The sequence below is a fragment of the Psychroserpens mesophilus genome, from assembly GCF_000826645.1.
GTDB lineage: Bacteria > Bacteroidota > Bacteroidia > Flavobacteriales > Flavobacteriaceae > Psychroserpens > Psychroserpens mesophilus.
Genome location: NZ_JXJP01000008.1, coordinates 115,344 through 346,029 on the forward strand (window position 1 = coordinate 115,344; position 230,686 = coordinate 346,029).

The following is a 230,686-nucleotide window of genomic DNA, read 5'->3' on the forward strand; positions in this document are numbered from 1 at the left end:
TGGAATATGTACTTGAGCTTGGTTGCCATTCTAGATAGTTATTACTTGTTGTAGATTTAAAAATTCCATGATCTGTACCAATAAGATGTTGGTTACTAGAATTAATCATGGTTTGCGCATTTAAATCCCCAAAATCGAATCTATTATTGTAGGTGATTCCAGTTGAAATTGAAAATCTTGAGTAGTTATTTCCAGCCGAATACATGTTGTACGTACTTCTAAAATCTAATCCTACGTGGTTAACACCTGGAGTATCATAAGCACTTAAATTAATATAATTATCAGTACCATAATGATTTCCATAAAATATCTTACCATCTGTTCCGAGCCATAACCTATTAGAGTTAAAACTCACGGCATTAAAATCTTCATTATTAAAATCGGTACTAGAAGGATTAATGATGAAGCTCGTTGGACTCGCATCAGTAAAACCAACGATTAAACCATTATCACCTACTGCATAGTAGGTGTCTGAAGCCTCTTTAAAACCTATTTTATTGATCCTAGTATTGGCAGCACCATTATAAATGATGTCATAGTCTAAAGACGGAAAGTTTATTCTAAAAATAACGGCACTATTGGTTAACGTATTAACTCCTGAAGCATAAACAAACCCGGAATTAATAGCAGTCTCATCATTGGCATAGCAATGCGAAAACACTGTGCTTTCATAAATATCTGAATCACCAGAATTGGTCGTAATTTCAAATCGTGTCCAGTCTGATGCATTAGCACCATAATTGGTTGTATAGTATAAGCCATTATGTCCAGATACAAGGCCGTTGTTATCTAAAAACACAACACCTGTGAAATCATCATTAATATTGGTATTAATAGGTTCCCATTGGCCAAAAGACATCTGAACAGAAATTAAACATATAAATGCAGATAGTAAAAATGATTTCATGTGTAAGAATTTTATGCTAATATAATAGTTATAATATTGTTACCCATAAATTATGCAGGTCTTTGTAAAAAGTGTAAACGCATCCAACGTCATTGGATGATGACGCTTTAAGATTAACTACCTTTAAAATTCCTAATGTTTCAAATATTGTAGTCACTAGTGACTTCTATAGTTTTCAAAATCTATGTTTTTAAGTTCATACCAAAGACGATAAAAGATTGAAAAAGAGGCGTTTTTCGATCTAGATTTTAGTTCCTTGTTTCATAATAATTAAATGTATTCTTTTAAGCTGTCAATATATATAGCTCAATAAGAAAGAGTAAGCATATCATTTCCAACCCTTACCAAAGTATTAATAATCAGGTTGAAATTCTATACGAAATTCTGAAGTAATAAATTTTAAGATTTGCTGGAAGCCGTTTTTTTCATGTAGTATGCATCAAGTCCTTTTCCTATCCCGTCAGGAATAATGTCATAGGTTTCGAATCCGTACTTACTAAATAATGAAGCCATTAACTGCGTCGTCGTAATGCCAATATTAAAGGTCTTGTTCTTAGCAATAATTCGTTTTTCTATTTCAAAATAGAATTTATCTGCAACGGTTATAAGATGTCTAACTCCCAATGAATTATTTTTAAACATTACCCACGCTACTCTATGTTCTATATCACTTGTATAAAGACCTCCACATCCAATAATTTGGTTATCTGCAATAGCAACTAAATAGTTATTATCAGTATAATGATCTAAATAGTAAATGAATTCATTTTTCTCCTTGACATCGAAATATTTTGGGCAATTGGTTTCAAAAATATCAATTAAACTCTGCTGATCATTTTTTGTATAAGTTCTAAATTCTAAATTCATTTTAGCAAAAGTTTATATGATTGTATTAAACATGTGATATTGAGGATAATCTTGTATTTGATTGGTTATTATTTGATTATCAAGTTACAACAATTATTTGGAAGGCTGTTTCTACGAAATATTTCAACTCCTTTTTTATGGCATTTAAATTGTTTTTATTTACTGCAATACGATATTATCACAATCACAAATGACATCATATCGCAAAAACAATAATTTAAAACTCATGAATTTATATAGTGAGAACAGATATAAATGATTACTATTTAAAACAAAAAATCCCAAGCAGAAACTCGGGAATATTTTTATTTAGGAGGTCCTCAATCAAGTTTAGGATGACAGTCGGAGAATTCAGGATAAGCGCCTCACACACTTTTGAATGCTTCATTTAAAATTGGAATTCAGAGATGCTTCGACTACGCTCAGCATAAGCGATATTCACAATTTCTCATGCGCTCTGCTTTGAGAAATCGGGATCCTGCTTACATGTTTCGTCTATACTGTCCGCCAACTTCAAACAAGGCTGAAGTAATTTCTCCAAGAGAGCACACCTTACAAACATCCATCAAAGCTTCAAAAATGTTTTCATTGTTAATGGCTTTGTGCTGTAAGTCTTTTAGCAATTGTTTTGTGTCGTTTGCTTTATGTAAATTCTCTAAAGTTTGAATCTGAAATTGCTTTTCTTCTTCCGTAGCACGAATCACTTCCGCAGGTAAAACCGTTGGAGATCCTGTACTGCTTAAAAACGTATTCACACCAATAATTGGAAATTGACCATTGTGTTTTAAAGTTTCATAATACAAACTTTCTTCTTGAATCTTGCTACGTTGGTACATGGTTTCCATAGCACCCAAAACGCCTCCTCGTTCGGTAATGCGATCAAATTCTAACAACACAGCTTCTTCTACCAAGTCGGTTAACTCCTCTATAATGAATGAGCCTTGAATTGGATTTTCATTTTTATTTAAGCCTAATTCCTTATTGATAATCAATTGGATGGCCATGGCACGACGAACCGATTCTTCAGTTGGTGTGGTAATGGCTTCATCATAGGCATTGGTATGTAATGAATTACAGTTATCGTAAATAGCATACAAAGCTTGAAGCGTTGTACGAATGTCATTAAAGTCGATTTCCTGAGCATGTAAACTTCTACCAGAGGTTTGAATATGATATTTCAACATCTGCGCTCTCGGATTGGCGCCATATTTATGTTTCATGGCTTTTGCCCAGATTTTACGAGCCACACGACCAATTACTGCATATTCTGGATCGATTCCATTAGAGAAAAAGAACGACAGGTTCGGACCAAATTTATTGATGTCCATGCCTCTCGATAAGTAATATTCTACGTAAGTAAATCCGTTAGATAAGGTAAATGCCAATTGCGAAATTGGATTCGCTCCAGCTTCAGCAATATGATAACCTGAGATCGATACTGAATAGAAATTTCGAACATTATTTTGAATAAAATACTCCTGAACATCTCCCATGAGTCGTAAAGCAAATTCCGTAGAGAAAATACAAGTATTCTGTGCTTGGTCTTCTTTTAAAATATCAGCCTGAACCGTTCCTCTAACCTGAGCAATGGTTTTGGTTTTTATATCATTATACACATCAGCAGGCAACACCTGATCTCCTGTGACACCAAGAAGCATCAAACCTAAACCATCGTTTCCTTCTGGCAAGTCGCCATTGTATGATGGACGAACTTTACCTTTGTAAAGCTTTGCAATTTTAGCTTCTACTTCTTTTTCCAGTCCGTTGTCTTTAATGTAAATCTCACATTGCTGATCAATCGCTGCATTCATAAAGAAGCCTAATAACATTGGCGCAGGACCATTAATCGTCATACTTACTGAAGTCATCACATCAGCCAGATTAAAACCAGAATATAATTTTTTGGCATCATCTAAACAGCAGATAGAAACACCTGCATTTCCAATTTTTCCGTAGATATCAGGTCTGTGATCTGGATCATTTCCGTAGAGTGTGACACTATCAAAGGCTGTAGATAAACGCTTTGCTGGCAAGCCCATACTTACATAATGAAAACGACGGTTGGTACGTTCTGGTCCGCCTTCACCAGCAAACATTCGTGCTGGATCTTCACCTGTACGTTTAAATGGATATAATCCTGCTGTATACGGAAACTCTCCTGGCACGTTTTCTTGCAAAGTCCATCGTAAAATGTCTCCCCAAGCCTGATACTTTGGTAAAGCCACTTTCGGGATTTGGGTATGCGACAAGGACTCGGTATGTGTTTCTATTTTGATTTCTTTACCACGAACTTTAAACGAGTAAATCGGGTTTATGTATTTATTGACTTTTTCTTCCCAACCCGTAATGACTTCCCAATTGTAAGGATCTAGGTTGAGTTTGACACGATCGAATTCTGATACAAGCATTCTTACAAAGTCCTTGTTCTCGACTGCGCTCGAACTGACGGACTCACTGTCTATTCCTGCTTTATCAAGTTTTGGTGTGCTGCCAACAACCGATTCTATCGTTTTATAAATGCCGTAGAGCTTTTGAGCCACTTCAACCTGCTCGTTAACTGTTTTATCGTAAGCGCGATTGTTTTCAGCAATTTCAGATAAGTAACGTGTTCGCGCTGGAGGAATGACAAAAATCTTTTCGCTCATTTCATCTGAAATTTCAAACGTCGATTTTAAATCGGTATCTGTTTTCTCAACCAGCTTATCCATAATCGCTTTGTAAAGCGTGTTCATTCCAGGATCGTTGAATTGAGACGCAATGGTTCCAAAAACTGGTAACTGATCTTGAGGCGTATCCCAAAGATTATTGTTACGCATGTATTGTTTTTTTACATCACGCAAAGCATCCAATGAGCCACGTTTATCAAATTTATTGATGGCTACCAAATCGGCAAAATCAAGCATATCGATTTTTTCCAATTGTGTAGCTGCTCCAAATTCCGGCGTCATCACATAAAGTGAGACATCACTGTGTTCTATAATTTCGGTATCAGATTGACCAATACCAGAGGTTTCTAAAATGATTAAATCAAATTCGGCAGCTTTCAACACTTCAACCGCTTCATTAACATATTTTGACAAAGCTAGATTAGATTGACGAGTTGCCAAACTTCGCATATACACTCTGGAATTGTTGATGGCATTCATTCGAATACGATCGCCTAAAAGCGCACCTCCTGTTTTTCGTTTTGAAGGATCGACAGATACAATACCAACTGTTTTTTCTGGGAAATCGATTAAGAAGCGACGCACGAGTTCATCAACTAAACTCGATTTTCCTGCACCACCAGTTCCAGTAATTCCGAGAACAGGTGTTTTTGATTTTTTATTTTTAGTATGGATTTTATCAAGCGTTGCTTTGGCCACTTCCGGAAAGTTTTCCGCAGATGAAATCACACGAGCAATCGCTTTAGGGTTTTTCTTCGGAAGGTTTTCAATTTCACCATTTAAAGTCTCACCAATGGCAAAATCAGACTGTTGAACCAGATCGTTAATCATGCCTTGCAATCCCATTTCTCTTCCATCATCAGGCGAATAAATACGATCGATTCCGTAATCCATTAATTCTTTAATTTCCGAAGGCAAAATAACGCCTCCACCACCTCCGAAGATTTTTATATGTCCAGCGCCTTTTTCTTCCAGAAGGTCGTGCATGTATTTAAAATACTCATTATGACCACCTTGATAAGAGGTTAAACAAATGGCATTCACATCTTCCTGAATGGCTGTATTGACCACTTCTTCAACACTTCGGTCATGACCTAAATGAATCACCTCAACTCCTGTCGCTTGAATGATTCTACGCATGATATTGATTGAGGCATCATGGCCATCAAAAAGAGATGCTGCAGTTACAATTCTTACTTTATGTTTCGGGTGATATGGTGCGACTTGCTTCATTCGTAAAATTATGAGTTTAAACGGACACAAATTTACGGAATTTTCAAAAGAAGCCCTCAAAGATTTCGGATTGTTTAATACTTAATTTTTACGGTATTGTAAATGTGACCTAATAATTAATTTTGTGTCTTAAATCATGTTGGCTATTCATTCAACTTTAGTGAGCAAATACCTATATTTGCCATACATTTAAAAACCTAAAATCATGATGCGTAAATTATTAGCCTTAGTACTTATTTTTAATCTTACAGCCTGCGCTGAATTACAAAGTGTTGTTGACCAGCTACCACAAACAGGATCTGTTTTAAGCAATGCTGATATGGCTGCAGGATTACGTCAAGCGTTGGATTTTGGAATCGACAAGCAGGTTAGTAAACTTACACAAACTGATGGTTTTTTTAAAAATGAACTGGTAAAGATTTTGTTACCAGAAGAATTACAGAAAGTAGATAAGGGGTTACGTGATATTGGTTTAGATAATTTGGCTGACGAAGGCTTGAAAGTATTAAACAGAGCTGCTGAAGACGCAGTTAAAGAAGCGACTCCAATATTTGTAAATGCCGTTAAGGAGATTACATTTGATGATGCTAAAAACATTCTACTAGGAAGTGATAATGCAGCTACACAATATTTAACAACAAAAACACAAACGGAATTGTACAACAAATTTAAGCCTGTGATTAATTCTAGCTTTAGTAAGGTTGGAGCCGATCAAATCTGGGCAAATTTGATTAATAAATACAATGCTATTCCGTTTACAAATAATGTAAATCCAGATCTTACCGATTATGTTACAGGTGAAGCTTTAAAAGGTGTTTACACGATGATTGCTGTTGAAGAAAAAGAGATTCGCACCAAAGTAGGTTCACGTACAACAGATTTACTTCGTAAGGTGTTTGCGCTTCAGGATTAAGGTGTTAGGTGTTAGGTGTTAGTGAAAATTAATATCATTAATTGAATACTGCAAACTGTTTGCTGTTTACTGTTTACTGTTTACTGTTTACTGTTTACTGTTTACTGTTTACTGTTTACTGTTTACTAAGCTACTTTTTCTGATACAATCCATCAAAAGCGACTGTCACTTCTGTGGTATTTGTAATGGTTTCCCAATATTGCTTTACAGAACCATCTTCGTTTAGTGTCCAAGTGACGCGATGATAAAATAACTTTCCGTCTTTATTGGTCTCTTCATCAGTTTGAAGAATCATTTGATTGCCCGTTCGGTTACCTTTAAGATGTAAGCTTTGACCTTGGTTATCTACCCAGATTTGTTCCCATTGTTTGGTTTTATAATTGTAGAAATTATGACTGGTTCCTGTAAAGTTTCCTTTGGCGCTTGTCCAGTTTTCCTGAAGAATACAATTGTCTTGAATCTTTATAATAGAATTAGTTCCAGCTGGAGATCCATCCGGATTCGTAACGGTCCACTCACCTACCCAGAAATCGAATTCAGCATGTTTTTCGGTACAACAATTACAAGGTTTTGTTTGCGCATGAACCGTTATAAAACATAAAATTGCAATGGAGAGGAATAATCTTTTCATGATGGATTGGATTGTAGTTGTTCAATAAAGCTATAAAATGATTCTTAATGTAATGCTAATATTAACATAACATTAGTCTATCTAATTTACTTCATCTTTGTAAAAGTTAGCAAAGGAATTTATCTTCACCTTTATTTGAATTAGAAAAAGTTAGTTAAAAAATCGGTCTTAATTTTAAGGTCGATTTTTTTTTGCTTAGTATAAATATTTTACATACATTTAATAGCTCAATGTTTTAGTAATGAAGCCATCACAAAAAATTATCGACAATCAAAATTCGTTACTAAGACGATACAAATCACTTGTTGAACAAGCCTATAACTTCAGACAAACAGATTCTGCTTTAAGTGACTTTTCAGAATACAAGGCCATTAAACTGCTACACAAAATGAATAAGCTTAAATTTTTAATGAGAGATTTAAGTACAGTTCAACAAAACTAAAGTGATTTTTGTAACGCTTTAAAATAATCAAACGCTTTTAATAGTCTGGAACCATACCAGGAAAAGGCTTCACCATCTACTATTTTTATTTTAGCATCTGGACAAACGGTATTGAATTCGTCTATATCAATAGCTTTAAACGGATAAGGTTCACTAGATAATAAAATAAGGTCTGGCTGTTTCTCTTTAAATTCTGAAAGTGTGATTTCCGGATACCGACTTTCATCTTGATAGCTATTTTCAAAATGATTCATTGAAAGCATTTCGTTTATAAAGGTTTGATTAGCAGCTACCATATAAGGATTTTTCCAGATAAAATAAACCACCTTTAATTTTTTTCGATCTGAGACAAATACTTTGAAGTCGGTTAATTTTGCCTTAATGTCTTTAATGATGTTTTTTGCTTTTTCTGGAGCATCAAACAGATTACCATACATATCAATGAGTTCTAAACTGTCTTCTATGCTATAAATATCACTGATATGCACTGGAGCAATCTGCTCTAATTCGGGAATCATATCCTTGGTATTTTCTTCCTTATTACAAAGAATGATATCAGGTTGCAACTCTCTAATCTTATCCAAATGAACCTGTTTTGTACCACCAACGACAGCTTTTTCCTTTCTTAACTGTTTCGGATGCACACAAAACTTAGTCACTCCAACAATGGAATCTTTTAAACCTAAATCAATTAATAATTCGGTTTGCGATGGCACCAAACTTACAATCCGTTTTGGTGTTTTGTGTAAATGAAGTGTACGATGGAGTTGATCTTTCAAAATAAGCAGATTACACTTGAACGATTGAAAATTCGCCTTGTAATGGTTTTAAATTATCGAATAGCTTCGGAATCAAATCTGATCCATATTCCAAATAAAACTCAGAGAAATTCATATATCGTTCCTGTAAACTCTGATTAGGAAACAATTCATTTTGAAGTTCAACAATGCGATTAAGATGGTCTGAAAGTTTTCGTTTTTGAGCTTTTAGCAAACGTTTTTCTAGAGCTTCCAATCCGTTGATTTGTTTTTGTTCCTGAGCTGCTACTGCGCCTTTGAAAGAACCGTCAGTTTTTGCAGCTAAATCGTACAACGCTTTAAATTGCTGCTTTAAGTATTGCTTTTGTTCTGAAAAATCAATGTCAACTTCTGAAATTTGATTCGTGACTTTGGTCTTTAGTGCATCCTGATTTAAGAACAAATCTGAGATTTTGACATCAAGTTTGTCTAACTTTTCTTTTTGCTTTTCAGTAATCAACAACGCTGAATTACGAAGCAGTAACATTGGAAACACAACATCATAACTTTCAAAAACAGATTTCAACTGTAGCCAATACGCTAATTCGCCTCCTCCACCAATATAACAAAGATTTGGCAACACGACTTCTTGATATAAAGGTCGCAAAATTACATTAGGCGAAAACCGCTCTGGCACCTCATTGAGGTGTTTTAGTATCTCACTCTTGCTGAAAGTTATGTTAGTGTTATTGACAAAAAAGGTATCATCATTTTCAACGATTCGCTCACGAATACCTTCAGTGATGTAAAACAGATTAATCGCTCTTGGATTGACTTGTATTTTATAGTTTCCCTCTAAAGTATTCAGTTGTTGATTCGCTTCAGAAACTTTAGCAAACGAGGTTTGTTTTACAAGTTCTTCTTCAACATACGGAATGAATTGTTGCTTTAAAGCATGATCATTTCCATCAACAATTACCAATCCGAAATCCTTAAACAAAGCATTTACCAAATCATGCATGGCTTCAGCCAAATTGGAATGATTGAGATATGCGTTTTTGAAATAAGATTTTAATTCGGAAGCATTAGCTGTTCCAGTTAATTGAGAGCCAAATACTTCAAAAACCTTATCCAAACCTTCAAGATTTAATTCTCCAACAGCTCCTGAAGCACCTCTATTCCATTGTACCTTTTTACCTTTAAAATTGAAGAAATTGATTTCTGCAAAATCGTGATCTTCGGAAGCCATCCAGTAAATCGGTACAAAATTATAATCAGGATAGGCTGCTTTTAGTTCTTTACACAAATTTATGGTCGAAATAATCTTGTAGAAAAAATATAATGGACCAGTAAATAAATTCAATTGATGACCCGTAACAACCGTAAAGGTGTTTGAGTGTTCAAGTAAATCAATATGTGTTTGCGTAAGTTTTGAAACCGAAGTATTCGCGTATTGCTTATTTAGAGTTTCAACTAATATCTGTCTGGTTTCATCCTTAAAACTTAACTGCTTTTCTTCAATTTGAGCCTTAAAATTCTCAAGCTTAGGAAACCGATTATAAAATGGTTTTAAAGTGTCCTTTTCATCTAAATAATCACATATTAAAGATGAAAAATAGTTAGTGTCTCTAAACGATAAACAATCAGTTGGCATAAATACAATTCTATTGAAGCGTAAATATACAGTTATTGCGTTTTTTGGATTGCTAAATTTTAGTTAATTCCTGAGAATAACTATCGAATAGGGATAAAACTAAAGCTGAAAAATTATCTTGAATAATTAGGTGCTTCCTTAGTAATGGTGACATCGTGAGGATGACTTTCATTAATTCCAGAACTAGTAATTTTCACAAAACGACCCGTTTCCTTTAGGGTTTCAATATTTTTAGCACCACAATAGCCCATTCCAGCTCGAAGTCCGCCAATAAACTGATGAATACTTTCAACCAGATCACCTTTATAAGGCACACGACCAACGATACCTTCAGGTACTAATTTTTTAATATCGTCTTCAACATCCTGGAAGTAGCGATCTTTACTTCCTTGTTTCATAGCTTCCACAGAACCCATTCCACGATACGACTTAAATTTTCGTCCTTCGTAAATAATGGTTTCTCCCGGACTTTCTTTTGTTCCAGCTAATAGTGAACCAAGCATCACACTATCTGCACCAGCAGCAATCGCTTTTGGAATATCTCCAGTATAACGAATTCCACCATCAGCAATCACAGGAACACCAGAACCTTTAATGGCTGCAGCTACTTCTAAAACTGCAGAAAACTGAGGGAATCCGACACCTGCAACCACACGAGTTGTACAAATAGACCCAGGACCAATTCCGACTTTAACCGCATCAGCTCCAGCATCTACTAAATATTTAGCCGCTTCAGCAGTCGCAATGTTACCGACAATAACATCCAGTTTAGGAAACTTCTTTTTAATCTCTTTTAACACCATCACCACACCTTTGGTATGACCATGAGCAGTATCAATAATCACAGCATCAACTCCAGCTTTCACAAGTGCTGAGGCTCTGTCAACGGCATCACCTGTAACTCCAATGGCAGCTGCAACACGAAGTCTTCCGTATTGATCTTTATTAGCATTAGGTTTTTGAGTGACTTTAGTAATATCTCTGAAAGTAATTAAACCTTTTAATTTATAATCTTCGTCAACAATCAGTAGTTTTTCAATTTTATTTTGCTGAAGAATTTTCTCTGCATCTTTTAATGAGGTTCCTACCGATGCTGTGACTAAATTCTCTTTTGTCATAACCTCAATGATTGGTCGGTCATTAGCATGTTCAAAACGCAAATCACGATTGGTAACGATTCCTTTTAAAATCCCCTGATCATCAACAATTGGAATCCCTCCAATGCTATGCTCTGCCATATTTTGCTTGGCGTCGGAAACTTTAGCGGTTAGAGGTAAGGTCACAGGATCTATAATCATTCCACTTTCAGCACGTTTTACTTTACGTACTTTTTCAGCTTGTTGATCGATAGTCATATTTTTATGAAGCACACCGATACCACCTTCTTGAGCCATGGCAATTGCCATTTTACTTTCGGTAACGGTATCCATTGCTGCAGAAACTACAGGAATATTTATAGTGATGTTACGTGTAAATTTAGTTTGAATGTTTACCTCCCTTGGTAACACTTCAGAAAATGCTGGTACTAAAAGGACGTCGTCGTAAGTAAGACCTTCGCCTACAATTTTATTTTCGTGTGCTGTCATGATGCAATTACGGTTATAATTGCGAGCAAATTTACACTTTTTTTATGGACTATAGATGATTCCCTAAGATTTAATATCTGAAAATCTCGATTTTTTTAGAACCTAAAATTATTGGTTATCAATACCTTATTAACTAAAGGTTAAAATTATTTTTATTTATTCTAAATAAACTTTGAATTATATTAATTCGTACTTAAATTTGCACCTTCAAATCAAGTTATATTTAATCAGTCTAAATAAAATGAAACTAAACCTGATCCCATTTTTCCTGTTAATCATAGGAGTTGCCACAGCCCAAAATGACCCACAAGAGGTGAAAACCGACTCAATACAACAGCTGGATGAAGTCTTACTAAAAGCCAATGTTATTTTTGGAAATAAGTATCAAGCAAAAAATAGAACGGGTTCATCTTATTACATTTCTCCTAAAGAATTAGCTAAGTTTAATTATACTGATATAAACAGAGTTCTTAAGACCGTTCCTGGTGTTAACATTTTCGAAGAAGACGGATTTGGTCTTCGTCCGAATATCAGTTTAAGAGGAACCTCGCCAGAGCGAAGTGCAAAAATCTCAATAATGGAAGATGGTGTGCTTATTGCACCTGCACCTTACAGTGCTCCAGCTGCTTATTATTTTCCGTCTGTTGCCAGAATGGAAGCTGTTGAAATTTTAAAAGGTAGTAGTCAGGTACAATATGGTCCGTTTACGACAGGAGGTGCTATCAATTTGGTTTCAAGTCAAATTCCTGATGCCTTTACAGGACGCCTAAAAGCAAGTACAGGAAGTTTTAACACCAGTCAACTTCACGCCAAAATTGGTGATCACAAGGATATTTTTGGTTACAGTGTTGAATATTTAAACTTTAGTTCTGATGGTTTTAAAAACTTACCCGACGGAAGCAACACAGGTTTTGACAAAAATGATGTTGTGGCTAAATTTAGAATCAATAGTAAAGCCGATGCTGCATTCCAACAGGCTTTAGATATTAAATTTCAATATTCAGACGAGGTATCGAATGAGACCTATTTAGGGCTAACTCAGGAAGATTTTAACCGTAATCCGTTTGATCGTTATGCCAGCTCTCAGGAAGATGTTATGACCAATGATCATATTCAGATCATGATGACACACCAGATGGATGTTTCAAATCGGATGAGAATCACAACAACAGGTTATTATAACGGATTTTCAAGAAACTGGTATAAATTGAATGATGTTGTTGCAAATGGAACTAAAGTTGGCATAGCCGACATACTTGAACGTCCTTCAGAATTTTCGGATTATTTAACTATTGTAAATGGATCAGTAAATTCTGATGCTGATGCACTAATTGTAAAGGCAAACAACCGAGATTATACGTCTAAAGGTGTTCAAACTAAATTTGATTTCCATTGGTCTGGTGAAACGACCTTTCATGATCTGGAAATTGGTTTACGATATCACTATGATGAAGAGGATCGTTTTCAGTGGAAAGATGGTTACAGTATCGTCAATAGTGATATGATTTTAACTTCAGAAGGTGTTCCTGGAAGTGATGCTAACAGAATTAGTAGCGCAAATGCTTTTGCTGCCTTCGCGATGTATAAACTTAAATATAAAAAATTAACTGTTACTCCTGGACTTCGTTATGAGCATATTGTTTTAAGACGTGATGATTTTGGAACCAATGATTCCGGAAGAACTGGGAATGCCTTATCCAGCAGAGAGAATAAAGTTGATATCTTTATTCCAGGTATGGGATTTAATTATAAATTTAATTCTGATGCTTCTGTATTTGGTGGCGTACATAAAGGTTTCTCACCTCCTAGCAATCAAGAAGGTCAAAAAGCTGAAGAGAGTATCAATTACGAACTGGGAACGCGTTTCAATTTCAAAGGTATTCGAGGAGAAGTTGTAGCTTTCTATAACGATTACAGTAATTTATTAGGAAGCGACCTGGCTGCAACAGGTGGCACAGGTTCACTGGAACAATTTAATGCTGGTGAAGTGAGCGTTAGAGGTGTGGAGTTATTACTTAATTATGATTTACTACAAAAGAATTCTAAGTTTACTTTGCCTCTAACTTTTGGATACACGTTTACCGATACAGAATTTCAAAACAGTTTTGGTAGTGATGACAGTCTTTGGGGAGAAGTTACTGAAGGCGATGAATTACCATACATTGCAAAACATCAATTTAACGCTTCAATTTCTTTAGAGCATCAAGCATTTGAACTAAATCTAAACGGCCGTTTTAATGGTGCATTTAGAACCTCTGCTGGCACTGAAACTATTACAGATGCAAATGGTGTAACATCTAACTTTATCTTAGATTTCTCCGGAAAATACCACCTCACAAAATACTTTAGTCTAACAGGTCAAGTAATCAATCTCTTGGATGAAACATATGCTGTTTCAAGAGTACCTGCTGGCATAAGACCAGGCCATCCCTTTGGTGCTTACGCAGGATTAGAGTTAAGATTCTAAAATTAATATAATCTAGTAACAAAGCGTCATGTTAACCAGTGGCGCTTTTTTTAGTGATACGCATTAAAGATTTTAGTTGCTTCATTATAGGCGCTTTCAAAACTCATGGCGTTGAGAGTATTATGCTTATTTGAAGTGAAATAAGAGAGTAATTTTTCGGTTGGCATATTACCTGTAAGTTCATCTTTTGCCATCGGGCAACCTCCAAATCCTTGAATAGCTCCATCAAAACGCATGCAACCAGCCTTGTAAGCCGCATCGACTTTTTCAAACCACGTTGTTGGTGTGGTATGTAAATGCGCTCCAAACTCAATATTTGGATATTTAAGAATTAAATTTGAAAATAGGTAATCTATATTTTCGGGATCTGAACTTCCAATAGTATCACTCAACGATAAAATTTTCACTCCCATATTGCTTAGTCGCTCTGTCCAATCACCTACGATATCGACGTTCCAAGGATCTCCATATGGATTTCCAAAACCCATTGAAATATAAACTACAACTTCTTTGTTATGCGTATTTGCCAGTTCCAAAATTTCCGAAAGCGTTACAACCGATTGTGCAATCGTTTTATGTGTATTACGCATTTGGAAGTTTTCAGAGATTGAAAACGGATATCCTAAATAATTAATTTCAGGATGCTGACAAGCATCAGACGCACCTCTTGTATTAGCAATAATTGCTAAAAGCTTGCTGGTAGTTTTTGATAAATCAAGTTTGGATAACACTTCAGCTGTATCTACCATTTGAGGAATGGCTTTTGGTGATACAAAACTTCCGAAGTCAATAGTATCAAAACCTACTCTTAACAAGGATTGAATGTACTGAACTTTTTTCTCTGTAGGAATAAAATCCTTAATGCCTTGCATAGCATCTCTTGGACATTCAATTATTTTAAGTGCTTTATTCATCTAGCCCAAATATAGTAATTAAGATTCTGTTTTTAAACCTATTTTTCAGAAGTAAAAATTAGAATAGCAATACCTACAAATACAATGATTTGTAACCATTTCAAATAAAAACCAAGACGTTTATGTTGCTTTATATAATTTGAAATTGAACCTGCTAAAATGGCTATAGTTGAGAAAATTACTGCAGAAACGAACATGAATAACAAGCCTAAAACATAAAATTGTGTAATGGTGCTCATCGTTTCACTGAATAAAAATCCAGGGAAAAAAGCTAGAAAAAATATCGAAACTTTCGGATTTAACACATTCATGATAAATCCTTGTTTAAACAATTGCCACATACTTTTTTCAGGAATGTCTTCTGAAGTTAAACTCAATTCAGCCTTAGACCGAAATACTTTAAAAGCCAAATATAACAAATACGATGCTCCAAATAATTTGATAATAAAAAACAGTGAATCACTTTCCTTTATAATAGCAGATACTCCAAAAGCGACTAGAGTTGTATGTACCAAACAACCTGAAATTAAACCAGCAACAGTTGCTAAGCCAAATATCTTTCCGTTTACAATACTTTGCATCAGCACATAAATATTATCAGGTCCTGGTGATATTGCTAATACGGAAGTAGCAATTATAAATGATATGAGAAGATCGACGTTCAGAGTAGTGTCTTTTATTCAAAAATAATATTAAAAAACGTGATATACTGTAAGTATTTTATATTCAATCACGACTGAATCTAAATACTATTAACATATTGCTCATGAAAAACTTTACGTCAGTACTAAAATCGCTCATTCTTTTAACAGCAATCCTACAAACAGATATTGGATTTTCACAGTCAGCAGCTAGCTATAATATTACATTTACAAGTGTCTGGGAGAATGAAACTGTTGATCCTGTAAACGGAAATAGCACAGCAGCAATACCTGGAAATGCGCACTGGTCAAATCTAGTAGGTGCAACACATAACAGTAATTATACGTTAGTCGAAATGGGAACATTGGCTTCAACTGGTGTGAAAAATGTTGCAGAGACAGGAAACAATACTGCACTTATGATGGAAGTCATGAATGAAATTAATTTTACTGGAAACGCCAACCAGTGGTTGCAAGAATCATTTTCTCCTTTTCATAACATTAGCACTGCAACTCTTAGCAATATTGTAGTTACTTCAGAGTTCCCACTATTGAGTTTAGTATCTATGATTGCTCCTAGTCCAGATTGGATGATTGCTGTTAACAGTATCCATTTAAGAGCAGGTGGTTCATGGGCTAACGAAATAGTTATTCCTTTGTTTCCTTACGATGCTGGAACCGATAGTGGCACAATGTACACATCAGCCAATATGCCAACGTCGCCAAGTCCAGAGCCTATTTCAGATTTAATAAATCAAGGTCCTTTTAATGCGAAACCTATCGGAACACTTACAATAACACTTAATCAAGTCCTTAGTGTAGATGATCAAGCCATAACAAAAGTACTTCTATCTCCAAATCCTTCAAATGGATTGATTACTATCAGTACTACTAATGCAAATATTTTGAAAACCGCTTCTGTGTTTGACGTTTTGGGAAAACAAGTGTTTGCGTATTCGAAAACAGATCGAGATTCTAATTCAAGTATAGATCTATCACACTTAAATAAAGGTATTTATTTAGTAAGACTACAGCTTGACAATGGCTCACTCTCTACCAAAAGATTAGTTCTCAATTAATAAAACGTTGTAAATTTTAGTCTTTTTTCTAAGTGTTTTATCTATTATTTACGCTAATATTTACACCATTGTAATAAATTGTATATTTTTAGGACTAAATTTCAACTAGATGACCATAAAAATTACTTTAAAGAAGACCATTTTATCAATTGCTTTATTAGCATTTTTTAATTTAACTACACAAGCACAAGATGCAACTTGTGGCACAATTGAATCACCAGAATCTCTTGAGTTTTTCAATAACAATAAAGAACAAATTCTGAACATAGAACAAGCATTTTTGAGTGGCGAATTACGTTCTAGCAATGCTGTTACTTCTGTTCCAGTGAAAGCTCATGTATTAAGAACATCTTCAGGAACAGGTGGTTTATCGGTTGCTAGTTTAAATAGTGCTATGGCTATTATGAATGCCTATTATGCTGGCGCAAATATTGAATTCTTTTTATGCGATGGCATCAATTACATCGACGATAGCACTTATTATGATTACTTCGACAGTCAGGAAGCTGCATTAACATCTAATAATGTTCCAGGTCTCATAAACATATACTTTGCAAACTCTGTTACAAGAGTTAATACGGAAGGTAATTATGCTATTTGTGGCTATGCATATTATCCAGGTGGTGCAGACACTATCTTAATGGATAATTCTTGCGCATTAAATGGAAGTACTCTGGCGCATGAAATGGGACATTTTTTCTCTTTACGTCATACTCATGGTGGTACTCCAAATGAATTGGTGGATGGATCAAATTGTGAAACTGAAGGCGATTACATTTGTGACACACCAGCAGATCCACAATTATCTTATTCTAATGTAAATTCATCATGTAATTACACAGGGTTTGATATTGATGCTAATGGTGATTTTTATGTGCCTTATACAGACAATATCATGTCTTATTCTAGAAAAGAATGTAGAATAGCATTTACACCTCAGCAACTAGCAAGGATTTATGCAACTCAGCAATTGGTTAGAAATTATTTTAATTGTGCTAGTATAAATGCTGATTTTATTGCAGACAACACCAATACCTGTGAGGATACGTTAACGGTTAATTTTACTGACAATAGTTTTGGTGCTACATCATGGGAATGGGATGTTGATGGTGATGATGTCGTTGATTACACAACTCAAAATCCAACACACACCTATATAACAGCAGGAACTTACGATGTGACATTAACCATCTCTAATGCACAAAACACAATTTCTAAATCAAATCTTGAGTACATTCAAGTCGGTGCTCTAAACTCGGTTCCTCTAGTAGAGAGTTTTGAAAGTTTTACGCAACCTGCTTCTGAAGGCTGGACAACAACTAATACTTCAGGATCAGATTTTCAATGGTTCACACAAAGTGGTCCAACAACATCTAGTGATACTGGTCCTTTTTATGATAATACTACAGGAAGCACTGCTGGAATATTTTTATATACTGAAGCATCTGGATCTAACCTTGGTGACGTAGCCGAATATATTTCACCTTGTATCAATGTAAACTATTCTGATGCTCAACTTGAATTTGCATATCATATGTACGGAAATTCTATGGGTGAATTGCATGTTGATATCGATTCTGGTTCTGGATTCACAAACGATATTACACCAGCAATTATTGGTCAACAACAAACAAGTCCTACTGATCCTTATTTAACAAGACAAGTTGATCTTTCTGCCTATGCAGGACAAACGATTAAAGTACGCTTTAGAGCTATTAGAGGAAGCAGTTTTAATAGTGATATCGCTATAGATGATATTAATCTTACAGGTAACACCCTCTTGTCTACTGAGTCGTTTACAGCAAATTCAATAAGCATTTATCCGAATCCGGTAAATAACAATGTCATTAATATTAAGCTTAATGGTTCTTATGACAATCTAAACTATACCATTGTTAATATATTAGGACAAACCATTTCTGAAGGACCGCTACGAAACAATCAAATAGATGTTTCAAACTTGTCATCAGGTAGTTACTTATTACTTCTAGATTCTGATGGTCAAAAGGCTATTAAGAAGTTTGTGAAGTTATAAAAGCAAATCATATTTCATTAAAAAGCGAGTTGAACTATTTCAATTCGCTTTTTTTATTAGTGCTTTGTTGATTTGTTTGATCAATTTCGGACCTTCATAAATAAATCCAGTATAGAGCTGAACTAAATCTGCTCCTGCTTCAATTTTTTCAAGCGCATCTTCAGCAGAATGAATGCCTCCTACTCCAATAATTGGAAAGGCCTTATTACTGTTTTTAGCTAAAAACCGAATCACTTCAGTTGAACGATGTGTTAGTGGTTTACCACTCAAGCCTCCAGTCTCTTTTTTATTTTCAGATTGCAAACCTTCTCTTGAAATGGTTGTATTCGTGGCTATTACGCCATCTATTTTGGTTTCAGAAACAATATCTATTATATCCATTAATTGCTCATTAGTGAGATCTGGAGCTATTTTCAGCAGTATAGGTTTTGGATTTTGCTTTTTTGAATTTTGAAACTTTAAAACTTTTAAAAGTTTTGTTAGCGGTTCTTTGTCTTGGAGAGCTCTTAGGTTTGGTGTATTTGGTGAACTTACATTGACCACAAAATAATCCACATAATCAAACAAGGCATTAAAACACAACTTATAATCCTCAACGGCATTCTCATTAGGAGTTATTTTATTCTTTCCAATATTTCCACCAATGAGCACACCTTTATTTTGTTTGAGACGTTTTACAGCGTCTTCCACACCTCCATTATTAAAACCCATTCGGTTAATAATAGCAGAATCGTCTTTTAATCTGAACAATCGTTTCTTTGGATTACCTTCTTGAGGCTTGGGTGTAAGCGTTCCAATTTCGATAAAACCAAAACCAAAATTTGACAACTCATTATAAAGTTTCGCATCTTTATCAAAACCAGCAGCGAGACCAACAGGGTTTTTAAAATGCAATCCGAAAAGTTGACGCTCTAAAGATGAATCTTCAACTACATACATACTTCTAAAAAGTGATTTAACTCCAGGAATTTTAGACGAAAAGCGAATCAACGAAAATGTAAAATGATGGATCTTTTCAGGATCAAAAAGAAAGAAAAGTGGTCGGATTAACAGCTTATACATAAAACATGGTTTACACTGCAAAAATAAGAATCTAATTGCTTTCTTACGTCGTTAATTCGTGTAAAATATGTTATTTATCATGTTTATTCTGCAATAGTTTCTCTATTTTTGATAATCAATAAAATCTAAAAATCATGAAAAAAATTATTATTCCTGTAGATTTCTCTCAGCATTCAGAATATGCTTTAGAAACAGCAGCTGCACTTGCAAAAAAACATAATTCAGAACTTATTATCATGCACATGTTAGAACTTTCTGAATCTATATTTTCAGCTTCTAGCTCTGAACGGAATGAAGAAACAGCTTTCATGTTGATGGTTACTAACAAAAAATTTGAGAGTTTTTTAGATAAACCCTACCTGGAAGGTATTTCAATTACACCAATGATTAAGCATCATAAGGTTTTAAAAGAAGTTGACGAGGTTGCGAGCGAATTAAAAGCTGATTTGATTGTCATGGGTTCTAGAGGACATAACGATTATGATGGTGTACTTTTAGGTTCAAATACAGAAAAAGTTGTGCGCTACAGTAAGACACCGCTTCTAGTTGTTAAATCTAAACCAAAAACTATAGACTTTGAACATATTGTTATAGCAACTGATTTCTCAGCAGAAAGTGCTTCTGCACTAAATAAAGCAATGGAATTATTAGGTAGTTTAGGAAAAAAAGTAACGTTATTGCATATCAATCTTCCAAATGCACATTTCCAGAGCACCAATGAAATTGAAGAAAAAATGTCTAAATTTTCAACATTAGCTAAACATAAAGATTGGAAAGATCATGTGGTTTTAATCTCTGACTACAATGTTGAAGAAGCCATATTAGGATATGCAGACAAGCACAAAGTTGATGCCATTGGGATGATTACTCAAGGTCGAAAAGGTATTAGTCATTTATTTGGAGGAAGTATTTCAGAAGACTTAGTGAATCACTCTAAAATTCCGGTTTTTACTTTCAAAAAATAAAGACCTATAATTCAGAATAAAAGCATCTTAATTAATTTTAAGGTGCTTTTTTATGTCGTAAATTTATAAACAATACTTTCTAATTGCCATTTGAATTTTTAATTTTGAAAAAACCTCAATAATGATAAATAAACAACACCTTATCAACAGATTTATTAGTTACGTAACAATTGATACCGAATCTGATCCAGAAAGCAACACTACTCCAAGTACATCTAAACAATGGGATTTAGCCAATAAATTAGCTGAAGAACTCAAAACCATTGGAATGAGTGATGTAACCATCGACGATAAGGCATACATCATGGCAACATTACCAAGCAATGTCAATCACGAGGTGCCAACTATTGGTTTTATATCGCATTTTGATACCTCTCCCGATTTTACTGGAGCTAACGTAAAGCCTCGTATCGTTGTAAATTATAATGGAAAAGATATTATGCTAAATGAGGCTGAAAATATTATTTTGTCTCCCGAATATTTTGAAGATTTATTACTCTACAAAGGAAATACGTTAATCGTGACCGACGGAACCACACTTTTAGGAGCTGATGATAAAGCAGGAATTACTGAAATTGTGTCTGCAATGGAATACTTAATTAAACATCCAGAAATTAAACATGGAAACATCAGGATAGGTTTCACACCAGACGAAGAAATAGGTCGAGGTGCGCATCATTTTGATGTGGAAAAATTTGGAGCTGATTGGGCATATACCATGGATGGAAGTCAAATTGGCGAATTGGAATATGAAAATTTTAATGCAGCAGGAGCAAAAGTGCATATTAAAGGAAAAATTGTTCATCCTGGTTATGCCAAAGGAAAAATGGTGAACTCCATGTATATCGCTACAACTTTTATCAACTCGTTACCAAGATTAGAAACACCAGAGCATACTGAAGGCTATCAAGGGTTCTTTCACCTATATGGCATTGATGGTAAAGTAGATGAAACGACATTACAATACATTATAAGAGATCACGATAAAGACCATTTTGAAGCTCGAAAAGAGGTAATGCAAAAGCTTGCTGATGATATCAATTCTGAATATGGACGTGAAGTTATTACCATAGACATCAAAGATCAATATTTCAATATGAAAGAAAAGGTAGAACCTGTAATGCATATTGTTGATATTGCTGAAGAAGCTATGAAACAATTAGGCATTGAACCATTAATTAAACCTATTCGTGGTGGAACCGATGGCTCTCAATTGAGTTATATGGGATTGCCTTGCCCAAATATTTTTGCTGGTGGACATAATTTTCATGGTCGTTATGAATATGTTCCTGTGGAAAGCATGATAAAAGCTACTGAAGTGATTTGTAAAATTGCTGAACTGACTGCTGAAAATGCTTCTAAATAAAATTAAAACTTATGAAGAAAGTCTATTCCGTTGAAGAGTACATCGAAACGAATTCTCATTTTGGTGAAGCCTTAATTCTGTTAAGAGAGATTATAAATTCTACTGAACTGAATGAATCTATAAAATGGAGTGCTCCTGTATATGACTTAAATGGAAAAAATGTTGTCGGACTTGGTGCTTTTAAAAACCATTTTGGGATTTGGTTTTTTAATGGTGTATTTCTTAAAGATGAACACAACGTATTGGTTAATGCTCAGGAAAATAAAACCAAAGCCTTACGGCAAATGCGATTTGAGTCTATTAATGATATAGACAAGAATTTAGTTTTGGCTTACGTGAAAGAAGCCATTGAAAATCAAAAACAAGGAAAAGAAATCAAACCCAAACGTGCTACAAAAAAAGTAGATATTCCTAAGGAACTAAAAACACATTTTAAAATGCACACTGACCTAGAATCGAATTTTAAAGCATTGACACCAGGTAAACAAAGAGAATATTGTAGCTATATATCCGAAGCTAAAAGAGAGGCGACAAAGCAATCAAGACTTGATAAAATCACACCCATGATTTTAAAAGGTGTTGGCTTACACGATAAATATAAGAATTGTTGATGCTGTTGTAATTGTTAGTTGAATAACTAATATATAATTCGAAATAAAAATTAATAACCAAAACATGTCATGCTGAGCAAAGCAAAAGATAAATACCTCGATATGGTGGCCTTTCGACTGCGCTCAAGGTGACATTATAATTTATAATAAACGATAATTTTAAGTATTATAATGAATTATTATGCTTGAGAACTATATAAAAAAAGCTCCAATTGGAGCTTTTTTTATATAAGTTGAAAACGTTATTTCTCAGCTACTGAAGTATTGACTTTCTTACTCATTTCCATAGAAATAGCAGAACGTTCAAACTTAATCTTTCCAGCCATCGTTTCAATCACACAACTATTGTCTTTATCATTTAAGTCAATAATTTTTCCGTGTAATCCACTTTTTGTAATCACCTTGTCACCACGCTTTAATTCAGCTGCAAACTTCTTTTCTTGCTTTGCACGCTTCATTTGAGGTGCTATCATAAAGAAATAAACCACTGCAAACATGGCTACAAAAGGTAGTAAATCCATCATGGGTTGTAACGTTTTAGTTTACTGATTTGATTGATGCAGAACCTGCTTTTTTAGCTGGAGCATTTGGATCTGGCTCAATAAACGCTTTAATTTTTACAACTTCAGAACCTTTTTCTGTATTTGTTGTTAACGTAATACTTTTACTTACTTGATTATTTCCTTTTCCATTGAATTTTACAGTAAATTCAGCAGACTCACCTGGAGCTAAAGGATCTTTCTTCCAATCTGAAGGCACTGTACATCCGCATGTACTTTTAATATTGCTCACTACTAATGGTGAATCACCAGTATTAGTGTATCTAAATTTTGTTTCAACTGGAGTTCCGTTAACGATAGTTCCAAAATCATGTTCTGTTTCATCAAAAGAAATCACTGGAAATTCACTAGATGTTGCATCTCTTTCTGCAGCTGCTGCTACATTATCTGAATTAATTTTACTTGCAGCGTTTTCTTCTTTACAAGATGTAAAAGCCACCATACAAAGTGCACTTAATCCTAATATTACTTTTTTCATTGCTATAATTTTAAATTAAACTTTTAAAATGTTTTTGTTTAAGGCGATAAAAGTAATGATAATTTCATCGAATCAAAATTTTTTAGCATTTTTTTAAATGAAAAAACGAACCTTAACACTAGATTTTTAAAGGATTTTAAAGCAATCCTCGACCTACTTTATTAAATTTATTTTCGGCTTTGTAGTCTTTTACAATTTTATCTAAAATGCCATTAATAAAGTTGCTACTTTTTGGTGTAGAATATTCTTTTGCAATTTCTAAATATTCATTAATTGTGACTTTTACAGGAATTGATGGAAACTTTTGAAATTCGCAAATAGCCATTTGCATTAATACAGTATCTATTTGTGTAATTCTTTCAGAATCCCAGTTTTTGGTCTTAGAAGCAATCTCATCACTAAAATTACTTTGATTTAAAATAGTTTTTTTGAGCAATTCTATTCCGAAGTCCCTATCATCCTCATCTTTAAAAAGTTTTGGAAGGAAATGCTTTTCTGCCGTAGAAGGTTTTAATTTTTTCAAAAGCTTTAAAACACTTGTATTAACCACAGGAATATCATCTAACCACGTTAATTTTTTGTCTTCGAAATAATCGTATAGCTTGTCATTTGGAGCAATAATATCTTCAAAAACTGATATAATAAACGCTTTGTCTTCTTTAAAAGTCGATGTTGAAGTCGCCATGTAATCTTTATAGAGATCACTTTCTGTGATGGCTTTAAATGTAAGATCTACATATTCAAAATCTAAGTACCAAGGATTCAACTTGCGATGCTCTAATTCTGCTTTAAGTACTTCATTAGAACTAAGCATTACTAAAACTTCATTTTTAATGAATTTTAGATTCGGATTTTTCTCAGCTTTAGTTGCTAAAAACTTTTTTTGCGTTTTATTCTGATGATCTTCAGCTTTCTTATGAACCTCAATGATAAGAGACAACACACTAAGATAGAGGTCATACATACTGTTTAAACTATGATTGAGAAAGCTGTCACTTACCTTTAAATCTTCACTCTCATTACCTTTAAAAGCGTAGAGGGCTTGCATGACTTTAATACGTATATGTCTTCTGTTTAGCATGTAAAGAACTTTAAATAAGTGCGTTAAGGAATTATATGATACTTACGTTATTATTAACGCTTGCAAAAATACTATAATTTTAAATGTCAGAACAATTATTTGCTCTGTTCTCGTTTACGTGTTTCAATACGCTCATTGGCAATATTGAGAGCCGCTACGTTTGTTGTTACGTTGTTAGCCTTTGCTCTAATTAGTATTTCTTCAGTTGTATTATAAATATTTTCTGTCTTGCGAATAATTTCTTGTTTGTCATAATTTTCTAATTCCGCATAAACATTTATTATGCCTCCTGCATTGATTAAGAAATCTGGTGCATAAACAATACCTCTTTCCTGAAGTATTCTGCTATGCTTATCTTCAATAGCCAACTGGTTATTAGCAGCTCCAGCAATTACCTGAGCCTTCAATTTATAAATAGTATCATCATTTATGGTTGCTCCCAAAGCGCATGGTGCATAGATGTCCATATCTTCAGCATAAATGTCTTGGCCACCATAAATAGTAACATCATATTTAGACTTTACAAGCTCTAAGCGTTCCTGACTAATATCTGCAATAGTGACTCTAGCGCCTTCATTTACCAAATGCTCAACAAGTGCTTCTCCTACATGACCAATACCTTGAACAAATACAGACTTATCTTCTAAAATATCACTACCAAATTTAAATTTAGCAGCAGCTTTCATTCCCATAAATACGCCATAAGCCGTAATAGGTGATGGATTTCCGGCTCCTCCTTTGCTTTCAGAAATGCCTGTTACATAAGGTGTCACTTCCCGAACTAAATCCATATCTTCTGTCGTCATCCCGACATCTTCAGCAGTAATATACTTGCCGCTCAAAGAATTTACGAATTCACCAAACTTTTTCATCAATTCAGGTGTCTTCTGTGTTTTGGCATCTCCAATGATAACAGCTTTTCCGCCTCCTAGATTTAAACCAGTAATAGCCGATTTAAAAGTCATCCCTCTAGACAACCTCAAAACATCATTTAAAGCTTCCCATTCATTGTTGTAATTCCACATTCTTGTGCCTCCTAAAGCAGGTCCTAAAACTGTGTTATGAATACCGATTATTGCTTTTAAACCAGTATCTTTGTCATTGCAAAAAACAATTTGCTCGTGATTATCAAAGGATAATTGCCCAAAAACAGGGTCTATTTTATGAAGTTCTTTTGAACTGATAACATCTGATGTCATGTGATTTTTATTTTGTAAGCTATTTTGCATTTTACACAAAATAGCGAGCAAAAATAAATCAATATTAGAGTATTAACAAAAATATAGATGATAATTTATACATCTGTTAACAACTTGAAGCTCCATTTTTTTCATGAAGGAATTAAAACACATTAATAAATACTTCTATAAATACAAATATCGTCTGCTACTAGGCGTTGTCATTACCATTTGTGCTAAAGTATTTGCGCTTTTCACGCCTAGACTCATTGGTAAATCTATTACAACGATCTCAAAAGGTCTTAACAATGAAATTAGCAATGACATATTTAAGCAAGAACTTGCCACCAATATCATGTATTTAATTGGCGCTGCTGTTGTAGCTGGTATCTTTACGTTTTTAATGCGTCAGACGATTATAAACGTCTCACGTTATATTGAGTACGATTTAAAAAACGAAGTGTATCAACAATACCAACGTTTATCACTTAATTTCTATAAATCGAATAGAACTGGAGATTTGATGAACCGAATTAGTGAAGATGTCACAAAAGTTAGAATGTACACTGGTCCAGCCATTATGTACACATTTAACATGATTACTTTATTTATTGTCGCATTAATTTACATGCTAAGCGTAGCTCCGAAGCTTACACTTTATACCATGTTGCCATTGCCGTTTTTGTCCTTTATTATTTATAAACTTAGCAAAGTCATAAATAAGAGAAGTACTATTGTGCAACAGTATTTATCTAACTTATCGGCTTATACGCAAGAATCCTTTAGTGGAATCTCGATTATTAAGGCTTATGGTATTGAAGATGAAAATAATTTAGCTTTTAATAAACTTTCTGAAGACAGCAAACAAAAACAAATCGATTTAACTAAAGTTCAGGCTTTGTTTTTCCCTTCAATGATTTTACTCATTGGTATTAGTAATATTCTGGTCGCTTATATTGGAGGCGTACAATACATCAATGGCGAAATACAAGACATTGGTACCATCGCTGAGTTTTTAATTTATGTAAACATGCTCACTTGGCCAGTGGCTACAGTAGGTTGGGTGACGAATTTAGTACAACAAGCTGAAGCCTCACAAAAGCGTATTAATGAGTTTTTAAAGCAGGAACCCGAAATTAAAAACAATACGATTGAACAAAGCAAAATTGAAGGTAATATCGAATTTAAAGATGTTACTTTTATTTATCCTGACACCAATATTAAAGCGTTGGATTCAGTTTCATTTTCACTTGAAAAAGGGCAAACTTTAGCCATTCTCGGAAAAACGGGTTCTGGAAAATCTACCATTCTGGATTTGATTGGCAGACTGTACGATGTTCAAGGCGGACGTATAACTATTGACGGAAAAACCATAGATCAAGTTAACCTAACTAATTTGAGAGATAGTATTGGTTATGTGCCTCAGGACGCATTTTTATTTTCAGATACCATTGAAAATAATATCATGTTTGGAAAGGAAGATGCTACGGAAGCTGAAGTGATTGAAGCTGCAAAAAATGCCTATGTCCACAAAAATATCAAGAAGTTTACAAATGGATATAAAACCAAATTAGGTGAACGTGGCATTACTCTTTCTGGTGGACAAAAACAGCGTATTTCAATTGCAAGGGCCTTAATTAAAGCGCCTAACATTATGCTTTTTGATGATTGTTTATCTGCTGTTGATACAGAAACTGAAGAGAAAATCTTAAATAGTCTTAAAAAAGTATCACATGGCAAAACAACTATTATTGTGAGTCATCGCGTATCAGCTGCAAAACACGCTGATAAGATTATTGTTCTCGACGACGGAAAAATTGTTCAAAACGGTACACATGAACACTTGATTAACCTTGATGGCTACTACAAAGAACTCTACTTGAAACAGCTTAGCACAAAAGAATTATAATAATTTGTTGCTTACTATACTTTTTTTTTAGATTTTTGAAGCACTAACAACTCAAAAAATTAAAAATTAGCTATGAGTGATCACGGAATGATGGAGAAAGAAGAAATTTTCTCAAAAGTATTAAGAGCAGGAAGACGAACTTACTTCTTTGATGTAAGATCAACCAAAGCTGGAGATTACTATCTAACAATTACTGAAAGTAAAAAATTCACGAATGATGATGGATCTTTCCATTATAAAAAACATAAAATCTATCTATACAAAGAAGATTTTAATGAATTTAATGAGATTTTAAAGGAAATGACAGATTATATCATCGATGAAAAAGGCGATGAAGTTATAAGTGAAAGACATCAAAAAGATTTCAAAAAAGAAGATTATTCAACACCTAACGATGACTTAGCCGAAGGTGGTGAATCTGTTGATGATTCTGATTCTGCAGACAAGTTTACAGATATTAACTTTGAAGACATCTAACAATAGCTTTTGTTAAAACCTATTTAAACCGTTACATTTCGTAACGGTTTTTTTATTTTTATACGTTTCTAATATCAACTCCCTATTTTATGAGATTTATTTTGTGTGTTATCACGTTATGTTGCTTATCATTACAGGCACAAACAACAGATTTATCCTATTACCTTCCCCAAAATACAACATACGATTCTAAAATCCCTACTCCAGAATCAGTCATAGGACATCAGGTTGGTGAATGGCATATTACACATGACAGACTCGTTAGTTACATGCAGATTTTAGCAAAATCTTCAGATAGAATACATATTGAAAACAGAGGGAAAACTTTTGAAGGCAGACCTCTGCTCCTTCTTACAATTACATCGCCAGAAAACCATTCTGATATCGAAAATATAAGAACCACACATATTTCAGCTACCGAAAACAATAGCGCGAATGTCGACAACATGCCAATAGTCGTTTATCAAGGGTTCTCAATTCATGGTAACGAAGCAAGTGGTTCAAATGCAGCAATGCTTGTAGCTTATTACTTGGCTGCAGCTCAAAGTGAAGATGTAAAAAACTTGTTGGATAATACTATTATTTTATTTGATCCAGCCTATAACCCAGATGGTTTACAACGATTTGCTTATTGGGCAAATACGAATAAAAGTAAACACTTAAATCCTGATCCTAATGATCGTGAATATGATGAAGTTTGGCCTGGCGGACGAACAAACCACTATTGGTTTGACATGAACAGAGACTGGCTGCCTGTTCAATTACCAGAATCTAAAGTTCGTATTGAAAGTTTCCATAAATGGTTACCAAATATCTTAACCGATCATCATGAAATGGGAACAAATTCTACGTTCTTTTTTCAACCAGGAATTCCTTCTAGAACTCATCCGCTCACACCAAAACTCAATCAGCAACTTACAAAATCTATCGGAAATTATCACGCTAAAGCTCTAGACAAAATAGGGTCTTTGTATTACACTGAAGAGAATTTTGATGACTTTTACTACGGAAAAGGTTCTACATTTCCTGATATCAATGGAGGCATTGGTATTTTATTTGAACAAGGCAGTTCTCGTGGACATATTCAAGAAAGTGTAAATGGAATTATAACCTTTCCATTTACAATTCGCAACCAATTTACAGCTGCTTTATCTACTTTAGAAGCAGGAAAAAATATGCGAAAAGATATTTTACAATATCAGCATGATTTTTATAAAAATGCACGTACTGAAGCGAGTAAAGAAAACGGAAAAGCTATCATATTTGGAGATGAAAAAGATGCAGCAAAAACCTTTCATTTAGCCGAAGTATTAAAGCGTCATCAAATTGAATTTCATGAACTTAAAAGTGATTTTAAAACCAATGGAAAGCAATTCAAAAAAGGGTATAGTTATGTCATTCCTAAAAATCAGAAAAATACACGACTCATAAACGCGATGTTTGAAAAACGAACCACATTTCAGGACAGCTTGTTTTATGATGTGTCTGCCTGGACGTTTCCTTTAGCTTTCGGTCTGGATTATGCTGATGATGTTTCAACGACTATTGCAGGTGTAAAAGTTGAAGATTTACAAATGAAAACTGGTTCTGTATCATCGAAAAGCAATTATGCGTATCTGATGGAGTGGCATGAGTATTATGCGCCAAAAGCGTTAAGCGCTATTCTTGGTAGCGGATTAAGAGCAAAAGTTGGCATGAGTCAATTTAAAACTAATGGTAAAATCTACGACTACGGAACCATTTTGATTCCAGTTCAAAATCAGAATAAATCTCCTGAAGACTTATATGCATTCTTACAAAAAGTAGCTAAAGATAGTCACCTTCAAATTGATGCTGTCACAACAGGTTTAACCGAAGGAATTGACTTAGGAAGTAATCAGTTTAGTGCATTAACACAACCCAAAGTTGCCATAATTGTTGGTGAAGGCATTAGAAGTTACGACGCTGGAGAAATCTGGCATGTATTTGATCAGCGCTACGACATGCCGATCACTAAATTAGATACGAGAAACTTGGGCAGAACCGATTTAAGTCGTTACAATACGATTATTGTTCCGAGTGGCTCAATGGATAAAAGAGCAACCGATAACTTGAAAAAATGGACTGAAAACGGAGGAACACTAATTGCTTACAGAAATGCTTTAAACTGGCTTGACCGAAATGACTTTTTAAAACTAGAATTTAAAAAGACAAAGCTAGTCGCCGAAGATATTTCTTATGAAGAACGAAGTGATTTTAGAGGTGCGCAAGTGATTGGTGGCGCCATTTTTGAAGCCAAACAAGACCGTTCGCATCCCATTAATTTCGGATATAAAAATGATAGAATTGCATTATTCAGAAACAATACGATTTTTCTGAAACCAGACAAGCAGAGTTATAATAATCCATTACAATACACTAAAAATCCGTTATTGAGCGGTTATGTTTCAAAACAAAATTTGGACAGTTTATCGCTTTCTGTTCCGTTTAAAGCGAATCGATTCAAATCTGGAAAAATCATTACGTTTACAGACAATACCAATTTTAGAGCCTTTTGGTATGGTACAAATAAGTTGTTGATGAATGCTATTTTCTTTAGAGAGGAAATGTAGGTGTTTGTTGTTGAGTTGTTGAGTTGTTGAGTTGTTGAGTTGTTGAATTGTTGAATTGTTGAATTGTTGAATTGAAAACTACTAAAAAAAACTTATCTCTTATACCTTCTCCCTTATCCCTTAGTACTAACATTATTAAGACACCACACTCCCATTTTGAACTTTATGTTCTGGGTTGAGCAATATGACATCTTTACCGTTGACTGCTCCAAGAACTAAGCATTCGCTCATAAATTTTGCTATTTGCTTTTTTGGAAAATTAACCACAGCAACTATTTGTCGGTTGAGTAATGCGTCTTTCTCGTATAAGGTTGTGATTTGGGCAGACGATTTTTTTATTCCTAAATCTCCAAAATCGATAGTTAACTGATATGCAGGCTGTCTCGCTTCAGGGAAATCATTGACTTCTACAATAGTTCCAACACGTAAATCTACTTTTGTGAAGTCTTCAAAAGTTATTATATTATCCATAACTTAAAAATATAAAAAAAATGGCACTTACACCTTCAAATATGTTACCCTTAGGAACTTCAGCACCAAAATTCAATCTTATAAATACCATAGATGACACCATGGTTTCCTTAGATGAGGCTAAAGGTATTAAAGGAACCGTTATCATGTTTATATGTAATCATTGTCCGTTTGTAAAGCATGTCAATGCAGAACTAGTACAATTAGCAAAAGATTATGTAACAAAAGGTATAAAATGTATTGCCATTTCAAGCAATGATGCCGAAAACTATCCGGAAGATGCTCCCGATAAAATGAAGGAGAATGCCATTCAGCAAGGTTTTATTTTTCCGTATTTATATGATAAAACTCAAGAAGTTGCCAAAGCTTATGACGCAGCTTGTACGCCAGATTTCTATGTGTTTGATAAAAATTCTAAGCTAGTGTATCGAGGGCAATTAGACCAATCGAGACCAGGAAATGGTTCGCCTGTTACTGGTAGAGATTTACGTCAAGCCATTGATAATGTAATCAATGAACAGCCTGTTAGTGAAGAACAGAAACCAAGTATGGGCTGTAATATCAAATGGAAATAGAAAAGCATTCACAAATGTGAATGCCTTTCCTCCTTCTCATAGCAATTTTCCTAATTATTTAGGCATCACTACGCAATCAATCACATGTATCACACCATTACTACCCATAACATCAGTAGCAGTAATTTCACTGTAATTTCCGTTTTGGTCTTTTAACCAGATTTTATCATCTTTTTGTAGCACTGTAAGTATTGCGCCGTTAAGTGCTTTCAATTCAACTTTACCATTACCTTTCTTTAAAGCTGCGACAACATCTGCTGCAGCAAGTTTTCCTGAGACAACATGATACGTTAAAATGTTGGCTAAAGCTTTTTGATTTTTCTTCTCTAAGAGCGAATTTAACGTTGCTGAGTCAATTTTAGCAAACGCTGCGTTTGTAGGCGCAAATACTGTAAAAGGACCATCACCTTGCAAAGCTTTAACTAATTCAGCTGCTTTAAGAGCAGTTACTAATGTTGAGAAATTTTCATTCCCAACTGCAACATCTACAATTGTTCCTTGTGCCACGACATTATTATTAAATGTTAATGCTACGAACGTTGATAAAATAAATACTAGTTTTTTCATAATTTTTTTATTTGTATTGGTTAAACTAATGACGTACTTCTTTTCGTTTTGAAGTACTTTCATTTATATTTACACAGCATTATTAGCTATGGATGAGTCATTGCTATATTTTGTGAAATCTTTAACATTCATGAGCGACGACAAAGCCCTTATATTAAAACTTAAAAGCAAAGATGAAACTGCTTTGAGTCTTGTATATGATAAATATTCGGCAGCACTTTACGGCGTAATTATCAGAATGTGTAAAGATGAAGATGCTGCAAAAAATTTATTGCAGGATACATTCATGACCATTTGGGAAAAATCTGATCGTTACGATTTTGAAAAAGGTCGGTTTTACACATGGGCTTACAGAATAGCAAAGAATAAAACGTTAAACTTTTTAAGGAAGCCAAATCATCTCATCCAAATCGCAGATTTAAGTGTATATAAAGATAGAACTGAAGATGTTACTCGAAACATTGATGATTTAAAATTAAAAGGAACCATAAAACGTTTAGAACCTCATCATCAAAAAGCAATAGAACTTGTATATTTTAACGGATTAACCCATCGCGAAGCTCATGAAGAAATGAACGTCCCTTTAGGAACGTTTAAATCCTACATAAGACAAGCCTTAAAACAACTCCAAGAATCATATGTAACAGTTATTGCGTTTTTAATGATCTTAATTGAGGGAATAAGATGATGGATAAAACTTACATACAAGACCAAGGAATACTTGAACTATATGTGTTGGGTGAACTTAATGAAAGTGAACAACAACAGGTAGAGGAAGCCTTAACCCAATATCCAGATTTAAGAAGTGAATTAGAACGCATTGAAATCAAATTCGAAACTTTGGCTTTTGAACAAGCTATTGAAGCTCCAGATTCCGTTAAAAATGCTTTATTGAAAGAGGCATCTCTTATGAATTCTAAAACCCTTCCCTTAAGTTATACTAAAAACAATAGAAGTTATATGGCTATTGCAGCGAGTATAACTGGATTGCTGTTAGTTGGTTCTATCTACTTGTATTTAGAATGGACTACTGCTAAAAATAAGCTAAAACTTGTGGAGGATCAAAATAAAGAGCTCAATATTAAAATTGATGATCTAGCAAATGATCTTGATACAACCAGATCATTATTTGCTTTAATAAACAATCCGAATACTGAGAAATACATCCTGAAAGGAAATGAATTAATGCCAGATGCTAAAGTTATTAGTTACGTTAATAATTCAGAAAAATCTGTAGTTATTAATACTGAATACCTACCTGAACTTGATAATGAGCATGATTACCAAATGTGGGCAGATGTTCAAGGTGAAATGATTGATATGGGCATTATTGATACCCATCAAACAATGTTAGCTATGAACTACATTGAAAATTCAGAATCTTTAAATATCACTATTGAACCTGCTGGAGGAAATGACCATCCAACAGTGTCAAAACTAATTACAAATGTATATTTAAAATAAAATCTATCAATTTTTATATTGATAGATTTCATTGGATTCAACTGCGAAGTCTCAGTCTTTTATTAAAATCTTTTTCATGACTCTATTGCTGTTCATATTTAAAATGAATAGGAATACTGTACGGCATACTTACTGCTCTACCTCGTTGTTTCCCTGGAGTCATTTTAGGTAATAGACTAATAATACGTTCAGCCTCTTTTTCTAAAATTTTATCTGGACCTCTACTTCTTATTTTTGTCACATTTCCATTTTTATCAATAACGAATAGAACATATACTTTTCCATGCATTTCTAATTCAAGTGCTCTTTCAGGATATTTGAAATTATTATTCACGTGCTCTAGCATTTTAGCCTGAAAGCAATCAATCTGTTGCTGTTTGGTTCCTCCTTCACATCCAGGAAACACAGGAACGTTTTCAATGACAGCAAACGGAACTTCAATATCATCTTCTACTTCCTCTACGTCTACTTCCTCTACACTAGCAACATATTCTTCAATAGCATCGCTTTGTCCAATCTCACTACTCTCAATAATAGTTTCTTCAACCTCTACCTGATCTTCAACAACTTTAATATCGTCTGGAACTAGCGCTGGTGGTGGAGGTGGTGGAGGTGGTGGAACGTCTAAATTTACAATTGGAATATCTTCTTCAATAAAATCATCAACTTGCACAATATCTCGTGCAGTGACGTCTTGTTCGTATGTTTTATGTTCAAACATAATATACGTGATCAATAACATCAAATTCAAGCCGACAGCAAAATAGAGACTACTATTTCTGCCTACTTCTACGTCTGGGTTTTTTTTAACTTGCATAACTCTTAAATTTTATAGTATGAAGTTACTGTAAGATCCTCAGAAAAAATATGATAATTATCATGTCACCACATTCTGAAAAGTTAATTTTACAAATTATCTAATTGATTGTCAGTTCCGTCCTCACTAATTGTCCAGAAGAATCCAATAAAGAAAAACTGATCTGCAGCAGGTTGTAGAGAACGTCTAGCAAAATTTCCATTAGCGTCTGGAGTATTTGCATATTGATATCCATTGATGTTTTTAAAAGCAAAAATATTGTTTACAGAAGCATATAAAATCTTTTGTGGACTGATCAAATACGCCCAGTTTAAACTCACACTATTAAACGATTTGGTTTTCTCACCTAAAAATTCGTTGGTATTAGGGTTTGTATATGGTCGTCCTGAAGCATAGTTATAAGAAAACCCAACTTGACTTTTCCAATCATCAATCCAGTATTTTGCTACTGCCGAAAAGTTGTGTGTATTAGCAAAATTAGGCTGTGCTTGAATAGGATAATTTCTATAATCTCGTTCGGTATCTAAATAAGAGTAACTGATCCAGTAATCTGTATTTTTTATACTTTTATTATCTCTCCAAAAGACATCTAAACCTTGAGCAAATCCAGAACCTGAGTTGTCAAACACAGAATTAAAGCCTTCAAATTCTGTATCAAACTTTACCAGATTATTATAATCTTTGTGGTATAGTTCTGCTCTAAATAGACGTCCGTCGTTTACATATTGGTAATTCAGGATGTAATGCTTGGTATTTTGGGTCTGTACTTCTGAATTAAATTTTAAAATACCATTGTTAGCATTTTGATAAAAATCACCATATGCTAAAGATAGTTGTCCGTTTGTCGAGGTTTTATAGGCTATAGAGGCTCTAGGCGCAATATTAAATTCGTTCGAAAGTTCATAATTATCAGCTCTCACTCCTACTTTCAATGCTAAATTTTTATTAAAGATTATATCGGATTCAACAAAAGCTGCTGAATTATTATTTGAAAATCCGTAGCTACCTGTAAAACTATCAGATTGTATGGCTTCATCAAACTTTGTAGTAAAATGCTCTAAACCGAAACTAAGTTTAAATCTACTATTAAAGCGTTTTTTAAGTTTGAATTTTGCATGAGCAGAATTTTCGCTGTCATCTACACTCAAGGCGTCATTAAAACCAACGTCTGTTCTAGCAATGGTGTAACTTAGACCTGATTGAACAGACCAATTGTTACCTAAAATACCTTGATAGGATACATTGGTATAAAAGTTTCGGTTATTTAGTTTAAAGCGAGTTCCGTTAGCATTGTTAATATCATCTTGAATCAAATCAAAATTTGACGTATCAAAAGCTGCATAAAATTTTAACATGCCTGTTTCAAATTTCTGCCGAAAAACAGCTTCACCTTGAGCACCTTCGTAAGGCTTCTTCCAATCGTTTCTATCTGGATACAGGGCAATATAAGGTGCTAAATTTATGTAAGACGCATTGACACTTAACGATGTGTTTTTCCATTTTTCTGTATGACCTAAGCTACCACCAACACTCATAATTCCAATATCAGTCTTTTCCTGATCTGGTTCATCGATGGTATTTAATAGTAAAACACTAGACAATGCATTACCAAATTCTGCAGAATAACCACCTGTTGAAAAGGTAATACCATCAAACAAAAATGGTGAATAACGACCTCGTGTAGGAATATTATTCGCAGTAGGTGAATACGGTGTAAACACGCGAATGCCATCAATAAAAATTTGCGTTTCGTTAGCATCTCCTCCTCTCACGAATAATCGTCCGTCCTCAGCTACTGTAGATGTCCCAGGCAAAGTTTGTAATGCACCAACAAAATCGCCAACTGCACTCGCTGTAGTGACGACATCTAAAGGTTTTAATACAGACACTTTACTGTTATCATTAGCTTCAAACGTTCCTGCTGATATAACCACGGTATCTAGTGCGTTGACATCTTCTCTTAATTTAATCTGAAGATTATTGAGCGTTGAAACATCACCTGCAATTGTTTTGGTTTCATATGATAAATATGAAATCGTTAATAATTGAGTTCCCGTTTCGGTAGTTTTAAATAAAAATTCTCCATTATCATTTGTAGTTGCACCATCATACGTGCCATCTAAATACACATTGGCACCAATAACAGGTTGATTTTTAGTATCGGTCACTTTTCCACTTATAGTCGTTTGCGCAAAAGAAAGTGTCGTGATTAAGACTGATAAAATAAATGTTGAAAGTTTCATGGTTTGGTTGTTTTTAGTTGTTCGATTTCTAATTGATGAAACAAACTTCTTATATTTATCAGATTACCAAAATTCTAATGTACTGAATTGTTAATATTGAATGATGAATTGCATATTTTTACAAAAACCTTTTTGAAATGCTTTCTAAATCTGAGCAAAAATTCACATCTATCTATGCTATCATTGTAATCATCGAATTGCTATGTGCATCCATTACTAGTTTAACCTCAATACGTTATTTCACAAAACCTCTGATAGTTTTATCGCTGTTATTATTTTTCTTATTTCGGAGTCAGTTGATTACTAAAAATGTTCGAATATTGACGATACTTGCGCTTTTATGTTCGTTATCTGGTGACATTGCACTATTATTTGACGGCATTAGTCCAAATTATTTTATGCTGGGTTTAGGATCTTTTTTAGTAGCACATGTGATGTATGTTCTTATATTTTTAAAACAAAGAGACCCTTATAAATCACCAGTACGTTTTACAGCTCTTATGTTATGTTATGCTGCACTTTTATTTTATATGATGAAAGACGGTTTAGGAAATTTATTAATTCCTGTAATCGTGTATATGATTGTCATTTTAAGTATGTCGACAACTGCGTATTTGAGGCAGAAACAAGACCATGTCATGAGTTATAACTGGGTTTTCACAGGTGCCATTTTATTTATGGTATCTGACAGCATTTTAGCATTAGATAAGTTTTTTCAACCTCTAGCCTTAAGTTCTATTTTTATTATGCTAACCTATGCTTTAGCACAGTATTGTATTGTTATCGGAATTTTAAAGCACAACGGAAATTTGCGTTAAGGATGGAAACGGCATCCTTTTTTGTGGTTACGAATTTTTTAATGACGTTATCATATAAAACAAAAAAGATATAGTGGACAGCCTGACCGAAGGTAACGCCCCAATTATTTTTTAAATGGCCTAATAATTAAGCGCGCTGCTTTATCAAAATTAATGTAATTGTAGGTCCAATTAAAAAACACAATGACTCTGTTTCTAAAACCTACCAAGGACATCAGGTGAATAAACATCCAAACGAACCAAGCGAAAAAACCACCAAACTTGAAGTGTTTTAGGTCGACAACCGCTTTATTTCTTCCGATGGTAGCCATAGAACCTTTATCGTTATATACAAAAGGCTTCATAGGTTTATTCTTGATTTTTCTGAGCAGATTTTCACCGAGTAATTTTCCTTGCTGAATTGCTGGTTGAGCGACTTGTGGATGACCATTTGGGTAAGCTTCAGTAGCCATTAGGGCAATATCGCCCACTGCAAAAATAGTATCGTAGCCTTCAATTTGATTGAAGTGATTAACCTTATAACGGTTGCTTTTTTCTATTAACACTTCAGCTTTCAATCCGTGAACAGGAGCACCAGTTACACCTGCGGCCCAAATTAAAGTTTCGGATTGAAATTCAAGATCTGTATTGGTTTTTACCAAGTTTCCATTGTAATCCTTAACGTGGGTATTGCAATGTACATTAACACCCAGGTCAGTCAAAAATTGTTCAGCTTTCTGAGACGCAAATTTGCTCATAGGAGGCAAAACTCTTTCAGCGCCTTCAAGCAAATGGATGTGCATGTCTGTAGGATTCAAGTCTTTATAATCTCTTGGAAGAATATTATTTTTAAGCTCTGCAATTGCACCTGCAAGTTCAACACCAGTAGGTCCTGCGCCGACAATTACAAAATTTAGAAAAGCCTCACGTTCTTGTTTAGAATTGGCTATAGCAGCTTTTTCAAAATTTTGAAGAATCAAACTTCTAATATCAAGTGCCTGAGGAACACTTTTCATTGGCATACTATGCGCTTTAATTGTATCGTTTCCGAAAAAATTTGTTTTAGTACCCGTAGCAATGATTAAGTAATCAAATTCAATAATACCAATAGAGGTTTTTATAGTGTTGTTCTCAGGATAAATTTCTTCTACTTCAGCTAATCTGAAAAAGGTCGTTTTATGTTTCTTAATAATTTTCCGAAGTGGATAAGCGATAGAATCTGGTTCTAAGCCTGAACTAGAAACCTGATATAAAAGTGGCTGAAACGTGTGATAATTATGCTTATCAATGAGAACGACCTGCAGGTTTTTATTAGCCAATGTTTTTACTAATTTAACACCTGCAAATCCGCCTCCTATGATAACAACTCGAGGCAAATTTGATATGGGAATATTCATAATTTTAATTAAAACTATCCATACAAAGATAAGTTTTAGCAAGACTAAAATCTTATTTTTGAAGATTACTTAAAACAAAATGTAACATTTTAAACAGGAGAGCTACTTATAGTTAACTAACCGATAAAAATTTGGATAAATCACTAGAACATAGTTTTGTTGAATTACTCGAAAAACATCAAAACATAGTGCACAAGGTCTGTAGATTATACACCAACAATCAGGATGCGCACAATGACTTGTTTCAAGAGATAACTATACAGTTATGGAAAGCCTATCCAAAGTTTCGAGGTGATGCTAAGTTTAGTACTTGGATGTATCGTGTAGGTTTAAATACAGCAATTACACTGTATCGCAAATCAAAACGAAGAATACGCACTGAGGAGTTTGAAAATGTTCAGTTTAAAATAAAATCTGAGCCTTATGACGATACCGAAGAACAGCAATTAAAACTATTGTACAAAGCTGTTCATCAGCTTAATGACATTGAAAAAGCATTGGTGTTTTTATATCTCGAAGACAAAAATTATAATGAAATAAGTGAAACCCTTGGTATTTCTGAAGTAAATGCACGTGTTAAAATGAACAGGGTTAAGAAAAAATTAAGAACAATATTAAATCCGTAATCCTATGGATGAATTAGAATTATTAAAAAAAGACTGGAAGAAAGAAGATCAGGTCTATCCTAAAGTATCATATAATGACATTTATAATATGATATTGAGTAAGTCATCTTCAATAGTAAAATGGATATTTATAATAAGTATCTTAGAATTTGTCTTTTGGTTATTTATTTCCTTCGGTTTGAAAGCTTCAGGTTATAATTTAGAATTGGCTGGTATGAATAAAAATGCAGGTTTTATAATAATCTCAATTTTTTCTTATGCGGTTTTAGCCTATTTCTTCTATAGGTTTTATATCAATTATAAGACTATTAATACCACTGATAATGCCAAAACCCTAATGGAAAATATTTTAAAAACCAGACGAACTGTTAAACAGTACGTGTTTTTCAATTTAGTGGTTTTAGTGATAGGTGTTGCTTACATGATGCCTTACGCAATCAATCATGACGAAAGCTCAAGGGTATTGTTAGAAAACGCAAAAGCGAGTGGTGAACTATTTAAATATTACGCCAGTATAGCCTTAGTGACTATTATAGGCTTAGTAATCGCTATAAGTGTGTTACTCCTATTTTACTGGCTTATTTATGGTATTCTTTTAAAACGTTTGAATAGAAATTACTTTGAACTTAAAAAGCTAGAGGTTTAAATGACGTAACGCATAACCCTCAATATTGAAGATCATGATGTAAGCTATTACGTTACTTGGCTCGGAATTGAAACTGTTTAAGTTAACAATATTCAGGTATTCAAAAACAGAGCATCCTAAAGACAACAGCTACAAACTACCAGTTTCGTAGTTCTTGATTTAGTCGTTCTTTTTCTTCTAATTCTTCTTGAGGAATCACTTTTAAAAATGAAGGATGTTGCTCAATAGCATATTCGATTTTTTCAACAATGTCAGCTATACTTTCATTCTCATAATCAATTTGCAAAGGTGCTTTTATCTCAAAAGATTGATACACATTTTTCTTTTTAACGCGAAGTCCTTTTTTATCAAATGAGCGTCGAAAACCGTCTATAACGATAGGTACTACAATGGGCTTGTATTGTTTAATAATATGTGCCGTTCCTTTACGAATAGGCTTAAATGGTGTTGTTGTTCCTTGTGGAAATGTCACTACCCAACCATCATCTAATGCTGTTTTGATACTGGTAATGTCACTCATTTTCACTTGTCTGTTCACATCTTTTCCTTCTGAACGCCAAGTACGCTCAATACTAATTGAGCCTGTGTAAGCAAAAATTTTAGGAAGCAAACCAGATTTCATAGTTTCTTTAGCAGCCACGTAGTACATGTTTAGTTTAGGATTCCATAAGTACCCTACATTTTTTATACTATCAAGGCGTCCGCTAAGGCTCGCATTAAAGACATGAAACATGGCAATAACATCAGCAAAGTACGTTTGATGATTTGAAATAAAAAGCACGTTTGTATCAGGAAGATTTTTTATAATGTCTGAACCTTCTATTTGTAGTTCATTAAAACCTCTAAATCTTCGGTGTGTTAAAGCACCCAAAATTCTGATTAGCCATTTTTTTACAAAAAGTATGTGCCCAAAAGGGTTTCTTTTAAATAATCCCATTAAATCATTGTTATTAAGCGGAAAGACAAACTTACAAAAAACTCCTACTTAGAGCACTTTTTTTAACAAGTCTTTCACTTCACTTAGCATCATAGCAGTTGCGCCCCAAACCACATGATTATTTAATTTGAAAGCTGGAACCTCAACACGAAGGTCATATGATGTTGGCACAGTGGTTTGGAAAACAGTTGATTCATCTAAAAAATGTGAGAGTGGCACTTCAATTAAGTCTTCAACTTCTTCATCTTGTTTAATAAACTTTGGAGTTTGCTGAGTTACTCCAAAAAACGGATGCACTGTAAAATTGCTTGGTGGTATATACATAGGTGTCATTCGTTTTAAAACTTCAACAGCATCCCTTGGCACGCCAACTTCTTCGTGGGTTTCTCTTAAAGCTGTCACTTCTAAATCTAAATCATTGTCTTCTAGTTTCCCTCCAGGAAATCCGACTTGAGCCGAATGCACGCCTTTATAGGTTTTTCTCAAGATTAATATCAAATGTGTTTCATGATCTTGGTTAGGATAAAACAAGGCCAAAACGGCTGCTTGCTTTGCTGTTTTCATCAACGCTCTGTTACGCTCCATCAATTCCAAACGATATGGAGGCGACATTTTAATCTGAGATGCTTCGCCTGGAAGTTCTAGATTTTTTATTTTTGATACCGATTTTAAAAATGTATTGAAATCCATCTTAAAAAATGAAGCGACTTTTTTTTATAGTGATTAGCATGTGCTTAATGAATTGTGAAGATAAACAATCTCGTAAGAAAACAAATACCATAACTTCAGATTCCTTAGCTATTACTCAAAAAAAAGAACATTATAAATCAAAAAGTGCATCACAAAAAACGCCTAAAAGAGAATATCCTATTCTAACTGAAAATAATGCTATGGACTTCTTTCTGCAGTATGAAAAAGAGCACAAAGAAAATAAAGTCCGTCTGGTAACCGATTTTGGAAACATTGATATCCTACTATTCAACGAGACGAAATTCCATCGTGCAAACTTCATTTATCTTATAAAACAAGGCTATTTTGATAATACACAATTTTATCGTGTTATTGAAAATTACATCGTGCAAGGAGGCAGTACTGATGATAGAGATGTCATGAAACGACGACGAAAAATCGGCAAATACTTACTACCTACAGATACCAAACGTGGCTTTAAACATGACAGAGGCGTTATTTCCATGCCTAGTAGTGATATTGACAATCCGCATAAATTGGCATCACCTTATGAATTTTTTATCACCTTGAGAGATGTGTATCAACTGGATGGTGATTATACAATTTTTGGAAAGGTTATTAACGGACTGGATGTTTGTGATAAAATAGCCGAAGTCGAAACAGATGATGGCGATTGGCCTTTACAGAATGTCTATATCAGAACCGTAGAAATTATCGAATAAGGTTTGTCGCTTAGGTGTTAAGGAAATTTGTCTTCATCTCAACACCAATCAACTTTGCAACAAACAAGTGAACAACTCACTTTTTAACATATCTGAAACATAATTTCAAGCTAATTTTCGATATCTTGAGCCACACTAAAACTAATTCAAATTAACACAATGATTTCAAAATCAATTAAAGCTGCTGTTTTATGCAGTATCGTACTTTTTGCAAGTTGCAAAAAAGACGAAAAACAATCCGATAACAATGAACAATCAACTGCAATGAGTAACAATATGTTGTTACAAGAATGGACAGGTCCTTATGAAGGTGTACCTGCATTTGATAGAATGAAAGTCGATGACATCAAGGACGCTATCTTAACTGGAATAGAATTGAGTCTTGAAGATATCGATGCCATTGCAAATTCTGAAGAAGCACCAACGTTTGAAAATACGATTGTAGCGATGGAGAGTTCTGGAAAAGAACTTGACAGAGTCTATACCTATTACGGAATTATGAGTAGCAATATGTCGTCTCCTGAATTCAGAGATATTCGTGCAGAATTAGCGCCTAAGCTATCAGATTACAGTTCAAAAATTTCTCAAAACAAAAAGCTTTTTGAGCGCATTAAAGCTGTTTATGATGCCTCTCAAAAAAATCCCTTACCAGCAGACCAGCAACGTGTAGTAGATTTAACCTACAAAAGTTTTGAAATGAATGGTGCTAATCTTGATGAAGCTAAGAAAAAACGTTACGCTGAAATCAATAAAGAATTATCTACACTTTACACAACCTTCTCAAGTAACGTGCTTCACGATGAAGAAAATTATGTTACATATCTAAACGAAGACCAGTTAGGTGGTTTATCAGAATCATTTATCAAATCGGCTGCTAAAATTGCCAAAGATAAAGGTCAGGAAGGCAAATATGCGATAACTAATACGCGTTCTTCAATGGATCCGTTTTTAACGTATTCAACAGATCGTGAATTGCGCAAGCAAGTATGGACGAACTACTACTCGCGTGGTGACAATGGTGATGAGTATGACAATAATCAACTTATTGCAGATATCTTAAAATTACGTAGAGAACGTGTAGAACTCTTAGGCTATGATAATTACGCGCAATGGCGTTTACAAGATCGCATGGCTAAAACGCCTGAAAATGCTATGGATTTAATGATGGCTGTTTGGCCAGCTGCCATTGCACGAGTTGAAGAAGAAGTTCAAGACATGCAAACGGTTGCAAACGAACTTGGTGACAACATTACCATTGAACCTTGGGATTACAGATATTACGCTGAAAAAGTACGTAAGAAAAAATACGACTTAGATAGTGATGAAGTCAAACAATACCTTCAACTTGACAAATTAACTCAGGCTTTATTTTATACAGCCGGACGATTATTTAATTATAAATTCACACCTGTAGAAGAAGGCTCTGTTCCTGTATTTCATGAAGATGTGAAGGTTTGGGAAGTTACCGATAAAGATACAGGAAAACACATTGGTTTATGGTATTTAGATCCTTATGCTCGTGAAGGAAAGCGTTCTGGTGCTTGGGCAACAACCTACAGAAGTTATACGTCTTATGAAGGTGAAACTAATGTATTGGCATCTAACAATTCTAATTTTGTTAAACCTGCTCCTGGTGAAGCTGTACTTGTGTCTTGGGATGATGCAACAACATTTTTTCATGAGTTCGGACATGCTTTACATTTCTTCTCAAGTAATGTAAAATACCCAACACTTAATGGTGGTGTTAGAGATTACACGGAATTCCAATCGCAGTTATTAGAACGCTGGTTGTCTACCGATGAAGTGATCAATCAGTTTTTAGTACACAATAAAACAGGTGAGCCAATTCCGGCTTCTTTAGTTGAAAAAATTAAGAAGGCTTCTACTTTTAATCAAGGTTTTGGAACCACGGAATACTTAGCGTCTGCTTTAATGGATATGAAATTACACTTAGCAGATCCTGAAAATATAGATATTGATAAGTTTGAACGTGAAACTCTAGCCGAACTTAACATGCCAGAAGAATTACCAATGCGTCATAGAACGCCACATTTCGGACATGTATTTTCAGGTGAAGGTTATGCCACTGCGTATTATGGTTATATGTGGGCAGATGTACTAACTTCTGATGCTTCCGAAGCATTTAAAGAAGCACCAGGTGGTTTCTACGATGCCGATGTTGCCGAAAAACTAGTAAAATACTTATTTGCGCCTAGAAATTCTATGGATCCTGCCGAAGCGTATCGTCTTTTTAGAGGTCGTGATGCTAAAATTGAAGCATTAATGAGAGATCGAGGATTTCCTGTGCCAACCACTAAGTAATTTAAATTAAAAAAATCCCATTATCTGGTTTTAAACTCAGGTAATGGGATTTTCTATTTTAATGAAGTATTGTTATAAATATAAAGCTTACTAGAAACTCTCAATTGTCATCTTTATACAAACTAGGTAGACTAATTTTAAACTTTACTGCTAACAGGCGTGTTACAATGACAATAGTTCCAGCGATAACAAATATAAAATTCGTATCTGCCATAAATTCTCTGAGTAAAAAATAGGTGAGTCCGCCCAGTATACAAGCGGTTGCATAAATTTCTTTTCTGAAAATTACCGGAATTTCATTACACAAAATATCTCTGATAACACCACCAAAACATGCTGTCATGGTTCCTAAAGCGATGCAAATAATGGGATGCAATTCTGCAATGATACCTTTTTCAATTCCAACAACTGTGTATAGACCAATTCCAATGGTATCGAACAAGAATAAAGATTTACGCAAATAATTCAGTTTACTTTTAAATACAATAGCAAATACAGTAGCACCAAAAATCACATAGACGTAAGTCATGTTGGTCATCCATGACACAGGTTGTATTCCGATTAAAACATCACGAAGAGAACCACCTCCAACTGCCGTTACAAATGCAATAATAAGTACTCCAAAAGGATCCATACGTTTATTAAGTGCTACCAGAACACCCGAAATAGCAAATGCTATAGTTCCTAAAATATCTAAGACTTGAAAAAACATAAATTGATTAAACTAGATGAGGTAAAAGTACTCAACTCTGTTATATATATTTAATGAAGCGAATTAATTCTGAAATTAATAACCAATTTTATAATCAGTGATTACAAAAGTTAAAAATACTTTACAATTCGCTTACATATTTTGTGTGTAATAATTGTAATCTTTAATGGCAGTATCTACAAATTCGATAGGCTTTTGTAGTGGCTCGACTTCCATAACTTTAATCATTCTGTTGTATAAAGACAAGATAATATTATGCTGTCCTTTGGTTATGGCTTGATCATAGAGATTTTTTATAAGTTGCATTTCGTCATCTTTAAAAACTGTGACTTGACTATAGGTTGGAACATAACCACTTGGAATTTCCTTCAACAATGTATCGTTTATCGTCAATTTCACTTTCTCACTAATTACCGTTGTACCAGCCGCAATATCTCCAACACGCTGACCGTTTCCTCGAATGAGTATCGTTAATACCGCCAATCCACCACTAGTTAGCGAAACATCTACAATACGAAGAATCCATCTCACAAAATAATTAGCAAAACTGGGTTTAGAGCCATCAAGTTTAACAACTCTGGTCTTCATAGTATATTTACCAATCGTTTGTCCGTTCCAAAAGGTCTCTAATAGCACATAGTACAGAAATGCAGGTAAAGACACTAAGAGCCATAATGCCCAAAAGTCTCTCATATCTAAATCTATGGATATCATGATCATAATCATACCAAAAATATACAACCCAATAATCAAGGTATCAAGTAGGTAAGCCAACAATCTGTCTCCTAGGTTGGCTACATTTTGTTGAATACCCACATTTTGGGCTGTTTCTATTTGAAATTCCTCCATATTTTCTTTTCTTTGAAAGTAAATTAAGTCCTCTAATGCGAGAAGCTGCTTTCGTTAAGCAAAATAAAGACAAATGGTTAAGATTTGAAAGCGTTCTTTCAAATAATAATACAATTGATCCTAATGAACTTTCTGATTTATACATAGAAATTACAGATCACCTGAGTTATGCTAAAACCTTTTACCGAAACAGTAATACAGAGCGTTATTTAAATCAAATAGCATCTCAGGCGCATCAAAAAATTTACAAAACTAAAAAAGAACCTAAAAATCGGTTGATTTCATTTTTTAAAACTGAATTCCCAACCATGTTTTATCAGCATCATCGCGAGTTGTTAATTTCGTTTTTAGTCTTTCTATTGTTCTGTATTGTAGGAGCTTACTCTGCAGCAACCGAAGGTGACTTCGTTCGCTCAATTCTTGGAGATGCTTATGTAAACATGACTATCGAAAATATTGAAAATGACGACCCAATGGCAGTTTACAAACAAATGGGCGAATTTAATATGGCTTTAGGCATCACAATAAACAATATAAGAGTGGCACTTATGGCCTTTGCCTATGGTATTATGTTTGGAGTTGGCTCTTTATTTATCATGATGCAAAATGCTATTATGCTCGGAAGCTTTCAATACTTCTTTTATGAAAAGGGTCTATTATGGGAATCGGTTCGAACCATCTGGATACATGGAACCTTTGAAATCTCTGTCATTATCATTGCTGGTTGCTCTGGATTGGTTTTGGGTAATGGAATGCTCTTTACCGGAACTTATACCAGATTAGAATCGTTTAAACGTGGCGTCATTAACGGACTTAAAATTTTAATAAGTACTATTCCCTTTTTTATAGTTGCTGGCTTACTTGAAGGCTTTGTTACCAGACATACTGAAATGCCAGATTGGCTAGCGATACTCATAATTGGAGGATCGCTCTTTATTGTTATTTATTATTACGTAATTTATCCAATACAGCTACATAGAAAGTCCCAAAACATACAACTAAATGAACTTTAAACTAATTCGTACACCATGAAAAGTTTCATAGAATTAAAAAAACAACGTGAATTCGGAGAATTATTAGCAGATACGTTTGCTTTTATTAGAAATGAATTCAAACCTTTCTTTGGTGCTCTCATAAACATATCAGGCCCTTACGTAGCCTTATTTTTGTTTGCTATGGTATTTTATATGTATATCGTTGGCGATCAATTCAATTTTGATTTAATTCAATCTAACCAGTTTTATAGTAGTCCGTTGAAACTAATTTCAGCCTATGGTCTATATTTTGGCACTGCAATTCTTGCCTATACGTTTACGACATCAACTGTATTGCACTACATAAAATCGTATGTTAAACATAAAGGCATTGTAAATGTTGAAGAAGTGAAACGTGATGTTTATAAATATCTATGGCGTTTTCTTGGTCTCTCAATTCTAAAGGGACTTACTATATTTATATCCTTTTTAATTTGTTGCTTACCCGTTTTTTATTTTGTGGTTCCTATGGTCGTAGTCTTACCCATTTTGGTCTTTGAAGAAATTGGTGCTTCCGATGCGTATGCAAAAAGCTTTCCGCTTATAAAAGATGAATTTTGGATAACATTAGCCACAATACTAGTATTTTTAATCATTTACTGGGTAGTATCCAGTGTTTTTGCCATCCCAACTATAATCTACACCTATGCAAAAATGGGTATTTTTAGTGGCGAGATAGATCCTGGTAGTCTGGATACCTTTGTGGATCCTGTTTATATTTTTCTAAATGTTTTAAGCCAGTTCTTTCAATACATACTTAACGTTATTACCATTGTAGGATCGGCATTTATATACTTCAATTTAAATGAACGTAAATACTTTTCGGGTACACTAGAGCGTATTAATTCACTTGGGAAATCTGAAGAATAAATGACAGTACTCAAGTTATTTTTCTGTATTCTTTTAACTGTTCCATTGCTTACAATAGCTCAGGACAAGAATGTAGTGGAAAACTTTGACCAGACTGATCTTGATGTGAAGAAGATTTCAGAAGAAGATCTTGAAACATTTAAAGCTGATGAGGATTTTAATTATATCGAAGTTGAACCTGAAGATAATTTTATTGTTAGAGCGTTCAATAGGTTTTCTGAATGGGTTAGCAATATTATTCGTGAGATTATTGAGGCTATTTTTGGCGTTGGAGAAGCACAAGGCCTTTTGTATTTTATTTTCAATGTTTTACCTTATCTGATTTTAGCTTTCCTGATTTTCTTGCTGATACGATTCTTCTTAAGGGTTAATTCCAGAACACTTATCACTGGACAAAATGAATCGGCTGGCTTTCAGTTTACTGAAGATGAACAAATTATCAAAAACGAAGATATTAATGCCTTGATTGATAATGCTATTGCACAAAAGAATTATAGATTAGCGATTCGCTATTATTATCTTTTATCGCTAAAATACCTTACAGAAAAACAAGTCATTACCTGGCAACAAGAAAAAACAAATGAAGATTACATTACCGAAATAGAATCAGAATCTATTAAAAGTAATTTCAAAAATATCACCAGAATTTATGATTATGTATGGTATGGTGAATTTAATATTGATGAGTTACGATTTGAAAGTTTAAAGATTCCTTTTGAATCCCTAAACAACAGCGTCAAGTAATTGTGAGCAAAAAGGTAAAATTTTATATCGTCTTAACAGCAGTGGCAATCTTCGGAATTGTACTCATGGAGTATTCCAAGCCTAAACAGGTGAATTGGTTTACCTCGTATGCGAAGCATCATAAAATCCCGTTTGGCACTTATGTCTTCAACGAACAACTGGAACGATTGTTTAGCCATTCTGAAATTATAAACCTTGAAACACCTCCTTATCTCAATCTATCTCAAACTGATTCGATAAATGGCACGTATGTGTTTATTAATAATACCATTCAATTTGGCAATACTGAGCTAGACAGGTTGCTCGATTGGACCTCTAAAGGTAATACGTTATTTATAGCTTCAGAAGACTTCGAAGATCAGCTTTTAGACACTTTAAACCTAGACATAGACATCATTAGTATTTTTGAAGTAGAAGGTGATACGTTTCAATTTCAGCTTAGTAACCATCTTTTAGACACAACAACAGTCGCTTTTGACAGGACTAAATATGTGTCCCATTTTAATAAAATTGACACGCTTAACACCAAAATAATTAGCACAGTAAAAGGCTTTAAATTTGATGAGGAAGCTGAGGATTCTACGATAACTGAAACACCTATAAACTTTATAAGACAACCTTTTGGAGATGGTACAATATATTTAAGCACATTTCCTCAAGCCTTTACAAATTACTTCATTTTAAATAGTCCGAATCAAAATTATACTGCAGGAATAATGTCGTATATAGACCAATCTAAACCTATATATGTCGACCATTATTACAAATCGGGCAAATCGTATTATACGTCACCAATGTACATAATGCTTAATAACAAAGCACTAAAATGGGCTTATTACATCATGCTTATAGGCGTTGTAATTTATATTATTTTTGAAGGAAAACGCAAACAAAGAGCAATTCCTATTGTTAAACCGCTTCGTAATCAAACCTTAGATTTTACAAGAACTATTGCCAATATGTATTATGAAAAAGGAAAGCATTATGAGATAGCACAACATAAGATTCAGCATTTTTTAGAATATATCAGAACACATTTACACTTAAGCACTACAATTATTGATGATGAATTTTTGAAAAACCTTGCTGCTAGAAGTAACAATAGTGTAGATGACACAAAACACCTGTTTACGACTATTGCAGAATTTGATAAAAACACCAGACTTAACAACATACAATTAGAGCGATTAAATGAGCTCATTGAAACTTTTAAAAGTAATAACTCATGGAAGAAAAAGACCTAGATTTTAACAATAGAATTCCTTTAGAGGATTTAAAAAATGCTGTTGATAGCATAAAGCACGAACTACGTAAAGTTATTGTTGGTCAAGATCAATTTGTAGAATTATTGATTGTCGCACTTTTAGCTGACGGACACGTATTGATTGAAGGTGTACCTGGTATTGCAAAAACCATTACAGCGAAGTTATTTGCTAAAGTTTTAAAAACTAATTTTAGTCGCATTCAATTTACTCCAGATTTGATGCCTAGTGATGTTTTGGGAACTTCAATCTTAAACATGAAAGACTCTGAATTTGAATTCAAGCCAGGACCAATTTTTTCAAATATCGTACTTATTGATGAAATCAACAGAGCTCCTGCAAAAACTCAGGCAGCACTTTTTGAAACTATGGAAGAACGTCAAGCAACTATTGATGGTAAAACATACAAATTTGAAGCTCCTTTTATGGTCTTAGCCACTCAAAACCCAATCGAACAAGAAGGAACGTATGCTTTACCTGAAGCTCAATTAGACCGATTTATTTTTAAAATTAAAGTGGACTATCCTAGTTTAGAAGATGAAATAAAAATCATTGAATCACATCACAAACGTCAGGGCAAATTACCTCAAACACTAATTGAACCTGTCTTAGACACCAAAAGCCTTGAAGACTATAAAGCAAAAACACAAGCCATTGTTGTTGAGGAAAAAATCATCAAATACATCGCAGAAATCGTTTCTAAAACCAGAAACCATCCACATTTGTATTTAGGTGGTTCACCAAGGGCTTCAATTTCGATATTAAATACAGCTAAAGCATTTGCAGCTATAAACGGACGAGATTTTGTGATTCCTGAAGATGTAAAAAAAGCCGTTGATCCAGTTTTAAATCACAGAATTATTTTAACTCCAGAACGCGAGATGGAAGGCATGACCACAGAGCAAGTGATAGAAATGATTGTTCAATCTGTTGAAGTCCCTCGTTAAGCGTTGTTTGGTGTTAGAAATAAAATATCAATCTAAAGACATACCTGTTAAAATATAAAATGAAATTCCTGAAGTCAATATACATTCATAAGCAATTCTACATCTATTTAGCTGTAGTTTCGGTGTGCTTTCTAGTGTCTTACTGGCTTCCTCTTTTATATCCAATTGCCTGGATTCTTGCAATTGTATTGACAGTTCTTCTTTTTACCGACATTCTTCTACTCTATCGCTTTAAAAAAGCCTTTTCTGCACGACGCTTATTACCTGACAAACTTTCTAATAGTGACGAAAATGCTATTCCACTAACCTTAAATAACCGTTATCCGTTTCAGATTTTTGTAGATGTCATTGATGAGTTACCCATTCAATTTCAAAAACGGGATTTTTCATATAAAATTAGTTTAAAACCAAATGAACATCATGATTTTATTTATGATGTACGACCTGTGGAACGTGGTGAGTATGTTTTTGGAAACCTAAACGTTTATATTTCTACCAGATTACTTATTGTGAAACGTAAATACCAGTTTCAAAATGAACAAATGGTTCCTGTTTATCCGTCATTCATTCAAATGCAGAAATATGATTTTTTAGCTATAGGAAATCATCTCACGCAAATCGGACTCAAAAAAATACGACGAATTGGCCATACTTCAGAGTTTGAACAAATAAAAAATTATGTCGTTGGTGACGACTACAGAACCATCAACTGGAAAGCTACAGCTAAACAAGCGCAATTGATGGTAAATCAATTTCAGGATGAAAAATCACAACCTATCTACTCTGTTATTGATACTGGACGTGTGATGAAAATGCCTTTTAATGGTTTAAAGCTTTTAGATTACTCTATAAATTCGGCTTTAGCTTTTAGTAATGTAGCTTTAAAAAAACATGATAAAGTAGGCTTAATAACGTTTTCAAAAAACATTGAGCATGTTCTTCCTGCAATTCATAAATTAACGTATCTGAATAAGATTTTAGAAGCCTTATACAGCATCAATACCCAGTTTAATGATAGTGACTACGGGTTGTTATATGCACAAATCAAACGAAAAGTAACACATCGAAGTTTGTTATTGCTTTACACAAATTTTGAACACATAAGCGCCTTAAAACGTCAATTACCTTACTTACAAGCCATTTCAAAAAAGCACATGTTAGTGGTCATTCTTTTTGAAAATACGGAGTTAGAAACACTGATTTCTTCAAATGCTGAAGACATACAAAGTATATATCACAAAACCATAGCTGAAAAATTTGCTTATGAAAAACGACTCATGGTCAAAGAACTTCAAAAACACGGCATTCAGAGTATTTTAACTGCTCCTGAAGAATTAACCATCAATACGATTAACAAGTACTTGGAGATTAAGGCAAGAGGATTGTTGTAATATTTTTGAGTTGTTAAGACAAAAGGCTAAGCTTTTCGACTGTGCTCAAACTGACGCTATAAATGCCAATCTAAAATCGTTTTACCAATACAATCGAAACATAAGGTTAGGTGTAAATCCTATGGAGAATTTATCAATCACTTCAATCTCATTATTAAAGTCATTGTTTCCGAAATATTCTCTACTTATTAGATTATTCTTATTGTAAACATTCCTGATTGAAAGTCCGATCTTACCTTTAATTCTAGAGTTTTCCGAAAAACTGAAACTATAGGTTGAAGAAAAATCCAGACGATGGTAATCTGGCAAACGCTTGGTATTAATTCCATCATTAAATTCAAGTCCATCAGCACCAAGAGTCGATGGTGTATATGGTTTTCCTGTTTGCCATCGCCAACCTAAAGCCACTTGAAAATTTGAAATTTTATAACTCAATGATGTTGCTACAGAATGAATCACATTTGATCTTGATGTAAATGCATTGTTATTATTCAGGTTACGATAGGTGCTTTCCGAATTATTAAATGAATAACTCACCCAAGAGTTGAACCCATTAAAGCGTTTTCGTAAAAACACATCAACACCATAACTATTTTGCTCGCCTAAATTGAACTGACTGTTTTGCGGATTCAAAAAACCCAATGACAAGGCTGTTATATTGTCTAAAGTTTTATAGTAATTGTCGATATCGATTGTCCATCCATTATTGGTATAAATGAACCCTAAAGACACTTGCTTACTGTTTATAATTGGAAAATCGTTACCATTTGCCAATCGCCAGAGTCTGTTCTCTAAAGATAAATCGCTAATTACTGTTTCATCAATTTCACTGATGATTTGATTTTTAATCTCACCAGAAACCTGAAGTTTGACATTCTTAAATAATGGCTTGAATACTAAGAGTCGAGGTTCAAAACGATAGGCATTTAACTCATCAAAATAAGTTGCTCTTGCACCAATAGACACATCAAATAATTTCGGATTTCTATAATCGTATTGCGCATATAAACTGTGGGTTTGCACTACAGATTCATCCTGATCTAAAATAAATTCCAGATTACTTGTGTTTTTAAAAATATAACCAACATCCTTAAGCACATATTGATATCCTAAAGTCAGAATGTTATTTGAATTAATTGTTTGCTCAAACTCTGTTGAAACTCCAGAATCGAAAATTAGATTTCGCTTTTCAAAATGCGATGTTTCCTCATTAGCTTCAGAAGTGATGTAATTATAATCCAGTTCATAATCTGAAAAGAAGGCTGAAGTCATTTGCTTTAGGTTAGCATTCCATTGTGTATTCCAACCTAAACTATAACCTCTGTTTGTAATCGACATACGATCATTAAATGATTGATTTGTCTGAGAATTATTTACTGTGTAATCCAACTGATTATCAATTGAAATTATACTCGCAAACATGCTGTTATTTTCGTTTGGTTTATAATTTAATTTGATATTAAAATCTAAAAAACTGAAATCATTACCAGGATTATTTCCATTTGCAATTTTAGTACTCTCAAATACTTTATCTGCCAGTCTATCAAAAGTAACCGACTGATATAAATTGGTATAACTTGATCTCACAGAGGCTTGAACACCTAATTTTTCTTTAACAATTGGTACGTCTAGATAAGCATCAGCATTTATACCATTAAATCCGATTTGAGCTTTTAAATCATCTTCAATAGTTGAATTGGTAGTCATTGAAATCACACTCGAAGCACGTTCTCCATATCTTGGATGTGAACCTTTATTGATGAAATTCACATTTTTAGTCGCATTAGGATTGAATGGAGAAATCATTCCGAACAGATGCCCTTTATGATAGATATTTATGCCATCCCAAATGAGTCGGTTTTGATCCATCTTTCCGCCTCGAACTAAAAACCCAGAAGCTGTTTCGTTCGGACTCACAACACCTGGTAATAATTGAATACTTTCTAAAACATCTGGCTCTGTAAGTCCAGGTAAAATACCAAGATGTGTTGGATTGATTTGGTACGAACCATCTTTGCGTTTTGAAATACCTTTGGCTAAATAACTATTGACAATTACTCTATCTAATTCTTGAATATTAGCTTCTTCATTGTTATTATAAACAATGATGTACCTATTGTCTAAAACTTCAAATTTAAGGCTGGTTTGTATTTCAATTTCTGAAAGCACCTCCTTTAAAGAGCGTTTTTCCCGTTTTAGAGTTACAGTTTTTTCCCCTAAAACAGAATCGTAATATGAAAAACGAACGTCATAAACCTCTTCAATAGTTTCAAAAGCTGTTTGTAAAGGAGTTGAATTGAAACTCATATACAATTTAGCCTCTTCTTGCGAAAAGGCTAAATGTGGTAAAACTACCAAAAAGCAAATAATCAATTTTTTCACTTTAAGTTCAAATAAATGTTTCCTTTTTCTTTTTCAAAATATTGTATCTGTAAAGATTTAAAAACTGTTTGCAATGCAGTGTCCAAATTTTCATGAGTAAAACTACCCGTATAAATAATATTTGTATCAATAGCATCTGAATGAATATCAATATTGTATTGCGATTCTAAAGCTGAAATGACATAGATCAAAGGCACACTTTTAAAACTACTTTCGCCATGAATCCAACTCGGATTAACATCAGGATTATTCCATGTTTCGATAGCATTTCCGTTGATTCGTCTCACAGAATTTGCAGGCAATAACATATAAGTTTCATCTTTAATAGCAACGCTTACTTTTCCTTCAAAACAAACCACTTCAAAGTAATCATTAACCGTGTTGACGTTAAATTGTGTTCCTAAAACCTGAACCTTGCCATTTTCGGTTTCTACAGTAAAGGTGCTTCCTTTTTTAACTTTAAAATAAGCCTCTCCTTTTAGTTGAAGTTTACGATTAGTTTCCCAGTTGTCTTCGTTGTAAGTTAAGGTAGATTTGGAGTTCATAATAACTTCAGAACCGTCTAACAAAGCAATGGTTTTTTGTTCACCATAACTGGTTTCAATGCTTACCATATCATTTCCGAGAATTGAAAATAATCCGAAAAACAACACAATAGACGCTGCAATACCAATTAGCCATGGATTGGTATGTAATTTACGAACGTTTCCTTTTTTATTGGAAATCTGCTCTTGAATTTTAGCAAATGATGTTTCAGTAGAAGCCTCTAAACCATCATAAATTTCAAGACCTTTTCTGATTTTTAAAAACGACTTGTAATCGTTTTCAGAAACCAATGCTTTGAGCTCAATATCTGAGAGTTCTCCTTCCAGCCATTGTGCTAAAAAGGTATCATTTGTATTATGTGATTCTTTATCTTTCATGGTTTTCTAATAATATGACAACTGGATGATACAAAACCCTACTTTTAATTACAATTTTATACATGACCAATATGTTCTCTTATGACCAACAAAGCTGAATGCATTCGTTTTTCGACCGCTTTAATAGAAATACCAAGAAGCTCAGCAATTTCCTTGTACTTCTTTTTTTCAATTCTATTTAGCAGGAACACTTCTTTTTGTTTTTCAGGTAGCGAATTGATCGTACGCTCTAACTTATCCATAAACTCCTTTTCTAACAGTATAAATTCGGGAGTTTCATTGGTTTGCTGATTTGAAATACCTTCACGATGTTTTCTTACGACTTTTTCATGTTTTATGGTATTTAAGAATGTGTTTGTAGCTACAGTAAACAAATAGCTTTTGGCTTTATTATAATTAACCTTACTACAGTTATCCCATAATTTTATAAACGTGTCTTGCAATATGTCTTCAGCCTGATCAAGATCCTGAGTTTTAAAAAAAATAAAACGTCTTAAATCCTTAGCGTACATTTTGTAGAGCGCTTCAAAAGTTTTTGAATGGCAAATATTTTGTTGATCTTTAGGCATTGGCTGTGTTAGAAATCGATGTTTCAAAACTAACTAAAAAATAATTAGAGAAAAAAGTAGGGTATTTTTTTTAAGCGTTGTCTTAGTTATGATTAATCGCCAAAAAAATACATTAACCATAAAATTTCTATGATGAAAAATTTTAAATTAATACTTATAAGTTTTGCTATGATTGCAGGCTTATTTACATCCTGTTCTAATAACGATTCTATAGTTGAAGAGCAAAATATTGATAAAACTGAAGCTATAACAGAATCCCTAAACCGACTTGCACAACAATTTAATGCTCAAGGCGATGTCATTCCATCGGCAAACCCATCGGGAAATATTGTATTTGATTACTGTTTTGATTTTGTGTATCCATTAAACTTATCATATAATAATGGCACTACAGTAAGTGTAAGTAGTTTAGACGATTTGATTACAATTTTAATCAATTCAACAAACGATTTATTCATTGATGGCGTTGAGTTTCCATTTCATGTTGAAACTTATAACGGTTCTGGAGCTATTGAAATAGTGACTATTAACAATGAAAATGAGTTTTATGATTTGTTAGAAAGTTGTGATTTTGACTCGGTTAACACCTGCGAATGCTATGAAGTATTTGATCCTGTTTGCGTTGAAATTCAAGCTCCTGATGGTGAAACATTCACAATAACATATCCGAATGAGTGCTATGCCTTGTGTGATGGATTTACACCTAATGATTTTATAGAAAATTGTGTCAATGATTATAACAATCCTGGTGGGAATAATTGTTTTGAATTTGTGTTTCCATTAACAATAGTTACTAATGAAAATGTAACTATTACCGTAAATTCTCAGGCTGAATTAGACAATGCCCTATACAATGCTTACTATTTTGATTTTGTATATTCATTTGATGTTGTTGTAAATGATGAACTATTAACCATTGGAAATGAAGAAGCGTTTATAGCACTTTTAGAGTATTGCGACAGTAATGGTGGCTGTCCATGTCCTGGAGTTGTAGAGCCAGTGTGTGTTGAAGTTGAATCTCCGAGTGGAAATATCGAAATTATAACATTTTTAAATGCTTGTGAAGCCGAATGCGAAGGGTTTACAGAGGCAGATTTTGTAGATTGTGAAACTCAACAAGGACCATGTAATGAGCAAGAAATTATTCAAAATTTAATTGAATGCACATGGCTTGCAAATACAAGTTTATTAAACAATATTATTGGATATGAGTTTAATATTGATGGCACTTTAATGCTAACAACTAACACAGGATCTAATGAGCCTATTAATGGTACATGGAGTATTGAGACCAATACTGGCACTGGCGAAGTCTATATGTTTTTTGATTTACCAGAACCATACAATGTAGTATCAGATTTAGACTGGACTGTAACGGTTTGTGAAGCAAATGGCGTATTAATTTTAGAATCAGGAGATGAATCGATAATTTTTACACAAGATTGTAATGTGAATAATCCAGGTGAATGTAGTGAGCAAGAATTATATGCTAATTTACTGCAATGCAACTGGTATATGAATACAAGCCTTTATGATACTGTAAATGCCGAATTAGCACAATTTTTTCAAAGCGGAATTATAGAGATTACAAGTGAAGGAACAAATCAAACGGTTGGTGGTGACTGGTGGTTGACATCAAATCCATCACAAGGATTTATTTTAATGTCATTTAATATTACAAGTTCACCATATAATGAATTTTCGCAATACGACTGGATTGTAACTGAATGTAATGAAGGCTATGTTTTCTTGACATCTGCTGATGGCAATGAATTTATCCAGTTTGAACGGTTTTGCAATTAAAAAACTAATAAATTTTAAAAAAATAAGCCCTTTGAAACATCTCAAAGGGCTTATTTTATTTGCGATTATTCTTTAAACACTTTCACCTAACCAGGCTTTCATCATCCAAACTGTTTTTTCTTGTTCGGTTATGAAATCACTCATCATAGAATTCGTTCCTTCATCATTGGCATCATCTGAAGCTGAAAGAATTTGTCGTTCTATTTTTAAGAGCTCAGTCAACGATTCAACGATTAATTTCACTGCTTTTTCATCTTCAGAAACATTTTTTCCAACTGGAACTTTTGCTGCTTTTATGTAATCATCAAAGGTGTGTAATGGCGTTTCACTCAACGTTAAAATACGCTCAGCGATTTCATCTACTTTTAAATTAGCATCAGTATATAATTCCTCAAATTTATTATGCAAATCAAAAAAACGTTTCCCCTTAATATTCCAGTGGATTCCTCTTAAATTTTGATAATAAATTTGAAAATTAGCTAACAAATGATTTAAATCGTTAGCGATTGCTTTTGACTTGTTGGTATCTAAACCTATACTATTTATTTTCATGTCTTATTGTTTTTGTTAATACAAATTTAAAAAAAGATTAATTAAATTAATTATAGTTTTTATGAATAGTATTTATATCTTTATAGTCTAAATGAATAGATATGACTATAACACAGTTAAATTATGTTTTAGCAATAGCGGAACATAAAAATTTTACCAAAGCAGCAGAGAAATGTTACGTTACGCAACCTACATTAAGCACTCAAATACAAAAACTAGAAGACGAATTAGATGTTTTAATTTTCGATAGGAGTAAAAAACCTATTGAGCTTACAGATGTTGGAAGAAAAATAGTACTTCAGGCTAAGAATATTGTTGATGAATCTGAGAGGATTCAAGATATAGTAGATCAACAAAAAGGCTTTATTGGTGGCGAATTTAAACTTGGTATTATTCCAACAGTAATGCCAACGCTTTTGCCAATGTTTTTAAAAGCATTTATTAAAAAATATCCTAAAGTTAAGCTCAAAATTGAAGAATTGACCACCGAAGAGATTATAGCTAGACTTAATGATGGACATTTAGACGCTGCCATTGCTGCTACACCTTTAGTTTTTGATACCATCAAAGAGCGCGTGTTATATTATGAACCTTTTGTAGCCTATGTTCCTAATGACCATCGTCTCTTTAAAAAGAAAAAATTAGAAACTGAAGATTTAGATATTGATGATTTGCTTTTATTAGAAGATGGACATTGCTTTAGGGATGGTGTCATTAATCTTTGTAAATCCTTTAAAAATCACACAGATGATTCGTTTCAGTTAGAAAGTGGAAGCATTGAAACCCTAATCAAATTATCAAATGAAGGTTTAGGAATGACTTTGTTGCCATATTTACACACTATGGAATTGAACGATAAACAACAAGAGAAACTTCGTCATTTTAACGACCCATCTCCTGCTCGGGAAGTGAGTCTCATTTATCATAAAAATGAATTAAAGATGCAAATTATAGATGCCTTGCACAACGTCATCTCTGGTATTATACGAGGTGCTATTACTTTTCAGAATGTAAAAATTATTAGTCCGTTACCAAAATAAAATTTTGAAAACATCGCATAAAAAAAGCGACTCGTGAGTCGCTTTTTTCTATGGTTTTAGTAATATTAAACATTGATTTAATTCTGGATTCTGTAGAATCAAAGATTTGATGTAAATCTTAAGCTCTTCAATTTCGTATGGTAACAAACGACTAAGTGCTTTTTTTAATTCTCTACAGAACAACGTACTGTCAAAACTCACTTTTGCAAGTACTGTTTTGGTGTACTCGAACATTGCTCTTGCCATTTTTTAATTGGGTTTAGGTTTAGTTAAGTAGAAGTGTATATAGGCTTTTTGTTTATAATTACATTTTAAATTTAGTAAAAAAAATCAATGTTTCAACGTTCTAAACAAAAATTTAACAGAAACCTAGAACTCTAAAACCTATTATCGCCATCTAATAAATCGCCTAAACCACCTAAAATACTGCCTTCACCTTTATCTTTACCTCCACCTCTAGGTGCTGATGCTAATACGCGTCCTGCCAATCTGCTAAACGGTAAGGATTGAATATAAACTGTTCCTGGTCCTTGTAGTTTTGCAAAGAATAAACCTTCACCTCCAAAAACTGTGTTTTTTATGCCTCCAACAAATTCAATGTCATAATCTACACCTTGAGTAAAACCAACCAAACAACCTGTATCGACTTTCATCGTTTCTCCTGCTTGCAATACCTTTTTTGCCATCGTTCCTCCAGCATGCACAAATGCCATACCATCACCTTCCAGCTTTTGCATGATAAAACCCTCTCCTCCAAATAAGCCTCTTCCTAATTTTTTTGAAAATTCAATCCCAATACTAACACCTTTTGCTGCGCATAGAAATGCATCTTTCTGGCAAATGAACTTTCCTCTAAATTCGGTTAAATCTATAGGTATTATTTTACCTGGATAAGGCGAAGCAAAAGACACATTTCGTTTTCCTGTGAAATCATTATAGAATGCTGTCATGAATAAACTTTCACCTGTTAAAATTCGCTTACCAGCGCCTAAAATTTTTCCGAAGAATCCAGAATCTTTTTGTGATCCGTCCCCAAAAATAGTTTCCATTTTAATGCCGTCGTCCATCATCATAAAACTTCCTGCCTCGGCAACAACGCCTTCTTGTGGATCAAGTTCAATCTCTACAAATTGCATTTCTTCGCCGTAAATTCTGTAATCTATTTCGTGTGATGTCATAATTATAACTATTTAATTGTTGATTTGCTTATATGTTGAATTCTTTCAGATTTTGTTACAAATCGCTTCAGATTTAAATTAAATAAATTGCTACGTTCTTTGTCCTCGTAAAAACATTATGATTTTAATTTTATACTCCATTCAAAATTAAATTCTGAAACCTGATCGCCATTTTTATTTATCCCTTTCGAATTTAAAAGTATGGTTTGCCCTTCTCCTGTTTCAATAGCTTTTGCAATTGTCGCATCAATAGCTTTACCTTGATTGCAGGTAAACTGTATTCGGCCAGTAGCCTTTTTAGTGTAGGTTGCATTATTACTGGTCACTAACATTGACATTTTTTGTCCGCTAGATTTAATTTTAGTCATTACTAAAGCTCCAGTAGTTAATTCGGCTGCCATGCCTTGAACAGCCCAAAACATCGAGTTAAACGGATTTTGATTAATCCATCTATGCTTTACTGAAACAACACAAGCGTCATCAGTTAGCGACTTTGTACGCACACCACAAAAAAAAGCTGATGGCAATTTGAATACTAAAAATGTATTGAGTTTTCTTGGCGAAATGTTCATGTTTATTGGATATTTCAGCTAAAATATTGAAAATAATCCATATCTCAATTTGTTAATATTATGTTAATTTTAAGTACTATGCGTAACATAATACCTTCTTTTAGACATATATTTGTATAAGAAATTACTATATGTTTTAAAATCATGCTAGACAACCATCAGAAAAACATCGCAACATTCATTCATTTATCAACCTTTACAAGGTTTATAATACCTTTTGGAAATTTCATAGGCCCAATTGTATTATGGATGGCAAATAAAGAAAAATCAGAATTTGTAGATACTCACGGTAAACAAGCCATTAACTTTCAAATGAGTATACTCCTTTATGCACTTATTTTGGGCATACTAACTGTACCCTTTTTTATTTTTAATGTCTTTAGTTCATTTAACTTTATTGATATAGACCTCTTTGAGGGCATTCATTTCAATATTTCAGAACCTTCGCCTCTATTATATATTGGTGGCGGATTAGGAGCGCTTGCCGTTATAGGTTTTATACTCGAACTTGTTTTTATAGTAATTGCGAGCCTCAAAGCAAGAGATGGCGAAATGTATCATTATCCCTTAACTATAGACTTTTTAAAATAAATCAATCTTTCATCAAACAATCATCAATTATCAATCATCAATCAAAAAATGAACAGTTTATTAAAATTTAATCGCTTTAGAATATGACAAGAGCATCATCACACGCATTGTTAAACAATCTAAATGTCTCAAATGCAAACGGCATAAGACCTTTAAAAAATATTAGAAAACACTTATGAAAATAGAAAACACAAAAGCACAAATGCGAAAAGGCGTTCTTGAGTATTGCATATTATCGGTCTTAAAAGATGAGGATGCGTATGTAGCAGAAATCTTAGGAACACTTAAAGACGCAAAGTTGCTTGTTGTAGAAGGTACCATTTATCCGCTACTAACAAGACTTAAAAATGCTGGATTACTCAATTACCGTTGGGAAGAATCCACATCAGGACCACCAAGAAAATATTACGGACTTACAGAAACGGGACAACTGTTTTTAAAAGAACTCAATGGCACTTGGACCGAATTACAAAATGCAGTTAACCTAGTAACCAGACAAAAATCAAAAAATAATGAATAAGACAGTCAACATAAATTTAGCAGGTATATTCTTCCATATAGATGAAGATGCATACTTAAAACTACAACGCTATCTTGAGGCTATAAAACGTTCATTTACAGACTCTCAAGGTCAATCTGAAATTATTTCAGACATAGAAGCACGAATTGCAGAATTATTTAATGAGCGTGTTCAAAACGAAAAGCAAGTCATTAGAATCAAAGAAGTTGATGATGTCATCTCAATTATGGGACAACCAGAAGATTACTTAGTTGACGACGAGATTTTTGAAGATGAGCCTAAACAGTCTTACCAAAAAAAGGCGAATTCAAGACCTTCAAAAAAATTCTATCGCGACACGGACAACTCATATATAGGAGGTGTTTCGTCAGGATTGGCTCACTATTTTGGAATTGATCCAATTTGGATTCGTTTGATCTGGATTTTATTAATCTTTGGCGCTGGCACAGGTGTTTTGCTTTATATCTTATTATGGATTTTAGTTCCTGAAGCTAAAACAACTTCAGAAAAACTAACCATGACTGGAGAGCCTGTAAACATTAGCAACATCGAAAAAAAAATTAAAGACGGCTTTGATAGTGTTTCGCAAACAGTATCTGACACAGTCAAAAATGTAGATTTACCCAAACAAGGGCAAAAAATTAAATCCTCATCAAAAACGTTTTTTGATACTATTGGCGACATTATCATGTTCTTCTTTAAAGTGTTTGCAAAATTTATTGGCATCATTTTAATAATAGTTGGAGCGGCTACTTTAATCTCATTACTAATATTTTGTTTAAGCTTAGGAGCCATTGATATTGTTCATTTTCCAGGACTCGATCTTTTTGAAGCCGCAAATGCAGCTAACACACCTGTTTGGTTAATATCATTAATTGTATTATTTGCTATTGGCATACCATTTTTCTTTGTGTTTTACTTAGGATTAAAAATTCTGATTAATAACTTAAAATCGATTGGAAATGTGGCAAAATTCACCCTTTTAGGCCTTTGGTTAATGGCTATCATAGGAAGTGTTGTAATTGGCGTAAGACAAGCTAGCGAACATGCCTATGATGCCACAATTAGCAAAAAAGAACAGCTTAATATAAGAGCCAATGACACACTTACACTTGCTGTGGTTGGAAACACCTTATATAGCAGACAATTTGGTAGACATGGAAGTTCCTTACGCGCTGTTTACGATGAAAATGATGAGAAACTTATCTACAGCAGAGATGTTAGATTAATAGTTCGTTCTACTAAAGATTCGGTAGCTTCCATATACGTAGAAAAAACAGCTGAAGGCAGAAATTATAAAGAGGCCAAACTTAGAGCCCAAGAGATTAATTATAGTTACAACCTAAGCAATAAACGACTTGAAATAGACGGTTTTTTAACCACTAATTTTGAAAACAAATTTAGAGATCAAGAAATAGAAGTCATTCTTTATCTTCCTGAAGGTACTGTTCTATATGCTGAAGAAAACACCTATTCGTACCATCGAAATTCAAGTTATTATAATGACATTTTAGATAATGGCATGGAAAATCAATATCTAGAAATCATTAACAACGGAGTCAGATGCTTAGATTGTCCGGCAGATGAAGAGTTTGAGTTAAAAGTTGATATTAAGGATGACGAAAGCGGACTCAAAATAGATGACGACGGTATTGAAATGAAAACCCAGGACAGCAGCTTGAAAATTGACGAAAATGGCATTAAAGCTAAATCTGATAATGTCAATGTTAATATTGACGATAATGGTATTGAAATCACATCAGACGATAATTAACAATTCAGCATTATAAATCAACAGTTCAGGTATTTCAGTTTTGAAAATCAACGTAAAACTGGAATATTTGAATCATCAATCAAAATCAATGAAAAAATCAACATGTATTGTATTAAGTATCTTCGGAATTTTAACCAACCTAAATGCACAAATTTCAACAAATTCCGAAGTATTTAGTACTCTAAAAGCTAAAGATAGCTTACTGTTTGAACGTTCTTTTAACAACTGTGAAACACAATACCTTGAACAGCTAATTGCTCAAGATTTTGAATTCTATCATGACATTTCTGGAATTATCAATGCGAAAGATGAATTCATCCAGATTATGAAAAGTGGTATTTGCAACTCAAATAATTCAACCAAATCCAGACGAGAATTAGTTGAAGGCAGTTTAGAAGTTTTCTTATTAAAAAACAACGGAAAAGTTTATGGAGCCTTGCAAAATGGAGTACACAAATTTTTTGAAACCACTAATGGCAACACAGTTCCAGGAAGTATTGCAAAGTTTTCTCATCTGTGGATTATTGAAGATGGAAGATGGTTTCTCAAACGGGTCATTAGTTTTGACCATACCATGTGATCAAAATATAAAGTAAATCAATCAAAAACCAACACATTAAAACAATCAATCATGACAACATTAGTAAAAATTATCGTAACAACACTTTTAGGTGTGTTACTTGTGTCTTGTAACTTCGATTTAAATTTTGGAGTTAAAGGCAATGGCAATGTAACTACAACAGACAGAGCATTAAATGGCGAATTTAGCGCTATAGAAGTTAGTAGAGGTTTAGATGTATATTTAACACAGGGAGACACCGAAAGCATTAGAGTTCAGGCTGATGAAAATCTACAGGAAATTATAGTCGTGGAGATAGAAAATGGCGTCTTAAATATCTTTGCTGAAGAAAACATAAGTTCAGCTGCATCTAAAAAAATAATGGTCAGCTTTAAAAATATTGACAGGATATCTACCTCTAGTGGAAGCGATGTTATTTCTACAACTATCATAAAGGCAAACGATCTTGAAATTTATACCTCAAGTGGTAGTGATGTAGAACTTGAAGTTGACGTTGAAAATCTCATTTGTGAATCCTCTAGTGGAAGCGATATCAAATTATCAGGAAGTACTAATACGTTTAGAGCGGAAGCATCAAGCGGAAGCGATATAAAAGCTGGTAATTTGAAAGCCGTTAAAACCAGAGCGGAAGCAAATAGTGGAGCTGATATTACCGTAAACACTTCAGAAGAATTAACAGCCAGCGCCAATAGTGGTGGCGACATTAGATATTATGGAAATCCTGATAAAGTCGAAAAAAACGACGGTCCATCTGGAAGTATTACTAAAAGATAATACACTAAAAATCAACTAACCAACTTGTTTTTTTAAACCATTTCGAACTCAGTTAAGAGTTTGGGATGGTTTTTGTTTTATATTTGTTATAACACTTAATTTATACGAATGAAAAACATTACCTTATTTCTACTCATTACTTTTGGTTTGAATACCATAGGTTTCACCCAAGATACCGAAAAAGTAAAAGGAGATAGAAATGTAACAATTAAACAAACTTATGTAGACCCATTTAATACCATTGTAGTTGGTGAAGATTTTGAAATTGAATTGTATTACAACAGTAAACCTTCTGTCGAAATTGAAACGGATGATAACTTACACCAATACATTAATATTGAAGTTATCGATAGTGTGCTCACTTTTAAAACGACGACAGACATTAGATCGAGAAAGGAACTTAAGATTAAAGTCAATTATAGCAACGGCTTCTCTCATATTGAAACTCGGGATAATGCCGAAATCAGATCGTTAACTTCACTTGAGCTTAAAGATGCTAGCCTAAAATGCTCAGGTGCTTCAAAAGCTTACCTCAATATAAAAGCTGGTAATTTTGACTTTATGAGTTTGGATAAAGCTAAAGTAAAACTCAACTTAACTGCAACTAAAACGAAACTGGAATTAAGTGATAATTGCAAATTAGATGCGCTCATCAATTCTAAAGAAACAAAAGTAGATTTATACCAACGTGCTAACATTGACATAGAAGGTACTACAGATAATCTTCTTTTAACTACTGATAATAATGCACAATTTAATGGTAAGGATTTCACTTCAAAAACCTGTACAGCCATATGCGAATTTGCAAGTGATGCCTACATTGAAGCTACCGAAACTATTACTATTGATGCCTCAGGTTCTAGTGAAATTTATTTATACGCTAACCCTAAAATTACAATCAATACATTTATGGATACTGCTAAACTTCAAAAGAAAGAAAAATAATCCAATATCAACTAACTTAAACTCAAACTAATTTAAAATGAAGAAAACAATTTTATTAATGACTGTTTTAATTACAGTTTTTTCATGTAAACAAGACGCAAAGACTACAGAAGTGGCTTCAGCTTCTAAAGAGGAGGTACAAGCCTTTTTAGATGATTATACAGCGTCATTTACCAAATTATATTATAATTCTGCTTTGGCAGAATGGGATGCGAATACAAGAATTGTAGCTGGTGACACGACCAATGCCTATAAGGTTCAAAAAGCCAATGAAGCATTTGCTAAATTTACTGGAAGCACAGAGGTTATTGAAAAGACGCGTAAATTTCTTGAAAGTAAAAACAATTTAGACATCGTACAAGTGCGACAGCTAAATACTATTTTATATGCTGCTGCTAACAATCCTGAAACAGTTTCAGATTTAGTAAAAGAACGAATTACTGCTGAAAATGCTCAGAATGAAATGTTATTTGGATACGATTTTAAGGTTGATGGAAAATCGTTAACTACTGGAGATATTGATAAAGTGCTACGTGAATCGAATGACGAAGCAGAGCGTCTAAAAAATTGGGAAGCTTCTAAAGAAGTTGGAAAAGGTTTAAAAGACGGTTTAGAAAACTTAAGAAAGTTACGTAATGAAACTGTGGGTGCTCTCGGATATGATGATTATTTCTCATACCAGGTTTCTAGTTATGGTATGTCTCGACAAGAAATGCTTGAGGAAATGAATAAAATGGTTAAGGAAGTTTGGCCTTTATACCGAGAATTACATACTTGGGCGCGCTATGAACTAGCAGAAAAATTTAAAGCTGACGTGCCAGAATACCTTCCAGCACATTGGCTACCTAATCGTTGGGGACAAGATTGGAGTGCTATGGTTACTGTTGAAGGTTTAGATATTGATGCTGCTTTAGCTGATAAAGATCCTGAATGGATTGTGAAGGAAGGAGAAAACTTTTATAAGAGTATTGGTTTTGATCCATTACCTGCAAGCTTTTATGAAAAATCAAGCATGTATCCATTGCCTACTGATGCACCTTACAAAAAAAACAACCACGCCTCTGCGTGGCATATGGATCTAGAAAACGACCTACGTTGTTTAATGAGTGTTGAGCCTAACGCAGACTATTATGAGACTATTCACCATGAATTAGGTCATATTTACTATCATCAAGCCTATACCAATCCAAATGTTCCACCATTACTCCGTGAAGGCGCAAATCGTGGTTACCACGAAGCTATAGGTAGTTTACTTGGTTTTGCTGCCATGCAAAAACCATTTTTAGCTGGTAAAGGTTTGGTGGATGCAGATGCAAAAATTGATGAAACTCAAAACCTCTTGAAAGAAGCCTTGAGTAACATTGTATTTTTACCATTTTCTGCTGGTGTAATGACCGAATTTGAAAATGCTTTATATGCTGAAAATTTACCTAAAGATCAATTTAATAAGAAATGGTGGGAATTGGCTAAAAAGTATCAAGGTATGGTTCCTCCTACAGATCGTGGTGAAGAATTTAATGATGCTGCTTCTAAAACACATATCAATAATGATGCTGCTCAATACTATGACTATGCAGTATCTTATATTTTACTCTTTCAATTTCATGACCATATTGCTAAAAACATCTTAAAACAAGATCCTCATGCCACCAACTACTTTGGAAGTAAAGAAGTAGGAACCTTTTTAAGAGGTGTGCTAGAAACTGGTGCTAATAACGATTGGAGAGAATTGCTTAAAGAAAGTGTTGGTAGCGAAATGAGTGCAAAGCCAATGTTAGAATATTTTGAGCCTCTTATGGGTTATTTAAAAGAGCAAAATAAAGGGAGAACTTACACGCTTCCTGAAACTTTATAGTCTTACTTAATATCATAAAAAAGTGCCTAAAGAAATTCTTTAGGCACTTTTTATTTTTATAATAATCTAATACATCTTCTAATTGTAAGTTGATGTACTCACTTCAAAATTTGAATCTTTAGCCGCTAAATAACGTTCAGCATCCAAAGCTGCCATACAGCCTGTTCCAGCAGCCGTAATAGCTTGTCTATAAACATGATCTGCGGCATCTCCACTAACAAAAACACCACCGACATTTGTTTTACTTGTACCAGGAACTGCATTGATGATATATCCTGTTTCGTCTAAATTTAAAAAGTCTTTAAAAATATCCGTGTTTGGCTTATGACCAATGGCCACAAAAAATCCAGTTGCCGGAATCTCATGCGTTTCTTTGGTTTGATTATTTACCACGCGTACTCCAGTAACCACTTGACCATCACCTAAAACCTCATCCGTTTCTGTATTATAAAGTATTTCGATGTTCTCTGTATTTTTAACACGAGCAGCCATGATTTTTGAAGCTCTAAATTCATCACGTCTTACTAACATGGTCACTTTTTTACAAAGTTTTGATAAGTAGTGAGCTTCTTCACAAGCACTATCTCCTGCTCCAACAATAACAACCTCTTGATTTCTATAGAAAAATCCATCACAAACTGCACATGCAGAAACACCTCCACCAAGTTTTAAATATTTCTGTTCAGAATCTAAACCTAAATACTTAGCTGATGCTCCTGTTGAAATGATTACTGTATCACAATGAATTTCTTTAGTGTCGTTAACCCAAACTTTGTGTATATCTCCTGAAAAATCTACTTTAGTAATCCATCCATCACGAATATCTGTCCCAAATCGGGCAGCCTGATTTTGTAATTGAATCATCATTTCTGGCCCAGTAATGCCATCTGGATATCCTGGGAAATTTTCAACATCATTAGTCGTTGTTAATTGTCCTCCTGGCTGTGTTCCTTGGTATAAAACGGGATGCATGTTTGCTCTAGCAGCATAAATAGCAGCAGTATAACCTGCTGGTCCTGAGCCAATAATTAGGCATTTTACGTGTTCAATTGTGTCTGACATATGTTTTTTATATAGATATAAAATATTTAAATATTATTGTTTTAGCATCTCTAAAACCATTGACTTGTAGCCATCAACTTTAAATTTTAGATGTTCTAAATACTTAAACAAAAGTAGAAATTTTGATAGAAACCTTACATAGAAGTTATCAACAGTTACTATAAAGACATTGAGAGTTTCTATGTATTGAGTTAACTTTTAATAGATATCAGTCAACACACTTTTAAAACTAAACTTATTTTTAATTAAACGAAAAATAAATGGGAATGATTTCAACAGACAAAAACATGATTAAGTTATATTACAGTTCTAAATCATCAATAGGAGAGCAAACATATTCATATTTAAATGCATCATTTAAAGACATATTGGCAATAGATATTACCAAAACCAATGTCACTGGAAGTCAGTGGAAAGACATGGCTGAAAACCTTGGTGTTACTATTGGTGATTTGATTGATAAAGATCATCCTGATTTCACCAAATCGTATGATGACAAAACTAATCTTGATGAAACTGACTGGATTAAAATTTTAAATAAAAGTCCAGAAGTATTAGTAAATCCGATTGTTATTTTAGGAGAGAAGTATATGCAAATCAAAAACCCTTCGGGTATAGAGAAAAAATTAGAGGCGAATAGTAAAGGAATTGATGAGAAGAATCCTATTTAAAATTCATTTTCTAAAATTTATAAAACTTAAAAAAGGCATAAATTGAAATATTCAAATTATGCCTTTTTTTTATTGAGATTATATTAATAAGGTGTCTTTATTTCATAACACTCTTTAATAGAGAAATTACTACTAATACCAAAAATATATAAAATATAATTTTAGCTATTCCGGCAGCAGCACCAGCTATTCCACCGAATCCTAAGACTGCAGCTATAATTGCGATTATTACAAATGTGATTGTCCAACGTAACATAATGATTGTGTTTTAGTTATTAGAAATGATTTTCATTTCTTTGATATAAATATCTATTAAAATTAGCAGTTTACTTAGCTCATATGGACTTTACTTTAACCTTTTCACTGTAAATGAGAATGTTCACCAATACTTTGATAATTATCATGGTCTAAAATCTTTTCAAAAACATGATTACGCTCATAAAACTCCTCTTTAATTGGATGCGACATGAAGTCTGGTGCGTCGTGATTTTGAATTAATTTTACTAATTCAGCATTACTTTTACCTTGTGATAACCAATTATTATAATCTGATTTCTTAAACGTTAGTGGTCTTTTTTTACCCAAATGAGGAATTTCATTTAAGCTTGAACTGAAATTCACGACCAATAACGAACATGTTAAAAACCCATCATTTAAAGTGTTATAAATCCCAGCGATACAAAACGGTTTATGATCTCTTAAATGAATGTGAAACGGCAATAATTTACCATTATAGATCCTAGCAGTAAAAAAACCATTGACAATAATTAAGCACCTTCTTCTAGAAAATGCTTCAGAATACATGATTTCGTCTGAATCTAATTCGTTAACATTAGTATTTAAGGTATTCGTAATATTTTGAAAACGATCCCAGTCATCGTCATAATCTTCAGGTAATATTCCCCAAATAGCGTAATCAATAATCTTAGGGTTATCAGCTGTTAATATTGTCAAATTTGATTCGACTGTTCCATCAATAATTGCTCTAGGCTCGTATAATTTTGGAAATCTAAACTTCGCATCGAAATCATTTTCTATGGCATTTAAATTAGAGGTATCAGAGAGTTTATAAAACATTTTTTATTTAAAATAAATCATTTGCATATAAACCTGTTAACTCATATCCTATTAAAATGTATGCATATCAAAAAACACCTCTATCGAGGTGTTTTTTATCAAATAATACAACTGAATGATTGTTGTATTATCTTAAATCTTCTAATGTTTTGATATTGGACAAGCCGTTTTCAATTGTACTTTTTTGAGATGTTAATAGAGTCTTCGTTGAAGTCGGTAAAGTTGTTTCACTTAAGACGTCATTATACTCTTCAATTGCAGATTTTTCACCTCTTATTGCTTCTTCTAACATCGATTCTTCATCGTCTGATGAGAATAATGACTTCACATCCATCCACGCTCTATGAGCTTTTCCTGTTAAACTTCCACCTTTATCTACATCTTGATTAAATGCCTTAATCTCTGATTTTAATTCATGTCCGAAATTATAGCGTTCCTGAGCCTTTTGATTGAAATAAGTCTTCAAGGCTGTGTGCTCAACATTTTCAGCAGCTTTTTTAAATCCTTTTTCTGCATCGTATGTTTTCTCTAATAATTCGTTTAATTTTTTTCCTACATTTTCAGTATAAGTTCCCATTATATAATTTTATTTTAGTTTAACAATAGTTTTATTTTCTGATGCCTATTGATTTACATCAAGGTTACTAAAAACCTTTTACTTTCATTACTAAAGTATAATACTTTGATGACTTCAGTTGATGCGTTCAATTGAAAAATTGACGTTATCAGTTTTATAGTATAATTGACCATTATACTTTTGGAGAATATCCCTTTATCAGTTCTAATACAGATATTTCAGTTGGTGTTAAATGACCAGAAGTAATAGGGTTTGTTTTAATTTTAGTAAATACATCATGAAGCGTATTCGTTTCGTAAGATTCTACCAAAATTGGATGCACGTAATATTTACGACATACATTTCTAGTATTACCAAGTGCGTTCGCTGTGACGTCAAATGCAGATAGGATATTGTCTTTTATTTCCTTATCTGATGTTGGTCTATCATAATCCATTAAGGCCTCAAAAAAAATAACGCTGGCAGACCAGGTTCTGAAATCTTTAGCAGTAAAATCTTTTCCGGAAATTTCTTTTAAATACGCATTAATCATCCCACTATCAACTTTATGTTTTTCTCCAGATTTGTCATAAAACTGAAAAAGTTCCCAACCCGGAATTTCTTCACATTTACTAACTAACTTAATGAGATTCTTGTTTCTAAGTGTAATGCTATGCGCTTTGCCCTTTTTACCAACAAACTCAAATCGTAATCGATCTTTATACAAATGAACATGCTTTGTCCGTAAAGTTGTTAAACCATACGTTTTGTTCTTTTTCGCATAGTAACTGTTACCGATTCTAATATGAGTTTCTTCCATGAGCTTTACTACTAAGGCCATCACCTTCGTTCTCACCCACGCGTTCTGAATAATATCTTTTTCTACCTGATTTCTTATTTTCGGAAGTACTTCTCCGAACTCGGCCATTCTAAAAAACTTGGTTTGGTTCTTGATTTTATTCCACTTAGGATGATAACGGTATTGCTTTCTAGATTTTGCATCTCTACCTGTAGCCTGTAGATGACCGTTTGGCAAAGAAGAGATTTTTACATGTTCCCATGCTGGTGGAATCACTAACGCATTAATTCGTTCGAGATCTTGATCTCTAGTGATAAATTTACCGTTTTGAATATAACGAAACGTATCCCCTTTTTTCTTTCTAAGAATTGACAGTTGATGCGAATTAACATAAACCAAATCTAACTTCTCAATAACCGACTCCGGATGTTTATCGAGTCGTTTGATCAAAGATGCTGTAAGTTTCTGTTCCACCTCCAACTACTATCTGTGAGAAGACATATAACTATTGTAATCGGTTGCCAAACTTGTTTTTTGGCTTTCATTAAGCACCTTACCTGATAATTGAAAAAATTTCTGTTCTTCATCTTCAAGGTGGTGCTCAACTTTATGTTTCAAATCTTTAGCAGTTTTCAACCATGCAGAAGAGTCATAGTCGGTTTCTTCTAATTTCTCAATAAGTTCATCAATTTCATGATGTTCGGCTATACCATGGCGAGCTTTGTCTTGCATCATGTCAGAATCTATTAGTGGTTTATAATAATGTCGCTCCTCAGCATCAGCATGAACCTGCAATTCTTTCTTTAATGATTGAAATATCTCATCGCGCTGTTTGGTATCTCCAGATGTTTTAATAAGTTTTTCGAGTAAGTCCCTTTGGATATCATGATCTTTTCTAATGGCTTCAAAAATGTTCATTTTAATTCGTTTTAAATTAATAATAATGGTGTAATAAGTGTGTTTAAAAAAAACCTCAGCAACTTTTTGGTCACTGAGGCCTAACCAACCAATGTATATTATAAATGAAGAATTATTCATAATAACATAAGTAAAATTAAGATTTGTAGCATGTAAAGTTGCGCTTTATCGATTTAAATGTTAATTCAATAAGAAACCCAGGAATTAATTTCTCATAACTAAACTCCTTTCTAAACAAACAATACGTTTATATTATCTAAGAATTCAAGAACATATGATGATAAAACAAAAAAGTTCGTATGCCATATCACTTGTGATAGACATCCGTTTAGGATATTATTAAATAAGCTACTTATATAACTTATTAAAAATGACTAAAAAGGTGGTATCTTTACATCCTGATTTCTATTTAATAATTTGAATACCAGCAACTAATAGCTGAAAACCCAACCAAATATGACAACTATTGAAATTACTTCAGATGGCCCTAAAGATACGCTTCGACAAATCCAGGACGTCATTGGTGGTGAGATTTCTGAAAAATGGAACAAATACAGTTTAATTGTTAACAATGAACATGCCTTTGGAACTATAAAGTATGTTCCGTTTGATTGGGGCGTGAATTTGATAAATTTTGATATAAAATTTTCTCAAGATATTACCTTAAAAATTAAGGCTGGCGACTTTAATCCTATTCGTTTTATATATAATTATGAAGGATTCTTCAATCATCGATTTGGCATTGATAATGAAAATAGACGTATCGACCAATTTCATTCTTTAATATTTACCAATAAAACTGGAGGCTATAATCATATTCATTTACCAAAAAATGAAAAATTAGAAATCATCGATATACAAATTATTAGAAAGCATTTCCTTAAAAAAAGAACTACAAATACGTCCCTTTTAAATAAACGACTTTATGAGATTTTTGTTGATACTGATCACGAAAACAGATTTGCTCACCATGGCGCATTAAATTTGAAAATGGCTGATTTTGTAAAAAAAATGAAACAGATCAAATCTAAAGGTATGGTAAAAGTATTAAAGATAGAGGCCTTAGTTTATGAAATGCTATCAATGCACATTCAACAACACAATAAGTTTCATAAAGGAGTACAGCTACCAACTTCACTAACCAAATCAGAATTAAAAATCATTAGACGCCTTGGTAATAAAATCATTAAAAATCATTCGTTTAATTATTCTTTAGATCAATTATCTATAGACTCTGGATTATCTCAGGCAAAGCTTCAGGACGGATTTAAATTCCTTTATACTAGAACCGTTACAGAATACATTAGACATGTAAGACTTGAAGCTGCGCGAGACTTAATGAGTAGTGGTGATTTAAATGTTTCTCAAGTTGTCTATAGTATTGGCTTTACAAGTAGAAGTTATTTTTCTAAAATTTTTAAAGAAAAATATGGTATAACTCCAAATGAGTACAGAAAAAATGTGCTAAATAGTTTAATTACAGATCAATCTGTTGCATAAAAAAACCTTAATCAAAACTTGATTAAGGCTCATTTGAAAGTGATTACTATTACAATGTATTATTTAGAATAAATAACTCTATAATCACCTTCTAATTTAGTTTTCAAATCACTCATACTTTTAACATAAGTGTGTTGATTGTTAAAAACTCTGTCTGGTCTTTCACCAATAATATAATGCTTAACATTTAAGTCTTTAGCATTAAGAGTTAACTGGTCTGATACTCGCATTTTCTTATCGCCAATATCTTGACTAAGCATTTTTAGTTCGGAAATAACATATAAGTTGTTGTTTGAAGCCCAAACTTCCTTGATTTCTAAATCGTGTTCTTTGTCGGTTACCTCAGCTTCAATCACGATGTTACGTTCCATTTTTTCACTATCATCATTCGGCATATCGACATCTATAAACGGAACTTCGACTTCTTCTTCTTCCATAACGATAACAATTTTTGGTATCTCGACAGTTTTAGTAGTGGTTCCTACGTTGACATCTGCCCAGTTTACTTCATAGGTTGGTAATTGTCCTTCTTCAGTAGTTACATCAACATCCACTTCGGGCAATTCTGCTTCTTTCTTTTGGTTTACGTTACAACTTAATATCAATGTTGCCATTATTGCGCTCAGCGCTAAAGTTTTAATTTTCATAATATGTTATAGTTTTTATGGTTAATCTCACAAGGAATATATTTCCTTTGTTTCTCTGTTTGCAATCTACAAGTCTTATGTGTTTAGGCTTTGCTCTATCCCATAAATGATTGACCTATATAATACTTATGATAATTCTTCAAAAAAAAATACACAGAAGAATGACCTTTTGTGTATTTGATAAACCGATAAATGACTTTATCTACTTAATAATCTTTTTTATTAAATAGAAAGAACCGTATCTGGTAATATATTTTGTTGCTGTTTGCAGCCAACTCAACGGACTCAAATCTTCTTTGACCTGACCTTTAAAACCTTTTAATTCTTCAAAAGCGATTTGCCGTTCAAGATTTAATCTTTTTAAATCGTATTCAATATCTTCAAATGTTTTATAATGCTTCATGTTAATCGAAATATTTTTCAGAAATAGATGATATAATTTTTCTTTCAATGTGCTTTCTAAAGTAATACACGATAAGTGCCATGATTAAAAAACACGCACCGACAATTAAATATCCTGCAGAGATGCTTCCTAACGCCTCACCTATAGCCAAAGCACTGGAGACTGCAGTAAATATTAGAGCCAGCGTAAGCAGACCTCCAATAATAACTAATTTTACAATCAGACTTAAGGATAATGTAATCTGCTGAAAAACTTTCAACCTTAAATAAGACTGAGACGTTTTAATATAATTCTCTGCATTATTGACAGCTTCGTCAGTAGTATTATTAAGAGATTCAAATATGGTCATGTATTACGACGTTTTTGAAGTTTCTGTACCGTTGTGATACTTTTTATTTTTCTCTTTCAACTGCTTCAACTTCAGTTCAAGTTTTGTAATAACATCGTCTGCCTTATAACTAGCATCAGACATGAGAGAGTCAACTTGTTCCTCTAGGGTTTGTTTTTTGTCACCAACCGAAGTCGCTACCCTATCTTTTAAATGACTAGCTTCTGAAACCACTCTGTCTTTTAAGTCGACCGCAGATGTAGCTAACCGTTCTTTTTGCAAATTAGCTTCGTCAACTATACGTTTTCTTGTTATACTTCCTTTGTCTGGAGCAAACAAGACACCTAATGTAGCACCTATTGCTGTACCAGCTAATATTCCTAAAATTGTATTACTATTATTACTCATAATGGATCTATATGTTTTATGTTAATATTACTATTTATTCAAATATAAGATCATCACATGTGGTATCTTGACGCTATAGATGTAAATATTGACTGAAACAAAAAGATTATAAAAGTTAATAGTTTCACCAAATGAGTTAAGTCATTTATCAAGGTAAAATTAAATTGTCTAAAAAAAATTCTAAATATGATCAAAACTGTAAATCCATATAATTCTGAAGCAATTGAAACTTACAAACTGCATACACCCAGAGAACTTGAAAAGATTCTAGAAAATGCGGAAGCAACCTTTCTTGAATGGAAACAACAACCTATAGTACATAGAACTGATATGCTTGATAATTTGGCAGATAATCTTGTAAAGCATAAGAATGACTACGCTAAATTAATGACTAAGGAAATGGGCAAACCCATTACGGAAAGTATAGCTGAAATTGAAAAATGCATCCTGTTGTGTGATTTTTACAGTACAAATGCTGAATCCTTACTATCAGATGACCTGATTGAAACCGAAGCTGAAGAAAGCTTTATCAGTTACGATCCTTTAGGAACCATATTAGGAATTATGCCATGGAACTATCCTTTTTGGCAAGTGTTGAGATTCGCAGTTCCAACGATTACCGCTGGAAATACAGTTTTGTTGAAGCATGCATCTAATGTTACTGGATGTGCCTTAATACTTCAAGAATTGTTTGAATCTTCGGGATATCCTGATGCTTGCTTTCAAACCATATTGGTTGAACACGATCCCATAGAAACATTAATAGAAGACCAAAGAGTAAAAGCTGTTTCTTTAACTGGAAGCGAAAAAGCCGGTCGTAAAATTGCAGAAATTTCTGGTAAACATTTGAAGAAAACTGTGCTAGAATTAGGTGGCAATAATGCCTGCATGATACTAAATGATGCAGATTTAGACACACACATAAATACTATTGTAAACGCAAGGATGCAGAATTCAGGTCAAAGTTGTATAGCTGCAAAACGCTTTATAGTTGTGGAAGATATTTATGACGAATTTTTAGAGAAATTTACATCTAAAATAAAAACACTTAAATCGGGAGACCCTTCTGATAAGCAAACCGATATTGGTGTTTTAGCAAGATTAGATTTAGCAGATACCTTACAGAAACAAATCGAAGCTTCAGTTAGTAAAGGGGCAAAAATTCATTTTGGTAATAAAAGAAATAACACGTATTACCAACCAACCATATTGACTGAAGTGAGACCAGGCATGGCAGTTTTTGATGACGAAACCTTCGGGCCAGTAGCGTCAGTGATTAAGGTTAAAGATACAGATGAAGCTTATAAAATGACATCCATTTCAAGATATGGGCTAGGAACAATGATATTCACCAGAGATACAGATGCTGCAAGGACTCAAATTTCAGAAATTGAAGATGGTGCTTTCTTTATCAATGAACTGGTAAAATCAGATCCAAGGTTGCCTTTTGGTGGTACTAAAGCTTCGGGTTATGGAAGAGAACTTTCACGCGAAGGCATTTTAGAATTCGTAAATAAAAAAACAGTATACATTAACAAATAAAAATTGAAGAAAATGAAATTTATAAAAGAAGAAGACGAAAAAACTAGAGATTATATTTTACAAAAAGACGAAACAACAAAAAAAACATCTGCTTTTGTTATTGCAGTACTTGTTTTACTGATATTAGGTGTGGTTGTTTCAGGAATTTACTTTATTGAATTCTAATAGTGGATTAATTTCGTTAGTGTTAATTAGCTAGAATGGTGGAATTTTTGTAAATTTAAGATAACCTCTTAACTTCAAAAATATGAAAATCCTAATCTATACTTTGTGTCTAAGTTTTACTTTACTGTCTTGTAAAACAGAAACTACCAATAACGACATTGAAACCTCTGAAGAAGTTATTACACAAAAAAGTAATTCAACACTCATTGGTGCGTGGGAACTTGTAGGCTATTATAATTATGCCAATAACATCATAAAAGATTCATTTAACACCAGCGAAGGCTACAGACAAGTAAAAATGTATACATCTACCAAAGTGATGTGGAGCAAACATGTACCTACCGACTCTACGGAATGGTTTGGTTATGGTGCGTATAATGTAGATGACAATATTCTTACAGAGGTATTAGATTATGGTTCAGAAATGATGAGTAAAATTATACAAGAGAAAAAAGAATTCATTTATGAAATAGATGTCACTAAAAACTCATTTAGTCAAATAGAAATTGACGACGATGGCAATCGCATTTATTCTGAGAATTATAGACGCATTGAATAATTAGACTAATAAAAAAAGCTGAACAATTAAATGTTCAGCTTTTATTGGTCGGAGTGGCAGGATTCGAACCTGCGACCTCCGCGTCCCAAACGCGGCGCGATAACCGGGCTACGCTACACTCCGAATGGTTATCTCATAATTTTAAAAAGAAATCTAGTTTCTTCTCAAAATCGGACTGCAAATATATATCTTTTCTTTAAAAACCGATACATTTTATTATTAAATTTAAAGTCAAAAGTTGTTTTTATGTTATTTAGAAAAAAAGTCATGATTGTTATTGTTCTATTTACTGTCTTCGCCTGTGCTCAAGACAAGAATCCTGTGAATACAAAACACAGCTACGAAATGGTAGTCAAAGACCTCAATATTCCTTGGGGATTCACGTTTCTTCCTGACAACTCAATGCTTATTACTGAAAAAGAGGGCAAAATCATTCATTTTAAAAATGGAAACAAAACCGAAATAAAAAATGTTCCTAAAGTTTATAATCGTGGTCAAGGTGGTCTTTTAGACATCGTATTACATCCTAATTATTCTGAAAATGGCTGGATTTATATAACCTATGCATCTTCTGAAGGAGAGGATAATGGTGGACATACGGCATTAATGAGAGCTAAATTAAAAGGTAATACTCTTGTTGAGCAGCAAGTATTATATAAAGCTTCTCCAAATACAACTAAAGGTCAACATTTTGGATCAAGGATTATTTTTGATGATCAAGGCTATGTGTATTTCACCATTGGTGAACGTGGAAATAGAGATGAAAATCCTCAGGACATCACTCGAGATGGCGGAAAAGTATATCGTCTGCACGATGATGGACGCATTCCAATTGATAATCCTTTTGTAAATGAACCTAATGCCAGAAAAGCCATCTTTTCGTATGGCCATCGCAATCCACAAGGCATGGTTATTCATCCAGAAACCAGAGACATCTGGACACATGAGCATGGCCCAAAAGGTGGTGACGAAATCAATATTATTAAAGCTGGTAAAAATTATGGCTGGCCAGTAATAAGCTATGGTGTTAATTACAGTGGCACAAGCTTTACAGAGCTTACCAAAAAAGAAGGTATGGAACAACCCTTACATTATTGGGATCCTTCCATTGCACCAAGTGGAATGGCTTTTATTTCAAGTGATAAATATAAAGGTTGGAAAGGCAACCTTCTCGTTGGTTCTCTTAAGTTTCAATATCTGGATAATTGTTACATCAAAGATGGAAAAGTGATTAAAGAAGAACGTTTACTCGACGGATTAGGTCGTGTAAGATCCGTAAATCAAGGTCCTGATGGCTATATCTATGTTGGAATTGAAAATTTAGGCATTGTAAAACTCATCAAATAATAAATGAAACAGTTATCTTTCACTATACTATCCTGCATTCTCATGTGGTCATGTAATTCTACTGATAAATCAAAATCAGCAACCACCAGTAATAACCCAACAAAAACTGAAGCTTCCCTTAGTCCTGAATTACAGGAAAGCATGCAACGAGGTGCTGAAGTTTATAATGACTTATGCATAACTTGTCACCTTCCTGATGGCAAAGGTGTGCCTAAATCATTTCCTCCATTAGCCAATTCTGATTACCTCTTAAACAACAGAGTTAAAAGTATCAGAGCAATCAAATACGGATTGTCTGGCGAAATAATAGTTAATGGAGAAATTTATAATATGCCAATGGCTGCTTTCGGTCTCACAAATACTGAAGTTGCAGATGTAATGAACTACATTACCAATAGTTGGGGAAACCAAAACTTATCGTTAATAACTGACAAAGAAGTTTCTGAAATTAAGCCATAAACTGCCTATAAATATTTAAATTTGTATATAGAATTTAAAACAAAATTATGCTCATCATAGGTATTGCAGGTGGAACTGGTTGTGGAAAAACCACTGTAGTTAATCAAATACTAAACCAACTCCCTGAAGGTGAAGTTGGAATTATATCTCAAGATTCATATTACAAAGATACGTCTCATTTAAGCTACGACGAACGTGTAAAAATTAATTTTGATCATCCTAGATCCATAGATTTTGAATTGCTTGAGTCTCATTTAAAGGAACTTAGAAAAGGAAACCCAATTGACCAGCCTGTGTATTCGTTTGTTAAGCACAACAGAACTGGAGACACTGTTCATACGTTACCTCGAAAAGTTATGATAGTTGAAGGTATTTTAATTTTAACTAATCCAGAACTCAGGGACATGTTTGATATTAAAATCTTCGTACATGCAGATAGTGATGAACGACTCATAAGACGATTAAAACGTGATATTTCAGAACGTGGAAGAGATATAGATGAAGTTTTATCAAGATATCAAAACACACTGAAACCTATGCATCAGCAATTTATAGAGCCTATGAAAGAATATGCTGATATTATTATTCCAAACAACAAATACAATACGGTTGCAGTTGATATCGTAAAAACCATTATTAATGAAAAACTAAATTAATAATGAAATATCTCAAAAACATATTCGTCATTATATTTATCGTTTTTGCGGTGTGGATGTTATTTATAGATTCAAATTCGTTATTAATTCATCATGAACTAAATGAAGATATTAGCGATTTAGAGGACGAGAAAGAATATTATAATAAAGAGATTGAAAAAGATAAAAAAGCTATAAAAGAATTGAGCACAGATGAAGGCATTGAAAAACTGGCTCGTGAAAAATATTACATGAAGAAAGACAATGAAGACATCTACATTATTGAATATGAAGACAGCCTAAAAACTAAACCTAACAATGAGTAATTCTCTATTTAAACAGTTTCCTGAAGTTTCTTCAAAAGAATGGAAACAGAAAATTCAAGTTGACCTAAAAGGCGCTGATTACAACGAAACGCTTATCTGGAAAACAAATGAAGGTATTGATGTTAAACCGTTTTACCACAGCGATCAATTTGACAAGCTTCCTGAGGTTTCAGGTTCTCAAGCTACCGCATTTAAAATTTGCCAAACTATTTTTGTTGCCAATGTTGAAAAATCAAATTTAAAAGCTTTAGATGCCATTTCCAGAGGTGCCGAAGCTATAAAATTTATAATACCTTCTGAAGATGTTTCAATAGAACAGCTGCTTCTAAATATGGATATATCAGAATTGAATCTTTATTTTGAATTGCAGTTTCTGTCTTCAGAATATGTAAAAAACCTTCAAAAGTTTACACAACCTAATACTTCAGTTTTTATCAATACGGATATTATAGGAAAACTGGCTGCTTCAGGAAATTGGTTTTCAAATCTTAAAGATGATCACCAACAACTTGAAACTGTTGTTGCTTCTACTCATACGTTAAGCATCGATGTAGCGCTATATCAGAATGCTGGTGCAAATACCATTCAGCAGTTAGGTTATGCGCTTGCTCATGCCAACGAGTATCTAAATCATTTTGAAGATGTACTCAGTAATGACTCAAAGCATAAATTAAAGGTAGTTTTCAATGTGTCTGTTAGCACAAATTACTTTTTTGAAATCGCAAAACTTCGAGCGTTACGACTGCTTTGGACAAGTTTAGCTTCAGAATATGGAATAAATGAAAGATGTCACATTTTTGTAACGCCTTCAAAACGGAACAAAACCATTTACGATTATAATACCAATTTGCTCAGAACCACAACCGAATGTATGAGTGCTATTCTCGGTGGTGCTGATACAGTAAATAATTTAGCCTACGATGCCATTTATCATAAGGATAATGAGTTTAGCGAACGCATAGCACGAAATCAATTGCTTATTCTAAAGCATGAAAGTTATTTTGATAAAGTAAATAATCCTGCAGACGGAACATATTATGTTGAAACCTTAACAACACAGCTTTCAGAAAAAGCCTTAGAACTTTTTAAAGACATTGAAGGCAATGGAGGTTTTTTAAGTCAGCTTAAAGAAGGTACTATTCAAAGAAAAATCAAAGAAAATGCCATAAAAGAACAAACTCAATTCGACGAAGGCAAACTTGTACTTTTGGGCACAAATAAACATCCAAATCCGCAGGATAGCATGCAGCATGAATTGGAAATATATCCATTTTTAAAAACCAATCCGGTGAAAACGTTAATTGAACCTATAGTTGAGAAAAGAATTTCAAATCATCTGGATTACAAAAGATTAGAAGAAGAGAAAACCAAAAACTAATAGTGATGAAAAAACAGTTCTTTTATTTTGTAATATGTTTGATTCTTGTGAATTGCAAAGAAACACAACCTGAATTAACATTAAAGTATTCTAACCAACCAATAGCTATAGCATGTGATACAGATCATTCTGAATTATTTAATGAAGCCATTCACAGTTTTGAATCTGATATCACTAAATTTTATACTCAGGAAAATCCCAATTTAAATTATGCCTATAACATGTTCTTAAAAGAAAGCACTTCGAATACTGCAAATTATAATACCATTTCAAACGAACATGCATTAGCAATTTTTGAAGCGCTTAAAAACATTGAAGGCTTATGGGTTACTAAAAACAATCAAACGTTACCAAACTACAATCACAAAATATATAGTTGTATTGGAGACCATATTCAAGATAAGGACTTAAAAACGACCTACAATGCTCTGTTAACAACAAATAGCATGAGTATAAGAATGCTCAAAGATGTACTTATTGCTAAAAGCAGCAGACTTAATAGCGATAAATACTTAGCAACTTTTGTTGCTCTGGAGCTATATTATTCAAAACTTACTGATGTTGATTTATCTAAAAAAGAATTATTACCTGCTGACACAACTCGTAAAAAAGATAATGATCCTCATGCTGGACATAATCATGATTAGAGATTTAAATCTATTCAAATGAAAAGAAAAAACATTCAACATATCAAACTAAGCCAAAAGTTTAATAACAAGGCTGAAACTAGTGAACATGTGTTTCATACTGCAGAAGATATTGATATTAAATCAACATATTCTAAAGCTGATCTTGAACATTTAGAACACCTAAACTTTGTTGCTGGTATTGCGCCTAACTTACGAGGTCCGTATTCAACCATGTACGTTCGAAGACCATGGACAATTAGACAATATGCAGGATTTTCAACTGCTGAAGACAGCAATGCCTTTTACAGACGTAATCTTGCTGCAGGACAAAAAGGACTGTCTGTCGCGTTCGATTTAGCCACACACAGAGGTTATGATTCCGATCATGAACGTGTGGTTGGTGATGTTGGAAAAGCAGGCGTAGCCATTGATAGTGTTGAGGATATGAAAATTCTCTTTGACCAGATTCCGTTAGATAAAATGTCGGTTTCTATGACCATGAATGGCGCAGTCTTACCAATTATGGCGTTTTATATTGTTGCCGCTGAAGAACAAGGCGTACAACCTGAACAGCTGGCAGGCACGATTCAAAATGACATTCTTAAAGAGTTTATGGTAAGAAATACTTACATCTATCCTCCTACACCATCTATGAAAATCATTTCTGATATTTTTGAATACACAAGCAATAATATGCCAAAATTCAACAGTATCAGCATTTCAGGCTACCACATGCAAGAAGCTGGCGCAACGTGTGACATAGAACTTGCATATACTTTAGCTGACGGTTTAGAATACATTAGAAAAGGACTTGAAGCCGGAATGGATATAGACACGTTTGCTCCTCGTCTTTCATTCTTTTGGGCTATTGGCATGAATCATTTTATGGAAATTGCCAAAATGCGTGCAGCTCGTATGCTATGGGCTAAACTTGTAAGTCAATTTAATCCGAAGAATCAAAAATCACTGGCTTTACGAACGCATTGCCAGACGTCTGGATGGAGTTTAACCGAACAAGATCCTTTTAATAATGTCGCTCGAACAACTATTGAAGCTGCAGCAGCTGCCTTTGGTGGCACACAAAGCTTACATACCAATGCTTTAGATGAAGCCATTGCCTTACCTACTGATTTTTCTGCACGAATCGCAAGAAATACTCAGATATTTTTACAGGAAGAAACTCACCTCTCAAAAACCGTCGACCCTTGGGCTGGAAGTTATTATGTTGAGAAATTAACACATGATATCACTCAAAAAGCCTGGACACTTATTGAAGAAGTTGAAGAACTTGGCGGAATGACCAAAGCTATTGAAGCTGGAATTCCGAAATTAAGAATTGAAGAAGCTGCTGCTCGTAAGCAAGCCAAAATTGATTCTGCTCAAGATATTATTGTTGGCGTAAATAAATACCGCCTTGAAGAAGAAGATCCGATTTCAACTCTTGAAGTCGATAATCAAACGGTTAGAAACGGACAAATACAGCGTTTGGAGCATATTAAATCTACAAGAGACGCAAATGCTGTTGAAACTGCTCTCAAAAATTTAACAGAAGCAGCCAAAACTGGAAAAGAAAATTTACTAGCTTTAGCAGTAGTTGCAGCTCGCAACAGAGCAACTTTAGGAGAAATCAGTGATGCTTTAGAAGTGGAATTCGGAAGATATAAAGCACAAATAAAATCATTTTCAGGCGTGTACAGTAAAGAAATTAAGGACGATGAAAGTTTCAAAAAAGCCAGAGAGCTCGCCGATACTTTTGCAGAACAAGAAGGTCGCAGACCGCGTATCATGATTGCTAAAATGGGACAAGATGGTCACGACAGAGGCGCAAAAGTAGTAGCTACTGGTTATGCAGATGTTGGCTTTGATGTTGACATAGGTCCATTGTTTCAAACACCAAAAGAAGCGGCTAAACAAGCTGTAGAGAATGATGTTCACATTTTAGGTGTATCTTCCTTAGCTGCAGGACACAAGACTTTAGTGCCTCAAGTAATAGAAGAACTAAAAAACTATGGTCGCGAAGACATTATGGTCATCGTTGGAGGTGTCATCCCAAAACAAGATTATCAATATTTATTTGATGCAGGTGCTGTTGCTGTTTTTGGTCCTGGCACAAAAATTAGTGAAGCTGCGATTAAAATACTGGAAATTTTAATTGAGTAAAAAAACTACACATTTCTTGTTTTTATGTCATCATTCTCATTTAAATGATTAATTTTATTTCTTAAAATTTTTAATCAAAACTCATGAAAAAAAGCCTATTAGTTTTATTGTCTGTACTGCTAACAATCAGTATGTTTTCTCAGAATGTATTTCAAAATGGTAGCTACACTACCAACAATCAAGAAGAGGTAAACGGCTTAATAAAAGTTGTTTCAGAAAGCAATATTATATACAAACAAAGCGATGATGCAAAAGAAACAATGTTTACATCTGAAACCATTCAAGGCTACACCTTAAATGATCCATTTAGAAAGTTTACAAGTCTATCTGAAAACAATACACCATCTGCCTTTTATGAATATGTCATTGAAGGTGACATTTCCTTGTTAATCTTAAATAAAGTATACTACATTCATAACCAAACCAATGGATTGAAAAAACTGGAAGTAAAAAAAATAGAACAATCTACAGATCAAGGTGTTTTTGAAAGCACTATTAATAGTTACATAGGAATTTTAAGCTACTATGCTAAAGACTGTCCGTCATTACAAGCTGATGTAAATTCAGTCGTTTACAGACGTAATAGCTTATCTGAATTTGTTATTAAACTCAATGAATGTAACAACAACCCTATTAATGATTACTCTGAAGATCCTGCGATCAATTTATTAGAACTAGGCATAACAGCTGGTGGTAATTATGCTGCTTTCGAAGATGCTCGCACGAGTGGATATAAAACTGATGGTGGAGATTTTGGATTGAGCTTGAGTGCTTATCTAAGCTATTCTCCTAATATCACTAAGAATAAAATTTCATTCTTTTTAGGTGTTGAATATAATCAGAAAAAAGATGAATACACGTATGAAAAATCAAACTTCCCAGGACCAAGAACGGTTATTCATGATGCCAGTGTAATTGAGCCATATATTGCTGCAATTTATCAACCGTTCTACAACAAAAAAGGATTATTTAGTCCGTATATTGGAATTGGTAGTTCATATGGCTTTACGCTACAACACGAGGTCACTATAATTGATTTATTTTCTGAGCAACGTTTTGATAGAGAATTAGATCAAACATTTTCTATACTGTTTAAGCTTGGTAGTTTTATAACTATAAGTGAGAATAAATTCCTATTCGAAATCGTATATAGCAATTACAGTTACCAGATACCTGGCAAAGTTGAAGATTATGGAAATAATTTTCAAATCAAACTAGGCTATGTAATTAATCTTAACTAAAGACTTCTATAACATTAAAAAAACCATCTAATATAAATTTAAGATGGTTTTTTTTAGTTGACACCTTTGCTCTTTAGTTTAACACCTGTTAACAACTTCCATTTCCAATAGTCGCAAATAATCGTATTTTTACAGTTCATAAAAAACCAAATCATTTAATGGGTAAAATCATTGCAATTGCCAATCAAAAAGGCGGTGTTGGTAAAACAACAACCTCTGTAAACCTTGCTGCTTCTCTAGGTGTATTAGAAAAAAAAGTATTGCTTATCGATGCAGATCCTCAAGCTAATGCAACTTCTGGTCTTGGGATTGATGTGGAACATGTTGAGATTGGCTCATATCAATTATTAGAACACACAGCCAGTGCTGAAGAATGTATAATAAAAACCGATTCACCCAATGTTGATATCATTCCAGCTCATATTGATTTAGTGGCTATTGAAATTGAATTAGTCGATAAAGATGAACGTGAATACATGCTCAAAAAAGCAATTTCACATTTAAAATCAACTTACGACTATATTCTAATTGATTGTGCTCCTTCATTAGGACTATTGACATTAAATGCATTGACTGCTTCAGATGCTGTAATTATTCCTATTCAATGTGAATACTTTGCGCTTGAAGGTCTTGGAAAGTTATTAAACACTGTTAAAAGTGTTCAAAAAATTCATAATAAAGATTTAGATATTGAAGGCATGTTGCTCACCATGTATGACCAACGTTTACGGTTATCAAATCAAGTGGTAGAAGAAGTACAAAAACACTTTAGTAATATGGTTTTTGAAACCATAATACAACGTAATGTTCGTTTAGGTGAAGCTCCAAGTTATGGTGAAAGCATTATTAAATATGATGTAAGTAGTAAAGGTGCTTCAAATTATTTAAGTTTGGCTAAAGAAATTATTAATAAGAACGCATAATGGCGAAGGCAACAAAAAAACAAGCTTTAGGAAGAGGACTCTCAGCACTTCTGAAAGATCCTTCTAATGATATTAATTCTGTGAAAGATAAAAATGCAGATACCATTATTGGAAACATTGTAGAGCTTGATATTGAAGCTATTGAAATTAATCCGTTTCAACCTCGAACCAACTTTAACGAAGAAACCTTACGTGAGTTAGCGTCTTCAATAAAAGAATTAGGTGTTATACAACCAATTACAGTTAGAAAATTAGAATTTAATAAATTCCAACTGGTTTCTGGTGAACGTCGTTTTAGAGCTTCAAAACTCATTGGTTTAAAAACCATTCCTGCATACATACGTATTGCAAATGACCAGGAATCTCTTGAAATGGCTTTGGTGGAAAACATCCAGAGACAAGATCTTGATCCTATTGAAATTGCACTGTCATACCAACGTTTAATTGACGAAATTAAACTTACTCAAGAACAAATGAGTGAACGCGTCGGAAAAAAACGTTCTACAATTGCTAATTACCTTAGGTTATTAAAACTAGACCCAATTATTCAAACTGGTATGCGAGATGGTTTTATTACTATGGGACACGGTCGAGCCATTATCAATATTGAAGATCAAAGTATTCAGCTGAATATTTATGAAAAAATCATAACCGATAAATTATCGGTGAGAGCGACTGAGCAATTGGTTAAAAACTTTCACAATACCGACACAGTTAAACCTGAGAAAAAGGAAGAACTTCCAAAATATATTAAAAAAGGAGTCAAAGAGTTTTCAGAATACTTTGGACATAAAATTAGCGTTAAAGTATCTAAGAATGGAAAAGGGCAAATTACAATTCCCTTTCATTCTGAAGAAGATTTTAACCGCATAAAAAAACTCGTGCAAAGTGCCAAATAAGCAGCTTTACATAATCGGTCTTTTGCTGCTTTTTGGGTGTATTTCTTATGCTCAAAGCACCAAAGACAATGATAGTCTCAAAGTGGATACAGACCTTATGGTCGTTTCAGACACGATTCAACGCAAGCCAATCAATATTCTTGCGCCTTCTAAAGCAGCATTTTATTCTGCCGTACTACCTGGTTTAGGACAAGCTTACAATAAGAAATACTGGAAAATCCCAATCGTTTATGCTGCCATTGGTACTGGGATTTATTTTTATGTGACTAACGATAAAGAATACGATCGTTACAGAGATGAGTACAAACGACGTTTAGCAGGAAATAGTGCTGCAAGTGGTGAGTTTCCACAAGTAAGTAATGATGGTCTAATAAATGCCCAACAAACACTTAAGCGCCAAAAAGAATTATCATTATTAATTACCATTGGTCTTTATGCATTGAATATTGTAGATGCGAATGTCGATGCACATTTGCTGCAATACAATGTCGATGAAAACTTAGCCATAAAGCCGCATTTTCAATACAATCGGATGGAGAATTCTTCAGATTTAGGGCTCACGCTAAACTTTAAATTCTAAACCATGAATATTGCGTTGCTAGGCTACGGAAAAATGGGTAAAGCCATTGAAAAGATCGCTATTCAAAGAGGCCACAACATTGTATTGAAAGTTTCCAGAGACACAAAAATTTATACTTTGGATAATGTTGATATTGCTATAGATTTCAGCTTACCTTCTACTGCTTTTGAAAATATAAGTCAATGTATTAAACAACGTACACCTGTCATTTCCGGAACTACAGGCTGGCTAGAAAAATACAATGATATTATTTCTCTTTGTAACCAACACAATGGTACTTTTTTATATGCATCTAATTTTAGTTTAGGAGTAAACATCTTTTTTGAGGTGAATAAAACGCTGGCAAAACTGATGAAAGGTTTACCGCAATATGATGTGAACATTGAAGAAATTCATCATACTCAAAAACTGGATGCACCTAGTGGAACTGCAATTACACTTGCCGAACAGATTATGAATCAGTTGGATTACAAAAATTGGACGCTTGAGACTCCTAAACCAAAAGAGATTGGTATTTTAGCAAAACGAATTGAAAATGTTCCTGGAACACATGAAATTAATTATGAATCTGAAGTGGATACCATTTCAATAAAACATGCTGCGCATAGCAGAGAAGGTTTTGCTCTTGGTGCTGTGATTGCTGCAGAATGGATTCATGATAAAACCGGAGTTTACACCATGAAAGATGTGTTAAACATTGGTTAATTTGTAATTTATGAGTAACATTTTAAAATTTTTTCCAACCAACAACACAAATAACATATTATGACAATAACACAGTGGTTAATTTTCATCTTGGTGATACAGGTTATTCACGGACTTGGAACATGGAAACTTTATGTAAAAGCTGGACGACAAGCTTGGGAAGCTTTTGTTCCCGTTTACAATTCGGTAATCTTAATGAAAATCATTAACAGACCTTGGTGGTGGACCATCTTATTATTTGTTCCTATTGTTAATCTTATTATGCTTCCTGTTGTTTGGGTTGAAACAGCGAGAAGTTTTGGAAAGAATACCTATCAGGATACTTGTCTTGCCATCATCACTTTAGGTTTCTATAACTTTTATCTTAACTATATAGCAGATGTAACCTATATTGAAAATAGAGATTTACATCCTAAATCAAGCTCAGGCGATTGGGTCAGCTCCATCTTATTTGCTATCGTAGCTGCGACTATTGTTCATACGTATTTTATCCAGCCATTTACGATTCCAAGTTCTTCCTTAGAGAAATCCTTATTGGTAGGTGATTTTTTGTTTGTTAGCAAATTTCACTATGGCGCTAGAATACCAATGACAACTGTTGCTGCTCCAATGGTTCACGATACCATACCAAAACTTAATGTAAAATCCTACTTGTTTGATGATCGCTACGATGAACGCAAAGGTTCTTGGAAAAACAAACTGCAGTTGCCATATATGCGATTACCAGGTTTTGAAAACATTGAACGTAACGACATTGTTGTTTTTAATCAGCCAGCAGATACTTTGCTGAATATGAATGATTTTAATCCAGATCGTAACTACTACAAACCTATTGACAAAAAAACTAATCTGGTGAAACGCTGTGTAGGTGTTCCTGGAGATTCTCTAGAAATTAGAGATGGCTATGTTTATATCAACGGAAAGAAAAATCAATTACCAGACAGAGCAAAATTACAGTTCGCTTATGACATTCAATTGAAAGGTAATTTTACTGGTGAACAAATTTATGAAGCCTTGCGTCGTTATGACATCACTGATAATCCGTATCAAGTAGAAGAGGGTTCTATTGTCGTTCAGGCTACTGAAGAATCTGTTGCCAAGGCGAAAAACAATCCTTATTTTGCTAGTATTACCAGACGTTCTACTCCAAAAGGTGTTGACGGAAATTTATTCCCTAGAGATCCTCAATTTCCTTGGAATTATGATAACTTCGGACCAATTTATATTCCCAAAGAAGGTGTAACTATTGATTTGAACTTGGATGTTTTACCACTTTACAAACGACTAATTACTGAATATGAAGGCAATTCGCTTAGCGTTAATGGCAATCAGATTATAATCAATGGAAGTCCTGCAACATCGTACACGTTTAATCAAAATTATTACTGGATGATGGGAGACAATAGAGATAATTCTATTGATGCTAGAGCTTGGGGTTATGTGCCTTTTGATCATGTGGTTGGTAAACCTGTATTTATCTGGATGAGTTGGGACGGAATTAAAAATCCGCGTTGGGAACGTTGGTTTACGACCGTTGGTGGAAGCGGAAAAGCAACATCATACCTGATTCCTTTTCTTGTAGTGTTATTTGGATGGTTCGGATTTAATGCATGGCGAAAACGTAAAAAAGCGAAAAGCTAATTCTGTTTTAAACTTCAGCTAGACAAATGAAAGTCGTAATCCATCCTACATACTTTCCGAGTATTGCACACTTTGTAGCGATGATAAAAGCCGAAACACTCATCTTTGAAGTTTGTGATAATTATCAGAAGCAGACCTATAGAAACCGAGCTACAATTTATGGCGCAAATGGAAGATTAGACTTAAATGTCCCTGTTCATTACTCACAGAAAAACAGACAACTATACAAAGACGTCAGTATTTCGAACATAAATAACTGGCAAGATTTACATTTAAAATCGTTAGAATCTGCTTACAGTGCATCTCCATTTTTTGAGTTTTACATCGATGACTTAAAACCCTTATTTGAGATGGAAGTCAACAATATAATGGACTTTAATTTCAAATGTTTAGATGCCATTTTTGGATGTTTACAACTACCCTTTCAATATGAAACCACTCAGGTTTTTGAAAAAGAACCTCTCAACACCTTAGATGCAAGAGCTTTGGCAAATAGCAGAAAAGAAATAGAGCAAAATTTTAAACCTTATGCCCAAGTATTTGATGACAAACATGATTTCATTCAGAATTTAAGCATTCTGGATCTACTATTTAATGAAGGCCCGAATTCAGTTATATATCTGGAATCTCAAAAACTACATCTGTAATGCTTCAAACCTTTGTTCACTACGGAATTCATTTTATTGGACCTCTCATAGTAGCCTTGCTCTGCTTTAAAAAGCATTGGAAATTCGCGCTTATCATTATGCTCAGCACGATGCTTATCGATTTAGATCATCTATTAGCAACACCAATGTTTGATCCTAATCGTTGCAGTATCAATTTTCATCCACTACACTCCTACTATGCTATTGGTGTTTATATACTGCTTACATTTATTAAGAAAACGAGAATATTGGGAATTGGCTGTGTAATTCACATCATTGCTGATGCTGCAGATTGTTTGATGATGTAGTTAATTGTTAGATTAGCTAAACAAGTGAACACATAAACAACGACAAAATTTTTTTCACAAAAAGCATTACTTCTCCAGTTTTACCTTAGCCATTACAGGATAATGATCTGACAGTTTAATATCGAAAGTTTTGAAAGAATTAACTTTAAAGCCTTCATCGACAAGTACGAAGTCGATTCTAACCGGAAAGAATTTAAAATCAAATGTCCGACCGAAACCATTTCCAGCTTGTTTAAATGCGTCTTTTAAATCGCCTTTAATTTCTTTATACACGTAAGAATATGGTGTATTATTAAAGTCTCCACAAATAATCATTTTATAAGGACAATCCTTCTTATGCTTTAAAAAAAGTTCGGTTTGAAACTGTTGCATTTTAAACGTACTGCTGACACGCTTTAATAAGTTTTCAGAATTTTCATTCTTTAACTTTTCAACCGTTGGATCAATTCCTAAAGATTGTAAATGCACATTGTAAATTCTAATGGTATCTGCACCTTTAACAACATCAGCAAAAATGGCATTATTAGATGTATTTGGAAACTCAATGGAACCGGAGTTCACAATCGGAAATTTTGTGAATATTGCTTGCCCATTTTTCACTTGCTTTCCAGATAACTCTTCATACTTGAAATACCCTTCAAGTTTAACCTCAGCATCAGGTCTGTACTCTTGAATACATAATATATCTGGTTGTTTTTCAGCAATAAAATTAGAAATATCCTGCTTGACGTTCTGATCTTTAATCCAGTCGAAAACATTAAACAACCGTACATTATAATTCATTACTGAAATATTCTGACTGTCATCAACATTTTTAGAAGACGAAAATTTATACAGTGAAAACACGTGTGTATAACCTATAGCCAAAACAAATAGGGACAATAAAAGTTGGCGCTTTACATTGAGCAACCAATACACTCCAAACAAAATATTGATGATGATTAAAGCTGGAACTGCTAAACTCAAAACAGAAAGAAACGCAAATTGTTTTGGAGCCATAAAGGGCAAAACGTAAGACAATAACAAGGCAAATGCCATCAATGAATTGACGACAAATATCAACTTGTCAAAACCCCTAAGTTTTTTCATTTATAAATAGCTAATCTTTACCAGATTTAAAAAGAAATGCCTTTTCTTCTTTTGTTAAACTTTCATATCCACTTTTACTAATCTTATCAAGAATAAGGTCAATTTTTTTCTGATTATTAAACTCATTAAACTGTTCTTTATTATGACCAGCAAATGGTTTCTTTTTACTTTTATATACTGTTTTTAAGGGTGATTTCGATTTAAAGAGATATGTAATGCTGTCCATAAACTTACCAAAACCTAAACCAATATCGTTACCCTTAAATAATTGTTTAGCGTAAAAATAACCTAAAATAGTGCCTCCAAAATGTGCTACTTTTCCACCTTGATTTATTCCGAAAAGACCGATAAAATCTATGATAACAATGGCTAACCCGATATGCCATAATTTAATTCTGATGGCAAAAAATTTAGTTTCCCGATCAGGCATATACGCACACAAGAAAATCAGTAAGGCATTCACTCCTGCTGAAGCTCCAACTAGAGGACCAACTGACATCAACATCGATTTCGGAATCAGATTATATACCAAAAGATATAACAAACCACCAGATAAAATTCCTAAAAAGTAAATACTTAAGGATTGCTTTGATGGAAATAAATTAACCATACTTCGAGACACAAAATAAAGGATCACCAAGTTAAACAGCAGGTGAATAACATCATAATGTGTAAATCCGTAGGTAATGATGGTCCATGGTTTCAGAATAAAATCAGAAATATCTTTAGGCAACTCAAGCCATTTCAATGAGTGCTCTCTGGGAATATTATTAATCGCTTTAATCAAAAAGCCTAAAAAAAAGACCACAATATTAACTGCGATAATTTTTTCAAAAACATTAAGCCGCTTCAGCTTATCTTTAATATCGTATCCTAACGAGGTCATCGATCCCAACGATTTTGATTAAACTGATTCTTTTTCCAATACCACATAATCAAAAAGCCAGTCAAAGCACCACCAACGTGAGCCATGTAAGCCGTGTTACTCGGACTAAAGAACGACTGACCAGTAAGTGCTGAAATCACATCTAATAAGATAATTCCAGGAATAAAATACTTCGCTTTAATAGGAATAGGCAAGAAAATCAGCATGAGTTTAGCTTCAGGATTCATCATACCAAAAGCAGCTAAAATTCCCATAATACAACCTGATGCACCAACCATTGATGCGTGATAAATATTAAAAGCTTCCTGAGCTACACTTTGCTTAAGCCCAGGTACACCTTGAGGAACTTGCCCTGTACTCAGCATTGTATTAATTCCATTTTCAGTTAAACCTGTTGAGATTAACTCAGAATATAACGGCACATAATTAAAATAATAATATCCCAATTGAAACAATACAGCTCCTAATCCTGCTGAAATATATAAGAACAAAAACTTCTTTGATCCTAATTGTGTTTCAACTGCAGTACCAAACATCCACAAAGCGAACATGTTAAATAAAATATGCATCGGACCACCATGCATAAACATGTGTGTGATTATTTGCCAAGGTTTGAATAACTCATTCTGTGGAAAATGCAGTGCAAACCATTGGTAAAACAACTCTTCTCCTGTACCTATCGTTAAGGTTCCAACGAACATTATCACATTGATAATGATTAAATGTTTTACTGTATCTGTAATGCCTCTCATCATAATTTAATTACATAAATTTTTTATCAAAATCATCAACACTCATTGTAATAAATGTCGTTCTGTTCGTTGGTGAAACTGAAGGTTCTTTACAAGCAAATAAACTATTCACTAAATGTTCCTGTTCCATATTTGTCAAAGCCTGACCAGCTTTAATCGCCAGACTTTTAGACAGTGACTTGGCTAATAAATCTGTGGCACTAAAATTACTATCTGGTACTTCTTGTTCAACATCACTAATGAGTTGTTCTAAAATAATTGACACTTCACTCTCTGGTACATTAACAGGAACTCCTGTAATTTCAATACGATTATCTTCAAATTTAGAAAACACAAAACCTGTGTGTTCTAAATCTTCTTTTAATTGCTTTAACAATTCCATTTCAGAAGACGAAAACTGTAATTCTAATGGAAAAAGCAACTGCTGACTTACAGCTTCTTTTATAGTTGTATGCTTCAATAAACCTTCATAAAGCACACGTTGATGTGCGCGATGCTGATCTATGATGAGCATACCCGATTTAATCGTACTTATAATGTATTTATTGTGCAACTGATAAGTTCGTTGCGAAGATTCTATGGTGGCATTCTCATTAAAAAGCGATTGGTTTTCTGGCTCACTTTCGAACTGAACCTCACTAAACTCCTGATGTGTTTGGGTGCCTTTACTTTCTAATCCAACATACAAACTTTCCCATTGTGCAGCAGGTTCTTTTTTATAAGATGTTGAGAATCCACCAGACTTACTTTGTGATTTTTCCTGTTGGAATGGATTGAAAGACCGATTGACTTCAATAGTTGGATTAGACGACCGTTTCCCTTCATAATGGTAAGGTGTATCCAGGTTTTTATCACGATCAAAATCTAAAACTGGTGCAATATTAAACTGTCCTAAACTATGTTTTACAGATGATCTCAAAATAGCGTATAAGGTATGCTCATCATCAAACTTAATTTCCGTTTTAGTTGGATGAATATTAATATCAATCGTTTTAGGATCTACAATGAGGTTTAAAAAATAACTTGGATAACTGCCATCTTTCATTAATCCTTCAAAAGCAGAACTAATCGCATGATTTAAATAAGCACTTTTAATGAAGCGATTATTGACGAAAAAGAATTGTTCATTTTTAGTTTTCCTTGCAAACTCAGGCTTTCCGACAAATCCGGAAATTTTTAAAACTTCAGTTTCTTCTTCAACAGGAACGAGTTTTTCATTCGTTTTTCCACCAAAAATATTTACGACGCGTTGTCTATAGTTACTCTTCGGAAGGTTAAAACTCTCGCTTCCGTTATGAACCATAACAAATGCAATATCAGGATGTGCTAAAGCCACACGATGAAATTCATCAATAATATGTCGCAATTCTACATTATTCGATTTTAAAAAATTGCGTCGCGCAGGAATATTAAAAAACAAATGCTTTACAGAAATGGATGTTCCTTTAGGCGTAACAACCACTTCCTGAGATTTCACCTCACTGCCTTCAATTTCAATTTGAGTGCCTAGTTCGTCTTGTTCCTGTTTGGTTTTAAGTTCTACATGAGCGATGGCCGCAATACTTGCAAGCGCTTCACCACGAAACCCTTTAGTATGTAAACTGAATAAATCTTCAGCAGAACGAATTTTAGACGTGGCATGACGTTCAAAGCTTAAACGAGCATCGGTAACGCTCATTCCTTTTCCATCATCAATAACCTGAATAAGGGTTTTCCCAGCATCCTTAACAATAAGTTTTATAAGCGTAGATTCAGCATCAATAGCGTTTTCAAGTAACTCTTTAACGACTGAAGCCGGACGCTGTACGACTTCGCCTGCTGCAATTTGATTAGCAACATGATCTGGTAAAAGTTGGATAATGTCTGCCATTAGCGATCTGAAAAGAAAATAGAGAGATCAAAATCAATGATGAACAAAAATGCTAATATCAAAACACCAACAATAATCATAATTCGACGGTTAGCACCAGATCGATCTTCATTATATTTATAATCGTCTAAAGCATTATTAAGCTTAGTCTTTAGCCCTTTATCACTTCCTGCTGTTACCCGATAATCGTCAAACTTATGCTTAAGCTCAAAAGGACTTCCTTCTCCTTTATAATAACGAGGTGTATAGCTATATTTTTTGTTCTTGCGTGTGTTTAGAATTCCCATAATTATGATATTTCATAGTGATTTAAAATTAACCAAACTGCAATTATCATTCCTAAAACAATTAATAACAAGATTAATTTATTAGAAGATTTACTTCCTTTTTTACCACGACTTCTAACGGTTTCCCATTGCGACTTGATATTGTCATCAAGACTACTATCAGAATCTCTAAGATGCCTAGGTGTGTAACTGAAGCGTTTATTTTTGCGTTGCTGAAATAAGTTCACTACAAAACCTAATAGATGTTATACTTCAAAAGTACTGAATTTACAAGGAAAAATAGATTTTGGAGTCCTAAAAATTGTTAACAACTCTAAAGTATAAAGTTAGCAGAGTTATGAAATAATTAAGTACTCACTAATTGAGAAAAAATCTTACTTTTTATTAAGCTCAGCCATTTTAATAGCAGCTATCGCAGCTTCTGTACCTTTATTACCATGTTTCCCGCCTGAGCGATCTAAAGATTGCTGCATGTTATTATCTGTTAGAAGACAAAAGATAACTGGTGTATTAGTAGTAACATTTAAATCTTTGATACCTTGAGTAACACCTTCACAGACAAAATCGAAGTGTTTTGTTTCGCCTTGAATGACACAACCTATAGCGATAACGACATCTACATTTTGAGAAATCATTTTTTTCGAGCCATAAATCAATTCAAAACTACCAGGAACATCCCATTTAATAATATTCTCAGAACGTGCTCCGCAATCTAATAAGGCGTCCAAAGCACCTTTATAGAGTCCGTTGGTTACCGTATCATTCCATTCTGAAACAACAATCCCAAACCGAAAGTCTTTCGCGTTTGGGATTGTGTTTTTATCGTAATTTGATAAGTTATGGTTTGCAGTTGCCATATTAATTCTTTGCTTCTGCTCTTCCTATAAATACATCAATATTGGTAGCTTCGGTAGCGCTTGAAAATTCTTCTTTTATTCTTTTGAAATATCCTAAAGCTTTATCAGCTTGCCCTAAACCTAAAGCCACATTAGCAGCTTTAAACAAATACATAGGTGTCGTATAGTCGTTCGTTGAAGCAGCAATCGCTTTTTCATAGTATCCAAGAGCATCTTCAGGCTGATTTAATTGCACAAACGCATCACCAATAGCACCTTTAGATACAGGACCTAAAACAGCATCATCCGTTTTAAAATCACTTAAGTGCTTCACTGCATTTGTATAATCTTTCGTGTTTAAATAAGCCATTCCAGCGTAATAGTTTGCAAGGTTACCAGCAGGAGTGCTACCATATTCATTAATGATATCTAACATCCCATATTTTCCTTCACCACCAGTTAAAGACAAATTATATAATGAATCTTTAGCAGTTCCATTTACAGCTTCTTCAAAATACTTTTGAGCTGTGAACATTTCATTCATAGCTTCATCTGCTTTTGGTTCTGCTACAAATTTATTGTAACCTAAGTAACCTAATACGATTGCAGCTGCAAGACCTACAATTATAAAAATGTTCTTCTGATTCTTAACAGCCCAGTCTTCAGCTTTTGAAGCTCCTTCATCTAAGGTATTAAAAACTTCAGCAGTTGTTGAGTTCTCCTCTATAGCTTCAACCTTCTCAGCTTTTGTTTTTGGTTTGTAACCTCTTTTCTTATAAGTTGCCATAATTCTATATTTGTGCCCGCAAAAATAAAATTTTTATTGGGATTTAAAAGGTAAATTATTTGTTATTTTTACTTCTTCTTACTATCAACTAAACCTAAACCCGAATATTTCAGTTAGTTTTATGATTTTAAAATCCCTAAGCTTGGTCAATTATAAGAATTTTGAAAGTCAAGACTTTGAATTTGACACTAAGATTAATTGCTTTGTAGGCTTCAATGGTGTTGGCAAGACAAATGTCTTAGACGCTATATATCATCTATCTTTAGGGAAAAGTTATTTTAATCCTGTGGCGACTCAAAACATCAATCATGATGCTGATTTTTTTGTGATAGATGGAATCTTTGACAAGCATGAGCGTACTGAAAAGATTATTGTTTCACTTAAACGTGGACAGAAAAAAATGATTAAGCGCAATGGGAAAGCTTATGAAAAATTTAGCGATCATATTGGTTTTATTCCTTTAGTTATCATTTCGCCAGCAGATCGTGATTTAATTATCGAAGGCAGCGATACACGACGTAAGTTTATTGACAGTGTGATTTCTCAAAGCAATAAAGTATATCTCAACCACTTAATAAACTACAATAAAGTCCTGTCTCAGCGCAATGCCTTATTGAAATATTTTGCACTCAACAACACATTTAATCAGCAAACTTTAGAAGTTTACAATGAGCAGTTGCACACGTATGGTTCTGAAATATTTAAGATACGACATGAATTTCTTGAGGCTTTCATTCCTATTTTCAAAAAACGTTATGAAGCCATAAGTAATAATAACGAATCGGTCAACCTCATCTATAAAAGTGATTTATACGAAGATGATTTAAGTTCACTCTTATTACAACGTATCAATAAAGATAAGGCTTTACAATACACCAGTGTTGGGATTCATAAAGATGATTTAAGTTTTGAAATTGAAACACATCCTATTAAAAAATTCGGAAGTCAAGGTCAGCAAAAATCATTTTTAATTGCTTTAAAACTAGCGCAGTTCGATTTTGTAAAACAACAAAGTGGTGTAACGCCTTTACTGCTTTTAGACGATATTTTTGATAAATTGGATGAACAACGCGTCGCTCAAATTATTGGTTTGGTTGACAATGAAGATTTCGGACAATTATTTATTAGCGATACACATGCCGAACGTACAGAAAATGTCGTCAAGCAAATTCATCAATCGTATAAAATTTTTAAATTATAGATATGCATAGAACACACATCTGTTTAATCATCCTTTCTTTTTTTTTATTAAGTTGCTCTAAAGATCCTGAAACTCTAATGCCGCATTTAAGTGGTTACTGGGAAATAGAAGAAGTCACTTTATCTGATGGTTCAAAAAAATCATATACGTATAATGATACGATAGATTATATTGAAATCACTGATAGCTTGACAGGATTCAGAACCAAATTAAAACCTAATTTATCTGGCACTTACGAAACTTCAACAGACAAAGAACGTATAACGATTAAAATAGAAAATGACAGTTTACATTTGATGTACTCCACACCTTATGCCAACTGGAAAGAAACAGTTTTAAATGCCAATAAAGATCAATTATTACTTATGAATACGAATAAAGATATGTATCTTTATAAAAGATATGAGCCTTTGAATTTAGAGTAAGGTTTAATTAAGATTGATATGGCAAAACGCAATAATGAGCATCTACCGATTAGTGATATTTTAAAAGAATTTGTCGATGCAAATAATCTTCAAACAGGCTTAGACAAAGTAAATGTTAGAGAAGCCTGGTCAAAAATGATGGGAAACGGTGTCAATAATTACACAACGAATATCGTTTTAGAACGTGACACATTATATGTACAATTAAGTTCAAGTGTATTACGTGAAGAACTCAGTTATGGTAAGGAAAAAATTATAAAAATGCTCAATGAATCTTTAGGAAAAGATGTTATAAGTAAATTAGTATTACGTTAGATTTCGTTAAATTCATCACATAAAAGAGGCTGTATGAAAAGTACAATCTATTTAAATCTGTCACATTGAGCGCAGTCGAAATGTCTTAGAAATCAATAATATAGATTTCTCGACTTCGCTCGAAATGACAGTTCTAGACACTTTTAAGACAGCCTCTTCTTTTATTTAAAGTAAGATACTGAATCAAGTTCAGCATAAGCGATTCACACAAGTTTAAAAAACTTGGTTCTGTATAATCTTAACTCATTTTTGATGAGATACTGAAACTAGTTCAGCATAAGCGATTCACACAAGTTTAAAAAACTTGGTTCTCTGCTTACTTCACATCCATTAATTCTACATCAAAAACTAAAGTAGCATTTGGTGGAATCACACCTCCTGCTCCAGCAGCTCCATAACCTAAATCACTAGGAATTACCAAACGAGCTTTATCTCCTACATTGAGTAAGCAAATCCCTTCATCCCAACCAGGAATCACCTGACCAACACCAACTTGAAAATCTAAAGGTGCATTTCTTTTATATGAGGAATCAAAAACAGTTCCGTCTGCCAACTGACCTTTATAATGTACTGATACCATTTTACCAGCTTCAGCAGGTTTACCATTTCCTTTTTGAATGATCTGGTAACGTAATCCGCTTTTTGTTTCTTCAAATCCTGAAGCCAATTTATCTAATTCAGCTCTTGCAGCATCACGTTCAGCAGCAACACGCTTTTCTCTTGCGCCTTCAAACGTTCTAAAAGCTTCAACAGCATTAAATTTTTCCGCAGCATCACCAACTCTTAAAATTTCTAAAGTTTCAATAGCATCACCTTGAGCAATTGCATCTACAACCTCTTGTCCTTCAACTACTTTTCCAAAAACAGTATGATTATTATCTAACCATGGTGTTTCAGTATGTGTGATAAAAAACTGACTTCCATTCGTTCCTGGTCCAGCATTTGCCATGGACAATATTCCTGGAGCATCATGTTTTAAATCTGGATGAAATTCGTCATCGAACTTATATCCTGGATTTCCAGTTCCAGTACCTTGAGGACAACCACCTTGAATCATAAAATCTGGAATTACTCTGTGGAATTTCAATCCGTCATAATAAGGATTACCTTGAGGCTTTGCTGAATTTTCTAAATTACCTTCTGCCAAAGCAACGAAATTTCCAACTGTTCCTGGTGTTTTTTCAAATTCTAAAGCGACTAAAATTTCGCCTTTTGTTGTATTAAATTTTGCGTATAAACCGTCTTGCATGTTGTTTTATTTTAATTGAGGTGCAAAGATACACAATGATTTATGATATACGAATTGCGATTTACGAAATTATAAATCACTTAAATATTTATTTGGAGTCATATAAATTGTGACGGTTTATAATTTTGTACCCTTCCATAATAAAAGTAATTTTACCAAAAATTGTGTTATGAGTTTTATTTCCAAATTAAAGTCAGCTTTCGGAAAAGCTAAAGCTATTAATAAGAATCACGTTGAAGATGGCATTGAAGCTATTATCACAGATATTGAAAATGATCCTTTTGCAATTTCTGAATCTAATGTACTGTATTCAGGATTAAACGAATTAGGAGGCTACTTTTTTTTTCAGACTGTAATTGTAGGTACATTTCATATAAAAACTGTGAAAGGTGCTCAACTTAAAATTGTAGGTCATGATTTTGAATTGGCATTAGACTCAGACATGTTAGAATTAGAATCTGATCACTCCAATGTTTCCAACAGAAGCATTTCGAAAATAGACTTTCAAATAGAAGAAACTGATGCCGTTAAACTAAATCGTTCTGCCATTAAACAGCTTATATTAACTTGCAAAAACCACGAATTAAGCTTTTCTATATATGAGTTAAGTGATGAAGAAGAATAAAAATTCTAATTAGCAACTTCGCTCATAAACTTAATACGATACAGGCGTAATTCTTCTTCTTCGTAATCACCATCAAACTCTTCAATGGCATCAGAAATTTTATCCGTTTCAGATTCCATAAAATATTCATGGATTTCTTCTTGTTGCTCTTCGTCTAAAACTTCATCTATCCAGTAATTGATATTGAGTTTTGTTCCAGAAAAGACTATGGCTTCCATCTCTTTAATAAAATCAACCATGCTCATACCTTTAGACGAAGCAATATCATCTAGTCGAAGTTTTCTATCTACATTTTGAATAATATACAACTTGATAGCCGAATTTGAACCTGTACTTTTAACGACAAAATCGTCAGGTCGCATGATATCATTTTCTTCGACATATCTCGAAATAAGCGCGATAAAATCTTTACCGTATTTTTTTGCTTTTCCATCACCAACTCCATGAACATTACTCAGTTCGTCAATGGTAATTGGATACTTTAAAGCCATATCTTCTAATGAAGGATCCTGAAAAATAACAAATGGTGGCACACCCAATTTCTTAGCATTTCGCTTTCTAAGATCCTTAAGCATTCCCATTAATTTCTCATCGGCAACGCCTCCTCCTCCTTTAGCTGCAGTCACTATCCCATCATCTGAAGCCTCATCAAACACATGGTCTTCTGTCATCATAAATGATTTTGGCGATTTTATAAACTCATGACCAGCTTCAGGTATTCTTAACACACCATAAGTTTCGATGTCCTTTTTTAAATAACCAGCCACTAGAACTTGACGAATTAAAGCCATCCAATAGCGCTTATCTTTAGCTTTTCCAATTCCGAAGAACGGTTGCGCATCTGTTTTGTGAGAAGAGATTAAGGCATTTGACGTTCCAACTAAAACATTGACTAAATCTTTAGACTTGTATTTTTCATTGGTTTTATCAACGGTTTCCAAAAGTGTCTTTACTTCTTCTTTAGCTTCATGTTGCTTTTTTGGATTACGAACATTATCGTCCATATCGCCTCCTTCTCCAGTTGCATTATCAAACTCTTCACCGAAATAATGTAAAATAAACTTTCGTCTAGATACTGAGCTTTCAGCAAAAGCAACAACTTCTTGAAGTAATGCTTGTCCGATCTCCTGTTCAGCCACTGGCTTTCCAGACATGAACTTCTCGAGTTTTTCAATATCCTTATATGCGTAATACGCTAAACAATGTCCTTCACCTCCATCACGTCCAGCACGACCAGTTTCTTGGTAATAACTCTCGATACTTTTAGGCATATCGTGATGAATAACAAATCGTACATCTGGTTTATCTATTCCCATTCCGAAGGCAATTGTGGCAACAACCACATCGGCATCTTCCATAAGAAACATATCCTGATGTTTTACACGAGTTTTAGGGTCTAAACCTGCATGATATGGCACAGCTTTTATGCCATTAACCTGAAGTACTTGCGCTAATTCTTCAACACGTTTACGACTTAAACAATATACAATTCCTGATTTTCCTTCATTTTGTTTTACAAAACGAATGATATCTGCATCGACATTTTTGGTCTTCGGACGTATTTCGTAGTATAAATTTGGTCTGTTAAAGGAGGCTTTAAATGTAGTAGCTCCAGTAATATCAAGACTTTTTAAAATATCCTCTTGAACTTTAGGTGTTGCTGTTGCTGTTAGACCAATAATTGGAATATTATCGCCAATACGCTTTATAATATGTCTGAGATTTCGATACTCTGGCCTAAAGTCATGTCCCCATTCACTAATACAATGTGCTTCATCTACGGCCATAAATGAAATTGTAACCGTTCTTAAAAACTCAACGTGTTCCTCCTTGGTTAAAGATTCAGGAGCCACATAAAGCAGCTTAGTGACACCATTTGTGATGTCTTCTTTAACACGTTTGACCTCTGTTTTATTTAATGATGAATTTAAAACATGAGCGACACCTTCTTCATTAGAGATACCTCTAATCGCGTCAACCTGATTTTTCATTAAGGCAATTAAAGGAGAAACAATAATTGCTGTACCTTCTTTTATTAATGCAGGAAGTTGATAACACATTGATTTCCCACCACCTGTTGGCATTATAACGAATACATCCTCACCAGCAACAACACTTTTAATGACACTCTCTTGAAGTCCTTTAAATTTAGAAAAACCAAAGTATTGTTTAAGTGCAGAATGTATATCAATTTCTTTTATACTCATTAATCCCTATTAGTATTTTTGATACATTTGCATAAGACTAAAGATAACAATTTCTTTAAACCCATCAAACTCAAAAAAAATTAATTTTGAACAGTATTCAATCTATCCTGAAAACGGCCAGAAAAACCATAGATTTAGAACGTGATGCTATAGCCAATCTTAGTAATTTACTAACTGATGATTTTGCAAATACTGTATCATTAATATACAACTCCAAAGGACGCGTTATTATTACCGGAATTGGAAAAAGTGCGATTATCGCTAATAAAATAGTAGCAACTTTGAACTCTACAGGAACGCCTGCAGTGTTTATGCATGCTGCAGATGCCATTCATGGTGATTTAGGGTTAATCCTGGAAGACGATGTGGTGATTTGCATCTCTAAAAGTGGAAACACACCTGAAATAAAAGTTTTAGTGCCACTGATAAAAAATGCTAAAAACAAGATGATAGCCATAACTGGTAACGACAAATCATTTTTAGCACTTCAGGCTGATTTTATCCTCAACACCTATGTAGAACAGGAAGCTTGCCCGAATAATCTGGCTCCTACAACCAGCACAACTGCACAATTGGTTATGGGAGACGCTTTAGCTATTTGTTTATTGGAGCTTCGTGGGTTTTCCAGTCAGGATTTTGCTAAATATCATCCGGGAGGTGCCTTAGGAAAACGCTTATATTTGCGTGTAAGTGATTTATCATCTGTAAATGAAAAGCCTAAAGTAGAACTCAATACCTCTGCTAAAGATGTGATAGTTGAGATTTCAGAAAAAATGCTTGGCGTTACAGCAGTTGTTAACGACAATAAAATTGTAGGAATTATTACTGATGGAGATTTAAGAAGAATGTTAACTAAAAGCGAGAATTTTATTCACTTAACTGCTGAAGAAATTATGAGTAGTAACCCAAAACGAATTGATGAAGATGCTATGGCCATTGATGCTATGGAATTAATGGAAGCGCATGGTATTTCTCAATTATTGGTTGAAAACAATGGTGAATATGCAGGCGTTATACATATTCATGACTTAATTAAAGAAGGCATTATATAATGGGAAAAAAGAATACCGATGAAATGTCTTTTCTGGATCACATTGAAGACTTAAGATGGCATTTAATACGCATCACACTTTCAATTTTAATTTGTGCTACTGTTGCATTTATTTTTAGTGGATTTATTTTCGAGCATATTATTTTTGCGCCAAAGCGAATGGACTTCCCTACCTATAAATGGTTATGTCAGGCGTCACAATTTATAGGCATTAATGATACCACGTTTTGTGCTGCTGAATTTCCGTTCAAAGTACAAAGTAGAACCATGGCTGGACAGTTTTCAGCAGATATTTGGACATCCATATTTGCCGGTTTTATACTTGCTTTCCCTTATGTTATTTATCAATTATGGAGTTTCATTAGTCCAGGGTTAAGAAGTGAAGAGCGTAAATATTCCAAAGGATTCATCTTCATGACCTCCTTTTTGTTCTTCCTTGGCGTATTATTTGGTTACTATGTTGTAACACCATTGTCTATTAACTTTTTAGGGAATTACAGTGTTAGTTCTGAAATCTCGAATGAGTTTGATATCAGTTCATATATTTCAATCATAAGATCCTCAAGTTTGGCTTCCGGATTGGTGTTTGAATTACCAATCATTATTTATTTCTTAACGAAGGTTGGATTAGTCACACCTCAGATTATGAGGAAGTACAGAAAGTTTGCCTTGGTGATCGTATTAGTACTATCAGCAATCATTACACCTCCTGATCTTGCCAGTCAAATCATCGTGGCTATTCCAATTCTGATACTGTATCAAGTGAGTATTTATATTTCAAAAGTTGTATTAAGAAACCTCAATAAAAAGAAAAAAGCTAATGTCTGATATCGTCACTGAATTTAATGACTATCGTTCTAAAATGAATGATGCCATTTTAGCAGATAATAATAAAATTATCAAACGTATTTTTAATTTAGATACCAATGCATTTGCTGAAGGTGCTTTAGATAAAAAAACTAAAGAATTATTGGGCCTTGTTGCTTCAACTGTGTTACGTTGTGATGATTGCATCAAATATCATTTAGAAGCAAGTTATAATGAAGGCCTCAAAAAAGAAGAAGTTGTTGAAGCACTAGGGATTGCAACTTTGGTTGGTGGTACTATCGTAATTCCACATTTGAGACGTGCTTATGAGTACTGGGATGCTTTAGAAACGAAGCGTTAAACTTATAATAAAGAGAAAGTAAGTCCTCGTTATTTTACTATTTTAGCAACCATGAAGAAATTAAGAGCCGATAATTTAATGAAATCCTACAGCGGAAGAAAAGTCGTTAAGGATGTTTCTTTAGAAGTTAATCAAGGAGAAATCGTTGGTTTGCTTGGTCCAAATGGAGCAGGAAAAACGACGTCTTTTTATATGATCGTTGGCCTTATCAAACCTAATGGTGGTAAAATTTTTCTTGATGATACTGACATAACCTCGTTTCCAATGTACAAACGTGCTCAAAACGGCATTGGTTATCTAGCTCAGGAAGCTTCGGTATTTAGAAAACTGAGTATCGAGGATAATATTTTGAGCGTGCTTCAAATGACCAAACTAAGTAAAAAAGAACAACATTATAAAATGGAGTCTCTTATTGATGAGTTTAGTTTAGGTCATATTCGTACCAACAGAGGTGATTTATTATCTGGAGGTGAACGTCGTCGTACTGAAATTGCCAGGGCATTAGCTACAGATCCTGATTTTATTTTACTGGATGAACCTTTTGCAGGTGTTGATCCTGTTGCTGTGGAAGATATTCAGCGAATCATTGCTCAACTTACCAAAAAGAATATCGGTATTTTAATTACTGATCATAACGTACAGGAAACTTTAGCTATTACAGACCGAACCTATTTAATGTTTGAAGGAAGTATTCTAAAAGCTGGAGAACCTGAAGAATTAGCCAACGACGACATGGTACGAAAAGTGTATTTAGGCCAAAACTTCGAACTGCGTAAAAAGAAATTACATTTCTAAATTTAAACTTGAATTTAATTCATTTTCTTCGGAAAAAGACTCCTGAAAATAATCTTTAGAAGTTTAACGGCAGCAAGCGTAACTACGCCTACAAGCAATCCCACAATGAAATCTCTAATAATTGACGGAAGACCTTCTAAGAAGTGATGTAAAAATTCTAGATTATGAATAAATATTCCTCCTGCAACTAATAGTAAGGCTATTGTACCAATTACAGACAAACTCTTGATTATTATAGGTAATGCCTTGACTAAAAAAGTTCCGATAGCGTAGGAAACACCCTTTTTTCCATTGCTTAACTTAATTAATCGAAATCCGAAATCATCCATTCTCACTATCAATGCTACAATTCCATAAACACCTATAGTAGCAATAATTGCAACAACTGAAACTACTAATATCTGAAATAATAATTCTTGTCCGACAACGGTTCCTAATGCTATGATTACAATTTCAACAGAAAGAATAAAATCAGTGACTATTGCTGATTTAATTTTAGACTTTTCTAAAACCAAGAGTTCTTCTTTTGATAAATCATCCTTCAGTTCTACGACTTTTTCATGTTTGTGAGGTATGATGTATTCATAAATTTTCTCAGCACCTTCATAAGCCAAGTAAACACCTCCAAGCACAAGTATTACAATTACAGCCCAAGGTAAGAAAGCACTCAGTAAAAAAGCTAAAGGCAAAATGATAAGTTTATTTAACATAGAACCTTTCGTTATTTCCCAAAGCACAGGTATTTCTCTCGATGAAACAAAACCTGATGCTTTTTCAGCATTTACAGCCAAATCATCACCTAAAATACCGGCTGTCTTTTTAGTGGTAATCTTACTCATGGCAGCCACATCATCCATAAGTGCTCCAATATCATCTAATAATGCAAAAAATCCTGATGCCATTCTTGGTAATTAATTGTTAGAGTATATTATTTGGTTGTTACATTTTTAATTAGTGAAAGACTAATATAAAGGATGATAATTAATGGTATCGCAATAAAATGAAACCCAATCATTAACAAAACGCTTATACTAATTAAAATATATCGGAATGGGTTATCTTTAAAGGTGAAGTTTTTAAATTTTAGTGCAAATAGTTTGATATTTGAATTTAACAAAAAACAGCTTACGATAGTCAGTGCTATTAAAAACCATTGATTTAAAACGAGTGTATTAAACATGGCATTATTTTGAAATTCCATTATTAGTGGCAATGACATGATTAGTAGTGTGTTTGCTGGCGTTGGTAAACCTTTGAAATAAGTTTGCTGATCTTCATCAATATTAAATTTTGCTAATCGGTAAGCTGAAGCTAGCGTAATGCATATACCTATCAATGCTAAAGGCACTAATCGTAATCCATAAAAATCTGTAGTCGAACTCCAATCATCAATATGCATTGAATCTGGCGCATCTACACTTATTGAAATAAGTTTAAACATAACTATTCCAGGAACCAATCCACTAGTTACCATATCTGCAAGCGAATCAAGCTGTACTCCTAATTCACTTTGGACCTTTAGTTTTCTGGCCAGTAAACCATCAAAAAAATCAAAGAAAATACCCAAAAAAACGAAAAGTGCAGCTACAACAAAATTGTTGTGAACTGCAAAAATTACTGCAATACTTCCACAGAACAAATTAAGAAGTGTTACAAAATTAGGAATGAACTTTTTTACTGACATGCATAAGATTTGTGTAAAAATAACAAACTATTTACGACTTATACAAACAGAAGGCAATAACTACTGTATTTTGCAGTTTAATAGATGAAAAATATTGTGCATCTTTGTAAAAAAATTTTGCTGTTGAAGAAATACTTACTTATTGTACTGTCATTAATGACACTCATAGGTTCTGCTCAAACAACTCGTAAATACTCAAATGAGTTTTTAAATATTGGTGTAGATGCTGCTGCTTTAGGCATGAGTAATGCTGTAGTTTCTCATACGGCAGATGTTAATTCAGGCTATTGGAATCCTGCTGGATTAGTCAATCTGGAAGACAACCAATTAGCTGCTATGCATTCTAGTTATTTTGCCAATATTGCCAATTATAATTACATCGCTTTTGCAAAACCGTTAGATGACCGAAGTGCAATTGCCTTATCCTTGATTCGTTTTGGTGTGGATGACATTTTAGATACCACGCAATTGATAGATGATCAAGGAAATATCAACTACGATCGTGTTAGCTTATTCTCTACTGCAGATTATGCATTAACATTTTCATACGCCAGAGACTTACCCATTTCAGGCTTAAGTTATGGCGTGAATGCTAAGGTGGTACGACGAATTATAGGTGATTTTGCTGATTCTTGGGGATTTGGTTTAGATGTTGGTATACAGTTTGAGTCTAAAAACGACTGGAAATTTGGCATCATGGCCAGAGATATTACAACTACGTTCAATGCATGGTCTTTTAATGACGATAAGTTAGAAGATATACAAAATGCGATTGAAGGTCAAAATCAAACGGTTCCAGAAAGCACTGAACTTACTATTCCAAAATTACAGATTGGAATGTCTAAAAAATTCATCTTTCATTATGACTACTCTTTACTGGCCTCTTTTGATTTAAATGTACGGTTTGAACAAAATAATGATATTATATCTAGTTCGTTTGCTAGTTTCAATCCTGCACTGGGATTTGAATTTGGTTACACAGATTTAGTCTTTCTAAGGGCTGGCGTTGGAAATTTCCAAAATGAGTTACAATTAGACAACTCAGAAAGTCTCACTTTTCAACCTAGCTTAGGACTAGGTTTTAAATACAAAGGGATTTACGTCGATTATGCATTTACAGATATTGGTGATCAAAGTGTCGCACTGTATAGCAATGTATTTTCTTTAAAGCTCGATTTTAGTATCTTTAGATAGTGAAGCAACTTTTACTCGCAATAGCCTCAGGATTTTTATTTGTATTAGGATGGCCAACCTATGGTTTTCCCTTAGTATTATTTTTTGCATTTGTACCACTCCTACTTATGGAATACAATGTAAGACACTCTGAAACCAAACGCAAAGGTCTCAAGATTTTTGGCTTCTCTTATCTTACTTTTTTTATATGGAATCTCTTTACGACGAGTTGGCTGGTTTATGCCAGTGCATTTGGAGCAGCCTTTGCTATTTTTGTGAATTCGGCATTAATGGCAATCGTATTCCTGATATATCATAAATATGCTAAACGTTTATCAATTAACAGGTCACTGCTTTTTTTAGTAACCTTATGGATTAGTTTTGAAAAACTTCATTTACACTGGGAATTCTCATGGCCTTGGCTCAATTTGGGAAATGGATTTTCAGAATTTATCACCTGGATTCAATGGTATGAATATACTGGAACATTTGGAGGCACTCTCTGGGTATTATTAGTAAACGTTTTTATTTTCAAAAGTATTCTCAATTATCACGAAGAACCCTCTAAAACTTATATAAAGTCTTTTACTTTAAAGTTTGCTGCTTTGGTATTAGTCCCAATTGGTATATCTTCAGTAATGTATATGAATTACAGTCATGAAGGTGAAACTGTTAATGTCATAGCTCTGCAACCCAATATAGATCCTTATTCAGAAAAATATAACATGTCTAATTTGAAGATGGTTGATATTTTCACTGAACTATCTGATACGAAAATCTCAGATGCCACAGATTTTATATTAGCTCCCGAAACTGTATTTGCTCAAAGTGTTAAATTAAGACAATTCGAACATACACTTTTAAAAAACAAATTAGATCAATATGTAAGCAAGTATCCTCATGTGAATTTGTTAACAGGCATGTCTTTTATTGATGTGATTAGAGATGCATCGAAAGTACGCTCTGAGACTAATCAATATAACGAAAACACATGGTATGACGATTACAATTCCGCCATCCTCATCAACTCAAGCGATAGTGTTCAGTATTATAATAAATCGAAATTGGTAGTCGGCATTGAAAACTTTCCGTATCAAGATATTTTAAAACCCATAGTTGGTGATGCGCTAATTGACCTTGGTGGTACGGTTGCTATGAAAACCACTCAAAATTACAGAGGAGTTTTCACTTCTTCCAACAAGAAGTCTAAAGCTGCTCCTATTATTTGTTATGAATCTGTTTATGGTGAATTTGTTACAGGTTATGTGAGAAATGATGCGAATTTTTTAGCCATTATTACCAATGATGCCTGGTGGAATGACACACAAGGTCATAAGCAACATTTAAGTTTAGCTCGATTAAGAGCTATTGAAACCAGACGAGATATTGCCAGAAGTGCCAATACAGGTATTTCTGCATTTATTAATGCTAGAGGAGACATTACGAGTCAATTAGCATATAATCAAAAAGGTGCTTTGGACGGACAAATTACTACAAATGACAAACTTACCTTTTATGTTCTAGCAGGAGATTATATTGCCAGAATTTCAATTTTTATTATGTTGTTTGTTTTCCTTATTGGGTTTTATAGAAAAAAAAGGCAAGTCCTTTAAGCTATTGTCCTCTGTAATATAATATTGTACTTAAAGTTTTTACCACAACATTTAAATCTAAGAAAATACTTCTATGCTTTATGTAATATAAATCGTATTGTAACTTGGTTAGACTATCATCAACTGAAGAACCATACCTTGTTTTAACTTGAGCCCAACCTGTAAGTCCTGGTTTAATAATATGTCTGGTTTCGTAAAAGGGAATAATTCTAGACAATTCATTCACGAAAAATGGACGTTCAGGTCGTGGACCAATGATGCTCATTTCTCCTTTTAAAACATTTATAAATTGTGGAATTTCGTCTAATCGGGAACGTCTTAAAAATTTACCAAAAGTTGTAATTCTTACATCATTTTTCTGAGCCCATTTAGCACCATCTTTTTCAGCATTTACAATCATACTTCGTAGCTTCATGATTCTAAATATTTTTCCATTTTTTCCAACACGCTCTTGCATATAAAATAATGGTCCTCTATTAGCTATGAGATTTCCCAGTAAAATCAAGGGAAGTAAAAGAAATCCAATAAGCAAGCCAATAACAGAAAACAAGATATCAAATGTTCGGTGAAAAAATAAATATAAGGTATTTTGGTTACTTCTGCTAAATGGAAAATACTTGTAGAAGTCCTTTCCTACAAATTGTATAGGAACTCTATAGGTTATTTCTTCATAAACCTGGGTGTATTCCCTAATTGTAAATCCGTGTTCTAATAAATTGATTAAATCATGGTAAATTTCTGGTGTTATGGTTTCAGAATCGTAGCTGGCTACAAGTATTTCTGAAATCTTATATTTCTGAATAACATCCATAAGTTCATTTGGCTGAAACTCTTTTAAACCTTTAAATTTAATAGGATCATCTGTTTCTTTTTCGCAATTGATAAACCCAATGATTTTATAGTTTGGATCAGTTTCGTTCAAAGGTTTGATTATATTCTCAATATTAGAAATTTCACCAACTAAAAGCACTTTTTTATAAAACCGAGGAGACGAAATTAAAGTCGTATAAGCTAAGCGCCATAAAAACAACATCACTATGATAATCAAATAAAAGTAAATAATTTTCAATCTGTTTTCAGGCAAAAAAGGTGTGAAAAATGGTGTTAACAGATAGAATAAGACAGTAGTTGAGGATGTAATTACTATATTTCGAAACGTTACATCAAGCTTATTTGATTTTTGTAGGTCATAGATTTCGAAAATGGTTCCGAAAATTGAAATGTAAAGCACAAGAACAATGAGTGCTACGGTATTTTCTTTACTTAAAGTTAAATAATCAAAACCTAAAAACAATTCAATAAGGTAAAGTCCGGCAAATATGAATAAAATATCGAAGATCCTTAAAAGAATCTTACGTTCGGATATTTCAAAATGAATGCCTTTCTTTTTAGTCATTTGTTAAATTATTTATAAATATAATAAGTTAAGATAGATTTCCACCCTTATTAGAGCTTAATGCGTTAGCCCATAGTGATTTTATATCAATCCAATCAAATTTTTCAACTTTTTTTCGAGCATTATCAATTAATTGCGCTCTTTTTTCAGAATTATTAAATAATGAAATCACAGCTGAACACATACCACTTGCATGATTAGGCTGTACTAACAAACCATCTAATTCATTTTCAATTAAATAAGGCATACCTCCTACATTTGTAGAAACAACAGGCAAACCCAGAGCCATTGCTTCAATAACACTTAAAGGCATATTGTCCAGGTTTGTTGTATTTATAAAGATATTGTAATCCTTTGATAAGCTCACCCATTGTTTCTTTTCTAATTTACCGGTAAATTTTACAGTTAGATGATGTTGATGTGCTAATGCTTTAACTGTATTTAGAGATCCGTCGGCATCTGGACCAACCATACATAAGCTTGCTTTAGGATATGTATCTTTCAGTTTTTTAAAAAGCAGTATCGCTAATTCAGGATTATAAATTTTTGAAAATGAACGCACCCACAGTAATTTTGGCGCATCATAATTTCTGTGTTCAAATGGATAATTTTCAATTTTAATGGTATTGGGAATATGAATGATATTCTTAAAACCAGCATTTTCAAATACTTCTTTTAAAAACAATGATGGTGACACATTGCACTTTGAGTTATCAAAAATAAGATGACTCCATTTAGGATGACTATTCAATCTTGAAGCTAAATTCCCACCGTGAAGAATTGGAATATAATCTAGATTTAAAAACCGGCACAACTGACTAATTACTAGAGCATAATAAAAATTTTGAGTACTGTAGGTGTCTATTAAAACTATATCTAAGCGTTTAAACAATCTCAAAGTTGTCCAAACCATATCCAATAGCCGTAATAATTTATTAGACTTCGAAGATGCATAATGCATTACGTATCCTTCATTCTCGAGCAAAGGCCCTAAAATCTGGATTCCAGATAAATTAGATGTTTTATTGTTTAAGTTGTTTCCTATGTATAGGACTTTTTTCATTCGTTACATTTAAAAGTGCTAATGCATATATAAAAGCTGGTGCAGCGATTCGCATTGATGAATGATTTATAGTAGCAAACCAAAAACATAAAAATGCATAGAAATAATAATTCCGTTTATTTTTACTTCTAAAATCAATAGGTTTAAATAACAATATGATAAGCATAACTACTCCAAACATACCATGTTCTGCTAAAGTTCTACTTACTTCACTATGAGATGTCACACCTTGACCATCAGTTTCAATTCGTTGGTCTTTGGCTCGACTTGAACCAATACCTAAAAATGGATTAGAAATAAACCCAGAAAGCTCATTTTTAAATAGTTCTCCCCTACCTGTAGTGACATCTGTTTTCTCCCTCCCCAAATGGTCTTTATTAGAATATCTTAAATCGATATAACCATCTGTTTGAGTTGAACTTATAAACCAAGTGAAACCCATACTGAAACAAAAAATCACTGAAAGCATTAATATCTCTGACTTCTTCTTTTTAGACACTCTGCCATAGTAAATAATCACAAAAGCAATAATGGCAATAATAGCTGTTACAACTCCTCCTCTACTAAATGTTACTATAGCTCTATAACCAATAGCACAGAAAATAGCAATATTCAAAATTTTGAGAATTAAAGTAGGTGATTTAGTAAATAATCTAACTGCCATGATAAACATTCCTAATCCTAAAACTGTAGATACCTGATTTGCTCCCCAGCCTCCAGAAGCATCTCTATTAGATCCTGTTCCGGTTATAACTTCTCGCACACTTGGATTATAAAAAAAGATGTAGGCAGTATGTGATATTAAAGGTAAGACCATATATACTAACAGCTTATTGAGTTGCTGATAGGTTACTTTTTTATCGTAACAAAACAAAGCTGCAATTCCCAAACAAACTGGACCACTGAGTACAAAAGCAATATTAGTTCTGAAATTAGCATCAAAACTCAAAGTCGTAGAAGCCACAAAGATTGATGGAACCAAAAGCATAATATATAAAAGATATGGATAGGCTTTACCTGACACACCTTTGAATAACATACCCATTAACATGAAAATGATTACTAAATATTTTCCAGCTTCGTAGGATATTGATCCTCTTGTTAATCTAAGAAACACCTCAGCTCCAACAAAATACGAAGCAGCTTTTAAAACCTCCAGTGTTTTTGTATTCTGTGGCGCAAGTATAATTCTGGATACAAAAAAGGTTAAAGCTACAGCAAAGTAAACTTTGGCTAAAGCTTCATTATAATAGATAATTATTCCTATAAAAATGTGTAAAGCAATAGCAGATATGTAGGTAATATTAGTTTTCACCTATTTGTTTCATAAAATTAATAATCTGTGACAAGATAAAACTTTAAGAAAATATTTTCTTGTAATTATCTATTGGAAATCGATAGTGATAACTTTTTCCGAACAAAAGTATAATAAAGTGTATAATAAACACTGGTATATAAGGTCTAAAAAAACTTAGATAAGCATCATATACCTTGTTGGAATAATTGCAAATCAAAAAAGGAATAATGTTTGGATTAAGATAATTTCTTTGAATATTTTTTTTATTGCAAGTCTGGTTCAAATTAAATGACTTAAACTCAACCTGATTTTTGTCTCGGATTAATTGAAAGAGTTCAATCACAGACAATTCAAAGTTGTCATAGTAAAAAAACATGCTACATGATACATCTATTAAAATCCATTTTTCCCGTTCCTTTATGTAAACTTCATTGAAAGAATGTCCGCCGTAATCTTTACTAAATGGAGCTCTTGTATTTCCCCATTCACGTACTTGAATATCATTAATCACACAAAAATTATTAAAAATCTGAGCTATATCACTGCAAACACCTCCTTTTCCAGAAAGCATAATTCGCAATGCTTCATCTGATGGCTCACTGAGTCCTGGTCCTCCCTTAATATGATTTTGCAACCAAATACTAAGATGTTTAATTAACTCTAAATCTGTTTCAGGTTTAAAATCTTTAAAAATAACATCATTAATTTCATAAAAAAACTTTGGGATATCTCTCTTATCATTGGTCTTATTATAAGTTTGATCTTTAATCTCAGATATGTTCGAGTTTTTAGATAGTAATTTAAAACGAGCCTTATACAGAAATGGGTGACGCTTAAAATACCAAGATATTTTTTTAAAAATCATTTAATAATTGATTTGATAGCAACAAGCGATAAATGTAATTTTTTTTTTTTGTAAGACCTAATAAATAATTGGTTTGCAAAACATTCTGAAAAAAAATCAGCAAGCGTTACAAGATTTTTATACAATTTAAACATCAAGTATTTCATGTTTAATTCTAGTGTTATAATATGAATAGGTAAACTTAATTCGTTCATTGATTTGTGATGTAACCATCTGAGAATACTCAGAATCAGTCAAATTTAAAACGATTTTAATCTTTTTAGCTAAATTCTCAGGAGTTATGGGATATATCAAAAAACCGTTGACTTCATCTTTTATATAATGACTTATAGAGGAAATATCTGAAACTATAGGCAAACACCCATAATTCATAGCTTCTGAAACAACTTTTGGAAATCCTTCATTAGCTGAAGGCAGAATCATGCAATGTGACACTTGATATATTTTATGTACATCTTGACGCGACAAAAATCCATGAAACCTGAAATTAAGTCCGCAATTGTTTACTTTAAGTTTATAGTCCGACATTGATTTACCGTCGCCAACAAGATGTATAGTATTTATTTTAGCTTTCTCTGCTTCAGGTAAATCCATAAAAGCATCTATCAATAGACCGACGCCTTTTTCATCCTCTAAGCGTCCGACAAAACAGAAATCTATAGCACCAGGTTTAAATTGTTTTTGTTGTATAACTTCATGTCCTAGCTCTAATTCTTCTTGAGTTAAACAAGGGTTTTCAAACGACAAACATTGCTTTGGCTGATCATTCCAAATACCATTTATAGTTACTTTTCGACTTTGATTTTTCAGAATCCAACGTTGAAAACGATATGCCAATGGTGCCGATTTTTGTTTCCAGTTTCCTGCATATTTAAACCAGCCTTTTTTTCTACTAAACACTACCAAATACGGAATAACAAAAACACCAATGCCAGTAGGTGCTCTAAATTGAAAGGAATCTGATTTAGAAATTGCCAACCTTATCGTTTTTAAAACGGAAGGTATTTTCCATAATATAGAGAGCTTATCACTAAATTTTGGTCCACCTAAAGCTGGAATTGCAACAAAAGTAATTTGATCTGAAACATAAGGCAAACTACTTGGAGGCGCACTTTCATCATGTAACATCGCTACATGAATGATGTTGTCAAATAGGTCAAGTAACTGATTAATTTCGGTTACAGTAGATCCCAAACCAACGATTGTACCATCAGGAAGTTTATAATGTTCAGTATGCGATATAATCGTTAGTGTTTGCATTTTCAATTTAATAAGGTCGTATATTTAATGATGATATTAGACCAATCATGCTGTTTTGCCCATTGCATGGCTTCACGTTGATATTTGCTTTTTTCTTTGAGTACCGACTTGATAGCGTGGATAAATTGTTCAGAATCATTTAAGGGTATCAATACACCTGACACACCATTATTAATTGCATCTTCAATCCCACACCCTTTTGCTCCAATAGCTGGAATACCAAGCGCATTTGCTTCGAGAATAGCAATTCCAAACCCTTCAACATCGCCAGACTGACTTTCAGAACTCATCATCACAAATATATCAGTTGCCATGAGATGTTGTTTCAGAGCTTCTAATTCTAACTTGCCATGAAAAGTCACGTGAGCATCAACCTTTAGTTGTTTAGCAACATTTTTAAAGGCTTCAGCTTCTGAAGGAATCCCAATACAATGATAATGAATATCAGGAAACTGCTTAATCAATTCAGGTAATTGATGTATCACATTCAATTGTCCTTTTCTTGAACTTACTCTCCCAACAGTTGTGATCACAGGACTTCCTATTAATTCAATTTTGGGCTGATTATCTTTATGCCATTGAGAAAGATCTATGCCGTTAGGAATAACATCTACCGCAACATTTAAATGTGATATCAAACTTTTGGTATAGTTAGATACAGCAACAATTTTATCCATTTTTTTTAAAGAAAAATCAATTGATTTCCGAAGTAAAACAGATTTGAAATTCACTTCTGTACCATGAATTACAGCCAACGTTTTGATGTTTTGAAACAAACTTAATGCTGCCACATTCCATAGTGAAAACTTACCAGTAGCTATCACATAATCTGTATGCTTTAGACTATTAAACGTCTTCATGATTCGCTTGAGGTACATCAAAATACGTAGTTTGTAACGTGTAATTCTGATAATCTCAAAAGGTTGCTTACTGTCAAAATCCTGCTCTTCTGTTCCATTAATTGAGCGTTGATCGGCAATCACCTTAACGTTATAATCTTGATGCGATAGATGCAAGGCTAAGTTATACGCATGATTTCCTATGCCACCAGGTTGCGGTGGAAATTCTGAAGAGACAATAACGATATGTTTACGTGATGTACTCAATCTAATACTTCAATTAATGAACCTTGTTTTATTTTTTTTGATGCCAGATGCCACGACTTAGAAACTTGATAGATTACCAAAGGAAAAATCAGTATAGTAATGCATGTGCCTAGTAACAAAAGCGGCTTGTTTTTTTTGAATTGATAAGGAAAAATAGATAATGGAACCGTTCGTAGCAGTGATAATCTGGATGCTTTTTTACCAAAATAGCGTCTGAAAAAATACAATACACTTGGTATTGGTCGTGGTGCAAAAAAGTTGGATGGTCTGAATGCATCCCAACTTCCCATTTCTCTTAATCCTCCTGAGCTAGCTTTGATATCAACACAAGATGCTAATGGGTTTGACACACTTTTAATACCTTCAAGATAAACTCGTAATCCAAACTCGCCATCTCCCATTCTTTGCTTTTCAAACTGTCTATCGAATAAACCTACTTGTTTAAATACATTTTTGAAAAGCATCGCATTTCCTGTAGCAAACTGTGATGCAATGCTGAAGTACGAACGCTCTACAGGAATCTGCTTTCCTTTTGGATAAAAAACACCAGCTGAAACCTGAGCATCGAAAAATTCTAAACATTTTAAGTGAGCACTTATCCAGTCTGGATTGATACGTACATCATCTTCTGATAAGGCAATCAACTCTCCTTTGGCATTTTTAACTGCTGTATTTCTCGCTAGCCATAGAGCTTTTTCCTTTTGGTGAATGATATTAAAATCTAAGTTGTAATCTTTGTAGAAATGTATATCAAATGCATCAGACTGATCTACAACAATGACTTCAAAATTCTTATAATCCTGTAGCTCTAAATCTTTTAAGATATCTTTTAAATACTCATACCTGTTTAACGTTGGAATGACAACACTAACTTTAGGTGATTTACCAATCAATGATGATGTATAAGCATTAAAATTGATGTTATAGAAGGCTTTGTTTTCAACTTTAGTTCTCGATATATTTTTTGTCTTATACCAGCCCTTAACTTCAACAAAAGGATTTTTAAACGAAAGTAAACGAATCATCAAGACATAAAACACCCAGGATTTGTGAAAATTTTTTCTGATAAAATGATAGTTGTCTTGTACAGATACCGCTTCGAAGTTTTGATAAGTTTTTGCGTTTCCTAAATACCCATTTTGAACTGCTTGCCATGACATATCATACTCTTTTGCACGTTTAGATTGATAACGATTATCAACAGCAATTAGACCCAACTCATCATCATTTAGAAATTCAACCCTTGGAAATACCGAAGTATTTGCCTTAGTAAACAATTGAAAATAATGTGTTGGTTGTAAATATTTTAGAAACCTAAAAAGCATCAAATTGATTTTGGTAATGGCGCATAAACAGGTATACCTTTGAGATATTCAGGGTAGTCTTTACCTTTAGGCAATAATAGTAAGTGACATTTTCCTCTATCTTTAATTTCTTCGGCACCAGCCAATGCTTTACCTGTTGTTGGATACCATGCTTTATAATCCATTTCATCACACCAATCAAGCATTGACTGCGCTGCTGCTTCCATTCCTAAACCTTCTACATTATGCATTTCGATAAAGAATGTACATTTAGTTTCATTTGCTAACTTTTTAGCTGCTTGCATCACCAAGGTTTCGGCACCTTCGACATCAATTTTTACTAAATCAGGTTTTACATTATAGAACGACAGCATGTGGTCTAACGTTATGGTGCTGACTTCCATAAAAGAATTAACAGCTGCTGCACTTTTAGCGTGAGACGCGTGCATGCTTCCTGCTGCACCTGCTCCAACAGTGTAAAATTTAACTTTACTATCAAGTTTATCACCTACAAATGCAGAAACGTATTGCGCATTATTACCCAATCCATTTTCAATAAGATTATGAGCTGCTTTTTGAAGAGCCTTCGGATTAGGATCTACCAAGATTACTTTTTTAAGAGGATTTTGAATTAGAGCTAGTATTGCTGAATAACCAGCATTACATCCAACATCATAAATAACCTTATGATTTTTGGTTAAATAAAACCACCAGCAATCATCCTGATCTTCTTTGACTCTTGTTGTATTTGGTAAGACCTTTAATGGCACACCACATAGAGTTCTGTTTTCGTATGGAGCTTTAGTAGAAGCGACTCCAGATGATAGTTTTTTAAGTATTCCTTTTAAATTCATTAATAATATTTTAGTGCTGTTTTGTTATCATTGCTATTCGACATGCTTTGTAATAACATGTGCTATCTTTTTAAATATGGTACTTTTTTCAAAGGTTGTATTATATAAATCTTTAAAATAATCACTTTCAAATTGAGGTGTATTGAGATATGGTTCTAATTTCTTAACTAAATCTGTTTTTGATTTTGGATTGAATGTAAAACGTTCCATATCGTGCTCATTACTATCTATAAACGCTAAAGATCCAAATTGAGATGATACAATTACAGGCGTTCCTAAAGAAATTGCTTCAATAAATACCAGACCAAATGCTTCATTTAAACTTGGTAAAACTACAACATCCATTTGTTTATAAAAACTTAACATCTCAGCCGTAGATAATAAGCCTAGGAACACAACATCATTATTCAAATTGCATTTTTTTACATGTGCTTTCAAACTATCTTCGTAAGAGCCACTTCCAGCAATAAATAACTTTATTTTTTTATCAGACTTTTTCTTTAATTCTGAAAGAGCATCAATAACGATGGTATGATTTTTATCTTTCACTAAACGACCTGGACAACCAATATATAAACACGCTTCATCTTTCTCAAGGTCTAAATTTATGTCTTCAGATTGATAATTTGAAATGTTTGTCCAGAACGGAATCGCATAAATCTTCTCTTCATTGTAGCCATAAATGGTATTCAGTTCACCCTTTAAAATCTTAGAATTTGCTATAATAGCATCTGCAAGTTTCAAATGTAATTTTTTGTTGAAGACTTTTAGCCAGTTAGGTTTTGAATGTCCGTAAACAGTATGAAACCAGCAAATATTTCTATTCACATGTAAAAGACTACCAAATAAGAGGGCTGGATTTACATAACTAAAATTAGAAATAATAACATTGGGCTTCGTTTGCTTTATAATCCTATAGATATGGTAGTAATTTAAAACAAAGCTCTTTCGTTTTTCTCCATATATATGAAGGTCTCCTTTTTTAGTGTGTTCTTTTCTATGCTTTAAATAAAAATTCGTTACCTCATGACCTCTTTTCGAGAGTTTCAAAGATAATTCTTCAAAAAAACTTGATAAAGGACCCTTATTATAAGTGTAAAAAATTAAAATTTTCATAAAGTGATTTATACTGTTCTTAACCCATCAACCTATTCATGTTAAAATAGTGAAAAACAAATATTTGTACATTATATAATATTATTTTTTCTTAAAAAAATAACTAATTTCAACCAATTATCTACTCCAATTATCGAAGTAATGCCTTTCTTTATAGAGTTTAAAACCTTATATTTAAAAGACTTAACGGTTTTTACATTATTTTTATTAATATGAGGTTTCGTAATGGCTTTTCCGAAAATATTAGTTGGTAAATCTTCGTCTAAAAAATCACATAATTCTGGCCATTCCAAGCCGTTTACAGAAACTTCAATAAATCTATTGGGTTCATTTTCAATATATGAACTGACATTGTCATAGTAATTATCAAAATAATTTAGAAACTTAAGCTTATTATCTGGATGCTTAGATATCTCGATAAAGGAATATGACAAATAGCGATCTTCTTTTCCGCCATAAGACTCATAAAAACTACGATACCAGGACTCTTTTTCACGCTTTAATACAATAAATTTCACCTTGGGATCTTTTAGAAACTTTTGCCACTCAAAACACCAAGGATAGTCCTGAAAGCCATCATAGTCCTCATACAATAAATTAAGAAGCGTATTGTCTCCTTTAGTATAATTAATATTTGGTCCAGTGACTTTATAATTGAGCATTCTTAGCATTACTGCTAAAGTAGAAGTCCCTGTTTTTGGCAAACCAATTACAATTACTTTATGTTTTTTTTGAGCCAAATTATCACAAATTATTTATAACCAATAGCGATTAAATGTGCCGTATTTTGAGACATATGCTTAACATTTTTAGATTGAAAACGATTTACAATATTCGAATACATAGTTTTAAACATACTTAAAGGATTATTTTTTTTATAGCTTTTTAATCCTTGAACTCTGTATTTACCAGTCTTAACAGCATAATACACTTCAGCCTTTTTAAAATGCTTTTTTAAAACGTCTTCTAATTCTTGTTTGGTGTAATGCCTTACATGGTCTGGGTTTTTGTTTGGACCTTCATTTTTAATATAATCTCCATTTGGTGTTGTAAAATAAGCCCATCCACCACTCTTTATAACTTTAGAAATGTTTTTGACAAAAATATCATCCTCTTCTACATGTTCAATAACTTCAATACAAACAACAGCATCATAAGACGCATCCTCAAGTTTAGATTTGGTCATGTCTTGAATAATAACATTAGAAATGTTACTACGCTTTTTTTGAATAGTACTTAAAATATTATCTGTGAAACCTAAATTTAGTTCCTCTTTAGTTCCACTTTCCTGTGGCACATCGAGTAAGGTTATGTCTGCAGGTAAATTTATGGTGTAAGGCGATTTACGACCACCAACGTCTAACATAGATAATCTGGACTTAGTTCCATGAGTCTTTATTAAGTGTTTGATGTCATTTCTCACAGTCAATAAATGTGTTGGCATAATAGGAAAAGTCAACCAACGCATGAATTCATAATTTGTCATGATAAGAGTTTTAAAGGTTATCGCTTATCTTAAAAATATAGAAAACCTTATAAGTAATTCAAAATTACATTTTCAAATCACAAATCATAGAATTAGTTCCTATAAAATTCTAAAAATAATCTATTTTGATTGTTTAGATTAAAATCATTATTAACACGTTTCACTGCAGCACTAGTAATAGCATCTCTCTTTTCAGGATCTAAAAAATGAATGTCTATAATTTTTTTAGCCAAAGCTATCGGATTTCTTTTAGGAACAACCCAACCAGTTTTGTTGTGCAATACATTTTGCTGAAGACCATCGGCATCGGATACAATACAAGGCAAACCCATTGCCTGAGCCTCTAAAACGGCGTTTCCAAAACCTTCCTGAATGCTGTATTGTATATAAACATTTGATGTTTTAAGATGCTGTATCACTTCTGTTTGAGTTAACTTACCCGTAAATACGACGTCGTCTAATATGCCATATTGATGCGCAGCAAAAATCAGGCGCTCTTTTTCTTCTCCATCCCCAATAATCGTCAATTTAAAATTGATCTCATCTTTTTTCAATATAGACATGGCTTCAAGAAGATAGTGTAACCCTTTTACCCAATGCAATCTTGAGATACATAAAATGTCTAACGTTTTACGAGTTTCTACTTTTCTATTTGGACTTTCAAAAAGTGATGTATCAATTGCGGGAGTGATGACGTGAATTCTGTTTTCTGAAACATGATACGTTGTTAATCGTTGTTTCATTTTTTCAGACAAAACATGAAACTCAACATTTTTAGAAAATAAGATTTTATAACAGTTCTGATGCTTTAAAGGCGACAGATACAGATCAAACCCTCTAAAACTAACTGCCATTTTTGTATTAGTAGCTTCTGCGACATTCTCTCTGTTGGTTGCTAACATTCCGTAACCAAAATGCAACCAATCCAAATCTTGACCTAAGAGATACTGATTGAAAATCAAATTTTTAATTCGTTGTTTAAACGCGATACCATCCTTCTTATCTAACTTATAATGTTTTAGCGATTGTTTCGGATTTACAAAACAACACTTAATTGCAGCAATACAAACATTTTTCAGTTTAAGAAAAAAACCACTATTGAATTTTGGTGCTACAATGAGTTCACAGGGTAGATTATGAGATGTTGTTTGAGATTCATCTACAAACAATGTAACCTCCATACCATTATTCTGCAAACCTTTTATTTTATTTCTGAAGAAGGTTTCAGAATATCCAGGAACGGAAGATAACACGATGCCTATTTTTTTTGTATCTGAATGTTGCTTATTCATAAACTCTGATATAATTCAAACATGCCGTTAACCATTAATTCTTCGGTGTGTTCCTGTTGTATTGTTCGTAACGCATTTGAAGTAATCTCCTTTTTTTGATCTTCAGAAAGTTTACTAATCTCGACAATCTTATTAGCCATGGCACGTGCATTTCGAATGGGAACAACAAAACCGTTCTCTCCATCAACCACAACTTCTTCCATACCTCCACAATTGGTTGTAAGCACTAATTTTTCAAAAGCCATAGCTTCTAGAACCACATTTGCGACACCTTCTTCATTGCTTGATAATAAGAGTAAATCTGAAGCTTTTAGCAGCTTTTGTACCTCATCAAATGGTATATGCTTTTCAACCGTAATATAATTATCTAAACCTAACTCAACCATTTGGTATTTTAATTCCAGATTTAAGCCTCCCACAATTGTATATGTGAACTGAAACTCCTGATCTTTTAGTAGTTTAAAAGCATCCAGTGCATAAGCATAACCTTTTATCCAGTGTGGTCGTCCTATTGAAATTACATTAAAAGTTTTACTTCTATTAGATATTTCTATTTCAGAATTATTAAAATCTCTTAGATCTAATCCACTATAAACGACTTTCACCTTTTCTGGATTCGCATTGTATTTCTCAGCTTCAATCGCAATGGCCTTTGAAACAGCATGAAACGCATCTACCTCAGGGAAATATGTTTTATACATCTCTGCAAGATGCTTATCTGCTACAGGAGAGTAATTAATATGTGCACCTCGAAGACTTAAAACAAGCTTAATACCAAAATCTTTAACCCAAACCCATTCATTTAAACCTTTTGCCCATTGAATATGAAAGATATCTGGCATATACCATAACACAGGATAGCATTTTACACGATCGTATAAGCTAAACCTACCTTCTGCTTTTAATAACTGATCTAATTGGTGCTTTTCTTTATTTTTAAATAGCGTTAACAAAAGCGTATAATACAATAAATACAGAGCCTTATTAATTCGGTTAAGCCTGTATCCTTTTATATTAACGGCATTATTTTTATAGTTTACCTTTTTTTTAAGAATCCCAAAAAGCACAATCTCACAACCTTTAGCTGATAAACCTTCAATAAGTCTTTCAATAAAAGTTGTACTGGGAATCTCCCCTGAGTAAATCGCTATTTTGAGTTTTCTATTCACTTTAGCTATGTCTAATCGTTAGTTTTATAGGTTCTAAAGGTTTCAGCGAAATTAAGACTTGAAAGTTGTCTCCCTACATGATTTACATGAATCTCATCATAAAAGTATGCGGTATTTGTTAAGGTGCTGCTATGATTAATAAAATGATATTCTGAAGATTTTATAATTGCTTTTTTTGATTCGTGTGGAGGAAAATAGCATATCAGTTCAATATTATTTTCATTACACAAAGTCATAATTCGCGCTACGTAAGGATTTGAAAACTCAACTGAAACAGCTTTAAATTCAGTAATTTCCTGATTCGTTTTATTTAAAACTGGATAGGTGAAATTTCCTTTATCATCAAAATGATTGCGCTTTTCAGGTTTCAGTAATGACATTAATGAAGGATAAAACAATTCAGCATTATAATAAGACACGCCTAATTGAGGCATCCACTTTGAATAGTATAAAATTTTTGCTCGCGTATCGGGAAACTGTTTGTAATACTCAGTCACATAAGCTCTATTAGTATACATTAAAAATCTATAATCATTATTATTAAGTGTATTGGTATAGGTGTCAAAACCAGAAGCACTGGAAACCAAAATACAGTATTTCGTTTGTTTCCCTTCAGCTAAAAAATGTTGAAGCATTAAATAATGACTAGATAAAGAGGTATCATCCATAGACAAATTCAAACCTTCTATAGACAATACAGAATCTATGACTTTAGTATTCAGAGTTGTTAAACCATCACTTGCCCCTAAAATGACGTAGTCAAAATTATCTTGCGGAACTTGGTTCACCAAAAATGAAGATTTATAAAAGCTTGAATGCCTTAAAAAGTATAGACTCCCAAAGGACATGAGCATTGCAAGCGCTACAAACACAATAAATAGCGCACTTATTTTCTTTAAAAATAGTTTCATAATTAAAACTGGAAGTAAATAAAATCTGATGGGTTTTTAAATACACCCATAAAAGTAATAAGTATTGCTATAAAAATGGCCATATAAGGCGATAATATCACTTCTTTTTGGTGCTTTTGAACAGATTTAAATTCGAAAGCGAGCATGACCAAAATGCTGACTACAATAATGACACTAAACAGTAAAGATTTACCATTTTTATAAAATGTTACAACCGACAGACTTTCAAAACGGCATATATCAATGATATAATTTATAGCGTGAGTAGCAGTATCTGCTCTAAAGAAAATCCATGCTAAGGTTACCAATAAAAAGGTCGTGACTATTTTAGGCAGTTGTTTATAAGTTATGGTATACTGATCAACATAGGTTCTGTTCCGTTTAAAAATCAATAATGGTAAAAACAGCATCGCATGAATTGCACCCCAAATAATGTAAGTCCAATTAGCGCCATGCCAAAAACCACTAACTAAAAATACAATCAATACATTTCGAATCTGTTTAGATTTGTTCCCTCTAGATCCTCCCAAAGGAATGTAAACATAATCTCTAAACCAAGTTGATAATGAGATATGCCAACGCCTCCAGAATTCAGCTATATTTCTTGAAAAATATGGAAAAGAAAAGTTTACCATTAATGAAAATCCAAATAATCTCGCAACACCAATAGCTATATCTGAATAACCCGAAAAATCACCGTAAATCTGAAAACCGAACAGCACTGCTCCTAAAACCAGTTCAGCAGAAGAATAACTTGAGCTACCATTAAATATTTGATTGACAAAAAAGGCACAATTGTCGGCTACGACTACTTTTTTAAATAATCCCCAAATAATGAGATACACACCACTCATTGCAAAATTGCTATCAAAATGTCGTTTAACTTCAAACTGAGGCAACAAGTGTTTTGCTCTTTCAATAGGACCAGCAACTAACTGTGGAAAAAATGAAACAAAAGTAGCAAACTGAATAAAATCTTGCGTTGGTTCTAACTTTCTTTTATAGACATCAATGGTATAACTCAACGTTTGAAACGTGTAAAAACTAATTCCTACAGGTAAAATAATATTGAGATTATTGGGTTGTATTTCAGCACCAAAGAAGGTGAATGCTGTGACAAAATTATCGACAAAAAAGCCAAAATACTTAAAGAACATTAAAAGTCCGATATTCACAACGATACTCGTCCATAGTAAGCGCTTTCGTTTTTTATCTTCAGACGTTTTATTGAGGGCTAAACCAATACTATAATCAACAATTGTACTGAACAGTATTAATGACAAAAATCGCCAGTCCCACCAACCGTAAAACACATAGCTAGCAATGACCAGTAAGCTATTTTGTGCTCGTAATGGATATTTTGCCAACAACCAATAGAGCGCAAACACTATTGGCAAAAAAACAGCAAAATCGATGGAATTAAAGAGCATAAATTACGCTAAGTTAAACTAGATTAGATTTCAAATTTATAACATTCATTGATTCAAAACCTGAATTTTGCGTAAATCTTCGAAAAGGATATCACTAAAGTAAATTCTCCCTTTATCGTTTAAATGATCTGAATTGGAAAACAAAGAATCATTTGTACTTATTCTTTCGTCAACACTATAGTTTAGATAAGGAACTTGGTACGTATCTATAATCTTATTCATGTACTGGTAATAATGCTCATCTAACCAAGCTTCACTGAATTTAGAGTTATAATGATCCGCATAAGGCATGGTTAATAATACTGGTTGATGACCATTTTTAATAATGTCTTCAATTAATGCACTTAAATAGATCACATTTTTTTCTGGATCGGAATATTCAGCCATAATTTTATGTGTTTCAGATCTCATTTTTGCATGATGTTCTAATTTTTCTTCCAGTGACAAGGAATCATTGACTTTTTTCTCCACGAGAAAAAAGCGTTCATCAATAACACTATGATAATTTTCTTTAACCTTATTTAAATACACCTGAATGTTTTTTTTAAAGGAATAATTATAAATACTTGAACTTGGTAAAAACATGTAATAATAATTCACAAATGCATTAGGATCTATGTAATCTGTTCTGTTTTCATCTAGTCCAAATGAAAAATAAGACACTGGTATAATTACCATAGCATTGTCAACCAGATGTTCTTGTAGATACTTGTAGTTTTGCAGGTCGTAATACAAGGTGTTGCCTGCTCGCTGAAACCTTTTGCCTTTATTGTCTCTATATTTTATATTTGCTCCGTGAGAATTTCCAAGATTGATTATTTCATAATTGTTATTATGAGTCGTAAAATTATCTACCAGTGGATTAGATCTTTTCGAATAGAGATAGAGAAAGGATACCACTATTAAAATGGAAAACAAAATGACCTTAAAAATGAAATTTCTCATATCTAAAACTGAAAATATATAAAGTTTTGTGTTTCTCCACCATATAAAAATATAATCATAGTGATGGCATAATAAAATGACCATCTAAAAAATCTAGGATAATTAATCAAGGTCTTTTCTATAGCATACTGCTGACGTCTTCCTAGCCATTCCATAATGACAAAAAACACTAAAAACACATACACATAGGTTTGTAGTTCTATAGGATAATCAAAAGCCGAAATGTTTATCATTTTCGCCAGATAATGATAAGCATCAGAGATGGTATCCGATCTAAAAAACACCCATGCAATGCAGGTTAATATGAACGTCATTAAAATCTTTACAAAATCAAAGAAGCTAGGCAAACTGCTATCTTTCGCGACAATATCTTTATGTACTCTGTTTCTTTTTCCAATTAATAAAGGTAAAAACAATAATGCATTTATCGCTCCCCAAACAATAAACGTCCAATTGGCGCCATGCCAAAAACCACTTACTAGGAAAATAACAAATACATTTCTTATTTGAAATAATATTGAGCCTTTAGAACCTCCTAAAGGAATATAGACATAATCTCTGAACCAAGTCGATAAAGAAATATGCCAACGACGCCAGAATTCTGCTATATCTCTTGAAAAATATGGAAATGCAAAATTCTGCATTAAATTGAAACCAAACAACCTGGCAGTTCCAATACCTATGTCACTATAGCCTGAGAAATCACCATAAATTTGAAAAGCAAATAAAACAGCTCCCAGCATTAATGAGCTTCCTGACATGGTTTCATAATTTTCAAAAATCACATTCACATACTTAGCACAATTATCTGCAACTATAATTTTCTTAAACAAACCCCATAAAATTTGCCGCATGCCATCAGCAGCCTGTATTTTATCAAACTTGCGTTTCATTGTAAATTGAGGCAGCAAACTTGTAGCCCGTTCGATTGGACCAGCCACTAACTGCGGAAAAAAGGATACAAAAGCAGAAAACTGAATAAAATCGTGCGTGGGCTCGAGCTTTCTTTTGTAAACATCTATCGTATAGCTTAAAGTTTGAAACGTATAGAAGCTAATTCCGACAGGTAATATAATATTGAGGCTTGTCGGTTTAATTGCTGCACCAAAAAATGTAAATGCAGTCACAAAATTGTCAACAAAGAAATTAAAATATTTGAAAAACATTAAAAGTCCGATATTCACTCCAATGCTCGTCCAAAGTAAATATTTTCGTTTTCTATCATCTGATAGCTTGTTGAGATAAACACCAATGCAATAATCAACAACTGTACTGAATAGAATTAACGACAAAAAACGCCAATCCCACCATCCATAAAACACATAACTAGCAATAACCAGTAAGCTATTTTGTGCTCGTAATGGATATCTTGTCAACAACCAATAGAGCGCAAATACTATGGGTAGAAAAATGGCAAAATCGATAGAATTGAAGAGCATAAACTAAAAATTGATTATTGTCTTGAATACAATTGGGTTTTAAAAGCATCCAAAATATTATTGATCTTTTTAAGCTCTTCTTCCGACCAAGCAACAGGTTTTTTTTGCTGTATGAGCACATTACTATCAGGATGCGTTTTAGATGATGGCTTGCTGTAAGAATCTTCCAGATTAGAAATTGGCTCTAAGTTAAATGCCTCACAAAGACTGTAGAACACTTGAATATCAGAAAATAATTCTTCATATCTAACTACCTTAACATGGTCATTGTATGATTCAAAACGTTCTAAAGGCAATACATTTTCAATACACCAACGCAAGGTCAATTTTTCTAAATCTGATAAGTCTACATACCTTGTAATATCAAAATTAAACTCCTCCTTGATTACTGAAACTAAAGATTGTTGATTTGCAAAATATGACAAATCATACAGCCACGGAAACTTAACCTTTTGTTGCGATTTAAGAACATCATAAGGGTTCCGAATTAAATGAATCACAGGGATTTGATACGTTTCATTTATAAACTGGGCCATTAAACTGGCTCTCACAAACTTGATTACAAACTTTTTAGGAATGAAGGGCCAAAGGTGTCTTTTGTATTTACGATTACTGTTTTGAGCAATCCAGTCACAATCAACACGATTACTAAATACCTGTTCCAGATATCTTTTAACTTCTTTACTAGCCGTTTTTGTGGTGATCCATTTATCACACAACAAATGACCTCTTTTAGTTTGAGTGTCGTGTTCAGGTTCAAACAACATGCGATAACGATGCTGAGAGGCCATAGTTTCAGAAAGCCAACTTGTTCCACTTCTTGCAGTACCTACAATGACAATATGTTTCTTAAATTTTGACATATTAAGACCTCACAAGTTTAGTATATAATGCTTCATGATCTGAGATGAATGTCTCCATTGAAAAATGATCCATACAATATTGCCTTAAATCTTGTCCGATCTGATGTCTTTCTTCAGGATGTAATGCTTTTAAATGATTAATTTTTCGGCTTAGTTCTTCTGAATTCCCAGCCTCAAACAACAAATCAGGAAACGTTTTAAGTACAAAATTAATACCTGTAATATCTGAACCTAACAGCGGAATTCCCATACACATAGCTTCAACTAAGGCCATAGGCATGCCTTCTTTTCTTCCTTGGTTTAAGGTCGGAATCACATACATATCAGATTGAGCGATATAAGGTCTAACGTCAAGTTTTTTTCCATGAAAGGTTACCTGATCTGATAATCCTAAGGTTTGACAAAGCAGTTGCATGTCTTGTCCGTACGCATTTGAACTATCGCCAAGCACATCTAAAGTAATTTCAGAATCATTGAGCTTATGAATAGCGTGAATAAGAACTTCAATACCTTTAACTGGAACCAAATTAGCCACAGTAATTATTCTGAAAACATTTGAAGGTTTTTTTTCAAAGGATTCTGGACTATAATAATCGGTATCTATACCTATCGGAATTAGCTTTTGAGCTTTCTTATTCGGAAAATACTGCTTCATTTCATCATTTATAGTCACAATGAAATTAGCCAGAAAACTTTTTATTTTCCAGTGCTTATTGAAGCCCATAGCCTTTTTGGTGTAAATCCATTTTATACCAATGAGACGTGCAGCAAGTGCCTCTGTCCAGTCGTTACTCCATTGCCAGGAATGCACAATATCAAAACCATGCGTTTTATAAAATTTAGAAATACGACGTACCCTAAACAGTAACGTGTAATAAGGTCTGTAATGCGTCTTCGTTTCAAAAATATGAATCGGTAAACCTAAAGCCTCTACTTCTTTGAAAAAAGCACCTTTATTGTCGCCACAGGCAATATGGACATCAAACTTTGTTTTATCCAGACCATTGACCAGATCGTAAACAACTTTTCCACTTCCAGCTGTATTAAAATTAGAAATTGTAAATAAAACTCGTATACGTTTATTCATCATTTAATGAGCGAATTATTTTTGCAGGATTACCTGCAACAACGACATTGGAAGGCACATCTTTAACAACTACAGAGCCAGCTCCTATAACAACATTATCGCCAATAGTAATAGCTCCAATGATGACTACATTTGCACCAGCAACAACATTATCACCTATAACAGGTATTTTAGTGTTATCATTATGCTTGTTACCGATGGTTAGGCTATTTCTAAACTGGAAATTTTTACCAATAGATTTTGCATTAATTACGGTTGCAAATGGATGATAGCACATCAATCCGCCTTCAATTTTAGTACTTCCAAAAATTTTACAATTAAAATCCCGAACAAAATGAGGTTTCCACTTGTGGTATCTTGCATTAATTCTCCAGAAAAAAATATGAGCATATTCAGGATAATACAACATCAAATGGTGAAACTTTTTTTCAATCGTATCTGGACTCACCTTACAACCTCTAACTGCGATGGTACGTTCAATATCTTGATGTATAATCGTATTATCTTTCACATACTTTACAAATAGCCTTGTAATGAGGTACTTTCGATGTGCATGTTTTAAAAGATGTATCATAATACTTCCCGAAACTATATTATTTTTTCACAATATAAGGTACTAAATAATAACTGTAAAACTTAAGCACAGAAGAAAACGGAAATAAGGCCAAAAAACTCAGATATATGCGAAGAAGCAATGGTGGTTTTATCGATTTAATTTCAGAAAGTAATTGATTTTTAAAAGCGAAGCGCTTTGTTAATCCTTTTTTATGAATGATTTGTTTGCCCAAGATATGATAAAGTTGTCTTCTAAATTTTTCACCAAATTCAATTTCATGTTTGTTTTCTAAATAAAATGGCAAATGTTCCTTAACAAATCTTGGCCACTGCAATGATGCTCTTGGAGTTTTCTCTTTAAACTGCTCAATGGTAGAGGTTGTGTGTTTGAAGTAAAGATAAATATAGGTGTCTAAAAAAGCGACATTACAGGTCATACCTAATTTGATATCAACAGCAGTATCCTGACCAATTCTAAGCGCTTCATTATAGCCTCCAATTTTATCAAAAACTTCTTTTCTGTACAAAAAAGCTGGTGGACCAACTACTGTTTTCAAACTGGAAAACCATTGCAATCCCCAAAAAGGTCTAGGCTTAATGATAAGTTGGTCTGTTTCATCTAGAGGTTTTGGAGTTTCAGAAATGCCTTTGTCAGATTTCATCATCTTTCCAAAAACGGCTTCAATATCTGGATGATGATCTAAAACATGTATCATCTTGTTTAGCGCATTTGGATAAATTTCATCATCAACATCAAAGAAGTACAAATAATTGCCTTTTGCGTGTTCTAAACCTTTATTTCGCGTTGGTCCTGCGCCTTGTGTTTTTTGAACATACCACGAAACTCTATTATCAGTTTCACTGAGTTTTTGTATTTCTTCTAAAGTGTTATCAGAAGAGTTATTATCAACATAAATAATTTCAAAATTCTCAATATTTTGATTTAAAATACTGTTGTAGGATTTTGTAATAAACCGACTTGCGTTATAGGCAGGAATAATGACAGATAATTTCATTATTAGGGTTTATAATTTAGTTTATGCCATAACGACAAAGTTAATAACATGCTTACAGAATGCGAATATTTCACATAATCTTCATTTTTGAATTTATCATAAAAAGATGTGATTATCGATTTGGGAATAAATTCAAAATAAGGTGAATTGAATAAGTATTCTTTTAGATTTTTGTCATTTGTTTCACCCAAAAACTGAAGTTCAAAATTTCTTTGAATATGGGGATTTCCAAAAGCACCTTTCAGTTCTCTTTTCAATTTATCAATAATTCGGTATGGAAGATTATAAGGCACTTTATTATAGTTATAGTTTTTGATATTGAACGGCTTTTGATCATGCCATGTGATGGAAGCCAAAGCATTATCGGTTTTCAAATGTGCTAACTGTAATTTTCGATCTGCAAGATAGTCTTCAGGAACTGTACAGATAAATTCGCACATACGATTATCATAATAAGGCAGATTTATTGGATGTGCGTTTTCAAAAATCGCCAAATTAGTGGATGTCCAGCGATGTGCCCATTGTGAGGTTTTGAAGGCTCTTACTTTTGCACTAACATTATCAATTTTAATTTTTGACAGCAAAGTTTCAAGTCGCTGTGTTAAATAGTATTCAAATTCACCTTCAATAGACCAATGATTCCACAATTGCTTAGCCAATTCTAATCCGTCTTTTTTAACCATTTTCTTGTAAAGCAACGGAATGATGTCTGATTGCTTAGTACCTTCGGGAACACCTCTATCAAATAAAACATCTCCCCAATGTCCTAGAGAAAACTGACCTTCCATTTGCTTTAACTCTTCTAAAACTGCCATTTGTCTTGGATGTGTGAATTCTGAATAACAACCGTTAATTTTAGCAAGGTCTTCAATACAATCCCATAAATATCCTTTAGGAATTTCGAAATCCTGAAACTTAAATCCGCATACGTCAGCTACCTTTTTACTAATTTTATGTTCCGGAAAACCACCTTTAAAAGAATAACTATAGGATTGAACATCACTATTCAAATGTTTAAAAATCAAAGCCTGACTCCTACTATCCAATCCGCCTGACAAAGGCAATATCACTTTTGACGTACCTGTTTGCTCTTTAATAATTGATGTTAAAAGCGTCTGATATTCATCTAAAGCTTCCTTAAAACTCAGTTGTCTAGGTGAGTAATGCCATTCAAACCAAGGCTTACTTTCTACCAAATAACCTTCATTGTCAATGGTATGATCATGTGCTGGTAATAAACAAACCTCATCCTGATAGAACGTATCTGAATCTAAAAAAAAACCAGTAGCTACATAAATAGCTATCGCTTTTAAATTGAGTTCATGTGGCGCTCTAACTTTAGCAAATCGTTGCTTAGAAGGCAATATTTGTGTTCGAATATGATTCATAAAATGCGCTACGAAGATAGTAATTTTATTTCCACAACACTTATGAAAATTACATTAAAGCAACCCAAAAACGTAGTGTGGAGCTATAACTTTTAAACGTGAATAGCTGCCCATTTTTGCCAGGCATAAATATGCCAAACTCCCCAGGAATTATGATGTTTTTTATCGTAAAAATCTTTGACATATTGTTGTAAAACTGGCACATTTATAATAGATTCTCCGTAAAATGGCTTATCAAAAACATGGGCGTGCACATCAGTCTTTAAAGTGGTGTGAAGCCAATCGTGCAAAGGCACTGAAAATCCCATTTTTTTTGTATTGATAATAGATTCTGGGATTTCATTATTCAAAAGTTCTTTTAATGGCTTTTTTAAGTCTGTTTTATCTTTCAAATCTGATGTTAACTCCCACGCTTTTTCAATACTCTTTTTATCCAGAAACGGCACACGCACTTCCAAACTATGTTGCATGCTGGCACGATCAACTTTAATCAAAATCCGTTGCATGTGTGCATAAAATTCGTTCCAGCGTAATTGTTGCAGCAGTTGCTTTCGAGAGGTATTTTTAAATTGATATAACTGTTGCATGTCTTTTGAGAATCCAACTTTAGGAAATGCTTTATCAAGAATTGCCTGAGACAAATGCAAATGCTTATTGGTTACAAAAGCATCAAACGTTTTAAAGTAAGGCGCCCAAGTTTTAGTAATACCTAAGGTATTTGTCACTTTGGCTATCAATTTTCGGATTGGAAATGGCATTTTAAACCAAAACCGCTTGTTTAAAACATCTCGCATTCTTGGGTAACCGTAAAATAATTCATCACCTCCATCACCAGACAGCATTACAGTATGCTTAGATTTTGCTTCGCGAGTTATCACATAGGTTGGAATGCTAGAATAGTCACCGAAAGGTTCCGTATAGGCATAAAAATGATTATCTATACTATTTAAAATATCAGAATCTTCAACCGACACAATAATTTGTTGCAATTGTAAAACTTCGGCATAACTTTTAGCAATATCACTTTCATTAAGTGTAGGATCATTCACTTTTATAGTAAATGCTTCAATATCTGGTTTTGCTTTTTTAGCATAGGCACTAATTAACGGACTATCAATTCCGCCACTTAAAAACGTAGCAACGGAAACATCACTAATCAATTGACGCTTCACAGCATCTGTTAAGGTATCTTCTAAATTGACTTTAGAACTATTTGATGTATCGATGTTGTTTTTTTTAAACGATACTAATTGGGTTTTTGTAAGGTTTCCGAAGGTATCAATTTGAATCAATTCACCTGGATTAACCTGATAAATATCGTGATAAATAGTGTTTGGCGCTTGCATATAGCCAAAACCGAAATACTCTTTTACAGTATCAGCTCTAAGTTTCAGAATATTTTTAAACCATGGATGTTTATATACTTGATTAAATTGTGAAGCAGCAACAATTCCATTTTCATTTATACCATAAAACAAAGGCTTGATTCCAGCAAAATCTCTAGATAAGAAACAAAGTTTATTTTGCGTATCAATAATCGTTATAGCAAACATGCCATTGAGCAAACTTATGGTTTTTTGAATCCCAACCTTATCCAAAAGATGACTAATAACTTCCGTATCTGAAGTAGAATTTAAATTATTTAACTGATACGATTCAGACAGTTGTTTGAAATTATAAATTTCTCCATTAAATACCATGTGATATCTACCACTCGGACTCACCTTAGGCTGATTTCCATTTTCTGAAATATCGAGAATTGCCAGACGATTGAAGCCGAGTTGAAAATTAGTATTCTTAGAAACACTGGTATTATCTGGACCTCTATGTTTTGAAAGTGCTAATATATTTTCAAACGTCTCTAAATCAATACACGCTTGGTTTTCAAATGAAAATTCTGCTAGAAATCCGCACATATTTAGTTCTTTTCAAAAATTGCAATAATTGAAGATGAAAAAAAGCGGGAAGGATGTTTCATCAAGTATGGGTTTAAAACAAATTTAAATAGCAAACGATGCACTTTAAAAATAAGTTTTTGAAATATATTGAGCTTTTGATGCACACCAATTGGAAATCCACCATAATGACTGAGGTATTTAATTTTCAAATTATGACGTTTTGCAAAATCCTTAAAGACTTTTAAGTGCATACATTTAAGATTATGAATTTTTAAGTTTTTATAATCTACCAAATATTTATAAAATCTTATGTAACCACGCATATTTGGAATCATTACGAACAATTTTGACTGATCTTTCATATAATCTACATGCACGTCTAATATGGCATTAAAATCCTCAAAATGCTCAATAAATCCGTTTGACATGACATAATCATACTGGATTGGTGTTTTATATGTCGTAAAATCTTGTTGAAGGATGCTATGATCTTCAATTCCCATAACTTTAAAAACACCTTCGATTTCAGCAATGTCTGAATTATAATCTAAACACGTTGGTTCAATATTGTATTTTACTGCTAAATAAGCCAAATATCGACCAGGAAAACCACCTATCTCAATTAAAGTTTGCTTCTCTTTTGTTTTCTGAATAAAAATTTCCCAAAACGAATCGTAGTACGAACAGACATTCATAATACGATTTTTATCTATATGATTGTTTCCGTAATAGGCTTCCCAGTATTGTTGTGTGGTTAGTTTATCTGACATTATTCAACTTTGAAACTCAGTGCTTAAAATTAGTCAATTTAGGTTAATTGATTAGACGATCTGAGATTTAACTTTAATTGGGGTTTTATTAGAGGTAATGAGACTGCTGAATTTTATTCGTATTATAACTTTTAAGTATGCCTGGCATTAAAGCTTTTAACTTTTTACGTTGAATAATTAAACCTTTATAGGTTTTAAAATCTAATTTAATAAAGGCTTTTACCAATAATACTTGTAATTTTTTCGTCTCAATCTTGTAAAGTTCTTGAGGATCATCATTATTTATATTAGCAAAATTTGATTTATAAAGACGTTCTTTCCATTCATAGAATTTAGGACTATAAGGTTTCATTTTTTGAGGCTTTCCTTCCTTTCTATCATGAATGATATATGATTTTGGTACCACACCAATTTTAAAACCATGATAAGCAACACGCTGACAGTAATTATTGTCTTCACTATAATGAAAAAATAAAGGATCAAAACCACCTACTTTTTCCAGACATGCTTTTGAAATTAGCCAAGCTGCTGCGTTGACAAATGGAACCACATAAACTTCCTTTAATTGATTATTCAACACATGATCTGAATAAAAAAACGGATTTTTTGTATTAGACACGTAATTTGAAAAATAAAAATCTAGTTTGTCCTGAGCGCCATTCACATGCACAGGACTTAAAATCCCATAGTCTGAATGTGTTTTCTGAACATCACATAGTTTATCTAAAACGTCATCTACCAAATAGGCATCCTGATTAAGTAAAAACACCGATTCGGCATTTTGAGATAAGGCATAAGATATCCCAATATTATTAGCTTTTCCAAAACCTAAGTTTTCAGAAGACTCAATGACGTGAACATTATTATAATTTGTTTTTATGAAGTTAACCGAATCATCAGTTGACCCATTATCGACAACCACAACAGTATATGCTTTGCAGCTATCCATACATTTTTTTAGCCACTTCATTCCATTGAAAGTGACAATAACAATAATCACTTTCATTTTATTATTTTTTAGTAAAGATGATGACATCCTGAAAATAAAAACCAGGATTTTCCTTCCAGTTACCAGAATAGATATTTTCAATTTCTAACGAGGTATCAGCTATCATCATCTCAATAGCTTTCGAATTTACTCCAATGGCATCTTCAGGAACCTTAACCCATTCTGGACAAAACCAATCCTTAGATTCGTATGCATTTTCACTGAAAATCCAGCGTTTTTGCTTCGTTTTATGAAATCGTCCGTTGTCGTCCGTTCGTCTTTCAAGTGATTTTTGATAATCGTCATCTAAATAGAAAAAACTAATGATGGCTTTGCCTCCTTTTTTAAGAACACGATCAATTTCTTTAAAATAGAAAATAGAATGTTCTTCGTTTAAATGTGTCCACACAGACAAAGCCGTAATCACATCATAACTTCCATCTGTGACATCCCAAGGCACAATCGATTTAGATTGATTTGCTGCATATTTTTCATTACTAATATCAAAATGCTCAAAATGCACGTTAGGATGTTTATAATTAGAATTACAAAAAACAATATTATTTTTCTTTACATCCAAGCCCAGATATTTTCCATTTTCGGTAATAAAAGGCATACTCGCCATTGCTAAGAGACCTGTTCCACACCCAATATCTAAAATCTTGTTTCCTTTATGAGATTCTAAGTTGAAATAAAGTAACGATTGAAAGAGTCCGATGACGTGAGCCCATTCAGCATAAGAGATTTTTCCTCCTCTTCTTAAAGTAGCGTTTGGAATGCTATCTAAGTTATTTGTTCGCAATATTTTAGATTTATCATACTCAAGATATGGTCTGTCTAAATCTCTGTATTTCTGATTAGCATTCTTTTTTTTAAAAATGTGTTTCATAAAAATGTTTTTAGCTTATGAATTCCGCTTCTCTGGTCTTCAAATCTATAATTAAATTGTTTAATATCTTCCGAATATAAGGATTGAACCAATTTCATATTTGAATTTGTGTAAAACTTAGAATAATGAGAAAGCTTTTGTTTGTTCTGTTTTGAATGTTTTGTAAACTCTGAATGAATATCTAATTGGTTGTTAATGGATTTGATATCAGCTTTTAAATTTTCAAATTTCCCAATAAAATCTAATGGATATTGCTGATCATTAGCAAATTCAGATTGTGCAATAAGATGATCACCACGATAATTCATAGTGTTGTTATTATTTAGCACATCCTGAAACTGCCCTTTTTTCAGAATATAACTTTTAAAACTTCCACTAACCCTTCTGTCTTTTTTCAACCACAAGTAATCTGAATAGGCTCTATCCCATGGATTACGAACAAATGTAAATTTAAAATATCGGTTCCAGTCTTCTATAGTTATTAATCCGGTTTCAATTAATTGTTTCGGTGTAGCATGCTGCATGTGAATTTTACGTTCAGGACACCAACCATATAAACATTCATAATCTGGAGTTTTCCAGTCGTAACTAGGTTTGTCAAAATAAAAATCTTTAATACTTGATCCAGCACATTTTGGAATATGTATAAATATAATTTTTAGTTTGTGTGATATCATTATAAATGCAAAATACTACTTTTAAATAAATTGAGGTTTTATATTATCTAATTTATAAAACTCATTGTTTCTTTTACTAAAACATTCCAATCGTATTGGTTTCTTAAAGTTATTAAATAGTCATTAATTTCTTTTAAGAATTGATCGGAAGCACAGACTTTCTTTAGTTTTTCAAGTTCAGATTCATCATCAATAAATAAAGGATAATTAGCGCCTAAATATTCTGAAATATCACCAATATTATTCGCTATTAAAGGAACTCCCATTGAAATAGCTTCTAAAACAACATTAGATGCCAAACAGTATTTTTGAAATAGAATGATACCTTTAGATGTACTATACAACTGTTTAAGCGTTTCGTCTTCAACAAATTTACTTATAAAAGTTACTCTTTTATTTGCTGTATAAAAGTCTTTAAGTGTTTTGTCTCGACACAGTACAGTAAATGATGCATTAGTATCAATTTGACTAATTTTATTAATTATATCTCGTTGCTTTTCGTGGTCTCGGTTACTAATACCTACTAATAAATATGTGTTTTCTTCAATTGAATTTGTATTTCGGTTCCAATACTCTAAATCAATACCATGTTTAATGATTTTTTTGTTTGGATGATTAATTAACATGCTTCCACTAGAAAGTCCTATTAATCCGTTGAACTCTTTAGACAAATTGTATTTATAAAATGAAAACTCCTGACTTTCAGAAACAGGCCAATGGAGTGTTCCATAAATCTTAATGCTGTTTAAATTAAATTTCCTCTTAAGTAAAGGAATTAAATAGGCATCCTTGTCAGCATATAAATAAAAAATAGTTCTTCTAAAAAATAATGCTTTAATAAAAACTATAAGCTCTTTACTATAATTTCTAGGCAGATAATGTTTTGGATATGACTTTTTAAATTGTGTAATAATTTTAGTTATAAATTTACTTGCCTTTACACTTTTAAAAGAAGAATCGTAATTTACAATTTGCTCATAACCTGAGTGATTTCGCTTTTTTCGGCGTTTATAAATGTCAAATCTATTAATACATAATATGTTTTTATTTTCTGAAATTCTCATAAAACATTAAATAATTGATAGTGTTTATTCCTCCAAATAACCTGTGTTTTTTAGAGAATCAAGTGATGGAAAATAAAAATCATCAATACCTACGTTTTTGGTTTTAACTGTTGGCTTATCTAGTAAAAAATTTGATGAATGAATATCTTTTAAGCCTTCTGGCAATTCAAGGTCGATAGACAGGAAATAATCTCTATACTTAAAAAGCGGTTCATCACTTTGCGGTTTAACAAACACACATGGTTTTTCGAGTGCATGAGCAAATATTATTCCGTGTAAGGAAGAGGTATAGATGACTTTTGATTTTAAAAATTCTTTAGCTATAACATCTGGCTTATTATCGATGTTTATAATTTTAAACTGTTTTGGATATTTCCCTTTATATACGTTAGCATCTCGATAATGAGGTAAGAAAACAACTTGTTTTTCACTTTTCTTATTTAAATCTAAATTGTAAACCTCTTTTATTAAAAGACCTGGATCATATTCAAATTTCAGGTTGGATAAATCAGCATTGTGTTTTTCAAAAAGCGTTTTAGTTAAAGGTCCTCTGACACCATTAATTGTTAAAGAGGCAATTAAATCTGAGTCAAACGCAATGTCATTTCCTTTCCAGCCAATTCCATTTATAATATCTCCATGTTTAACTTCGTTCATTATAGAGCCAACCATAAGTAGCCTTTTCCCTTCATCTTTAACATTTGATGGATTAACACCATAAAGATATTTTATTAAATCAATATTAAATATATCTCCAGCATTTCCATGTTTAAAAACTAAACGTTCAGGATAGCGAAATTTATATTTATAATATTTATAAGTAGAAACTTTTCTTTTCTGCCAATAAAAGGTTCTTAAGGCCATATATTTATTGTTTTTATAGTAGCTATGTTCCAGTCTATATCGTTTATTCCATAGCTTATAACCAGATCATTATCATGTATTTGAATTCCAGAGAAATAACTACACGAAATAAGGTTTTTATTAAACTTATGCTGCTCACCAAGTAAAGACTTTAATGAATGTATTAATATACGCTTATTAACTTTTAGAGCAGGTTTAGCATTCATATTTAGGGTACATGGTTTTCCTATATATAATCGTTTCCGTTTTCTAAAGTATTTTTTATGAGCAATAAAACCATAGTTACCATCTATTTCAACTAAAGGTGTTCCTATAGAATAGTTAATAAAGTTTTGTGTTTTATCAGTAAAATACGCTTTAAAACGTATTTGTTTCTCTTTAATTTCTGTCGCTTCCAATAATGTTAATGGATTTAAACTATAAAGAGCTAATAGTTTACCTTTATGATTAAAGAAAGCCCAGTTTTTTTCGGTTCTCATTCGCTCTACATAATTACAAATAAAATAATTACCAATAGAATTGTTTTCGATATCTAAGAGAAAAATTGAATTAACGTCTTTAATTGCATCTCCTGTATTAAAGGTACAATGCACCTTATCGTTCATAATAAACATCTTAGGATCAGCTACTTTTATAACATTCTCATTTTTCAAAAAATATTCCGAAAGATTAATACAATTAATTATACGGTCTCCCTCGAGAACATAAATAAAGGCTAATATTGCTTTTGATTTGTCGTCATAAACACGAAATGCTACATACACAAATCCGTTATGTATTACCAAACTAGAATTAAAAACAAATTTGTTTTTGTTAAGCTCATTCAACAACGTATTAGAAAGCGGGAAACGTGGACTATTCTTTAATTGTTTAAGCATTTTTTAATAATTTTCTTAAACGGTTAAAAAATGATTTGTTTTGTGTTTTTGACGCAGCATTGCATGTTTCCTCTGTAGCTATTCCATATTTCTCTAAATAAGCGTTAGGTACTAAAGAAGCATGTAAATTCAATTTATCTTGGACTTGAAGGTAAAGTTGTTTTTTAACGGGTCCTCTACCAGTAAAATGAAGTATTAAAGGGTCATGAATATCGTGTTCAAAAAGATTTTCATATCTACTATTAAAAAATTTATAATCGAATAAGTCAACTTTACCTTTGTAATCTTCCTTTTCTAAAAGCAAGTATATCATAACATCTTGATCGCCATTAGTATAATACCCTAAATCTTCTTTCCACCATTCTTTTACGACACTGAATTCTGTGTTTAAAACCTCATTAAAAAACTGTTTAGATAACGAATTACACTTAACTATAAATTGTCCTGAACTGAAGTAAGTCTTCAGCTCTTTAAACTCTGGACTCTTACAGATTGAAATGAAGCTATCGTTTTTAGGAGCATAGTCCATGATATCTTTTTCCATGTTCATAAAAAAAGCATCATCATCTATCCAAATGATATAGTCGTAATTATCTATATATTGTAAAACATAAGCAATCTTATTTAAGTAGTTATTGCTTAGTGTCGTTGGCCAGTTACAATGAATGTATGTATAATTATGCGCATCAGCATAAATCCTATGATTAATTGGAGTTTTGAATACTGTGGCAGGAAATCTACCTGATAAAATACATATATTCATTAAGTTATAGATGTAACATTAAAATTTATTGATTTACTACATCCCATTTAGCTTCATTAAAAATAATACTGTTATGACTTTTTCTTCTAGTGATACTATAAAATCTATCATTAGGTTTATTAGGCAATATTTCAAATGAAATAAATTGATCTTTGTAGTCTAATAGTTCTTTACCATCTAAAATACTCATTGATAATTTATAAATACTATCTAATAGAAACAAATCGCCAGATGTAGATAGCTTAATTTTAAAATCGTTTAGCTGATTTTTTTGAAGTGGCTCATCAACATAATCATTACTTCTCCAAGTAACAATACTTACATTATTTACATCAGTAATTCTTAGACTAAATATTGGGTTTCTAATTTCAGAACTCACTTTAACTGAAACTACAAATACCATTGGTTCTCCTGAGCAAAAAGAAGACGCTATTTCTTGAGATGCATTTTGAATTTCAAACTTTTGAAACTTTGATCTAAAAACCTCTTTATCTAAATTAAAATCTACAAATCCTTTAGACACTTCACTATTATTTAGATATTTATCAACACCAACTTGCGTATCTCCTTCAAAAGTCACTAGTCCGTTTTCTAAAATTATAACTCTTGAGCATAAATCCTGAACAGCAGCCATGTTATGACTTACAAACAAAACCGTTCGACCATCTTGCTTACTAATGTCTTGCATTTTCCCAATTGCCTTTTTTTGAAATTCGGCATCACCAACAGCCAATACTTCGTCAACAACTAAAATATCTGGTTCTAGAAAAGCTGCAACAGCAAACGCCAGTCTTACGCGCATTCCGCTACTATAGCGTTTAACAGGAGTATCTATATATCCTTCACAACCTGAAAAACTAATAATCTCTTGCTCTTTATTTTTAATTTCACGTTTGGTCATTCCAAGAATAGCACCATTGAGATAGATATTTTCTTTTCCGGTTAATTCTGGATGAAAACCAGTACCAACTTCTAACAACGAAGCTATTCTACCTTTAGTTTTTATTTGACCTTGAGTTGGACTAGTAACTTTAGATAAAATTTTTAAGAGTGTTGATTTTCCTGCACCATTTTTACCAATAATACCTAAAACCTCTCCTTGCTGGAGTTCAAAACTAATATCCCTTAAAGCCCAAACATAGCTAGATTTAGATGCTACACTTCTATTATTAGCTGCACCTATTTTTAAATATGGATCTTCTTTGCCTCTTATTTTATGCCACCAACGATTAAGGTCGTGGCTTAAAGTTCCAGTCCCAACAACACCTAATCGATATTGTTTGCTAATATTTTCAACTTTTAAAATAATTTGAGACATTATATTGTATCTATAAATGATTTTTCGGTTTTGTTGAAAATTATTAAACCAAATAAAAACAACAAAACACTAATAATTAAAGTATAAAAGAAACCGAACCAAGTAAAAGTCCCTGTGTTTAAAACAATATATCTAAAACCTTCTATAATTTGAGTTAACGGATTATATTCAACAAATAACGCCACAGTTGGAGGAAATTTAGCTCTAGCCTCAGAAACTGGGTATGGCACAGCTGAGACGTACATTAGCAACTGAGTGGCAAATCCAATCATAATGGATAAATCTCTATACTTTGTAGTCATCGACGAAATAATCATTCCTAGACCAAGTCCCAATAATGCCATCATTAAAATATACAACGGAAATAAGTACCATACACTACTCAAACTTACTTCCATTCCTCCTTGAATGTAGTAAACATAGAAGAATAATAAAATAACAAATTGAATAGCTAATTTCAAGAGGTTAGAAATAGTTATTGAAAGTGGCATAATAACTCTTGGGAAATAGACTTTTCCAAAAATAGCTTTATTGGCCGTAAAAGTTGAAGATGTTTTAGTTAAACACTCTTTAAAGTAATTCCAAGCTGTAATTCCAGCAAGATTGAATAAAAAGGGTGGCACACCATTCGTATTAATACTTCCTAAATTATTAAATACCAAAGTAAAAATAACAGACGTAAATAATGGCTGGATTATAAACCATAAAGGACCTAAAACTGTTTGCTTATATACCGTAATTATATCTCGTTTTACAAATAAGAATAATAAATCTCGGTAACGCCAAATTTCTCTAAAGTTTAAATCAATAAATTTTCCTTTAGGAGAAATAGTATAAAGCCATTCTTCTTTATGATTTTCACTCAAAATCCTCAAAATTAATAATTAACACGAATATACTAAATTCACAATGAGCATAAAATTCACAGAACTAGTCAATAAAATAGTTCCATGTAATTGCCAAGCCTTCTCTAACAGTAAATTTAGGTTGATATCCTAATAATTTTTCCGCTTTAGAAATATTAGCTAAAGAATCTCTTACATCACCTAGTCTTGGTGGACCGTAAACAGCTTCAATATCTGAATTAGCAGAATCCTTAAGAGAATTCCATAAATAATTCACACTAATTCGCTCACCACATGCTACATTAAACACCTGGTTTTTGGCAGCTTGAGAAGCAAAAAAGCCTTTAATATTTGCTTGAACAGCATTATCGACATAAGTAAAGTCACGAGTTTGCTCACCATCGCCATTTATCTTAGGAGAATTATTATCTTTCAATGCCTGCATGAACAAAGGAATTACTGCTGCATAAGCACCATCTGGACTCTGCTTTGGGCCGAATACATTGAAATATCTCAATCCGATAACATCTGTATCGTAGGTTTTACCAAAAACATCAGCATATAATTCGTTTACATATTTTGTAACAGCGTAAGGTGACAAAGGTTTACCAATGTTATCTTCAACCTTGGGAAGCGAAAGACTATCTCCATAAGTTGAACTTGATGCTGCATAAATCATGCGCTTTACTGAAGGTGAATCCTTTAAAGCAATCATCATATTCAAAAATCCAGAAATATTTACAGCATTCGTTGTAGCTGGATCATTTATTGAACGTGGCACAGAACCTAAAGCAGCTTGATGGGTCACATAATCAATGCCATTCATAGCATCTTTGCAAGTTTGTAAATCTCGAATATCACCTTCAATCAATTCAAATGAAGGGTTATTGTGAAATTCTAATAAATTTTTGCGATGACCGTTTGAAAAATTATCAAGAACGCGAACTTTTTTTGCTCCGTATTTTAAAAGATATTCTACAATATTAGAGCCAATAAAACCTCCTCCTCCAGTGACAAGGAATGATAACTGACTTAAATCTTCTGAATGGTATTTATGTTCGTACATTATAATCTGGCGTCAACAATATGTTTAGGAAGTAAGGATTTAACATCGAAGATGACTCCTATATCTGATTTCATTTTTTGTAAATCTAATTCTAAAAACTCATTATGCGAAACAGCTAGTACTATCGCATCGTAGTCTGAGCGTAATTTTGAAGCATCGTCTAACAAATCAAATCCATATTCGTGCTTCACTTCATCTTTAGAAGCCCAAGGATCAAAAACATCTATGTTTGTATTGTAGGTTTCAAATTCTTCAATAATATCAATAACTCTAGAATTTCTAATATCTGGACAATTTTCTTTGAAAGTAATGCCCAAAACCAAGACATTAGAATCTTTAATTCTAGCGCCTTTTTTAATCATCATTTTAACGGTTTCTTGAGCTACGTAACCTCCCATGCTATCGTTCATTTTTCGACCAGCAAGAATAATTTCAGGATTGTAACCAGACTCAATTGCTTTTTGGGCTAAATAATAAGGATCTACACCAATGCAATGTCCTCCAACAAGTCCTGGACTGAAATTTATAAAATTCCATTTGGTTCCAGCAGCTTCAAGTACAGCCTTTGTATCAATGTCTAATAATCTAAATATTTTAGACAACTCATTAACAAAAGCAATATTGATATCTCTTTGAGAGTTTTCAATAACTTTAGCAGCTTCAGCCACTTTAATAGAAGGTGCACAATGTGTTCCTGCTGTAATGATGCTCTTATATAAATCGTCAACTACTTTTGCAATTTCAGGCGTTGAACCTGAAGTCACTTTAAGAATCTTAGTTACTGTATGTTTTTTATCTCCTGGATTAATACGCTCTGGCGAATAACCAGCGTAAAAATCAGAATTAAATTTGAGTCCAGATTTTTCTTCTAAAATAGGTACACAAATGTCTTCAGTCACACCTGGATACACAGTAGACTCATAAATAACAATGTCATTTTTCTTCAATACCTTGCCTACACTCTCACTAGCTTTAACTAAAGGTGTAAAAACAGGACGTTTCAATTCATCAGTAGGTGTTGGTACAGTAATGATATAAATATTAGATGATTTTATATCTTCAAGGTCATTGGAAATAAATAGACCCGTTTGTGCATTTACATCAGTTGTTAAAACGGATTTTAAGTAATCATCTTCAACTTCTAATGTTTTATCGACACCGCTTTTAAGCTCATTTATACGTTTTTCATTGATATCAAAACCAACTACAAAATATTTTTTTGCAAACTCTACTGCTAGTGGCAATCCTACATAACCAAGGCCAAGAATTGTTATTTTTTGTGTATTATTCATCTTTAATTAACTATCGATTTCAAAATAAAGTTCAAATCTAAAGAAAAACTATAATTCTCAATGTATTTTTTGTTTAATTTGACTTTATCAGGCCAAATAATCGTTCTATTGTAGGTTTCAGGGTCAAGTTGTTGCGCCAAGATACGTTCTTCGTCTTTGTATTTTAATGTTGCCGGACCTGTTATACCTGGTTTAATTTTTAGAATTATTTTATCATCTCCTTCTAATTCATCTGCAAAACCAGGCAAATCTGGTCTTGGACCAACAAATCCCATGGTTCCAAAAAGAACATTAAAAATTTGAGGCAGTTCGTCAAGTTTAAATCGACGTAAAAACTTTCCGAAGCGTGTAGCACTCAAATCCAATTGCCCTAAAACATGTGCTTCCTTACGTAAAGTTCTGATTTTATATATGTGGAATAGCTTACCATGTTGACCTACTCTTTTTTGTAGAAACAATCCAAACTGACCAGTATCAATGGTTGCAATAACAACGAATAAAATAATTGGAATGATCAACACAGGTATCAGTAAAATAGAAAATAATAAGTCGAAAGACCGTTTTACTTTTAGTTGTGTTTTAGTTATCACAATTATGCACGATTAAACATCCTTTTTATACGTTTCCAAATAGATTTTCTATCCTTTTCATGATAAGCATTACCATAAACACCGTAGCCATAACCGTAACCATAACCGTAACCATAACCATAACCGTAATTATGATTTGTTTTATGCTTGTAGAAGTTAAGAACAAAACTTATATTTTTCACTTCTCCTGTTCTGTATTTAGCGTTTATAAGAGATAACATTCCCTTTTTAGTATAATCCAATCGAATCATGAATATAGTTGCATCTGCATATTGAGTAAGTTCAAGAGCATCTGTCACTAATCCTAAAGGCGGAGTATCTAATACAATCATATCGTACTCTTTTCTAAGATTGATCATTAGATCCTTCATTTTATCAGACATGAGTAACTCTGAAGGATTTGGAGGTACTGGTCCTGAAGGTATGATGTCTAAGTTCTCAATATGCGTTGAGTACTTTGCTTCTTCAAATGTATTTTCTTCAATAAGATAATTTACAACACCTATTTCATTTTCAATATTGAAATCTCCGAAGATTTTAGGTTTACGTAAATCCAGTCCTAACAAAATAGTTTTCTTTCCCGAAAGCGCATAAACAGTAGCGATATTAATAGAACAAAACGTCTTTCCTTCTCCACTAACAGAAGATGTAATCATTAAAGTTCTTCCATCAGTTTTTCCTTGTTTTTTGTATATAAACTGTAAACTAGATCGTATGGCTCTAAACGACTCAGACACGGCAGATTTAGGCTTTTCATATACAATCAAATTGTTTTTATAATTGTATTTCCCAATCAAACCTAAAATCGGAATTTTTGATAATTGTTCTATCTCATCCGAACCATGTATGGTATTATCTAAAAGGAAAATGATAAATATTAAAAACATTGGAACAAAGAAACCCATCATTAAAGCCATCATATAATTGAGTGACTTATTAGGACCAATTAGTCCACCACCTATATCTTTAGCCTCATCAATAACTGTGATATCAGAAATGTTGGCTGCTTTTACAATAGCTGCTTCACTTCGTTTTGCTAAATAAATATCATAAGCTTCCTGACTAATGTCTAGTTTTCTTTGAATTTTAAGAAATTGCTGCTGGTCTTCAGGCAGGTCACCTAATTTACTTTCAAGATTAGCTATATTTCTGTTTAGATTTGATAATTGAATACCAATAGTTTTCTTAGTAGCATCAATAGTTTCTAGTAATACATTCTTTTCAGAATTAATTTTATTGTCTAAATCCTTAAACAATACAGATCCTTCTTTAGTTGTGTATTCTAAGTTTTGACGTTCAGCAGCTAATGATATAATATTAGCAACACTTTTAAGGATATTTACCTCATCAATCCCAACAGAAGTAGGTGCAGCAATATTAATATAATCGGTTTTAGTAGATAAGTAATCCTCAAGGTTATTTAAATAATTGAGTTTTAATTGCTCTCTTTCCTTGGCAAGGTCATAATCTCTTATCTGACTTGATATTTCTGATATTTCTTCAGAAACGTTAAAGACTTTATTCTTCTTTCTAAAGTCATTCATTTCGTCAGTTACATCACGAAGTTTAATATTTACATCGGCAAGACTACTGTCTATAAACTTGATGGTATTAGTTGCATATAAGTTTTTTCGTTCTAATTCTGAACGGCTTAAAATAGCTGAAGTTGCATTTAAATAGTCAACAATTTTATCTTTATTGTTTCCAGCTAATTGTAATCGAAGTACAGAAGATGCATCTTTTGAAAACGGACCTATAATAACCTTATTTTTATAACTATCAACAATGGCATCAAAACTTTTAAATCGTATAAAATATTCTTTACCAGCTTGTATTGTCGACGAAGGTTCTATAAGAATTTTTCCGTTTAAGAAAGGTAAATCTATAGTTTCATTACTAGCATAAACCTTTGTAAAACTGTTTAATGGAACTGAAACTCTTAGAGTAGATTTGTCACCATAGTGTTGAGCCCTAATGCTAGGCGCTTCAAAATTTGTAAAAACTTCAAAGGTCTCGTTATCCAGAAACCTAATACCAATTGGATACCCTAATCCTTGGGGTTTGGATTTATCTATAATGAATTCAAAAGGAGCTTTTTTATAAATATCTTCTTTACGATATTTACCTTGCTCCAAATACTCCATGTAAAACTGCAGAGAATCAACCACTTTTTCATTATGACTTCTCGTCTTTATTGCTGTAATTATCTTACCAACTTTTCCTGAAACTCCTCCCCAATTAAATGAAATACTTGTATTAGCAGTAAAAAATGGATTCTGATCATTTTCGATTGAAATTAAAGAATCTAATTTATATATATTTTGCTTTCTAACGTTAATTAAATAAGCCGTTAGCATCGATATAGTAATCGAAAGAAGTATGAATTTCCATAAATTAAGGGCTTTGAAAAGATACCCTCTAAAATCAAAAGTTAAACGACCCGAATCGTCATTCTCAGTAAATTCTTGATTTGACATGTTAATTTGAAACTCTATCTATTAATAATAATGTTGTAGTAACTAATGAAATAACTGAAACAATAACTGTCAGTGTTTCCTTTCCAGTTGTTCCTGTACCCCATGTTTTTTGTTTTATAGGCTTAACATAAATAAGGTCATTTGGCTGAATATAATAATATGGTGACTTCATAACATTAACATCGGTCAAGTCTAGTGTATGTATTTCTTGTCCTTGAGGATACTGCCTTATTATTTGAACTTCTTTTTTATTTCCAGTTACTGGTATTTCGCCTGCATTTGCAATAGCTTCAAAAACATTTACTCGATCTTGAAATATAATTTTGCTTCCAGGTGATCCTACTTCTCCATTAGCAGTATATCGTAAACCTGCTAACTTTACTGTGACAAAAATATTTGCTGTTTCTTTAAACTGTTCTTCTAAAAGTTGTTCCTCAATTCGTTTTTCAATTTCTTCACAAGTATAACCAAGCACATTAATCTTGCCTAATGTAGGTATTCGGATATTCCCATGCACATCAACAGTAAAGCCATCAAAATACGCTCGTTCAGAACTACCTGCATTTAAATTTTCTTCTCCTGCCGGATTTAAGATAGATACAGTTTCCTGATCCAGAGCTTTTACTCTAATGTTCAAAATATCGTTTATTTGAACTCTATATGGTTTTTGCTGCTCTACCATGATTTGTGTTGAGTCAGATGGTGTATCTTTTTCTTGAAGATAAACAATATCCTTGTGAGGGATGCATGAAGTTGACAAGACGCAAAGTAACAATCCTGTAAGCAATAATAGTCTATTCATTATAATGTTGCTTGTTGCGTCACAAATATAACTTATCACTATTAATATCAAAACTATTCGTAGTATTTTTGAGTAATATCGCTTTCTTTGTAAAAAAATTGTTTTGAATTATATAACTGTAGAAAATATCTCAAAATCTTATGGCGAGTTAGAACTTTTTTCTAACCTCTCTTTTAGTATCCATAAGGATGATAAAATAGCATTCGTTGCCAAAAACGGAAGTGGAAAAACATCTATATTGAATATTCTATCTGGTGATGATACTCCAGATTCTGGCCAAGTAGTCATGAGAAACGGTTTACGAATTTCATTCCTATCACAATCACCACAGTTTGATAACAAGTTAACCATTAACGATACTATTTTCAATTCAGATTCACCACAATTGGAAATCATTAAAAGTTATGAAAAAGCATTATTACATCCTGAAGACACCGAAGCTTACCAAAAAGCATTCGAACAAATGGATTTGCATAATACCTGGGAGTTTGAACTTCAGTTTAAACAAATACTCTCACAACTAAAGCTAGATAATCTCGACCAGAAAATCAATACCATGTCTGGCGGACAAATAAAACGTCTCGCTTTAGCACAAGCTTTAATTAGCAATCCAGATGTACTTGTTTTAGACGAACCTACAAACCATCTTGATTTAGAAATGATTGAGTGGCTTGAACAATACTTTGCTAAATCGCAGTTCACTTTATTTATGGTCACTCACGATCGTTATTTTTTAGAACGTGTTTGCAATGAAATTATTGAACTTGACCACGGAAAACTTTACACCTATAAAGGAAACTATTCTTACTATCTAGAAAATAAAGAAGCACGAATTCAACTAGAGCAAGTCGAAACTGGTAAAGCCAAACAGTTGTTCAAAAAAGAACTCGAATGGATGCGTCGCCAGCCTAAAGCACGAACCACCAAGTCTAAATCCAGAATTGATGACTTTTCCGATATAAAAAAACGTGCACACCAACGCAGAAAAGATCACAAAGTCGAACTTGAAATTAATATGGAACGTTTGGGAAGTAAGATTGTGGAGTTTCATAAGGTTTCAAAATCATTCAAAGACAAGGTTATTCTTGACGGATTTGAATACGTGTTTAAAAAAGGGGAACGCATTGGAATCATCGGCAAAAATGGAACGGGAAAATCGACATTCCTCAATATGTTAACGCAAACGTCTCCACCTGATTCTGGAAAAATTATTATTGGAGACACTGTGAAATTTGGCTATTATACACAAGGTGGAATTGACGTTAAGCCAGATCAAAAAGTCATTGATGTTATCAAAGCTTATGGCGAATATATTCCTCTAGCAAAAGGCAGGCAAATTAGCGCAAAACAATTATTGGAGCGTTTTCTTTTTGATGGTAAAAAGCAGCATGACTTTGTTGAAAAATTAAGTGGTGGTGAACAAAAACGCTTGTATTTATGTACTGTTTTGATTCAGAATCCCAATTTTTTAATTCTTGATGAACCTACCAATGATTTGGATATTGTAACACTAAACATTCTCGAAGATTTCTTACTGGATTTTCCAGGTTGCTTGTTGGTGGTGTCGCACGACAGATACTTTATGGATAAAATCGTAGATCATCTGTTTGTATTTAAAGGCGATGGTGAAGTTCAGGATTTTCCGGGGAACTATTCAGATTATCGTGAGTACGAATCATCTCAACCATCAGTCACAAAAACTGATATTAAATCTGAACTTGTTTCAGAAGAAAAAGATGACCAGAATAAAGCTCAAAAATTATCCTACAATGAACAAAAAGAATATAAAAATTTAGAAAGTAAAATTCGTTCTCTGGAACTTGATAAAAAAGCTTTAGAGGAAAAATTTAATGTTGTTTCTCTGTCACAGGAAAAAATCAATGAGTTATCACAACAACTGCAACATATCATAGATGATATTGAAGAGAAAGAGATGCGTTGGTTTGAGTTATCTGAAAAATTTGAATCCTAATTCATGTTTCAAATTATTGAATTTATAAAATTTTTATTCAAATCCACCAATCAGCATGGCGTACACTCGCCTTTTGTGTATGACTTGGTGACCAAATGCTTTTATGACAAAACATATTATTCGTATTATTCAACGCTATCAGCATACAGAAAGTCTCTACAAAAAAACAAAAAACAGATCGAAATTACTGATTTTGGAGCCGGCTCAAGGGTTTTTAAATCGAACTTAAGAACCATTAGTGCAATAGCTAAAAACTCAGGTTCAAGCTTTAAAAGAACAAAATTACTGTTCAGAATTGTTCAGTATTTCCAACCTCAACATATACTAGAATTAGGTTCATCACTAGGAATTGCAACTCAGGCTTTAGCTTCAGGTTATTCTGAAAGCAAAGTGACATCAATTGAAGGATGTCCAACTATTTCAAACGTTACAACACAACAACTTCGTAAGTTTGATGTTAAAAATGTTGCGCTTAAAACTGGAGCGTTTGACAAGGTAATTCCTTCCTTAGAACAGGATACGTATGACTTGGTTTTCTTTGATGGTAATCATAACAAAAAAGCAACATTAAGCTATTTCAATTCTCTAATTGGCAAAGCGCATAACGACTCTGTTTTTATCTTTGACGATATTCACTGGTCTAAAGACATGACTGAAGCTTGGGAAATTATAAAAACGCACCCGAAAGTGACTATTACTATGGATACGTTTTTTTGGGGACTTATTTTTTTCAGAAAAGAACAAGCCAAAGAAAATTTCACCATCAGATTGTAACATGCGTTAATGTATTGCGTCATATGAAGTGAAATCTGTATCTTGCAGAAGCATCAATTAAAAAGAATCTATAATGAGTAACGTCATTGAAATTAGAAATATCATTCGTGATTTTCAACTTGGTCAAGAAACTGTTCATGTTTTAAAAGGCATCGATTTAGATATTGAGCTTGGTGATTACGTTGCTATTATGGGACCTTCAGGTTCTGGCAAGTCGACACTGATGAATTTATTAGGATGTTTAGACACTCCAACTGCTGGCTCTTATATTCTTAACGGAAATGATGTGAGTAAAATGAGTGATGATGAATTGGCTGAAATTAGGAACACCGAAATTGGTTTCGTTTTTCAAACCTTCAATTTATTACCAAGAACAACAGCTCTCGATAATGTCGCTTTACCAATGGTTTATGCAGGAGCTTCTAAATCTGAACGCACTAAACGTGCTCAGGAAGTTTTAACAGATGTAGGTCTTTCAGATCGAATGGATCACAAACCAAATCAGCTTTCAGGCGGACAACGACAGCGTGTCGCTGTAGGTCGAGCTTTAGTCAATAAGCCCTCCATTATTCTAGCCGATGAGCCTACAGGGAATTTAGACTCTAAAACTGGTCATGAAATAATGACACTTTTTGATGAAATACACAAAGCCGGAAATACAGTAATTATGGTCACTCATGAAGAAGATATTGCTGCTCATGCGCGACGTGTCATTCGTTTACGCGATGGTGTCATAGAAAGTGACACTATTAATGGGAATAAAGACTTAAATAATTCCAAATAATCGTTTGTCATTTCTCTTATTACAAGTTACCTTGCATTTATGAAAATTTACACTAAAACAGGAGATAAAGGAACGACTGCCTTATTTGGTGGAACACGTGTTCCAAAACATCATATTAGAATTGATAGCTACGGAACCGTTGATGAACTCAACTCACATTTAGGGTTAATTAGAGATCAAAATATCAATCAACACTATAAAAATGTCTTGATGGATATTCAAGATAAACTATTTACCGTTGGTGCGATTTTAGCAACAGATCCTGAAAAAGCTATTCTTAAAAGTGGCAAAGAACGTTTAAATATTCCTAAGATTTCGGAGTCTCATATCGCTAAACTTGAAGAAGAAATGGATCGTATGAATGAAGCTTTACCACCTATGACACACTTCGTCTTACCTGGTGGTCATCAAACTGTGTCATTCTGTCACATTGCGCGTTGTGTTTGTCGTAGAGCTGAACGTTTAGCTAGTGCACTAAACGACATAGAACCTTTTCAACCTGAAAGCTTGATGTATTTAAACCGTCTTTCTGACTATCTATTTGTATTGGCACGAAAGTTGTCTTATGACTTACAAGCCGAAGAAGTAAAATGGATTCCTCAAAAAGAATCCTAGTGTTATGTCACATTAAAATAACGCATTAGGCAATCGTGTAATTTGTGATAGGTTTAGGCAAAAAATAATGGCATAGTTTAGCTATAAAATTATTTTTTAACGAAGAGATACCACAAAGGACATTTTGGATAATGTAAATGTTTTGATTTGACTTAACACTTAAGTAACACTTTGCAGAATAAATTATCAGTTCTATTAGGCTTAAACGATTGAAAACATAAGTTCTTTAAAATTTTTATTTAATTAATTCACTTTTTTCTTGACTTTATGAACTATAATTTTATTTTTGCAAAAAAATAAATACCACTAAGAAATGTATTGGACATTAGAACTAGCATCTTATTTAAGCGATGCGCCTTGGCCAGCGACAAAAGACGAATTAATTGACTACGCTATTAGAACAGGAGCTCCTTTGGAAGTTGTTGAAAATCTACAAGCGATAGAAGATGAAGGCGACTCTTACGATTCCATCGAAGAAATCTGGTCAGATTATCCAACTGACGAAGATTATCTTTGGAATGAAGACGAATATTAAAGCAATTTAAATTTCAAATTGCGTTTAACGTAAAATAAAAGTTAAAAAGTCTCATTAAGAGACTTTTTTTGTGCCGTAATCTTTCAGAATAAATAACACAAATCATATCTTTGAGGTTCATAAACTTAAGAAGATAAAACGTTGTATGCAACGTTTCTAAATAACATAAATAAACACCAATGAGTTTTTTAAATTCAGTATTAAAAGTATTTGTAGGAGATAAAGCTAAGCAAGATGTTAAAGCGCTCACTCCTATCGTAGAACAAGTTAAAGCATTCGAAAGTGCACTTGAACAATTATCACACGACGAATTAAGAGCTAAAACAACCGAATTCAAAGCTAAAATTGCTGAAGCTCGTAAACCACTCCAAGACGAAATAGATCAATTATTACAACAGGCTGAAGCCACAGATGATATTGATAAAAGAGAAGATATATACGAATCCATTGATAAAATCAAGGATGATATATACGAAGTGACTGAAGGCGTTTTAAACAACATTATGCCTGAAGCCTTCGCTGTTGTTAAAGAAACTGCTAAACGTTTTGTTCACAATACTGAAATTCCTGTAAAAGCCAATGAGTTTGATCGTTTGGTTTCAGGAGATAAAGATTATGTTACACTAGAAGGTGATCAAGCAATTTGGTCAAACTCATGGGATGCAGCAGGAAAGCCTATTACTTGGGACATGATTCATTATGATGTTCAGCTTATTGGTGGAGCAGCTATGCATCAAGGTAAAATTGCTGAAATGCAAACTGGTGAAGGTAAAACCTTGGTAGCAACGCTTCCTGTCTATTTAAATGCCTTAGCAGGAAACGGCGTTCATTTAGTAACCGTAAATGATTACTTAGCTAAACGTGATAGCGCATGGATGGCTCCGATTTTTCAATTCCATGGGATGAGTGTCGATTGCATTGATTACCACCAGCCGAATTCTGAAGCAAGACGTAAAGCTTATAAAGCCGATATTACCTACGGAACTAATAACGAATTCGGTTTCGACTACCTAAGAGATAACATGGCACATTCGCCTGATGATTTGGTTCAACGTCCACATCACTATGCTATTGTCGATGAGGTCGATTCAGTGTTAGTCGATGATGCTCGTACACCATTAATTATTTCAGGACCAATTCCACAAGGTGATCGACACGAATTCACCGAGCTAAAGCCTAAAGTTGACGACATTGTAAGTGTTCAAAGAAAAGAACTCGTAAGTGTTTTAGCTGAAGCTAAAAAATTAATCGCTCAAGGTGATACCAAAGAAGGTGGTTTCCTTTTATTAAGAGCCTACAGAGGTATTCCAAAAAATAAAGCTTTAATTAAATTCTTAAGTGAAGAAGGGATTAAACAATTACTTCAGAAAACAGAGAATTTCTACATGCAAGATAACAACAGAGAAATGCCAAAAGTCGATGCAGAACTCTACTACGTTATCGAGGAAAAAAATAATCAGGTCGAATTAACCGACAAAGGTGTTGAATACCTATCTGGTAAAGACAATCCAGATTTCTTTGTCATGCCTGAAATTGGAATGGAAATCTCTAAAATTGAAGCAAAAGGCCTATCAAAAGAAGAGGAAGCTGCTGAAAAAGAAGACCTTTTCAGAGAATTCGGAATTAAATCTGAACGCATCCACACACTTAACCAATTATTAAAAGCATACGCCTTATTTGAAAAAGACATTCAATATGTTGTGATGGACAATAAAGTCATGATTGTTGATGAGCAAACAGGACGTATTATGGATGGTCGTCGTTATAGCGATGGTTTACATCAGGCGATTGAAGCAAAAGAAAATGTAAAAATTGAGGATGCAACCCAAACCTTCGCTACTGTAACGCTTCAGAATTACTTTAGAATGTACCGCAAATTATCTGGTATGACAGGTACTGCAGTCACTGAAGCTGGAGAATTCTGGGAAATCTATAAATTAGATGTTGTTGAAATTCCAACGAACAGACCCATTGCTCGTGATGACAGACAAGATTTAGTTTATAAAACGAAACGTGAAAAATACAATGCTGTTATTGATGAAGTAACTAAATTATCTCAGGCTGGTCGTCCAATTTTGATTGGTACAACGTCTGTAGAAATTTCAGAATTACTTGGTAAAATGCTAAGCATTCGTAAAGTACCACATAACGTACTTAATGCGAAATTACATAAAAAAGAAGCAGATATTGTTGCTGAAGCTGGACAACCAGGACAGGTCACTATTGCAACAAACATGGCTGGTCGTGGTACTGACATTAAACTTTCCGAAGCTGTAAAAGAAGCTGGTGGTTTAGCTATTATTGGTACAGAACGTCACGATTCTCGTCGTGTTGATAGACAGTTACGTGGTCGTGCTGGTCGTCAAGGAGATCCAGGAAGTTCTCAGTTTTATGTTTCTCTGGAAGATAATTTAATGCGTCTTTTCGGAAGTGAACGTATTGCTAAAATGATGGATAAAATGGGATTAGAAGAAGGTGAAGTAATTCAGCATTCTATGATTTCAAAATCTATTGAACGTGCACAGAAAAAAGTTGAAGAAAACCAGTTTGGTGTTCGTAAGCGTCTGTTAGAATATGATGATGTTATGAATGCTCAGCGTGAAGTGGTTTACAAACGTCGTCGCCACGCCTTACATGGTGAGCGTCTTCGTGTAGATATCGCTAACATGATTTATGATACTTCTGAAGGTATTACAGAAACGAATAAAGCGGCAGAAGATTTCAAAAATTTTGAATTTGAGTTGATTAGATATTTCTCAATGAGCTCTCCTATTTCTGAAGCTGAATTTGGAAAACTTTCAGTTCAGGATATTGCTGGTAAAGTGTACAAAGCTGCTTTTGAACATTACAGACAAAAAATGCAACGTAATGCTGAATTAGCATTCCCTGTTATTGAAAATGTATATTTAAATCAGCGTGATAAATACAAACGTATCGTTGTTCCATTTACAGATGGCGTGAAGAATTTACAAGTTGTAACAGACCTTGAAAAAGCTTACGAGACTAAAGGAACACAATTAATCAACGATTTTGAAAAGAACATCACCTTAGCGATTGTTGATGATGCCTGGAAAACGCATTTACGTAAAATGGACGAGCTAAAACAGTCTGTACAGTTAGCCGTTCACGAACAAAAAGATCCGTTATTGATTTACAAGTTCGAAGCCTTTGAACTCTTTAAAGAAATGATTGACCAGGTGAATAAAGATGTGATATCCTTCTTATTTAAGGGTGAATTACCTACTGAAACTCAAAACAACATTCAGGAAGCTAAAGCTCGTAAAGAGGAAAAGCTTCAAACTCAAAAAGATGAAATTCCTAACATGGATGAACGTGCTGCTCAAAGCAGAGCTGCAGGTCAAAATACACAACGTCAACCTCAAGTTGTAGAAACCATTGTACGTGACCAGCCAAAAATTGGTCGTAATGATCGTGTTACTATCAAACATGTGATGAGTGGTGAAAACAAAACGGTTAAGTATAAGCAGGCAGAACCTTTAATCGCTAAAGGCGAATGGGTTTTAGTCGAATAAGTCATAATCTCTTTGGTTATGTAATTCAACTGAAGCTTAAGCATTGAATTTGTCATCTTGAACTTGATTCAGGACTTCTTGTATAGCAATCATTACGTACTTGATACGAAATCTAAAAATCCTGATAAATTACTATCAGGATTTTTTATTACCTTGAAACCACTAACTAAACTCTATTATCATGAGAAACGTACTTGCAACCATTATCGGTTTTATTGTCGCTTCAGTAACCGTTTACATCTTTGAAACTGTTCTTGGACATAATTTATTTCCTTTACCAGAAGGTGCAAAACCTATGGATATGGAATGGATAAAGAATAATATGAATCTCATCCCAATGGGCACAAAAATCTTTGTAGTCCTAGCACATTTTATGGGAATAGTTGTTGGTATGTTCGTCGCAGGACTCATTTCTAAAACAAGTATGATTCCAGCTTATATCGTAGGTTTACTGATGATAGCTGCAACATTTGCCAATATTTTTATGCTTCCAAAAGAGTTGTGGTTCTCAATTTCTGATGGTGCTTTTGCATTTATTGGTTTCTTGGTTGGAACTTCTTTAGCTAAAAAGAAAATTTCTAGTTCTTAATCATCTTTTCTGTAGAACTTCCTTTATCAGTTTTTACAGTAACAAAATAAACCCCTTTAGATAAGTGCTTTATATCTATTGAATTCTCTACTTGATTACCAACAATGGCAATAGTTTCCAGAATACGACCATTCACATCTGCAATGCTAATTGATCTCAAGTTTACTTTGCTCGAAATAGTTAAAACATCCTTTACTGGATTTGGAAATAGTTTTACAGATGAATTTGAAGTAAATTCATCTATTGAAAGATTATCTTCTGCAACCGTTGTTAGATAATTATTCGTAATTATTGGCGCATTAAAATCGAAATAAATTTCGGCATCATTAGTAAAGGTATCTCCCAAAACTAATGTATCTAGCGTTTTTATTTTAAATACTACAAAACCATCGTTATTGGCATCATCAAAAGGCAAGTAAATGTTTTCAAAAATAAATTCGACCTCATTAGTATTTTGAATTCTAGTCACGAAATTATGACTTGCATGCAATGGTGTTAATGTGCTAATATCAAATTTACTAGTATCAATAACATCTTTAACTACAATATTAATAGCACTAGCAGATCCTGTATTCTCAAAACGAATCATATAATGTACATATTCTCCAACAAGATCTGGATCAAGTATTTCTCCTTCTAAACAGCGTTTATCATTTGGATCATAAGAATTCACTACTATTTGTCTTAAAGATGATGCATTATCTTCTGGGACTGTATCATCAGCAACAGGAGAAATTATAGCATTAAAACTTAATAAATCACCATCATTTAAGGGGAAATTCTCATCGGTTGGCGTATTAAGGTTCATGACAATATCAATCTCTCCAGATTCAAAAGGCATCAAATCGGAATAGTTCCAATCTAAGTTTCCTGTTGATGTGTTATCAGCATCAGGAGTTGCAGAGACGAGGTCCATATAATCATCGTCAAATGTAAAATTTATAGATCCCGACAAGGTTGTGTTTCCTTTGTTTCTATAGAATAGTTTATAAAAAGCATCAAAACCTGGACGTGCTTCATTGATTGGAATAATTATTATTTCTAGATCGTCTACAATTCCGTTAGGTGTAATGCAAAAATCTTGTATGATATTTTCTCCATCAGCAGGAATATTTACACTTAAATTTTCAGGTTGCACTATATAAGCAGAATTTTCAAATATAGGTGCTGCAATGGTGTAAGAACCATTTGATAAAGGCAGGAAGTAGTCTCCATTTTCATCAGACATCATTACACCCAAATCTAAACCATCATTAATCGTAAGCTTAGTGTAAGGATGTCCAGAATCATTAGAGTCACAACCATCGAGATTAAGATCTATTTGTGATGTCCCTTCTAAAGTTGAATACTCTCCTCCAGGAGTAAAAGAACAATAAGAGTTTACAGCGACTCCTGTCATTCCATATAAATCTAATTCCTCATGTATGTCCTCAAAATTAAATTCATCTGCACATATATATATCAAATCTGGATTATTATTAAAACTAGTGGATATGTTAGGTGAACCATTCTTTAGAAATAAAGTCACAAGATTATTATTGTTACAATACAAAGAAAATAGTTCTTGATTCTCAGAAACATCTAAATGAATTAGTTCATTGCCTTCACAAAAAAGCCATTCCAGATTCAAGTTTAAAGTTACATCAAGAGCGGTTAACTGATTATCCCTACATACTAAATGTTCTAAATTTACATTTTGAGTGACATCCAATTCGGAAATTTCACAATCTCCTAAATATAGATCAAATAAATTTACATTTTGAGTCACATCAATTTCAGAAAGTGGATTACCTCCACAATAAAATCTTCCCAAATTTACGTTTTGCGTAACGTCTAGAATCGCTAAGGCATTATCATAAACAAATAATTCATCCAGAGCTACATTATTTGAAAGATTTAAGGACGCAATATTATTAGCACTCGTATCTAGATATTCTAAATTTATATTTTGACTAACATCTAAACTAGATAAATCATTTTCAGAACAAGATAACGATATTAAACTAGGCATATCGCTAACATTTATAGTTATAAGAAAATTATTACTGCAATATAAATACTCTATAAGACTCGCACTAGAAAAATCAATAGATGTTAATTGGTTGTAACCACAAGATACATTTGTTAATTGAATATTTTGACTTAAGTCTAAACTTGTTATTTGATTATCTTGACAACTTAAATTTTCTAGCAAAATATTCTGACTTAAGTCTAAGTTTGTTATTTGATTTTGAAAACAATCTAAATCGACTAATTCTGTATTTGAAGTTAGGTCTAAATTTGTCAATTGATTAAAATAGCACCTTAAATTTGTCAGTAAAGTGCATTGACTAATGTTTAAATTTGAAAGTTGATTATCTGTACAAATTAGATTGGTAAGTTCCGTATTTGAACTTAAATCTAAATCTGTTATTTCATTATCTGCACAATCTAAATAAGATAATTGCGTATTTGAACCTAAATCTAAATTTATCAACTCATTATAATTACACCTTAAATCCGTAAGCAATGTATTCTGGCTTAAATCTAATTCTGCTAATTGATTATATCCTAAGAATAAATGCGTAAGTTGAGTATTTGCACTTAAATCTATTTCAGTTAATGAATTGAACTCACAATTTAACGATACAAGATTTATAAAATACTCTATCCCTTCTATTGAACTAACATAATTAGAAGTATCAGAAATATCCAATAAATAAACTGCTTCTGCTTCAGAAACTTCAATTTCTCCATTATCATTAGTATCTGCATCGCCATCTAACCATCCATCTCCATTAGTATCTACACAATAATCATTAACTAAGGTGTTCTTGAAATTTGTATCAGGTATATCAATAATTTGCGCTTGGGTTAAAGCAATTGAAAAAAAGAATAGTAGTAAGTAAAATGATTTCATATGTTTTAATTTAAATTGCTTACACTATGAAGATACAAATTAGACCAAATGGTTGCGAGGGAAAGTCCATTAATTTTAAAATTTGTCTAAAAATCTAATCAATACGTTGGTTTAAAAACCCAATAACAATTTAGGATCTGGACAATTAAACTTATAAAACTCTAAATCTAGTTTCGAGCAAACACCTGGATAATCGCCAAGGTTCCCTTGCAAGTCTTTAATAATTTGAAAATGTAAATGAGCTGGATAATCTCCATTTACTGAAGCATCTCCTAAGCTTGCAATTTGTGAGCCTTTTTTAAATGTTTGGCCGACTTTTAAATTTGTAATAGAAGCTAAACTTAAATGGCCATATAAGGTGTGAAATTCTACATCATTAATACAATGCTTTAGGATGATTGTCGGTCCGTAATCACCATAATTGGTATTGTTCTTAAAGCTATGAACAACGCCATCTAAAGGCGCATAAATTGGAGTTTCGGCTGCTATCCATAAATCAAGACCTAAATGGATATTACGTTCTGTTTCAGGATTCGAATCTTTAAAATATGTACTACGTTGATAAATAGCTCTGGTTTCAAGATAGCCTCCATAAGCGACTTTAGCATGGCTTTGAGCAATATAATCATTGATATACTTCTCAAGATGTTCAGAAGAAGACACATCGACGCTTTGAAGCGGTTTATTTGACTTAGACAAATCTAAAGCCACATAATCTGACTTTAGAATCGACGGATTTAATACATGAAGTGAATTACTATTTATTTCGAATAAAAATTGAGAAAACGCTTTTAGAGTCATGCATATGATTTTTCTCAAAAATACAATAAAGAAGAAGAATTTAGAGAAGTAAAATTGAGATTCCTCCTATTGTCGGAATTACATTTATTGAGTCATTAAAAGTTGTCATTCAGAAGAAGGCACGACTGTAGAATCTTTAATATCATTTTTTAGATGTTCAGCAATGTAGTAATCAAAGAATAGTTAATTTTTTAAAACCACATCACTGTACTTTGCATTTAGTACAATAGACTTTATGTTGGTTTTACCATTAGGATAATTTTCAATAGTCTTTTTGCTAGTCATAACATTATTTAGCTTTGACCGATTGCCTTTGAAGAATACACTATAATCATTTTTAGGCAATGAAATTAAAGCATCACTGTTCTCCAAAATAATATTCAGATTAGAAAAAGATTCTGCAATATTGGCAATAGTCAAATCTCCAAAACTACCATCAATAATAGCATTATTAAGCAAATTGTTTAAAACAATATCTGACGAAATACTATTTAACATTAAGCTACCGACGGTTTGAATGTGAGCATCTTCAACATATTTGATGTTGAGTTCACCCAAACTCCAAGTGGTAATATCAATAGGTGAATAAGACACATTGATGGAAGTCTCGCTTCCATCAATGTGATTTGCAATTAATATGCCATGTGAGATATCTCCTTTTAAGTTGTTTATAACAGAAGACATCTTTAATTCACCATGTCTTACATTAAGGTTCAACTTAGCCTTTTTTGGCATTTTAATCTTAATCGTTTTCCTAATATTATCACCACTCAAATGCAACGCTCTAGAATGACTTTGATTACGTTTACCATGTGCTTCATGGCGTTTCTCCATAACTTTCGCTCTCGCTTCCTGACGTTTTTCCATGGCTTTTGCTCTGGCTTCCATACTTTTTTCTCTAGCTTTCATCCGTTCTTCCATAATGAGAGCACGTTCTTCCATTTGCTTACCATATTTCTTGCCCCATTCTTCCATTTTATTAGCCCATTCATCATCAAATCTCAATTCGAATTCTTTTCCCCAAGCTTCCATTTTTTCACCGTATTCTTCACCAAAACGTTCTCCCCATTCTTCCATAGCCTTCTCATAACTTGTAAAATCTACTTTCGCCATTTCTCTTCCCCAAGCTTTCATTTTCTCTTCATATGCTTCGCCATATTTTTCTCCAAATTCTTCACTCCATCTGTCCAAATATGCTTCTCCGTCTTTCTCATACGCTTCAGTATCAAAACTCACATTCGTTACGCCCTTGGGTAGCTTTGGAAGCTCTGGCATTTTAGGCATTTTATCTAATCTTACGCTTGCTATTTCTGGGTGTTCTGGTAATTCTGGCATTTCAGGAAGTTCAGGCATATCTGCCATCACGATGTGTAAATCTTCCAATCCTTCTAAGGATTCTAAATCCAGATTTAAATCTTCCAAACTTAAATTTAGCGTGTGAAGATTCTTCCAAGATGAATAGGCACCTTCAGAACTTATTTTTACGTAATCGCCCGAACCTTCAACTTTAAGATTCCAAGCCTTAAGTGCTTCCTGCAACTCTTCTTTAGATAGTTTTTCGCCTTCAATGTAGGCTTCAATTTCTAAAGTATTCTTGTTCCATGTATCAATTTCTATTTGAACATAGCTTGTGTTTAAATCGATATTGACATCTTTAGTCACATCAATTTTTTCTGATAATTTTGTTAACTGTTCTTGTGCGGAAACACTAATACTGAAACAGAACAACACTAATAATATGGTTATATATTTTGTTTTCATGATTTTGTTTTTGTTTTGAAAAAAGTCTTAAGAATTAATTTTTGCTTCAGCTGAAGCATTTAAATCGTATAATTGTTCTTTTAAGCGATACAATAAATTAAGACGCAATTTTAAATTGTCAATCAAAGCACTAACGGTTAACTCATTTGGACCATTTTGGGTGAGTTCTACTGATAGTCGTTTATACTCCTGATTTAACTCAGCAAGTCGTATAACGTAGCCATCAAAAAGCTCTTTGTTTTCTGGAGTTTGTTTGATTTTAGATAACTCCAGATTAATATTAGCCAAATAATAATCTTCAACCTTCTTTAAATCTGGCGAAATATCACCAAGAGATTTAAGCTGATCTTCTTTTGTTTGATTTTCGTTTTCTACAACCGTATTCTCAATTGCTTTTGGTTGTTGTGAGAATTTATATGCTGTAAATACCAGACCAATTAAAACGACGATACTTGCTGCTATTTTTAAAATACTGAAGCGTTTTTTGATTGATGTAACTTCAGGCAAAGCATTGTCTAATTTTTTAATAAAGCGTGCTTCATGACCTTCGCTCATTTTTAGTTGCGAATCATTCTTTTCATTTTCAAATAGATGTCTAAGATCTTGTGCCATTTTTAATAGGTGTTAAAAGTGCTTTTAATTTTGATTTTCCTCTAGAGAGTTGTGTTCTGGATGCTATTTCTGAAATGTTTAAGATTTCAGAAATTTCCTGATGGTCATAGCCTTCCATTAAATACAACATGACAACATATTGATACTTATCTGGCAATCTTTGTATAGCATCTTTTACTTCCTCTAAAGTTATTGTATCATCTACTAACCATTCGTTTTCATAATTTGAATCGACTACTTTCAGGTGCACCTCTTCTAATTCTTGCAAATGTTGCTTTTTAGATTTCAAACAGTCAATACATTTATTAATAACGATACGTTTTAACCAAGCCCCAAAAGTGACTTCTGCTTTAAATTGATCTAATTTTGAAAATGCCTTTATAAAAGCTTCCTGTACGATATCTTCAGCTTCCATAGAATCTTTCATAAAGCGCATGGCAATAATATACATGCCATCACAATACTGCTTATACAACTGCAGTTGAGCAATGCGATTATTTTGCCTACATTTTTCAATAATATTAGATTGTAGCATCTAAAACTTTTTTTGGTTTGGTTCAGTTCAATTTAAAGACGACACAAAAAACAGTGTGTTGCAAAAATCTTTTACTTTTTTTAAAAATATAATAGATATCCTAAAAGTACGTTAAGTTATATTGCGATATTATTGATTTACCATTATCTTTATAACCTACTTTGAAATTGAAACTATTTATGAATACGTTTTTGAAACGACTTCTTATTGCCCTGTCCATTGTTGCTATTGGACTTTTTATTTACTCCTATTTTGTAGAAGATATTTTTTCTAAACGCTTAAGTCCGAAAGATACTGTAGAGTTTAAACTTAACGATTTAAAATTAGAAGTGTTTTACAATAGACCTTCAAAAAAAGGTCGTGAGATTTTTGGAGCTTTAGTTCCTTATGATAAAGTCTGGCGAACTGGAGCCAATGAAGCAACAACCTTTGAAACCAATAAAAACTTAATGGTTGATGGAATTTATATTCCAACAGGAAAGTATTCAATATGGACGGTTCCAAATGACAGCGTTTGGAAAGTCATGTTCAACACCAAACAATATCCTTGGGGAGTTGATGAGCAGATGCAACCTTTATGGGATCCAAACTACGACATTATGGAAATTGATGTTCCAGTTGAGGCATTAGATAAAGTTGTAGAGCAATTTACCATTGCATTTGATAATTCTACTGATGACCTTAAACTAACCATGGCTTGGGACAAAACAAAAATTGCTGTACCTTTAGTGGTGTTAAAAGACAAAAAGGAATAAAGGCATTTGACCAAAAAATCGAAATCTTCTGCATTACATAATATAGAAGGTGTTTCTCAATCTGAAATCACCAATGCAACATCTATTTCTAAAATTCAACTAAAACGAAAGGCCAAACCAACAACTCAGGAATTAATTTCTGACATAATAAATGGTAACATTACCGCCTTAAGTCGGGCAATTACTCTAGTTGAAAGTTCAAACCCCAAACATTTAAAACAAGCTAACGACATCATAAAAGGGTGTCTTAAACATGCCAATGCTTCGGTGAGAATTGGTATTACAGGAGTTCCAGGTGTTGGAAAGAGCACGTTTATTGAAGCCTTCGGAATGCATTTAACTTCCAATGGAAAAAAAGTCGCTGTTTTAGCTGTCGATCCTAGTAGCAGTTTGAGTAAAGGCAGTATTTTGGGCGATAAAACCCGAATGGAAAATCTGGTAAAAAATGAAAATGCGTTTATCAGACCTTCGCCTTCAGGAACTTCCTTAGGTGGTGTGGCTCGTAAAACTCGTGAAACCATTATTTTATGTGAAGCTGCTGGATTTGAAACTATTATGATTGAAACCGTAGGTGTCGGTCAAAGTGAAACTGCAGTTCATAGTATGGTTGATTTCTTTTTATTGCTGAAATTAGCTGGAGCTGGTGACGAACTGCAAGGAATTAAACGTGGCATTATTGAAATGGCTGATGCGATTGCAATTAATAAGGCAGATGGTGATAATCTTAAGGCTGCACAACTTGCTAAAGTTGAATTTAATAGAGCCTTACATTTATATCCTCAAAAAGATTCAGAATGGCAACCTAAAGTCATGTTATGCAGTGCTCTAAAGCAGGAAGGCATTGAAGAACTTTGGAAACTTATTGCATCTTATATAGAACATACTAAAACTAACAACTACTTCGAACATCACAGAAGAGAGCAAAATAAATTCTGGTTGTTACAAACTATTGAGGACCGATTAAAATCAGATTTTTTTAGTCAGCCTAAAATAAAAGAAGCCCTAAAATTACAGTTGCAACTCATTGAAGATGGTAAGACCACTCCTTTTGCTGCTGCTGAATATTTACTTAGTTTATAAAATGCTGTTTGAATTCACCATAATTGTTCCTGTTTATAATGAAGAAGCTAATCTGGAACGTCTTGAAAAAGAACTTTTGACTTTTATAAATAGTTCTAAAACAGCAACTAAAGTATTATTTGTTAACGATGGCTCAACAGATGGAAGTCAAATTAGCATCGCAGCGATTTGTGACAGAAATCCCAATTTTAATTTTTTATTATTTGATAACAACTACGGATTGAGTGCTGCTCTAAAAGCTGGTTTTGATTATGCAGATACTGAACTTGTTGGATATATCGATTCCGATTTACAAACCTCTCCAAAAGACTTCAATCTACTTTTAGAACACATAACCAATCATGAATTAGTGACAGGTGTGCGCACAAATCGAAATGATAGTTTTATAAAAAAGACAGCTTCAGCAACTGCTAACAGGATACGTCGCAAGTTCACGAAAGACGGCATAGACGACACGGGCTGCCCATTGAAAGTTATTAGAACCGAAAATGCCAAACGCATTCCTATGTTTAAAGGTTTACATCGTTTTTTACCTGCAATGATTCTGCTTCAAGGTGGACGTGTGAAGCAAATTTCTGTTCAACATTTTCCAAGAGTGGCTGGTACTTCAAAATTTGGAATTGGCAATCGATTACTTGGACCTTTATCAGATTGTTTTGTGTATTTATGGATGAAGAAAAAGTATATTAACTACCACGTGATAGATTCAAAATTGTGACCTCTACTTCAATTTAAATCGCGATTGTAAATATTTATCTAATTTATAAAACATAAATCCAGATAACCCTCCAAAAATAAAACCACTCACAACATCTAATGGATAGTGTGCACCCACGTAAATTCTACTGTAACCCATTCCTATAGCCCAAATAATAAGAATAATAGGTAGGTATTTATATCTAGATCTTAAGATTAAACTTGTAAACACGGCAACAGCCATTGAATTAGAAGAATGTCCGGAAAAATAGCCAAATCGACCACCACAACTACTCCTTACCAAACGCATAACTTGTGACACACCATCTTCATGACATGGCCTAAATCTTTCAAAGCCATTTTTAAACAAATTTGTGACCTGATCTGTAAAAGAAATCATGAGTGCTATGACCACAAGAGTGAGCACAAACATTTTAGTATTAAGTCGTTTATACATTAAATACGCTAGCAGTGCATAAAACGGTACCCAATTAAATTTATAGGTATACGCTAACCAAAAGGGATCCCAATAGGTATTACCCAAACCATTTAAATATATAAATAACTCTTTATCGTATTCTATTAATTGTTCAATCATTAATCATCGTATCTTGAAACTTCTCTATCGTAGAAATCAGTTGCAGACTGAATAAGATTTTCAGCTTCAGCTTCTATTTCTTTTTGATCATGCTCATCAAACTCCTCAAACCACTCGACTTCATCGTCTTCAAGGTTAATGATGAATCTAGGAAATTCTGTATGAATCACATAAATCGCATTGGGAAAATCTGTGTTGTCGCCTAGAATGAATTTTGGAAGTTCCATATGTCGTTTTGAGTCTTTTTAATTGTTTGACAAAATTAACTTTTTCGTAAGATAATTAAACCTAATAAATAATAAAATTGCTGCCACTGTTAATCCTGCTAATAAGCCCATCCAAATACCGAAGCTTCCATAGGCTTCCTCTTTTCCAAGGAAATAACTTATTGGAAAGCCAATAATCCAATAGGAAACAAAGGTAATCAAAGTTGGGATTTTCACATCTTGCAATCCTCTTAGAGCTCCTAAAACCACCACTTGAATTCCATCGCTCACTTGAAAAATAGCAGCAGCTATCATTAATTTGGCAGCAATACCAACCACTTCAGTATTATCAACTAAATTAGTTGCATCATTGAAATCTACATATATCTTTGGAAGTTGGTCATGAAATATAAAAAATACTATTCCGAAGCAAACCGACAAAATAGTGGTCAACAAAAAAATGGAAAAAGCGATTCGTCGTAATTCAAAATATTGATGCAAGCCTTTTTGATTCCCAACCCTAATCATAGATGCTACGCTTAATCCCATGGCAACCATAAAGGTCATTGAAGATAAATTTAAAGCTATTTGGTTTGCGGCTTGTGGATTCTTTCCTAGTAAACCACTCAACCAAATAGCTGCTGTAAAGATAGCTACTTCAAAAAACATCTGCATAGCACTTGGATACCCTAAACTAATTACCTTTTTCAGCATTAATTTATCAAGAATAAACAATTTGATTTGTGTTACATAAGCTCTCGACTTTTCTCGCTTTGTGAGCAACCACCAAAGATGAATAACCATAATTACTCTTGACACTAAAGTACCATAGGCTGCTCCCACAATTCCCATTTCTGGACAACCAAATTTACCAAAGATGAGTACATAATTTAATAACACATTAATTATATTGGCTAGAATTGTAGCATACATAGGATATCTTGTTAATGAAAGTCCGTCACTAAATTGCTTAAATGCCTGAAAAATTATTAATGGGATTAACGAAAATGCTACAAGATTAAGATAAGGCAATGCAAGTTCTACAACCTCTACAGGCTGCTTCATAAAATACAGTAGTGGTTTTGCGACAAATACAGATAAAAATAATACAAGACCTAAAATAGTACACAAGAATAAGCCATGCTTAAATGAAGATTTTCCTTCTTTGAAATTGTTAGCAGCATCTGCTTCAGCTACAAGAGGTGTTATAGCAGTTGAAAAGCCAATACCAATAGACATGGCTATGAACATAAAACTATTACCCAGTGATACAGCTGCTAATTCTGCTGTACCTAGCTGACCAACCATGATATTGTCAACAAACTGCACAAATGTATGCCCAAGCATTCCCAACATCACAGGTGCAGCCAATTGCCAGTTTAATCTAAATTCTCTAGTATAATCTGTTAATTTCAATGTATAATTATTGTGTGGGCAAAGGTACAAGTTTGAAAGCTACTAGCTATTGCACATCATTGAAATGTAAAAAATCGACATCCAATAGACTGAAAATTATAATGTTATGAACTAAAATTGTTAATAAGTTGAATTCCGTTTGCTTAGTCAGAACGATTGAAAGCATTATTTTTACTTCATCAATACCTTATTTTAGTAGGTTAGGTATTTGGGGTAGAAACTTTTTTAGCTATTATTTTAGAGGGATTTAAAAATTTTGTTGTTAAAAAACGTTTCAGACAAAAAGAGGATTTATTCCTCTTTTTGTTGTTTTAAATGGTTGTGTTATTTAACACATTTTTTGAACTTTGATTTACAAGGTTTTGTAAATTATGGTCCAAATACTCATTATGAAATATATTATTCTTATCTGTTTTTACTTAATCTCAATCGTAAATGTAATCGCTCAAGAGATGAAACCCCAACCTTTTTTAGAAACTGTTGTAACTCAATTTCCAAATGTGAGAGATAGTGCATTAACTGCAAATGAAAATGAAGTTGTTTTTTCGGCTCAAAGCATAATGGGAGATGTTTCTGCATTAATATACATAGGTAAAACAAAAACTGGTTGGACAAAACCTGAAGTGCTTTCTTTTTCTGGACAGTATTTTGATATTGAACCGTTTTTTTCAGGTGACGGACTTACCTTATATTTTGTTTCAAACAGACCTTTGAACACAACATCTTCAAAAACTAAAGATTTCGACATTTGGTTTGTAACCAGAGCTAATATACATGAAAAATGGTCTGAACCTCAAAATTTAGGAGCTCCAATAAATACCGAAATGAATGAATTTTATCCTGTGGTTACAGATTCGAAAAACCTATATTTTACACTCGACAATCCTTCTTTAAATCGCAAAGATGATATTTACGTAAGTGAATTTAAAAATGGTGTATATACAACTCCGAAGCCACTCGGAGACTCTATCAATTCTGATGGATATGAGTTTAATGCCTTTGTAGCTCCTAATGAATCCTTTTTAATTTACACTTGCTATAATAGAGAAGATGGTCATGGTAGTGGTGACTTATATATCAGTTACAAACTTGCTAATAAAGGTTGGAGTGAAGCCAAAAACATGGGAAAAACTATCAATTCAGATAAAATGGATTATTGTCCGTTTGTTGACGTTAATTCTGAAACCTTTTATTTTACGAGTAAACGGAAAGCTTCAGATTTAAATTTTAATTCAAAACTAACACTTGAAGAACTAAAAAAGTATTTTAATCGCTATGAAAATGGATTGAGCAGATTATACAAAACATCCATTTCAGAAATCATAAAAAACGAATAAACCTAGAAACGTCTTCCCAACCACTCTATAAATTTAAAGCATGTTGGTATTGGATCTTTAAGAAATGACTTAGCTTCCGAATTATTAAGTAGAAATTTTTTCTTAAATAGAAATGAAGGATTGCGTCTGATAGACTTCAATACACCTTTTAGACGCATGTAATGAATCTCATCAAATTGTTTCCTTTCAATCATTTCATCCATGGCCAGTTGAATTGCTAAATCTGGAAAATTAATTCCAGCAAATTTTGAACCTTCAACACTTCCCCAAAAACGAGCATTAATTTCAATAATTTTATAATCATTTTTGTTAGAATCGAATCGTAAATCAATATGTGCAACACCAGACCAGTTTAGTTTTTGCATCAATTGTTTAACAACTGACAACACCTCTTCATTTTTCAGAAACTCAAAACCCAATTGAGGTGCAAAAGCATTATGTCCTTGTAAATTTCCTTTTTGAATGGTATGGGTTAGAACATTCCCATTTTGGCAAAGTACACTGCAATCTATATCATAACCATCAATATATTCTTGAATAAAAAAATCTTTAAAATCGGTATGTTTTTTTAAATACTTATCGAGTTTCGCTTTCGTTTCAAATTTTGATATACCATCACCACCTTTTTCATGCAGTGGTTTCATTAAAACTGGAAAGTGCAATCTGAATTCATTATTAAAATAAGAATTTAAGCTATCGAAATATTGAGATTTGGGATGGGGAAGCTTATGAAAATCAAGAAAAACACTTAATTGATGTTTGTCAATAGCTGTTTCAAAATCATGTATTTTTGGAAGAGGAATTACTTTAACAGAAGGTGGTAAAAAGTGAGAATTATTAATAAAAAATCTAATTTCATTTTCTGCTATTGGAATAATCACCGAAATATTATGGGTTGCAACCTCTTGAATTACAAAATCAAGCCATTCTTGATCAGTTGTGCTTTTATAAAATTTGTAATAATTTGTATTTTTAGAATATTTAGTACCAGTTCGTTTCTTATTGGACAGAACAAAAAGCTTGTAATCTGAATTTTCAGACAAACAATTCATGACAGATAAAGCCCAAGTGCTATTACCATCTGGAATTAAAACATTAAGCTCTGAACTCATGAAAACGGGGAAACGTTAGTCAATTGATTTTTTAAATATAATACCTTTTTTTAATACAAGGGTTGTATTGCGTCTTTCTGTGCCATTTTAAATTCGGAAATCATATCATTAACTATCTGAGCTGCAGGCTTAATATCATGAATCAATCCAGCAATTTGTCCAATTTCTAATTCGCCATCCTCAAGATCACCTTCAAACATTCCTCTTTTTGCTCTTGCTCTTCCAAGATGCGCTTTTAAATCTTCAACCGAAGCTCCTTTTTTATAAAGTTCTTGTAGTTCATTAAAAAACTTGTTTTTAATAAGTCGTACAGGAGCTAATTCTTTTAATGTGAGCTGCGTATCACCTTCTTGAGCATCGACAACAACTTTTTTAAATGCTTCATGAGACGATGCTTCTACACTAGCTACGAATCGACTTCCAACCTGAACAGCATCAGCACCTAAAATCATTACTGCCAACATTGCTCTTCCGGTTGCAATGCCTCCAGCGGCAATTAAGGGTATATCCAATTGCTCACTTACCATTGGAATTAAAGTGAGTGTCGTTGTTTCTTCGCGTCCATTGTGACCTCCAGCTTCAAAACCTTCAGCAACAACAGCATCTACTCCAGCCTCTTGAGCTTTTAGAGCAAATTTCACGCTACTAACGACATGTACCACTGTAATTCCTCTTTCCTTAAGCCATGACGTCCATGTTTTAGGATTTCCAGCTGAAGTAAATACAATTTTCACACCTTCTTCAACAATGATATTCATAATATCTTCAATGTTAGGATATAACATAGGTACATTAACACCAAATGGTTTATTAGTCGCTTTTTTACATTTTTGGATATGTTCACGTAACACATCTGGATACATAGAACCTGCACCAATTAAGCCAAGCGCTCCAGCATTACTGGCAGCTGAAGCTAATCTCCAACCACTTGTCCATATCATTCCTGCTTGAACAATAGGATATTTAATGTTGAAAAGTTTAGTTATTCTGTTAACCATTAAGATTTGATTAGTTTGAATGTTTTTGAACCTTTATCAGATGTAAAAGACATCATATAAACTCCTGAAGCCATTGAAGACACATCTAATCTGATTTCAGACTTTGTAATGGTCTTTTCTAAGACTAATTTCCCTAAAACATTATATATTTTCAGGTTTGTAGCTTCAGTGCTAGTAGGAATTTGAATATTAAGAATATCTGTTACTGGATTGGGGAACACTTTAAAACGCACAAATTGCTCTTCTGAAAGTGATAAGCCTATTTCACGAGCCAGTTCCAAATTAGGAATCCCATAACCCAGAAAAAAATCTGGTGTATTAAATTGTGAAGCCGACATCCTAACGTAGAGTTTGATATCTTCATGTGAAGCATTTGGTAAGGCTTGCCAGAGAGAAGCTATTCCTCCTGCCATAATTGGTGAACTGAAGGATGTACCGTTATTATTTATAATTTCATTGCTTGAATTAACAACAGCCGCTGCAGCACCTCGAGCAACCACATCAGGTTTTTGAGTGGGTTGAATTGCCGTCCCTTGTGAACTAAATGGAGCATAATTTCCTTCAAAGTCAACAGCTCCTATACTAAAAACACCTGAAGCGTCAGCTGGCGCACCGACAGTTTGCCATGAACTAGCACCTGAGTTGCCTGCAGAGTTTACCACTAAAATTCCTTTTTCATTGGCAATATTAGCACCTTTAGTGATAAAAGTGGTATTGCCATTCATATCACTAGGAGTGTAGTTGTAATTGGCATTATCGAACACGCGATATCCTAGAGATGAATTTATGATGTGCACTCCAAGACTATCAGCTCGTTCTGCAGCTTCAACCCAATAGCTTTCTTCAACAGGCATTTCACTAAATGTATCTTCAGTTCTAAATAAATAGTATGACGCGTCAGGAGCTGTCCCAACAAATTCATCTTGGATAAAACCAGCCATATTACTTAAAACTCTTGTTCCGTGTTCGTTGGCAGTAAATTCGTAGACATTTTCATTTCTATCTACAAAATCATAACCTCCCAGCAAATCACCATTATCCCGCAAATGTTGAAATGCAGCCATCGTATTTACGTTTGGAAATCCAGAATCTAATACTGCTATTATAATGCCTTCTCCTGTATAATCTGAAAAATGCAAATGATCGACACCTATCATTTCAATTTGATTTTGAGAACTACCATAAGTAAAATCGACTAAAGTTTCTTCTATTTCAAACTTATTGCTGAACATGGCTACTCTAGAATCTGCATTAAGACTTTTGTCAGCAAAATCAATATACTCAACAAAATCTAAAGCTTCTAAAGCAATAATATCCAACTCAAGTCCAATAACATATACTGCGTTAAACCATTTTGATTTAGCCATAACAGTAATACCTGTTTGGTTTTTGATCTGTGTGATGTAATTTTCGTTTACAGGAACATCTCTCTCATCAATAGGAATATTGTGAGCAGATTTTCGATCTATGGCAGATTGCGTTAAAATTGAAATTGGATTTGCTATTGAAGACGCGACATTTTCTTTATCTGATAGATATACCCAAGCGTGTTCTTCTTGTGCAAAAGACATGTACTGCAAAAGCACAATACTTAAAAGTAATAGTTTCTTCATTTTGCAATTATTTGGGTAATTTTTTACTGCAATTTAAGAAATAACTCCCGAACCTACTAATTCATCATTTAAATACCATGCCACAAATTGTCCTTCGGTAATTGCTGATTGCTGATTTTCGAATTCAACGTAAAGACCTGAATCTACTTTATAAATTATGGCGTTTTCTAAAGTTTGACGATAACGAATTCTGGCTTTAACAGCCATAGATTCGCCGTTAGCTAAAGCTAAATCTTCCCTAACCCAATGCAATTCTTCATTAGTTACAAATAAAGTAGTCTTAAGCAACCCTGGATGATGTTTTCCTTGTCCTGTGTAGATTACATTTTCATCAACATCAGTTTCAATAACAAACAAAGGCTCTATTGTTCCACCAACAGCTAGACCTTTTCGTTGTCCTTTTGTAAAATAATGTGCACCTTGATGTTTTCCAACCACTGCTCCGTTTGCTATGGTATATTTCTGTCTTTTTGCTGAATACTCTAATTCTAGTTCTTTTGAATCAAAATTAGGAGGTGCATGATGATAAGACTCTAATTCCTTAGGAATTTCAACGATAACACCTTCTTTAGGTTTTAATTTCTGCTGAAGGAATTCTGGTAGGCGAACTTTTCCAATAAAACATAGGCCTTGAGAATCTTTTTTATCTGCCGTGACCAAATCAAGTTTTGACGCAATATCACGAACTTCTGGTTTTGTCAATTCACCAATTGGAAATAAGGCTTTTGATAATTGATTTTGAGATAATTGACATAAAAAGTAAGATTGATCCTTATTGGTATCAACTCCTGCTAACAACTGATAGACTTCTTGCCCATCTATTTCAAGAGTCCTTTTTCTACAATAATGACCAGTTGCGACAAAATCTGCACCAAGGTCAAGTGCAATCTTCATGAAGACATCAAATTTGATCTCGCGATTACAAAGCACATCAGGATTTGGTGTTCTTCCTTTTTGATATTCGTCAAACATATAGTCCACAATACGCTCTTTGTACTGCTCACTTAAATCTACAGTTTGAAAAGGGATACCCAGTTTATCGGCAACTAACATCGCATCATTACTGTCGTCAAGCCAAGGACATTCATCAGAAATAGTAACTGAATCATCATGCCAATTTTTCATAAATAAGCCTATAACCTCATAACCTTGCTCCTTTAATAAATAAGTAGCAACGCTTGAATCCACACCTCCTGAAAGTCCTACAATTACTCTTTTCATGTTGCAAAATTAAGAAATAAAAATAGCAACGTAAACAACGTTGCTATTACAATTGACTATATTATTGATAACTTTTAACTATTGTTTTTTGGGGTTCTTACTTCGCCTGGTATGATCTTTAGTCTCTTTGAGTTTTCCATCTTCATAATAATTCCAAATACCATGTTTTCGGCCTTTTTGGTATTGACCTTCAGCTAAGATAATTCCGTTAGCATCATAATATTTAGATAAACCATGCAGTTCATTATTTTCGTACAAGAAGTCTTTCAGCAAAAGACCTTTTTCTGAATACCATTTGGATGAACCTTCTAGATTTCCATCCTTATAATTAGATTTTTCGGCGATATTACCGTTAGGATAAAACACTATTTTCTCTCCTTCAAGCTTACCATTGTCATTATAATACTCTGTTGTCAATATGCCATCAGACTTATTATGATAGTAAATCCACTTTCCTGAATATAAACGACCATTCATTGTGCCTTCACTAATAAGTTTGCCTTTAGAGGACAAAAACTTAACATAAGCTCGGTCATTCTGTGCATTAAAAACTTTAATGGCACTTAATACACTCTTCTTATTGTTTAGTGTATAAAACTTAAAAGTATCTATTTCCTTACCATGTTGAAACCTTCCTTCATATCGCAATTGATCCGTTTTATCAAAATACTTTTTCCAAATTCCATGACGCTTACCATCATCATCAAACTGATTTACAATATTTTGAGCAGGTGCAAAAGAAGCAACCATTGTTAAAATAAACATAAAAAACAAGCCTCTCATTCTATTTTGTTTAATCATTTCGTAGTTTTGTTAAACAGACTGATTTGAATTATTAAAGTTAAACAACAAAAACTCAAAAAAATGAAAATTATTTCAAAAACATTTAAAATTTTCCCATTATTATTAGTCGTTTTTGCTTTTTATGCATGTAGCAACGACAATGATAACAACGCAATTATCTTGCCACAACAATTAGACATTGTTGATACAGCAATCGCAACTCCTGAATTATCAAGTTTAGTCGCTGCTGTTCAGGCTGCTGGGTTAGAAAGTGTGCTTAGAGGAAATGGTCCTTTTACAGTATTAGCACCAACAAATGATGCATTCGCAACATTCTTAAACGGAACTCCATTAGATCAGGTAGATCCAGCTATATTGCAGCAAATCTTATTAAACCATGTAATTTCTGCTGATGTAAGCGCTGCTGATTTAGTATCATTATCTGGTGCTGACGGTAAAGGATACACGAGAACTAATGCAGATGGTGTAGGTGGAGAAAAACTTAGTATTTTATTTGATACCAGTGCTGCATTACCAAGATTTAATAATTCAGCTAGCGTCGTTTCTGCAGCTTTTGCTGATATTTCTGCATCAAACGGAACAGTTCATGTTATTGATGCTGTGTTAGGCTTACCAGATATAGTAGACCATGCATTAAATAATGATAACTTTACGTCATTAACTGGCGCTTTAACTGCGGAAAACTTAGTGACAGTATTACAAGGTGATGGCCCATTTACGGTTTTTGCACCAACCAATGATGCCTTTACAGATTTTAATAATCCTAATTCAAATGCCCTTGGAGATATTCTTTTAAACCATGTTATTGATGGTGTTGCATTTTCAACTGGACTTACTTCAGGATATGATACAACAACATTTGCTACCAATGCTGATGGCGATAACTTAACCTTATATATCAATGCTGGTGATACTGTCATGCTAAATGGTTCATCTATGGTTGTTGTTGCAGATATTGTTGGAACAAATGGTGTAGTTCATGTTGTTGATAACGTTATTGATTTACCTACTATTGCAACTTTTGCAACTTCAAATACGGATGCTTTAGGTAGTTTAGTTTCAGCCTTAGCGCTTGCAGATACAGGATCACCAACAGTACAATGGATTAGTACAGTTTCTGATGCTTCGGCAGGACCTTTTACGGTCTTTGCGCCTACAAATGGTGCTTTTGCAGATTTATTATTAGAATTAGATCCGTCTGGAAACACAACTTTAGGCGATTTAGATCCTGCAACTGTAGATGCTGTATTGCTTATGCATGTTGCCAATGGTAACGTTCGCGCTGCTGATTTACCTAGCTTGATGGGTACTATTCCTGCACTAGGAGGTGATTTAGATTTAGATATCAATACACTTACAATTACAGATAGCTTGATGAGAGAAATCGGGATTATCGCTGAACTTACTGATATACAAGCTATAAACGGTGTTGTACATGTCATTGACAGAGTAATTCGCCCATAAAAAATTCATTTCAAATTAATTGATTAATAGTTAGATTAATTTGACCTGATTGGTTGGTTGGTTAAAGCGCTTCTAGAATGTCTAGAAGCGCTTTTTTTATTAAACAGAATAAGTGTAATAAAAAAGCCTCTGAATCTCAGAGGCTTTTAATAGTGTAATGGCAATCATTATTTACGTTTTTGCTGCGCTTGTTTTTGTGCTTCAGCTTGTTCCATCATTTCAGCCATTTTCTTCTGAAATTTGTTCTGCTTTTTAGGTTTTTTCTTATTCTCCTGAATCTGAGCATGAATCTTATCTTCATCTAAAATGTAATTCTTAATAACTAACATAATACCAATACTAATTAAGTTAGAAATGAAATAATACAAACTCAATCCAGAAGCGTATTGATTAAAGAATACTAACATCAGAATAGGCGAAAAGTAAATCATATACTTCATCATCTTAGCCATATCTGGCATACCTTCCTGAGTTGGTTGTGAAGCCATTTGCTGACCAGTCGTCATTTTCATATAAAAGAAAATAGCTATTGCTGCTAATATTGGAAATAAACTTACGTGGTCTCCATAAAAAGGAATATTAAATGGCAGCTCGGCAATTACATCGTACGACGATAAATCATCAGCCCAAAGGAAACTTTTTTGTCTCAAAGCAAATGCTGTTGGGAAAAACATGAATAAGGCATAAAATACTGGTAACTGAATTAAACCAGGCAAACATCCAGCTAACGGACTAGCACCTGCTTTGTTTTGAAGTGCCATCGTCTCCTGCTGCGCCTTCATCTTATTGTCTTTGTACTTTTCTTTTATAGCATCTAACTCTGGCTTCAACACTCGCATTTTGGCTTGTGACAAAAACTGCTTATACTGTACAAAAGACATCATTAATTTGATTAAAACTGTCATTACAATAATGGCAATACCATATGGCAAGAACGAACTAAGAAAGCTAAAAAGTGGAATAAACAATTGCTTGTTAATCCATCCAAATATTCCCCAACCAAATGGAATACTTTCTTCTAAATCATAATCATATTGCTTAAGTATTTTGCTATCTGTAGGGCCAAAATACAATTGGAAATTATTATCTGCTTCACCAGCTTTAAACCGTAAAGGTAATTTTGAAGCAAACTGTTTTGTAAAAACGGTATCTACTTCTTCATCTTGCACTAAATCATTAGAAGTTATAGTGGCTTTCTTAAAGGGTTCATTCGCCACTAAGATTGTACTGAAAAAATGCTGTCTGTACGATAACCATCTCGCCTCTTCAATAAGTTCTTCATCATCACCATTTTGAGCTAACTTACTAATTTTGTCACCTTCATGCATGTAAGTTAAACGTGTATAACGGTTTTCATAAGTTATACTTTGGTCATGACGATACGTTTTCAACTTCCAATCTAAGTTAATCTCCTGAGAGCTATTAACCACATTGTTTAAACCTTTGGAAACGATTGAAAAATCAATCATATAATCCTTTGGTTTCAACTCATAGCGATATTCTAAGAATTGACTCTCAGACACCTTGAGTTTCATTGAAACAATAGTGTTATCTCCGTTTTTTGTTACTGAAGGCTGAAATGGTAAATCTTGAGTATTTAAAATACGATTATCTGCTGTTGGAAATTGAATGTTAAACGTTTGGTTGCCATTCTTAATTAAGTGGATAGGAATCGAATCGTAGTCTACAAATTCTTTTAATCTGACTTCAGTGAGGAAACCACCTTTATTACTAAATTTTAATGCCAAAACATCTGTTTCAACTGTCGTTTCTTTATCTTTTGCTGTTGACAAAGTAGTTGCGTAAGCAAAAGCACCAAGTTTATTCTTTAATTCAACAATCTTTAATGAATCGGTTGGTGAAACATTAGAATAATCTTCAGCAGTAGTGACTACTGCATCTTGAGGAGTTACAGTCGCAGCCTTTTTCTCAGCTTCAATTTGTTCTTGCTTTGCTTTTTCCTGCTCTGCCAGTTCTTCTGGAGTTGGCTGATTTTGCCACATCATGTATAGTAAGATTCCGAAAATTAGTACGAATCCTATGATGGAGTTTAAGTCAAATTTTTTTTCTTCCATTTGTGTTAATTAGAGTCTCCCGTAAAGGAGCGGATGCTTTGAGTTAACAAAAAGCTGTCCAATATTAGTTTTGTGCCATACTGACACTATTTTTATCTGTTTTAAAATCAAGTGCTGCTTTAACAAAAGCTACAAATAGTGGATGTGGATTAGCAACTGTGCTCTTATACTCTGGATGATACTGAACACCAACAAACCAATTGTGATTTGGTATTTCAACAATTTCCACAAGTCCAGTTTCAGGATTTAAACCTGTCGCTTTCATGCCAGCATCTTCTATTTGTTGTTTGTATGTATTGTTAAATTCGTAACGGTGTCTGTGACGTTCTTTAATATTTTCAGATTGATAAACATTTTTGGCAATACTTCCGTCTAACAAATTACAATCCCAGGCGCCAAGACGCATTGTTCCGCCTTTATCGGTAATTGCTTTTTGAGACTCCATCAAATCAATAACTGGATTGGCAGTATCTTCATTCATTTCTGTAGAATTAGCATCTGTCAATTTAACGACATTTCTGGCATATTCAATCACAGCCATTTGCATACCTAAACAAATTCCTAAAAACGGAATGTTCTGCTCACGTACATATCGAACAGCTTCTATTTTTCCTTCAATACCACGTTCACCAAAACCAGGAGCTACTAATACACCATGCAGATGTTTTAACTTACTAGCGGCATTAGCTTTTGTTAAATATTCAGAATGAATAGGCTCGACATTGACTTTCACTTCATTTTCAGCACCAGCATGAATAAAAGCTTCTAAAATAGATTTATAAGAATCCTGAAGTTCTACATATTTACCAATTAATCCGATAGTCACTTCACCTTTCGGATTTTTATGACGTGATAAAAACTGATTCCATTGTGTTAAATCTGGAATTGAGCTGTCTAAGGCTAATTTTTTAAGGACAACTTTATCTAAACCTTCATCAAGCATTAAATTAGGAACATCATATATCGTAGATGCATCAATGGACTGAATAACGGCCTCTTGCCTAACGTTACAAAACTTCGCTAATTTTACTCTCAGATCTTCGGGCAATTCATGTTCTGTACGACATACTAAAATATCTGCCATGACACCACTTTCCATTAATGTCTTAACGCTGTGTTGTGTTGGCTTTGTTTTTAATTCGCCTGCAGCAGATAAATAAGGCACTAAAGTTAAATGAATAACAATAGCATTATGTTCTCCTAATTCCCACTTTAACTGACGAACCGCTTCTACATAAGGCAATGATTCAATATCACCAACTGTTCCTCCAATTTCAGTAATAACAATATCGTAATCCCCTGTTTGACCTAAGATTTGTACGCGATGTTTTATTTCATCAGTAATATGAGGAATGACCTGGACCGTTTTTCCTAAAAACTCACCACGACGTTCTTTTTCAATGACGCTTTGATAAATACGACCCGTAGTAACGTTATTAGATTGGCTTGTAGGCACATTTAAAAAACGCTCATAATGTCCAAGATCTAAATCAGTTTCTGCTCCATCATCAGTCACATAGCATTCGCCATGTTCGTAAGGATTTAGCGTTCCTGGATCGACATTAATGTAAGGATCTAATTTTTGAATGGTCGTCCTGTAACCTTGAGCCTGAAGCAGTTTTGCTAAAGATGCAGCAATGATGCCTTTTCCAAGTGAGGACGTTACTCCTCCTGTTACAAAGATGTATTTAGTAGTTGTCATGTTGCGCTGTTAAACGCAGGCAAATTTACAAAATTTAAATAGTTATCTACGATTTGTTTAAGGTTTATTATTCAACAATATGTTGATAATGTATTTGCACCTAAAACTGTTTAAAACTTTTGAAATTACAGCTAAACTCTAGGGCAATTAAAAAAAAATATGCAGATTTGCTTTCCCATTCATAAAATGTCATTGAAACGTCATTACATGTTATTAATGCTACGCAAGAGAACACCAATAGCAAATGAAAATTTCACAATTACTAAATAAGCAAAATAATAACTTAGATTTAATACGTGTTTTTTTAGCTATTTTAGTCATAGTAGGACATACAATTCCTCTTAATGGTGGAAGTGAATCCTGGTTCGATCCACTTTATTTGTTTGAATTTACCTATTCTGGAGCATTTGCAGTTAAGTTATTTTTCTTTATTAGTGGATTGGTTGTTACCAACAGCTATTTGAAAAAAAATGATGTGGTTTATTATTTAATTTCCAGAGTTTTCAGAATACTTCCTTTGCTCTTTTTTGTATTAGTCATTACAGTCTTCGCTTTTGGTCCTATTTTAACTCGACTTCCAATAGCTAATTATTTTTCAGAGCTTGGTAATTTTTCGTATATCTGGAAAAACTTACTCTTTAATACTAAATATTATTTACCTGGTATTTTTAATGAAAACCTCACACCAGATGTGGTTAATGGTTCTTTATGGAGTTTAAAATATGAAATAGGTTGTTACATAGCTGTTTTAATTTCATTCATAGCCTTAAGACAGAAAAATAAATACTACTTAAACATTCCAATTCTAATTGTTATTGCTGATGCTTTTTTCACAGAAGGTCTTTTCTATCATTATTTAGGTGATAGTTCTGAAATAAATTTAACTCCAGCTTCATTTGCTATAGGTGCTTTTCTAGCTGTTAATTCGGATTTTATTTCTATCAACTATAAGTCTGTCATCATTACAGCTATACTATATTACGTTTTTAGGGACAGCCACATAAATCATATCTTACTTATTATCTGCGCAGCGAGTATTACCATTTTCATTAGCTCTAATAAACATGTTCTTAAGCTAAAACCAAAGTATGATATTTCATATGGAATTTATCTTTGGGGATTTCTTATTCAGCAAACACTTTATCAGTACTTTGGCCATTTAAACCCTTATCTGCATTGTCTTTTAGCTATCATAATTACACTTATCTTAGGGTTCGCTTCTTTTGTTTTTATAGAAAAACCTTTTATGACTTTAGGCAAAAATTTCTACAAAAAGTATAAAAAACTCACGCCTGAAACGTATGCAAAACAGCATTAACAAAATAGATAAACCAACTCATTTGGGATAGCGCTTTTGAATATTTCTAATTAAATCCTCTAAACCATTAAGTTTGAGCTCGTAGACTTGGGTAAGCATATCTCCCAACTTACCTTTTGGAAAGCCTTTGTTATGATACCACACAATATAATATTCTGGTAAATCAATGAGATACCTGCCTTCATATTTACCATAAGGCATTTTAGTATGAGCAAGTTTGATTAAGAATTGTTGATCTGGCTGAAGCATGGTTTCTATAAAGGACTAAGATAGATAAAAACTAACATTTAAAACCTCATTGTTAAATCTAATAGGATTGCTCCACTTTGGTTGGAAAGACAATACTTTCCAAATGACAATTCAATGTTATTCCGATTTAAAAGCTTCAAACTTTTTCAGGTTTTCAGCTACATAGGCATTCCATTTGATTTGTTCTTCTTTGTTTATAGAATTCTGACTTTCCGTATCATAGTTGTGTTGCATTTCTGCCAATTCTCTATTAACCGTTTCATGAAGCTTATTTAATTCTGACTTTATGTGTTGTGAGATCTCCAAACGTTCTAATCTGTGACGGAATATACGCACGTGTAATTCGGTGATGTCAAAATGTAGTTGTTCATGAGCCAAAATATGATCATTACATCGGTCTTTAATAAACCATGAATTTTCAGTATAAAAATGCGCTTCAGCTTGAGCTTCAAAATCGGTGATACGATCATCGGTTTTTCTTATTGCATACGAAAACGTAATTCCAGAAGCAGTTACAGCCGCAGCATCAGAATCGGCTTCAATTGGTCCTTTAAAATCTGTCCATGCTAATTTTTTGGTTTCACTCCATGGAATGGTTTCGCCTTCATTTGAAAAAGCATTTAAACACAAAAAAAGGACTATAACAAATCTAGACATCATTAAATCAATCAGATACAATATAAATAAGAGAACGCTTGAGCTTAATCTATATTGTATTCAAGTGTTTTTAGAGCAAGAATTTTCAGAAGAAACACGTATGATTCATCAACAAAAATTTTTAGATAAACGATTACAATTTTGCTTCAACAATAGTTAAATCATCGTACTTCACAATGTAAACCGCTTCATTGTAGTAACCACCAAACATCTTTTTAGAATACCTGAATTTGTTCTCGATATATTCAGTTTCAATATCACTAGACGAGGCTTTGTATAAATCGTCTTCAGAAGCCAAACGTAAAAGCAGATCTAAGGTTAAATCGAAACCTCGAACGGCATATTTATTCGGACTCACATTGTATTCGTTCATATATTTGGTTACAAAACTATTTCTAGATTCTACAGCAATTGTTTTATTTACTGATGGATAGTGAAATTTCAAATTAGACAAGTGGTAGTTAGAAATCTCCTTTCCATCAAAAGCTTTATTTTTATTGGTAGTCATTAAAATGATTTCTTTATCATTCATATTAAAACCATTGATCATACTAATGACGTTAGACGCTAAACCTTCGTTATCCGTTTCGAGAAATACAATATTAGTTCCAGTTTGAAACACGTTTTCTAAATCGGTTTGATACATAAAATATGCCTCTTGTCCTTTTTTATTTTTTCTAGATTGAATTTGTTTTGCTAAAGGAAATTCACTTTTAAGACGATCACTAATAGCTTTATGTTTTGAATCTGAAATTATTACAATGTGCTTTGGCAAAGAGTCTTTCTTAACGTATTTAATGATAGCCTGTTCTAACAAATCATCTGATGGAATGGTCTGAAATACATTATCATACAAATTTGTTGGCATAGTTAAAGGCGATATTACAGGCACATTATCACGTTTCAGTTTAGAAGCAACACGCTCGAGACTCGTGGGCATTAATGGACCGATAACAGCATCGTATTCTGAAAAATCATTTGCTTCTAAAATTTTAGAAATCTCTGCAATCTGATTTTTTGTATCAATAACTTTTAAATTGGTAGAAATCCCTAATTGTTTTGCTGAATCTAAAGCCATGAGTACACCAGTATGAAAATCTAAAGACACCGATAGCAAACCGTTAGTGCGCATCATCTTTTTAGCTTCCTGAACAGAATCAACATCAACTTTATTTAAGCCAAATGGTAACATGAGTGCAATACGTTTTGGACTTAAATTCTTTAAATTTGAAGATAAGTTAGTATTTGCGACATCTATGACTACATTAGTTGTTTTGATATTACCTGGCACTTTTAAGACCATTCCCAGTTTTAAACCACCTTCTTTGAGTTCAGGATTTAAAGTTTCTAACTGGTCTTGAGTAACTCCCAGTTTCCGATTTAAAGCCATGTAACCTTCACTCTTTAAAACCGTATAATAATTAAATTCATCATCCACAGCTTTCTCTTCATTATTGCTAATATTTGGAACGTTGAGTTCATCACCAGGCTGCAATACCTCATTGATATTTGGATTTAAAGCTTCAAGTTCTGGAACAGTAATTCCAAATTTATAAGCCACTCGCCATTTACCCTCTTTAGGCTGAACTTTATACTTTTTGATGGTATTATTTAAACTTACCTTATTGACTATCGTTTTAAAACGAGGTATTTTCAACTTGTCGCCTTTTCTTAAATTTTCGGAATAGAGATTTGTATTATGCTTTTTGATATCTTCAATCTCTACAGCATATTTTTGAGAAATACTGAATAGCGTTTCTTTACGTTTCACTTTATGCGTTTTGTAACCGATAAGTTCTTTTTTATCTTCAAGGATTTCATCATTTTTAACTCCAGATGTTGGTATAATTAAGATCATATCTGATTTTAATTCTTTTTTTGCATCCGGATTAAGTGCAAAAATATCAAAAGGTGTTACTAAATATTGTTTAGCTATTTGCTCAATAGTTTCACCTTCCTTGACTTTGTGTGTTTTATAATCTTGAGCTATCGCAGAAAAACTGCAAAACAAAGTAACGAGTATGATTAAGAGTTTTTTCATTCAAAAAAAATTTTATGTACTGAATGTATATTGATTTGAAACAAATTCAGTGCAGAAGTCACAAAAATTTATTCCCATTCAATAGTTGCTGGTGGTTTTGAGCTAATATCATATACTACTCTATTAACGCCTTTCACCTTATTTATTATCTCATTTGAGGTTTTCTGTAAAAATTCATACGGAAGATTTACCCAATCTGCTGTCATTCCATCTGTACTTTCAACAGCTCTTAAAGCAACACATTTTTCATAAGTACGTTCGTCTCCCATAACGCCTACACTATTTACTGGCAACAACATTGCTCCTGCCTGCCATACTTTATCGTATAAATTCCAAGATCTTAGATTATTAATAAAAATAGCATCAACCTCTTGTAATATACGAACTTTCTCAGGAGTTAGATCACCAAGAATACGAATTGCCAATCCTGGACCCGGAAATGGATGACGACCTAATAGCTGAGAATCCATATTCATGGAAGCACCAACACGTCTTACCTCATCTTTAAATAAAGCTTTAAGTGGCTCTACAATTTTGAGTTTCATAAAATCTGGTAAACCTCCTACATTATGATGACTTTTAATTGTTGCACTTGGTCCTCCAGTAGCTGAAACACTTTCAATCACATCTGGATATATGGTACCTTGTGCCAACCATTTTACATCTTGAATACGATGTGCTTCATCATCAAAAACCTCAATAAACACGCGACCTATTGTTTTTCGTTTTTCTTCTGGATCGCTCTTACCAGCCAAGGCATCCAAAAAGCGTGCCGAAGCATCAACACCTCTAACATTGAGTCCCATACCTTCATATTGATGCAAGACATCTTCAAATTCATTCTTTCGAAGCAATCCGTTGTTCACAAAAATGCAGTACAAATTCTTACCTATGGCTTTATGTAACAACATGGCAGCAACCGAGGAATCGACACCTCCAGACAAGCCCAAAACGACTTTATCATTTCTTATTTGCTTTTTAAGACTATCAACGGTTTCTTCAACAAATGATTGTGGTGTCCAGTCTTGCTCAACTTTAGCTATTTTAATTAAAAAGTTATGTAATAGTTGATGACCATCTGTGGTATGATAGACTTCTGGATGAAATTGAATGGCATAGGTATCTTCACCTTCAATTTTATATGCTGCATTTTCGACATCATTTGTGCTTGCTAATAAAACACCTCCTGCTGGCAATTTTTTTATGGTATCACTATGACTCATCCAAACTTGGCTGCCTTCATGAATATTTTCAAAGAAGTCTTCATTAGGTTTTACAAATCCCAAATTAGCTCGTCCATACTCTCTTGTATTTGATTCTGCGACTTCACCTCCTGAAAAATGGGCTAAATACTGAGCACCATAACAAACGGCTAGCATAGGTTTTTTCCCTCTTATTTCAGACAGATCTGGATGCAGAACAGCTTCACCTCTAACTGAGTTAGGACTACCAGATAAAATCACAGCCTTGAAACTGTCAGAATCGCTAGGAATTTTGTTAAAAGGGTGTATTTCGCAATAGATATTTAACTCTCTTACACGTCGTGCTATTAGCTGTGTATATTGCGAACCGAAATCTAAAATTAGGACTTTGTTGTGTTGCATGTGCAAAAGTAATAATTGATTTTAGATTGACGATTTAGAGTCTGCGATTTTTTGATTTTTTTTTCAACAATGCGAAACAACAGTAAATTCAATTATTTTGAAGAATGTACCCTTTTTGTCTTACCCATCAATTTCAATTCAATTCTAATAACATTATATTTATGTGATTAGAAAAAAGCCTTATGACAATTTCAAAGAAACTGAGCATTGTAATTTTATTAATTACAATAGTATCTAGTGCTCAAGAGCAACAAAAAAAAATTGACAGTCTTTTAAATGTTGTCAAAACAACACAAACAGATACAACAAAAGCATCAGCATTTATAAAATTAGCAAGAGCAATTCGATTTAAAAATCCTTCAGAATCTTTAAATTATTCAGAAAAAGCATTAGAGATTTATCAAGAAAAAAATAATTATAAAGGCGAATCTGATGCTTACGGACTAATTACATCGTATTACAATTCGGTTGGAAAAATGGATTCTGCAAAGATTTATACTAAAAAAGGAATAGCTAGCTCCTTATTAGGCAAAGACACTCTTAAGTCTGCAAAACATACTTCTAATTTAGCGTATTTAGAATTTGCTACAGGAAATCCTGAGCGAGGCATCACAATTACTGATTCCATATTGCCAATTGTTATACGATATAAGGACTCCAGTTTGATTGCAAAATTGAACACTTACAAATCTCAGTATTACAACATGCAAGGATACACTAACTTATCACTGGATGTCACTTATAAAGCCTTAGAAATTTATAAAGCTCTTAAAGACAAAGAGAACATTGCCTCTTGCGCTATGCTTATTGGAAATGTTTATCAAGGCGAAGGTAGTCATGAAAAAGCCATTTCATCATTTAAAGAAGCTTTAGACATGTATGAAATCTTAGATAGTAAAATTTTTATAGCTCAAGCAAAATCCTACATTGGCGACTCCTATCTCGGTCTTGAAAATTATAAAGAGGCAGAAGATTACTTAAACGAAGGTCTAGAACTATCGAAGGAATTAAATTTTAATGCGAATATTGGACGATCCTTTCTAAATATTGGCAGATTAAAACTTGCTCAGAAAAAATATGACGAGGCCATTTCTCATTTTGAAATAGGGCTAGCCTCATACAAATCCATTAAAATACCATATAACGAGACACGTGCTCAATACCACTTAGGTGAGGCTTATTACAAAAAAGGCAATTATCAAAAAGCAATAGAGCATCTTGATGCCAGTATTTTAATTTCAGATAGAATTAATGATCCTGCAAGAAAAATGGACGCCTTGTTGTTAAAATCGTTAGCATATGAAGCACTTGGTAATTCTAAAAATGCCTTAATATCATTTAGAGCTAACAAAAAAATTAGTGATTCACTATTTAATATTGAAAACGCAAAAAAAACTGAAGAGTTACAAATCCAGTATGAAACTGAAAGAAAAGAACAACAAATTAAATTACAAGACAATCAAATAGATTTATTAGAATCTAAAGAGAAAATCAGCAACCTTAAAATCTTTTTATTGGCTTCAGGATTATTACTAACATTATTTGCGCTCTATGCAATATTTCAACGTTCAAAACGTCATAAAGTTGAAAAAGAAAATGCTCAAGCAGCGCTAGAATACAAAACCAAAGAATTAACAACACATGCTTTACATCTAGCCAAAAAGAATGAAGTGCTCAATGACTTAAAACAAAAAGCTAAAGTTTTGAAAGCAGATGCTAATGCTGATCCTGGTTATCAAATGCTCATACAAACGATCAACTTTGATTTACAAGACGATAACAACTGGGAAAATTTCTCTCGTTATTTTGAAGAGGTACACAAGGATTTTAATACTAATGCGCAACTAAAATTTCCTAAAATTACAGCCAATGATTTGCGTTTAATGGCATTGATGAAAATGAATTTATCCTCAAAGGAAATTGCGAACATTCTAAATATCTCAAGCGATGGTATTAAAAAAGCCAGACAACGACTTCGTAAAAAAATGGGATTAGATTCAAAAGATTCTTTAGAACACACTGTGATGTCAATCTAAATTTCACAAACAATAACTTTAATTAATTGGTTGTAAACACCTTTGGATAGCGTTTTTGAAAAGATTGCCATAAGGTTGTTAAGTATTCACCACTATTCATATCTCTCAAAGCTTGTTTGGTATTTGTGATTAACTTTTCAATTTCTGGATATTCACTAATTATGACATTATTTTCGTTGAAGTAATCACCTAATATTGCCATTCGGTTTTCAAAAACATATCCATATTTGCTAAGCCATTCTTCAAAATCAGTTTCAGATATTTTAATTTCATTTTTTGCCCTTGGGTATAAATTCAGACTTGAATTAGTGCCTTTAGAAACTGTCATATTACTCTTCGCAACACTTTTATCTTCTAAGTTATTAGGATTCCCTTTTAACAACTCATGAATTGATTTAAGTTCATTTTTAATTTGATCTATTTCCATTTGCTGTTGTTTTAACTGAAGTGCAATATCATTAGTATTTAAGCCAATTGCTACATTAACATAACCGAATACATCGCCTAAAGACGCTTCCCAAGCTACACCAATAATTTCAGAATAATCACTAAGCATCATTTCATTCGGAGCTTTTGATATTGCTAATCCGTCATCATTCCCAGAAGGCAATATGTAGTCTCCAATGGCTACTCGTCCGACAACCCGAACAGGCACCTGACCTAAAAATGCTACCTTTTCAAAATTTTCAACCGATTGATTTATTGGCATATTTCCAAGTACAATAGGATTTGTAGAAATCACCAAAATGTGTTGTGCTCCTTTTGTTCTTTTTGAAATCTTCCCACCAAATACACCTACCACTTCACCTGGTTCAAATTGCGTTTTAGCATTTTCTTTTTCAAGGTATTCAGCATAATCTGCGCCTCCAGTTTTAAAGGACACACCAACATTGTTTGTTGCATTTATAGTAAGTTCTAACAAATGTGCATAAGCTGCTGCTCCTTGTAATCCCATGACTATGACTTCACCTCCATCAAACTGAAATCCACAAGCAATGCCCTCTGCAACTATAAAAGCTTCGTCTAATAATGCTGTTGTAGCGTCCCAAATAAAGCGAAAACTATTATTGAGCTCATTTAAGGTTTGCCCTTCGATTGCGCCAACTGGATTGTTTGAAGAGTTTGAAAACGTGAGAAAGTTATTATTACTGCTTGGTGTAACGGCATTTGCGCTAATCCATATACCATGCCTACCTCTAACTTCTAAAGGATAAGAACTGGCATTATTTTGACTAATATTTGTTAACTGTGGATTTACTATAACACGACCAGTAAGTAAACTTCGTCCATGGACTATTAAAGAATTGAGATTAGGATCAAAACCTGATTGATTAATAACTGCAAAATTTAGGTTGGCTGTTTGAGAAACATTTAGATTATTATTAATTTGAGTTGCTCCAGCTACAGTAAGTGTATTGGCTAAATTAGCAGGACCACTAGCGTTTAGTATATTTAATAACGAATTTTGATTTACGGTAATATTCTCAAAAATTCCATCACTAAAATTGGAAGTGCCTAATACATTTAAGTCGCCTTCGAGCAGTGAGTTTCCAGCAACTGTTAAATCTGAATACAAATTAGTATCACCTCCAACTGCTAATTCGCCATCAAAACTAACCAAACCATCTACAGTTAAATCACCTGTGAGGTATGTCGGACTTAGATTATTAACCGTTAAGTTGTTATTCAGATTAGTGATTCCGTCTGTGGTTAAAGAACCAGACAGATTTGTTGCACTTGCATTATTCACTGACAAATTGCTATTCAAATTGGTTTCACCATCGACATCTAATGTGGAGCTCGCGATGATTTCTCGATGTCTTACATACGGAATATAAGTTAGCTCTTGATAGCTAAACATAACATAACCGTTTCCATCTAAAAGGTCGATTTCTACTCGTAAATGTTTTTGATTGTCCCAATATATTTGATTAAAAGTCATTAATGTTTCTGAGGTTAATACACCTTGGCCAATCATTAAATTGATCATCCCAAAAGGATCTGTTTGTGTTGTATGGGTTTCTTGATATTCAACTTGAGAAGTATTATCCATTATACTAAACTTAACACTCAAAGGCGCATTAGGTAAATTATTTGATTGAATATCTACGCCTGGAATTTCTTGAGGATTATTATCTATTATAACCGCCTGATAACTGATACCATCGGTTTGGGCTTCTGCTAAAATAGCACTAAAAATAAGCCATGTAATAAGTATGAATTTTTTCATAATTTTAGTTATTATAATGAACAATTACAGTTAGGAAGATTAATTATTAAACCTATTCCTAGTTGATGATTGATGAGTTTTAATGTTTCTTGATCTAGACTTTTAGATTGGTCTATAAGCACTGTTTTTCCGTAGAAATAATTGGCAAAAATTGCTGTGTTGCGAGATATTGGATATTGCATCCCAATACCACCTTTCACAAAAAATATATCGTTATTAAATTCATTTTCCTTTACCAAATCAAACACCTGATTATTTGTGGTTTGAGTTCCTCGTATTAAATGTTCAAAAGTGATTCTGCCTATTATATAGAATGAAAAATCTCGCAAGCGAAACAATCTAAAATCTAATCCGGTTTGAATGCCTAAATAAGACACATCCCATTCAAAAAAATTATCTAAAACAGGATCACTACCAATCGCTCCATAATCGTTATAAGACATTCCTAAAGCCAGAAATAAAGTCTGTTCGTTATTCAAATTATCTCGATAACCAATTCCCATATAGGTATTTGATTTCGATAATAAATTATCAATCGATTTGCCACTTGAATTGGTATAATCGAAAGCTGATATTGATTTACCTGCTTCAAAGTAGATTTGCTGGCAAGAAATACTTAAACCCATTAAGAAAAATCCAGAAAACATCAGAAACAACCTCATAACTATTCCTTTATAATTTTAGTGATCATTATTTTTTGACGCATCCTCACATGTAATACATAAACACCATTAGCAACATTACTCAATTGTATTGTGAGATTCTGAGTTGGATGATATATTTGAGAATGAACTGTTCTTCCCATTACATCTGAGACATAGACTGTGAGCTCATCAAATATGGGTTCATTAAATATTATAGTGATGGATTGAGAAAACGGATTAGGAAAAACGACAGCATCTAAATTAGAATCTGAATTATCATTCAAAAATGATGCATGGACTGGTTGAAGAAATCCTTGTCTTAAACTATAATTTTGTGCATTAAATGTTCTAATCACACTAGTTTGCCCAATACTTTCTTGTATATAAAAGCTTTTATTATTTGCATAAACAAAATGCGAGCTACCTTGGTTGGTTAACGTTTCTTTCTTTAAGGATTGCGTAAAACACTGTGCTGATAAAAGAAAAAACAAGCATAAGATTTGAAGATTATTATACATGGGCATCCACTTTAAATACCCAATGTAAGCTGCTTTTATCAGCTAAAAAAGAAAGAAATGCTATGTACCCCTTTTGTACCCTTTTATTTAAAGGAAAGGATCCTGATATGATTTTTATTTAAAATCTGTGATGCGTTTTACTATACTATATTTTCGATTCCACTTTCAAATACAATGTGTTTTCGAATTATATTGCCTGAGACATTGATAGTAAATTAATATGAACCGTTATGCCTAAAAGCACCATGTTCGATGTATTACATTTCAAATCCTCTATAATTCCGAGGCCATTTCTATTTGTAGAATTTCGGCCTTTTCAGCAGCAGCCTGAGCAAAATCTTTTCCATTGGAAGCATAAATAATCCCTCTTGATGAATTGACTAATAAGCCAACATTTGAAGTCATTCCATATTTACAAACCTCTTTTAAACTTCCGCCTTGTGCGCCAACACCTGGCACTAATAAGAATGCTTCAGGAATAATTTTTCTGATGTCAGCGAGATACTCGGCTTTTGTTGCACCAACCACATACATTAAATTTTCTGAATTCTTCCAAGTTTTAGACGTTTCTAATACCTGTTTATACACTTCTTTTCCTTCAATCGTTTTAGTCTGAAAATCGAAAGCTCCAGCATTTGACGTCAATGCTAGCAGAATAGTATGCTTGTCTTTGACCTCTAAAAAAGGTTCTATTGAATCTTTTCCCATATATGGCGCAACAGTAATACTATCGAATGCTAAATCTTCAAGAAATGCTTTTGCATACATGCGACTGGTATTACCTATATCACCTCGTTTGGCATCAGCAATCGTAAAGATTTCCGGATGCTTGACATTAAGATACATGATGGTTTTTTCTAAAGCCTTCCAACCTTTTAATCCGTAAGCTTCATAAAAAGCAGTATTAGGCTTATAAGCTACACACAAATGATGGGTTGCGTCAATGATTGCTTTATTAAACGCGAAGATTGGATCTTCTTCACTTAGTAAATGTTTCGGGATTTTATTAAGATCGACATCCAATCCTATGCAAAGAAAAGATTTCTTTTTTTGAATTTGTTCAATGAGTTGTTGCGTAGTCATTCGTACTATTTTACCTTTAGTTTTCGATAACAATAATTCTATTTTAATTTTAAAAGCATCCGCATCAAGAGCAAAATAACATTAGAGTTATGCCATAAAAAAAGCCCAAAAAGAGGCTTCCAATTAAATATGTTCGTCACTTGCTTTTAACTTTTCAGTATTTTCAGCTAGTTGTAATTCGTCTATTATTTTTTGAATATCGCCATTTACAATATTCGATAGATCATAAAGTGTTAAACCAATTCTATGATCTGTAACTCTCCCTTGAGAATAATTGTAAGTTCTAATTTTTGCACTTCTGTCTCCTGAACTCACCATACTACCACGCTTAGCAGCATCTTCTTCTTGCTTTTTTGCCAATTCCATATCGTACAAACGAGAACGCAGAACTTTGAATGCCTTCTCCTTGTTTTTATGTTGCGACTTTTGATCTTGACATTGCGCAACTAATCCAGTTGGTTCATGTGTTAAACGAACTGCAGAATACGTTGTATTAACCGATTGCCCTCCAGGACCAGACGAACAGAAGTAATCTATTCTTACATCTTTTGGATCGATCTCTACATCAAATTCTTCGGCTTCAGGAAAAACCATACAGGTTGCTGCACTCGTATGCACACGACCTTGCGTTTCTGTTTGTGGTACACGTTGTACACGATGCACACCAGCTTCAAACTTCAATGTTCCGTAAACATCTTCGCCAGTAACTTCAAACTGAATTTCTTTAAATCCGCCATTAGTCCCTTCACTATAATCTACCACATCAACTTTCCAGCCTTTACTCTCACAATATTTAGAATACATTCTGAATAAATCACCAGCAAAAATACTCGCTTCATCACCTCCTGTACCAGCACGCAATTCGACTACAGCATTTTTAGAGTCTTCAGGATCTTTCGGAATTAGCAATACTTTAATCTCTTCTTCCAGTTTTGGAATACCATTCTTGGCTTCATCGTATTGCATTTTAGCCATTTCAACCATTTCTGGATCACTTCCGTCGGCTATAATTTCTTCAGCTTCTTTAAGATTCTCTGTTAATTCGATATACGCTTCACGTTTATCCATCAACAATCGTAAATCTTTGTACTCCTTATTTAGTTGAACATAACGCTTTTGATCTGTAATGATATCTGGTTGAATGATCAAATCACTCACCTCATCAAAGCGTTGTTTAATAATCTGTAATTTATCTAACATTTATCTCTTAAAATTGTGTTTCAAAAATACAATATTTTATGGATTTTAAGCAGTTGATTACTTGTTAACAACTCAGAAAAATAATTTTTTAAGTTTTAGCGTTATAAGTGATATGCGAAAGCAATTCACCTCTATACTAAACTATTATAAATCAATGGCATTCTGGTCGTTTTTGGTCACTTTAATCATCACGATTGTTAATCCGGAATTGATTTTGGCATTGAGCACCAAACTGTGTTTGATTTTCTTATTATGGCTTATGCTGAATGACAGAAAAATGAGACAACGTCTTCGGTTTTACAAAATACGCGGCGTTTCTAATCTTAAGTTTTTTAGTGTAATTTTTCTTTTTGACGGTCTGCTAACTTGTGTGTTTTTATATCTAATTAAAGGATTTATTTAATATTCAAACACTCCAAATTCACTAGAAATTGTTAGCTTTTTCTCCTTAGAAGCTTCTACTCTACCCACTATTTGCGCATTGACGTTAAAGGATTGCGAAATAGCGATAAGATCTTCAGCGATTTCTGGTGACACGTATAATTCCATTCGGTGACCACAATTAAACACTTGATACATTTCTTTCCAATCGGTTTTAGATTGTTCTTGAATCAATTTGAATAATGGCGGAATAGGAAACATATTATCTTTTACGATATGTAAACTATCAATAAAATGAAGAATTTTGGTTTGCGCTCCACCAGAGCAGTGCACCATTCCGTGAAGTGTTTTACTATTGTATTTTGATAAAATTGCCTTTATAATAGGTGCATAGGTTCGCGTTGCTGATAGTACTAACTTACCAGCATCAATAGGTGAATCCTCTACAACATCAGTAAGTTTTGTTTGTCCGGAATACACTAAATCTTCAGGTACAGACGCATCAAAACTTTCAGGATATTTTTCAGCCAAATACTTATGAAATACATCGTGACGTGCAGAAGTTAATCCGTTACTTCCCATACCTCCATTATATTCGGTTTCGTAAGTCGCTTGTCCGAAACTTTCCAAACCTATAATAACATCGCCAGCTTTGATATTGGCATTATCTATTACGTCAGTACGTCTCATTCTAGCGGTTACAGTGGAGTCTACAATGATGGTTCTCACTAAATCACCTACATCAGCAGTTTCTCCTCCTGTCGAGTGAATAACAACTCCAAACGATTTTAAATCATTTATAAGTTCTTCTGTTCCATTGATAATTGCTGAAATAACCTCACCAGGAATCAGGTTTTTGTTTCGACCAATAGTAGAAGATAGCATGATATTATTGGTTGCACCAACACAAAGCAAATCATCGATATTCATAATAAGCGCATCTTGAGCAATGCCTTTCCAAACTGAAATATCTCCAGTTTCTTTCCAGTACATATAGGCTAATGATGATTTTGTACCTGCGCCATCAGCATGCATGATGAGACAATAGTCTGGATCATTAGTTAAATAATCTGGAACAATTTTACAAAATGCTTTTGGAAATAATCCCTTGTCAATATGCTTTATAGCATTATGAACATCCTCTTTTGATGCCGAAACACCACGTTGTGCATAGCGTTTACTTATGTCTTCACTCATAATCTCAAATTAGACCACAAAAGTAACAATTGTTATCTATTTTTTAATGTAATATTCATCATTTAAAAGATTAGAATCGATTACTGTAGCTTGGTCTTTGAGTTTTTTTGATTTCATTTTTGAACCTCCAAAATAGAAATTCACACCCAGAGCTAGCCTAAAATATGTATCATCAGAATCTCCAGCTTCAAGACCATCTAAGGTATCGCTTAACACATAGTTATAATCTGTATATAATTTCACTCCAATGTTCTCAGATACGATATATTCAAGTCCAGCACCACCTTGAAACTTATTCGCGGTTTCTTTAAAATGATTAGATGCATTAAGACCTGCACCAGCAAACACAAAAGGTGAAAACTTATTATGTGGGAGCACTGTTAATTCGAGATTGAAATCAAAAGACATAAAACCTTCATTATAGATATCAATAAACGCTAGATTAAATTTATGGTAACCAATATCGATTCCGAAGTGTGGTGTTATTGATCTTTTGTAACCGATATGACTGTAAATCTCAAACATAGGATCAACAAAATCTCCATTAATAACTGAAGTACCTAAGGCTACATCAAATGCATTCGTACCTCTTAAATCGAAAAATTCAGTTTTGTAAGCATTTATAATCTTAACTTCATTGTTAGTTTCAGAAGCTTCGTCTTGAGCATATCCTAAAATAGGAATGAGAAATAAAACAAGTAACGTTTTTCTTGCTATGCAAATTGGTTGTGCTATCATCAATTTCAATATTAATTAAACATAAATTAATTAATAACAAAAGAGATTTCAGTTCACGATTTAGAGGACAATTGGGCTGTAATATAAAAATTATATATCAATGAGTTGCCTTTTCTACAAATTCAATGACGTTCATAAAAAAAAGACAAACGAATTATTGTAATCCGTTTGTCTTTCTAGTCGATAGATTTCAACCTATCAGACTGTTTCCTTTTGTAACTGATAAAGTGTTTACGATTCTGCTTGTATACTCAATTCTGTCTTAACGACAGCATCTTGTGTTAAGTTCTCATTGACATCCGTAGAGTCATCCTGAGAGAAAAGCAGTGTAGCAAACATCAAGGCAGCCACACTTAGTAGTAACTTCTTCATTTTTACAAAAATTGATTAATAGCACTACAAACTTAACAAAATATGTTGCTAGGTATGAGGTGTTAACCTCTTTTTCGATTAGTTGTAAAAATTAAGCGTTGAAATACCGTTTTTTTCTTACAAATAGGGTAAAATTACGTACACAACTTCAATGTTTAAGCATAAAAAAACCCGTTAGACATTAGTTTAACAGGCTAATTTTATAGTACAACTATGAATTACATCAGTTAACTTCAATCGGGTTAGAATTAATGATACTAGTATGATTTTTTTTAACTTTTTGCAGTTTGTTAGATTTCGAATTACCAATATAAAAGCACAGTCCTATAAGCGCATTAAAATATAATTGATCTGCCACTTGCAAAAGCTGAGAGCCCTTTTGTTCGTCATAAATATAATCTGCTTCAATTGAAGCAACGATAGCTAACTTAGCTAAAAGCAAATAATCTATACCTAATCCACCTTGCACCTTATAATTTTGATCTTGATAATCATTAGAAGCTAAGATTCCAGCACCAAGATACCCAAATGGTGATAACTTATGACTAGGAAACACATACCATTCTAAATTTAAATCACCTGAAAGAAAGCCATTAGAATCGAAATCATAATTTTTAATGTCGAACTTTTTTAGGTTTCCATTAATATTCAAATTAGGTGTGATAAATCGTTTGTATTGAATTTGAATAAAGTTTTCTATATCTGGTGTAATGACATCTCTATTTAAGAGTGTACTACCTACTCCAAACATAATTATATTCTTGGCTCTTATGCTAGATTTTAAAATAGAATCTGAAATAGGCTTTTCGCCAACGGTGGTTAATTCTTGAGTGAAACATTGTAATGAAAGCAATATCAGGACACACGATATTGAGCGTTTAATTCTTGTAGGTTTAATCATAATCACATTTTAGTTTGTACACAATAGCATACAAGTTATTAGGGTTTAATAATAAAATGGATTAATTAAAAAGGTGCAATCGTGTTGTTGAAATTTTGTAACACTCTTATTAAAATACAATCTTATTTCAATAATAGGGATGAGTAATACAATGCAATTACAAAACAAATAACTATAATTCTTAACATGTGATAATCATATATTCGATTAGCAGTTAAGAATTATAGTTAAAATGCGATTTTTCGCTCAAAACAAATATCTATTTGGTAAAAAGTAGCTCTCTATACTTGGTTAATGGCCAAAGCTCATCATCAACTAACAGTTCTAATTTATCACAATGATATCTAATATCTTCAAATAAAGGTTTTACAATATGACAATACGCATTGGCTTTCTTTTCGAGGTCATCAATGGCATTCGCCTTTTTACGTTCTTCAATCATTTTGGTCACATTGGAATTAATACCTTCAATATGATTAGAAATCTGCTCAATAAGGTTGAGTTGTTCTTTAGCCAGCTTTTTAAAAGACGTTCCGTAAATATCTTTAAGTCCTTTCACATTATCGATCAAAATATTCTGGTAACGTACTGCAGTTGGCACCACGTGATTTCGAGCGATATCTCCTAAAACACGTCCTTCAATTTGAATTCTAAGTACATATTCTTCAACTTCTATCTCATAGCGTGCTTCGGATTCAATTTTATTCATAACATTCATCTCTTCAAAAAGTTGAATGGCTTTCTTAGATACTTTTGCTTTCAGAGCTTCAGGAGTGGTTTTATTATTACTCAAACCTCTCTTCTTAGCCTCTTTTTCCCAGGCTTCACCATAACCATTACCTTCAAAAAGGATATGCTTTGATTTTTTAATGTATTCTCTTAACACATTAAAAATGGCATCATCTTTTTTCATGTCTTTTTTAGAAACCAAAGTATCAACTTCAGCTTTAAAATCGATTAATTGCTTGGCAACTATGGTATTTAAAACAGTCATTGGATTGGCACAATTAGCCGTAGAACCTACTGCTCTAAATTCAAACTTATTTCCTGTGAACGCAAATGGCGATGTACGGTTTCGATCTGTATTATCAAGTAATACATCAGGAATTTTACCAACTACGTTTAATTTTAAATCTGTTTTTTCCTGAGGAGACAATTTTCCATTGGTAACGTTTTCCAACTCATTGAGTGTACGTGTTAATTGCTCACCAATAAAAACTGAAATGATAGCAGGAGGTGCTTCATTAGCACCCAAACGATGATCATTACTTGCAGAAGCAATTGCAGCTCTTAATAATTCTTCATTATCGTAAACTGCTTTAATTGTATTTATGAAAAAGGTTAAAAACTGAAGGTTACTCATTGGCGTTTTTCCTGGACTCAATAAATTAACACCTGTATCTGTACTTAAACTCCAGTTGTTGTGTTTACCCGAACCATTTACACCTGCAAAAGGCTTTTCATGAAATAAAACTTTAAAATTATGACGCTCTGCAACCTTATCCATCACATCCATTAACAACGAATTATGATCGACAGCTAAGTTAGCTTCTTCATATATAGGAGCCAATTCAAATTGATTTGGTGCCACTTCATTATGTCTTGTTTTTACAGGAATTCCAAGCAACATACATTCAGTTTCTAAATCACGCATGTAAGCCATAGCTCTATTTGGAATGGTTCCGAAATAGTGATCATCTAATTGCTGACCTTTAGCTGGTGAATGTCCAAGAAGTGTCCTTCCTGTTAATGTGATATCTGGTCTCGACATTGCCAGTCCGCTATCAATTAAAAAGTATTCCTGCTCCCATCCTAAAGATGCATTTACCTTTTTAACATTCTTGTCAAAATATTTACAAACAGCAACAGCAGCAGTGTCTACAGCCTGAAGCGCTCTCAATAATGGTGTTTTATAATCTAAAGCTTCACCAGTATAAGACACAAAAACAGTTGGGATGCATAATGTTGTTCCATACACAAAAGCTGGAGATGTAGGATCCCAAGCAGTATATCCTCTTGCTTCAAAAGTGTTTCTAATACCTCCATTAGGAAAACTCGATGCATCAGGCTCTTGCTGTACTAATTGTCCGCCTCCAAATTTCTCAATAGCTAAACCGTTTCCTATAGTTTCAAAAAATGCGTCATGCTTTTCAGCAGTTGCACCTGTTAAAGGCTGAAACCAATGTGTATAATGCGTTGCTCCTTTAGAAATTGCCCATTCTTTCATACCTGTTGAAATATGATCTGCGACACTTCTTTCAATTTTTGAACCTTTACTAACCGCACTCATGACACTTTCATAAGCCTCTTTAGTTAAGTATTGACGCATTATCGATTCGTTGAAAACGTTAGCGCCGAAAATTTCAGAGCGTCTTACATTTTCTTCAATATGAATCGGTTTGTGTTTAAATACTTCTTTTAAAGCATGAAATCTAAGTTTAGACATAATAATTATATATTTTTTAATTTTACAGGGCAAATTTAACTAATATTTAAATTACAAACGAATTTACCCCCTAAAAAATAGGGTTATAATAATTGTTAATAACATTTTATCTAAAATTACCCTCGTTTTTTTTGACTGAAAATAAAAAATTATAATATTTGTGCTTTAATTTTTTAAACAAACACAGCATGAGCAAATCTAAATTAGAATACATTTGGTTAGATGGCTATAAGCCAACACAAAACATGAGAAGCAAAACTAAAATTGAAGAAAACTTTAGTGGCAAATTAGAAGACTGTCCGATCTGGTCTTTTGATGGAAGTTCAACACGTCAAGCTGAAGGTGGTTCATCTGATTGCTTATTAAAACCCGTCGCTATTTATCCGGATCCAGCAAGAACTAATGGATATCTTGTTATGACTGAGGTTTTGAATGCAGATGGAACGCCTCACGTATCTAATGGTAGAGCAACAATTGATGATGATGACAATGATTTCTGGTTTGGATTTGAACAAGAATATTTCATTATGGATAAACACACACAATTACCTTTAGGGTTTCCAATTGGTGGTTATCCAGCTCCTCAAGGATTGTACTACTGTTCTGTTGGTGGAAAAAACACGCATGGCAGAGATTTAGTTGAAGAACATGCCGACTTATGTATTGCTGCAGGATTAAATTTTGAAGGTATTAATCAGGAAGTTGCTGCAGGACAGTGGGAATTTCAATTGTTTGCTAAAGGCGCTAAAATAGCAGGTGACGAGATGTGGATTGCACGTTATTTATTAGATCGTTTAACTGAACAATATGGTTATTACATTGAGTACCATCCAAAACCATTAGGAAAAGATATGGATTGGAATGGTTCTGGTATGCACGCCAACTTCTCGAATACCACATTAAGAACTTGCGGTTCTCAGGAAACTTATGAGAAAATATGTGAAGCCTTCAGACCAGTAGTTAAAGAACATATTGAAGTTTACGGAGAATTTAATGATCAACGTTTAACTGGATTGCATGAAACTGCATCTATCCATGATTTTAGTTATGGTATTTCAGACAGAGGTGCTTCTATTCGTATTCCTATTATTACTGTTGAAAAAGGCTGGAAAGGCTGGCTGGAAGATCGTCGTCCAGCTTCAAATGCTGATCCTTATAAAATTGCAGGAAGAATTATTAAAACTGTAAAATCAGCTAATATTAGCTAAATTATATCGAATTTGTTTTGTTCAAAAGCGTCTTCTTAATTTTTAAAGAAGGCGTTTTTTATGTTACGATTTAAAAGCGAAGAAAATAAATAATCCGTAGGCAACAACTAATAATAAGCCCTTATATCTAGAGATATTCATTCGTTTAGGAACTATTATTAACGGTATTAAAACAGCTGCAAAAGCTAGCATCCAATAAATATCACGCGATAATATGGAAGCATCTGTAACTTCAATGGTTTTAATTATTGAGGTTAAGCCTAACACAGATCCAATGTTAAAGATATTTGAGCCAATTAAATTCCCTAGTGACAAGGCTTTTTCTTTTTTTACAGCAGCTATAACAGAAGCTGCTAATTCTGGAACGCTTGTTCCTATTGCAATAACTGTAGCGGCTATCACAGCATCGCTAACACCTAATGCTGTAGCCAATTCTTTTGCTCCATCAACCAGCCATACTGAACCAAAATATAAAGCAATAGCGCCAATTAGTAACCAAATAACAATTTTAAAATTCGAAACTACAGCGAGACTTTCATCAATGGCTTCTATCACTTTTTCCTTTTTTGCAGCTTTTAACAACACAAATAAAAAAAGAATTAAAGCGCCAAACAACATACAGCCTTCTATCGATGAAAGCTTATTATCGTTATATAAAAAATAGTATAACACAATTGAAAACAACATCATTGCCGGCCAATTGAGCTTATAAAAACTTTTGTCGACAGCTATAGAACTCACTAATGCTGTAATCCCTAAGACTAATCCTATATTAGCAATATTAGAACCAATTACATTATTCAGTGCAATTGCTGGAGAACCTGTTAATGCTGCATTCAAGCTCACTAAAAGTTCTGGAGCAGATGTTGCAAAACTAACAACAGTCATTCCAATAACCATTTTAGAAATGTTCAATTTAAAAGATAAGGCAACTGAAGAACGTACCAGAAACTCTCCACCAATTACTAAAAGCACTAACCCTAAAATGATCCAAAGCAAACTCATGTAATCAAAATTTTTGCGAAGATACTACTTCATCTGATTAATAGTATAAATACTTTTGAAAACTTAATTTTTAGTTAAATAACTAAAAGAATAGTTGTATAACTATAAAAATAGTTATACGTTTGTTTTTATAATTTATAAAATTCAACAACGTGCAAAAGCTCACCAATAAAGAAGAAGAAATCATGCATATTTTATGGAAGTTGGAAAAAGCTTTTGTAAAAGATGTTCTGGCAGAAATCAAAGACGACAAGCCACATTACAACACCTTATCTACGATAATCAGAAATTTAGAAGAAAAAGGTTATGTCAGTTATAATGCCTACGGAAAAACGCATCAATACTTTCCTGTCGTTAGTAAGGAATCCTACAAAGAACGTTTTATGAATACGGCTATTGAAAGCTATTTTAATAATTCGTATAAGAATGTTGTGTCCTTTTTTGCTAAGGAAGAAAAAATAAGTGTTGACGAATTAAAAGAAATCATTGCATTAATTGAAAACAAAAAGTAATTATGGACTATCTTTTAAAATCGTCAGCTGTTATATTCATTTTCTATGCTTGCTACAAAGTATTCTTACAACGCGATACGTTTTTTAATTCTAATCGCTGGTTCTTGCTGCTAGGATTATTAATTGCATCATGCATTCCTCTTATCGTAATTCCTGTATATGTTGAATACACTCCTATTCAATTACCTAACTTTATTGGCACGACTGTTAGTGAAAATCCGATTACTTTACAGGAAGAAACATTCAATTTAATAGATTTACTACCTAATATTTATTTGTTAGGTCTTGTATTCTTTTTAGTAAAATTAATTATCGAGTTACTATCTCTCAACCGTATATTAAAAACAGGAACGATTCAATCGTTTCAAAATTTCAAACTGATAGAAACCACCAAACAAGTCGCTCCATTTTCGTTTTTCAATTGTATCGTTTATAATCCAACACATTTCAATAACGAAGAGCTACAACATGTTATAAACCATGAAAAAGCACATATACAACAACTACATTCTCTCGACACCATAATTTCTCAAATTACTTGTGCTTTTCTTTGGTTTAACCCTTTTGTTTGGTTGTATAAAAAAGCCTTACAACAGAATTTAGAATTTATAGCAGATCAAAAAGCCCAGTTCGCATCTCCTTGTGAAAAAAGCTATCAAACTGTTTTATTAAAAGCCAGCGTACAAAATCATCAACTTGTATTTACTAATAATTTTTACACATCATTAATCAAAAAACGAATCGTTATGTTACACAAATCAAAATCTAAAAAACGAAATCAACTCAAGCTTATTCTGGTTCTTCCGCTATTAGCATTTTTCATTATGAGTTTCAATACCAAAACTATTTATGTTGAAACGGTCGAAGAAGACAATCAAACGACTAATTCAGGAGAAACCATTGAAATTATCTTCACAAAAAACACAAGCGATGAGGATCTTGAACAGATTAAAAAAGAACTTCAAAGCAAAGGCATTACGTTTACCTATAAGAATGTAAAACGTAATTCTGATGGCGAAATCATTGCAATCCACACAGAATTCAAAAGTGCTGATAACTCTTCAAATTATAACATTTCTGGAGAAAACGGAATCAAACCCTTCCATTTTAAAAGTAGTGATGACAGTTTTAGTGTTGGTTCACTGGATTACAAGTTTATAAATGAAAACACAAAAACTAAGTCTTCTCAGGAAACAAACAGAGTTGTAATCATAGAAGAAGACGATGACGATACTAATTCTACAATAATAGATCTAAAAACGCTAAGAGAAAAAGACAGTGTTTATGTCATTAGGAAGACTAACAAATTAACATATTCGACTGGCACCAGTGAAGATGAGGATTCAACAATTATTATTCAGGAATCAGACGAGCCAATTTTCATTTTAAACGGTAAAAAAGTTGAAAAATCAATTTTTGAAGATGTAGATTCAGAAGATATTGAATCTGTGTTTGTTTTAAAAGGAAAAAGCGCAATTGAAAAATTTGGAAATGATGGCAAGAATGGCGTAATCATAATGACAAAAAAAGGTTCCAAAGGTTTGTTTTCTGAATCTGAAGACAAGGTTGTCTTTAATTCAAAAAACAGTTTTAAGTTTGAAACCGATGGCAAGCAACCGCTATTTATTCTTAACGGAAAAGTGATTGACAAAGAGGATTTAAATAATGTCAGTCCGAATATTATTGAAGATGTTGAAGTACTAAAAGACAAATCTGCCACAACGTTGTATGGCAAGAAAGGAGAAAATGGCGTAATCATTATCAATACCAAAAAAGAAGGCATTTTAAATAGTAAAAATAAAGGCATCCTCGTTGTTAAGGAGGATGAAAATCCTTATCAAATTGAAGTTAGTAATGTATATGTTACTTATGATGACGAAGAAGTTGCAACAGAATTTATTATTACTAAAAATTCTTCAGACGCCTCTTTAGAGCAACAAAAATTAGAACTTAAAAAACATGGCATTGATGCAAAATTCTCTAAAGTAAAGCGCAATAAAGCTGGCGAAATTACAAGCATTAAAATTTCTTTAGATGATAACGATGGACGAAAATCCAGTGCCAGCTGGAAAGAAAAAAATCAGGCAATTCCAGATATAGTCATGGGTAAATCTAACGACGACAAGCTTTATATACAAGCCATAGGAAACTAAAAAAAAGCCCAAATATAAATTTGGGCTTTTTGTTTACTAATTAATGATAATCTTTTTAACAATCTGTCTGTTATTTGAATACAGATTAAGCAAATACATCCCGTTGGATAATTCCAGATCGACATACCCATCACCTTGTAAATCAAACGTTTTTACTTGTCGACCTTCAATAGATAAGACATCCATTTTAGCATCATGTTGAAGTCCTCTGATGTAAATTCTGTTCGACGTCGGATTTGGAAACACATGAATATTTGTCAAATCAAATTCAGAAACACTTAATTGCTGATCCCAAACATCTCCAATATTATCTCCCCAAATATACTCTACTAAATCTGGCTGATCTATAAACGGATTCCTATTGAATTGCCATGTATAAACCACATTATTCCTGTTCATTTCATAATCATCAGGAGGATCGGTTCGATGCCAATCTAGCAAGGTTTCCAAATCGCCTAATTCTCCTGGTCCATTTTCAGGATAACCATTCACAACAGCTAATCCATTAAATCTAACAGCCATATATAAAACACTTCTTGCTGCATCACCTCTGAAACTTTCACCCAATCGCATTGGATCTCCTGACGATGCATCAGAACCATCATAACCACCTAAATTCGGGTCTCCATAATGCTTGTTATTACGAGTGCTATTTTCAGGACCATCAACAGCTCTCAATGCATGAGCATCAGAATTACCATGACGCAATGAATCGGCAGTAGTATTCCAAAAAATATTTCTTCCATCTGCAATTTCATCTTCTTCAATATCAAAAAATCCACCACGCGAACGAGGATACGTGTGCTCTCTATTCCATCGTCCTGTACTCACAGAACCTGTTTGAAAGTCTAGCTTAGGACGACCTTGTTCTGTGTAAACCAACCATACCTCATTACTGTTTTCGGGATTTTGATCAGCTTCCTTTAAAATATCAATAACATCAGCATAAGTTTGTGCTCTAACCACGCCTTCTTCAGCAATAATATCTTGTAAAGCCTGACGCAAGGCATCATCTGCCAAACCATCTAAACTATTGTAATATCCATTTGGTTGCGTACTGGCAACAGTTCCATAAGTAGGCTCTAAAGGTGTTCCAAAAGTCGCCATCGTAAAATCGTTATCTACAATTCTTATTTCAATATTATCATTCAGCTGCACATAAGGAACAGGCAAACTTTCAAAACGGATTCGTGTCACCTCATCACCTTCATCATCGCTATCATCAATAAGCGTTATGGTTGTTGATGCTGTGCTTTGTCCAGAAGGAATTGTGATCGATGTGTTTCCAGTATAGTCAGACGTATTAAAACCTTGATTGTTTAACAGAATATTGAAATCCAGGTTTGTAGCTACGTTAGTTTCCGACGTAAATGTAATATCAAAACTTTCCCCTTCGTTGTATTGTGATTGTTCAATATTGATGCTAATTCCGTTGAAAATAATTCCGCTTCCATCATTAAGTTGTCGTGGTGTTGGAGTTGTAGAAGTGTACGTCACATTTCCATCCATATCTTCAAATCGCTGAATAGAATTGGTATTGTTACTGGAGCCTTCATTTATTTGTTCGATATCGACAAATCGAGGATCCTGACTAAAAATGGCGATCATATCTGTATCATCAGCATCAGACGTGTCATACAATAAAACATCAACTAAGTTTTCAATGGTTGCAACCGTCTCTTCAGGAAAATCAAAATCATTCGCCTGATAAATTGCCACAGCATCAGCTCCGTTTTGAATGACATTTTCGGAAATTAATAGTTGAGGCACAGGTGATACCGAATTACTACCAATAAGTAAAATGCCATTAACATCTGTGATGTAACCGTCTAAATCAATTGCGAAATAACTGGAGTTCATTCCTGAGTCTGAACCATTAAAGAAAACTAAAACGTAACCATCTAAAGGAAAGTTTGGCGTTTCTGAGAGTAACTCGACAAATTCCATATTGTCTGTTCCTGGAGTATCACAATCCAATTCATTTATAACAACTTGAGAAAAGACTGAGTTTGTTATAAGAACTAAAAAAATAAAAAGTAATAATGACTTCATGTCTAATTTTTGTTTAGCACAAATGTAAACATCAATTTAAGTATAATCGATTTATAGGTTTAATAAATAATTAATTTTAACATAACTGTCTAAAAAATCACCTCATTATAAATCACGAAATAATCCTGGTTTTAGGTTTTCAAAAAGACGAAATTGATGAAAAACTTAATTTTCATAATAAAACTCCCCTTGGTCAAAAAAAATGTGACGAAAAACCCCCTTAAATTGTTATAATTTATAACTGTAACACGTATTTAGTATTACTAAATAAAATCTTCAATAAGAGCGTCACATAAATATCGAAACAATTATCATCTTTTTAGTTATAATATCATATTCAATTTCATACTTTTTCATAAAAACGTTTGGTCAAAGCTTTTCCAAGTTTATATATTGAAAACTCAATCAAAAAAATAATATAATAATTAACCTTTAAAACCTAAAAATTATGATGACACTTGCAAAACTAATAATCGACTTAATCTTTTCTTTTTAATAGGAATTCAGATTCATTTTAACCAACCAAAAATGTAAAACTTAGTCTAGAATAGGTTTTACATTATCTTTAAAACCACAATTTGGTTGCCACTTGCAAAAGCTGTATTTTTAAATATCTCATACAAGCTCTTAATGAAGAAAGCCGTATTTAAAACTCTAGCCAAAATAAACAAAGTAATCTTACCTAGTTACACCAAACGCAACTTAGACTTAAGTAAAGCCAGTAAATTTCAATTAGCCATTATTGGATGGCGAGTTTATGTCACCAAGCGTGCTTTAGATTAGCACATCGTTATCTATTCAATTTCAAAATCAAAATACGTATTAGGAAATGGCTCCCATCGTAATGTAAAATGCCACCATTCTTTAGCATAATTCCTAAAATTATGTTTTAGCATGACTTCTTGTAGTAATTTTCGATTGGATTTTTGATCTTCAGTTAAGTCTGAATGATTAACCCAGGATTCCTTTCCGAAGAAATCATAAGGACTTCCCATATCTAAAGGCTCACTTGTAATACCATCAATGATAGTCAAATCTAACGTACTTCCTCTGCTATGACCAGAACGTGTGGCGATGTATTCCTCACGAAACAGAAAGCGTTTTTCTACGTCTGGATAAAATTCCTGCTTATTAATGGTATCATTCAAATCTTTAGCCCAACGCATAAAATGATTTACTGCACGCTGTGGTCGATAACCATCATACACTTTTAAACACAAATTTTGCTGTTGTAGATCATGCTGCACTTTTCGAAGTGCTTCTGCTGTTTCCTTTGTAATTATAAGAAGGTTAGCATTGTAACCCTCTATAGTATCTCCAACAAAATTGTGACTAGAATAATAGCGCAATTCCACATCCAGATCCGGAATGACAGTTTTAGCATACACAAAACCTTTTGGAAGTGTATTTGATTTCTGAAAACCAAAGGCTAACAAAATGAAGAAAAATGATATAAATACAATTTTGAGTTTCATACGATATAAGCTAATTTAGATAAAAATTAAGTGATGGACTTATTTTCTGAAGAAAAAACGATTTTAAAATTACCTGATGCGGAATTGATTTACATTCCAAATTTCTTAAATCAACAAAATGCATATCGCTATTTTAAATATTTGAAACAGAACGTAAATTGGCAACAAGACGACATAACAATCTTTGGAAAAACTTACAACCAACCAAGACTAACTGCGCTCTATGCTGTGAACAAAGCCACCTACTCCTATTCCAACATCACCATGCATCCTAATGATTTCACTACTGAATTATTAGATTTGAAACTTGCTGTTGACACTGAAGCACAACACAAATTCACAACGGTATTACTTAATTTATACAGAGACGGAAATGATAGCAATGGCTGGCATGCCGATAATGAAAAAGAATTAGGAGAACAGCCAACAATCGCCTCTTTAAGCTTAGGGGCAACCAGAACTTTTCATTTTAAACATAGAATTCTAAAAGCAGAACGACATAAGATGGATTTAGAACATGGAAGCCTATTGATAATGAAAGGCGCCATGCAAAAATATTGGTTACATCAAATTCCTAAAACGAGAAAGATTATTGGTGAACGCATTAATTTGACCTTTAGAACTATTAAAAGTCTATAAAAGAAAAAACCGAGATCCCTCAATCTCGGTTTTCCTAATTTGCGTTTTATTTATGTGGTAGATTTAGGGTCGCTAACTCAGCACATAAGCAAATATTAATTAATTAATCCATTGAACTAAAAACTAAATTTTAGTACACTTCAAATATAGAACTCTATTTCAATTTACAAGTCAAAATACATATATAATCGATGAAATACACTTAATTTTAACATTTAAAGACAAAAACATGTATTTCACCGATGAAATGCATCTCTGTTTTTCCTGTGATTCCATGAATTTTTTTCAATTCTTTAAATATTTTAGGTTTAAAATCGTTACACAATGACAAATTTCGTTTATGTATTTTTGATATTTATTATAATCGTCACACTTTAAAAACATGAAAGGTTACTTTTTATACATTTTATTGCTTTTTAATATTTTCAGTTTTAGTCAAGATGTCAATTTCACTTCTCAAGACTTAGCAATTAATACCTATGTTGATGGCACATTGTTAACACCAAATAACATTGAGAATCCTGTTTTAGCAATAATCATTGCTGATTCTGGTCCGACCGACAGAAACGGAAATCAAAATTTTCAGAAAAACAATGCCATAAAAAAACTAGCTGAATCGCTATCCAATCAAAATATTGCAACATTTAGATATGATAAACGTATAGTCAAACAAATCCGAAAAGGAAATGTGTCTTCTAAAATATCTTTTGATGATTTTATTACAGATGCCAATGCTGTTATTGACTATTTCAAATCACAAAACAGCTATTCTAAAATAGTTATTATTGGTCACGGACAAGGCAGTTTGGTTGGGATGGTTGCTTCAAGAGATAAAGCCGATAAGTTTATAGCCTTGGCTGGCTCTGGAAAATCTATTGATCATGTTATTATAGATCAAATAACACAAATGGATCCAGCACTGGTAAGGGAGACAGAACGTTCATTTAAATTGCTTAGACAAGGACAGGTAGTTAAGAATTATCCTCAGGCTTTAAGCGGTATTTTGAGTCCAGACCTTCAAGCTTTTATGTTGAGTTGGATGAACTATAATCCACAGGAACTTATTAAAGATTTAGATATACCAATTCTTATTATTAGTGGCACAAAAGATTTACAAGTTCCTATTGTTGAAGCTGAACTTTTAAAAGCAGCATCCTCAAATGCTGAGCTAAAGTTGATAGACAACATGAATCACGTCTTGTTTATTATTGAAGGCAAAGAACTTGAAAATTCTAAATCTTATAACGAGTCTTTCAGACCAATATCCAGTGAACTCATCACTGAACTTGTTGCGTTCATGAATAACTAGTCGCAATACACTTCAATATTAAAATTAAAAAAGCATCTCAAGTTTGAGATGCTTTTTTACTAACTAACCAACCAAATGAAAATGTTTACTCCTTTAGTTGAGGTAATCACTCCTCGTTTAATATCATCGTAAGCATTCTACGACTTATATATAACAAATGGTGTGCCAAACTCGATTTGGACGTAAAAAATATTTGATGTATTTTTGATATCAAAATAATATCATATTGAATTATTCAACTTAAACTTATCACAATGAAAGAAGAAAAAATAATAGTACCTGCAAATGGTTATTTAATGCTCTTTGCATTTCTTATTTTATTTTTTGGTGGCATTATCACTATGATTGCCTTAAAGACACCATGGTTATTATTAGCGGTTATTACAGGTGTTTTTATTGCACCAGGTTTTATAATGGTACAACCTAATGGGTCTAGAGTTCTATTACTTTTTGGAAAGTATGTTGGTACTGTTAAAAAGAATGGGTTTTACTGGGTAAATCCTTTCTATACCAAAAAGAAAATCTCATTACGAGCAAGTAATTTTGACAGTGAACGGTTAAAAGTAAATGACAAACTTGGTAACCCTGTAATGATAAGCACAATTCTAGTTTGGCGAGTTCAAAACACTTACAAAGCAGCTTTTGATGTTGATAATTATGAGAACTTTGTTCGTGTTCAAACAGATGCTGCTGTTAGAAAGCTAGCGAGCATGTATCCTTATGATAATTTTGCTGATGAAGGTGTTGATGAAGACATCACTTTGCGTTCTAGCGTAAATGAAGTCAGTACAGCTCTTGAAAAAGAAATTGATGAACGTTTATCTATAGCTGGTATCGAAGTCTTAGAAGCACGTATTGGCTATTTAGCTTATGCTCAGGAAATCGCTAACGCTATGCTAAAACGCCAGCAAGCAACAGCTATTGTTGCCGCTAGACATAAAATCGTGGAAGGTGCTGTAAGCATGGTGGAGATGGCGATTGAACAATTAAGCAAAAAAGAGGTTGTACATCTGGATGAGGAACGCAAAGCTGCTATGGTAAGTAATTTAATGGTTGTTCTTTGTGGAGACAAAGATGCTTCGCCAGTACTTAATACAGGAACATTAAGCCATTAAAAATGAATAAGAATTAAAGATTATGAAAGAATATAAAGTAGTGACTCCAAAGTTAGGTTTTAGAAATACTGTTGAAAAGCTTGAAGACTTACTGAACAATCATGCCAGAGAAGGTTGGGTTGTTAATAGTATTTTACCTCATGAATATACTGTGTCGTATATCGTTTTTGAACGCGATAAAAACAGATAAAAATGAAAACTGGCAGGCCAAAAATAAAAGTACCATTAGAAGGACTAGATATTGTTCTGGATATTCTTTCAGCTACTATACTGGTTTTATTAATTGCTTACACAATAATATCATATTCTGAATTACCAGATACTATTCCATCACATTTTAATATTAAAGGTGAAGTTGATGGTTATAGTAACAAAAGTATGCTATGGTTGCTTCCCGCATTTGCCATTGTCTTATTCTTTGGATTATATATTATGAATAAGTTTCCACACTTACATAATTACATGGTTAATATTACTGAAGAAAATGCACTCAAAAATTATAGACTTAGCACCAGAATTGTTCGATTTGCAAACTTGTTTGCGATGTTTATATTTGGAGTTATAGCTTTCAGCATTGTTGAAACTTCAAAAGGTAATACCAGTAACATTGAGATTTGGTTTCTTCCATTGGTGATTGGAATTAGTATAACATTGCCAATAATTATTTTTATTTATCAGAAAAACATAAACAAATGATTAAATTCAAATTAATTATAGCATTGATCGTCTTTACGCACAATATGTTTGCTCAAGACACATTTACTTCGGAAGACATACTAATCAAGAATGATAGTATTCAGTTACCAGGAACTTTAACATATAATGCCGATTTAAAATCTCAACCTTTAATCATTTTTATTCATGGCTCTGGCAATGTTGATCGTAATGGTAATCAAGGTATGATGGCTAAAGCAAATTACATTAAGATGCTTAATGACAGTTTAGTCTCTAAAGATATAGCATTCTTTAGGTTTGATAAACGTACAGCAACCCAATCTAATATGAGGTTTATTATGTCTAACATGACCTTTGAGGGCTTTGTTGATGACGTTAATACCATTATTAACACCTTTAAAGACGATAATCGATTTTCATCCATAACGCTAATTGGCCATAGTCAGGGCTCGTTAATTGCTATGTTGGTTGACCATACGTATGTTGATAAATACATTTCACTCGCTGGTCCGAGCAATTCAATAGATCAAACGTTAGTTGAACAAATTAGGTTTCAAAATGGTGATGACATGGCCAATAAAGTGGAGTCACATTTTAAAGAATTATATGAAAAAGGACATATTGAAAATGTAGATCCGATGTTAATGTCAATTTTCAATAAACCTACACAACCTTTTATACTATCCTGGATGAAATACAATCCTTCGGAAGAAATTAAATCAGTTAAATTACCCATTCTGATTCTAAACGGAAGTAAAGATCTACAAGTTCCAATACGTGATGCTGAAACATTACATGCCGCCAATCCAAATTCTAAATTAGTCATTATTGAAAATATGAATCATGTCTTAAAATCGATAGAAAAAGATGAAGACAATATAACATCATATATGTCACCAGATTTTCCGTTATCAGAAGAATTAATACAAGTCATTGAAACCTTTATAAAACATTAACATGTCGAAGAAGAAAGCATTTGCATTACGAATTAATGAAGATATGCTCAAAGCCATCGAGAAATGGGCTGCTGACGAATTCAGAAGCACCAATGGACAGATTGAGTGGATGCTAATGCAATATTTAAAAGAAAAAAACAGACAACCAAAACCAAATAAAAACAAAGATAACGACTCTTAAAGAGTCGTTTTTTTATGCGCATTAATTTTGGTATTTTGCGACCCTAAATAATTGTGTATGGACACCAATCAATTAATTGAAGTTAAACCATTTTTTACCGATGACACCATAGTTTTTGGACTACTGATGCTAACGTTGGGATTTGTTTTTTATACTTCAACAAGTGAGAACGGTTTTTGGAAAAAATTTTACAAGTATGTTCCTGCATTATTAATGGCATATATGTTACCTGCCGCATTAACAACGTTTGGCATTATTGCTCCTGAATGGGGATTAGAAAACGAGCAAGGTTCATTAGTCGAGGCTACAGGGAAATCGCAAGCATATTATATCGCAAGTCGGTTTATGCTTCCAGCTGCCTTAGTACTTATGACAATTAGTATAGACTTAAAAGCAGTTTTTAATTTAGGTTGGAAAGCTTTAGCCATGTTTGGCACAGGAACTTTAGGAATTATTATTGGTGGACCAATTGCTGTTTTTTTAATCGCATTGATATCACCAGAAACCGTAGGTGGTGCTGGTCCGGATGCGGTTTGGAGAGGACTTTCAACCTTAGCTGGAAGTTGGATTGGTGGTGGTGCCAATCAAGCAGCTATGCTGGAAATTTATGAGTACAACACCGCAAATTATGCAGGTATGGTTATTGTTGATATCGTTGTAGCTAATATTTGGATGGCTATTCTATTATTAGGTATTGGTAAACAAGAAAAAATTGATAAATGGTTAAAGGCAGATAACAGTTCTATTGAAATTTTGAAAGAAAAAGTATCTAGTTATGCGTCAAGTATTTCAAGAAATCCAACTCTAGCTGATTTCATGGTTATTTTAGGTATTGCTTTCACAATTGTGGGGCTATCACATTTTGGCGCGAACGAAATTTCTGAATTTTTAAAAGCTAATGTTGAGGTTGTGAGTGATAAAAAATCAGCATGGTCTTCGTTTGGATCTCAATTCTTTTGGATGATTTCAATAGCGACCATTTTGGGCATTTTATTATCATTTACCAAAATAAAACAATATGAAGGCGCAGGCGCGAGTAAAATAGGAAGTGTATTCATTTATATTCTTGTTGCAACTATTGGCATGAAGATGGATCTTACAAAAATTGTTGATAATCCAGGATTAATTATAGTTGGCTTAATTTGGATGGCAGTTCATGTAGGTTTACTTTTTTTAGTAGCGAAATTAATCAGAGCTCCATATTTCTTTTTGGCTGTTGGAAGCAAAGCAAACATTGGAGGCGCAGCTTCTGCTCCAGTTGTAGCTGCTGCATTTCATCCATCCTTAGCAACAGTAGGCGTCTTATTAGCTGTTTTTGGGTATGTAGTTGGCACGTATGGCGCAATGCTTACAGCTGAATTAATGAGGATAGTAGCTCCAATAACTTAACACATAATTTTTATAATTTAACATGACAAAAATCTTTAAATTTTTAAGTTTAATTACATTAGTCCTTCTTCAAACGTCTTGTGGAAAGGATACAGACTCGAACTTTACACTAAAAGGCTATGTAAAAGGTTTAAAAAAAGGAACCGTTTATTTACAGAAACAACAAGATTCAATTATCGTTATCCTAGATTCGCTTGAAATTAATGGAAATTCAAACTTTGAATTGCATACAGATCTCAAAGAGCCTGAAATATTAACGCTTAAACTAGATCAAAATGACAATCAAGAAAATTGGGTATCTTTCTTTGCCGACTCAGGAGTTACTGAAGTGAAATCAAACACAAAACTTTTTAATTTTAACGCTAAAGTTAAAGGATCAAAACAACAGGAAGTACTTGAAAAGTATTTATCGACATTATTAAAATTAAATAACAGGAATTTAGATGCGCTTCAATCTAATTTTGAATCGAATAGCAATACGTCATTTAGTGAACAACAACAAAAATCATTAAAGCAAAAATACACGTACACTATTCAGTTTGCTTTAAATCATCCTGATAGTGAAGTTGCTCCATATTTAGCAGTTTACGAAATCCCGAATACAACTGTTAAATATTTAGATACCATATATAACACATTAACTCCAAAAATAAAAGAATCAAAGTATGGTAGACTGCTTAAAGAAACCATTGATCTGAGAGTAGCCACAGAAAATAATTAATACAAATTTAAAAAAGCTCCAATCACATGAATGGAGCTTTTTTTATACTTCAAAAACTGATTGTGCGTCTTACATCGACGACACAACATATAAATCTTCTCAATTTTAGAATTAAAAAAAAAAATCCAATACTAAATTAGTATTGGATAAATCTTTTGAGCCGATGGAGGGACTCGAACCCACGACCTGCTGATTACAAATCAGCTGCTCTAGCCAGCTGAGCTACATCGGCTTTTCAGCCTGCAAATATAAACTTGAAAATGATATTTGCAAATAGCTCGATAAAAAAAGTTTATAATTTATTTACTTTTTCTATTAAGGCTCTTCCTTTCTCTTCTAGCTCATTATTGATAGCTTTGAAATGTGCTTTTTTATTCTCAACATTTCTATCATTAACTTTAGCTATTAACTCATCAAAAGTGGTAATCGCTTCATCTATGATTGCTTCACTCTTTTTAGTGTCTTTATCAGTGTTGGTATATTCCCACACATAAACTGCTTCTATAATATCTCCTAAAACGAAATTGATATCTTTTTTTAGGTCTCTAACATTTGCCATAATTACTTAAATTTATTTGCTACAAAATTAAACATAAACTTCTAATAGTTTTGCATTTGCGGACGTTATTTTATAGGTTTCTATTCCAGCTGGAATTAAAATGGTTTCGCCTTTTTGTATGAATTCTGAAGCATTTTCAGTTTCAATCATTGCTTCACCTTCAACACATATGTAAATAAAAAAGGAATCCTTGGTGTTTATTTTTAAAATAGGCTCCGTAATATGAAGAAAACTCGTTGTAAAATATGGACAGCTCACCATTTCATTTGAACTGTTCTTATCAGTTTCATATGCAACCCTGAAATCATCTTCCATTTCAAAATTGAAAGCATCAATAGCTAAATCATTATGCAACTCTCGTTCATTACCTTTATCATCAACGCGATCCCAATCGTAAACGCGGTAGGTAATATCACTTGTCTGTTGAATTTCGGCTAGCAACACTCCTGCTCCAATAGCATGCACTCGTCCGACCTCAATAAAATAGGTATCTCCCGTTTTAACCTGATCAAAATTTAAAATTTCGGTAAGTGTTTTATCTTCTAAATGCTTCAGATATTTTTCTGGTGTCATCTTTTGATTAAAACCAACAATTAAATTTGCGTCATCGTCTGCTTGCATCACATACCACATTTCGGTTTTTCCGAAGGAATTATGACGCTTTGCAGCCAATTCATCGTTCGGATGTAATTGTATTGATAAATCTTCTCTGGCATCAATAAATTTAATTAGTAATGGAAATTTATTTCCGAAGATTTTATAATTCTTTTCGCCTAGCAAATCTGCTTTAAAAATTTCTAAAAGATCTTTTAATGATTTTCCTTTTAAAGCACCATTTAAAATGACCGAAGTATCATTTTCAACATCACTAATCTCCCAACTTTCACCTATATTAGGTAATTTAGAATCTTTATTGAGTAGGGTGTGAAGTTTTTGTCCTCCCCAAATTTTTTCTTTTAAAATGGGTTGAAACTTAATTGGATATAAGTCTTGATTCATTATCCTGAGTATGTTACAAAATTTCTTGGTGTTTCGTAAAGTACAATTTCTAGATCAAAATCTGATTTAAGTTTGGGCTTTATTTTATTATAAATCACCACGACAATATTTTCGGCTGTCGGATTTAAATCTTTAAATTCTGGCACTTCAACGTTAAGATTTTTATGATCAAAAGCATCTTCAACTTCAGATTTAATGATGTCTTTCAAAATCTTCATATCGATGACATATCCTGTTTCTTTATCGATTTCACCTGTGACACTAACTATAAGTTCATAATTATGTCCATGAAAGTTAGGATTATTACATTTACCGAAGATGCCATCATTCTTTTCGAAACTCCAATCTTTACGATACAATCGATGTGCTGCATTAAAATGAGCTTTTCTACTTACAGTTACTCTCATTGCTTAGCGATATTTATATGTTCGTAAAATTTATCAAAAATAATTTTAAACCAAGCTGTATAAAGCTCTGGATGTAATTCAATATCTACTTTAACAGCTTCTAATGACATCCATTTCCAACGCTCTACTTCATCTAAATTAAGACTAGGTTCACCATTGTAGTAACCTACCATGATATGGTCGAATTCATGCTCAGTTAATCCGTTGTCAAAAGGCGCTCTATAAATAAAAGAAGTTGTTTCCTTTAATTCTGTAACGAATCCCATCTCTTCCTGCAAACGTCTTTTGCCAGCCTGAATATTTGTTTCTCCAACACGTTGATGACTGCAACACGTATTCGTCCAAAGTAAAGGTGAATGGTATTTATGCTTTGCACGTTGTTGCAACATTAATTCATGGTTATCATTAAAAATAAACACTGAAAAAGCACGATGTAGAACCGCTTTTTCGTGCGCTTCCATTTTAGGCATAGTACCAACTTGTTCATCAAGTTCGTTTACAAGAATTACGTGTTCTTCGTTCATCTGGCAATTTATTTTTTATTGGTTCAGATGCAATTTGCTAATAAACATATTAGTTACTATAACTAATTGCATTAGCTCATTTCATAGCTAACAAAAATAACAACTAAATTTCTAAAAACGGACTAGAAACAAAAAAGCTGCCTTAAAAAAGACAGCTTTTAACGTTTATTTAATAAATTTTACATTTTCACGATAATAAACTCACTACGTCTATTGAGTTGATGCTGTTCTTCTGTACAATCTGAATTGTTAGTTGGTTCACAACCACAATCATTAACCAATTGAGATTCGCCATAACCTTTCGCTGTTAATCTTGAAGCATCAATTCCTTTAGAAATCAGATAATTTCGAGTTGCCTGTGCTCTATTTTCAGATAATTTGGCATTGTAATCTGCTTTTCCTCTACAGTCAGTATGACTTTTTATATCAACAATCATATTTGGATATTGATTCATAACTGCCAATACTTTTTGCAATTCAACTTCGGCATCATAACGAATATCATATTTATCATAATCGAAATAAATAATTGGAATACCAAGTGTTTGTGCTAAATCTGTTCCTTCAGTAATGCCTTTAACGTCTTTTTCTAATTTAGGATTAATCACTAAATCTTGTTTTTTCTTAGGTGTGGTAAAGCGTTCTTCAACCGTTTCATAATCTTCAGCCTCGATTCTGATTAAATATTCTTTCTCACATTCTAATTTTTCAAATTTATAAGTACCATCAGCACTTATAATTTGTGAATTAAGCACTACACCTTCAGCATCTAATAGAGTTACTTTTGCTCCTACAATGATCTCGTCGGTTTCTTCATCTCTCACAATACCTTCTACAACTTGCTCACATTCAGGAAATTTAAAGCTGTAAATATCGTCATCACCTTTTCCTCCATCTCTATTGGATGTAAAAAAGCCTTCTTCTGTAGCGACGTTTTCATAATAACCAAAATCATCCATCGGACTATTAATTGGACGACCAATATTTTCAAGAATTAGTTGTTGGTTTAATTCTCTGCGTTTTTCAAATTCTCTAATCACAAACACATCTAATCCTCCTAATCCACTAAATCCGTTAGAAGAAAAGAATAAATCGCCTTCAGAATTCACAAACGGAAAGGTTTCATGACCTTCTGTATTTACTGAAGGACCTAAATTAACAGGTTCTCCTAGAGTTCCGTCAGGATTAATATCAACTTCAAAAATGTCAGATTTACCTAAAGTTCCGGTCATATCTGAAGCGAAATACATCTTTGTCCCTTTAAGATTTATGGTAGGATGCGCAACACTGTATTCGTCGCTATTGAAATGTACAGATTCAATATTTGTCCATTCCTCGTCCTCTAAAGTCGCTTTAAAAATCTTCAGTCGGTTTGTACCATCTTCACTTTTCTTATACTTTTTATTGTAATAGTTATTTCTCGTAAAATACATCACCTGATCATCTGGTGTGAAGGACACCGTTGACTCGTGAAATTTGGTATTGACCTGATCATTGAACGCAGTTACATTACTGTATGAACCATCCTCTTGTTTATCTGCTGAAAACAAATCGAGAAAAGGTTGTTCATTCCACATGTATTTTTTTCCTCCACCTCTTGCTGAAGCAAAAACCAATTGATTTTGATATTGCGTAGTTCCAAAGTCTGAAAACTCTGTGTTGATATCCATATTTACCACTTCAAAATCCCGACTTGCTTCTTCAATCATAGAAAGATAATCAACGGTTGACGCAAACGCTCTTCCTCTCAAATCACTACGATCTGCCTCATAAAATTTTCGCATCCATTTATCAGATTCTGTATAGTTCTCGATAGACTTAAGCGCTTGAGCATATCTAAAGTAGTACTCAGGATCCATATCTTCAGACATCGCCATCAATTCACCATACCATTGTGCGGCTTCTTTCATTTGGTTATTAAAGTAAAATGAATTGGCAAGCTTCTGGAGTAAATCGACTGATTTATAACCATTATTTGCAACCTCTAGTAAAATCTCACTGGTTTTTACATAAGCTAAATTATCGTATTCCTTTTTAGCCTGTCTTACTTTTCCTTTTTGAGCATAGCTTATTGTAACAATAAAACTCAATGCCAATATAGATAGTATTCTTTTTGTTTTCATAATCATTTTTTTTAGAAGAATCTAGGTGATAATATTCTACCTAATTTTTGCATTTCGAAACGTAGCATGATTTCATGTGAACCACTGTTGTAATTATTTAAATTGGTCGTAGTAGCATCATAAGCATAGCCAACATATAAGCCATCGGTAACTTGAAAGCCTGCCAGACCACTAAACGAATCATCCCAACGCCAAGCTAAACCTAAAGTAAACTTATCGTTGAATAAAAAATTAGCTGAAACATCTGCAATTAATGGAGCTCCAGAAACAGCTTTCACTAAGGCTGCTGGCTTAAACTTGGTATTTTCACTTAAATCAAATACGTATCCAGCAATTAAGTAATAGTTCATTCGTTCTTTTGCAACAGATTCCTGAAAATCATTGTAATGCTCTGTTGTTAAGAAATTTGGAACCGATAAACCAACATACCATTTTCTGTTATGTAAATACACACCTGCTCCGATTGTTGGAGAAAATAAGCTAACATTTTCTTGAAAAACGGCATCACTCTGATTTTGAAAACGTCCTTTGCTCCAATCGGTATCCAATAAATGTGCTCCAGCTTTTACACCGAATGACAACTTTGTTAAAGATTCATTAAGCTGAATCGAATATGAAAAGTTAGCATCTATATATGTTTCGTTTGCAGGACCTAATGCATCGTTGACAATAGAAAGTCCAAGACCAATCTTATCATTTCTAAGTGGAGCATGAATTCCTAACGTTTGAGTTTTTGGGGCTCCATCAATACCAACCCATTGTGTACGATATAGGCCTGTTACGCTTAACACTTCCCGTTGTCCAGCATAAGCTGGATTAACACTCATTGTATTATACATATACTGTGTATATTGAGGGTCTTGCTGTGCAAAACTAGTATTAATCATTAGTGCACAAAACACTAATAGTATTAATCCTTTAACTAATGATGATTTTTGTATCATTTTAATATTGTTTTTTAATCTTGCCTTATTATTATCTGTTAATGTATAACCATCCAACTCTTGGTTCTGAGCCATTACCTAAGTCAATTACATAGTAATATGTACCAACTGGCAATTGATTAGATTCACTCATAACAGCTCTTCCGTTTGAAGTTCCATCCCAATCGTTTCTATATCCTTTTTTAGAATACACGATATTTCCCCAACGGTTATAAACTTCTAATGTGTTATTTGGGAATGTTTCAATACAATCTATTATAAATGTTTCGTTTACACCATCTCCATTAGGTGAAAACTCATTATAAATAGTTAAACATATTGGATCAACACGAGCAGAGGATTCATTATTATTCAAATTCTGATCATTGATATTCAAAATTCTAGCTGTATTTAAATAGTCACCAAATCCTAGAACTTCAACAGTAATTTGAAGCATTTCAACTTGACCTGGATTTAACTGACCAAAAATCCACTCTCCTGTCACATCTGAATATGTTCCAGCAGTTGTAATTGCTTCAACAAATGTATATCCACTAGGCAACACATCTTCAACAACAATTCCAGTTGCAGTTACAAAACCTTCATTAGAAACCGTAATAGTAAAGGTTACATTATCACCTATTAATGGTTCAAAAATATCAACTTCTTTCAGTACAGATAATTCAAAGTTTGAATCAGTTAGTGTTACTGTTGGATCATCAGGATCACCATTTCCGTCCAAGTCGTTATTAGTTGGATCTGTAGGATCATCACTTTGATCACTAACGGTTGTTCCTCCTGGACCAACTCCTGAAGCAACAGCGCTATTACTAACACCTCCAGCATCAACATCACTTTGTGTGATTATATAGCTAGCAATATAAGTTGCTATTTCACCTACTAATAGTACTCCTTCAATATTATCTGAATTTAATGGATCAAATGTTGGAGGAGAATCGAGAGTAAGTGGATTACCATTTAAATCAGTTAAATCATCACTTACTATCATAACATTATTTAATATCAAATTACCGATATTTTCTACTGTAATAGTATAATTAATCTGATCTCCAACTCCAATAACACCATCTCCATTATCGATAACAGATGCCGTTTTTAAAACTTCAATAAGAGGCAAAGGACATTCGGTAACCGTTACTGTTGCCGTATCTGTTACTGAAGCACATGCTCCATTTCCAGTCACTGTATAAGTATAAACACCAGCTTCTGTAATTGGGAAAATCACAACGTTATTTGAACCATCAGTCCAAACGCCACCTGCATAAGGTGTACCTATTAATTCTGCAAAAATTTCAGCTTCGGTTAAATCTTCATTAACACAGATTTCAACAGTACCATCAGCTCCTGCATTTGGTGCTGCGTCAATAGTTATTGTTGCACTTACGCCTGTTAAATCCTGTGATGCCTAGGACTGCGATCTCTAATGTACCATCAGCTGGAATAATTGCTGCAATTAATCCGCCTCCATCTATACTATAGGTTACGGTATCACCTGCATCTCCTGTGATTACAAACTCGCCATCTTCTCCTGAACACACACTCGCATCTGTCGCTGATACTGTTACTGCATTTGGTGCTGGATTAACAATAATAGTAATACTAGCTTCTTCTGGGCACTGGTTGTTAATTGTTGAAACTTCTAACCTATAGACATTTGAGTCAAAACTCGCAGGAACATTATTAATTGTCAATACTGCCGTTTGCGTACCAGAGTACTGCGCTCCATCTGCCAATGCTGTTGTACCCAAATACCATTGATAGTTAAAATCTGCCACTGGTATGGCAATAGTAGTATCATCAATAGCACTTCCAGTTAAACCAAAATCGGTAACACGAATTCCAGAAGTAGTTGCTGTCAACACTAGATTTTCTGACTCACAAATTACAGCTGGATCAGGATTAGGTGCAATAGTAACATTAGTTACCACATCGCTAATAATTTCGGTGCCATTAGCACCATCGTAACCTCCTACACCGCCTGCTACGAGGCCATTACCATCAAACCCAGTTCCATCAAGGAATCCATCATTATTATCATCTATACCACCAGATTCCACTACATCCAAACAGCCATCATTATCACTATCAGGATCTAAATGGTTTGGAATTCCGTCATGATCAATATCATATAATGTTGTAACCGGATTTGCAAAATTTGAAACACAATTAAATTCAACACTATGCCTTCTAGTAACTGGTGTATTAGCTGTAGTGGTTAACAATCCTAATCTAATGGTTTGACCAGAAGTATTTAAGTATCGTGTAGAAAAATTAGATTGAGGATTTGCATTTGAAGTTCCAGAGAAATTCATATCACTAGACGTACCAACAATCCATGGTCCAACATCTGAAATAGTAACTTCGCTAGGATTGTCCTGAGTATAACTAATTGGATATTCTGTCCAGTTCTGTTCAAAAAGGTTGGCATTACCATCAATATCATTAAAATTAATAAAGAGTTCAGGGATAATTACTGGAGTCGATGTTCCTGATTGTACAAATTGAAAATCATATTCAACAAAAGGTTGTTGACCAGCAGGAATATTTACAACTACAATTTCAGGTTTAAAAAAGCTAGGATCTGTCGTGTTTTCATCAATAATGAAAACAATACAATTATAAATTTCATTCACTGTAACTAAAGCATCAATTCCAGTTGCAACATTAGCAAACCTAAATACTTCACCTTCATATACAGTACCAATGAAACCGTCTCCTACCTCTTCTGTAGGAATATTACTAAAATCTAATGTAGTATGTGCACCACAAATTGGCTGACTGTTGATGGTATATCCTCTTTCAACAGTATCTAATATTCCGTCATTATCATCATCGTCATCACAACCATCAGCTAATGCATCACCATCATGGTTTTGGGCATCATCAAAGCCAGGACAT

General features: G+C 33.3%; 221 protein-coding genes and 2 tRNA genes (2 of these 223 only partly in view). 91 read left to right on the forward strand and 132 right to left on the reverse strand.

What is annotated here, in order from left to right; all coding sequences use genetic code 11:
• The 3 genes from TD18_RS07795 to TD18_RS07805 form a co-directional block, all read right to left on the reverse strand.
• On the reverse strand, positions 1–907 hold the beginning of the coding sequence (locus tag TD18_RS07795) for a T9SS type A sorting domain-containing protein (RefSeq protein WP_084205879.1). Its footprint begins 2,630 nt before the window's first position; 907 of the gene's 3,537 nt are visible here — the first part of the coding sequence; it begins with the start codon at positions 905–907; its stop codon lies beyond the left edge, outside the window.
• A gap of 399 nt (positions 908–1,306) precedes the next feature.
• Positions 1,307–1,774: a GNAT family N-acetyltransferase gene (locus TD18_RS07800; RefSeq protein ID WP_040250891.1), complete on the reverse strand. Its 468-nt coding sequence runs from the start codon at positions 1,772–1,774 to the stop codon at positions 1,307–1,309.
• 482 nt (positions 1,775–2,256) lie between these two features.
• Complete coding sequence (locus TD18_RS07805) at positions 2,257–5,673, reverse strand: methylmalonyl-CoA mutase family protein (RefSeq protein ID WP_040250893.1); 3,417 nt, start codon at positions 5,671–5,673, stop codon at positions 2,257–2,259.
• A gap of 208 nt (positions 5,674–5,881) precedes the next feature.
• Here TD18_RS07805 and TD18_RS07810 point away from each other — a divergent pair, with 208 nt between their 5' ends.
• Positions 5,882–6,586: a DUF4197 domain-containing protein gene (locus tag TD18_RS07810; protein ID WP_394330403.1), complete on the forward strand. Its 705-nt coding sequence runs from the start codon at positions 5,882–5,884 to the stop codon at positions 6,584–6,586.
• Positions 6,587–6,716: 130 nt separating this feature from the next.
• Here the strand turns inward: TD18_RS07810 and TD18_RS07815 are convergent, their stop codons facing one another.
• Complete coding sequence (locus tag TD18_RS07815; RefSeq protein WP_040250897.1) at positions 6,717–7,217, reverse strand: hypothetical protein; 501 nt, start codon at positions 7,215–7,217, stop codon at positions 6,717–6,719.
• 241 nt (positions 7,218–7,458) lie between these two features.
• On the opposite strand from TD18_RS07815, the gene TD18_RS07820 reads away from it, so the two are divergent.
• Positions 7,459–7,659, forward strand: coding sequence for a Lacal_2735 family protein (locus tag TD18_RS07820; RefSeq protein ID WP_040250899.1), 201 nt, complete (start codon positions 7,459–7,461; stop codon positions 7,657–7,659).
• Here TD18_RS07820 and TD18_RS07825 read toward each other — a convergent pair.
• The 3 genes from TD18_RS07825 to guaB all read right to left on the reverse strand — a co-directional run bounded on the left by TD18_RS07825 (position 7,656) and on the right by guaB (position 11,636).
• On the reverse strand, positions 7,656–8,438 hold the full coding sequence (locus TD18_RS07825) for an ABC transporter substrate-binding protein (RefSeq protein ID WP_040250902.1): 783 nt from the start codon (positions 8,436–8,438) through the stop codon (positions 7,656–7,658). The genes TD18_RS07820 and TD18_RS07825 overlap by 4 nt on opposite strands.
• Positions 8,439–8,448: 10 nt before the next feature.
• Positions 8,449–10,050, reverse strand: coding sequence for a bacillithiol biosynthesis cysteine-adding enzyme BshC (gene bshC, locus TD18_RS07830; RefSeq protein WP_040250904.1), 1,602 nt, complete (start codon positions 10,048–10,050; stop codon positions 8,449–8,451).
• Positions 10,051–10,163: 113 nt separating this feature from the next.
• The gene (gene guaB / locus TD18_RS07835) at positions 10,164–11,636 is read right to left on the reverse strand and encodes an IMP dehydrogenase (protein ID WP_040250907.1); all 1,473 of its coding nucleotides are present in this window, start codon (positions 11,634–11,636) and stop codon (positions 10,164–10,166) included.
• 241 nt (positions 11,637–11,877) lie between these two features.
• Between guaB and TD18_RS07840 the strand changes: the two genes are divergently transcribed.
• Complete coding sequence (locus TD18_RS07840) at positions 11,878–14,103, forward strand: TonB-dependent receptor family protein (RefSeq protein ID WP_040250911.1); 2,226 nt, start codon at positions 11,878–11,880, stop codon at positions 14,101–14,103.
• A 50-nt stretch (positions 14,104–14,153) separates the two neighbouring features.
• On the opposite strand, the gene TD18_RS07845 is transcribed toward TD18_RS07840, so the two are convergent.
• Positions 14,154–15,017, reverse strand: a complete 864-nt coding sequence (locus TD18_RS07845; protein ID WP_040250913.1) for a hydroxymethylglutaryl-CoA lyase — start codon at positions 15,015–15,017, stop codon at positions 14,154–14,156.
• A 38-nt stretch (positions 15,018–15,055) separates the two neighbouring features.
• Positions 15,056–15,682, reverse strand: coding sequence for a LysE family translocator (locus TD18_RS07850; protein WP_040250916.1), 627 nt, complete (start codon positions 15,680–15,682; stop codon positions 15,056–15,058).
• Between the two features lie 101 nt (positions 15,683–15,783).
• Between TD18_RS07850 and TD18_RS07855 the strand changes: the two genes are divergently transcribed.
• Together TD18_RS07855 and TD18_RS07860 are read left to right on the forward strand one after the other, a co-directional pair.
• Entirely contained in the window at positions 15,784–16,737 is a 954-nt protein-coding gene (locus TD18_RS07855; RefSeq protein WP_052461092.1) for a T9SS type A sorting domain-containing protein, read from the forward strand.
• 109 nt (positions 16,738–16,846) lie between these two features.
• Positions 16,847–18,772, forward strand: a complete 1,926-nt coding sequence (locus TD18_RS07860) for a T9SS-dependent choice-of-anchor J family protein (protein ID WP_040250918.1) — start codon at positions 16,847–16,849, stop codon at positions 18,770–18,772.
• Between the two features lie 39 nt (positions 18,773–18,811).
• Here TD18_RS07860 and TD18_RS07865 read toward each other — a convergent pair whose 3' ends face one another.
• Positions 18,812–19,834 carry a quinone-dependent dihydroorotate dehydrogenase gene (locus tag TD18_RS07865; protein WP_040250922.1) on the reverse strand — a complete coding sequence of 341 codons (1,023 nt, stop codon included), beginning with the start codon at positions 19,832–19,834 and terminating at the stop codon, positions 18,812–18,814.
• Between the two features lie 134 nt (positions 19,835–19,968).
• On the opposite strand from TD18_RS07865, the gene TD18_RS07870 reads away from it, so the two are divergent.
• The 3 genes from TD18_RS07870 to TD18_RS07880 all read left to right on the forward strand — a co-directional run bounded on the left by TD18_RS07870 (position 19,969) and on the right by TD18_RS07880 (position 22,776).
• On the forward strand, positions 19,969–20,799 hold the full coding sequence (locus TD18_RS07870; protein WP_040250925.1) for a universal stress protein: 831 nt from the start codon (positions 19,969–19,971) through the stop codon (positions 20,797–20,799).
• Between the two features lie 121 nt (positions 20,800–20,920).
• Positions 20,921–22,165 (forward strand): peptidase T, encoded by a 1,245-nt coding sequence (gene pepT / locus TD18_RS07875; protein WP_040250927.1) that lies wholly within the window; start codon positions 20,921–20,923, stop codon positions 22,163–22,165.
• An 11-nt stretch (positions 22,166–22,176) separates the two neighbouring features.
• Positions 22,177–22,776, forward strand: a complete 600-nt coding sequence (locus tag TD18_RS07880) for a YdeI/OmpD-associated family protein (protein ID WP_040250929.1) — start codon at positions 22,177–22,179, stop codon at positions 22,774–22,776.
• Between the two features lie 242 nt (positions 22,777–23,018).
• Here the strand turns inward: TD18_RS07880 and yajC are convergent, their stop codons facing one another.
• From yajC to TD18_RS07900, 4 genes are all read right to left on the reverse strand, one after another.
• Positions 23,019–23,300 carry a preprotein translocase subunit YajC gene (gene yajC / locus TD18_RS07885; RefSeq protein ID WP_040250931.1) on the reverse strand — a complete coding sequence of 94 codons (282 nt, stop codon included), beginning with the start codon at positions 23,298–23,300 and terminating at the stop codon, positions 23,019–23,021.
• 13 nt (positions 23,301–23,313) lie between these two features.
• A complete protein-coding gene (locus TD18_RS07890; protein WP_040250934.1) occupies positions 23,314–23,814 on the reverse strand; it encodes a DUF1573 domain-containing protein in 501 nt (166 codons plus the stop codon).
• 136 nt (positions 23,815–23,950) lie between these two features.
• Positions 23,951–24,862 (reverse strand): transcription antitermination factor NusB, encoded by a 912-nt coding sequence (gene nusB / locus TD18_RS07895; protein WP_040250938.1) that lies wholly within the window; start codon positions 24,860–24,862, stop codon positions 23,951–23,953.
• Positions 24,863–24,990: 128 nt separating this feature from the next.
• Entirely contained in the window at positions 24,991–26,094 is a 1,104-nt protein-coding gene (locus TD18_RS07900; RefSeq protein ID WP_040251923.1) for a Glu/Leu/Phe/Val family dehydrogenase, read from the reverse strand.
• A gap of 133 nt (positions 26,095–26,227) precedes the next feature.
• On the opposite strand from TD18_RS07900, the gene TD18_RS07905 reads away from it, so the two are divergent.
• The 3 genes from TD18_RS07905 (at position 26,228) to TD18_RS07915 (ending at position 31,050) form a co-directional block, all read left to right on the forward strand.
• Complete coding sequence (locus TD18_RS07905) at positions 26,228–27,982, forward strand: ABC transporter ATP-binding protein (RefSeq protein WP_040250950.1); 1,755 nt, start codon at positions 26,228–26,230, stop codon at positions 27,980–27,982.
• Between the two features lie 72 nt (positions 27,983–28,054).
• A complete protein-coding gene (locus tag TD18_RS07910; RefSeq protein ID WP_040250952.1) occupies positions 28,055–28,459 on the forward strand; it encodes a PUR family DNA/RNA-binding protein in 405 nt (134 codons plus the stop codon).
• Positions 28,460–28,548: 89 nt separating this feature from the next.
• Positions 28,549–31,050 carry a M14 family metallopeptidase gene (locus TD18_RS07915; RefSeq protein WP_052461093.1) on the forward strand — a complete coding sequence of 834 codons (2,502 nt, stop codon included), beginning with the start codon at positions 28,549–28,551 and terminating at the stop codon, positions 31,048–31,050.
• Between the two features lie 135 nt (positions 31,051–31,185).
• Here the strand turns inward: TD18_RS07915 and TD18_RS07920 are convergent, their stop codons facing one another.
• A complete protein-coding gene (locus TD18_RS07920; protein WP_040250954.1) occupies positions 31,186–31,521 on the reverse strand; it encodes a tRNA-binding protein in 336 nt (111 codons plus the stop codon).
• 20 nt (positions 31,522–31,541) lie between these two features.
• On the opposite strand from TD18_RS07920, the gene TD18_RS07925 reads away from it, so the two are divergent.
• Complete coding sequence (locus tag TD18_RS07925) at positions 31,542–32,096, forward strand: thioredoxin family protein (RefSeq protein ID WP_040250957.1); 555 nt, start codon at positions 31,542–31,544, stop codon at positions 32,094–32,096.
• A 54-nt stretch (positions 32,097–32,150) separates the two neighbouring features.
• Here the strand turns inward: TD18_RS07925 and TD18_RS07930 are convergent, their stop codons facing one another.
• On the reverse strand, positions 32,151–32,663 hold the full coding sequence (locus TD18_RS07930) for a fasciclin domain-containing protein (protein WP_040251929.1): 513 nt from the start codon (positions 32,661–32,663) through the stop codon (positions 32,151–32,153).
• A 130-nt stretch (positions 32,664–32,793) separates the two neighbouring features.
• Between TD18_RS07930 and TD18_RS07935 the strand changes: the two genes are divergently transcribed.
• Both TD18_RS07935 and TD18_RS07940 read left to right on the forward strand, forming a co-directional pair.
• A complete protein-coding gene (locus TD18_RS07935) occupies positions 32,794–33,351 on the forward strand; it encodes an RNA polymerase sigma factor (RefSeq protein WP_040250960.1) in 558 nt (185 codons plus the stop codon).
• The gene (locus tag TD18_RS07940) at positions 33,348–34,127 is read left to right on the forward strand and encodes an anti-sigma factor (protein ID WP_084205880.1); all 780 of its coding nucleotides are present in this window, start codon (positions 33,348–33,350) and stop codon (positions 34,125–34,127) included. The genes TD18_RS07935 and TD18_RS07940 overlap by 4 nt, the downstream gene beginning before the upstream one ends.
• Before the next feature lie 82 nt (positions 34,128–34,209).
• Here the strand turns inward: TD18_RS07940 and TD18_RS07945 are convergent, their stop codons facing one another.
• Positions 34,210–34,944: an energy transducer TonB gene (locus TD18_RS07945; protein ID WP_040250966.1), complete on the reverse strand. Its 735-nt coding sequence runs from the start codon at positions 34,942–34,944 to the stop codon at positions 34,210–34,212.
• A gap of 89 nt (positions 34,945–35,033) precedes the next feature.
• Positions 35,034–37,187 carry a TonB-dependent receptor gene (locus TD18_RS07950; protein ID WP_040250969.1) on the reverse strand — a complete coding sequence of 718 codons (2,154 nt, stop codon included), beginning with the start codon at positions 37,185–37,187 and terminating at the stop codon, positions 35,034–35,036.
• A gap of 137 nt (positions 37,188–37,324) precedes the next feature.
• On the opposite strand from TD18_RS07950, the gene TD18_RS07955 reads away from it, so the two are divergent.
• Positions 37,325–38,005: a lysoplasmalogenase gene (locus TD18_RS07955; protein ID WP_040250971.1), complete on the forward strand. Its 681-nt coding sequence runs from the start codon at positions 37,325–37,327 to the stop codon at positions 38,003–38,005.
• Positions 38,006–38,109: 104 nt separating this feature from the next.
• Here TD18_RS07955 and TD18_RS07960 read toward each other — a convergent pair whose 3' ends face one another.
• Complete coding sequence (locus tag TD18_RS07960) at positions 38,110–39,381, reverse strand: NAD(P)/FAD-dependent oxidoreductase (RefSeq protein ID WP_040250974.1); 1,272 nt, start codon at positions 39,379–39,381, stop codon at positions 38,110–38,112.
• A 131-nt stretch (positions 39,382–39,512) separates the two neighbouring features.
• Between TD18_RS07960 and TD18_RS07965 the strand changes: the two genes are divergently transcribed.
• Positions 39,513–40,007 (forward strand): RNA polymerase sigma factor, encoded by a 495-nt coding sequence (locus TD18_RS07965; protein WP_040250977.1) that lies wholly within the window; start codon positions 39,513–39,515, stop codon positions 40,005–40,007.
• Between the two features lie 4 nt (positions 40,008–40,011).
• Positions 40,012–40,653 (forward strand): hypothetical protein, encoded by a 642-nt coding sequence (locus TD18_RS07970; protein WP_040250980.1) that lies wholly within the window; start codon positions 40,012–40,014, stop codon positions 40,651–40,653.
• Positions 40,654–40,789: 136 nt separating this feature from the next.
• Here the strand turns inward: TD18_RS07970 and TD18_RS07975 are convergent, their stop codons facing one another.
• Both TD18_RS07975 and TD18_RS07980 read right to left on the reverse strand, forming a co-directional pair.
• On the reverse strand, positions 40,790–41,590 hold the full coding sequence (locus TD18_RS07975) for a lysophospholipid acyltransferase family protein (RefSeq protein WP_040250982.1): 801 nt from the start codon (positions 41,588–41,590) through the stop codon (positions 40,790–40,792).
• 48 nt (positions 41,591–41,638) lie between these two features.
• The gene (locus tag TD18_RS07980; protein ID WP_040250985.1) at positions 41,639–42,280 is read right to left on the reverse strand and encodes an NUDIX hydrolase; all 642 of its coding nucleotides are present in this window, start codon (positions 42,278–42,280) and stop codon (positions 41,639–41,641) included.
• An 8-nt stretch (positions 42,281–42,288) separates the two neighbouring features.
• On the opposite strand from TD18_RS07980, the gene TD18_RS07985 reads away from it, so the two are divergent.
• Positions 42,289–43,002: a peptidylprolyl isomerase gene (locus TD18_RS07985; RefSeq protein ID WP_040250988.1), complete on the forward strand. Its 714-nt coding sequence runs from the start codon at positions 42,289–42,291 to the stop codon at positions 43,000–43,002.
• 159 nt (positions 43,003–43,161) lie between these two features.
• Positions 43,162–45,324, forward strand: coding sequence for a M3 family metallopeptidase (locus TD18_RS07990; RefSeq protein ID WP_040250989.1), 2,163 nt, complete (start codon positions 43,162–43,164; stop codon positions 45,322–45,324).
• 100 nt (positions 45,325–45,424) lie between these two features.
• Here the strand turns inward: TD18_RS07990 and TD18_RS07995 are convergent, their stop codons facing one another.
• Together TD18_RS07995 and TD18_RS08000 are read right to left on the reverse strand one after the other, a co-directional pair.
• On the reverse strand, positions 45,425–46,036 hold the full coding sequence (locus tag TD18_RS07995) for a trimeric intracellular cation channel family protein (RefSeq protein WP_040250993.1): 612 nt from the start codon (positions 46,034–46,036) through the stop codon (positions 45,425–45,427).
• A 132-nt stretch (positions 46,037–46,168) separates the two neighbouring features.
• Positions 46,169–46,885, reverse strand: coding sequence for an RDD family protein (locus TD18_RS08000; RefSeq protein ID WP_040250996.1), 717 nt, complete (start codon positions 46,883–46,885; stop codon positions 46,169–46,171).
• A 35-nt stretch (positions 46,886–46,920) separates the two neighbouring features.
• Between TD18_RS08000 and TD18_RS08005 the strand changes: the two genes are divergently transcribed.
• The 6 genes from TD18_RS08005 to TD18_RS08030 are packed head-to-tail and all read left to right on the forward strand — an operon-like array spanning position 46,921 to position 53,133.
• Positions 46,921–47,898, forward strand: coding sequence for a stage II sporulation protein M (locus TD18_RS08005; protein ID WP_040251000.1), 978 nt, complete (start codon positions 46,921–46,923; stop codon positions 47,896–47,898).
• Between the two features lie 15 nt (positions 47,899–47,913).
• Positions 47,914–48,789 (forward strand): glycerophosphoryl diester phosphodiesterase membrane domain-containing protein, encoded by an 876-nt coding sequence (locus TD18_RS08010; RefSeq protein WP_040251004.1) that lies wholly within the window; start codon positions 47,914–47,916, stop codon positions 48,787–48,789.
• Positions 48,790–49,533, forward strand: a complete 744-nt coding sequence (locus TD18_RS08015) for a hypothetical protein (protein ID WP_040251006.1) — start codon at positions 48,790–48,792, stop codon at positions 49,531–49,533.
• A gap of 2 nt (positions 49,534–49,535) precedes the next feature.
• Complete coding sequence (locus TD18_RS08020; RefSeq protein ID WP_040251008.1) at positions 49,536–50,777, forward strand: DUF4350 domain-containing protein; 1,242 nt, start codon at positions 49,536–49,538, stop codon at positions 50,775–50,777.
• Positions 50,759–51,742 carry an AAA family ATPase gene (locus TD18_RS08025; protein ID WP_040251011.1) on the forward strand — a complete coding sequence of 328 codons (984 nt, stop codon included), beginning with the start codon at positions 50,759–50,761 and terminating at the stop codon, positions 51,740–51,742. The genes TD18_RS08020 and TD18_RS08025 overlap by 19 nt, the downstream gene beginning before the upstream one ends.
• Positions 51,743–51,801: 59 nt before the next feature.
• The gene (locus tag TD18_RS08030) at positions 51,802–53,133 is read left to right on the forward strand and encodes a DUF58 domain-containing protein (RefSeq protein ID WP_040251014.1); all 1,332 of its coding nucleotides are present in this window, start codon (positions 51,802–51,804) and stop codon (positions 53,131–53,133) included.
• Positions 53,134–53,214: 81 nt separating this feature from the next.
• On the opposite strand, the gene TD18_RS08035 is transcribed toward TD18_RS08030, so the two are convergent.
• The 3 genes from TD18_RS08035 to TD18_RS08045 are packed head-to-tail and all read right to left on the reverse strand — an operon-like array spanning position 53,215 to position 57,007.
• Entirely contained in the window at positions 53,215–55,506 is a 2,292-nt protein-coding gene (locus tag TD18_RS08035) for a TonB-dependent receptor domain-containing protein (protein ID WP_152611338.1), read from the reverse strand.
• A 5-nt stretch (positions 55,507–55,511) separates the two neighbouring features.
• Positions 55,512–56,438 (reverse strand): FecR family protein, encoded by a 927-nt coding sequence (locus TD18_RS08040; RefSeq protein ID WP_052461094.1) that lies wholly within the window; start codon positions 56,436–56,438, stop codon positions 55,512–55,514.
• A 56-nt stretch (positions 56,439–56,494) separates the two neighbouring features.
• Positions 56,495–57,007, reverse strand: coding sequence for an RNA polymerase sigma factor (locus TD18_RS08045; protein WP_040251019.1), 513 nt, complete (start codon positions 57,005–57,007; stop codon positions 56,495–56,497).
• 132 nt (positions 57,008–57,139) lie between these two features.
• Here TD18_RS08045 and TD18_RS08050 point away from each other — a divergent pair, with 132 nt between their 5' ends.
• Positions 57,140–58,810, forward strand: a complete 1,671-nt coding sequence (locus tag TD18_RS08050) for a hypothetical protein (protein ID WP_152611339.1) — start codon at positions 57,140–57,142, stop codon at positions 58,808–58,810.
• A 72-nt stretch (positions 58,811–58,882) separates the two neighbouring features.
• Here the strand turns inward: TD18_RS08050 and TD18_RS08055 are convergent, their stop codons facing one another.
• Positions 58,883–59,362 carry a Dps family protein gene (locus tag TD18_RS08055; protein WP_040251023.1) on the reverse strand — a complete coding sequence of 160 codons (480 nt, stop codon included), beginning with the start codon at positions 59,360–59,362 and terminating at the stop codon, positions 58,883–58,885.
• A gap of 101 nt (positions 59,363–59,463) precedes the next feature.
• Between TD18_RS08055 and TD18_RS08060 the strand changes: the two genes are divergently transcribed.
• On the forward strand, positions 59,464–60,402 hold the full coding sequence (locus TD18_RS08060) for a LysR family transcriptional regulator (protein WP_040251025.1): 939 nt from the start codon (positions 59,464–59,466) through the stop codon (positions 60,400–60,402).
• A gap of 48 nt (positions 60,403–60,450) precedes the next feature.
• On the opposite strand, the gene TD18_RS16995 is transcribed toward TD18_RS08060, so the two are convergent.
• The 3 genes from TD18_RS16995 to TD18_RS08070 form a co-directional block, all read right to left on the reverse strand.
• Complete coding sequence (locus TD18_RS16995; RefSeq protein ID WP_084205881.1) at positions 60,451–60,648, reverse strand: hypothetical protein; 198 nt, start codon at positions 60,646–60,648, stop codon at positions 60,451–60,453.
• Positions 60,649–60,779: 131 nt separating this feature from the next.
• Positions 60,780–61,580: a TIGR00266 family protein gene (locus TD18_RS08065; RefSeq protein ID WP_040251027.1), complete on the reverse strand. Its 801-nt coding sequence runs from the start codon at positions 61,578–61,580 to the stop codon at positions 60,780–60,782.
• A 116-nt stretch (positions 61,581–61,696) separates the two neighbouring features.
• The gene (locus TD18_RS08070; RefSeq protein ID WP_040251029.1) at positions 61,697–62,152 is read right to left on the reverse strand and encodes a DUF4442 domain-containing protein; all 456 of its coding nucleotides are present in this window, start codon (positions 62,150–62,152) and stop codon (positions 61,697–61,699) included.
• Positions 62,153–62,296: 144 nt separating this feature from the next.
• On the opposite strand from TD18_RS08070, the gene TD18_RS08075 reads away from it, so the two are divergent.
• The 7 genes from TD18_RS08075 (at position 62,297) to TD18_RS08105 (ending at position 69,191) form a co-directional block, all read left to right on the forward strand.
• Complete coding sequence (locus TD18_RS08075) at positions 62,297–62,743, forward strand: DUF4870 domain-containing protein (RefSeq protein WP_040251031.1); 447 nt, start codon at positions 62,297–62,299, stop codon at positions 62,741–62,743.
• 175 nt (positions 62,744–62,918) lie between these two features.
• The gene (locus TD18_RS08080; RefSeq protein ID WP_040251032.1) at positions 62,919–63,263 is read left to right on the forward strand and encodes a PadR family transcriptional regulator; all 345 of its coding nucleotides are present in this window, start codon (positions 62,919–62,921) and stop codon (positions 63,261–63,263) included.
• Entirely contained in the window at positions 63,256–65,037 is a 1,782-nt protein-coding gene (locus tag TD18_RS08085) for a PspC domain-containing protein (protein ID WP_040251033.1), read from the forward strand. Before TD18_RS08080 ends, TD18_RS08085 begins: the two co-directional genes overlap by 8 nt.
• A gap of 88 nt (positions 65,038–65,125) precedes the next feature.
• Positions 65,126–65,617, forward strand: coding sequence for a nuclear transport factor 2 family protein (locus TD18_RS08090; protein ID WP_040251035.1), 492 nt, complete (start codon positions 65,126–65,128; stop codon positions 65,615–65,617).
• A gap of 51 nt (positions 65,618–65,668) precedes the next feature.
• The gene (locus tag TD18_RS08095) at positions 65,669–66,391 is read left to right on the forward strand and encodes a head GIN domain-containing protein (protein WP_040251037.1); all 723 of its coding nucleotides are present in this window, start codon (positions 65,669–65,671) and stop codon (positions 66,389–66,391) included.
• 108 nt (positions 66,392–66,499) lie between these two features.
• Positions 66,500–67,336 carry a GIN domain-containing protein gene (locus tag TD18_RS08100; protein ID WP_084205882.1) on the forward strand — a complete coding sequence of 279 codons (837 nt, stop codon included), beginning with the start codon at positions 66,500–66,502 and terminating at the stop codon, positions 67,334–67,336.
• A gap of 37 nt (positions 67,337–67,373) precedes the next feature.
• Positions 67,374–69,191: a M2 family metallopeptidase gene (locus TD18_RS08105; protein WP_040251039.1), complete on the forward strand. Its 1,818-nt coding sequence runs from the start codon at positions 67,374–67,376 to the stop codon at positions 69,189–69,191.
• 78 nt (positions 69,192–69,269) lie between these two features.
• Here the strand turns inward: TD18_RS08105 and trxB are convergent, their stop codons facing one another.
• Positions 69,270–70,253 carry a thioredoxin-disulfide reductase gene (trxB, locus tag TD18_RS08110; RefSeq protein WP_040251042.1) on the reverse strand — a complete coding sequence of 328 codons (984 nt, stop codon included), beginning with the start codon at positions 70,251–70,253 and terminating at the stop codon, positions 69,270–69,272.
• 266 nt (positions 70,254–70,519) lie between these two features.
• Between trxB and TD18_RS08115 the strand changes: the two genes are divergently transcribed.
• Positions 70,520–70,924, forward strand: coding sequence for an arsenate reductase family protein (locus tag TD18_RS08115; protein WP_241480656.1), 405 nt, complete (start codon positions 70,520–70,522; stop codon positions 70,922–70,924).
• Positions 70,925–71,021: 97 nt separating this feature from the next.
• Here TD18_RS08115 and TD18_RS17000 read toward each other — a convergent pair whose 3' ends face one another.
• The 5 genes from TD18_RS17000 to TD18_RS08140 all read right to left on the reverse strand — a co-directional run bounded on the left by TD18_RS17000 (position 71,022) and on the right by TD18_RS08140 (position 74,274).
• Positions 71,022–71,180: a DUF1328 family protein gene (locus TD18_RS17000; RefSeq protein WP_040251046.1), complete on the reverse strand. Its 159-nt coding sequence runs from the start codon at positions 71,178–71,180 to the stop codon at positions 71,022–71,024.
• A gap of 104 nt (positions 71,181–71,284) precedes the next feature.
• Positions 71,285–72,001: an SOS response-associated peptidase family protein gene (locus TD18_RS08125; protein ID WP_040251049.1), complete on the reverse strand. Its 717-nt coding sequence runs from the start codon at positions 71,999–72,001 to the stop codon at positions 71,285–71,287.
• Between the two features lie 127 nt (positions 72,002–72,128).
• On the reverse strand, positions 72,129–72,578 hold the full coding sequence (locus TD18_RS08130; RefSeq protein WP_040251053.1) for a ferritin-like domain-containing protein: 450 nt from the start codon (positions 72,576–72,578) through the stop codon (positions 72,129–72,131).
• A gap of 172 nt (positions 72,579–72,750) precedes the next feature.
• The gene (locus tag TD18_RS08135) at positions 72,751–73,830 is read right to left on the reverse strand and encodes a DNA topoisomerase IB (protein ID WP_040251937.1); all 1,080 of its coding nucleotides are present in this window, start codon (positions 73,828–73,830) and stop codon (positions 72,751–72,753) included.
• 9 nt (positions 73,831–73,839) lie between these two features.
• Positions 73,840–74,274 (reverse strand): hemerythrin domain-containing protein, encoded by a 435-nt coding sequence (locus tag TD18_RS08140; protein ID WP_040251940.1) that lies wholly within the window; start codon positions 74,272–74,274, stop codon positions 73,840–73,842.
• Between the two features lie 456 nt (positions 74,275–74,730).
• Here TD18_RS08140 and TD18_RS08145 point away from each other — a divergent pair, with 456 nt between their 5' ends.
• Positions 74,731–75,774: a helix-turn-helix domain-containing protein gene (locus TD18_RS08145; RefSeq protein ID WP_040251055.1), complete on the forward strand. Its 1,044-nt coding sequence runs from the start codon at positions 74,731–74,733 to the stop codon at positions 75,772–75,774.
• A 59-nt stretch (positions 75,775–75,833) separates the two neighbouring features.
• Here TD18_RS08145 and TD18_RS08150 read toward each other — a convergent pair whose 3' ends face one another.
• The 4 genes from TD18_RS08150 to TD18_RS08165 all read right to left on the reverse strand — a co-directional run bounded on the left by TD18_RS08150 (position 75,834) and on the right by TD18_RS08165 (position 77,560).
• Positions 75,834–76,421 (reverse strand): hypothetical protein, encoded by a 588-nt coding sequence (locus tag TD18_RS08150; RefSeq protein ID WP_040251057.1) that lies wholly within the window; start codon positions 76,419–76,421, stop codon positions 75,834–75,836.
• A gap of 202 nt (positions 76,422–76,623) precedes the next feature.
• Positions 76,624–76,824, reverse strand: coding sequence for a hypothetical protein (locus TD18_RS08155; RefSeq protein ID WP_040251060.1), 201 nt, complete (start codon positions 76,822–76,824; stop codon positions 76,624–76,626).
• 1 nt (position 76,825) lies between these two features.
• Positions 76,826–77,173, reverse strand: a complete 348-nt coding sequence (locus TD18_RS08160) for a hypothetical protein (RefSeq protein WP_040251062.1) — start codon at positions 77,171–77,173, stop codon at positions 76,826–76,828.
• 3 nt (positions 77,174–77,176) lie between these two features.
• Entirely contained in the window at positions 77,177–77,560 is a 384-nt protein-coding gene (locus TD18_RS08165; RefSeq protein WP_040251064.1) for a YtxH domain-containing protein, read from the reverse strand.
• A 186-nt stretch (positions 77,561–77,746) separates the two neighbouring features.
• Between TD18_RS08165 and TD18_RS08170 the strand changes: the two genes are divergently transcribed.
• The 3 genes from TD18_RS08170 (at position 77,747) to TD18_RS08175 (ending at position 79,826) form a co-directional block, all read left to right on the forward strand.
• Positions 77,747–79,102, forward strand: a complete 1,356-nt coding sequence (locus TD18_RS08170; protein ID WP_040251068.1) for an NAD-dependent succinate-semialdehyde dehydrogenase — start codon at positions 77,747–77,749, stop codon at positions 79,100–79,102.
• A 12-nt stretch (positions 79,103–79,114) separates the two neighbouring features.
• Positions 79,115–79,267: a hypothetical protein gene (locus tag TD18_RS17380; protein WP_162835791.1), complete on the forward strand. Its 153-nt coding sequence runs from the start codon at positions 79,115–79,117 to the stop codon at positions 79,265–79,267.
• Positions 79,268–79,349: 82 nt separating this feature from the next.
• A complete protein-coding gene (locus TD18_RS08175; protein WP_040251071.1) occupies positions 79,350–79,826 on the forward strand; it encodes a hypothetical protein in 477 nt (158 codons plus the stop codon).
• A gap of 45 nt (positions 79,827–79,871) precedes the next feature.
• Here the strand turns inward: TD18_RS08175 and TD18_RS08180 are convergent.
• Positions 79,872–79,949 (reverse strand) — tRNA-Pro (locus TD18_RS08180).
• Positions 79,950–80,072: 123 nt separating this feature from the next.
• Between TD18_RS08180 and TD18_RS08185 the strand changes: the two genes are divergently transcribed.
• From TD18_RS08185 to TD18_RS08255, 15 genes are all read left to right on the forward strand, one after another.
• The gene (locus TD18_RS08185) at positions 80,073–81,173 is read left to right on the forward strand and encodes a PQQ-dependent sugar dehydrogenase (RefSeq protein WP_040251074.1); all 1,101 of its coding nucleotides are present in this window, start codon (positions 80,073–80,075) and stop codon (positions 81,171–81,173) included.
• 3 nt (positions 81,174–81,176) lie between these two features.
• Positions 81,177–81,632 carry a c-type cytochrome gene (locus TD18_RS08190; RefSeq protein ID WP_241480657.1) on the forward strand — a complete coding sequence of 152 codons (456 nt, stop codon included), beginning with the start codon at positions 81,177–81,179 and terminating at the stop codon, positions 81,630–81,632.
• 47 nt (positions 81,633–81,679) lie between these two features.
• Positions 81,680–82,288, forward strand: coding sequence for a uridine kinase (gene udk / locus TD18_RS08195; RefSeq protein WP_040251080.1), 609 nt, complete (start codon positions 81,680–81,682; stop codon positions 82,286–82,288).
• Between the two features lie 2 nt (positions 82,289–82,290).
• Positions 82,291–82,593, forward strand: coding sequence for an FtsB family cell division protein (locus TD18_RS08200; RefSeq protein ID WP_040251083.1), 303 nt, complete (start codon positions 82,291–82,293; stop codon positions 82,591–82,593).
• On the forward strand, positions 82,586–83,971 hold the full coding sequence (locus TD18_RS08205) for a methylmalonyl-CoA mutase subunit beta (protein WP_040251086.1): 1,386 nt from the start codon (positions 82,586–82,588) through the stop codon (positions 83,969–83,971). The genes TD18_RS08200 and TD18_RS08205 overlap by 8 nt, the downstream gene beginning before the upstream one ends.
• A 5-nt stretch (positions 83,972–83,976) precedes the next feature.
• On the forward strand, positions 83,977–84,618 hold the full coding sequence (locus tag TD18_RS08210; protein WP_152611340.1) for a hypothetical protein: 642 nt from the start codon (positions 83,977–83,979) through the stop codon (positions 84,616–84,618).
• Between the two features lie 18 nt (positions 84,619–84,636).
• Entirely contained in the window at positions 84,637–86,760 is a 2,124-nt protein-coding gene (scpA, locus tag TD18_RS08215; protein WP_040251092.1) for a methylmalonyl-CoA mutase, read from the forward strand.
• A gap of 83 nt (positions 86,761–86,843) precedes the next feature.
• Entirely contained in the window at positions 86,844–88,001 is a 1,158-nt protein-coding gene (locus TD18_RS08220) for a hypothetical protein (protein ID WP_152611341.1), read from the forward strand.
• A gap of 158 nt (positions 88,002–88,159) precedes the next feature.
• Positions 88,160–88,924: a ParA family protein gene (locus tag TD18_RS08225; protein ID WP_040251097.1), complete on the forward strand. Its 765-nt coding sequence runs from the start codon at positions 88,160–88,162 to the stop codon at positions 88,922–88,924.
• The gene (locus tag TD18_RS08230) at positions 88,924–89,823 is read left to right on the forward strand and encodes a ParB/RepB/Spo0J family partition protein (RefSeq protein ID WP_040251099.1); all 900 of its coding nucleotides are present in this window, start codon (positions 88,924–88,926) and stop codon (positions 89,821–89,823) included. The genes TD18_RS08225 and TD18_RS08230 overlap by 1 nt, the downstream gene beginning before the upstream one ends.
• Entirely contained in the window at positions 89,813–90,403 is a 591-nt protein-coding gene (locus tag TD18_RS08235) for a DUF5683 domain-containing protein (protein ID WP_040251102.1), read from the forward strand. The genes TD18_RS08230 and TD18_RS08235 overlap by 11 nt, the downstream gene beginning before the upstream one ends.
• A gap of 3 nt (positions 90,404–90,406) precedes the next feature.
• Positions 90,407–91,108 carry a 4-hydroxy-tetrahydrodipicolinate reductase gene (gene dapB / locus TD18_RS08240; RefSeq protein WP_040251105.1) on the forward strand — a complete coding sequence of 234 codons (702 nt, stop codon included), beginning with the start codon at positions 90,407–90,409 and terminating at the stop codon, positions 91,106–91,108.
• A gap of 60 nt (positions 91,109–91,168) precedes the next feature.
• Positions 91,169–92,749, forward strand: coding sequence for a signal peptidase I (gene lepB, locus TD18_RS08245; RefSeq protein WP_040251108.1), 1,581 nt, complete (start codon positions 91,169–91,171; stop codon positions 92,747–92,749).
• 26 nt (positions 92,750–92,775) lie between these two features.
• Positions 92,776–93,396: a WbqC family protein gene (locus TD18_RS08250; RefSeq protein ID WP_040251110.1), complete on the forward strand. Its 621-nt coding sequence runs from the start codon at positions 92,776–92,778 to the stop codon at positions 93,394–93,396.
• Entirely contained in the window at positions 93,396–93,704 is a 309-nt protein-coding gene (locus TD18_RS08255) for a DUF6122 family protein (RefSeq protein ID WP_040251113.1), read from the forward strand. The genes TD18_RS08250 and TD18_RS08255 overlap by 1 nt, the downstream gene beginning before the upstream one ends.
• A gap of 66 nt (positions 93,705–93,770) precedes the next feature.
• Here the strand turns inward: TD18_RS08255 and TD18_RS08260 are convergent, their stop codons facing one another.
• The 8 genes from TD18_RS08260 to TD18_RS08295 form a co-directional block, all read right to left on the reverse strand.
• A complete protein-coding gene (locus TD18_RS08260) occupies positions 93,771–94,793 on the reverse strand; it encodes an endonuclease/exonuclease/phosphatase family protein (protein WP_040251116.1) in 1,023 nt (340 codons plus the stop codon).
• Between the two features lie 10 nt (positions 94,794–94,803).
• Positions 94,804–95,679 (reverse strand): rhomboid family intramembrane serine protease, encoded by an 876-nt coding sequence (locus TD18_RS08265; RefSeq protein WP_040251119.1) that lies wholly within the window; start codon positions 95,677–95,679, stop codon positions 94,804–94,806.
• The gene (locus TD18_RS08270; RefSeq protein ID WP_040251123.1) at positions 95,676–96,431 is read right to left on the reverse strand and encodes a rhomboid family intramembrane serine protease; all 756 of its coding nucleotides are present in this window, start codon (positions 96,429–96,431) and stop codon (positions 95,676–95,678) included. The genes TD18_RS08265 and TD18_RS08270 overlap by 4 nt, the downstream gene beginning before the upstream one ends.
• A 10-nt stretch (positions 96,432–96,441) precedes the next feature.
• Complete coding sequence (gene mutL / locus TD18_RS08275) at positions 96,442–98,301, reverse strand: DNA mismatch repair endonuclease MutL (protein WP_040251126.1); 1,860 nt, start codon at positions 98,299–98,301, stop codon at positions 96,442–96,444.
• Positions 98,301–98,588, reverse strand: a complete 288-nt coding sequence (locus TD18_RS08280; RefSeq protein ID WP_040251129.1) for a hypothetical protein — start codon at positions 98,586–98,588, stop codon at positions 98,301–98,303. The genes mutL and TD18_RS08280 overlap by 1 nt, the downstream gene beginning before the upstream one ends.
• 2 nt (positions 98,589–98,590) lie before the next feature.
• The gene (locus TD18_RS08285; protein ID WP_040251132.1) at positions 98,591–98,815 is read right to left on the reverse strand and encodes a hypothetical protein; all 225 of its coding nucleotides are present in this window, start codon (positions 98,813–98,815) and stop codon (positions 98,591–98,593) included.
• Positions 98,816–98,962: 147 nt separating this feature from the next.
• The gene (gene ribH / locus TD18_RS08290) at positions 98,963–99,445 is read right to left on the reverse strand and encodes a 6,7-dimethyl-8-ribityllumazine synthase (RefSeq protein ID WP_040251135.1); all 483 of its coding nucleotides are present in this window, start codon (positions 99,443–99,445) and stop codon (positions 98,963–98,965) included.
• Between the two features lies 1 nt (position 99,446).
• On the reverse strand, positions 99,447–100,211 hold the full coding sequence (locus TD18_RS08295) for a tetratricopeptide repeat protein (protein ID WP_040251139.1): 765 nt from the start codon (positions 100,209–100,211) through the stop codon (positions 99,447–99,449).
• A 121-nt stretch (positions 100,212–100,332) separates the two neighbouring features.
• Between TD18_RS08295 and recF the strand changes: the two genes are divergently transcribed.
• Genes recF through TD18_RS08310 form a run of 3 tightly spaced genes read left to right on the forward strand, consistent with a single transcriptional unit; the run spans position 100,333 to position 102,152 of the window.
• Positions 100,333–101,412 carry a DNA replication/repair protein RecF gene (recF, locus tag TD18_RS08300; protein ID WP_040251144.1) on the forward strand — a complete coding sequence of 360 codons (1,080 nt, stop codon included), beginning with the start codon at positions 100,333–100,335 and terminating at the stop codon, positions 101,410–101,412.
• Between the two features lie 2 nt (positions 101,413–101,414).
• On the forward strand, positions 101,415–101,837 hold the full coding sequence (locus TD18_RS08305; RefSeq protein WP_040251147.1) for a lipocalin family protein: 423 nt from the start codon (positions 101,415–101,417) through the stop codon (positions 101,835–101,837).
• A gap of 18 nt (positions 101,838–101,855) precedes the next feature.
• Positions 101,856–102,152: a DUF721 domain-containing protein gene (locus TD18_RS08310; protein ID WP_040251149.1), complete on the forward strand. Its 297-nt coding sequence runs from the start codon at positions 101,856–101,858 to the stop codon at positions 102,150–102,152.
• A 316-nt stretch (positions 102,153–102,468) separates the two neighbouring features.
• Here the strand turns inward: TD18_RS08310 and TD18_RS08315 are convergent, their stop codons facing one another.
• Positions 102,469–103,401 carry a peptidylprolyl isomerase gene (locus tag TD18_RS08315; RefSeq protein WP_040251151.1) on the reverse strand — a complete coding sequence of 311 codons (933 nt, stop codon included), beginning with the start codon at positions 103,399–103,401 and terminating at the stop codon, positions 102,469–102,471.
• A gap of 169 nt (positions 103,402–103,570) precedes the next feature.
• Here TD18_RS08315 and TD18_RS08320 point away from each other — a divergent pair, with 169 nt between their 5' ends.
• Positions 103,571–104,026 carry a hypothetical protein gene (locus TD18_RS08320; protein WP_040251154.1) on the forward strand — a complete coding sequence of 152 codons (456 nt, stop codon included), beginning with the start codon at positions 103,571–103,573 and terminating at the stop codon, positions 104,024–104,026.
• Positions 104,027–104,031: 5 nt separating this feature from the next.
• Here TD18_RS08320 and TD18_RS08325 read toward each other — a convergent pair whose 3' ends face one another.
• Positions 104,032–106,233 carry an ATP-dependent DNA helicase RecQ gene (locus TD18_RS08325; RefSeq protein WP_040251157.1) on the reverse strand — a complete coding sequence of 734 codons (2,202 nt, stop codon included), beginning with the start codon at positions 106,231–106,233 and terminating at the stop codon, positions 104,032–104,034.
• Between the two features lie 86 nt (positions 106,234–106,319).
• Here TD18_RS08325 and TD18_RS08330 point away from each other — a divergent pair, with 86 nt between their 5' ends.
• From TD18_RS08330 to lptB, 4 genes are read left to right on the forward strand one after another with little or no spacing between them, the layout of a single operon-like run.
• On the forward strand, positions 106,320–107,285 hold the full coding sequence (locus TD18_RS08330; RefSeq protein ID WP_040251159.1) for a KpsF/GutQ family sugar-phosphate isomerase: 966 nt from the start codon (positions 106,320–106,322) through the stop codon (positions 107,283–107,285).
• On the forward strand, positions 107,285–108,112 hold the full coding sequence (tatC, locus tag TD18_RS08335) for a twin-arginine translocase subunit TatC (protein ID WP_040251162.1): 828 nt from the start codon (positions 107,285–107,287) through the stop codon (positions 108,110–108,112). Before TD18_RS08330 ends, tatC begins: the two co-directional genes overlap by 1 nt.
• Positions 108,105–108,452, forward strand: coding sequence for a carboxymuconolactone decarboxylase family protein (locus TD18_RS08340; protein WP_040251165.1), 348 nt, complete (start codon positions 108,105–108,107; stop codon positions 108,450–108,452). Before tatC ends, TD18_RS08340 begins: the two co-directional genes overlap by 8 nt.
• Before the next feature lie 51 nt (positions 108,453–108,503).
• On the forward strand, positions 108,504–109,247 hold the full coding sequence (gene lptB, locus TD18_RS08345; RefSeq protein ID WP_040251166.1) for an LPS export ABC transporter ATP-binding protein: 744 nt from the start codon (positions 108,504–108,506) through the stop codon (positions 109,245–109,247).
• Between the two features lie 14 nt (positions 109,248–109,261).
• On the opposite strand, the gene TD18_RS08350 is transcribed toward lptB, so the two are convergent.
• Together TD18_RS08350 and TD18_RS08355 are read right to left on the reverse strand one after the other, a co-directional pair.
• A complete protein-coding gene (locus TD18_RS08350) occupies positions 109,262–110,149 on the reverse strand; it encodes a DUF808 domain-containing protein (RefSeq protein WP_040251169.1) in 888 nt (295 codons plus the stop codon).
• Positions 110,150–110,175: 26 nt separating this feature from the next.
• The gene (locus TD18_RS08355) at positions 110,176–110,931 is read right to left on the reverse strand and encodes a CDP-alcohol phosphatidyltransferase family protein (RefSeq protein ID WP_040251172.1); all 756 of its coding nucleotides are present in this window, start codon (positions 110,929–110,931) and stop codon (positions 110,176–110,178) included.
• Positions 110,932–111,054: 123 nt separating this feature from the next.
• On the opposite strand from TD18_RS08355, the gene TD18_RS08360 reads away from it, so the two are divergent.
• Entirely contained in the window at positions 111,055–112,125 is a 1,071-nt protein-coding gene (locus TD18_RS08360) for a putative type IX sorting system protein PorV2 (protein WP_040251942.1), read from the forward strand.
• Positions 112,125–113,717: an apolipoprotein N-acyltransferase gene (gene lnt / locus TD18_RS08365; protein WP_040251174.1), complete on the forward strand. Its 1,593-nt coding sequence runs from the start codon at positions 112,125–112,127 to the stop codon at positions 113,715–113,717. The genes TD18_RS08360 and lnt overlap by 1 nt, the downstream gene beginning before the upstream one ends.
• A 1-nt stretch (position 113,718) precedes the next feature.
• Here lnt and TD18_RS08370 read toward each other — a convergent pair whose 3' ends face one another.
• From TD18_RS08370 to TD18_RS08555, 38 genes are all read right to left on the reverse strand, one after another.
• Positions 113,719–115,113 carry an exopolysaccharide biosynthesis polyprenyl glycosylphosphotransferase gene (locus TD18_RS08370; protein WP_040251177.1) on the reverse strand — a complete coding sequence of 465 codons (1,395 nt, stop codon included), beginning with the start codon at positions 115,111–115,113 and terminating at the stop codon, positions 113,719–113,721.
• Between the two features lie 28 nt (positions 115,114–115,141).
• On the reverse strand, positions 115,142–116,176 hold the full coding sequence (locus tag TD18_RS08375) for a glycosyltransferase family 4 protein (RefSeq protein ID WP_040251179.1): 1,035 nt from the start codon (positions 116,174–116,176) through the stop codon (positions 115,142–115,144).
• Positions 116,136–117,491, reverse strand: a complete 1,356-nt coding sequence (locus tag TD18_RS08380; protein ID WP_040251181.1) for an O-antigen ligase family protein — start codon at positions 117,489–117,491, stop codon at positions 116,136–116,138. The genes TD18_RS08375 and TD18_RS08380 overlap by 41 nt, the downstream gene beginning before the upstream one ends.
• Positions 117,492–117,534: 43 nt before the next feature.
• Complete coding sequence (locus tag TD18_RS08385; RefSeq protein ID WP_052461096.1) at positions 117,535–118,338, reverse strand: transglutaminase-like domain-containing protein; 804 nt, start codon at positions 118,336–118,338, stop codon at positions 117,535–117,537.
• 126 nt (positions 118,339–118,464) lie between these two features.
• Positions 118,465–119,598, reverse strand: a complete 1,134-nt coding sequence (locus TD18_RS08390; RefSeq protein WP_040251183.1) for a glycosyltransferase — start codon at positions 119,596–119,598, stop codon at positions 118,465–118,467.
• 2 nt (positions 119,599–119,600) lie between these two features.
• Entirely contained in the window at positions 119,601–120,704 is a 1,104-nt protein-coding gene (locus TD18_RS08395; protein ID WP_040251185.1) for a glycosyltransferase family 4 protein, read from the reverse strand.
• A complete protein-coding gene (locus tag TD18_RS08400) occupies positions 120,701–122,029 on the reverse strand; it encodes a glycosyltransferase family 2 protein (RefSeq protein WP_040251187.1) in 1,329 nt (442 codons plus the stop codon). The genes TD18_RS08395 and TD18_RS08400 overlap by 4 nt, the downstream gene beginning before the upstream one ends.
• On the reverse strand, positions 122,029–122,862 hold the full coding sequence (locus TD18_RS08405; protein ID WP_040251189.1) for an FkbM family methyltransferase: 834 nt from the start codon (positions 122,860–122,862) through the stop codon (positions 122,029–122,031). Before TD18_RS08405 ends, TD18_RS08400 begins: the two co-directional genes overlap by 1 nt.
• Positions 122,863–122,895: 33 nt before the next feature.
• Positions 122,896–123,978, reverse strand: a complete 1,083-nt coding sequence (locus TD18_RS08410; protein WP_040251191.1) for a glycosyltransferase family 4 protein — start codon at positions 123,976–123,978, stop codon at positions 122,896–122,898.
• 71 nt (positions 123,979–124,049) lie between these two features.
• The gene (locus TD18_RS08415) at positions 124,050–124,718 is read right to left on the reverse strand and encodes a sulfotransferase (protein ID WP_040251193.1); all 669 of its coding nucleotides are present in this window, start codon (positions 124,716–124,718) and stop codon (positions 124,050–124,052) included.
• Between the two features lie 11 nt (positions 124,719–124,729).
• Positions 124,730–125,464, reverse strand: coding sequence for a class I SAM-dependent methyltransferase (locus TD18_RS16665; RefSeq protein WP_052461097.1), 735 nt, complete (start codon positions 125,462–125,464; stop codon positions 124,730–124,732).
• Positions 125,465–125,556: 92 nt separating this feature from the next.
• Complete coding sequence (locus TD18_RS08425) at positions 125,557–126,756, reverse strand: glycosyltransferase family 4 protein (RefSeq protein WP_040251197.1); 1,200 nt, start codon at positions 126,754–126,756, stop codon at positions 125,557–125,559.
• Complete coding sequence (locus TD18_RS08430; protein ID WP_040251200.1) at positions 126,753–127,925, reverse strand: glycosyltransferase family 4 protein; 1,173 nt, start codon at positions 127,923–127,925, stop codon at positions 126,753–126,755. Before TD18_RS08430 ends, TD18_RS08425 begins: the two co-directional genes overlap by 4 nt.
• Before the next feature lie 11 nt (positions 127,926–127,936).
• Complete coding sequence (locus tag TD18_RS08435; RefSeq protein ID WP_040251202.1) at positions 127,937–128,836, reverse strand: hypothetical protein; 900 nt, start codon at positions 128,834–128,836, stop codon at positions 127,937–127,939.
• Positions 128,837–128,838: 2 nt separating this feature from the next.
• Positions 128,839–130,266, reverse strand: coding sequence for an MBOAT family O-acyltransferase (locus TD18_RS08440; RefSeq protein ID WP_040251205.1), 1,428 nt, complete (start codon positions 130,264–130,266; stop codon positions 128,839–128,841).
• 45 nt (positions 130,267–130,311) lie between these two features.
• Positions 130,312–131,211, reverse strand: a complete 900-nt coding sequence (locus tag TD18_RS08445) for a hypothetical protein (protein WP_040251208.1) — start codon at positions 131,209–131,211, stop codon at positions 130,312–130,314.
• Between the two features lie 2 nt (positions 131,212–131,213).
• Entirely contained in the window at positions 131,214–132,650 is a 1,437-nt protein-coding gene (locus TD18_RS08450) for an MBOAT family O-acyltransferase (protein WP_040251211.1), read from the reverse strand.
• A gap of 14 nt (positions 132,651–132,664) precedes the next feature.
• The gene (locus TD18_RS08455) at positions 132,665–133,513 is read right to left on the reverse strand and encodes a sulfotransferase domain-containing protein (protein ID WP_040251214.1); all 849 of its coding nucleotides are present in this window, start codon (positions 133,511–133,513) and stop codon (positions 132,665–132,667) included.
• Between the two features lies 1 nt (position 133,514).
• Positions 133,515–134,600, reverse strand: a complete 1,086-nt coding sequence (locus tag TD18_RS08460; RefSeq protein WP_040251949.1) for a glycosyltransferase family 4 protein — start codon at positions 134,598–134,600, stop codon at positions 133,515–133,517.
• Positions 134,593–135,174: a serine acetyltransferase gene (locus tag TD18_RS16670; protein ID WP_152611342.1), complete on the reverse strand. Its 582-nt coding sequence runs from the start codon at positions 135,172–135,174 to the stop codon at positions 134,593–134,595. Before TD18_RS16670 ends, TD18_RS08460 begins: the two co-directional genes overlap by 8 nt.
• A gap of 19 nt (positions 135,175–135,193) precedes the next feature.
• Positions 135,194–136,171, reverse strand: a complete 978-nt coding sequence (locus TD18_RS08470) for a glycosyltransferase family 2 protein (RefSeq protein WP_040251217.1) — start codon at positions 136,169–136,171, stop codon at positions 135,194–135,196.
• A 2-nt stretch (positions 136,172–136,173) separates the two neighbouring features.
• Positions 136,174–137,559: an asparagine synthase-related protein gene (locus TD18_RS08475; RefSeq protein ID WP_040251220.1), complete on the reverse strand. Its 1,386-nt coding sequence runs from the start codon at positions 137,557–137,559 to the stop codon at positions 136,174–136,176.
• A gap of 92 nt (positions 137,560–137,651) precedes the next feature.
• Positions 137,652–139,475: an asparagine synthase (glutamine-hydrolyzing) gene (asnB, locus tag TD18_RS08480; RefSeq protein WP_040251224.1), complete on the reverse strand. Its 1,824-nt coding sequence runs from the start codon at positions 139,473–139,475 to the stop codon at positions 137,652–137,654.
• A 2-nt stretch (positions 139,476–139,477) separates the two neighbouring features.
• Positions 139,478–140,227, reverse strand: coding sequence for a methyltransferase domain-containing protein (locus tag TD18_RS08485; protein ID WP_040251225.1), 750 nt, complete (start codon positions 140,225–140,227; stop codon positions 139,478–139,480).
• Between the two features lie 88 nt (positions 140,228–140,315).
• Entirely contained in the window at positions 140,316–141,233 is a 918-nt protein-coding gene (locus TD18_RS08490) for a glycosyltransferase family 2 protein (protein ID WP_040251953.1), read from the reverse strand.
• A gap of 4 nt (positions 141,234–141,237) precedes the next feature.
• A complete protein-coding gene (locus tag TD18_RS08495) occupies positions 141,238–142,104 on the reverse strand; it encodes a class I SAM-dependent methyltransferase (protein ID WP_040251227.1) in 867 nt (288 codons plus the stop codon).
• Entirely contained in the window at positions 142,101–142,781 is a 681-nt protein-coding gene (locus TD18_RS08500; protein WP_040251228.1) for a sulfotransferase family 2 domain-containing protein, read from the reverse strand. The genes TD18_RS08495 and TD18_RS08500 overlap by 4 nt, the downstream gene beginning before the upstream one ends.
• A 47-nt stretch (positions 142,782–142,828) precedes the next feature.
• Positions 142,829–143,845 (reverse strand): glycosyltransferase, encoded by a 1,017-nt coding sequence (locus tag TD18_RS08505; protein ID WP_040251229.1) that lies wholly within the window; start codon positions 143,843–143,845, stop codon positions 142,829–142,831.
• A gap of 24 nt (positions 143,846–143,869) precedes the next feature.
• A complete protein-coding gene (locus TD18_RS08510; RefSeq protein ID WP_040251231.1) occupies positions 143,870–144,709 on the reverse strand; it encodes a polysaccharide pyruvyl transferase family protein in 840 nt (279 codons plus the stop codon).
• Positions 144,700–145,587 carry a hypothetical protein gene (locus tag TD18_RS08515; protein WP_040251232.1) on the reverse strand — a complete coding sequence of 296 codons (888 nt, stop codon included), beginning with the start codon at positions 145,585–145,587 and terminating at the stop codon, positions 144,700–144,702. The genes TD18_RS08510 and TD18_RS08515 overlap by 10 nt, the downstream gene beginning before the upstream one ends.
• Positions 145,580–146,350, reverse strand: a complete 771-nt coding sequence (locus TD18_RS08520; protein WP_084205884.1) for a putative nucleotide-diphospho-sugar transferase — start codon at positions 146,348–146,350, stop codon at positions 145,580–145,582. The genes TD18_RS08515 and TD18_RS08520 overlap by 8 nt, the downstream gene beginning before the upstream one ends.
• A gap of 25 nt (positions 146,351–146,375) precedes the next feature.
• Positions 146,376–147,668, reverse strand: coding sequence for an ABC transporter ATP-binding protein (locus tag TD18_RS08525; protein ID WP_040251234.1), 1,293 nt, complete (start codon positions 147,666–147,668; stop codon positions 146,376–146,378).
• Complete coding sequence (locus tag TD18_RS08530; RefSeq protein ID WP_040251236.1) at positions 147,668–148,534, reverse strand: ABC transporter permease; 867 nt, start codon at positions 148,532–148,534, stop codon at positions 147,668–147,670. The genes TD18_RS08525 and TD18_RS08530 overlap by 1 nt, the downstream gene beginning before the upstream one ends.
• A 64-nt stretch (positions 148,535–148,598) precedes the next feature.
• Complete coding sequence (locus TD18_RS08535; RefSeq protein WP_040251237.1) at positions 148,599–149,579, reverse strand: SDR family oxidoreductase; 981 nt, start codon at positions 149,577–149,579, stop codon at positions 148,599–148,601.
• Positions 149,579–150,871: a nucleotide sugar dehydrogenase gene (locus tag TD18_RS08540; protein WP_040251238.1), complete on the reverse strand. Its 1,293-nt coding sequence runs from the start codon at positions 150,869–150,871 to the stop codon at positions 149,579–149,581. The genes TD18_RS08535 and TD18_RS08540 overlap by 1 nt, the downstream gene beginning before the upstream one ends.
• Before the next feature lie 2 nt (positions 150,872–150,873).
• Positions 150,874–151,461, reverse strand: coding sequence for a sugar transferase (locus TD18_RS08545; RefSeq protein ID WP_040251240.1), 588 nt, complete (start codon positions 151,459–151,461; stop codon positions 150,874–150,876).
• Between the two features lie 2 nt (positions 151,462–151,463).
• Positions 151,464–153,938: an exopolysaccharide transport family protein gene (locus tag TD18_RS08550; protein ID WP_040251243.1), complete on the reverse strand. Its 2,475-nt coding sequence runs from the start codon at positions 153,936–153,938 to the stop codon at positions 151,464–151,466.
• A 1-nt stretch (position 153,939) separates the two neighbouring features.
• Positions 153,940–154,740, reverse strand: coding sequence for a polysaccharide biosynthesis/export family protein (locus TD18_RS08555; RefSeq protein ID WP_040251246.1), 801 nt, complete (start codon positions 154,738–154,740; stop codon positions 153,940–153,942).
• A gap of 103 nt (positions 154,741–154,843) precedes the next feature.
• Between TD18_RS08555 and TD18_RS08560 the strand changes: the two genes are divergently transcribed.
• From TD18_RS08560 to TD18_RS08590, 7 genes are all read left to right on the forward strand, one after another.
• Positions 154,844–156,712, forward strand: a complete 1,869-nt coding sequence (locus tag TD18_RS08560; RefSeq protein WP_040251247.1) for an ABC-F family ATP-binding cassette domain-containing protein — start codon at positions 154,844–154,846, stop codon at positions 156,710–156,712.
• Positions 156,713–156,715: 3 nt separating this feature from the next.
• The gene (locus tag TD18_RS08565) at positions 156,716–157,486 is read left to right on the forward strand and encodes an O-methyltransferase (protein WP_040251250.1); all 771 of its coding nucleotides are present in this window, start codon (positions 156,716–156,718) and stop codon (positions 157,484–157,486) included.
• Positions 157,487–157,559: 73 nt separating this feature from the next.
• On the forward strand, positions 157,560–158,270 hold the full coding sequence (locus tag TD18_RS08570) for an ABC transporter ATP-binding protein (RefSeq protein ID WP_040251253.1): 711 nt from the start codon (positions 157,560–157,562) through the stop codon (positions 158,268–158,270).
• A gap of 39 nt (positions 158,271–158,309) precedes the next feature.
• Complete coding sequence (locus tag TD18_RS08575) at positions 158,310–158,885, forward strand: cob(I)yrinic acid a,c-diamide adenosyltransferase (protein ID WP_040251256.1); 576 nt, start codon at positions 158,310–158,312, stop codon at positions 158,883–158,885.
• A gap of 313 nt (positions 158,886–159,198) precedes the next feature.
• Positions 159,199–159,420 carry a DUF2795 domain-containing protein gene (locus tag TD18_RS08580; RefSeq protein ID WP_010177336.1) on the forward strand — a complete coding sequence of 74 codons (222 nt, stop codon included), beginning with the start codon at positions 159,199–159,201 and terminating at the stop codon, positions 159,418–159,420.
• 179 nt (positions 159,421–159,599) lie between these two features.
• Positions 159,600–162,953 (forward strand): preprotein translocase subunit SecA, encoded by a 3,354-nt coding sequence (gene secA, locus TD18_RS08585; protein WP_040251266.1) that lies wholly within the window; start codon positions 159,600–159,602, stop codon positions 162,951–162,953.
• Between the two features lie 181 nt (positions 162,954–163,134).
• Entirely contained in the window at positions 163,135–163,542 is a 408-nt protein-coding gene (locus tag TD18_RS08590) for a hypothetical protein (protein WP_040251268.1), read from the forward strand.
• Here the strand turns inward: TD18_RS08590 and TD18_RS08595 are convergent.
• The 5 genes from TD18_RS08595 to TD18_RS08615 all read right to left on the reverse strand — a co-directional run bounded on the left by TD18_RS08595 (position 163,532) and on the right by TD18_RS08615 (position 170,150).
• The gene (locus tag TD18_RS08595) at positions 163,532–166,441 is read right to left on the reverse strand and encodes a T9SS type A sorting domain-containing protein (protein WP_052461100.1); all 2,910 of its coding nucleotides are present in this window, start codon (positions 166,439–166,441) and stop codon (positions 163,532–163,534) included. The two genes, TD18_RS08590 and TD18_RS08595, sit on opposite strands and share 11 nt — an antisense overlap.
• Positions 166,442–166,552: 111 nt before the next feature.
• Positions 166,553–167,242 carry a peptidoglycan DD-metalloendopeptidase family protein gene (locus TD18_RS08600; RefSeq protein ID WP_040251269.1) on the reverse strand — a complete coding sequence of 230 codons (690 nt, stop codon included), beginning with the start codon at positions 167,240–167,242 and terminating at the stop codon, positions 166,553–166,555.
• A 183-nt stretch (positions 167,243–167,425) separates the two neighbouring features.
• A complete protein-coding gene (locus TD18_RS08605; RefSeq protein WP_040251271.1) occupies positions 167,426–169,003 on the reverse strand; it encodes a hypothetical protein in 1,578 nt (525 codons plus the stop codon).
• Positions 169,004–169,030: 27 nt separating this feature from the next.
• Positions 169,031–169,615, reverse strand: coding sequence for a hypothetical protein (locus tag TD18_RS08610; RefSeq protein WP_040251273.1), 585 nt, complete (start codon positions 169,613–169,615; stop codon positions 169,031–169,033).
• Positions 169,599–170,150, reverse strand: a complete 552-nt coding sequence (locus TD18_RS08615; protein ID WP_040251275.1) for an RNA polymerase sigma factor — start codon at positions 170,148–170,150, stop codon at positions 169,599–169,601. The genes TD18_RS08610 and TD18_RS08615 overlap by 17 nt, the downstream gene beginning before the upstream one ends.
• A 179-nt stretch (positions 170,151–170,329) precedes the next feature.
• Here TD18_RS08615 and TD18_RS08620 point away from each other — a divergent pair, with 179 nt between their 5' ends.
• Genes TD18_RS08620 through TD18_RS08630 form a run of 3 tightly spaced genes read left to right on the forward strand, consistent with a single transcriptional unit; the run spans position 170,330 to position 172,703 of the window.
• The gene (locus TD18_RS08620) at positions 170,330–170,905 is read left to right on the forward strand and encodes a DUF2911 domain-containing protein (RefSeq protein ID WP_040251277.1); all 576 of its coding nucleotides are present in this window, start codon (positions 170,330–170,332) and stop codon (positions 170,903–170,905) included.
• A 6-nt stretch (positions 170,906–170,911) separates the two neighbouring features.
• Positions 170,912–171,985: a methylmalonyl Co-A mutase-associated GTPase MeaB gene (meaB, locus tag TD18_RS08625; RefSeq protein ID WP_040251279.1), complete on the forward strand. Its 1,074-nt coding sequence runs from the start codon at positions 170,912–170,914 to the stop codon at positions 171,983–171,985.
• A 1-nt stretch (position 171,986) separates the two neighbouring features.
• Positions 171,987–172,703 carry a glycosyltransferase gene (locus TD18_RS08630; RefSeq protein ID WP_040251281.1) on the forward strand — a complete coding sequence of 239 codons (717 nt, stop codon included), beginning with the start codon at positions 171,987–171,989 and terminating at the stop codon, positions 172,701–172,703.
• 3 nt (positions 172,704–172,706) lie between these two features.
• Here TD18_RS08630 and TD18_RS08635 read toward each other — a convergent pair whose 3' ends face one another.
• From TD18_RS08635 to TD18_RS08645, 3 genes are read right to left on the reverse strand one after another with little or no spacing between them, the layout of a single operon-like run.
• The gene (locus TD18_RS08635) at positions 172,707–173,279 is read right to left on the reverse strand and encodes a phosphatase PAP2 family protein (RefSeq protein ID WP_040251282.1); all 573 of its coding nucleotides are present in this window, start codon (positions 173,277–173,279) and stop codon (positions 172,707–172,709) included.
• Positions 173,279–173,506: a hypothetical protein gene (locus TD18_RS08640; protein WP_040251285.1), complete on the reverse strand. Its 228-nt coding sequence runs from the start codon at positions 173,504–173,506 to the stop codon at positions 173,279–173,281. The genes TD18_RS08635 and TD18_RS08640 overlap by 1 nt, the downstream gene beginning before the upstream one ends.
• A gap of 18 nt (positions 173,507–173,524) precedes the next feature.
• Positions 173,525–174,901 (reverse strand): MATE family efflux transporter, encoded by a 1,377-nt coding sequence (locus TD18_RS08645; protein WP_052461101.1) that lies wholly within the window; start codon positions 174,899–174,901, stop codon positions 173,525–173,527.
• A 389-nt stretch (positions 174,902–175,290) separates the two neighbouring features.
• Between TD18_RS08645 and TD18_RS08650 the strand changes: the two genes are divergently transcribed.
• On the forward strand, positions 175,291–176,238 hold the full coding sequence (locus TD18_RS08650; RefSeq protein WP_241480658.1) for a TolB family protein: 948 nt from the start codon (positions 175,291–175,293) through the stop codon (positions 176,236–176,238).
• A gap of 2 nt (positions 176,239–176,240) precedes the next feature.
• Here TD18_RS08650 and TD18_RS08655 read toward each other — a convergent pair whose 3' ends face one another.
• The 5 genes from TD18_RS08655 to TD18_RS08675 form a co-directional block, all read right to left on the reverse strand.
• Positions 176,241–177,350, reverse strand: a complete 1,110-nt coding sequence (locus TD18_RS08655; RefSeq protein WP_040251293.1) for an ATP-grasp domain-containing protein — start codon at positions 177,348–177,350, stop codon at positions 176,241–176,243.
• A 50-nt stretch (positions 177,351–177,400) separates the two neighbouring features.
• Positions 177,401–178,348 carry an NAD(P)H-dependent flavin oxidoreductase gene (locus tag TD18_RS08660; protein ID WP_040251296.1) on the reverse strand — a complete coding sequence of 316 codons (948 nt, stop codon included), beginning with the start codon at positions 178,346–178,348 and terminating at the stop codon, positions 177,401–177,403.
• Positions 178,348–179,961, reverse strand: a complete 1,614-nt coding sequence (locus tag TD18_RS08665; protein WP_040251299.1) for a S8 family serine peptidase — start codon at positions 179,959–179,961, stop codon at positions 178,348–178,350. The genes TD18_RS08660 and TD18_RS08665 overlap by 1 nt, the downstream gene beginning before the upstream one ends.
• A gap of 33 nt (positions 179,962–179,994) precedes the next feature.
• A complete protein-coding gene (mnmA, locus tag TD18_RS08670) occupies positions 179,995–181,182 on the reverse strand; it encodes a tRNA 2-thiouridine(34) synthase MnmA (protein WP_040251302.1) in 1,188 nt (395 codons plus the stop codon).
• A gap of 78 nt (positions 181,183–181,260) precedes the next feature.
• Positions 181,261–181,983: a toxin-antitoxin system YwqK family antitoxin gene (locus TD18_RS08675; protein ID WP_241480659.1), complete on the reverse strand. Its 723-nt coding sequence runs from the start codon at positions 181,981–181,983 to the stop codon at positions 181,261–181,263.
• Positions 181,984–182,046: 63 nt separating this feature from the next.
• On the opposite strand from TD18_RS08675, the gene TD18_RS08680 reads away from it, so the two are divergent.
• Positions 182,047–183,450, forward strand: coding sequence for a fasciclin domain-containing protein (locus TD18_RS08680; RefSeq protein WP_040251305.1), 1,404 nt, complete (start codon positions 182,047–182,049; stop codon positions 183,448–183,450).
• A 167-nt stretch (positions 183,451–183,617) separates the two neighbouring features.
• Here the strand turns inward: TD18_RS08680 and yidC are convergent, their stop codons facing one another.
• Both yidC and TD18_RS08690 read right to left on the reverse strand, forming a co-directional pair.
• Positions 183,618–185,525: a membrane protein insertase YidC gene (gene yidC, locus TD18_RS08685; RefSeq protein WP_040251308.1), complete on the reverse strand. Its 1,908-nt coding sequence runs from the start codon at positions 185,523–185,525 to the stop codon at positions 183,618–183,620.
• A 64-nt stretch (positions 185,526–185,589) separates the two neighbouring features.
• A complete protein-coding gene (locus TD18_RS08690) occupies positions 185,590–187,227 on the reverse strand; it encodes a CTP synthase (protein ID WP_040251311.1) in 1,638 nt (545 codons plus the stop codon).
• Positions 187,228–187,471: 244 nt separating this feature from the next.
• On the opposite strand from TD18_RS08690, the gene TD18_RS08695 reads away from it, so the two are divergent.
• Positions 187,472–188,545: an acyltransferase family protein gene (locus tag TD18_RS08695; RefSeq protein ID WP_052461102.1), complete on the forward strand. Its 1,074-nt coding sequence runs from the start codon at positions 187,472–187,474 to the stop codon at positions 188,543–188,545.
• Positions 188,546–188,563: 18 nt separating this feature from the next.
• Here TD18_RS08695 and TD18_RS08700 read toward each other — a convergent pair whose 3' ends face one another.
• The 4 genes from TD18_RS08700 to guaA all read right to left on the reverse strand — a co-directional run bounded on the left by TD18_RS08700 (position 188,564) and on the right by guaA (position 193,096).
• Entirely contained in the window at positions 188,564–188,794 is a 231-nt protein-coding gene (locus TD18_RS08700) for a DUF3820 family protein (protein WP_040251313.1), read from the reverse strand.
• 117 nt (positions 188,795–188,911) lie between these two features.
• A complete protein-coding gene (locus TD18_RS08705) occupies positions 188,912–189,454 on the reverse strand; it encodes a DUF922 domain-containing protein (RefSeq protein ID WP_040251316.1) in 543 nt (180 codons plus the stop codon).
• Between the two features lie 130 nt (positions 189,455–189,584).
• Positions 189,585–191,492, reverse strand: coding sequence for a PBP1 and LysM peptidoglycan-binding domain-containing protein (locus TD18_RS08710; RefSeq protein WP_040251319.1), 1,908 nt, complete (start codon positions 191,490–191,492; stop codon positions 189,585–189,587).
• Positions 191,493–191,560: 68 nt separating this feature from the next.
• Positions 191,561–193,096: a glutamine-hydrolyzing GMP synthase gene (gene guaA, locus TD18_RS08715; RefSeq protein WP_040251322.1), complete on the reverse strand. Its 1,536-nt coding sequence runs from the start codon at positions 193,094–193,096 to the stop codon at positions 191,561–191,563.
• A gap of 182 nt (positions 193,097–193,278) precedes the next feature.
• Here guaA and TD18_RS08720 point away from each other — a divergent pair, with 182 nt between their 5' ends.
• On the forward strand, positions 193,279–195,132 hold the full coding sequence (locus TD18_RS08720; RefSeq protein ID WP_040251325.1) for a tetratricopeptide repeat protein: 1,854 nt from the start codon (positions 193,279–193,281) through the stop codon (positions 195,130–195,132).
• A gap of 22 nt (positions 195,133–195,154) precedes the next feature.
• On the opposite strand, the gene TD18_RS08725 is transcribed toward TD18_RS08720, so the two are convergent.
• The 10 genes from TD18_RS08725 to TD18_RS08765 form a co-directional block, all read right to left on the reverse strand.
• Complete coding sequence (locus TD18_RS08725; RefSeq protein ID WP_152611344.1) at positions 195,155–197,362, reverse strand: hypothetical protein; 2,208 nt, start codon at positions 197,360–197,362, stop codon at positions 195,155–195,157.
• Between the two features lie 11 nt (positions 197,363–197,373).
• Positions 197,374–198,024: an outer membrane beta-barrel protein gene (locus TD18_RS08730; protein ID WP_084205885.1), complete on the reverse strand. Its 651-nt coding sequence runs from the start codon at positions 198,022–198,024 to the stop codon at positions 197,374–197,376.
• 2 nt (positions 198,025–198,026) lie between these two features.
• Positions 198,027–198,524, reverse strand: coding sequence for a T9SS type A sorting domain-containing protein (locus tag TD18_RS08735; protein WP_160289459.1), 498 nt, complete (start codon positions 198,522–198,524; stop codon positions 198,027–198,029).
• 273 nt (positions 198,525–198,797) lie between these two features.
• Positions 198,798–199,607 (reverse strand): orotidine-5'-phosphate decarboxylase, encoded by an 810-nt coding sequence (pyrF, locus tag TD18_RS08740; RefSeq protein ID WP_040251335.1) that lies wholly within the window; start codon positions 199,605–199,607, stop codon positions 198,798–198,800.
• Positions 199,608–199,730: 123 nt separating this feature from the next.
• Positions 199,731–200,807, reverse strand: a complete 1,077-nt coding sequence (prfA, locus tag TD18_RS08745; RefSeq protein ID WP_040251337.1) for a peptide chain release factor 1 — start codon at positions 200,805–200,807, stop codon at positions 199,731–199,733.
• A gap of 399 nt (positions 200,808–201,206) precedes the next feature.
• On the reverse strand, positions 201,207–202,385 hold the full coding sequence (locus tag TD18_RS08750; RefSeq protein WP_040251340.1) for an AIR synthase related protein: 1,179 nt from the start codon (positions 202,383–202,385) through the stop codon (positions 201,207–201,209).
• 36 nt (positions 202,386–202,421) lie between these two features.
• Positions 202,422–203,123 carry an outer membrane beta-barrel protein gene (locus tag TD18_RS08755; RefSeq protein WP_084205887.1) on the reverse strand — a complete coding sequence of 234 codons (702 nt, stop codon included), beginning with the start codon at positions 203,121–203,123 and terminating at the stop codon, positions 202,422–202,424.
• A gap of 231 nt (positions 203,124–203,354) precedes the next feature.
• Positions 203,355–203,495 (reverse strand): hypothetical protein, encoded by a 141-nt coding sequence (locus tag TD18_RS17195; protein WP_160289460.1) that lies wholly within the window; start codon positions 203,493–203,495, stop codon positions 203,355–203,357.
• Between the two features lie 223 nt (positions 203,496–203,718).
• Complete coding sequence (locus TD18_RS08760) at positions 203,719–204,396, reverse strand: hypothetical protein (RefSeq protein WP_040251343.1); 678 nt, start codon at positions 204,394–204,396, stop codon at positions 203,719–203,721.
• Between the two features lie 259 nt (positions 204,397–204,655).
• A complete protein-coding gene (locus TD18_RS08765; protein ID WP_040251346.1) occupies positions 204,656–206,842 on the reverse strand; it encodes a glutamine synthetase III family protein in 2,187 nt (728 codons plus the stop codon).
• Between the two features lie 188 nt (positions 206,843–207,030).
• On the opposite strand from TD18_RS08765, the gene TD18_RS08770 reads away from it, so the two are divergent.
• On the forward strand, positions 207,031–208,050 hold the full coding sequence (locus TD18_RS08770) for a glutamine synthetase beta-grasp domain-containing protein (protein WP_040251348.1): 1,020 nt from the start codon (positions 207,031–207,033) through the stop codon (positions 208,048–208,050).
• Positions 208,051–208,113: 63 nt separating this feature from the next.
• Here the strand turns inward: TD18_RS08770 and TD18_RS08775 are convergent, their stop codons facing one another.
• Positions 208,114–209,055 (reverse strand): calcium/sodium antiporter, encoded by a 942-nt coding sequence (locus TD18_RS08775; protein WP_040251351.1) that lies wholly within the window; start codon positions 209,053–209,055, stop codon positions 208,114–208,116.
• A 152-nt stretch (positions 209,056–209,207) separates the two neighbouring features.
• On the opposite strand from TD18_RS08775, the gene TD18_RS08780 reads away from it, so the two are divergent.
• Positions 209,208–209,567 carry a BlaI/MecI/CopY family transcriptional regulator gene (locus TD18_RS08780; RefSeq protein WP_040251354.1) on the forward strand — a complete coding sequence of 120 codons (360 nt, stop codon included), beginning with the start codon at positions 209,208–209,210 and terminating at the stop codon, positions 209,565–209,567.
• 2 nt (positions 209,568–209,569) lie between these two features.
• Positions 209,570–211,720 carry a M56 family metallopeptidase gene (locus tag TD18_RS16675; protein WP_052461104.1) on the forward strand — a complete coding sequence of 717 codons (2,151 nt, stop codon included), beginning with the start codon at positions 209,570–209,572 and terminating at the stop codon, positions 211,718–211,720.
• Between the two features lie 36 nt (positions 211,721–211,756).
• Here the strand turns inward: TD18_RS16675 and TD18_RS08790 are convergent, their stop codons facing one another.
• Entirely contained in the window at positions 211,757–213,772 is a 2,016-nt protein-coding gene (locus TD18_RS08790; RefSeq protein ID WP_040251356.1) for an endonuclease, read from the reverse strand.
• A 630-nt stretch (positions 213,773–214,402) separates the two neighbouring features.
• On the opposite strand from TD18_RS08790, the gene TD18_RS08795 reads away from it, so the two are divergent.
• Positions 214,403–214,555, forward strand: coding sequence for a hypothetical protein (locus tag TD18_RS08795; RefSeq protein WP_040251969.1), 153 nt, complete (start codon positions 214,403–214,405; stop codon positions 214,553–214,555).
• 11 nt (positions 214,556–214,566) lie between these two features.
• On the opposite strand, the gene TD18_RS08800 is transcribed toward TD18_RS08795, so the two are convergent.
• Positions 214,567–215,247 carry a M15 family metallopeptidase gene (locus TD18_RS08800; RefSeq protein ID WP_040251359.1) on the reverse strand — a complete coding sequence of 227 codons (681 nt, stop codon included), beginning with the start codon at positions 215,245–215,247 and terminating at the stop codon, positions 214,567–214,569.
• Between the two features lie 33 nt (positions 215,248–215,280).
• Here TD18_RS08800 and TD18_RS08805 point away from each other — a divergent pair, with 33 nt between their 5' ends.
• The 9 genes from TD18_RS08805 to TD18_RS08840 all read left to right on the forward strand — a co-directional run bounded on the left by TD18_RS08805 (position 215,281) and on the right by TD18_RS08840 (position 222,232).
• A complete protein-coding gene (locus TD18_RS08805) occupies positions 215,281–215,886 on the forward strand; it encodes an alpha-ketoglutarate-dependent dioxygenase AlkB family protein (RefSeq protein WP_040251362.1) in 606 nt (201 codons plus the stop codon).
• A 382-nt stretch (positions 215,887–216,268) separates the two neighbouring features.
• Entirely contained in the window at positions 216,269–217,195 is a 927-nt protein-coding gene (locus TD18_RS08810; RefSeq protein ID WP_040251366.1) for an alpha/beta hydrolase, read from the forward strand.
• Positions 217,196–217,449: 254 nt separating this feature from the next.
• The gene (locus TD18_RS08815) at positions 217,450–218,310 is read left to right on the forward strand and encodes an SPFH domain-containing protein (protein ID WP_040251368.1); all 861 of its coding nucleotides are present in this window, start codon (positions 217,450–217,452) and stop codon (positions 218,308–218,310) included.
• Positions 218,311–218,332: 22 nt separating this feature from the next.
• Positions 218,333–218,500: a DUF4177 domain-containing protein gene (locus TD18_RS17010; RefSeq protein ID WP_084205888.1), complete on the forward strand. Its 168-nt coding sequence runs from the start codon at positions 218,333–218,335 to the stop codon at positions 218,498–218,500.
• A gap of 2 nt (positions 218,501–218,502) precedes the next feature.
• On the forward strand, positions 218,503–219,006 hold the full coding sequence (locus tag TD18_RS08820) for a DUF1648 domain-containing protein (protein ID WP_040251370.1): 504 nt from the start codon (positions 218,503–218,505) through the stop codon (positions 219,004–219,006).
• Entirely contained in the window at positions 219,003–219,941 is a 939-nt protein-coding gene (locus TD18_RS08825; protein ID WP_040251373.1) for an alpha/beta hydrolase family protein, read from the forward strand. Before TD18_RS08820 ends, TD18_RS08825 begins: the two co-directional genes overlap by 4 nt.
• A 1-nt stretch (position 219,942) precedes the next feature.
• Positions 219,943–220,122: a hypothetical protein gene (locus TD18_RS08830; RefSeq protein ID WP_040251374.1), complete on the forward strand. Its 180-nt coding sequence runs from the start codon at positions 219,943–219,945 to the stop codon at positions 220,120–220,122.
• Positions 220,123–220,197: 75 nt separating this feature from the next.
• Entirely contained in the window at positions 220,198–221,511 is a 1,314-nt protein-coding gene (locus TD18_RS08835) for a DUF819 family protein (RefSeq protein ID WP_040251972.1), read from the forward strand.
• Between the two features lie 22 nt (positions 221,512–221,533).
• Entirely contained in the window at positions 221,534–222,232 is a 699-nt protein-coding gene (locus TD18_RS08840) for a DUF4369 domain-containing protein (RefSeq protein WP_040251376.1), read from the forward strand.
• A 158-nt stretch (positions 222,233–222,390) separates the two neighbouring features.
• On the opposite strand, the gene TD18_RS08845 is transcribed toward TD18_RS08840, so the two are convergent.
• The 9 genes from TD18_RS08845 to TD18_RS08885 all read right to left on the reverse strand — a co-directional run.
• Positions 222,391–222,464, reverse strand: a tRNA-Thr gene (locus tag TD18_RS08845).
• Between the two features lie 60 nt (positions 222,465–222,524).
• The gene (locus TD18_RS08850) at positions 222,525–222,791 is read right to left on the reverse strand and encodes a hypothetical protein (protein WP_040251379.1); all 267 of its coding nucleotides are present in this window, start codon (positions 222,789–222,791) and stop codon (positions 222,525–222,527) included.
• A gap of 27 nt (positions 222,792–222,818) precedes the next feature.
• Positions 222,819–223,790, reverse strand: coding sequence for a type I phosphomannose isomerase catalytic subunit (locus tag TD18_RS08855; RefSeq protein ID WP_040251382.1), 972 nt, complete (start codon positions 223,788–223,790; stop codon positions 222,819–222,821).
• Positions 223,790–224,197 carry a 6-pyruvoyl trahydropterin synthase family protein gene (locus TD18_RS08860; RefSeq protein WP_040251384.1) on the reverse strand — a complete coding sequence of 136 codons (408 nt, stop codon included), beginning with the start codon at positions 224,195–224,197 and terminating at the stop codon, positions 223,790–223,792. The genes TD18_RS08855 and TD18_RS08860 overlap by 1 nt, the downstream gene beginning before the upstream one ends.
• Complete coding sequence (gene idi, locus TD18_RS08865; protein ID WP_040251387.1) at positions 224,194–224,721, reverse strand: isopentenyl-diphosphate Delta-isomerase; 528 nt, start codon at positions 224,719–224,721, stop codon at positions 224,194–224,196. Before idi ends, TD18_RS08860 begins: the two co-directional genes overlap by 4 nt.
• A gap of 179 nt (positions 224,722–224,900) precedes the next feature.
• Positions 224,901–226,844: an OmpA family protein gene (locus tag TD18_RS08870; protein WP_040251975.1), complete on the reverse strand. Its 1,944-nt coding sequence runs from the start codon at positions 226,842–226,844 to the stop codon at positions 224,901–224,903.
• A gap of 11 nt (positions 226,845–226,855) precedes the next feature.
• Positions 226,856–227,788, reverse strand: a complete 933-nt coding sequence (locus tag TD18_RS08875) for a PorP/SprF family type IX secretion system membrane protein (protein ID WP_052461122.1) — start codon at positions 227,786–227,788, stop codon at positions 226,856–226,858.
• A 31-nt stretch (positions 227,789–227,819) separates the two neighbouring features.
• Complete coding sequence (locus tag TD18_RS16680; protein ID WP_052461106.1) at positions 227,820–229,013, reverse strand: T9SS type B sorting domain-containing protein; 1,194 nt, start codon at positions 229,011–229,013, stop codon at positions 227,820–227,822.
• Positions 229,014–229,149: 136 nt separating this feature from the next.
• Positions 229,150–230,686, reverse strand: partial view of an Ig-like domain-containing protein gene (locus TD18_RS08885; RefSeq protein WP_152611345.1) — the 3' end only. 2,504 nt of this gene lie beyond the right edge of the window; 1,537 of the gene's 4,041 nt are visible here — the last part of the coding sequence; its start codon lies off the right edge, out of view; it ends in the stop codon at positions 229,150–229,152.

Coding starts and splice junctions, on each gene's coding strand:
- TD18_RS08705 (WP_040251316.1), bottom strand. CDS start 189,454: ATGATGTCTAGATTTGTTATAGTCCTTTTTTTGTGTTTAAATGCTTTT.
- pyrF (WP_040251335.1), bottom strand. CDS start 199,607: ATGACTACGCAACAACTCATTGAACAAATTCAAAAAAAGAAATCTTTT.
- TD18_RS08115 (WP_241480656.1), top strand. CDS start 70,520: ATGATTTCAACAGACAAAAACATGATTAAGTTATATTACAGTTCTAAA.
- TD18_RS08535 (WP_040251237.1), bottom strand. CDS start 149,579: ATGTACGAACATAAATACCATTCAGAAGATTTAAGTCAGTTATCATTC.
- TD18_RS16675 (WP_052461104.1), top strand. CDS start 209,570: ATGGACTATCTTTTAAAATCGTCAGCTGTTATATTCATTTTCTATGCT.
- yidC (WP_040251308.1), bottom strand. CDS start 185,525: ATGGAAGAAAAAAAATTTGACTTAAACTCCATCATAGGATTCGTACTA.
- TD18_RS08675 (WP_241480659.1), bottom strand. CDS start 181,983: ATGATTAAACAAAATAGAATGAGAGGCTTGTTTTTTATGTTTATTTTA.
- TD18_RS08665 (WP_040251299.1), bottom strand. CDS start 179,961: ATGAAGAAACTATTACTTTTAAGTATTGTGCTTTTGCAGTACATGTCT.
- TD18_RS08015 (WP_040251006.1), top strand. CDS start 48,790: ATGACAGTACTCAAGTTATTTTTCTGTATTCTTTTAACTGTTCCATTG.
- TD18_RS08840 (WP_040251376.1), top strand. CDS start 221,534: ATGACAAAAATCTTTAAATTTTTAAGTTTAATTACATTAGTCCTTCTT.
- TD18_RS07930 (WP_040251929.1), bottom strand. CDS start 32,663: ATGAAAAAACTAGTATTTATTTTATCAACGTTCGTAGCATTAACATTT.
- TD18_RS08795 (WP_040251969.1), top strand. CDS start 214,403: ATGAAGAAAGCCGTATTTAAAACTCTAGCCAAAATAAACAAAGTAATC.
- TD18_RS08750 (WP_040251340.1), bottom strand. CDS start 202,385: ATGAGTGAAGACATAAGTAAACGCTATGCACAACGTGGTGTTTCGGCA.
- TD18_RS08445 (WP_040251208.1), bottom strand. CDS start 131,211: ATGAGAAATTTCATTTTTAAGGTCATTTTGTTTTCCATTTTAATAGTG.
- TD18_RS08850 (WP_040251379.1), bottom strand. CDS start 222,791: ATGGCAAATGTTAGAGACCTAAAAAAAGATATCAATTTCGTTTTAGGA.
- TD18_RS08735 (WP_160289459.1), bottom strand. CDS start 198,524: ATGTATAATAATCTTCAAATCTTATGCTTGTTTTTTCTTTTATCAGCA.
- TD18_RS08860 (WP_040251384.1), bottom strand. CDS start 224,197: ATGAGAGTAACTGTAAGTAGAAAAGCTCATTTTAATGCAGCACATCGA.
- TD18_RS07995 (WP_040250993.1), bottom strand. CDS start 46,036: ATGTTTTTTCAAGTCTTAGATATTTTAGGAACTATAGCATTTGCTATT.
- TD18_RS07980 (WP_040250985.1), bottom strand. CDS start 42,280: ATGGATTTCAATACATTTTTAAAATCGGTATCAAAAATAAAAAATCTA.
- TD18_RS08005 (WP_040251000.1), top strand. CDS start 46,921: ATGCGAGAAGCTGCTTTCGTTAAGCAAAATAAAGACAAATGGTTAAGA.
- TD18_RS08450 (WP_040251211.1), bottom strand. CDS start 132,650: ATGCTCTTCAATTCTATCGATTTTGCCATTTTTCTACCCATAGTATTT.
- TD18_RS07910 (WP_040250952.1), top strand. CDS start 28,055: ATGAGTGATCACGGAATGATGGAGAAAGAAGAAATTTTCTCAAAAGTA.
- TD18_RS07940 (WP_084205880.1), top strand. CDS start 33,348: ATGATGGATAAAACTTACATACAAGACCAAGGAATACTTGAACTATAT.
- TD18_RS08355 (WP_040251172.1), bottom strand. CDS start 110,931: ATGTCAGTAAAAAAGTTCATTCCTAATTTTGTAACACTTCTTAATTTG.
- recF (WP_040251144.1), top strand. CDS start 100,333: ATGATTTTAAAATCCCTAAGCTTGGTCAATTATAAGAATTTTGAAAGT.
- TD18_RS08695 (WP_052461102.1), top strand. CDS start 187,472: ATGAAAATTTCACAATTACTAAATAAGCAAAATAATAACTTAGATTTA.
- idi (WP_040251387.1), bottom strand. CDS start 224,721: ATGAACGAAGAACACGTAATTCTTGTAAACGAACTTGATGAACAAGTT.
- TD18_RS07870 (WP_040250925.1), top strand. CDS start 19,969: ATGAAAAAAATTATTATTCCTGTAGATTTCTCTCAGCATTCAGAATAT.
- TD18_RS07855 (WP_052461092.1), top strand. CDS start 15,784: ATGAAAAACTTTACGTCAGTACTAAAATCGCTCATTCTTTTAACAGCA.
- TD18_RS07820 (WP_040250899.1), top strand. CDS start 7,459: ATGAAGCCATCACAAAAAATTATCGACAATCAAAATTCGTTACTAAGA.
- TD18_RS08130 (WP_040251053.1), bottom strand. CDS start 72,578: ATGGGAACTTATACTGAAAATGTAGGAAAAAAATTAAACGAATTATTA.
- TD18_RS08270 (WP_040251123.1), bottom strand. CDS start 96,431: ATGAGAGGCATTACAGATACAGTAAAACATTTAATCATTATCAATGTG.
- TD18_RS07915 (WP_052461093.1), top strand. CDS start 28,549: ATGAGATTTATTTTGTGTGTTATCACGTTATGTTGCTTATCATTACAG.
- TD18_RS16995 (WP_084205881.1), bottom strand. CDS start 60,648: ATGGCAAGAGCAATGTTCGAGTACACCAAAACAGTACTTGCAAAAGTG.
- TD18_RS08635 (WP_040251282.1), bottom strand. CDS start 173,279: ATGATTGAACAATTAATAGAATACGATAAAGAGTTATTTATATATTTA.
- TD18_RS08225 (WP_040251097.1), top strand. CDS start 88,160: ATGGGTAAAATCATTGCAATTGCCAATCAAAAAGGCGGTGTTGGTAAA.
- udk (WP_040251080.1), top strand. CDS start 81,680: ATGCTCATCATAGGTATTGCAGGTGGAACTGGTTGTGGAAAAACCACT.
- TD18_RS08500 (WP_040251228.1), bottom strand. CDS start 142,781: ATGATATCACACAAACTAAAAATTATATTTATACATATTCCAAAATGT.
- TD18_RS08570 (WP_040251253.1), top strand. CDS start 157,560: ATGAGTAACGTCATTGAAATTAGAAATATCATTCGTGATTTTCAACTT.
- TD18_RS08765 (WP_040251346.1), bottom strand. CDS start 206,842: ATGTCTAAACTTAGATTTCATGCTTTAAAAGAAGTATTTAAACACAAA.
- TD18_RS08680 (WP_040251305.1), top strand. CDS start 182,047: ATGAAAATTATTTCAAAAACATTTAAAATTTTCCCATTATTATTAGTC.
- mnmA (WP_040251302.1), bottom strand. CDS start 181,182: ATGAAAAGAGTAATTGTAGGACTTTCAGGAGGTGTGGATTCAAGCGTT.
- TD18_RS08310 (WP_040251149.1), top strand. CDS start 101,856: ATGGCAAAACGCAATAATGAGCATCTACCGATTAGTGATATTTTAAAA.
- TD18_RS08175 (WP_040251071.1), top strand. CDS start 79,350: ATGAAAATCCTAATCTATACTTTGTGTCTAAGTTTTACTTTACTGTCT.
- TD18_RS17010 (WP_084205888.1), top strand. CDS start 218,333: ATGAAAGAATATAAAGTAGTGACTCCAAAGTTAGGTTTTAGAAATACT.
- TD18_RS08825 (WP_040251373.1), top strand. CDS start 219,003: ATGATTAAATTCAAATTAATTATAGCATTGATCGTCTTTACGCACAAT.
- TD18_RS08265 (WP_040251119.1), bottom strand. CDS start 95,679: ATGACCTCGTTAGGATACGATATTAAAGATAAGCTGAAGCGGCTTAAT.
- TD18_RS08605 (WP_040251271.1), bottom strand. CDS start 169,003: ATGAAAACAAAATATATAACCATATTATTAGTGTTGTTCTGTTTCAGT.
- TD18_RS07925 (WP_040250957.1), top strand. CDS start 31,542: ATGGCACTTACACCTTCAAATATGTTACCCTTAGGAACTTCAGCACCA.
- TD18_RS08040 (WP_052461094.1), bottom strand. CDS start 56,438: ATGAAAGATAAAGAATCACATAATACAAATGATACCTTTTTAGCACAA.
- TD18_RS08475 (WP_040251220.1), bottom strand. CDS start 137,559: ATGAATCATATTCGAACACAAATATTGCCTTCTAAGCAACGATTTGCT.
- TD18_RS07865 (WP_040250922.1), bottom strand. CDS start 19,834: ATGTATAAGCTGTTAATCCGACCACTTTTCTTTCTTTTTGATCCTGAA.
- TD18_RS08435 (WP_040251202.1), bottom strand. CDS start 128,836: ATGAAACTATTTTTAAAGAAAATAAGTGCGCTATTTATTGTGTTTGTA.
- lepB (WP_040251108.1), top strand. CDS start 91,169: ATGACAATAACACAGTGGTTAATTTTCATCTTGGTGATACAGGTTATT.
- TD18_RS08295 (WP_040251139.1), bottom strand. CDS start 100,211: ATGGCAACTTATAAGAAAAGAGGTTACAAACCAAAAACAAAAGCTGAG.
- TD18_RS08165 (WP_040251064.1), bottom strand. CDS start 77,560: ATGAGTAATAATAGTAATACAATTTTAGGAATATTAGCTGGTACAGCA.
- TD18_RS08000 (WP_040250996.1), bottom strand. CDS start 46,885: ATGGAGGAATTTCAAATAGAAACAGCCCAAAATGTGGGTATTCAACAA.
- TD18_RS17195 (WP_160289460.1), bottom strand. CDS start 203,495: ATGAAGAAGTTACTACTAAGTGTGGCTGCCTTGATGTTTGCTACACTG.
- TD18_RS16670 (WP_152611342.1), bottom strand. CDS start 135,174: ATGATACATCTTTTAAAACATGCACATCGAAAGTACCTCATTACAAGG.
- TD18_RS08370 (WP_040251177.1), bottom strand. CDS start 115,113: ATGACTAAAAAGAAAGGCATTCATTTTGAAATATCCGAACGTAAGATT.
- TD18_RS07805 (WP_040250893.1), bottom strand. CDS start 5,673: ATGAAGCAAGTCGCACCATATCACCCGAAACATAAAGTAAGAATTGTA.
- TD18_RS08755 (WP_084205887.1), bottom strand. CDS start 203,123: ATGATAGCACAACCAATTTGCATAGCAAGAAAAACGTTACTTGTTTTA.
- TD18_RS08595 (WP_052461100.1), bottom strand. CDS start 166,441: ATGAAATCATTTTACTTACTACTATTCTTTTTTTCAATTGCTTTAACC.
- TD18_RS17000 (WP_040251046.1), bottom strand. CDS start 71,180: ATGTTACGTTGGACAATCACATTTGTAATAATCGCAATTATAGCTGCA.
- TD18_RS08870 (WP_040251975.1), bottom strand. CDS start 226,844: ATGAAAACAAAAAGAATACTATCTATATTGGCATTGAGTTTTATTGTT.
- TD18_RS08540 (WP_040251238.1), bottom strand. CDS start 150,871: ATGAATAATACACAAAAAATAACAATTCTTGGCCTTGGTTATGTAGGA.
- TD18_RS08760 (WP_040251343.1), bottom strand. CDS start 204,396: ATGATTAAACCTACAAGAATTAAACGCTCAATATCGTGTGTCCTGATA.
- TD18_RS08160 (WP_040251062.1), bottom strand. CDS start 77,173: ATGACCATATTTGAATCTCTTAATAATACTACTGACGAAGCTGTCAAT.
- TD18_RS08405 (WP_040251189.1), bottom strand. CDS start 122,862: ATGAATTTAAAAGGAATACTTAAAAAACTATCATCTGGAGTCGCTTCT.
- TD18_RS08460 (WP_040251949.1), bottom strand. CDS start 134,600: ATGAATAAACGTATACGAGTTTTATTTACAATTTCTAATTTTAATACA.
- TD18_RS08810 (WP_040251366.1), top strand. CDS start 216,269: ATGAAAGGTTACTTTTTATACATTTTATTGCTTTTTAATATTTTCAGT.
- asnB (WP_040251224.1), bottom strand. CDS start 139,475: ATGTGCGGATTTCTAGCAGAATTTTCATTTGAAAACCAAGCGTGTATT.
- TD18_RS08630 (WP_040251281.1), top strand. CDS start 171,987: ATGCTGTTTGAATTCACCATAATTGTTCCTGTTTATAATGAAGAAGCT.
- TD18_RS08325 (WP_040251157.1), bottom strand. CDS start 106,233: ATGAGTATAAAAGAAATTGATATACATTCTGCACTTAAACAATACTTT.
- TD18_RS08025 (WP_040251011.1), top strand. CDS start 50,759: ATGGAAGAAAAAGACCTAGATTTTAACAATAGAATTCCTTTAGAGGAT.
- TD18_RS08065 (WP_040251027.1), bottom strand. CDS start 61,580: ATGACATCACACGAAATAGATTACAGAATTTACGGCGAAGAAATGCAA.
- TD18_RS08230 (WP_040251099.1), top strand. CDS start 88,924: ATGGCGAAGGCAACAAAAAAACAAGCTTTAGGAAGAGGACTCTCAGCA.
- TD18_RS08440 (WP_040251205.1), bottom strand. CDS start 130,266: ATGCTCTTTAATTCCATCGATTTTGCTGTTTTTTTGCCAATAGTGTTT.
- TD18_RS08730 (WP_084205885.1), bottom strand. CDS start 198,024: ATGAGGTTGTTTCTGATGTTTTCTGGATTTTTCTTAATGGGTTTAAGT.
- TD18_RS08085 (WP_040251033.1), top strand. CDS start 63,256: ATGAATAAGACAGTCAACATAAATTTAGCAGGTATATTCTTCCATATA.
- dapB (WP_040251105.1), top strand. CDS start 90,407: ATGAATATTGCGTTGCTAGGCTACGGAAAAATGGGTAAAGCCATTGAA.
- TD18_RS08105 (WP_040251039.1), top strand. CDS start 67,374: ATGAAGAAAACAATTTTATTAATGACTGTTTTAATTACAGTTTTTTCA.
- TD18_RS08830 (WP_040251374.1), top strand. CDS start 219,943: ATGTCGAAGAAGAAAGCATTTGCATTACGAATTAATGAAGATATGCTC.
- TD18_RS08610 (WP_040251273.1), bottom strand. CDS start 169,615: ATGGCACAAGATCTTAGACATCTATTTGAAAATGAAAAGAATGATTCG.
- tatC (WP_040251162.1), top strand. CDS start 107,285: ATGGGAAAAAAGAATACCGATGAAATGTCTTTTCTGGATCACATTGAA.
- TD18_RS08410 (WP_040251191.1), bottom strand. CDS start 123,978: ATGAAAATTTTAATTTTTTACACTTATAATAAGGGTCCTTTATCAAGT.
- TD18_RS07935 (WP_040250960.1), top strand. CDS start 32,794: ATGAGCGACGACAAAGCCCTTATATTAAAACTTAAAAGCAAAGATGAA.
- TD18_RS08375 (WP_040251179.1), bottom strand. CDS start 116,176: ATGAAAAAAGTCCTATACATAGGAAACAACTTAAACAATAAAACATCT.
- TD18_RS08520 (WP_084205884.1), bottom strand. CDS start 146,350: ATGAATATATGTATTTTATCAGGTAGATTTCCTGCCACAGTATTCAAA.
- TD18_RS08350 (WP_040251169.1), bottom strand. CDS start 110,149: ATGGCATCAGGATTTTTTGCATTATTAGATGATATTGGAGCACTTATG.
- yajC (WP_040250931.1), bottom strand. CDS start 23,300: ATGATGGATTTACTACCTTTTGTAGCCATGTTTGCAGTGGTTTATTTC.
- TD18_RS08190 (WP_241480657.1), top strand. CDS start 81,177: ATGAAACAGTTATCTTTCACTATACTATCCTGCATTCTCATGTGGTCA.
- TD18_RS08775 (WP_040251351.1), bottom strand. CDS start 209,055: ATGAGTTTGCTTTGGATCATTTTAGGGTTAGTGCTTTTAGTAATTGGT.
- TD18_RS07890 (WP_040250934.1), bottom strand. CDS start 23,814: ATGAAAAAAGTAATATTAGGATTAAGTGCACTTTGTATGGTGGCTTTT.
- TD18_RS08490 (WP_040251953.1), bottom strand. CDS start 141,233: ATGAAAGTGATTATTGTTATTGTCACTTTCAATGGAATGAAGTGGCTA.
- TD18_RS08095 (WP_040251037.1), top strand. CDS start 65,669: ATGACAACATTAGTAAAAATTATCGTAACAACACTTTTAGGTGTGTTA.
- TD18_RS08280 (WP_040251129.1), bottom strand. CDS start 98,588: ATGGGAATTCTAAACACACGCAAGAACAAAAAATATAGCTATACACCT.
- TD18_RS07800 (WP_040250891.1), bottom strand. CDS start 1,774: ATGAATTTAGAATTTAGAACTTATACAAAAAATGATCAGCAGAGTTTA.
- TD18_RS08080 (WP_040251032.1), top strand. CDS start 62,919: ATGAAAATAGAAAACACAAAAGCACAAATGCGAAAAGGCGTTCTTGAG.
- TD18_RS08575 (WP_040251256.1), top strand. CDS start 158,310: ATGAAAATTTACACTAAAACAGGAGATAAAGGAACGACTGCCTTATTT.
- TD18_RS08815 (WP_040251368.1), top strand. CDS start 217,450: ATGAAAGAAGAAAAAATAATAGTACCTGCAAATGGTTATTTAATGCTC.
- TD18_RS08600 (WP_040251269.1), bottom strand. CDS start 167,242: ATGACTCTAAAAGCGTTTTCTCAATTTTTATTCGAAATAAATAGTAAT.
- TD18_RS08385 (WP_052461096.1), bottom strand. CDS start 118,338: ATGATTTTTAAAAAAATATCTTGGTATTTTAAGCGTCACCCATTTCTG.
- nusB (WP_040250938.1), bottom strand. CDS start 24,862: ATGCAAGCCCTCTACGCTTTTAAAGGTAATGAGAGTGAAGATTTAAAG.
- TD18_RS08260 (WP_040251116.1), bottom strand. CDS start 94,793: ATGAAAAAACTTAGGGGTTTTGACAAGTTGATATTTGTCGTCAATTCA.
- TD18_RS07970 (WP_040250980.1), top strand. CDS start 40,012: ATGGATGAATTAGAATTATTAAAAAAAGACTGGAAGAAAGAAGATCAG.
- TD18_RS08550 (WP_040251243.1), bottom strand. CDS start 153,938: ATGTCAAATCAAGAATTTACTGAGAATGACGATTCGGGTCGTTTAACT.
- TD18_RS08690 (WP_040251311.1), bottom strand. CDS start 187,227: ATGACAACTACTAAATACATCTTTGTAACAGGAGGAGTAACGTCCTCA.
- TD18_RS07905 (WP_040250950.1), top strand. CDS start 26,228: ATGAAGGAATTAAAACACATTAATAAATACTTCTATAAATACAAATAT.
- TD18_RS08790 (WP_040251356.1), bottom strand. CDS start 213,772: ATGAAGTCATTATTACTTTTTATTTTTTTAGTTCTTATAACAAACTCA.
- TD18_RS08525 (WP_040251234.1), bottom strand. CDS start 147,668: ATGTCTCAAATTATTTTAAAAGTTGAAAATATTAGCAAACAATATCGA.
- TD18_RS08145 (WP_040251055.1), top strand. CDS start 74,731: ATGACAACTATTGAAATTACTTCAGATGGCCCTAAAGATACGCTTCGA.
- TD18_RS07845 (WP_040250913.1), bottom strand. CDS start 15,017: ATGAATAAAGCACTTAAAATAATTGAATGTCCAAGAGATGCTATGCAA.
- TD18_RS08210 (WP_152611340.1), top strand. CDS start 83,977: ATGAAAAAACAGTTCTTTTATTTTGTAATATGTTTGATTCTTGTGAAT.
- TD18_RS07900 (WP_040251923.1), bottom strand. CDS start 26,094: ATGACATCAGATGTTATCAGTTCAAAAGAACTTCATAAAATAGACCCT.
- TD18_RS08455 (WP_040251214.1), bottom strand. CDS start 133,513: ATGTCAAAATTTAAGAAACATATTGTCATTGTAGGTACTGCAAGAAGT.
- TD18_RS08205 (WP_040251086.1), top strand. CDS start 82,586: ATGAGTAATTCTCTATTTAAACAGTTTCCTGAAGTTTCTTCAAAAGAA.
- TD18_RS08620 (WP_040251277.1), top strand. CDS start 170,330: ATGAATACGTTTTTGAAACGACTTCTTATTGCCCTGTCCATTGTTGCT.
- TD18_RS07950 (WP_040250969.1), bottom strand. CDS start 37,187: ATGAAACTTTCAACATTTATTTTATCAGTCTTAATCACGACACTTTCT.
- TD18_RS07920 (WP_040250954.1), bottom strand. CDS start 31,521: ATGGATAATATAATAACTTTTGAAGACTTCACAAAAGTAGATTTACGT.
- TD18_RS08820 (WP_040251370.1), top strand. CDS start 218,503: ATGAAAACTGGCAGGCCAAAAATAAAAGTACCATTAGAAGGACTAGAT.
- TD18_RS08495 (WP_040251227.1), bottom strand. CDS start 142,104: ATGAAACACATTTTTAAAAAAAAGAATGCTAATCAGAAATACAGAGAT.
- TD18_RS07945 (WP_040250966.1), bottom strand. CDS start 34,944: ATGCAAGTTAAAAAAAACCCAGACGTAGAAGTAGGCAGAAATAGTAGT.
- TD18_RS08725 (WP_152611344.1), bottom strand. CDS start 197,362: ATGAAAAAATTCATACTTATTACATGGCTTATTTTTAGTGCTATTTTA.
- TD18_RS08800 (WP_040251359.1), bottom strand. CDS start 215,247: ATGAAACTCAAAATTGTATTTATATCATTTTTCTTCATTTTGTTAGCC.
- TD18_RS07860 (WP_040250918.1), top strand. CDS start 16,847: ATGACCATAAAAATTACTTTAAAGAAGACCATTTTATCAATTGCTTTA.
- TD18_RS08720 (WP_040251325.1), top strand. CDS start 193,279: ATGACAATTTCAAAGAAACTGAGCATTGTAATTTTATTAATTACAATA.
- pepT (WP_040250927.1), top strand. CDS start 20,921: ATGATAAATAAACAACACCTTATCAACAGATTTATTAGTTACGTAACA.
- TD18_RS08580 (WP_010177336.1), top strand. CDS start 159,199: ATGTATTGGACATTAGAACTAGCATCTTATTTAAGCGATGCGCCTTGG.
- mutL (WP_040251126.1), bottom strand. CDS start 98,301: ATGGCAGACATTATCCAACTTTTACCAGATCATGTTGCTAATCAAATT.
- guaA (WP_040251322.1), bottom strand. CDS start 193,096: ATGCAACACAACAAAGTCCTAATTTTAGATTTCGGTTCGCAATATACA.
- TD18_RS08030 (WP_040251014.1), top strand. CDS start 51,802: ATGAAATTCCTGAAGTCAATATACATTCATAAGCAATTCTACATCTAT.
- TD18_RS08710 (WP_040251319.1), bottom strand. CDS start 191,492: ATGAAAAAACTCTTAATCATACTCGTTACTTTGTTTTGCAGTTTTTCT.
- TD18_RS08100 (WP_084205882.1), top strand. CDS start 66,500: ATGAAAAACATTACCTTATTTCTACTCATTACTTTTGGTTTGAATACC.
- TD18_RS08010 (WP_040251004.1), top strand. CDS start 47,914: ATGAAAAGTTTCATAGAATTAAAAAAACAACGTGAATTCGGAGAATTA.
- TD18_RS08185 (WP_040251074.1), top strand. CDS start 80,073: ATGTTATTTAGAAAAAAAGTCATGATTGTTATTGTTCTATTTACTGTC.
- TD18_RS08200 (WP_040251083.1), top strand. CDS start 82,291: ATGAAATATCTCAAAAACATATTCGTCATTATATTTATCGTTTTTGCG.
- TD18_RS08650 (WP_241480658.1), top strand. CDS start 175,291: ATGAAATATATTATTCTTATCTGTTTTTACTTAATCTCAATCGTAAAT.
- TD18_RS07955 (WP_040250971.1), top strand. CDS start 37,325: ATGCTTTCTAAATCTGAGCAAAAATTCACATCTATCTATGCTATCATT.
- prfA (WP_040251337.1), bottom strand. CDS start 200,807: ATGTTAGATAAATTACAGATTATTAAACAACGCTTTGATGAGGTGAGT.
- TD18_RS08250 (WP_040251110.1), top strand. CDS start 92,776: ATGAAAGTCGTAATCCATCCTACATACTTTCCGAGTATTGCACACTTT.
- TD18_RS07815 (WP_040250897.1), bottom strand. CDS start 7,217: ATGAAAAGATTATTCCTCTCCATTGCAATTTTATGTTTTATAACGGTT.
- TD18_RS08485 (WP_040251225.1), bottom strand. CDS start 140,227: ATGTCAGATAAACTAACCACACAACAATACTGGGAAGCCTATTACGGA.
- trxB (WP_040251042.1), bottom strand. CDS start 70,253: ATGTCAGACACAATTGAACACGTAAAATGCCTAATTATTGGCTCAGGA.
- TD18_RS08315 (WP_040251151.1), bottom strand. CDS start 103,401: ATGCAAGACGGTTTATACGCAAAATTTAATACAACAAAAGGCGAAATT.
- TD18_RS08060 (WP_040251025.1), top strand. CDS start 59,464: ATGACTATAACACAGTTAAATTATGTTTTAGCAATAGCGGAACATAAA.
- TD18_RS08805 (WP_040251362.1), top strand. CDS start 215,281: ATGGACTTATTTTCTGAAGAAAAAACGATTTTAAAATTACCTGATGCG.
- TD18_RS07880 (WP_040250929.1), top strand. CDS start 22,177: ATGAAGAAAGTCTATTCCGTTGAAGAGTACATCGAAACGAATTCTCAT.
- TD18_RS08050 (WP_152611339.1), top strand. CDS start 57,140: ATGAAAAATTTTAAATTAATACTTATAAGTTTTGCTATGATTGCAGGC.
- TD18_RS08340 (WP_040251165.1), top strand. CDS start 108,105: ATGTCTGATATCGTCACTGAATTTAATGACTATCGTTCTAAAATGAAT.
- TD18_RS08555 (WP_040251246.1), bottom strand. CDS start 154,740: ATGAATAGACTATTATTGCTTACAGGATTGTTACTTTGCGTCTTGTCA.
- TD18_RS08615 (WP_040251275.1), bottom strand. CDS start 170,150: ATGCTACAATCTAATATTATTGAAAAATGTAGGCAAAATAATCGCATT.
- guaB (WP_040250907.1), bottom strand. CDS start 11,636: ATGACAGCACACGAAAATAAAATTGTAGGCGAAGGTCTTACTTACGAC.
- TD18_RS07990 (WP_040250989.1), top strand. CDS start 43,162: ATGATTTCAAAATCAATTAAAGCTGCTGTTTTATGCAGTATCGTACTT.
- TD18_RS08855 (WP_040251382.1), bottom strand. CDS start 223,790: ATGAATCAAGACTTATATCCAATTAAGTTTCAACCCATTTTAAAAGAA.
- TD18_RS08700 (WP_040251313.1), bottom strand. CDS start 188,794: ATGCTTCAGCCAGATCAACAATTCTTAATCAAACTTGCTCATACTAAA.
- TD18_RS08565 (WP_040251250.1), top strand. CDS start 156,716: ATGTTTCAAATTATTGAATTTATAAAATTTTTATTCAAATCCACCAAT.
- TD18_RS08170 (WP_040251068.1), top strand. CDS start 77,747: ATGATCAAAACTGTAAATCCATATAATTCTGAAGCAATTGAAACTTAC.
- TD18_RS07840 (WP_040250911.1), top strand. CDS start 11,878: ATGAAACTAAACCTGATCCCATTTTTCCTGTTAATCATAGGAGTTGCC.
- TD18_RS08055 (WP_040251023.1), bottom strand. CDS start 59,362: ATGAAAATAAATAGTATAGGTTTAGATACCAACAAGTCAAAAGCAATC.
- TD18_RS08090 (WP_040251035.1), top strand. CDS start 65,126: ATGAAAAAATCAACATGTATTGTATTAAGTATCTTCGGAATTTTAACC.
- TD18_RS08875 (WP_052461122.1), bottom strand. CDS start 227,788: ATGATACAAAAATCATCATTAGTTAAAGGATTAATACTATTAGTGTTT.
- TD18_RS08140 (WP_040251940.1), bottom strand. CDS start 74,274: ATGAACATTTTTGAAGCCATTAGAAAAGATCATGATATCCAAAGGGAC.
- scpA (WP_040251092.1), top strand. CDS start 84,637: ATGAAAAGAAAAAACATTCAACATATCAAACTAAGCCAAAAGTTTAAT.
- TD18_RS08510 (WP_040251231.1), bottom strand. CDS start 144,709: ATGGCCTTAAGAACCTTTTATTGGCAGAAAAGAAAAGTTTCTACTTAT.
- TD18_RS08590 (WP_040251268.1), top strand. CDS start 163,135: ATGAGAAACGTACTTGCAACCATTATCGGTTTTATTGTCGCTTCAGTA.
- TD18_RS08320 (WP_040251154.1), top strand. CDS start 103,571: ATGAGTTTTATTTCCAAATTAAAGTCAGCTTTCGGAAAAGCTAAAGCT.
- TD18_RS08470 (WP_040251217.1), bottom strand. CDS start 136,171: ATGAAATTATCTGTCATTATTCCTGCCTATAACGCAAGTCGGTTTATT.
- TD18_RS08075 (WP_040251031.1), top strand. CDS start 62,297: ATGCTAGACAACCATCAGAAAAACATCGCAACATTCATTCATTTATCA.
- TD18_RS08045 (WP_040251019.1), bottom strand. CDS start 57,007: ATGCCTAAAGATCAACAAAATATTTGCCATTCAAAAACTTTTGAAGCG.
- TD18_RS08305 (WP_040251147.1), top strand. CDS start 101,415: ATGCATAGAACACACATCTGTTTAATCATCCTTTCTTTTTTTTTATTA.
- TD18_RS08155 (WP_040251060.1), bottom strand. CDS start 76,824: ATGAAGCATTATAAAACATTTGAAGATATTGAATACGATTTAAAAAGA.
- TD18_RS08070 (WP_040251029.1), bottom strand. CDS start 62,152: ATGAACATTTCGCCAAGAAAACTCAATACATTTTTAGTATTCAAATTG.
- TD18_RS08640 (WP_040251285.1), bottom strand. CDS start 173,506: ATGGAACTTCCAAAATTCATTCTAGGCGACAACACAGATTTTCCCAAT.
- bshC (WP_040250904.1), bottom strand. CDS start 10,050: ATGCCAACTGATTGTTTATCGTTTAGAGACACTAACTATTTTTCATCT.
- TD18_RS08770 (WP_040251348.1), top strand. CDS start 207,031: ATGAGCAAATCTAAATTAGAATACATTTGGTTAGATGGCTATAAGCCA.
- lptB (WP_040251166.1), top strand. CDS start 108,504: ATGAAGAAATTAAGAGCCGATAATTTAATGAAATCCTACAGCGGAAGA.
- TD18_RS08425 (WP_040251197.1), bottom strand. CDS start 126,756: ATGAATAAGCAACATTCAGATACAAAAAAAATAGGCATCGTGTTATCT.
- TD18_RS08255 (WP_040251113.1), top strand. CDS start 93,396: ATGCTTCAAACCTTTGTTCACTACGGAATTCATTTTATTGGACCTCTC.
- TD18_RS07960 (WP_040250974.1), bottom strand. CDS start 39,381: ATGAATATTCCCATATCAAATTTGCCTCGAGTTGTTATCATAGGAGGC.
- TD18_RS08655 (WP_040251293.1), bottom strand. CDS start 177,350: ATGAGTTCAGAGCTTAATGTTTTAATTCCAGATGGTAATAGCACTTGG.
- TD18_RS08220 (WP_152611341.1), top strand. CDS start 86,844: ATGAAAAAAAGCCTATTAGTTTTATTGTCTGTACTGCTAACAATCAGT.
- TD18_RS08505 (WP_040251229.1), bottom strand. CDS start 143,845: ATGAGAATTTCAGAAAATAAAAACATATTATGTATTAATAGATTTGAC.
- TD18_RS07810 (WP_394330403.1), top strand. CDS start 5,882: ATGCGTAAATTATTAGCCTTAGTACTTATTTTTAATCTTACAGCCTGC.
- TD18_RS08390 (WP_040251183.1), bottom strand. CDS start 119,598: ATGCAAACACTAACGATTATATCGCATACTGAACATTATAAACTTCCT.
- TD18_RS16665 (WP_052461097.1), bottom strand. CDS start 125,464: ATGACAAATTATGAATTCATGCGTTGGTTGACTTTTCCTATTATGCCA.
- TD18_RS07975 (WP_040250982.1), bottom strand. CDS start 41,590: ATGGGATTATTTAAAAGAAACCCTTTTGGGCACATACTTTTTGTAAAA.
- TD18_RS17380 (WP_162835791.1), top strand. CDS start 79,115: ATGAAATTTATAAAAGAAGAAGACGAAAAAACTAGAGATTATATTTTA.
- TD18_RS08515 (WP_040251232.1), bottom strand. CDS start 145,587: ATGCTTAAACAATTAAAGAATAGTCCACGTTTCCCGCTTTCTAATACG.
- TD18_RS08660 (WP_040251296.1), bottom strand. CDS start 178,348: ATGGTTAACAGAATAACTAAACTTTTCAACATTAAATATCCTATTGTT.
- ribH (WP_040251135.1), bottom strand. CDS start 99,445: ATGGCAACTGCAAACCATAACTTATCAAATTACGATAAAAACACAATC.
- TD18_RS08150 (WP_040251057.1), bottom strand. CDS start 76,421: ATGAAAATTAAAACTTTAGCGCTGAGCGCAATAATGGCAACATTGATA.
- secA (WP_040251266.1), top strand. CDS start 159,600: ATGAGTTTTTTAAATTCAGTATTAAAAGTATTTGTAGGAGATAAAGCT.
- TD18_RS08400 (WP_040251187.1), bottom strand. CDS start 122,029: ATGCTTTTTAGGTTTCTAAAATATTTACAACCAACACATTATTTTCAA.
- TD18_RS08125 (WP_040251049.1), bottom strand. CDS start 72,001: ATGTTTTATAAACTCTCTGATACCTCTAATTTAAATGCCATAGAAAAT.
- TD18_RS07985 (WP_040250988.1), top strand. CDS start 42,289: ATGAAGCGACTTTTTTTTATAGTGATTAGCATGTGCTTAATGAATTGT.